Origin of the sequence: Brevibacillus fulvus (assembly GCF_016908525.1) — a bacterium.
Taxonomy (GTDB): Bacteria; Bacillota; Bacilli; order Brevibacillales; family Brevibacillaceae; genus Brevibacillus_G; species Brevibacillus_G fulvus.
The window spans coordinates 1-189,668 of the sequence record NZ_JAFBEB010000007.1 but is presented as its reverse complement, the minus strand read 5'-3'; the positions used below and the strand labels follow the sequence as shown (position 1 = coordinate 189,668).

The following is a 189,668-nucleotide window of genomic DNA, read 5'->3' as shown; positions in this document are numbered from 1 at the left end:
ATGTATTAGGCACGCCGCCAGCGTTCGTCCTGAGCCAGGATCAAACTCTCCAATAAAGTTAAGTGTTGATCTTTGGTTCAAAAAGAAATTGCTTGGCTTGTGATTTGATCACTTCAAACGTTTCGCTGTTCAGTTTTCAAAGAACATCTTGCGCTCTTGTTCGAGCGACTTTTCTATTGTAACACATCTCAGAACCAAATGCAAGAATTAATTTCGTAAATCAAGCACTCAATCGCTGACAAAGGTTAGTATAACAAAATACGGGCAAGTGCGTCAATAGTTAAATTGTGGTGAAAGAAATTCAATAAACTCTGCAGAAGCGTTTCTTCCTGTACGGATTATTTTACACTAGCCAGATAAAAAACATTCTCCGCATAATGAGGATGCCTTTGCCGCATATTACGCATATTAAACAAAAAAGCGGGTGATGGAGCAAATGAGCAAAAAGGCCAAGCCTACTTATCAAGAATACGATAATACACAGTACAGCGAGCTTTCGACTGTTGAATCACAGCGAAATGAAATTTTGCAGGAGGAATTTCCCGAAGGTCCGTATGGCGCAGCCACCAATGAGGTCAAGTTGGGGAAAGCTACCGGCTGGGAACCGCAGCAACATTCCACTTCACCGCGCTTCACTTATGAGACGCGAAAAATGCATCAAGATTTAAGCCGGCATGAACCCGCCTCTCATCCTCCCCACAGTGATCCAACGCAAGAAGAGGAATCTTTATAACTGTTCGCAAAGAACAAAAGCAGCCGCTTATCATTGATAAGCAGAGCTGCTCTTGTTTGCAGATAAATCTAATTGTTCCTTGCATAGCAAGAACCGGCGGCAGATATAACGGCCTTCTTCTGCGCCAGAAACTATTTGTCTTTCGTCGGAAGCGGTCGTTCCTTTGGGCGGTTTAGCTTTCCGAGACAACCCGATTGGTCAGCGTACCGATCCCTTCAATTGTAACTGAGATTTCATCGCCAGGCTGGACAGACCCTACTCCCGCCGGTGTCCCCGTAAGAATCACATCTCCCGGCAAAAGAGTCATGACTTCTGTTACCGCTTCAATGAGCCGCGGAATCCCGAACACCATTTGATTGGTATTGGAGTCTTGGCGGATTTCTCCGTTTACTCGAGTCACGATGCGCAAGTCTTGATAATCCAGTTTTGGCGCAATTGCCGGACCGAGCGGACAAAATGTGTCAAAGCTTTTCGCCCGTGTCCATTGTCCGTCCTGAAACTGCAAGTCGCGCGCGGTCACATCGAGAGCGCAGGTAAAACCGAGAATGTAATCCTCCGCTTCTTCCGCTTTCACGTTTTTCGCCACTTTTTTGATGACGACCGCCAATTCCCCTTCATAATGTAGGTTCTCTGTCAGCTTCGGGTACACAATCTCTTCTCCGCTTCCGATGACAGCGGTGGAAGGTTTTAAAAACATCAGCGGTTCCTTCGGCAATTCGAGGCCTACTTCCGCCGCATGATCTTTGTAATTCACACCGATGCAAACCACTTTGCTAGGCGTGCAAGGCGAAAGCATGCTGACTTCGCTCAGCGGCAGTTCCAAACCGGTCATGATCGGCTTTGCCGTCAACTGTTTATAAATATCCCCTTCAATTACGCGTACTTTCTGATCTTCTGCAACGGTCCATCCATGTTTGATTTTTCCGTTTCGTTCAAAGCGGATGATCATGCCGTTCCCCTCCCATAATCCCTCAGTTCTGTCTGGTCAAAACAAGTCGTCAAAATCTGTTTCCTGCCGCTTCGTCGTAATTTCTTCCACCTCAGTCCGTTCAACGGCATCCGCCACCAGCGCGTCAATGTCGAGAACCTCCTCATAGCGTGCGGCAATTTCCGGTTTGGGACGGGTTACCGGATTTTTCGGGGTAAAGATCGTACAACAATCCTCATAAGGCAGAATCGACAGTTCAAACGTATCGATCCGCCGTGAAATATCGGTAATTTCCGTCTTATCCATACTGACAAGCGGGCGCAACAACGGCATATTGATGACGGAATTGATTGTGTTCATGCTTTCCAACGTTTGCGAGGCCACTTGCCCCAGGCTTTCGCCGCTTGCCAACGCCAACGCCCCGGTCTTCTTCGCCACTTGCTCGGCAATTCGCATCATAAAACGCCGCATGATCGTAATCAAATAATCCGCCGGACACTTGTCCCGGATGGCCGTCTGAATTTCCGTAAACGGGACGACATGCAAGCGCACGGTTCCGCCCCAACGGGTCAGTTTTTGCGCCAGGTCGCGAACTTTTTGCAGAGAACGCTCGCTTGTAAACGGGTAGCTGTGGAAGTGAATGGCCTCCAAAGTAACGCCGCGTTTCATCATCATCCAGCCGGCAACCGGACTGTCGATCCCCCCCGACAGCAGAAGCAGCACTTTGCCGCTGACTCCTACGGGAAAACCGCCTGGGCCCGGTATCGTCAGACAGCTGATAAACGTCCCTTCCGTTCGGATTTCCACGCTGATCGTCACTTCCGGCTGGTGCAAATCTACCTTTAACCCCGGAATATTGCGCAGCAGATGCCCGCCGATCCTGCGACTCACTTCCATCGAAGGGATGGGAAACCGTTTGTCCGCACGTCGCGTTTCCACCCGAAACGTCGCAGGACGGGGAGACAGTGAAAGCATCAGCTCTGTGGCTGCCTGTTTAATCGCTTCTTCCGTCCCTTCTATTTTTAATGTTGGGCTAAACGAAGAAATCCCAAAAACACGCTGCAGTCTTTCCATGACGGCATCGGCATCTTCACCGTTCAATTCCACATACATTCGTCCGTAATTGCGGCGAACCTTCGCCTTGAAAAAGGGACGCAAAATATTTTTCGTATTTCGCAGCAAAGCTTCTTCAAAATCATCGCGGTTTCTCCCTTTAAGGGCGAGTTCACCGTAACGTATCAATATCACATCGTAGTTCATTTCAGCCATCCTTTACACATTCATATAAGCTCTGAGCCGATCGAGGCTATCCCGCAGCGCTGCAACAAATTGCTCGAGTTCTTGCTGCCGATTTTCCCGGCTGAGACTGACGCGGATCGACGATAAAGCCCGTTCGCGATCCATTCCGGTTGCCATTAAGACACGGCTCGGTTCGTTTGCTTTCGACGAACAGGCTGATTTGGTCGAGACAAGGAACCCCTTTTCTTCCAAAGTGTGCAGCAGCACTTCCGACTTGACGCCCGGGACGGAAAAATTCAGGATATGCGGCGCCCCGCCTTCAGCCGGTGAATTCAGCACACAGCCGGGAATTTGTTGAATCTCCCGCTTGAGCCATTCATGCATGGCAGTCAACGAACTGCGCTGTTGCTCGGCAGCTTCGTCCAGCAAGCGTATGGCTTTGGCCATTCCGGAGATTGCCGGCAAGTTTTCCGTTCCGGAACGAACGCCGCCTTCCTGCCCGCCACCCGCCAACAGCGGCTGTAGCGTAATGCCCTCTCGCTTCATTAAAATGCCGACACCGCGAGGACCGTGAAATTTATGGGCCGACACGCTGAGCAGATCGATCCCCCATTCTTTGGGCCGCAGTTCAAGCTTGCCGAAGCTCTGGACAGCATCCACATGAAAAACTATCTTCGGAAATGCTTTCAAATGTTCGCCAATTTCCCGAATCGGCTGGATCGTTCCCAGTTCGTTGTTGACATGCATAATGGAAACCAGAATCGTATCGGGGCGAATCGCCTTTTTGACATCTTCCAACGATACCCGCCCTTGATGGTCAACCGGCAAATAAGTAACGGTAAATCCCCATGCTTCCAGCTGCCGGCACACATCATAAACAGCGGGATGTTCCACTTCCGAGGTAACAATATGTTTCCCCCGGGACTGATATTGAAAGGCAACACCTTTAATTGCCGCATTATTGCTCTCGGTACCGCCAGATGTAAAAATGATCTCTCCCGGTTTACACCGCAACGCCTGGGCAGAAATCAGTCTGGCCTGATTTAACACCTTTTCCGCATCGACTCCCAGCTGGTGGAGCGAGGAGGGGTTGCCGTAATATCGTTCCATCGTCTTTTTGACAACCTCTACCACCTGCGGATCAGGACGTGTGGTTGCACTGTTATCAAGGTAAATCACGTAAGACACCTTCTTATATCAAGACTGTAGTCGTCTCAGACTACGTTCCATCATACCACGGAAGCTTTCGTACGGTATAGTTTTCCGCTGCTTTTATCTTTCCCTGTCCGCATTCAATCTTCTCTTGGAAAAATCAGCGTTGCCAAATTCAGCAATGACTTTTCGCTTATTTTTCCGTAATTGCTGATTCGCTCCAATTAACCGATGAGCAACAAAAACAGCAAAGGCGGGACAGCGAGCCCTTGCGACAAGCCGTTTCCCGCGGATTCCTGCCCGATTGGCAAAAACCGAGACTTAAGTCCCGACCATGATAAAACTGGAAACGCAGGAGAAAATTATCCAATGAATGCGAGATTATCCTCCGTCTACAATGAATCTATCCAGAACCACATCTTGAAAGACACCAAGGAGGATTTTATGAGGCTAACAACATGGAAACGCTCAATTATTGGCTCCCTTTTGACCGGAGCAGTATTGTTGCCCGCTACGTTTGTATTTGCCCAAACCGTAACGGTGACACCACAAGATTCATTGTGGAAGCTGGCCCAAAAATACGGTGTGACGATCGAGCAGTTGAAAATCGCCAACCATCTTGCCGACGATGAGATTGTAGACGGCAGCACTCTCTATATCCCGCCGACTTCCATCGTTTATGAAATTCAACCGCCCGATTCCTTGTGGAAACTGGCAAACCGCTTCAAAACGACCGTTAGCAAAATCAAGGAAATCAATCAATTGGACAGCGATATGCTGATTGATGGTGAAAAACTGTTGATCCCGGTTCCCGCCAGCGCGATTTATACCGTAAAAAAAGGGGATATTCTTTGGTCGATTGCCAACGCGAACAAGATCAGCGTTGACCTGCTGATGGCATTCAACCAGCTCAAGAATACCAACATCGATGTCGGGCAAAAGCTGATCATTCCTTGGGACGCGCAATCGCGCAGCACGGCTGGCACCACAAATAGCGGCACTGACGACAATTCGGCGAACACAACGGCCGAAAAATCAACCGCGGGCACATCGGACAAGCCTTGGGTTGACTATAAAAACTACACGGTGAAGAGCAGTGATACTTTGTGGAATATTAGCATTGCCCAAGGTATCCCGATGGAAGAGCTGCTGCAGGCAAACAACATGAGCGAATCGACCGTTCTCTACGGAGGCGAAGTGTTGAAAATCCCTGTGCATCACATTCCGCTCACCCAGACACCAGCCGCAAAATACGGCGAATATCTGGATTGGTTTGAAGCGGCCCAATACTTGTTCCCCATCGGCAAAGTTGCGGACGTCACCGATTTTGAAACCGGAGTCTCCTTCAAAGTGAAGCGGACGATCGGGGCTTCCCACTCCGATACCGAACCGTTGACTTCGGCTGATGCGGCAACCATCAAAAAAATATGGGGCGGTACATACTCCTGGGCGGTTCGCCCGGTCATCGTCGAAGTGGACGGACGCAAAATTGCCGCGTCGATGGCATCGATGCCGCACAGTATCGAATACATTACCGATAACGACTTTAACGGACATTTTGACATTCACTTCTTGAACAGCCGTCGACATGCCGACGACAAGCTTGATCCCGACCACCAGGCAGCAATCAAAATCGCCGCCGGTGTCAATTAAAGCGGACGCTTGCAGATAAAACCCCTTAAGGCTTGCCTAAGGGGTTTTTTGTTGCAAATAAGGAATCGTTCCCAAATATTCGCCGGAGAATACTTCTGTGGCTGGTCCCGTCATATACACATGGTTGTCACTTTCCCGCCATTCAATCTCCAAATCGCCGCCGAGCAGATGAACCGTTACGTTCCGATCCGTTTTCCCGCTTAACACGCCGGCAACCGCGGCAGCGCACGCCCCCGTCCCGCAGGCAAGGGTTACACCTGAACCGCGTTCCCAAACCCGAAACAGGATTTCCTTCCGATTTTGCACTTGAATGAACTCGACATTGGTTCGTTCCGGAAACAGTTCGTTGTTTTCAATCAATGGCCCGTAATAAACGACATCGTCATCTCGAAGCTCATCGAAAAACAGGATCGCGTGCGGATTTCCCATCGAAACCGCAGTAAAGGTAAATTCCCGGTCTTCGATTTTCAGCGGATGCCCGATCACCTGCTCATCAGGTTGACCGAGCATCGGAATAAACTTGCGAGCAAGTCTCGGCTCCCCCATATCGATCGTAATGAGAGCAGCTTTTCCGTCTGGTCCTGTCTGAATCCGGGGTTGGACAATCCCGCCCAACGTTTCTACCGTGAAACTGGTTTTGGCAGTCAACCCGTGATCATAGACATACTTGCTGACACAACGCAAACCGTTGCCGCAATTTTTCGCTTCACTGCCATCATTGTTGAACACCCGCATCCGAAAATCCGCTTTTTCCGATGGCAAAATCAAAATCAGGCCGTCTCCGCCGATGCCAAAATGACGATCGCTGACACGTCTGGACAATTCGGGCAAATCAACCTGGTCTAACGGTTCCGCAAAACCATTCACATAGACGTAGTCGTTCCCAAGACCATGCATTTTGGTAAATTTCATATAAGCTGCTCCTTTGGCTCTAAACTGAATTGATCATTATTTTATCATAAATCACCGCGGAGAAAACGGACGAGTACAGACATGATTTTTTGACTCATGTTATACTTTTGGGGAATCATGGCGGTAAACGCGCTTGATCAAACGATAACTTGACGAAGGTGAAGCAAATGGATTTTTCCGGTATTAAACTAGCTTTGGGTACAACAAATCGCGCCAAGCAGGAAGCGGTCATACGGGCGACCGGACAAACCCCACTTTGCGCAGCGGTCCCCTCCCAAGTCTCGGACCAGCCCCTGTCGGAAGCGGAAACGGTGCAAGGAGCAATCAATCGCGCCAAGGCCGTATTGGAAGCCGTGCCGGAAGCCCAGATCGGCCTCGGCATGGAAGGCGGTCTCACCTTTGACGACCAATTTACGAACCAATGGTACCTCATCTCCGTCTGTGCCGCCTGGAACGGCCGGCAATTATACCTTGGCAAAGGGCTGGCCTTCCCCATTCCGGCGCAAATCGGCGAACGGGTCAAGCGGGAAGGGATTGAGTTGCGGACGGTAATTGACGAATGGAGCGGTACGGAGGGAAATCATCAAAAAGGAGGCGCATATGGACTGCTGACAGCAGGGCGGATCAACCGGCCAGACGTGTTTTGCGAAGCGGTTCTGGCGGCACTTACTCCCTTTTGCTCTCCCCTGTATAAGTAGCCAGCGGCCCAAAGCCCTGCAACGGCGAGTACAACCGCAAAACGGCCTTTCGTCCAGACCACACAGGACAAAGGCCGTTTGTTGTTTTATGCCGTCCTCCATACATACGCGACGATAAGCAAGTTGTTCTTCCCGTTATGAAACCGCATGTTGTTGTCAGTTCATCGGAGTGTTGACAAAGCATATAATACATTCAGATTATTCAAAAAGAACACTATTCCGCATGATGGAACATACGTTGGGAGGTGGGAAATGAAGTATGAAGAAGAGCTCGCGTGAAGCGTCTTCGGTTCAATCAGTGGACCGCGCCCTTCACATATTGGAGTTGTTGAAAGAACAAAATGAAGGACTCGGCATCACCGAATTGGCCAATCGGATGGATATCGCCAAAAGCACCGTTCACCGGCTGCTGACCTCCTTGAAAAAACAAGGATACGTTCGGCAAGAGCCCTCCAATGAACGCTATCTGCTCGGATTAAAGTTGATTGAACTCGGCTCTTTTGTCACCCGATCCCTGGAAATCCGCAAAGTCGCCATCCCGTTCATGAACAGCCTGGTGCAGGAGACAGGGGAAACTTCCCATTTGGTCGTCCTGGAAGACGGTGAAGTGGTATATATCGAAAAGATTGAAAGCCCTTACACGATCCGGATGTACTCGCTGATTGGACGACGCGCTCCCGTCCACTGCACAGGCGTGGGCAAAGCGATCATCGCCTACCTTCCCGAAGAACAGGTAAGAAAGCTTGCCTCCTATCGCGGATTGCGCAAGTTTACGGACAATACCATAACCTCCCTGGAAGATCTGCTTGTTCATTTGCAGGAGATTCGCGAAATGGGATACGCCCTGGACAGGGAGGAGCACGAGGCCGGCGTTCACTGTGTCGCCGCCCCCATTTTCAATCACAATGGCGAAGCGGTCTCCGGCTTGAGCGTAGCCGGTCCGCTGATGCGGATGGATGAAGAAAAAGTCAGGTTTTGTGCAGATCGCGTCGTTCATTACGCTCGGGAAATTTCCAGACATCTTGGCTTCCAAGCGTAATACTTTTGTAATAAACAGGAATGATGTTCCGCGTTATGGAACGCCAACGCTTCAAGCTGTCAGAAAGCTGCCCACCATAAAAATTCTGACATTACCATACCTACCTTGGAGGATGAAAATATGAAATTGAAACGCATCTTCACCAGTTTGGCTGTCACTGCACTCATTGCTGCTCTCGCAGGCTGCGGCTCCAACAATGCCGCATCCCCTTCCGGCGCAAAAGCAGAAGGCGGCCAAGACGCTTATCCGAAAAAGCCAATCGAACTGATCGTGCCTTACGCAGCCGGGGGCGGAACTGACGCCGTGGCCCGTGCCTTCGCGGACTCGGCAAACAAAGTTTTGCCTCAGTCGATTGGGGTCGTGAACAAAACAGGCGGCGGTGGTGCCGTCGGAATGTCCGAAGGCTCAAAGGCAAAGGCAGACGGATACAAAGTAACCTTGATCACTGTGGAAATGACAACGCTTCCGCCATTAGGGCTGGCGACGTTCAAACCTGAAGATTTCAGACCGGTTGCCCGCTTGAATGCCGATCCATCGGCCATAACCGTAAAAGCAGACGCACCGTGGAACACGATTGAAGAATTTTTGGACTATGCCAAGCAAAATCCGGAAAAAGTGCGCATCGGCAACTCCGGAACGGGAGCCATCTGGCACTTGGCTGCCACAGCCTTGGAACAAAAAATCGGAACCAAGTTCAACCATATCCCGTTTGACGGCGCGAACCCTGCCGTTACAGCATTGCTGGGCGGGCATATCGAAGCCGTTTCCGTCAGCCCGGCTGAAGTTGCGGCGCAAGTGCAGGCGGGCCAGTTGAAAATGCTGGCGGTCATGGCTGACGAGCGGCTGGACAGCTTCAAAGATGTGCCCACCTTGAAAGAAAAGGGCATAGACCTGTCCATCGGCACATGGCGCGGAATCGGCGTCCCCAAAGATACGCCGGACAATGTAGTAACCGTTCTGAAAGACGTGGCCAAAAAGGTAACAGAAGACAAAAGCTTCACGGATGTGCTTCAAAAAATGAATCTTGGCGTTTCCTATGCGGATGATGCGGCATTCAAAGATGCGATTCAAAAGGACAGCGAGCTTTTCGCCAAACTTGTTACCGATCTCGGCTTGAAAAAGTAATGGGCGTTGGACACGGGCGTTTTACCGTGTCCTCTCATTCCCGAATGGCTGCGAGCGGACTTTCAGCGAATTTTGTAAGGGGGGCCTCTAGTGAAAAAGGTTGATGTCTTTGTCGGGTTGGCGCTCATCATTCTGTCCGTTGCCGCGTGGATCACAGCCAGCGATTTTCCAGCTGTCGGCGACACAGATGTTGGAGCCGGCTTTTTCCCCAAAATGATTGCATCTGTCCTTATTCTGCTTTCGTTGGTGATGATTTTTTCCTCGTTTCGCCGTCAGCCCGGCAATGAACCGGAAACAGGCGCCATCCCTTGGTCGAAAACAATACTCGGGTTCATTTTGACTTTTCTGTATCTGGCGCTTGTTTATTTTGGCGGCTTCTATATCTCCACCCCGCTCTTTATGATCTGCTTCATCTGGCTGTTCGGCTACCGCAAAACGATTCCGGCCGTGGCTGTCACCGTTGTTGTCACCTTGTTTGTCTATCTGGTGTTTGAAAAGGTACTGCAGGTTCCCCTGCCTGCGGGCGTTTTCTTCGAGTGATTGGGAGGGAAACACATGGAAATGTTATTGAGCGGACTGAGTAATATTGCAACAGATCCATTTGCACTCATTCTGTCTGTCGTCGGCGTGGCGGTCGGGATCATCGTCGGGGCGCTGCCGGGATTGACCGCTACCATGGGGGTGGCGCTCATTCTCCCGATGACCTTTGGCATGGAGCCAGTGGCCGGTCTGCTGCTGTTGTCCGGTGTTTACTTTGGGGGGGTGTATGGCGGATCAATTACAGCGATTCTCCTGAAAACCCCCGGTACTCCCGCAGCCGCCGCTACTGCAATCGACGGATATGCCCTGGCACAGAAAGGGCTGGCGGGCAAGGCACTCGGTGCAGCCACCCTCTCTTCCTTTACAGGCGGGACGATCAGTATTTTGATCCTGATGTTTCTGTCCCCGGTTTTGGCCAACATCGCCCTTGAGTTTAGCGCACCGGAAACGTTTGCCTTGGCCGTTTTCGGTCTGAGCATCATCGCCAGCATTTCCGGTAAATCGTTGGTCAAAGGCTTGATCGCCGGCATGGTCGGCCTGTTAATGGCCACCATCGGCCTTGATCCGATCCTCGGCTTTCCCCGCTTTACCGGCGGGATTGAGCAAATCTTGAACGGTGTGCCGTTTATTCCGATCATGATCGGCCTGTTTGCCGCATCGGAAGCATTCAAGTCCCTGTCCGAAATGAACGCAAAAGAAAAGGTCAAAGTGAAGATTGAGAAGATTTTGCCGAGCTGGCCGGAGTTTCGCAACCTGATCCCGACCATTCTCCGCTCCACCGGACTGGGCACGTTTATCGGAATCATTCCTGGCGCGGGGGCAGACATAGCCGCCTTTGTTTCTTATAACGAAGCCAAGCGGTTCAGCAAAGACAAGGAAAGGTTTGGCAAAGGCGAAATGAAAGGTGTCGCCGCCTGCGAAGCGGGTGCCAATGCCTGCACCGGAGGCGCGTTAGTCCCTTTGTTGACACTGGGGATTCCCGGCGACGCCGTCACGGCTGTCATGCTCGGCGCTTTAATGGTGCAAGGTTTGCAGCCAGGGCCCCAGCTTTTCTCAAACAACGGCGATCTCGTCTACACCCTGTTTATAGGAATGATTATCTGCTATATCATCATGTGCCTGATGGGGCTTTTGGCCTCCCGTTACTTTGCCAAAGTGGTGGAAATCCCCAAACAAATTTTGACGCCCATCATTCTGGTGCTCTGTATGGTCGGTTCGTATGCGATCAACAACAGCTTTTTTGATGTGGTTATCATGGCGGCGGCGGGTGTTGTCGGCTATTTCATGCAAAAATACGATTTCCCCGCCTCTCCAATCGTGCTGGCGCTGATTCTCGGGCCGATGGCAGAAGGCCAGTTCCGCCGCTCGCTGGCGCTCTCGAGCGGAAGCTACGACATCTTTTATACACGCCCGATTCCGCTGGTACTTTTGCTGCTGTCGGCGATCACTCTGCTCACTCCGATCGTAAAAGCCTTTTGGCAGCAGAGGAAAACCGCCCGGCGATAACACAGGTTTGGAGAAAAGCAAAATGGACTCACCGAGAAGGCGCGCGAATTCGTTGCGGCTGTCAAGCAGGACCCGGGGGTAAGTTCGTGCACCCGGTCAACGGTTGGCCAGGATGTAAGGTCACTTTACAGAACCGAAATTTGCTCCCATTTTGCATCAGGAAAAAGGGGAACCTGTTGCTGTTACGGGAGCTTTTTTCATGGACGGGACAATCCGGCAAACGAAACGGCCCCGGTCCTCTGGAATCCAGGACCAAGGCCGTTGCTTGACGGGTGCTGTCCGCTTTTGGACAGGCGGCTTTTGCTTTGCTTTATCGGGCGGTGTAGTACGGATATACCAAAAAGGCTCCGATGATCGCCAGCGCGCCAACAATCATCGCCCAGGTGCCGAGCGTGCGTGCATTACGCCGGAAAGCCAAGTATCCCAGCACGATCCCAACCGGGCCAGACAAATACGGCATAAAGAACAATGCCAGCAAAGATACGCCCAATGCTGTCCAGCCCAACCCGGATGCCGGAGATTTCGCCTGCTGATTCTCCGCTGCTTGGTTAATGTTCTCCGTTTGTCTCTCCGCTCGCGTTACGGTTGAACGATCAAACGTGGGCGGAGCAAACTCCGCTGCGGTTTCGTACAAAGTGTTATCCTGCTTGTTGACAGCCGTCTCCTGCTTTTGCGACTGCTGCACAGAAGCGGAAGCCGCAGAAGAATTGGCTGCGCCGGATGAATTGGTTGCCGTAAAGGATGGCGGGGCAAACTCGTTTGCCGTTTCGTACTTCGTGCTTTCGTTCACGTTTGCTGCCGTTGGTTGCGCCGAGGGGGTTGCCGCCTGCACAGCCTCCCGTTGGCTTGCCTGATCGTCATTGCCGTTTACCGGAAAAGGGGTATAGGCATTGGCGTTGGCCGTTGGTGTATCTTGTCCTTGTTGGCCAAAAGTTTGCATTTGCGCACTGTTGCTTTGTTGCGCATGGTTGTTTTGCTGCGAGCTGTTTTCTCCCTGATAGCTCTCCGTATACGTCTCAGGATTGTAGGTCATTTTCCCGTTCGGCTCATACTCCAGGTTTCCCTTGTCACCGGTTGCCTCCGTGTCAAACGCAGCGCGTGTCCAACTGTCGCCAGCGAACTCCGTGTCCATTTTGTTTTGACTGACACTCAGTTCGCACCTCTGTCCATCTTCCTTCTGCTCAGCATTGCAACGGTTTTGTTGATCGTTTGCCATGTTGTGCTCAACCCCTCTTCGTTAAGGATGTGATGAAGGAAGTAGCTTTATTGTCTGTTTTCGTTGTACAATTTAAACTGGAGGCGAGAGGATGAACGCTAAACAATCCCTAACAATTGGCATCGATATTGACGGTACCGTCACCGATCCCGGCAGTATGGTACCGATGATGAACGAAAGCTTTGGCAAAAATTTGCGTTACGAAGAATGTGTTGATTATAATTTGGCTACGATTTACAACATTTCGGAAGCGGAGTTTGTGCATTGGCTGGAACAAAACGGCGAACGCCTGTATCGGGAAGCCCCGCTCCACGGCACGGCTGACCAGGTGTTGCGCAATTGGTATAACCGGCATCGACTGATCTACATCAGCGCCCGGGAACAAAAACATTTGGCGGTAACGGAGGATTGGTTTCACCGGCACGCGGTACCTTATCATGAAATTGCGTTGTTGGGCTCTCACGACAAGTTGGCGGCGGCGAAGGAACGAAACGTCGATCTGTTTATCGAAGACCGCCTGGAAAACGCCCTGCAATTAGCAGAAAGCCTGCAGATTCCGATTTTCCTGTTCGACACTCCCTACAATCAATCGCCGCTCCCCCCGCTCATCCGGCGAGTAACCAGTTGGCAAGAAATCGCCGAGCTGATTGACCAGCTTTAAAGTCTGCGGAAACCGGCATAGGAAAAAGGCGCATTTTTCAGGAAATACGCCTTTTTTTTGTCAGGCTTGAGCGGCGCGTTTTGGCTTGAAAGTGTGGCAGCAAGTTTGCGCCGATGTCCGCGCGACATCTTGATGCGTGCTGGAATGTTCATACTCGACCGCAAACTCTTCCTTAAAATCAGCGTTGGCGTGCTTGTCAATCTCCACCATGATCATATCCGCGTTGCAATTGTTACCTTCTCCCCAATAACCGCAATTTGCGACGCTGCATTTCACGACTGGCATGACTTGTTCACCCCCTCACAGCTAGGCTTGACTTTTGCAAGAAGGCTTATACTGGCTGTTTTTGCTTGAAAAACCCGTCTGGAGGAGAGAAGCAACCATGAAAGATTGGCGAATTGTCATTATTACCGGAGGAACGGGCGGTCTTGGCTTCGCATTGGCTGCCGAATATTTACGCTGCGGCGATCTGGTCATCTTGACCGGCCGAAACCGCCAACGCCTGCAACAATGCAAGGAACAATTGGCCAATTCGCCCCGATTGCACGTTTATCCGCTCGATGTCACCGATTACGAGGCGGTAACGCAGTTTTGCCAATGGGTCAAAACCTCTTTTGGCCGATGCGACATCTTGATCAATAACGCCGGCACGGCCGTTTTTAAACATTTTGCGGACATGCAGCGCGCAGACATTGACAGGCTGACCGCAGCCAATCTGAATGGCTTGCTTTATATGACGCATGCTTTCCTGCCAATGATGCTGGCGGCCAATCGCGGCCAACTGGTCAACATCGGCTCGCTGGCGGGACGAGTGGCAACAGCAAAAGCGGCCGTTTACGCCGCAAGCAAAGCGGCGGTCATTCGTTTCAGCGAAGGCTTGCGCCAGGAGCTGGCCAACACCGGTATTTCCGTCACCTGCATCCTGCCCGGCCCCATCGACACTCCGTTTTTGGACAAAGCCGACAGTTCAGGGACGTATCGTCATCAGGTGCGCCACTACTTGTTAAAGGCTGATGCGACCGCGACAAAGATCAGACAAGCGGTAGACGCACGAAAAGCGGAAGTCGCGCTGCCCTTCCGCTTGCATTTCTTCTCGCTGATTTATCTTTTGTTGCCCCAATGGCTTAAACGCTGGACTGCACCGCTGTTCAACCGAAAATAGCGGTCACTTGGCGTCTCCGGCCTGGCTGTCTGGCTTTATGGCCAAGCTCCATAACCAAACGGCTCCGGCCCCAATCCCCCAAACGGCCAGCATGGTGGAAACGCCGGAACTCCCCCATTTTTCTGCACCAAAACCGATCAGCAGACAGCCAAACGAGTATGTCCCTTGCGTCAGCATCTCCCTGATTGAAAAGACACGCGACAAATAGGCGGGATCAGCCAGTTTTTGCACGCGGGTCACTGCCTGAATCTGATTGGAAAAAGAGGCAAACGAGTTGAACAGGGCGGCAGCCATCATACCGAACAGCGGGGCTGTGTGAAACAACAGCCAAACACTGATCCCCGAGGTAATGATCGACCAGCCCAACATCCGGTCAATTTTTCTGTCGGCCAGCCCGGACGTCCACTTGCTGGCAACGATGCCGGCGATCACCCCGCCCAACCCGAGCGGAATATCCAGCAGCCCAAAGACGAACAGATCCTCTCCCCTTTCCTGCAAAACGTAAAACATCAGCAGAACATAAGAAGCTCCAATTATCCGTTCAGCCATCTGGATATAAAACAACCGTTTCAACGAATGATGAACGGCCACGTAACGAAAGCCTTCCCGAAAGCGTTGCATAAACCCGGCCGCGCTTTGTCCTTCTTGCCCGACCAGCCGCGGCAGCCCCATCAAAATCAGCAAGGACAGCAAATAACAGCAAGCGTCAAACAAAAAGTTATACCGATAGGAAAAGTAATAAACCAAAAAAGAAGCGATTCCTTGACACACGATTATCAGGAATGAAGTGGTGCTTTGCAACAGCGAATTGGCCGCCAACCGTTGTTTTGCTGCGACAGCGGACACGACCGCCACCTGCATGGAAGGCGTGAAAAAGGCAGCGCAAATATTGGTCAATATCAGCAACAAGAAAGCGATCCAGAGCATCGAGGCATCGGTCACCCAGAAAAACAGGCTGACCAATACTGCCCGCAGCAAATTGACAATCATCATGACTTTTCGTTTGTCCCAATTTTCCAATAAAGGGCCGGCCAAGATGCTGGTCACTACATACGGAACCAGCCGGAATATCGTACCAGCGGCAAAAGACAAGCCCGATCCGCTTAAATCATTTAATAACCCGACGACGGCGATAAAAGTAAATTCATTTCCAACAATATGTATGACATGAGCCGCATAAAGACGGCGAAATACCTGCTGTTTCAGCAATTCCAACATAGGAAGGGAATCCTTTCCGCTTTTCTTCCATTGTAACACCTCGCCTGTTTCTGAAAAGAGCGGTTTAAAAAAAGATTACCAATTTGTCCATTTTTCGCAAGCTTCTTGCGCCGAATCTGTGGTTTAATAATATTTATGTTTTTTTATTTTAATTAAATTAAGGAGGGGTATTTGTGCGAACGTTTTCCCTTCGCTACAAATTGCTTCTGGGTTTCGCCGTCATCATTCTCATCTTAATTGCAATAAGCTCCATCACTTATTACAACGTCGATCAAACGACGGACACCTATAACGATTTGCTGGAACGCCGGATGAAAATTCAGGAAAACATGCTTGGTATTCAGTCATCGGTCAATGAACAAAGCAGCTTGTTTCTCGAATATTTGCTGATGGAACGCCAGGAATACCTGACCGATTTTCAAGCCGTCCAGCAAAAAGTGCTGCAACTGGTGGAAGATACAGGAAAACTGGTCAAGCGGGATGTTGACAAACAATCGCTAGCCAAAATTGTCGAATTGCATCAACAATACGCAGAAAAAAGCAAAAATGTCATCGAACTGCAAAAACAAAACCAGATGGCCGCTCTGGTGATACTGTCCACAGAAGTGGTACCGCTGAGCGATGAGATCAAAGACATCACCGCCAAAATGGTGGAAGGTCAACAAACACTGATTACGCAGGAACAAACCCTCGTCATGTCCCAGGTAATCACGATGAAGCTGACGATTGGACTGGTGACGACTCTTGGGGCGATGATCGCCATTGTCATTGCCTTGGCTCTCTCGAAAACAATCACCCGTCCATTGCGGATGGTGTCGAGAACGCTGGCCCAGGTTGCAGAAGGAAATTTACATGCGGAAATTCCCCAGATCCGTTCCAAGGATGAGCTGGGGCAATTGACTGACTCGCTGCGGACAATGGTCACGGATCTGCAAGCGATGATTCAGGAAGTGAAAGGAGCTTCCCTCCAGGTGGCAGCCTCTTCCGAACAATTGACGGCCAGCGCCGAACAAACTACCCTGGTTACGCAGCAAATTGCCGCCACTTCCCAGCAAATCGCCTTGGGCAGCGATGAACAGCTCAAAAGTTTCAATGAAGTGGCGGAGACGATTGAAACTTTGTCCAATGGCATAACGGTTATAGCCGGCCATACGCAAGATGCTTCCCAGCTTTCGGAACAGACGGCGGAGCAATCGAATCAAGGGAAGTTCATGGTTGATGCCGCCTCCCAACAAATGACGGAAATTCAAGACAGCGTTCAGCAATCAGCGCAAGTGGTCGAGCAATTGGGAGAATACTCCAAACAGATCGGCGGGATTGTCGAACTGATCTCGTCAATCGCCGGTCAAACCAACTTGCTTGCCTTAAATGCAGCCATTGAAGCCGCCCGCGCTGGCGAGCACGGCAAAGGCTTCGCTGTCGTTGCCGATGAGGTAAGAAAACTGGCGGAGCAGTCGTCGGAGTCGGCCAAACAAATTACAGACGTCATCTCCGTCATTCAGACGAATATTGATCTGGCCATCCAATCGATGAAACAAGATACCGTAAAAATTGCGCTTGGAGTCAAGCAAACGGCTGAAGCTGGTGAGATGTTTTCCACCATTCAAGCATCCATTAGTGCAGTCGCCGGCCGTTTCCGCGAATTGACCGACTCGATGTCCAGGTTGGATGAAGCTACCGAGAAAATTACGAAAAATATGCATCATGTGCAAAAGCTCGCAGTGGAAGGCGCCAGTTCCTCTCAGGAGACTTCCGCTTCAACCGAGGAACAGTTGGCAACTGTGGAGGAAATTGCAAGCTCTGCCCAAGCCCTGTCTACCTTGGCCGAAAATCTGCAAAATCTGTTGGGCAAGTTTCGCACATAGCAAAAATCATAGAAAAAGCACCTTTTTTCATTGCGGTGAAAAAGGTGCTTTTTTTGTTGCGGTCAAGCAGTTGCAGTTGCTTTCTTAAGATGTTTTCCATTTTTCCAGCTCGGACTGAAATTTGTCGTTCAACACTTTGATGTATGTTCCTTTCATTCCTAACGAGCGGGATTCCAATACTCCGGCGCTGGCCAGTTTGCGCAGCGCGTTGACGATTACCGAACGGGTCAGACCGGCTTGATCGGCCAATTGGCTCGCAACCAACAGCCCTTCTTTGGCGTCAAGCTGTTCCATAATTTTTTCAATCGCAATCTGTTCACTGTAAGACAGTGAGGAAAGAGCAATTTTGGCAAAGGTTTTGTCCCGGACTTCATTTTCGATTTGTTCCGTCCGATGACGCACAATTTTCATTCCGATTACCGTTGCTCCGATCTCGGCCAAAATCAAATCCTCGGTTTCGAACATGCCGTATGCACGCAGCAAAACGAGTGTCCCCAATCGACTTCCCCCGGCATTAATCGGAACGATCGTCGTCATCATTTGCGGAAAGAGAGAGGTCCATTCAGCCGGCACCATGCTGTACGGGCTGTCTACCCCTTCGTTGGCGAGCGACTGGTTTAGTTCAAGCAGTTTTTCGTTGTAGCCGGCTGGCAGCAAACTGTTGAATCGTCCATCCTCCTGCAATGAAAATTCATGGGTGAAACCGCTGCCAAGAATATTCCCATCCGCCGTAATAATATAGACATTGGCCATGATGACCTCAGACAAAAGTTTGGCCAAATCCTGGTAGCCTACTCCGCTTCCCCCCATTGTTTTTTGCAGCATGAAATTGATTTTTCTTGTTTTCTCCAACAAGTTCATCGTGGAACTTCCTCCTTGTTTGTTTCATGCTACCAGTATTGTCTGAAAAATATGGCTTCATACATCTGCAAAAAAAAATCACCTCCTGAACCGGAAGTGATTTTACGAGATCGCCTGTTCGATCAATGCTCCAATGCGCGCTGCAAGTTGTTCCGCTGTCAAGTGCTGATCATCCGCTCTCAGATGGAACCGCATATACCGTTCATCCAGATTAAATTTTTCTGCAAACAATCCGAGCATGCCTTTTGCCCGCTTGTCGAGCTCCAGTAAAACCTCCAACTTTTCCGGCTGCAGAAAAAAGATCAACTCCAATTCTTCGAGTCGCTGGCGATACCGTCCGGTGGGCCGGAATTCAAACTCCTGCACGAAAGGATATTTCCTTCCCAACTGCCGATTGTATTCGCAGTCTACCTTGTAAAGCTGGAAGCCAAGCAGTTTGACCGCTTCCAACGTCTTTGCCATTAGTGGATGCGGGCGCACTTCGATAAAATCGGAATCCCCGGGATCAACGGCATTTTTAATATCAAGTCCTGTTCGCAAATAAACAGGCTGACGCCCCATTGTCAACGGAGTCTCCCATGGCAGCTGAAAGGAAAACGGAATCGATCGGTTTTCGCCCGGCTCCAGCTTGATCGGCTGCGAGATCAAATATTTCAACAGGACGCAATTCTCTTTTGCCTTCTGATCCTTCGTTTCCCGCTCATAGTGTGTCATGACATAAATGTAAATTTCGTCAATTTCCTGGGCCAGTTCGCCGCCAGTCAAATGGACTTCTCCCGCCACGGTGTCTCCGGGAAGAAACGACTCGTGATAAAGTCGTGTATCGACCTGGGCTGAGCCAATCCCGACACTGGCTAACAGTTTCTTGAAAATGGACATAACTTACCTCCTGTTTGCAACCCTTTCATTACTGCGCTCTCAGTTGAATAAAAGAATTTTTCCCGATGTATTGGTTATACGAAAAAAAAAGCAGAAGGTTTCAGTATTTTCCCTCAACTTGTTCCGTCATGTTTTACCTCTGCGGTTACGGTGAGCGACAACACGCGTGAGACAATGACCACTGTCTTCAACCGGACCTCTACCATGTTGCCTTCAATGACGTACTCGCGGCGCCGCAACAACTCGTGCAGCAACGGCGGCAGTTCCACCAGCTGTTCCGCTTTCTTCCCTTTGAGCGGAGCCAAGTCTTTTTCCAGCCTGCGGATGACCTCTGTTTCGATGATCGCATGCGGTTTTGGTTCATCGATCTGGACCCGTATCAATTCAATCACGGCGTCTTGCCGTTTTTGCGCTGCTTTTTGCGTTTGCTTCAGACTCGCCAAATCTTTGTACAGCCGTTCATTTACCAGCTTCAGGCTGCGGTTTTCCAACATCAGTTCCTCCAGTTGATGGCCATACCAAAAGATCATGCCAGCCCCGCCCAGGCATACGCCAATCATCAGCAAGGAGAAGTAGCGCTTCCAGTAACGAATCTTGCCCCTCTGCTCGTTCATGAGCGAACCTGTACCAGCCATTGCACGGTGATCGTTCCTGCGTGGGCTCCGACGAATGCGGCCAAAATCATGATGACTTGCTTGGCGACGGGCGAGAAATTGCCGAGCAGCAGCTTTTCAATTTGCAGAAAGGAATCAAATGTTCCGCCTAACGCACCCACAAGTCCCCAAATTTTCAGTTGATCCGCCATTTCGTGCATGGTCAAAAACGGCGGTTTTTCCGTCAAAAAGGCGCCGATCCCCCCGGCAATGGCTCCGCCAAGAACGATACCGTAGGCAACGAACAATGTGAGGATCACCTGAACCATCGCTTTCACACCCCTTATCGTTCCTTTGCTTAACCCTACGCTGCTTGTCTGCCAAATATGCGGCAAATAAATTGCATCGGCGTTTGGCAAACTAACGGAGCGAATCCCATATGGAGGAGGGTAGTTATGACAGAAGCTCCGCAAAACCAACAGCTGCCGCTCGGTAGCAACGAGAATGTTGAATATGACCCGAATGTGGCGGATGCGGAAGATCGTGAAGCGCAAAATCGGGCCGAGGCTGCTGATCGACGTCAGACAGGCGAAATGAAAACTGGAGGGGAAAAGCAATGACGACCTTTAATTTGGGTGACTTGGAAAAGATTCATCTTGCGCTCGATATGGCCCAACGTTTTGTGCGCGGTGAGAAATATCACGGGGACAAACCTCAAGTGCTGCTGCAGGAATTTGACCAAATCAAGGAAAAGGTGCATGGCGACCGGTATCGTCAGACCTATGCCATGGAAGCGGGTTCATTGCTGCGCAGCGATGTGCAAGACGCCAATTATCAATCCCAGTGAGGAAACGGCGCAACAATAAAATGGCACCTCTTTTTCCGGAAGAGATGCCATTTTCCATGATGCTCTGCTACGGCCTGCGAGACCGCCTCAGTTTGCGGTCAATTTCCGGCGAATTGACCACCAGCAAATCGAGAAATAAATTGACCATGGCCGGATCGCGAACCAATTGCCGGAAAGTGTCCGGATTTTGCCGAAACCACGCTTCGTTTGCCTTGACCCATTGCTTGAATCCGGGGTTGTTTCGATAATGCCTGCGCAACTTTTTTAACGTTCGGTCCATGCTCAATCGATCCCTTCATCAAAAAAGATGGAGATAAGAAAAACAATGAGAATGACCCAGAGGACAATTTCAAACCCCTCATTGTTAAAAAAGCCTCTCATCAAACTCTCCCCCCCTGTTGTGGTCGATCCATAACAAGTCTCGCTCTAGTTATAGGTTTATGTCAGGTAGCGGGGATTGGCTTAGACGATTGTCTTGGCATATTTATTTTCCACGCTCGCCCACCATTTTCCATGCATAATCTTGCCAGTCGTTCTCCCATACTAACAAAGAACAACGGGAGGGGAGTTCTACAGATGAATCAAACAATCTCTTCCATCCTCCACAACCGCGTTTATGTGCTGTTGCTGGTCGTAGTTTTTGTCATGCACCTAGCCGGTTTTTTAATCACACCGATCTTTCCGATTTTGCTGAAAAAAGACCTGACATTTTCCCTGACGCAAATTGGTCTTGTCCTTGGCGTAGAAAACATTGTTTATCTGGCCGGAAGTCTGTTAGGAGGGATGCTGGCCGATACGTATGGACGCAGAAGTGTGATGGTAACCGGTGCGTTGACACAAGCTGCCGCGATGTTGGGGTTTGGAATCAGCCAAACGTTTTGGCTATTCGTCTTGTTTGCCGCACTGAATGGTTTTGGATTGGGGTTCATTGCTCCCGCCTTGAAAGCGATGATTACCGACTCGGTCACTGTTGAACAGCGAACGTCGGCGTTTTCCATTCGCGGAATCGCGGCGCACTCCGGGATTATTTTGGCGGGAATCACGCTCTCCTGGTTTGCCGCCGTCAACCAGCGCCTGTTTTTCTTTTCTTCCCTGCTTTTCGTGCTGCTCGCCTTGATCGTCCGGATTACTCTGCGGGAAGAACGCAAAGAAAACACGAAACAACCCATTCCGCTCACGCAGTACAAGATGCTCTTCTACCACCGCAGCTTCCTTTTGTTCTCCCTCATTACTTTATTAATCTGGGCTTTTTACGCCCAATTCGGTCTCGCCTTGCCGCTGCGTGTTGAGAATGTGCTGGGCAGCGCAAACAGCATCGGCTTTATCTGGACGATCAACTCATTATCAGTCCTGTTGCTGCAAGGAGGCATTTCGCGCTTTCTCCTGTTGCGGCTCAATCCTTATCTTTCTTTGCTTTTGGGCACGCTAATGCTGGGAGTTGGGATTGTCGGATTGGGCTGGTCGGACCGCTTCGCATTTCTGAGCGCTTCCGCCGTTGTGTTCATTATCGGCGAGATGATCCTGCTTCCGGTCTTGGACAGTCTGACCAGTTATTTTGCCAAAGACGACTTGCTGGGCATCTATTTCGGCTTTGCCAATTTTATCGCCGGAATTGGTTCGGCCGTTGGAACCAGCTTGGGCGGTTGGCTGATCGAGCGGTTGGGCGGCGTTGGCAACAGCGCACCCTGGGTCGCCTTCGGGTTAATGACCGTTTTGATTTTGGCGCTGTTGGGGATTTTTGCGATTTATGCTGTACCCAAGTATCAACGAACACCTCCAACCACCCCCATCACCATCGTAAGGAGAGAAAAAGCGGAATGAAAGAAATGATCTCCCAGGAACCTATGCCGGAACGCATCCATGCGGAAGAAGAAAAAGTCATGGCCGCTGAATTGATCAGCGAAACAGATGACCTGACCATACCTGCTTCCAAACGGAATCCGGGCGATGAGTACCGATTTCTTTACTGGTAAGAGGAGGAAATGAGCAATGGACTATGGAAAAGAACGTGTATCCAATAACCAAAACGTCAGGGATGAGGCCAAAAACCATCAACCCAAATCTGTGCAAAACGATGCACCCGGCGCCGGCAACAAAAAGCTGGAGGGGCCGAATCGTCCTTCAACCTGATCTTTCGCGTGAAAGCTCGTCTCAGCCCAGAGGCGAGCTTTCTTTGTCCTGCCAGGATACAGACGAGACGAGAAAAGGCAAAAAGACCGCCTTTGCTGATGCACCAAAAGGCGGTCTCTTACAAGATTCAGTTGCCAATCGGCCGCAGCTGATACGGCACTTGCTGTTCGTCCAGTTGCTCGAAAAAAGTCGGCTCATCGTCTGCCGGAATCGTCAACTTCAGATACTGATGGAAATAATATTCGATTCGCTCCTGCTCGCCGGCCAGCAGCCGGTAATGAGGCAATTCGGCGAGATCGACCAGCCGATAAAAATAGTCAAAGCGCTCGGGGGTCAATTCAGACTGGAACGTTCGGCTGACCACAATCTCTCCGCTGCGTTGTTCACGCAAATTGTCACTTGTCGCTCCGAGGAGGCGCAAAATTTCCGCCGCCCGCTTTCCTAACTGGTCGGCGATCATCTTGTCGTTGTACTCCACTTCGAGATGTGTGAGCTGCTTTTTCACCGTATTCAGCATGGCGATAAAAATCTTCCGTACAACCAGATTGCTGGGCGCAAAGTTATGGTCGTAAATATTGTATTCAAATACACGCTGTTCTGCTTCTTGATGCGTATAAAAGGTAATCGCGTTCACAAAAAACGCCTCCTCAGCTTTCGCGGATCGCTTCCAAGGTGGCCCAATCCAGTTTTTTGATCACGGCAAACAACAGACGCTTAGCCGCTTCATAATCATCCTGATGCATAATGCTGGCATGGCTGTGGATATATCGGCTCGGAATCCCGATCACCGCGGAAGGAACTCCCTTCCCTTGCAAATGCACGCCGCCTGCGTCCGTTCCGCCTTTGGCGATATACACCTGATAAGGAATCCCTTCCTGCTCGCACGTTTCGATCAGCAAATTGCGCAAGCCCGGCAGCATCAGCATCGTCGGATCGTAAATCCGCATCAGCACGCCTTCCCCCAGTTTTCCGTACCCGTCGCGGACACCGGGAATGTCCCCGGCCGGACTGGCATCCAGCGCCAGGAACAGATCGGGGTTGATCAGGTTGGCTGCTGTTCGCGCGCCGCGCAAGCCGACCTCTTCCTGAACGGTTGCCCCCGCATAGACGACATTCGGATGCTGTGGATTGCCATGCAGTTCTTTTAAAAGCTCAATGGCCAAACTGCAGCCGTAGCGATTGTCCCACGCTTTGGCCATGATTTTTTTCGGATTGGCCATCACGGTAAACGGCGTTACCGGAAGAATCGGCTGTCCCGGCCGGATGCCCAACTCGAGCGCTTCTTGTTTGGAATCGACCCCGATATCAATGAACATATTTTTGACATCCATCGGCCGGTTTCGCTGGTCATCGCTTAATACGTGGGGGGGAATCGATCCGATCACCCCTTCGATCGGTCCGGACTTGGTGATCACTTGAACACGCTGGGCCAACAAGACTTGCCCCCACCAGCCGCCAAGCGTTTGAAAAGAAAGGAAGCCTTTTTCGGAGATGTTCGTGACCATAAAGGCAACCTCATCCATGTGCCCGGCGACCATGATCCGCGGTCCGTTTTCGTCCCCGCGCCGCACGCCGAAGATGCTGCCCAAATTATCATAAACGATTTCGTTCGTATAGGAAGAAATATACTCATGCATGATTTTTTTGACAGGCCCCTCCGCTCCAGGCGCGCCGGGTGCTTCGGTCAGTCTTTGCCATAATTCCATTTGAAAGGTATCAGCCACATTCAGTCCTCCTCGCAGGTTCAATACTTTTATTATCGTTCACCCATTTGTTGAATGCAACTTGTTTCACAGGAAGGGACTGCCTGTTACAATACAAGAAGCGATGAATAACCAACAGATCGAGGTGAGCTTCCGATGGCGATATTGCTGAAAAAATTGACGAGCAAGCAGGAACTTGATGAAATGGAAGAATTGGAGCGCAAGATTTGGAGCGATGATTCGGTCATCCCCTTGCACATGACCTTGACGGTGGCCAAATTTGGCGGACTGTTTCTCGGCGCCTACGACGGCGAAAAAATGATCGGCTTCCTTTACAGCTTTCCGGGGTTTACCGACGGACAGCCGCATCTTTGTTCCCACATGCTCGGATTTTTGCCGGAATACCGCAAACAAGGACTGGGCGTCGCCATGAAATGGCTGCAGCGAGAGGAATCACGCAAATTGGGACATGCTAAGATTACCTGGACGTTTGATCCTCTGGAGACGGTCAATGGCTACTTGAACATCCATAAATTGGGCGGAATCGTCCGTTCCTATTTGCCCAATTGCTATGGCGAACTGAATGACGAGATGAACCGGGGCCTGCCCACCGATCGCTTTCTGGTCGAGTGGTTTATTGACAGCAATCGGGTTGAGCGTTATCAGCAAACCGGACAGGAACCGATTCCGTGGGAAACAATCCCGCAGATCTTGCCTTATCAAGTAAACGGTCAAGGTTTGCCAGTACCTGCTGACAGTGACCGCACTTTGGCGGACAATCGCTTGCTGCTTGCGGTTCCCGCCCACTTTCAAGCGATCAAGCGGACGGACTTCGCTCTGGCGGCTGCTTGGCGCCAGGCAACCGGGGCATTATTCCCATACTATTTTGATAAAGGATATTGCGTAACAGAAGTTGGCCGGCATCCCGTTGAACCGGTCGTGTTTTACTTGCTGGAACGGCAACCGCTTGATCAGCTTCTCGCCTGATAGCAACATCCTGCTGATTCTGAAATAAGGAAGAGGAAAAATGAAGCATTTGGAATACGATTGTATAGTCATTGGCGGAGGCCCGGCCGGCTTGATGGCGGCCCACTCAGCCTCCGTAAACGGAGCGCGTGTCTGTTTGCTGGAGAAAGGCGGCAAACTGGGACGCAAACTGATTATCTCCGGCGGCGGGCGCTGCAATGTGACCAACGCCAAGGAACTGGATGAATTAATCAAACAAATGCCCGGAAACGGCCGTTTTATGTACAGTGCCTTTGCTCAATTCAGCAACCAGTCGATTATCGATTTTTTTGAACGATTGGGCGTGGCACTGAAAGAAGAGGATCACGGCCGCATGTTCCCGGTTACGGATAAAGCGGTGACGGTGGCCAATACGTTGATTGAGCAAATCAAGAAGCAAGGGGTGGAGATTCGGCTCAACAGTCCGGTCGAGCGTGTCATGTATGACGGCGATCAGGTGCGCGGAGTGTTGTTAAAAAGTGGCGAAACATTAGCGGCACGCTCGGTTGTGATCGCTGTCGGCGGCAAGTCGGTTCCCCAGACAGGTTCGACCGGCGACGGCTACGGGTGGGCCAAAGAGGCGGGCCATACGATCACGGAACTGTATCCGACAGAAGTCCCGTTGTTGGCCAATGACCGCTTTATTCAGGAAAAAAGCTTGCAAGGACTATCGCTGCGGGATGTGGAGTTGAACCTGTTCGCTCCCAATGGCAAAAAGCTGAGTACCCAGCGCGGCGATATGATCTTTACGCATTTTGGGCTGTCCGGTCCCGCCGCTTTGCGCATGGGCCATTATGTTTCCGTGGCGAAGCGAAAATTCGGGGAGACACCGCTGACCTTGAAGATCAACCTGATGCCGGAGCAAAGTATCGATGAACTTTTTCAGGAAAGCTGGAATCTGCTTGAGAGTTCCCCTAAAAAAGCGGTAAAAAATGTACTGAAAGGGTTTCTCCCGGAACGATTGATTCCTGTCCTTCTGCAATTGTGCCACATCGCCGAAGAGACGACGCACAGCCATATGGCCAAGCAGCAATGGCGAGAGTTTGTTCAGATGATCACAGCTTTTCCCGTTACGATTACCGGAACCCTTTCGCTGGAAGAAGCATTTATCACCGGCGGCGGCGTAAGCGTCAAAGAGATTGATCCGCGAACGATGCAATCCAAGCTCAAACAAGGGTTGTTTTTTGCCGGCGAAGTGATGGACGTGCATGCCCATACAGGCGGATACAACATTACGATCGCTTTCTCCTCCGGCTATGTGGCCGGCAAGCATGCCGCCGAGCTCGCCTTGACATCAGCGGTGCAGTGAGATAACGCGCAAGATCTTCCGACAAAAAGGTAAACGGGAGCATCCATCCCGCTTACCTTTTTTGCTCTCTCACTGCCACCCCCATGAAAAAAGCCCCTGCGAACAGGGGCCAATCTCTAGTTGTATAATTTTGTTGAAAGTGGGCTAATCTAGTAACAGGTGCTCTTTTTCCCGAAAGAGTTTATTGGCCCCCCTATTCCCCCTAATAGGCAGGGGGCTGATTCTCACACCTCTACTCCCTATATCTTTTGGAGCGTCCCGCCCAGGTTCGCTCCCTTTTTCTTTTTCATGCCTTCGGCTTCATCCCGTTACCGCCCGATACAGATAAGCGAAGCCAGCCAGCAGAAAGCAAAATCCGAGTAAAAAGAACGTGTTCGCGCGCTGTTTTACGCGCTGTTCGTCACCGGCAAAATAGGCGCTGATCCGTTTCTTCCAGCGTTTCGTCCGCGGTTGCCACATCAGAACGATACCGGCGATCATCAGAAAAAGCGGCAATCCTAATGGGCCCATCAGTATTTTGTCCCTTTCTTTTTCTTTCGCAAGATCCAGCCTCTTTCCGGCTCTTCTGGCTCTCCTTCAATGACCAACCGCGCTTCTTCCGCCAACTGCAAGGCTTCTCTGAACAGCAACTGACGGAATGCTTGCTCCGCCTTGGTCAGCAGTTCATTTACTTGCCGATTTTGTCGACGGTACCGGTTGGTATATTGGATAGCTCCCTCGGCTCTTTGGCAATCCGCGATCGTTTGCTCACTTAACGTTTCAATTTCTGTCAACAATTCCCCCGCCTCATCCAGCAGCATGCCGACCTCTTCCAGATCAAAAGTGACTCGTTCCATGGACTTTTTGATCAAAGCCAATACTTGCACGATCTCTTCAAACAAAAATTTCAACTGATCCGGAACACCGGGAAGATAGCTGCGTTTGATTTGCTGCCGAATACGAATCAATGCGCTGGAGATGCGCTCCAATTCATCATACGCATCATCTTCCGTGGCAATTCGGAACGAAGCCGTTTCTGGCCGATCGGTTTCCCGGTCAGCACTTTCCGGTTTTTTGGGGATAACCAGCTCATATTCGTCTTCCCCTTCGTTCTCCTCTTGTCCGACAATCTCCGGCTGTAAGCGGGAAGGCTGATCATCCGCGGCGGCATCCGGGATTGATTGCTCCGGAATCGGTAACGTCTCCGCCGCTTCAGGGGCATAATCTGCAAAAAGTTGCTGCCACTTTTGCTCCGCCGCTTTTTGTTTTATTATGCCCAAATCCTCGGTCTCGCTTTGCTGAGCTGCCAGCGGCGGATTTTCCCAGTGTGCGTCCGCCTGCGGTTCTGCGTCTGCTGTCAGCACCGTTTGCTCGTCTTTTTCCGGTTCGTCATTTTGTCCAGACGCCAACTCCGCCGTTTCGTACGCACTGGTCGCCGCAACCTCACCTTGGACAAGCATCCGTTTCTCCATCATCCCGTACAGGGTTTCCAGCTGTACGTCAAACGCTTTTGCATGAGTCTTGACCAGTTCAATTCCGCCTTCTTCCAGCGCATTCTGGGCAGCCGTCACCAACTGTTTGGCTTGCAACAGCGCGCTGTCAATGCTGGTTTCATTCAGATCGTAGCCTTCGCTGGTCACTTCGGTTACTTCTTGTTCCAACTGTTTAAATTTTTCCGGCATCGTCTTATGGACAAGCGCAACCAATTCGGGAATTTGCTCCATTGCTTGTCCCAATTGGCCAAGTATGCTTTGCGCCTGCTCGGTCATTTCCAGAGCCGCGACCTCATCGCCGTCGGCCAATGCCCGCTTGATATCCTGGCGATATTTCTCCACGACATCCAGCTTCTGCTTCAGCTCGTGGAAGGGCAAGCCATACTCCAAGCGGATATTGCTCAGTTTTCGCTCAACCGTTTCAAACAATCTCCCCAGCTCGGGCACGACCACTTTGTTTTCGTTCTTGGCTTGCACCACATTGCCCGCCTCATCCTTCAGCTCGGCGAATTCCGCTTCCACTTCTGTCAGCAGATCGCGCGCTTCGTCCAAAATTTCCACGGCAAGTTGAAACCGAAAACGGTCGCACGCTTCCTCGGCATCCAGAATAGCCATTTCCACATCAGGTATTTTGACCCGCAGCAAATCTTCTTTGCGATTGGCCAGCTTGATATATTTTTCTTCCGTAGCCCCTCGCGCCCGGCGAAGCGACTTCTCGATCTGAAGCAGGTTGATTTTTTCAACCAGCTCATCTTTCCAGTCCTCTACCTCATCCACTTCCGCGAATATCTGGCGCCGGCGAACAAACGCATACATCACGGCCAACAGCAGCACGATGAAAGCGAGACCGATCAAATACAGCCACCACGGCAAAATCGACCAAAGCGAGTGACTGTTGCTGCTCGCTTCCGGCTGCTGTGGCTGCTGCTCGGGATTCGCCGCTGGCGTACTGGCGGCGGACGTCTGTTTGCCTAATTCATTGTTCAATTCCGTAATAAATAACTGGACTCCTTTTAAATATTCTTTTTGTGCGCGATATGGCTCATAAAATGACTCGATTTTCTCGTCGATCAATTGCGCGCTGGCTCCCTTTTCCTGCAGAGCCGGTCCCGCGTAAACCCCCAACTCCTGTGTGTTCATATCCAGAACGATCATTAAGGCTTCATCGCTCAAATTATAGTTGTCGTATAATTTTTGCGCATATTCGTCAGCGGTTTTCGCTTCCGGCTCCGTACTGTCAACGACAACAACCTTATATTCGCCTTGAATCTGTTTCAGCGTCTCCGTGAAATCTTTCACATCGGTTTCGTTCAACGATTTATTTTCATCCTGAACCACATCCGCCGTTTTAACGGGAAAGGGTGCGGCCCAGACGGTCTGGCTGAAACAGAGAAATCCGGCCAGACTGAGGAGTATTAGCGTTTTGTTCACGGTATGACAACCCCTTTAATCACTTCAACACCTGCATCGCAGGCCATCAGCTTGATATATTCATGCCCCTCATGGAAACGGGGCGCTGTACGCTCGTAAATGGGAACAAACAAATCAGCAAAAAGTTACCCTTTGGCAAGTAGCGGATAAACTTTTCGGCAAAAAAAGCCGTCCATCTGTTGATTTCGACAAACTCTTCCGGTATCCTGCCACATTTTCGGAGAAAAAACCGGTCTTTTCGCAAACAATGGGAAAAACCCGCCTTTGCCTGATCAGCGCAGCGGGTCGCACAAGTTTATAGCTTATCTGGTTGCACCGTTAGCCGGAGATGTTTGGAAATAACGGCCGTAATTTTGCAGGAACGTTTCCACCTGGGTATGCTCCTGAATGCGTTGATTGTGCAAATCGTAAGCGGAGCGGATGGTCATCACCGTGCTGGAGGGCAACATGGTGTCCCGATTGTAATAAATGGTGCATTCCGCTTCCAGCTCCATCCGGTCAATCAACTGGTCAATATCGCCATTCGTTTCTGCGGCTTGCACCCGGGCTCCCTGGGCGAAGCGTTTCCAATCGTCATCCGATAAGCTCAAGGCCCATTTGTGCCGGGGCGTATGAGCTGCAAGGGCATGGGTGGACAAAGCCTGGCTTCGCGCCTGCTGTTTCAATTGCTTCGCCAGCCATGTCTTCAACTTATCCGAATCCAGCAATACGCGAACCGCTTCCAGTTCGTCATCGGGACGCCGATCCTCGATCGGAACGATCTCTTTTTTCATTTGATCCACTTGCTTGAAAGTAAACACCGGATTCCAGTTGTTAAATTCCTGTTGCAAAGCAACATCCTGTTGGTTGACCGGGACCCAGTTTCCTTGATTCCCGTCCTGGGCAAACAATTGCTCCCTGCGGGCTAACAACGAAAGCGTCTCAATCCGTTTTCTTTCCGGTGCAGACAATTTTACATTCAGGTATATATCATCCCCTTGTTTCTGTCCCGAAAAATTGACGACATTGCCATTCGCTGTCTGTCCTGTCACCAACTTGGTTCGGCCATAAAAAGCAAACGCCTGCTGGCTGCTGAAATTTTTCCGGACCTGTTCGTAAGCGTTTTGCGCGTGTTGAGTTGGCTCTTCCCGGGTACAACCTGCCAGTGCCATGGCAAGTAAAACGACCCAGGCAATCGACCGAAACCGCTGTATCTGTTTCATTCGGGCTCCCTCCTCGTCCCACTTATGTTTTCCGAGGAATGTTGCGCTTATTCCCGCGTAAACAAATACAGCCAAGCGTCAGTGGCGCGAACTGCGGTTCCAACGCTTAGCATATCCGGTTTCTCCCTTTGTTTTTGGCCGCATACAACGCGGTGTCCGCTTGGTAAAACAGATCGTTGACTTCAAAAGCAGCGCCCGCTTCATGGCGATTCCAACCGGCTAACCCGCAAGAAATCGTCACTTGCGGATTGGTCATTGCCTCCACATCTTTGCGGATCGTTTCAGCGATTCGCTGCGCTTCCCCGAGACTGCCTTCGGGCAAATAAACCGCCAATTCTTCTCCGCCCCAACGTGCGGCAATATCACCCGGGCGAATGCTTCCTTTGACCAGATCGGCCACCTGCAGCAGCACCTCATCTCCCACTTGATGACCATACGTGTCATTGATGATTTTGAAATAATCGATATCGATCAGCAGCAGCGCACCGGATTGATCGCGGTTCAGCAGTTGCTGAACCTGCTCGTCCAGATAGCGGCGTGTGAATAACCCCGTCAAAGCGTCAGTGATGACCATCCGCTTCATTTCATTGTGCAGCAAGGCATTGGTGATCGCCAAACTGGCGTGTTGGCCCATCAAATCGAGCAACTGGTAATCATCAAAACTGAAAACATGAGTGCGCGAATCACAGACAAACAAGACACCCGACACTTCGGCATCCCTGAGTAAAGGGACTCCCATCATGGAAGCAAAAGAGATGAGCGGCAGACGGGTTTCCTCGCGGGGATATGCGTGCAAAACTGCCTGCCTCTTTTCCACAATTCCCGCCAAAGGTTCGCTTTCCCAGGTGAGTTTGCGTCCGACATGCTCCGCTTGGGTCGAGGACAGAACGATCATTTTTTTCTCGTCCGGATCGCGCAATAAGATGGCGCAATATTCGGCCGAAAAAGATTCCTCCAGCATTTGCTGAACAAATTGGAGAATCGCCGGTAAATTTAATGTGCGATTTAATTGCTGGGCCATCCGATTTATCATCCGCAACTCTCGCACCAATTTGCGAGACTGTTGATACAACTGGGCGTTTTCGAAAGCGATTCCCGCATTTTCCGCCAAAATGGCAATATATTCAGTCTCTTCCCGACTCAGGTTGACCGCTTGGCTGGCCGCGAGTTGCACGACGCCGTATATTCCTTGCTTGCCCAGCAGGGGCGCGGCCACTGTCAGGGAAAATAGTTGCGCCAGCTGCTGACGCTTCACTACCAACCTGCCTTCCAAATAGGCTTGGTTGCGAATCTGGAATTCGTCTTCATCAGTTTGAATGGACAGCGGTTTCACCGGCAATGTCGTCTCTGTCTCTACAGTTAAATAAAGTTCTACGGAAAAAGAAGGGTAGAGTTGGCGTAAGATGTTCATACTTTCTTCCAATACGGTATGGACGTCGATAGAGGAGTGAATTTTCCTGGTAAATTGGTAGAGTAAATCTTTTTTGCGGGTTTCCTTGCGCATTTCGTCCGCTTGAATCGCGTGATACAAAATATTTTCAAACCGTTGGGCCACTTCCTGAAGCAAACTTGCATCCCAGTCATCGTACTCGTTGCCGATCTCCGCTTGTTGTTGCGGAATATGGAAAACAAGCGCGTAAAAAGGGCTGTCCTGATACCACAACGGCACGAACAATGTGGTCTGCTGATTTACTGCCTTTGTATCCCGGACAACGTCGGCAAACCGGGTAAGCAGTTCAGCAAGCAGCCGTTGATCAGACTGTTCTCCGCTTGTGCATATAGTTTCTGGCATTGGCCTGCCGAGCTGATCCAGTTTGGCAGCGCCTCCCGTCCCTTTGTGAGACATGCGGACAACTTGTTTGAGCAAACTGCGGACGATGTTTTTCGAACCTTTTGCTTGGGAAGCGCGCGTGACGATTTCGCCGGCGATTCGCCGAATGTGCTGTTGTTTTGCCAGTTCCACCATCGGCATAACGTTGCGGAGATAAGAGAACAGATCAAAGCGGAGATGCCCGCGTTGCAGCATCACTCCCAGCGCCCCCACTGCCAACTGGTTTTCCACAATGGGAACCACACCATAGACAAGAGCGGCGTCTTCATGGAAATAAGGCTGCTTGGTATCGTTCAGCCGACTGACCGCATCAGATGGCAATCTCCCGACGATACCGGGCGACTCTGCAGACTCGGTTGGAAAAGGGTGCGTATGGAGCAGGCAGCCGTCTGTGTCAGCCAAAAACAGGATTCCCGGACAATTTTCCGGCCAAGTTCGCGCAAGAAAACAGGCCAGTTCCCCAAATATCGCTTCATATCTATCCAGCAACTGATTCCCCACAAAAATTTCTTCCTCTCTCCTTGCCTCTTGCCTCATCTTTGCAAGTGCTTCGTATCATTCACCTTGATAACTTCCCATTGCTTATCCTTATATCGAAACAGATTGACTCCCGTATTTTCCAGACGGGTAATCCCCGTTCCCTGCTTTCCGCCCGTAACATGGTGAAGAAACGAATTGATAAATCCTCCATGGGAAACCACTGCGATCGTGTCGCCCAAATGTTTTTCCGCCAATTCGGTCAAAACCTTAACGGCCCGCTGCAACGCTTCTTTGAACGGTTCAGCGCCGTAGCTCGCTTCATCGGCGACCGCCAATCGTTTCTTCACTTCTTCAAAAGTCAATCCTTCCAACTGACCATAGTACCGTTCACGCAGGGAAGCAAGAGCTGTCACCGGAACGCCTGTGATTGCAGACAAATGGTTGGCCGTTGCCAAAGCCCGTTGCAAATCACTGGAATAGATGGCTTTAAACGAATGAGGCGCCAAATACAGCGCCATCTTTTCCGCTTGTTTCTCGCCCGTTTCGTTCAGTGCAATATCACTGTGCCCTTGAATGCGGCGTAGTTGATTCCAAGCCGTTTCACCGTGACGGATGAGGTACAGGATTGTTTCCATCACATTTCCCTCCCCGACCATTTACATAGCACTTCCTATTATATAGGAAAGCAATAGGCGATTCCATCCTTTTCCTTCTGGCGGCCAGGGCTTTTTCCTTTGCCCGCCTTTTCATGAAACATCTCCCTTTATTCTCCGTCATAGCAATAGAAAGAAATGAAAAGGGGAGAATTCTCATGAGCAAATTATGGAAACGTTCAGGCGCGCTGCTGATGTCAAGCGCCTTGCTTTTTCCCGTATTACCGGCTTATGCAGCCAAAGCCGATCATGCTTCCGTCGCTTCGCCGGGGATTTTACCGCTTCCCACCAAGCCCGTTTCCGCCGTTCAGGCAAGCCAGGCAAACTTAAGCCAAAGCCAGGCCTTGCAACTGGCCCAAAAGCTGATCGCTTTGCCGAAAGGGGTGGAACTGCGCAACTCTTCCTTTGAGTCGGCCAACGCGTGGCGTTCTTTTCCGGAATGGAGTTTTTACTGGGTCAAAGAAGATGCGACCGACAGGGTACCACAAATCTCGATTAACGTTGGCATTAATGCCGACACCGGGGAATTAACTTCCTACTACTATCATGAAAATACGCCGGAACAGCCTGACTACTCATCGGTTATTTCCCGTGCGGAGGCGCAAACAATCGCCGAGCGTTTCCTCAAAGAGAAAAGCCCGACGAAGGTTGCGGAAACGCAGCTTTACACAAAAGGAACGGTTCCGTCCAAAACCCCGTTGAACAGCGAAGCTTCTTATTCTTTCCGCTTTGTCCGAATCGTAAACGGGCTTCCGTTTCCCGACAACGGCATCGACATTTATGTCAATGGGCAAGGGAAGATTTCCAGCTTTCAAATGAACTGGGATAACCGTATCCAGTTTGCCCCCGTTGAACAGGCGATCTCTGCACAACAAGCGCGAGACAAATTCGCCGAGCTGACGCGGGCGGAACTTTCTTATATCGTCCCTTGGGAAAATCAGCGGGGAAACCCAAGCCCGATACTCGTTTACCAAAATCCGTTCCATTTCTATCTGGACGCGGTGGATGGCAAACAATTGACGTTGGAATTAAAACCGCGCGATGTCGAAGAAGAATTGATACCGGTCAGTCAAACCGCGCTCTCTTCTCGCCACAGCGGCCAGCGGTTAACGCAAGAAAACGCGATCGCCATGGCAGAAAAGCTGTTTAATCTGTCTGGCTATCAGTTGGAAAATATCAATTTTCAAGAGAATGATTACCGGGGAAATCGTCCTGTTTGGAATCTGTACTATCGTTCGCGCGAAAACAACGCCCAGGAGAAGCATCTGTCGATCGCCATGGACGCGATCAATGGGGATATTTATTCTTTCTCCAAGTATGCGGAGATGATGCCGATGCAATCGGGCAGCGTTGAACTGCCCATCCCTGCCGATCTGCAGGAAGAAGCGATCAAGCAAATCCGTCGCTTGACGCCAGCTTTGGCCAGCCAGTTTTACTGGAACAAAACGACGAACCCGACAAGCCCCGATTCCGAGCAAGTCACTCTGTTGTTCCAGCGTTATGTGAACGGGATTCAGGCAGCGACCGGCACCGCTTATGTAACATTTGCTGCCAATGGAGAATTGACCAACTACAATGTCGATTTTGGCAAAGAATCCTATCCTGCGCGGGTGCCGACAGCAAAACCGGCGGAAAGCGCGCTGTCGGCATGGTTGCAAGAAGCGGAAGCCGAACTGGTCTACATGCAGACACCAGTGAAAATGGAGGCAAAAGCAAGCAGCACATCCGCTGCCCAGACACAACGGCAAGCTTTTCCCGTTTATCGTCTGGTCACGACGCCTTATGAGACGCCTTATGCCTATCAAGCAGAAACAGGCAACTGGATCAATATCGCCAACGGAAACCCGATCAGTTTGCATCGTCCCGATCCGACTGATCTGTCCGGCCATCCTGCAGAAAAAGAACTGCTGTTGATGTATGAATACGATGCCTTGTCGCTGAAAGACGGTAAAATTATGCCTGAACAGCGGATTACCCGCGGCGAGATGATCGACATGCTGATGATCGCTTTGAATCAGGGACGAATCTATCCCGACCCTGCCCGCAAAGCCAGCTTTAGCGATGTTGCCAGCAATTCCCGATACTTTGCCTCTGTGGAGGCAGCGGTCGATCGCGGTCTGCTTGATCCGTCGAGCAAAACGCTGAAACCGGATGAGCCGATTACCCGTGAAGAATTGGCCGACTTAATTGTAAGAGCGCTCGGTTACAAAAAACTGGCCGATTACTCCCGGCTGTTTGCCGCCGATTTCACCGATGTGCAAGACAGCAAGCTGCGCGGGCCAATCGCCATTGTGACGACGTTGGGCATCATGTCCGCCGAAAACAACCGCTTCCAGCCGGAGGCCCCGGTTTCGCGCGCCGATGCTGCGGTTGCCTTTTATCGCTTTTTGGAAAAACGAGGCGAATTGGCAGAACAAAACAGTCGTTTCTAAACGCCCAACTACTTGACTTACGTTTGCCTATTCCTATAAAATTGAATGTATGTGTGCAGGGTAGCATTGATTGTAGGTAAAAACGAGAGGTTAACCCTCTTAGTTTCATCCCTTACAGGCAGCGGCTGTCTTTCCTCGTAAGGAGCACGATGCGGAAACGCTACCGTCCGAAGTTCGTGTAGCTAAAGATGGAACTAGCCTTTCGGAAGTAAACACCTGCGAATCCCAAATTAAAGGAGAATGAATAAATGGCACGTTACACAGGACCTCGTCACAAATTGGCCCGTCGTTTGGGTATCTCCCTCGATGGTACAGGCAAAGACATTAAACGCAATTTCCCACCGGGACAACATGGACATAACCGCCGCAAATTGAGCGAGTACGGTATCCAGTTGCAAGAAAAACAAAAATTGCGCCACATGTTTGGTGTTAGCGAGAAACAATTCCGTCGTACGTTCGATCAAGCATCCAAAATGCAAGGCGTACTCGGTGAAAACTTCATGAAATTGCTGGAATCCCGTTTGGATAACGTTGTATACCGCATGGGCTTTGCGGCTTCCCGCCCACAAGCTCGTCAATTGGTAAACCACGGTCACTTCCTGGTAAACGGTAAAAAAGTAAACATTCCTTCTTACCGTGTACAAACGGGCGATGTGATTACCTTGCGTGAAAAATCCCGCAACCTGGCTGTCGTGAAAGAAGCGTTGGAAGCACGCACTTTCTTGCCAAACTACATCACCTTCAATGACAACACTTTGGAAGGTACGTTCAACCGCCTGCCAGACCGTGAAGAAATGCCTGCTGAAATCAACGAAGTTCTCATCGTTGAGTTCTACAGCCGTTAATCTGAAGGTAATAAAAGAGAGAATCAAATTGATTCTCTCTTTTTTATTTAAGTATATTTTGTCGCTTTGGTTCACTGCGATTCTTTCAAAAAAACGTGTGAACGGGCTAACTCGAATAGAGGGAATATGGCGGTATGTTCATAGCGTGTCGAGTTTGACAGTCCTACAAGCAAATAGGGTTTTGAAACGGAAGTAATTCGTTTCAAAACCCTATTCCTTTGCCCGTTGCCTGCTTACACCAATCGCACTTTGGCAAATTTCCGTTTCCCTACCTGGACGACCATCCCTTCGCTCAAGGCAATCTCCGCCTGGATGTCGGCCACTTTCTGCTCATCCACCTTAACGGCGCCTTGTTGTACCATCCGGCGCGCCTCGCCTTTCGATTCGGCCAGTTTCAAGTCAAAAATCAGGTTGACAATATTGACCTGTTCAGGATAATCCGCTTTGGCAAGCTGCACTTCAGGAAGATCGGTCGGCAAGGCTCGCTGTTGGAACACAGTCTTAAAGTAGTTTTCCGCTTCTTCCGCCGCCTGCTCGCCGTGGAACATGCGGACAAACGTTTTCGCCAAATTCATCTTCGCATCGCGCGGATGGATCGAACCGTCAGCCAGACCTTTGCGCAGTTCCTCCAACTGTTCTATGGACAGATCGGTCGCCAGTTCGTAGTAACGCAACATCAGTTCATCCGGTACCGACATGGCCTTGCCGTATATTTCGTTGGGAGCTTCATTGATGCCGATATAGTTGCCGAGACTTTTGGACATTTTTTGCACACCGTCCAGCCCTTCCAACAACGGCATCATCATCACCACTTGCTGTTCCAATCCGTATTCTTTTTGCAGGTTGCGGCCCATCAGCAAGTTGAATTTTTGGTCCGTTCCCCCTAATTCCACGTCGCATTGCAAGGCGACGGAATCATATCCTTGCATCAACGGATAGAAAAATTCGTGAATCGAGATCGGCTGGCCGTTGTTATACCGCTTTTCAAAATCATCCCGCTCCAGCATGCGAGCCACGGTCGTTTTGGCAGCCAATTCCACCACATCGGCAAACGTCATCGGCGACAGCCACTCGGAATTGTATACAAGCTCGACCTTGCTGGCATCCAGCACCTTGTCAAACTGCTCCACATAGCTTTGCGCATTTGCTTTGATCTGTTCTTCGCTCAACTGCTTGCGAGTCTCCGATTTGCCCGTCGGGTCGCCAATCCGGCCGGTAAAGTCACCGATCAACAACTGGATCGTATGGCCAAGCTCCTGAAATTGACGCAGTTTTTGCAAAACAACGGTATGGCCCACGTGAATATCCGGGGCGGACGGATCAAGTCCGAGCTTGATTTTCAGAGGACGGCCGGTTACGACAAACCGCTCGAGTTTTTTGCGCAATTCGTCTTCCGGGATAATCTCAACGGTTCCCCGGCGAAGAATCGCCATCTGACGCTCCACTTCTTTTTGCTGCTCTTCAGTTAACAAAAGGTTTTCCGTAGATTCTGCCATTCGTTCAGTCTCCTCACTTTTTTTCATAGAAAATAAAAAAACTCGCCCTGATAGGGACGAGTTGACTCGCGGTACCACCCTAGTTGAAAAGATGCCGCTCGCATCTTTTCCGCTCGACAGGGATAACGGCCTGACCCGTTCGGCATTGCCGACAAGCTCCAGACGTGTAATTCGCCAGGAAGACGACACTGGTTTGCACCACCCACCAGTTCTCTGTCAGCCGTAATTTCCCGCTACTATCGTCTTTCAACGCCTCGATTTCGATATTGTTTTTATTAATAGCACAACCAGAGATGTTCTGTCAATGTCGAAACCCCTCAAAAAAACATTCATTATGCCTGTAATCGGTGGATGTGGTATAATTAGGTCGATCTTTTAGGAGGTTATACATACTATGCAAAATACTCATTCGCCTGCGTCGAATTCGACCAAACGAAAACGAAGGCGGTACGGTAAAGGACGGATCGTGCTAGCCATCGTCAAGCTGGCAGTTTTATTGGGATTGATCGGTTTGTTCATAGCAGGTGGTGTAGTGGTAGGCTATGTCGCTTCACTCGTAAAGGACGAGCCTGTACGGACCTATGCGGAATATCATCAAAAAATCTTCAGCAACTATCTGACCGGTTTTGTCTATTACAGCGACGGAAGCCTGATTGGCCAACTCCGTGCCGAAGAAGACCGGCGGTTGGTCAAAATTCCAGATGTTTCTCCCTATTTAATCAATGCGATCATCGCTACGGAAGATCGTAATTTTTACACCCACCACGGCGTCTCTTTTCAATCAACATTGCGGGCCGCTTACCAGGAATTGACGCACCAAACGGTGGTAACGGGCGGCAGCACGCTGACCCAGCAATTGATTAAGCGGACCATTTTGGGGACAGAAGTAACCCACGCCCGCAAAGCAAAGGAAATTTTCAACGCGCTGCGGTTGGAGCGGATGTTCACCAAAGACCAGATTTTGGAAGCCTATATCAATGAAATTTACTTGGGCAAAAATGCCAACGGTTCAAACATATACGGCGTCCAGGCCGCAGCAAAAGGAATCTTCAACAAAGAGGTCAAAGATCTGGATCTGGCGGAAGCCTCCTATATCGCAGGTCTGCCGCAAAGCCCATCCGCGTATTCCCCCTTTACTACGGAAGGATTTAAGCGCGGAAAAGAACGTCAAAAAATTGTCCTGCAATCGATGCTGGAGGCGGGCAAGATTACCCAGCAGGAATATGAGCAAGCCTTGGCTGTTGACTTGGAGACGCGGTTGGCCAAGCCAACCAAGCTGGCTTACTCCGAACTCCCCTTCCTGATGATGGAAATTGAAGAAAGAGCATCGAAAGCGCTTGTCGACTCCGAGTTGGCCGAGCAGGGACGAGACAAAGAAACGGTAGGCAACAATGAGTACCAGCAGCTGGTCGAGGAAAAACGGCGAGAGATTTTGCGAAACGGATATAAAATCTATACGACGATCAATAAGGATGCCAACCGGATTATGCAGGACATCGCTGCTGATCCTAAAAACTTCGGCAAAAATCGGACCTATACGATCCGCCGTTCCAACGGAAAAACGGAAAAAATTGAAAATGCCCTGGAAGAGACGGGGGCTATGCTGATTCAGAACAAGACCGGGGCGATTCTCGGGATGATTGGCGGTCGCGATTTTAATGTGGAACAGACCAATCACGCTACTGTTCCCCGTCAGCCTGGTTCGGCGATGAAGCCGTTGGCTGCCTATGCGCCGGCTTTTGAACTCGGCTTGCTGCAACCGGGGTCACCGATCGATGATTCTCCGTTGGTGCTGAGCGATGGGCAAAACGGCACCCATACTCCGCTTAACTGGGACAACAAATACCACGGCATTATGAGTACGCGGGAAGCGCTTCGCCAATCGTGGAACGTTCCGGCGATCAAAACCTACCTAAAAGTGGGGATCACCACAGCGCTGGAGTATGTCAAAAAAATGGGCGTGACCACTTTGGTCGATAGCGACAATCATGCGGCCACCGGGGTAATCGGCGGTTTGGCTTATGGATTGACAGCTGAGGAAATTACCAACGCCTATGCAACATTTGCCAATCGCGGTACGTTCATCGACGCGTACATGATCGACCGGATTGAAGACAGCGAAGGAAAGGTCATTTACAAGCATCAAATTCAGCCTGTGCCCGTGTTCAGCGAACAAACTTCCTATCTGATTACGGACATGATGAGGACGGTCGTCAATTCCGGTACCGGTGCCCATGTGCGCAACTATGTTCCGCGAAGCGTCGATATCGCCGGAAAAACAGGAACGACCAACAGTTCCAACGACTTATGGTTTGTCGGCTATACGCCAGAGCTGTCCATGGGGGTTTGGGTCGGCTTTGATGAACCGTACCCGATGCCCGATGCCGATAAGTATTTTCCCATGATGATCTGGGGAAAAGTGATGAAAGAGATCGTCGACACGATTCCATCGCTCTCTCCTCCTGATGCCAAATTTGAAAAACCGGACGGAATCGTCAGCCTGACCGTTGACAGCAAATCGGGCCTGCTTCCGAGCGAATTGTCCAAACAGACCGGCCATTTGATCACCGACCTGTTTAATCGGCAATTTATCCCGACAAAGACGGATGACGGTCATCAAAAAGCGAAAATCGTCCAGTACAATGGACAACGGTATCTGGCCAAAGAAGGAACGCCTGACGATTTTGTCTCCGAGGGAATTTTTTATCGCGGTCCGGAGCCGATCGTCGATTCGCCGGAGGTTGTCAAGACAACGACCGCCCGTCCGCCTGATTGGGAACAGCGTCTGCCTTCCCAGGAAGATCCGCGCGTTGAAGTTTCGGGGACTCCGGCTGCACCAAGTGCGGTTAAGGCAACAACTTCCGGGAACAACGTTGTGCTTACCTGGAAGTCTGGCGGCGAAGCGGATTTGCTTGGCTATCGTTTATACCGCGCCGGCACCGATCAATCGTTTGTGAAAATCGCGACGATCAAAGACCCGGCTGCGCTCTCCTATACGGATACAGGCGCCGCTTCTGCCGGCTACGGATATTATCTGACGGCAGTTGATGTCACAGGACAGGAATCATCACCATCCGAGGTTGTTTCAGCCGGATCAACGATCGAATGGCAGTCTCCTGCCCAACCGGTGCTGGGAGAACAGCCGGCGCAATCGCCTGAACAACAAACGGAGCAAAGTCATTTTGAACAACAGGTGCCAAGTCCGCCGACGGGATTGTCCGTATCCAAGTCAGCGGGCGGCATGTCGCTCAACTGGAACAGCAACGCGGCTGCCGATGAAGTGATCACGTACAATGTTTATTACGCCCCTAATCCTTCCGAAGGATTCTTGCTGTTGGGAAGCGTAACCGATACCAGCTATTTCTTCGACGGGGTATCAAGCGGGCAATTTTACATCACCGCCGTTAACCAAATCGGGGAATCCTCCCCTTCCGCTTACGCTGCCTTATCGGCGGAATAGTTCACCGAATTGCCGGAGATGGTCAAAGCCATCTCCCTTTTCTTTGGCTATAATAAAAAAAACGACGAAAATCGAGGTGAATCACGATGATTCACGTCAAGCGTTATTCCTCCTGCGAGGTTGAGCTGAACGGAAGAAAACTGACCGTCGAAGGACCGGTTACGCCGGAAGCACTGGCAGCGCTGCGCTTTGATGAAGGATTAAAAGCGTTTCGGATTCCCGAATTGCAGCATCAGGCTCTCGTCGAGATTGCCGCCCTGCCGGAAGGGCGAATCATTATCGCCCGCGACGGAGAATTGGTATTGGCTTACGTCACCTTTTTATTCCCCGATCCGCTGGAGCGTTGGTCGCAAGCCAAGCTGGACAATTTGTTGGAACTGGGCGCGATTGAAGTAAGTCCGCAGGTCCGCGGCGGGGGGATCAGCAAAGCGATGCTGCGATTGGCCTTCTCCGATGACGCGATGGAAGATTATATCGTGTTGACGACCGAATATTACTGGCATTGGGATTTCGCCGGGACCGGACTGGACATCTGGGGATACCGCAAAGTAATGGAAAAGGTCATGGGCAGCGTCGGCATGGTATGGATGGCTACCGATGATCCGGAAATTTGTTCCCACCCCGCCAATTGCTTAATGGTCCGCGTTGGCAAACGTGTCCCGCCGGAAGATGTGGAAACTTTTGACCGTATCCGTTTTCAAAACCGATTTTTTTATTGAGTTTGCTCTATCTTTGCATTCCTTCTTTTCTTTTTCACCATGCAGGTGATACGATTATTGTGGATAACCCGTTAATAAAATGATCGCCTGGCTTTGCTGGATTTGGGGAGCCGGTCAGCACCAGCTATCCGCTATACAGACTTTCCAGGGAGGAATGATGAGTTGGATTCCCGCTCCCGTCTAATTTATTCGCCTGCTTTTACATCTTATTATTTTCATAAACATCATCCATTCAACCAGCAACGGCTTTTGCTGATGTACGACCTGATGCAAGCGTATCGGCTGCTGGATGAAGCGGAAATCGTCGCACCTCGTTATGCCACCGATGAGGAAATCGCATTGATTCACGACCAGAGGTACATGGAGACAGTGAGAGCACTCGGCCACTCAGCGGACCTGTCGGCCGTTGCGGACAGTTATGGATTGGGCTCGGAAGATTGCCCTGTGTTTCCCCGGATGCACGAGGCTGCTTCGCTAATCGTTGGCGGTACATTGCGAGCAGCGGAGTTGGTGATGACCGGCCAAGCTGACCATGCCTTCAACCCTGCCGGTGGATTGCATCACGCCCAGCGCGGCCGCGCCTCTGGCTTCTGCATCTATAACGATTGTTCGATCGTGATTGCCTATCTGCGCAAACATTGGAATGCCCGCGTGATGTATATCGATACGGATGCCCATCACGGAGATGGCGTGCAATGGGCTTTTTACGATGATCCCAATGTGCTGACCGTCTCAATCCACGAAACAGGCAAATATTTGTTTCCCGGGACTGGCAATGTGACGGAACGAGGAGATGGAAGCGGTTACGGCTATTCGCTCAACTTGCCGTTGGATGCCTTTACGGAGGACGATTCATTTATCGAGCTGTATCAGCAGCTGGTGAGCAAAGCTGCTTACCATTTCCAGCCCGATGTAATTGTCAGCCAAAACGGCTGTGACGCCCATGCCTACGATCCGCTGACCCATCTGTCCTGCTCGATGCGCATTTATCAAGCGATTCCGCGCCTGGCTCATCAATTGGCGCATGAACTGTGCGGCGGCAGATGGATTGCCGTCGGCGGCGGCGGATATGATATTTGGCGGGTCGTCCCCCGCGCCTGGACCATCTTATGGAGCGAAATGAGCGGCCGGCCGCTGCAAGACGGAACATTGCCGGAAGTCTGGCGGGCCAACTGGCAACCGCAAAGCGAACTTGCGCTGCCTACCCATCTGTTTGATGATGCCGCACCTTTCCCGCCGATTCCCCGGCGGAAAGAGATTGAGGAAACCAACAGGAGGATGCTGGAGCGGGCGATGTTTTTGCTCGCCTGAAACGCGAAAAAGCACGGGCAACGCTCCCGTGCTTTTGGCATGTCTTGTCCAGCCTCGATCGGCTTATCTCGATTCCAACAGCTTTTCCAGTTCATTTGGCTGAAAGCCTTTTACCGCCTTGTCGCCGCAAACGGTTACCGGGACGCCCATAAAGCCAAAGCGTTCCACCTCTTCCTGATACTGTTTGCTGGTCATCACATCCCTGACCTCAAAAGCGACTCCTTTTTCTTTCAACCATTTCTTGACGATTTCACAGTCGACACAATTCTGGGTCGAGTAGACGATCACGTTCGCTCCCAGCTGCTGCAGCATACTTTGGACGATTGCAAATGACCGTCTGGCCGCCAATTCCGTAAATTCGGCGAAATTGACGTGTGCCGAACCGTCTGCTTTATCGGACATGGAGCGAACAATCACAAACGGAACCTCATTCATTGCGCACACTTGCCCGACGGCTGCCCCTTCCATCTCTATGCAATGCGCCTGAAATTGTGTAAACAGCTGCTCGACTTTGTCATGGTTGGCGATGAACTGGTCGCCGGAGAGCACCCGTCCAGTCACGACCTGCACATCTTCCGCCAATGATTGTCCCGCCCGAACAGCCAGATCGATCAGCTGGCGATCCGCTTCCCAGACCGATTTTTCGGCAAACGGGATCTGTCCTGCCGGAAAGCCTAGAGCCGTCACATCCATATCATGCTGCAAGCAATCGGTGGACACGACGATATCCCCAATGTTCAGGTCAGGATGCGCTGCGCCGGCGACACCGGTGAAAATAATCTGTTCGACGTTAAACTGATCGATCAGCATTTGGGTCGTAACCGCCGCGTTCACTTTCCCAACACCCGATTTGCACAGGACGACCGTTTTCCCGTTCAAGACCCCCTCGTAAAAGCGAATCCCTGCTTTCACCGTCTCCTTGCGCTGTTCCATTTCTTGCAAATAAAGCGCTATTTCTTCATCCATAGCGCCGATCATCCCGATTCGCATGTTGACCTCCTTGATTACACGTTTTCGGTTCGCGTACTCTCTCTAAATTCGATCCGATGGGGCAGTTGCACGACATGATCGTCGACATGTTCGTTATTCATATATTTGGTGAGCAATCGCATCGCCACCGCACCAATATCATACATCGGCTGGACGACCGTGGTCAGCCGCGGCCGTACCATTTCCGCCAAACGAATATTGTCATAACCGATCACTTCAATATCATCCGGTACGCGCAAGCCGGCATCCTGGACGGCGTGAATCGCCCCGACCGCCATTTCATCGCTGGTGGCAAAAACCGCAGTCGGCGGCTCGGCAAGCTGCAAAAAGCTGTTCATCGCATTTAAGCCGGATTGATAGAAATAGTTTCCGCCAGTCACCAGTTCATCATGGAGCGGCAAGCCGGCATCATGCAAAGCTTGTTTATATCCTTCAAAGCGGAGCAAGCCGGCCAATGGATCACTGGGCGGACTGGCGATCATGGCAATGCGTTTATGCCCTCGTTCAATCAAAGTTTGCGTAGCATCGTAAGCCGCCTGGAAGTGATTGATCGTCACCGACGGCAACAGGCTGTCCGGATCTCTCGTCGCCGCCAAGACAATCGGCACAGAAGCGGTCGAAAAGGTGTCGAGATGATCTTCTTTGATGTCAGCGCCCATGAAAAGCAGACCATCGACCTGTTTTTCCAATAAAGTGTTAATCAGCTGCAACTCTTTTTCCAGGCGTTGGTCGGAATTGCACAAAATGATGTTGTATTTGTACATGGTCGCAATATCCTCAATCCCCCTGGCCAATTCGGAGTAAAACAGACTGGAGATATCGGGAATAATGACACCAACGGTTGTCGTTTTCTTGCTCGCCAAGCCGCGCGCCACCGCATTGGGACGATAGCCCAGACGCTCAATGGCCGCCATCACCTTCTTCCGTGTCGTTGGCTTTACATTCGGATTGCCATTGACTACCCGGGATACGGTTGCCATGGAGACGCCCGCTTCTCTCGCTACATCATAGATTGTTACAGGCATCGGTACCACTTCTCTTTCCCCATATTTTGGTTTTCATAGTAATTTTCAAAAAATTTTATAGCAAATATATTACGCTAACCAGGCAACCGTTTCAATCGGTTTTCTCCGCTTATTTTCGAACATATCATGTCATTATCGTACACAATCTGCAAATGAAGCATACATTCGGGTTGTCTTTCGCAAATTCCTTATGAAAAGCCCACCCGCCAAGCCGCAGCTTGAGTCGAGTGGGCGGAAAATAGACAAATGCAGATTCAAACCGAATTTATTTGCCGAGCAGCGCTTCCGTTTTATACAACCCCGATTTCAACAGCTCATCGACGATTTCATTAAATTGCGGAATCGTCACTTGCTGCTTCGCATCGGACAAAGCCACATCCGGATCGGGATGCACTTCGATCATCACACCGTCTGCTCCCACTGCAAACCCGGCTTTGGCCGTCGGCAGAAGCAGATCGCGGCGACCGGTGGAATGCGTCACGTCAACAAATACCGGCAAATGGGTTTCTTGTTTCAGCAGAGGGACAGCGGAAATATCCAGCGTATTGCGGGTCGCTTTCTCATAGGTGCGAATTCCGCGCTCACACAGCATAACTTGCGTATTTCCTTCCGACAAAATGTATTCAGCGGCGTAAATAAATTCTTCAATCGTCGCCGAGAGGCCGCGTTTCAGCAAAATTGGATGGTTGACGCGGCCGGCTGCTTTCAGCAACTCAAAGTTTTGCATGTTGCGCGCGCCGATTTGAATGACATCAATGTATTGGGTCGCCAATTCGATGTCGTTCGGACTCACGATCTCGCTGATCGTCACCAGATTGTATTCATCGCCAATCCGCTTCAAAATTTCCAGCCCCTCCACTCCAAGGCCCTGGAAGTCATACGGCGATGTCCGCGGTTTGTATGCACCGCCGCGCAATACGCGCAGTCCGCGCTTCACATGGTTCTCCGCTACTTCTTTCACCTGTTCGTAGCTTTCTACCGAACACGGACCGGCAATCAAAATTGGCGCTTTTCCGCCAAACTCGACGCCTTTGACCTGAATGACAGTATCTTCCGACTTTTTCTGGCGGCTGACCAGCAGTACCCGTTTTTTCTCGTCGTCTTGCAGCTCCAGCGAAACTTTAAAAATTTGTTTGAATAAATGCCGAATCGTATTGTCATTAAAAGGCCCTTCATTATGTTCAACGAGCAGATTCAGCATCTCCCGTTCACGTTCCGGATCAAATCGATTAATCCCCTGTTTTTCTTTTTCATTTCCGATTTCTTGCACCAAGGCAGCGCGACGGTTGATCAATTGCAAAAGCTGAAGGTTGATCTCGTCTACCTGCTTGCGAAGCGCATCAATCTTTTCCTGGCTCATCTGTGCTCTCCACCTTTCCTCTCATCCGTTAAGTGATCTTGTAAACTCTTTGTATTGCATTTTAATGCTAAAAAGCGCGAAAGTAAACTGAAAAATATTCGCTTTTTTTTGTTATTTTTATTCTGTTGCAAAATTCGACAGGATTCCTCCTGTTCCAAGTAGAATGATTACTTATAAATACCTTTGGCAGTTTTCCCTGAACGAAACTGGCCGCGACAAGGAGAGAGAAATGCTTGTCACACGATCTTCACACAAGTTCTGAAGGCACCATCTTTGCACTCGATATTGGTACACGAAGTGTAGTTGGTTTAATTGTCGAACCGCTTGGCGATAAGTTTCGCGTGATTGACTGTGCCATTCAGGAGCACAGCGAGCGCTCGATGCTCGACGGTCAGATTCACGATATTGTCGCAGTAGCTGAAGTGATTCAACAGGTTAAAGAGCGCCTGGCCGAAAAGCATGGCCCGCTGACCAAGGTAGCGGTCGCCGCTGCCGGACGTTCGCTGCGGACACGTCGCGCCACGGCGGAAATGGAAATCAGGCAACACGTCGCTTTTTCGCGGGATGATGTGCTGACTTTGGAATTTACTGCCGTACAGGAAGCACAGGCCCAGCTCGCTCAGGAGCTCAACGATCTCGATTCCACCCGTTACTATTGTGTCGGATACAGTGTCGTTCGCTATTTGCTGGACGATGAACCGATCGGCAGTCTGATCGATCAGCATGGCGATACAGCGAGCGTAGAAGTGATCGCTACTTTTCTGCCGCGGATTGTGGTTGACTCTTTGCTGGCAGCGCTAAAACGCTGTGATTTGGAAATGTCGGCACTGACTCTCGAGCCGATCGCAGCGATCAATGTGCTGATTCCGCCGACGATGCGCCGACTGAACATCGCCCTGATCGATATCGGTGCGGGAACATCAGACGTCGCCTTGACCGAAGAAGGAACGATCACCGCCTACGGGATGGTTCCGGTGGCGGGGGATGAAATTACCGATGCCTTGATGAACGCTTTTTTGCTCGACTTTCCGATGGCGGAGCAAGTCAAACGTTCGCTCAATGGCAATGAAACGGTTACTTTTCAAGACATCCTTGGAATCGATCATACCTTGCCCAGCGCTGAAATCGTAGCGGCAATTGACGGTGAGATTAATAAACTTGCGCAAAAAATCGCGGAAAAGATTTTGGAACTGAATGGACGGGCTCCGCAAGCGGTGATGTTGATCGGCGGGGGGAGCTTGACACCCAAATTGACGGAGAAGGTGGCGGGTATGCTGGAGCTGCCGGCCGCCCGCGTAGCGGTGCGCGGAGCTGACGCGATCCAGCAATTTGTCGAGTCCCATCCGTTAATTAACGGGCCTGAATTTGTGACGCCGGTGGGCATCGCCGTGGCCGCTCGCCGTCATCCTCTGAAGTATATTACGGTAACGGTCAATGAGCTGCAGTTGCGCATTTTCGATCTGCGGAAAATGAATGTGGGCGATGCATTGATCGCTGCCGGACTGGATATTCGCCGCTTGCACGGTCGCCCCGGCCTGGCGATGACGGTGACAATGAACGGACGAATGCGGATCATCCCCGGCGAGCACGGGACCGCAGCCAGCATTACGAAAAACGGCGAACCGGTCGGACTTGATGCCCCAATCGACAATGAGGACAAGATCGTCGTGATCCGCGGAACAGACGGCAAAGATGCCCAGGCGCTCGTCGCAGATGTGTGCGGCAATTCGCCGCTGATCGAGTTGTCGATCAATGGGCAAGCTGTTTGCCTCGAGCCGCTGGTGTTCATTAACGGAGTCGAACAGTCAACAGAAACGCCGCTGGCAGACCGCGACCAAGTGGAAATCCGCATGCCGCAAACGATCGCTGAAGCATTGCGTCAAACCGGTTTCCACCCGCTTGAAGCGGAAACGCTCAAATTCCGCCTGAATGGACAGGAATTTGAGTGGCCCCGGCATGAGATACACCTTTTGCAAAATGGACGGCCCGCTTCCTTGCAGCAGCCGATACAACCGGGGGACGAGATTGTTTATGAGCAACACCCGCTGCCCTTGCCCGCGATCAAGCAGGTGATTCCGCCGGAAGAATGGATTCAGGAAGAAGTGCACGTCATGTTTAACGAACAGCGGGTCGCGGTGAAAACCGGTCAACTTGACATCACCATGAACGGCAATCCTGTCACCGCTGATGCCACGCTCACCGATGGAGCGATCATTACGGTAAAAGCGCTGCCCGGCAAACCGCCTGTCTTTAGCGATGTGTTCCGCTTTGTCGAAGTTTCGCTTGTTCAACCGGAAGGCAGCGGCGTCATGCGGCTGATCACCCGGGTCAACGGTGAAGACGCGACGTTTCAGACAGAGATCAAAAGCGGCGACAAGCTGGAGCTGTATTGGGAAAAAAGCAAAACCTCCGGCCAATAGCTTTTTTTCCGGACAACAAAAAAACTGCCGGGATTCTTCCCCGACAGCGGGACTGTGGCTGCGCCACGGTCTTTTTTGTTTTTAAGCCTGAACAGCTTCCTCAATCGCTTGCTTGGTGATTTTCCAATGGGAAGTGTGCCATTTGACACCGCCTTCTTCCAACAGGAAGATTTGCGGCGATTCATGTTTAATGGCAAAGCGGTCAGCCACCTCGTTGGAAACCGGCCGATCTTCAATGACATGAATCACGGCTGCCGGAAGCTGCTGTCCCTCCAAAAAGGCCTGAAATTCACCATAGGCGTTGGCGCTGATCGGGCAAGTCGTACTGTGCTTGAACAACAGCCGTTTGCCAGGCTCCTGCAGAAACTGCTCCAACTCTTCCACTGAACGTAGCTGTTTAAATTGCGGCATAGAAACGTTCACTCCTTTTTCCTATCTTCGGCGCAAATTTGTCCACCGCTTTCAGTATAGGAAAAAGTCGCTAAAAGCGCCAGCTTGAAAGCACCCTTAACGGACTAGATCAGTTGGGTCAGTTTTTGCCGAAGTTCATTCATCCAGTTTTGATCGCCCAACGACTGGGCGAGCAGGAACATATCCAGCAATTCGTTAATTCGCAATTGCAACGCTTCCCGCATCGAGGTTTCCTCATCCTCTTCCTGGTTGGCGACCATTACCAACAAATTGGACAGTTCGGAAACCTGTTCAAAATCAATCGTTTGTCGGCTTGGATTTTGCCCCAGATCATTCATTAAATTTTTCAAGTCATCTTTGACAAAATCGACTACTTGGCAATGGGCACAATGCTCGTCTATACATACATGAACAGGTACATTATGTATCTTCACGCGGTTGCGATAGACTACGTTGCGCAGCATCATGCTCATTTCATTTCCACAGCGGCTGCATTTCTTCTGCATGAAAACACCTTCTCCCTATTTTTTAAACCCTAGGTAAAATTCGAGTTTACCGGCAGGAATCCTGCCTAACAGAGAGTGGTACTTGGTGGATGCAATGCCAATCAGCTTTGCTCCGGGAAAATGTCGCCAGCCATTGAAAAACCAGGAGGACCGCTCAAAAATAGATGGCGTTTACTTTTTCACAACTCGGGCATACAGCTACCTTTCCAGATCTGCCTTGCTCATCTTCGACTCGATAGCCGGTAATCCGGTCCGAAAAGCAAAACAGGCACTCTGTATTGAAATCCATATCGTATTGGGCTTTCCACACAATCGACTTGAATTCTTCCCCTACGTTAATGGTAATGGAAAGCTCTTCTTGTTGAGGAAGCGAAACCATTTTTCGCATACCTTGCCATCCTTTCACTTGCATAGTCTTTTGGTATCCTCCAGCTTTTCCTTCTTTTCAGAATAATAAACCTTGTAGCGGCAAAATTCCTGCAAAATGGGCATCTGCCGTTACGGCATTTCGCCTACCCCCATATGTTATGGATGTAAGCACAAGAGACTTAACGCGATGGAGGAGGATGGTAAGTATGAGCAGCATTTTCAAAGGTGATTTCGATTGTTTCACGTTGATCCTGGTTTTGTTTATTCTTCTGGTGATTGTGGGCGCATTCGATAATTAAGCGATCGCCCTTTATCAGCAGCGGCAATCAAGCCCTGCATATGCAACAGGCCATAAGCAACCAATACAAAATCCAAGGGAGGAATTTTATTTATGAGCAGCATCTTTAACGGAGATTTCGACGATTTCACCCTGATTCTTGTTCTGTTTATCCTGTTGGTCATCGTCGGTGCTTCCGACAATAACTAATCAAATAAAATCGGCAAAAAAATGGAACGTTTTGCGACACGCCAACGTATAACTACAATACCGAATCCTGTTGGCGTGTTTCGGCCAAACAGCTATCTCCCCGGATAGCTGTTTTTTTACTGCTTCCATTTTCGCGTTCCGTGGAAAAATTGTGTACAATAAGAGGGAATGTTGAAAGAAAAGAGGGAATGTACCATGAAAGATCCACGTCTGGACAAACTGGCTGATGTTTTGGTGAATTACTCGACAAATGTACAGCCCGGGGAAAATGTCTTGATTTATGCTATCGGCCAAGTGCCCGAACTGGTCAATGCGGTCATCCGCAAAGTCTATGCTGCCGGCGGTTACCCTTATGTGCAATTGATTGAACCGAAAATTCAGCGCGAATTGATGCTCGGTTTTCAGGAAGAACAACTGGCGGTGATGCGTGAGGCAGATGTCACCTTTATGAAAAAAATGGACTGCTACATTGGCATTCGCAGCGGCGACAATATCAGCGAATACGCCGATGTACCGGGCGACAAAATGAAACTCCACGCCACCTTGCTGCAGCGCCCTGTGCTTGATGTCCGAGTGCCGGAGACAAAATGGGTGATTTTGCGATATCCAAACTCGTCGATGGCTCAGTTGGCCGGCATGAGCACCGACGCCTTTGAGGACTTCTACTTCAAGGTATGCACCTTGGATTACAGCAAAATGTCTCAGGCAATGGACAATTTGGTAGCACTGATGGAACAAACAGACGAGGTGAGAATTACCGGTCCTGGTACAGACTTAACCTTCTCGATCAAAGGGATTCCAGCGATCAAATGCGCCGGCGATCGCAACATACCGGATGGCGAAGTGTTTACCGCGCCAGTGAAAAACTCGGTGAACGGCGTGATTACATATAACACTCCTTCTCCTTATCAAGGCTTTACATTTGACAACATTAAACTGACTTTCAAGGACGGCCGAATTGTCGAAGCGACAGCCAACGATACCGAGCGGATCAACGAAGTCTTTGATACTGACGAAGGCGCACGGTATATAGGTGAGTTCGCCATTGGCGTGAATCCATATATTCAGAATCCAATGAAAGATATTTTATTTGACGAAAAGATTGACGGCAGTTTCCATTTCACCCCGGGACAAAGCTATGACGAAGCGCCCAATGGAAATAAATCGTCCATTCACTGGGATCTCGTCTGCATCCAACGTCCCGACTGGGGAGGCGGCGAAATTTATTTTGACGGCAAGCTGATCCGCAAAGATGGCCGTTTTGTTGTGCCGGAACTGGAAGCACTCAATCCGGAAAACCTGAAGTAAGCTGGCCTTTCTTTGCAAGCAAAAACCGCGGCTCGGTCCCTGACTGCAGCCGCGGTTTTCGTCTTTCTTTCACGAATTTTGTAAAATTTCCTCCTGGTTGAGCAGCAAGGGAGCGCGCTGCCGCAGGAAGGCGAGGGACTGCTCCAATTGATGAAGCGTATATTCCCAACAAAACCGCTGGTACCGGTCAAAATCGGCGGAAAACTTGGCGAAAGACTCCTCGGTTTGCGTCAACAGCTTTTGCTGCAATTCGATGCATTCTTGCAGCAGCTGTGCTTGCTCTTGCCTCGTTCGGCTGGCGTTGAAATACAGCTTCACCAGCATGTCGGAGCGCAAAACCGGCGGCAGGACAGGGCCGCTGATTTCTTGCTGAAACAAGTCTTTGCCGGCTTTCGTAATCTTGTACAAGATCTTGTTCGGTTTGCCTGACTGAATCACTTCCTGCTTCGTTACATAGCCTTCCTCTTCCAGTTTGCGCAGTGCAGGATAAATCGCTCCGAAACTGGCGTCATAAAAAAAACCGATACTGTGAGAAAACGCTTGTTTTATGTCATATCCACTCATTTCACCGTATGTTAAAAAGCCCAGTATGATCGTTCTTACATCCATCGTGCCACACCCTCCAAGATCACTTTTAAACAGGATTATTTCTATTAAAAATATTTTCCAAATGATTCGGCCGCCCAAAAACGGCCCTGGTTCCGACATGACCAGGGATGGCGGCAAACAAGTAAGGAATCTATTTCTTAATTCTATTTCTATACTAATACTATTTTGCCTGCATCGGCAATCTCCCCCCAGGTTTACTTTTGGGCGTCCCTTCCCTTCTGCTTTGCCATAAACTGATACATACCTATCTGCTGTTGGGGGGATATGTTTGGTGAAACGCAGGAAAGTGGTCAACTATGTCAACGGAAAACACCCTGGAAGCAGCAGCCTGCATCCCTATAACTTTCTCGTGCCCATTGTGGACCGTGTAAAACATGGCGTTGTCTCGATTGTCACCGAAGATCAACCGCTGTCACGCAATATGGAGCGCATCATTCGCGATCTCATGCCCGATCAATTGCCGATTGATTCTCATTCCGAACGCAGTTATGGATCTGGTTTTATTTTCCATCCAAACGGTTATATACTCACCAGTGAACATGTTGTCGGAAAATCGAAAAAAATTAGCGTCAAGCTATACAATGGTCGCGTATATGAAGCAAAGCGGGTGTTTTCCGATCGCACCCGAGATTTTGCCGTTTTAAAGATAGAAGCAGATGGCAGGCTCCAGGCTTTGCCCATGGGCAGCTCGGCCGAGACGAGAGTTGGCGAATGGGTTATCAGTATCGGTTCCCCGTTGCTTCCGACAGGCAAAACCTTACTCTTTTTCTTCCTTCTCCTCACCGGCTGGCGGCACAAGTTCTTCCTCGCTTTGCTCGCAACGTCCTTCGCCCGCATCTGCGATTGGTTCAATCGCTACCGGCGTCTCTGCGACAACCGGAACGGCTTCCGTCGTCGGAATGGACAACTCCGCAAGCCTGTTTTGCTCCGCCAAATAGAGGGCGAACTGAAGCGGTTTTCGGATCGCTTCTTCGTAGATATTATCCTGTCCCAACTCTTTAAACAGTTCCCGGCCAGGCTTCGGATTGACTTCAATCAGCCAAATTTGCCCGTTTTTATCGACGCCGATATCCAATCCAAGCTCCATTAACGTGCCAAAATGTTTTTCCAGCGTTTGTGCTGTCAACATGGCCAGTTGCTGGATCTCTTTCCGAATCTTTCTCATTTTGCTCGTGCCAAACGTTTTTCCCATAAATTCAACGAAGTCCGCCGCTTTTCCGCCGCCATGCAAATTGGAAATTGCGCTGTTGCGTTCGCTGATTCGTACGCCCATGCCGGTAATTCCCCATTCCCCGTACCGATCTTTTTGGATCAACACTCTGACATCCACCGTGCGTTTGGGCAACAGTTCCAGGTCCAGTCCCTGTTGAATCATAAAATTCCCTTTGCGGATTCGCTGTTCTTTTACCCATGTATGCATCCAGCTGATCAATTCCGTCGAGCTCGCGATGCTCAGCATCTTCTTTGCTCTCGTTTTGCTGCGCCCCACCAGCCGAAATCCGTTGTCCTTTTTGCTGACCCTCATAATGCTGCGGCCACCGGTGCCGTTGCCCGGTTTAATGTAGACAAAAGGGTAGATTTGCAGCATCTCGCGCAGTTTTGCCGAGCTGTATTCAACGGTTTGGGGAATCCACCGGCGAATTGCTTCGTCGTTGGCCAGCAATTGCGTGACAATCCATTTGATCGCCAACGGTTTGTTGGCATAAAAAAACAGGCCGCCATGGCGAATATCGTTATACTCTTTCGTATATTTGCGATAACGGTCAATGACGATATCGGGCCAGGAAAACCATTTGCCTTCCCAGCCTCCCTTCCCCGATGGGATAAAACCGCGAATTTTTTCATTGACAGGAAAAATATCCTGGTGGGAAAATAAAAAAACTTCTGCTCCCAATTTCCGCCCGGTTTGCACGAGTTGGCGGAGATAACGGGGTTCTTCAAATTTTTTACCATCTCGCCAAGTAAGAATGCCAATCGCTTTTTTGGACATCATTGACACCTTCTTTACTGTACTCGTTTGATAGTTTATGAAACGAGACCTCGCGAAGGTGCCGATTTTCCGGAAAGCGGGTAAATACCCGTAGTTTTCTTCTCTGAAAAGATGGGCGATCACCCGTTTTCAGAGAAACGCCTGCCCGCTATTGATTCCCTATTTTTGGGGAATAGCTTACGGTTGCTATTTATGTGTGTTACAATGATATTACCTAACTAAAGTATAGAGGTGGCATAAATGGACCAATCAACTCGCAATGAACAAATGTGCCCCAAATTTGAAGGAGCAGTCAATATATTAGGCAAACGCTGGACAGGGTTGATTTTGCACGTGCTGCTCCGTGGCCCGGCCCGCTTTAAAGAAATTCGGGAAATCGTCCCGCAAATGAGCGACAAGATGTTATCCGAACGATTGAAAGAACTGGAAGAAGAACAAATTATCGAAAGACGCGTCTATCCGGAAACGCCGGTTCGCATTGAGTACGAGCTCACCGAAAAAGGAAACGATTTGCGGCATGTGATCGAATCGATCGAGGTGTGGAGTCATAAGTGGATGTAAGACGCTGTTCGTCCCCTTATGGAAATACATCCTTTCCGCAAGCAGGAATAACACTTCACCGACTGCTGTATGCTCTACTAGCAGCTATGTGTGAGGTGTTTTTTTATGGGAACACGAACAGCGATCTACATTCGCGTCAGTACCGAAGAACAGGCGAGAGAAGGCTTCTCGATTGCAGCGCAACAGGAAAGACTGACAGCTTTTATCCGTTCGCAATCGTGGGAGGTTGCCGATCTGTACATTGATGAAGGATACAGCGCCAAAAATCTTGAGCGGCCCGAGATGCAGCGACTGCTCCGGGATATCCGCAAGCAGTTGGTCGATATTGTGGTGGTGTACCGGCTTGATCGGCTCACCCGCTCCGTTTTGGATCTTTATCGGCTGTTGCAGGAGTTTGATCGTTACGGAGTCAACTTTCGCAGTTGTACAGAAGTGTACGATACAACGACCGCGATTGGCCGTCTGTTTATTACATTGGTGGCTGCCCTGGCTCAATGGGAGCGGGAAAATTTGGCGGAGCGCGTGAAAATGGGCATGGAGCAGATGGCACAAGAAAAAAAACGGCCGGGGGGGCCGTCGCCTTATGGATATGAGATTCAGAACGGTATGCTTGTGCCCCAGCCATTTGAAGCAGAGATCGTCAAATTGATTTTTGCCAAATTTCTGTCGGGCGCCTCCTTGCAACAGATCGCCCGACAGTTGAATCAGTTGGGCTTGCGCGGAAAGACGGGCGCTGCCTGGAGTCCGACAACGCTCTCTCATCTTCTGCAAAATCACGTCTACTACGGAGCCTTGCGCTGGAACTACAGCGAGTCCGGACAAAAACTGAACGCTCCGGAAAAATGGATTCTCCATGAAGACGCCTACCAGCCGCTAATCGATAAAGAAACATTTTTGTCCGCGCAAATGTTGCTGACCAACCGGAAACGCAAACACCCTCGGCAGCTGGCCTCCCCTTTTCTCTTTTCCAGCCTCCTGTATTGCGCGCTCTGCCAGGCTCCGATGATTGGCAAGACGGGAAATAGCAAAAAAAAATCAGGGAAATGCTACACGTATCGGTATTATCTTTGTCCAAACCGCCGAAAAGGCGTTTGCCAGGCCCCGATGATTCGCGAGGATTTGCTGGAAGCCGCGATATTCCGCCGCCTCTCCCCATACCTTACCCAGTGGCCAACCGATCAAGCCTGTACCCTCTCCAGCAATCATACCGCCAGTCCAACGCCGTTGCTGCACTTGCACCAGCAAAGACTGGAGCGCAAGCGGCTGCGGCTCTCGCAGGCGTTTGAAGAAATGCTGCTGACTGCGGAACAATATCGGCACAAGTTAACCGAGCTTCAAACAGCTGAGCAAGAACTATTCCAGCAGATTGCCGAACAAGAAGATCAGCTATCCGATGGGCAACTGATCCAAGCCCTCAAGGACGTATCCGCGATCTGGAATCAGGCTACCTCTGCGGAAAAAAAGCACTTGATTACCCTCTTGGTCGACAAGATCGAAGCGGCAGTAGAAAAGCCGCAGACGCAGGGCGGTAATAAGCAGGTCCGGATTGCCACCCTCGCTTTTCGCTAGAGGAACGCGGTCTGCGCTATGGGGAGAAACGGTTCCCCGTTAGGGCTGGAAAACTCGGTGACAGCCGGAATCATTAGTGCCAAAAACCGCCGTTTGACCGTCGCAAAACGGGTTTATGAGGAAATTTTTCAGACGGACGCGGCCATCAATCCCGGGAATAGCGGCGGGCCGCTTATTAACCTCCATGGGCAAGTCATTGGTCTAAACGCCTTTATTATTCAATCCAGCCAATGTCTTGGGTTTTCTATCGGAATCGACACACTCAAGCAGCAGTTAAGTACGCTCTATTTCTAAGGAGACAAAAGGCAGTTGCCATCTGCTCTCCCTCTTGACAAACCCCAAAATGCGTTAATATCCAGACCAAAACGAGCGACCGGGAGCCATCTTTCAGGGCTCCCGGCGTCGGCTCGGTCGGCGACAGCGCCTGGATATACGCTGAAACCGGTTATTGAAACAAACCGAGAGTATGAATGCGCTGAACCGCTTCCTTCAGGCGTTCCTCAGTCGAAAGCAATCCGATTCGCACGTATCCTTCTCCGGTTGGGCCGAAGCCAATCCCCGGCGCCACCATCACATGCGCTTTCTCCAGCAGGATATCTGCAAATTCTGCAGAGGTGTAACCAGCAGGAACGGGGAGCCAGGCAAAAAAGGAACCTTGCGAAGGCGCAGCCTTCCAACCGATTTGATCCAGGCTGGAAAAGAGGGCATTGCGTCTGCTCTCATAAATCCCGACCAAATCTCGCACACACGCTTGCGAATCGGTCAAAGCGCGAACCGCAGCCATTTGGACCGCTCCAAACAGACTGACGAAATAATGGTCCTGGATAAGATTGATCAGGCGGACCAATTCCCGGTTCCCTACCATCGCTCCTACGCGCCAGCCGGCCATGTTGTATGTTTTGGACAAGGTGTAAAACTCGACTCCGACTTCTTTCGCGCCCGGTACCTGCATGAAACTGACCGGTTTTTTGCCATCGTAGCTGATCGCTCCGTAGGCAAAATCGTGACAAACCACGATTTCATTTTTCCGCGCAAAACGAATCGTTTCTTCAAAAAACTCCACAGGCGCGTTAACCGCCGTCGGATTGTTGGGATAATTTAGAAACATCAGTTTCGCCTTGTCTACGTCTTCCGGGGACAATTCGCCGTAATCGGGCAAAAAGCGGTTGCCCGCGCGAAGCGGCATGAGCACCATTTTGGCATCGGCAACGGCGATTCCCGACCAGTAATCGGGATAACCGGGATCTGGAACCAATGCAACATCTCCGGGATTCAACAACACCTGGCAAATTTCCACCAGTCCGGTTTTGCTGCCGAACAAGATTGCCACTTCTTCATCCGGATCAAGGTCAACATCAAACTCCTGTTTATACCAATGAGCAATCGCTGCTTTTAGTTCACGGTGTCCCTGAAATGGCGGATATTTATGATGCAGCGGATTGGCCGCCTGTTTTTGCAGTTCTTCCACGATATGCGGGGGCGTAGGCAAATCAGGATTGCCTTGTCCCAAATTGATTACATCGTGACCGGCGGCAATGACTTTATTCACTTTTGCCACCATCGTTGAAAAAAATTGTGTAGGTAGCCTGTCTACCATTGAAGCGTGTTGAATTCGCATGCGTCATGTCTTCCCTTCCCATTCATTTAAAAAACCCCTTTTTTCCATACAGAAAAAAGGGGGTACAAGACTGTAGCGCGTCCTTATCTGTCAGGATTATCCTGCTGGAATTGGCACAGCATCTTGTCAGCCGTTCGCTTGCAAGATCCGCTGCCGGGCTTCATCGGGCCAGGTCCCTTCGCCGCTCATGATAAGTACAAAAGGCTGTTCAATTTTCATCACTAATATAGTACGAGCGGAAGCCGACAATGTCAATCCCCGGAAAAAGCGGCTGCCTTTTTCGTGCCCGCAATCAAAAACTCTCCGTCTTCGCCTGAATCGAGTTCCCGTTTTCTGACGTCCGCCGCCGCAGCCGATCATGGCTGTAAAAGCAAACTGCACCGAGGAGACATAACAAAGCCATTGCCAAAAACAGCACGGATGCCGAAAACGATTCAAACAAGACAGCGCCCAGGGCCGGACCGACCATCCGTCCGGCGGAAGATGCACCGGAGACCATTCCCTGGAACTGGCCTTCTTTTCCCGGGGGCGCCAGTCTGGCAGCGATCGTCGGAACTCCCGGCCAAACAAGCATTTCTCCCAGCGTCATAATGATCATGCCCGCCAAAAACCCCGTGTACGAAGTCGTTTGGGTCAATAGCAGCATGGAGCAGGCAAAAATAATCGAGCCCAGCACAATCTGCTGCTTCACATCGGAAGCAAAGCGGATCAGCCATTTGGTCAGCGGTTGTCCCACCAAAATCAGCAGTCCATTGATCGTCCATAGCATGCTGTAACTGGATAAGGATATGCCAAGCGAGCTCATATAGGTGGCAATCACGGTTTGCCATTGCACATAGGCAATCCAGCAGACAATAAGACCGAAGCAAAGCATCCCCAGCGTTACCCACGGCCGCTTGGCGGGAACAGGCACGGGTTCGATCGGTTCGATCGTGTAGATTTCTTCCTTTGCTCCAGTCGCCGGGGATTCCTGTCGATTTCGCAGCATGGCGATAAACATCACCAACACGATTCCATAGAGAATCGCATTTCCGTAAAACGTCCAGGTAAAGGACAGCTCGGCGACAATCCCGCACAGCGCTGAACCGACCGCCACGCCGACATTAATGGCGACATAGGTCATATTCAGCGCCGTCCGGCCGCCTTCCTTCCAAATAATGGTTGTCAACGCATAGATGGCCGGGTACATCACTCCCGAACAAAAGCCGTTGAGGGCCAGCATGGCGCCGTATACATAGAAATTTTGCCAACTGCCCATGATAATGGCAACAACAGCGCCTAACACCGTAGTCGCGACAATTGTTCGCAATTTTCCCCAACGGTCAAACAGCAGACCGCCCACGAGACTGCCCGTCAGAAAGCCGCCTTGATTAAAAACAAGCAACATCCCCGCGACGGACAAAGACTTGCCCAATACATCGTGGATATAAATCGTCACCATTGGCCAAATAAAGGCCATTCCTGTTGCATAAAGTATTCCTGTTGCGGCCAGCATCCAGATCTTTCGTGGATAGGCGCGTAAACTCCCCATCATTTTGCTTCCTCGCTTTTGCTGTTAATGGCGACGCCGGTTCACTGCAATTCCACAATATTGCCTAAGGCTGGGCGGCACGTTGAAAATCGCCGCTTTTTCCGCCTGTTTTGCTGACCAGATAAGTTGGGCCTAACACCATCTCTTTATCCATCGCTTTGCACATGTCGTAGATGGTCAGCACCGCTACGCTGGCAGCTGTCAACGCTTCCATCTCGACCCCCGTTTTCCCGGTCGTTTTAACCGTCGCCTCCACTGCCAGCGTATCTTCTCCTTCATACATAAACTGCAGGTCGATTCCGGTCAAGGGCAAAGGATGACACATCGGGATCAAATCCGCCGTTTTCTTGGCAGCCATAATCCCCGCCACTTGGGCGACCGCCAGCACGTCCCCTTTCTCGACCGCTCCCTGGCGTATTCGTTGGCATGTCTCCGGGCGCATCTTCACCTGACTGCGCGCAACGGCTACCCGTTTGCTGACATTCTTTTCGGAAATATCTACCATTTGTGCCCGCTGCTGTTCATTAAAGTGCGTTAATGGATCACTCATCACCGTTTTTGGCCTCCGTTCTGCAACACAATGTACTACTCTACCTTAAACTGCGCCAGACGGAAAATCAATTCCCCGGTTTCACCTGCACTTCAAAATCTGGCAGTGTCTGGCGGTTTATGTTATCGTCATCGGTAAGGACCCATGCTGAAGCAAATCATGCGGAAAAAGAACAACGGGAAATGAGGAGTCGATATGCAGGTCAAGGTGTTATTGTTTGCCAGTCTGGCTGAACGTGCCGGGAAACGGGAAATTATTGCGCAGATTCCGAACGGTTCGACGGTAAGCAAATTATTGGAACAGATCAGCGCGGATTATCCGGAACTGGCCAAGCTGCTTCCCTCCTGTTTTGTTTCATTAAATCAGGAATACGCTGGACCGGAGTCCGTGGTCAACGCTGCGGATGAAATTGCCATTTTGCCCCCGGTCAGCGGCGGCGAAGACAGCCGCTTTTTGATTACCGAGCAACCGCTGAGTGCAGATAAATTGCTGTCGCTCGTCTCCAATCCCCATGCCGGAGCGATTTTGACGTTTGTCGGAACCGTCCGCGAATTTACGCAAGGACAAAGGACCGTCTACCTCTCTTATGAAGCCTATGCTCCGATGGCCGTACAAAAGATGAAGCAAATTGCCGAGGAAATGGAAGCGCGTTGGCCGGGCGTGGAAGTCGCGATGCACCACCGGATCGGCGAACTGGCCATCGAAGAGATTGCCGTTATTATTGCAGTTGCAACTCCGCACCGCAATGAAGCGTTCGAAGCCGGAAGATACGCGATCGAACGATTAAAACAGATTGTGCCGATCTGGAAAAAAGAAATCTGGGAAGACGGCAGCGAGTGGAAAGGACATCAGCTCGGTCCATGGAATCCGCTAGCCCCAGCCGACTAGGGAAAGGAGACGGAGCGAAATGGATACCCGCTATTCTCGCCAAATTTTATTTGCCCCGATTGGTAAAACTGGTCAGGAGAGATTATTGCAGAGCCGTGTTGCCATCGTAGGCATGGGTGCGCTGGGCACCGTCCTGGCCAATCATATGGTACGAGCAGGCGTCGGATTTGTTCGTATGATCGATCGGGACTTTGTGGAACCGAGCAATTTGCAGCGGCAGATGCTCTATGATGAGGAAGATGCGCGTCAACACCTTCCCAAGGCTATCGCCGCCTATGAGAAATTACGCAAAATCAATTCGGAAGTTGAGCTGGAGCCTGTCGTAGCCGATGTTACACCTTATAACGCGGAGACATTGCTGACAGACGTCAATCTGGTATTGGACGCGACGGACAATTTTCAAATCAGGTATTTGATCAACGATGTCTGTGTCAAACACGGCATTCCCTGGATTTATGGCGGTGCCGTCAGTGCAAAAGGGATGTATGCCACCATCCGCCCGGGCGAGACGCCTTGCTTGCGCTGTCTGTTTCCGGAAGCGCCCAATCCGGGGGAAATGCCAACTTGTGACACCGCTGGCGTGATCGGGCCGATCATCCATGTGGTCGCTTCGTACCAAGCGACGGAAGCGCTCAAACTGCTGGTAGGCGCTACCGAAGCGCTTGCGCAGACGTTGACCCATTTTGATTTGTGGGGGAACCAGCAGCAGCAAATCGGCATTGGCAAAGCGCGGCGCAGCGATTGTCCGGCCTGCGGCAAACAGGAATTTTCCTATTTAAATTTGTCCAGTCAGGAGGATTTGGCTGTTTCCCTCTGCGGGCGCAACTCCGTACAAATCAGCCCGGTTGACGGCACCCGTTTTGAGCTCGACGTGCTGGAACAGCGTCTCCGCCCTCTGGGGCAAGTAGAGCGAAACAAATTTTTGCTGCGTTTTCACCAAGACCCCTATACCTTGGTCATTTTCCCTGATGGACGAGTGTTGGTACAAGGGACAGATGACATCAGTACAGCCCGCAGCTTGCACGCAAGGTATATCGGTGCGTAGCGCAGCGCTGTCTTAAGCTATGTGTCCGACATGGATCTCGTTACGTATGACGATTTTTGAACAATTTATGAAAATAGGGTAGAAGACTAACAATAAATCGAGTATAATATGGTTGAAGTTACGAAAACGAAACTGAGTTTCATCAGACGAAACAGCAGTAGATCTAAGGAGGTTATTGCAATGGCAAAGAAAGATGCTTTCTCGGTCAAGTCGCCGTTGCAAGTGGGTAACAAAACGTATCAATATTACCGCTTGCAAGGGTTGGAAGAGCAAGGTTTCAGCGAAGTTTCCAAGCTGCCTTTCTCCATTAAAGTTTTATTGGAAGCTGCTATCCGTCAGTTTGACGGCAGAGCGATTACAAAAGAGCACGTAAATCAATTGGCCAACTGGACCAAAGGACGCGACAGCAACCAGGAAGTTCCTCTTATGCCCGCTCGCATCGTTCTTCAAGACTTTACGGGTGTTCCTGCAGTTGTCGACCTGGCCGCTATGCGGATTGCGATGAAACGCGCCGGCGGCAATCCGGAACGGATTAACCCGCTCGTGCCTGTTGATCTTGTTATTGACCACTCTGTCATGGTTGACGAGTTTGGTAGCGATAAAGCCCTTGAGGCAAACATGAAACTGGAATTTGAACGGAACGGCGAACGCTATCGCTTCCTTCGCTGGGCGCAAACCGCTTTTGACAATTTCCGCGCCGTACCACCGGCTACCGGGATTGTCCACCAAGTAAACCTCGAGTATTTGGCAACGGTTGTTGCTACCCGTGAGTCCGATGGCGAAGTGGTTGCCTTCCCTGACTCGCTGGTTGGTACCGACTCCCATACGACGATGATTAACGGTCTGGGTGTACTCGGTTGGGGCGTTGGCGGTATCGAGGCAGAAGCCGGTATGTTAGGACAGCCGCTCTACTTTGTTACCCCGGAAGTTGTCGGTTTCAAACTGACCGGTACGCTGTCCGAAGGCGCGACCGCGACCGACCTCGCTCTCACCGTTACGCAAATCTTGCGCAAACGCGGCGTGGTAGGGAAATTCGTGGAATTCTACGGTCCTGGCTTGTCGAACATCTCGCTGGCTGACCGCGCTACCGTTGCCAACATGGCGCCGGAATACGGGGCAACGATGGGCTTCTTCCCTGTGGATGCGGAAACATTGAACTATCTGCGTCAAACCGGACGCGATGATGAGCAAATTGCCCTTGTCGAAGCTTACACCAAAGCGCAAGGCTTGTTCCGCACGGACGATACTCCCGATCCGGTCTTCTCGGAAACAATCGAATTGGATCTGTCTACAGTCGTACCGAGCTTGTCCGGTCCAAAACGTCCGCAAGACCGCGTAGAGCTGACTAACATGAAAGAGTCTTTCAATACCAGCTTGCGTGCACCAATTGAAAAAGGCGGCTTTGCCTTGAGCGAAGAAAAAATCGCCAGCCAAGCGGAAGTAACTTATCCAAACGGCGAAAAAGCGGTATTGAAAACAGGATCGATCGTGATCGCGGCGATTACTTCCTGCACCAATACGTCTAACCCAAGCGTTATGCTGGGCGCAGGGATCGTAGCGAAAAAAGCGGTGGAAAAAGGGCTGAAAAAACCGCCGTTTGTAAAAAGCTCGCTCGCTCCAGGCTCTCGCGTAGTTACCCAATACCTGATCGATACCGGGCTGATCGAACCGCTCAACCAGCTTGGCTTTAACGTAGTCGGCTACGGCTGCACTACCTGTATCGGTAACTCCGGTCCATTGCCTGAAGAAACCAGCAAAGCGATCGCTGACAATGATCTGACGGTAGCAGCCGTATTGTCCGGTAACCGTAACTTTGAAGGCCGTATTCACGCGCAAGTAAAAGCAAACTACTTGGCTTCCCCGCCATTGGTTATTGCCTACGCCCTGGCTGGAACCGTGGACATCGATTTGACCAAGGAACCGATCGGCATTGGCAAAGATGGCCAACCGGTTTACTTGAAAGATATCTGGCCGACTCAGGAAGAACTTGCGGAAGCAATGGATAAAGCGATGAATCCGGAAGTATTCCGCTCTCAATATGGTCAAGTGTACACAGCAAACAAAGCATGGAATGAAATCGACGCACCGCAAGGCGAACTGTACGAATGGGATGAAAAATCCACTTACATTCAAGAGCCTCCTTTCTTCCAAAACCTGACCGGAGCAGCAGGCCATATCGAAGAAATCAAAGGAGCGCGCACGCTTGCTCTGTTCGGCGATTCGGTAACAACCGACCATATCTCGCCTGCAGGTAACATTTCGCCGACCAGTCCGGCTGGCCGCTACTTGCAAGAAAATGGCGTGGAACGCAAAGACTTCAACTCTTACGGCGCACGCCGCGGCAGCCACGACGTGATGATGCGCGGTACGTTCGCCAACATTCGCATTCGCAACCAGGTTGCTCCTGGCACCGAAGGCGGCGTGACCAAATATATTCCTACCGGCGAAATTATGTCGATCTACGATGCGGCTATGAAATACAAAGAATCCAGCACGCCGCTCGTGGTTATGGCCGGAAAAGAATATGGTACCGGAAGCTCCCGCGACTGGGCTGCAAAAGGTACATTCCTGTTGGGTGTGAAAGCGGTCATTGCGGAAAGCTTTGAACGGATTCACCGCTCCAATCTGGTCGGCATGGGTGTGCTTCCGCTGCAATTTGTGGAAGGCACCAACTGGAAGTCGCTCAACATTGATGGAACAGAAACATTTGATATTCTTGGCTTGAACGATAACATCCAACCGGGTCAAAAAGTCACCGTACGAGGCACTCGCCAAGACGGCAGCACCTTCGATTTCGATGTGATCGTTCGTCTGGACAGCATGGTTGACGTCGACTACTATCGCAATGGCGGGATTCTGCAAACTGTGCTCCGTCAATTGCTGGATGACCAAGTGTCCGTCGGCTAATTGCCGCAAGACAAAAAGGCAGTGGGGAATGGCCCCGCTGCCTTTTTTCTGTTGACCATCACTTTTGTTACCATCGCTCTTGCATGATTTCCGCCCGTTTCCGCTCGTATTCTTCCCGATTGATCACTCCGTCGCGATACAGACTCTCCACTTTGCGCATACGGCTGTCAAAATCGCTGGCAACGCCAGGCGGCTGACCTGTTGCGCTATTCCCCTCCAAATCGATCTCATAGGAGGTCATCCCTTTGTTTGTAAACAGTTGATACACGCTCATGCCGGTAATCACACAGGCAATCAGTGTCCATAAAAAGCCGAACGCGCCAAACGTCGGGATAACCTGAGTGATCCCAATGAAAATAAACACAATCCCAATAATGACTCCAGCCAGTGACGCCGGTCGACTCGGCCGAACATTCACTCTCCCTCTTCTTGCCATGAAATCAATCCCCCTTTGGCTATGCCATGCTTTGCTTTCCGCCGTTATCCTCACCCTTTGCTTTCCGCTGGACTTTTGGACAGTTTCATTTTCTTAGGCTAAAGCCAATTTTACCGCTTCAGCCGCATGGATTCGGGTTGTATCAAAGAGGGGTACTTCTGAATCTTCTGCATTTATCAACAAGCCGATCTCCGTACATCCCAAAACGATTCCTTCCGCTCCGCTTTCCACAAGACGCTGGATGACTTGTTTGTATGCTACTCTCGAGGACGGCACGATTTTTCCCAAACATAATTCCTCATAAATGATCTTGTTTACCAGTTCACGGTCCGCCTGTTGCGGAACGATTACCTTCAGTCCGCTTGCTTCCAGGCGCGCTTTATAAAAGTCCTGCTCCATCGTATATTTGGTGCCTAACAACCCGATCGTACGAATGTTCTGTTTTTTAATTTGCGATGCCGTGGCATCGGCGATATGCAAGAGCGGGATGCCGACAGTTCCTTCAATAGAAGCGGCCACCTTATGCATCGTATTTGTGCAGATCAGGAGAAAGTCCGCCCCTCCTTGTTCCAAAGAAAGAGCCGCATCCGCTAAACATTTGCCGGCCAAATCCCATTGACCTTCCGCCTGATAACGCTCAATCTCTGCAAAGTCAACGCTATACAACAAACATTGCGCAGAATGCAATCCGCCGAGTCTGCGCTTCACTTCCTCGTTGATCAACCGATAATATTCGGCAGACGATTCCCAACTCATGCCACCGATCAATCCGATTCTTTTCATTTCAATCCACCCCTCTAAATAATGACGTTGTCAGGGCTTGATCCGTTACAGGCAAGACCCTCCTAATAAAAAAGCCGGATTAACTCCGGCATTGAACTTGCTATTATTGGACCATATTGCCCATGCGAGTGGCGGCTTCGATCATCGGGATGGCGTATTCCGTCATTTTCTCTGCGGTAAGCCGATTGGACGGTCCCGAGATGGCGAGAGCGGCAACCATTTTGCCATTATGGTTAAAGATCGGGGCTGACAGCGCGGCTGTGCCCAATTCCCGTTCTTCCACACTGGTCGCATACCCTTGTTTTCTGATCTGTTCCAGCTGTTGGCTAAAAGCCTGTCGATCGATGTTATCCGGCCAGTTTTGCTCGGACAGCACTTCCTGCTGAATCTCCGGATCGGCATAAGCAACCAGCACTTTGCTGGATGCGCCAACCGTTAAAGGCATACGGGCCCCGATTGGAGCAACCCGCCGTACTGGATGATTGCTTTGAACAGCCTGGATGCGCACCCGCTCCAGCCCATCGCGGACGTACAAGCTGATCGTCTCCCCGACCAGGTCACGCAAACGTTCCATTTCCGGCAACACCAGAATGGCGGGATCATCAGGATGGGTCAAATTGGCTGATAATTCCCAAACCCGATAGCCCAAGCGGTATTTTTCCGTCTGTGGATTACGGATAACGAAGCCTTTGGCTTCCAAAGTGGCCAACAGCCGGTGGACGGTGCTCTTATGCAAATCCAGACGACTGGCGATCTCGCTCAATCCCAGGTTGGTCGCCTCGGTAAAGCATAACAGTATATCCAGTGCACGCTCTACGGCCCGCACCGTCGATTTTTGTTCTTCCATTTTCTCACCTGCCCTTGAAGCAACCGGCCGCTTTTTCACACAAAAGTGCCGATCGCGTCACTGAATTGACATGGTACCGTTCCTTTTCTGTTTCACCAGATGAAATATCGTTCTATTTAGTATACTGGAATCCGCGCCAAAATAAAAGAGTTCCCTGTTGTCAACAGGGAACTCCCTTCCATCACAAATTACAGCAGGCTCGTGCCATCGCTCAAAGCTTGCGCATCTTCCCGCGTAATCAAGACCGCGCGAGGCTTTCCGCCGCTATGGCCGGCTACATACCCCTCTGTTTCCATCATCTCGATCAGCCGGGCTGCCCGGTTGTATCCGATGCGGAACCGACGCTGCAATGCCGATGCGGAAGCTTGGCCTTGTTCCGTCACGAACAGCAACGCCTCGAAAAACAGCGGATCTTCGCCCAAATCGTATGAATGAACGGACTGTTCCAATTCCTCCTTGCTAAAGAGGTATTCCGGTTTTCGCTGTTTTTTGATCGTCTGGACAACCCGCTCGATCTCGTCATCGGAGACATAGTTCCCCTGCAGCCGAATCGGCGCCGCTCCGCTTTCCAAAAAAAGCATGTCCCCGCGTCCCAGCAACCGTTCCGCGCCAGACTGATCCAGGATAGTCCGCGAATCGACTTGAGAGAAGACGGCAAATGCCAACCGGCTTGGCACGTTTGCTTTAATATTGCCCGTGATCACATCGACCGAAGGACGCTGGGTCGCCAGCAGCAGATGAATGCCGCAAGCTCTCGCCTTTTGGGCAATACGGATAATGCAGTCTTCCACTTCTTGCGGAGAAACCATCATCAAGTCAGCCAACTCGTCAATAACAATGACCACAAAAGGCAGCGGCTCGTCGGTCGTCAGGTTATACCGGTCAATATCCCGCACTCCCGCTTCCACAAACAAAGCATATCTCTTCTCCATCTCCTCGACCGCCCACTTCAACGCGGCGGTGGCCTGCTTGGCATCTGTGACTACCGGCGTTACCAGATGAGGCAGATGATTGTAAGGAGCGAGTTCGACCATTTTGGGATCGATCAGCAGCAAACGCACTTGTTCAGGAGTTGCCTTAAATAACAGACTGACGATGATCGAATTGATACAAACGCTTTTCCCTGAACCGGTGGCACCGGCGATCAATCCGTGCGGCATCTTCTTGATATCGGCGACAATCGGTTCGCCTCCGATATCCATCCCCAAGGCAATGGCCAACGGAGACGGATGCTGCAGAAATTTATCCGACTCCAGAATACGCCTGATGAATACCGGTTCGCTTTTGATATTCGGCACTTCGATTCCAACAGCGTTTCGGCCGGGAATCGGCGCTTCAATCCGGATATCCTTGGCCGCCATATTCAACTTGATATCATCGATCAAGGTCGTAATTTTATTCACTTTGACGCCGGGGGCCGGCTGCACCTCAAAACGGGTCACCGACGGCCCTTTAACGATTCCGACCACCTGAGCGCTGACGTTAAAATTGGTTAACGTTTCTTCCAACAGCTGGCGCTGCTCCAGCGTATATTCATAAAAATCCTGGGTCACAGGCGGTGACGGGTTGAGCAAGTGCAGACCGGGAAGTCGGTAGGCCGGTTGCTCAACCGGCTGTTCCAGCTTCGATTTTTGCTGTAACGGTTCTGCTTCCGGCTCGGCAACAGGCTCCTCCAGCACCGGGGTTGCTTCCGGCTCGGCAACAGGCTCCTCCAGCACCGGGGTTGCTTCCGGCTCGACGACAGACTCCTGCAGCACCGGGGTTGCTTCCGGCTCGGCAACAGGCTCCTCCAACGCTGCTGCCGCTTCTGTCGTCACACTCGTCATGAACGCCGCTGAATCAATCGATGGCGCAGATGGCGAAAACCGACTGTTCTCAGCCGATTCGCCCTCTGTCTGTTGGGGTGCTGCCTCCACCGCTTTGGATTCCTCAGTGGCAACGGCCGCCCATTCTTTCTCTGCTCTGCGCAGCTCCAGTGCTGCATGGACAGACTCCTCTTTTTCTTCCCTGTTCTCCTGCTGTTGAGATTGGCTCGAGTAAACTTGCTCACTGCCGCCATGCTCCACATTGCGAAGCGGCTTAATTGCTGGCGGCAAGGCCCGCTCTCCTTCATCCGCCTTTGGCCGCAAAGCTTCAAAAGGTAACTCGGTTTCGGATTGTCGTGTCGTCTGAACAAAACGGACTGCAAGAGCCGGTTCTCTCTGGGCAAATTGCGCTGGCGAGTCAGGCTGCGAGTCTGCATCTGTCCGGTCTGCTGACAATTCTCTATTCGTTTTCGGCTGTTCTGCCTTTAAACGGCCATGGATCGGAGAAATCAGCTCGCTGGGACGATAGCTTGTTTTTTCTTCGCGTGAAGTTTCCGCTTGTGCTTGCGATCGATAGGGCTTGCTTGCTTCCCGCGCTCGCGCCTCCTGTTTTGCCATATGTATGGAAATGGGCGAATCGTCCCGTTCCGGTCGCTTTTGCGGTTCATTGTCGGGGATGACCGGAAAACGGAATTTCCGTTCCTTTTGTTGGTATCTTTGAACTGGCTGGCGATCGTTTACACGTTCCCGCGGATAGATGTTTTTCGTGCGCACTTGTATGTGACGGGTGGTCGGTGCAGCGGGTGTTTGGCCTGCCTCGTCCCGCTCCGGTTCTCCAAATACATCCAATAGCTTTTTCAGCCACGACCACATTTTGCAACGTCCTTTCTAGTTAGCGATTACTTGTTTCTCTTACCATACCATCTTAACATGAAATTGAGGTTTGAATTGGCAATTTGCAATTTTTTTCGGTAATTGGTGAAACTTTTTCCTTTCCTTTTCGTCTTAACAATCGTGTACTTTGCTGTTACGCGCTGAATTAAATTACACAAAAGGAGGAAAACGCTATGTGGAAAAAACTAGGTTTTCTATTTTTAGCAGCTGCCTTTGTCCTGTCGGGTTGCGTCGGTGAAACCTCTTTAATTGGCCAATCCGTTGTCGCATCCCTCGACAATCCCAACTATCAATTTCAAGGAACACTCAAATTGACGAGCGATCCCCAGTCATTGCTGGCATTGGCTGACGATCCGGACAATGAAGAAGCACAAGCGCTGCTGGAGGCTTTGCACGCCGGCGTGACCATTAGCGGGTCCGAAAGCGATCTGGAGAACGCCAAATTTATCATAAAGGCAAACGATGACAAACTGCTTCGTGAAAACGGTCTGTGGACAGGAGATGAGCCAGCGTCGCTCGAACTGTTGGCGGCCGATAACGAAGTCTATCTGAAAACGCCGCTGGACAGCAAATATTTGAAACTGGATACATCGGAACAATTGGCTGCGGAAGATGCCGCACAATTGAAAAGTTTTCAAGAGCAAGCCAACAAGCTGATCATCGACTTTGCCAAAAAATATGTCAGCACATTTGGTTACCAGTTCTCTGATGCACAAAATCTGGGCACAGAAACAGTAAAGCTGCCCACTGGCGAAAGTGTTAAAGCAACCCATGTGGCGCTCACGCTCGATCTGAAAGAACTGGCCAACATGGCGCTGTTCGCCGCTCAAGATGCCACCACCAACGCAGATCTGAAACAATTTGCCGTTGAATTCCTCCTCCTGACCAACTCGCTTGCTCCGGAAGGCGACGCGCAAAACGTTTCAGCCGAGCAAAAACGCGCGGAAGCAGCAGCGATGGTCGATCTTGGATTGACCCAATTGAAAACCTGGTTGGCTACCGAAGGCAAAGAATATACGCCGGATAAAATCGTGGAAATGGCGAAACAAGAAGGTCTGGAAAATCTGACGTTGAAACTGGATTACTATGTTGACGACAACAAAATGCCTGTTCGTCAGATCGGAAACCTTTCCCTGACGCTCAAGAATACCGATCAACCGACAGCCAAGCCGGTCACCATTGCTTTCGAATCTGACACGTATTCCTGGAACTTCGGAAAAGTGCCGGCGATCGCCGCACCAACAGCGGAAAATACGGTAACAACCAAACAATTAACCGAAGATGAAGATGCCATGAAAGCCTTTGACGAAAACGGCTTCCTTTATCCCCTGATCCAATCGTTTCAGGAAGAAGCAAGCTATTAAATCCATACGCACATTGATGATTTCGATACGGCAGTAAAAACGTCCGGGCAACGCCAGCTTGCACAGCAAGTCAGTGTTGTCCGGACGTTTGTTTTTTAATGCCAATTCCCGGTGCAAATCGGTCTGGGCGCGTCTCCAACAGGAATTCCGTGAATCCTCCTCAAGAGATGCTAGTAGCTGAGCAATGCAGCCATCAGCACACCTGCGGTAATACTTAAACGAGAGGCAAAAATGCCAACGGCGACATTGCCCTTCGGAATCTCGGATACGACTTTAAACGGCGTTAATAGTTCAAACAGATAAAAAACGATCACTTGAAAGATCGTCCCGACAATTCCCCAGATTAACAGATCAAGCAAATCGACAGAATGGTAGATCGCTGACCCCAATACAATGGCCAAGCCAAGCAGTTTCCCGCCCAGATCGTGAGCGGCCGCTTTGGCGGCTGCTACTTTTTGCGGATCGGTCGTATCCGCCCCCTCTTTCAGCAACTGAAATTCCTTATAGGGTGTTGTAATCGTAAAAACCAACAGGCCAAAACCCATTAAAGGCAAGGTAACGCCCAAATAAGATAAAAAATTAAGAAAATAAAACGATTGCCCCTCCATCTTCTTTCCCCCAAATCATTCATTTATTGGAGCCCTACCGGTAAATAGTAGGATAAATTATTGGTAATACGGCCGCCTAAACGGGCGATGATCGCAGAAGGTTTGCCGTTGATCAAAAAGGAACCCCACAGCAGATGCCCGTGATACTTGCCTTTCAACGTGTCTGTCTCGACAATGGGAAGGTCGACAAATCGCTGGTAAATCATCGGCTGGTCCCAATAAAATTCTTCCTGATCTCTCTCCAGTGTTTCCCCTTGCCGGTCGTGCAGCACGACTCCGCCGCCCTCACGTCCGAAAATCGGCTTGCTGACAAACCGCTCGCGGCCAAGAAACCGGTTTTCAAAGTATGTCGGCAGCATATAGGTTTCGACCGTTTCATGCTCTTCCCTGGTAAAAAACGCATTCGATTCATGCAGATTCCAGATCAACGCCTGTAGGGCCTTGGTTTGCAGCAGAAAGGCCGACGGCGGATTGATTACCGCCAATTTTTTTTGCGCAATCAGCTCAAGCAGGTGTGGTCCGGTTGGATAACCATCGGTATCGTGCTCCTCCGCCAGTTTTTCCAAGGCATGCAGTCGATACAGGAGATCAATGGGCAAAAATTGATCGTCTTGCAAGGCGTACAAGCGATCTTCAAACAAGCGCAGCTGTTCCAACCCAATAAAACGGCCGGGAAGTCCCGAATGGTTTAATAAATACAGCGTGGTTCCTTTGTCTTCTTCGTGCCAATCAAGAGCGCTAAAATAGATGTGTTCCGTCCGGTAACCCATGCTCGCATATTTTTGCCGAATCGATTGAAACGCCTCTGTCAGTTGTTTCGCCATTCCCTGATTGGGATTTTTTGCTCCGTAGGCATCACAAATGTGCTGGTTTACATGAAAGGCTTCGACGATCCCAGTCGGCGTGTCACTGTTGAATTCGAGCATTTTCAAACCTTCAGCCGTTTGCGCAAAATCAAATCGGCCCACAAGTGTCGGCAATTCATGCACTTGCAGCCGGCAAGCAGCGAGCGCCGCTTCCGGAATCCCCAGCTCCCTTAACAAAGCGCTGTCGCTTTGCTGCAATACAGGCAAGACCTTTCCGTATATGCGTGCCAATCGCTCCGTTGCTTCGGCCAATTGCTCGCGCAGACGATCCGGAATCAGATGCAGGGAAGCGAGCGCGTACTCTTCATCATACATGCAGTCCCAAGTGAAGATTCCTTCTTCACGCAACGGTTGATACAACTCTTCTCGTCTCAATGCATAATTCATGTGATCATCCTAACTTGAACTGGAGTGGCTGGAGCTGCCAATTCCGCCTTTGGCACCCGTGGTAATGGCCGACGGATTTTTGGCATATTTGCTTGATCCGCTGCTGTAAGAACGGTAGGTCGATCCAGAAGACGACCCCGAGCTGCCGGAATCATCGTCGCAATAGCCGTCATTGTCGCCATCATAACAATCATTGCTGTTTGAATAGGTCGTACTGGAACATCCGGAGACCGCCAAGGAAGCTGTCAAAAACATGCTAACGATGACAGACGTTTTCTTCATCATGCCTCTCCCTCCTCAGACGATCGCACATAGAGAATATATACTTCCCGGTCCTCATCGATCTCTGCGGAAGTTTTTTCCCATTCCTGTCCATCCCAGTATAAATAATCGCTTAACAAATGGAGCAATGCCTCTTTTTCGTCGCGAAAATAATGCGTATGAAGCAGCGGATAATGGACGGTTCCTTCCCGAAAATGGCGAAGTTCGATTTGGGTCTGCCCCCAGCGATTTGCTGCCGTATTCCAGTAATCAACCGCCTGCTCTTCCGAACTGATTTTCACATAAATAACGCCGACATCTTGCTCCATTGCGCATGACATTTTTTCGTATACCCGATGATCTTTTACCAGATAATCGCAAGCAAACCGCATAGCCATCTCCATGTTGTCGATGGAGTTGTAATAATACAAAACCGGGTATTGCTTTTGCTCATCCAATAAACGATATTCTAATCTGGCCAAGTACGCCTCTCCTTCCTGAGAATTCTACCTTAAACTATTACGTTTCAGGGAATGAAAGGTTTCCCGCTTTTTCCAGTAAATTTTTACCAATAAAAAAAGCCAGCTTGCCTCAGCTGACTTCTTGCGGTCATTTTCCTCCCGTTTACTCCTCTATTAACATTTGGCGAATTTGCTCGTGCAAGGGCCCGCTGGAAGCGATCAGCGAAGGAAATTCGCGGGAATCAAACGGTTGATGCTGATAAGGCTGGCCTTGCCAATCCGTCACTTTTGCGCCTGCTTCCCGGGCAATCAAAATGCCGGCCGCTACATCCATAATACCGGAACGCTCCATGACGATATAATCGATCCAACCGTGCGCCAACAAACACCAGTCCAGCGCCGGAGCGATAGTTCGCAGCAACCGTTTCGTTTGCAACATATACGGTCTGGTGACGGCCAATTCATGTTCTTTCGTCATTGTATCTCGCCCGCGGATGTAAGAACCGACCGCTTTGACCAGCTCCGTCCGGCTGGAGACCGCCAATCTTTTACCATTTAAATAGGAACCTTTGCCTTTCTCGGCCCAGAACATTTGGTTCGCTATTGGATTGTAGACGACTCCGAGCACGATGTCGCCCTTATGCTGCAAAGCAATTGATACAGAGAAATATGGATACCCGATAAAGTAATTGTTCGTACCATCGAGCGGATCGACAATCCAGAGGTACTCGTCCTCGCGATTGACCAACCCTGCTTCTTCCGAATAAATCGTATGGCTGGGAAAGTGGCGATGAATGATTTCCATGATGCGCCTTTCGCTTTCCTTGTCTTCCGGTAGTTTTACGTCATTGTGCGATTCCAGATCCGGAATGAGCTGTTGGGTAAATCGTTCCTTCAAATATTCTCCTGCAAAAAGCGCAGCTTCCTTCGCAATTTCGATCATGTGCCGAACTCCTTTTCAGTCAACCTTTTCAACTCCACACAAACATCATCGTATCTTATCCCGACAGCCCGGGCAACCCCCCGCAACTCCGCCCATAAATTTCCCTTGCCTGATCTGCACAAAAATGACTAGAATAAATAGATCGATTCGTTTTTTTCTTTCAGCGTTTTATGGCATATTCAAGGAAGGGAGCTGACACATGAATAGCGACTTTATCCGTCTAAAAAATCTGGAAGGCGAATTAAAGCTCAGCCAGATCAATAAAAGCCTTGGCTGCTCGGTTACCAGCAAGGAACTGGTCTTTTTCAAGCCGCATGTGACCTATCACCTGTTTTTGCATGATATTGTCAGCATCGTACCTGTTCGCCTGGATTCGGCCCCGATTTCCTTTCGTCACAAGCATGAATTGATTCGCGCCGAATTCAGCTCTGATTATTATAAAGTATCCGTCAAATGGGCTCGGGTGGTCACCCGTTCAGGGGTGGCGGAACGTGAAAACCCTGAATTTATTGTGCCGCTCTCCGACAAAATGTTGCGTTATGTTGCCGATTACAGCGGATTGGTCGTTATCCCCTAGTCTGCAAGCAACGTTGAGAAACCTCTGGTCATCCGGAGGTTTTTTGTTGCTTCTGCACTCAGCGTTTTTGCAAGACCATAAAGGTAGCCGTTCCGTGCGCCAACAGGCGATCTTGTTCATCATAAATATTGCCCTGGGTGACAATCAAGGTCTTGCCGCGATGTAAAATTGACGCTTCCGACCGCAGTTTCTCGCCTTTCCCCGGCAGCAAATAGTTGATTTTCAGTTCAGTCGTCACGGCAAACTGATCAGCAGGCAGTTTTTTGTTAATCATCATGCCCATCGTCGTATCCAGCAATGTCGCCAAGATGCCGCCATGTACGATCCCCACAGGATTATGAATAAATGAAGTGACGGGCATTTCAATCTGATACGTTTGTTCGTCGCGAAAGCTTCCCTGTATGCCAAGGAAAGCGGATAAGTAAAACTGCTGATCTTTCCGTTTTTGTTTAATCGCTTGCACAGTGAGAGCCAGCAGCTGCTTTTCCTCTTCGCTGCCGTTTTCCCATATATCCTGCCATTCTTCTCGTTTCATCTTCACTCCTCCTCAGTACTATTGTAAAGAAAATGGCCAATGATTTCATTAGTGGTTCAACAGCGAGCGTCCGATGTTGCAGGCAGTTGTGCCTTCGCTTGCTCCGCCTTCTGGCCTGAACCCGCCTGAAAAACAAACACGGCAGTGCGGAAACGTTCCACACTGCCGTGTTGTATAGGGGTCAAGCTTTGCCGTTTATCGCAAAACGGAAGTGGCCATTCGAATGTAGGTATGCCGCTTTCCGCGAATAACGATGGAATATTGCATGATGTTCTCCGGAATCGCCATTCCGGCATAACCGGCATCGCCGATGTGATAAAGATCCGCTCCCGCCATTTTGCTGAAGAGCGCGATTTGCCGGATCGTTGCTTCGTCGGCGCCTTCCTGACTCGTACCGGTAGCAAGCAAAGCCAATGCTCCCTGTTTTTTCACAATCGAAACCATCTTTTGCGCAAGTTCCAGCGTAATTCCCGGTACGGTCCCCGGCGAGGGCAGCAAAATCACATCGGCGCCCGCTTCGATAAAGGAAACGATCTCCGCCTCGCCAACAATGTTCGTTCCCGCTTCACCGGCCACTCCCGCTCCATGCATCTTTCCGGCAATAATCAGCGTATCGTTTCCCATCACCTCTCGGGCCAGCACGATCGCCTGGAGAATTTCCGCATTGGTGACACCGGTTTTCGGATTGCCGGTCAGACAAATGAAGTCAAACCCCAGCTTCTTGGCTTCCGCAAACGTTTCCCGGGAAGCAAGCCGGCCTTTGGGCAGCTCCAGCAGCTGCTCCGCCTGTTTGGCCTGCGGATCGACCGGCTCCAAATTGAGTCCGATCGGTCTCCCGGTATACGCCTTTAATTGGTTCACTACCTGCGAAGGGTCGGTTACGGTTAATCCGGCAAATTCCGGCTGAAAGACATCAAACAGGTTGAGCAAAAGCAGATCAGCGCCAAACGCAGCGGCCATCTCCGCATTGGTGACATTGGGAAACAGGGGAGCAACAGCGCCAATCACTTCCGCCACCAGCACGCGCCCCTCGGAGGCTTTGATCGCTTGTTTCAGCTCCGCTCCGTTCATTTGACGAAAATCGGAAGCGGTACAATCCAATAATCGTTTCATGTCGACCATCCCCTACATCTTTTTAATCTCTTCCATAATCCGTTCCGACTGGGCGCCAAAGACGACCTGCACGCTGCCCTGCCCCAGTTTCATGACACCGGCAGCACCGAGCTCTTTCAAACCTTTGTCATCGACAACTTTGTCGTCGTGAAGCACCAAACGAAGCCGTGTTACACAAGCATCAATGTTTTTAATATTTTCCTTGCCGCCGATATAGGCCAACACCTGTTTCGATTTTTCCTGCAAATCGGCATTACCGCCGCTCGTCTTGACTGCCGGTGCTGTCTCGTCATCTTCCCGCCCTGGTGTCTTCAGGTCAAGCTTGACGATCAGGAAACGGAACAGGAAGTAATAGATCACTGCCGCAACCAGGCCAATCGGGATCAACCATAGCGGATGGGTAGCCAGACGGAAATTGACCAGATAGTCGATCAGACCCGCTGAGAATCCGAAGCCGTGTTTAATGCCGATCATCGTCACGATAAACGCGGTAACCCCGGATAAAACAGCATGGACAAAGAACAGGAACGGAGCGACAAACATAAAGGCAAATTCAATCGGTTCCGTAATCCCTGTTAAAAAGGAGGCAAATGCGGTGCCCAGGAATAAAGAAGCGATCGCTTTTCGTCTCTCCGGTTTGGCCGTATGAATGATCGCGAACGCCGCACCTGGCAAGGCAAACATCATGATTGGGAAAAAGCCGGTCATAAACATGCCCGCCGTCTTGTCACCGGCAAAGAAGCGGTGCAAGTCGCCATGAACGACATTGCCAGTGGCCGGATCGGTAAAGTCGCCGATCTGGAACCAGGCGATCGCATTGAGCACGTGGTGCAATCCAAACGGAATCAGCAAGCGGTTGAAGAAAGTAAACAGACCGGCTCCGATTGCGCCCAAGTCTACGATGAATCTGCCGAATGTATCCAACCAGTTTTGAATCGGTCCCCAAATAAGTCCCAAAATGAGTGCAATAATCACCATACTGATGGATGTTATGATCGGCACAAACCGTTTTCCGCTGAAGAATCCCAACCAATCAGGCAATTTGATGTCATGATAGCGGTTATAGAAAAACGCCGCGACACCTCCGGCCAGAATCCCGCCAATTACCCCCATGTTCAGTTTCAAGTCCTCGCCCAATCCAAAAGCGACCGGCACTTTTGACTGAACCGTCGTCAAGACCAGGTAAGCGATTACAGCGGCAAGGGCAGCGACCGCATCGCCAGCCAGACCAATGGCCACGCCGACAGCAAAAATCAGGGAGATGTTGTCAAAGATCGCCGAACCACCCGCTGCCAAAAATGGAGCAATGTACTGATTCAAAAATCCCCCTACCGTCTCACCCAGTTTAAATTGGCCGATATAATCGACCGATCCAAAGGCGAGCAGCAGCGATGCGGCCGGAAGCGTAGCAACCGGAAGCATCAAAGCTTTCCCAATCTTCTGCAGAAAAGCCAGCATAAAAAAACCTCCTTTTAATGAATAAAATGTATCAGAAAGTCCGTTTCCGGGGAAAAAACGGACTTCACTGCCGAAAATAGCGATCGCCCTGGCACAGGAGCGAGGTTCATCCAGGAGGCGGTAACCCTAAACCGTCGGCTATCGTCCGGAAGGCACCTGGTCAACAATCAGCGATGCCGCTTCCTCATCCAGGATCAACATGACATGCGGATGCAACTGCAAAACGCTGGCGGGAATATGTGGATCAACGCGGCCGCTGAAAATCTGCTTGACCGCTTCCGCTTTACTCCGTCCGCTCGCCAAAAGCAAAATCGAACGCGCTTTCATGATGCTGCCGATGCCCATAGTAATGGCGCGGTGCGGCACCTCTGCTTCGCTGGAGAAAAAGCGGGCGTTGGCTTTTCGCGTTTTTTCCGCCAATTCGGTGATATGGGTAGATACCGTGAACGTATCGCGCGGCTCATTGAAACCGATGTGCCCATTTTGGCCGATCCCCAATATTTGCAAATCGATGCCGCCGGCTTGCTCAATTTGCGCTTCATATTGACGGCATACGGCTTCTGCATCATCAAATATTCCCGGCGGTACGTGAATATTTTCCGGGAGAATATTAATCTGCGAAAACAGCCGCTCCCACATGAAATGATAGTAGCTCTGCGGGTGATCGGTAGAAAGACCGACATATTCGTCCAGATTAAAGCTGGTCACTTGCTGAAAATCAAGGCCCTCCTGCTGATGCATCCGAATCAATTCCGCATACATGCCGACCGGAGTTCCGCCTGTTGCAAAACCAATTACGGAGTTCGCTCTTCGTTTGATTTGTTGGGCTACGCAATCCGCTGCTTTGCGGCTTAAATCCTGGTAATCTTTCATCACATTGATTTGCATCACAGTCTGTCCCTCCAAACGTTTGCCAGCCGTGTTGAGTCGTCTTTTCAAGCTATTTCAATGTCAAATGGATCACTTCGTCTTTTCCGGCGGTTACCGCTCCTGCGGCCGTAACATTCTTTTGTTCGATGACCGTTTCGTCCGTCAACAGGATGGGCGTAATCGTCGGACAGCCGGCTTCCTGCAACACATTCAGATCAAACGCGATCAACTTGTCACCCGCTTTTACCTGATCTCCGGTCTGCACATATGGCGTGAATCCTTTGCCATCCAGCTTGACAGTATCAATCCCGATATGAATCAGCAACTCGACACCCGCTTCGCTAATCAAGCTGATCGCGTGGCTGGTGTGAAACAGATGAGCCACTTTTCCGTTAAACGGAGCAAGCAGCAGGCCTTCGCTCGGCTGAATGGCAATCCCGTCACCAGCCATTTTTTGCGAAAATACCGGATCGGGCACTTGTTCCAATGGTACGACGGTTCCCGTCACCGGTGCGAGCATGCTGACTTCTTCTTTGCGCTTTTTCTTGAACAAATTAAACATGTTGTCAATCTCCTTCTCAAAGCGTAAGTTATGGCATGTTGCAGCAGAAAAGGCATGAGATAAGAAAGGCAATATGGTAGAACCATGATTTCCATTCTTAGCTCATGCCTAGTCGAACTAGTAACACGCTATTCATTTTCTTTTTCCCGATAAGGCAATTGTACCAGACGAAACAGATGCATGGCCAAATATCCCACTTCATCATCCGGCAAGGTCGTTTCCAGCCGTTCGGCAATATGGCTGGCCAACTGTACCGCCAGTTCGTATTGTTCCGGCAATGTCAGTTTGATTCGCTCCAGCAGCGGATTGACGATTGGCTTTCCCTCCCTGATTCTGTCCAGAGCGAAGCGCAAATGGGTAATCAGCCGTACATAATCGACAGAGTTGCGTTGAATCGGCTGCTGGCTTTTCGCTTCGATCATTTGCACCAGTTCACCGATCAGATTGGTAAATTGCACCGTTTTGGTGATGGGTACATAACTGACCGCGGAATGGATATGTAAGGCAAGAAAGCCGATCTCACTTTCGGGCACGTCGATATCAAAAGATTGTTTGATCATTTCCGCCGCTCTTTTGGCCAAGGCAAATTCCTGGGCATGCAACGTCTGGATTTCAAACAGAAACGGATTGACGATCTCCAAGCCATTGCGCAGACGATAAATGGCAAACTGGATATGATCAGGCAGGGCAACGTGAATATGCTCGTTGATCTGCGGCGTAATTTCCCTGGTAATGAGTGCGATAATCTCCTCGGCGATGCCGATAACGGAATGATCAAGCCGGTCAATTACCGTTTGATACTGCCGCTTGTTGGTTTCGTTCTCAAGCCGGAACCGCTTTTCCAGCCGTGGATCGTCGGTGACGATTTTCTCCCCGGGTTTCCGGCCAAAACCGATCCCCTTGCCGAGCAAAACCACTTCACTTTTGGTCACCGGTTCCTCCACTAGTACTACATTATGGTTAAAAACCCGAATGATGCTATAGTCGTGCCCGTTTATGACCCAACACCACCACGCGATTAATGCAAAACGCCTACTGGTCAGCCTTGTCTGTTTAACAAAATAAGAGCTGAAAATAACCCCTATGAAAAGGCTTTTCCCAGCTCGTCTCCGCTTAACCAGCACCAATAAGATCGTTATCGGTTCGTTTCTCATCATTATAATAATGCGATAGTCTCTTGTCAATTGACGATGCACATATCCCGCCGGCCCATGCGATCATCGGTTTTAAGACAGAAAACTGTCTTGACATTTCGAACTGAGCGAATGTTCAGAGATTTACAGTTGTCTCTCCCCGTTTATAGTGATACGATAATTCAAAAAATAACGAATCATATAGTCCTGATAATTGAAGGGAGATTATAAAATGGTCAAGCGTAGAAGCGACATGATTAAAAAAGGATTTGACCGCGCTCCGCATCGCAGCTTGCTGAGAGCCGCGGGTGTAAGTGAGGAAGATTTCGATAAACCGTTTATTGCCGTCTGCAACTCATATATCGACATCATTCCCGGGCATGTCCATTTGCAAGAATTCGGAAAATTGGTAAAAGAGGCAATCCGGGAAGCCGGCGGGGTTCCTTTTGAATTTAATACCATCGGCGTCGACGATGGGATCGCGATGGGGCACATTGGCATGCGCTATTCCCTGCCCAGCCGGGAGATTATCGCCGACAGTTTGGAAACCGTCGTTTCCGCACACTGGTTTGACGGAATGATCTGTATCCCCAACTGCGACAAGATCACCCCGGGGATGATGATGGGCGCACTGCGGGTAAACATCCCGACGCTGTTTGTCACCGGCGGGCCGATGAAAGCAGGGAAAACGAAGGATGGCCGCTCTATTTCCCTCTCTTCCGTTTTTGAAGGCGTCGGCGCTTACCAAGCGGGAATCATCGATGACAGTCAGCTGCAAGAATTGGAACAGTTCGGCTGCCCAAGCTGCGGCTCCTGCTCAGGCATGTTCACCGCCAACTCCATGAACTGTCTGGCAGAGGTGTTAGGCTTGGCCTTGCCAGGAAACGGCACGATTTTGGCAACTTCACCGGAACGGCGCGAATTGGTGAAAGCAACTGCCGCCAAGCTGATGCATCTGATCGAACAAGATATTAAACCCCGCGACATCGTTACGCTGGAAGCGCTGGATGACGCTTTTGCGCTCGATATGGCAATGGGCGGGTCGACCAACACCGTCCTGCACACATTGGCTTTGGCGCATGAAGCTGGCGTGGAGTATTCCCTGGAGAGAATCAATCAGGTTGCGGAACGTGTTCCGTATCTTTGCAAACTGGCTCCCGCTTCCGAGTATCATATTGAAGATTGCCACAATGCCGGCGGTGTCTCGGCTATTTTGAAGGAATTGTCCAAAAAACCGGGAACCTTGCATCTCGATCGGATTACCGTCACCGGAAAAACATTGGGCGAAAACATCGCCGATGCGGAGATCACCAATGAACAAGTAATTCGTCGCCTCGATAATCCTTACAGCGAAAAGGGCGGGCTTGCCGTATTGTTCGGCAATCTGGCTCCGGAAGGCTCGATTATCAAAACCGGCGGGGTCGATCCATCGATCAAACGGCATGAAGGGCCAGCCATCTGCTTTGACTCGCAGGAAGAGGCGCTTGAAGGCATCGCAACCGGCAAAGTAAAAGAAGGTCATGTTGTGGTTATCCGTTACGAAGGACCAAAAGGCGGACCGGGAATGCCGGAGATGCTCGCTCCTACCTCGCAAATCGTCGGGATGGGCCTAGGCAAAAAAGTCGCTCTTGTGACCGATGGCCGGTTCTCCGGAGCATCGCGCGGAATCAGCATCGGGCACGTTTCCCCCGAGGCAGCAGAAGGCGGCCCGCTCGCTTTCGTCCAGGACGGCGATATCATCAGCATCGATTTGGAGGACCGCTCGATGCAACTGCAAGTGTCGCCTGAGGAAATGGCCAAACGGAAAGCGGCCTGGAAAGGCTTTGAACCAAAAGTCAAAACCGGCTATCTCGCCCGCTACTCCAAATTGGTGACCAACGCCAGCTCCGGCGGAGTCATGAAAATTTAACCAGATCATCCCAAACCTGTCCTGACTGATCAGGACAGGTTTTTTTTGCTTACCGTATACGCAATTTTTGCTATTGAAACGATTCCGATTGCATTATAAAGTAGAAAAAGCGTGTATTAGATTGAATTTGCTTGGAGGTAACTATGCGATTGCGCAATATCCCCGGTGCGGAACAGGCACTGCTTGAATATCCAACCTTTGTTGAACAGCCCACTGATTATAAAACTCGCTGGCATGAGCGCTTCCAAAACGATCACCCGATCCACGTGGAAATCGGCTGCGGAAAAGGCCGGTTTATTACGACATTGGCAGCCAAATATCCCGAGATCAATTTTATTGCCATCGAATTGAAGGCGGAGGTCGTGCTTCGCGCAGCCCAACGGACCGAGCATCGCCCGATTCCCAATTTGGCCTTTGTGCAATATAATGCCGCCCAGTTGACCGATCTGTTCGGACCTGGTGAAATCTCACGGATATACTTGAACTTTAGCGATCCATGGCCGAAAAAACGTCACCACAAGCGGAGATTGACCTATTCTTCCTTTCTGCAGTTGTACAAGCAAGTGCTGAAACCGGATGGCGAACTGCATGTCAAGACAGACAATGAACACTTGTTTGAATTTACGTTAAACCAATTGTCTGAAGCGTTGTTCCAAATGCGCCATATTACGTTCGATCTGCACCATTCCCCGTTTGCGGAAGAAAACGTCTTGACCGAATATGAAGAGCGGTTTTCTGCTCGCGGCCAGCGCATTTATCGCGTCGAAGCGATCTGCCGCCCGAACTGACAAGTGAAACGCAAAACGCTTCCGTTCTTTTCAAACGGAAGCGTTTTTTGCTGGGCGAAGTTTTGCAGCGGCTTCATGCTTTGGCATTGGCATTGGCTTGCAGCGGCTTCACACTGGCAACGGCAGGTTCGATCATATACATCTGCTGCCATTTGCGGCCACGCCATCTCCAAAGCATTAGGATTCCCCGCAGCCACTCATCAAGCGTGAAGGCGATCCAGATGCCGATCAGCCCAAGCCCCGCCCAGATGCCTAACAGATAGGACAGCAAGCAGGAGACTCCCCACATTGACAAAATGCCCATATAAACGGGGAATCTGGCATCTCCTGCTGCCCGCAATGCCGAGATAACCACCAGATTGAACGTCCTCCCCGGTTCCAAAATCCACTGTATGAGAATCAAGCTGCTGCCCAAGGCAATAATCGCCGGGTTATCCGTAAAAATTCCCATTAGCGAAGTGCGGAAAAGAGCAATGATCCCGGCGACGACAAACGAACTGATAAAGGCGATTTTCAAACTCCGCAGACAGGTTCGGTAAGCGAGTTCCTTTTCATTAGCACCGACGAGATGACCAATCTGAATCTGCGTCGCTTGCCCGACCGAGAGTGCCAGCAAATAGGAATAATTCATAATGTTTTGCGTGTAAATTTTCGTGGTCAACGCTTCCGTTCCAAGGGTGGCAATAAAAGCGGTCACCACCAGTTGCGAAGCATTGTACATAATATTTTCTCCCGCTCCCGGCACACCGATATTCAAAATATTTTTCAAAATCGAACGGGGAAATTTGCGAAGAATGTGCACCGGCAAATAACAATCCAGCCGCCGATACAAAATGACGACCAGCACAACCATCGCCACCAAGCGGGCAAAGACAGTCGACATCGCGACTCCTTCCACACCGAGCACAGGCAGGCCCCAAGGAGCAAACAGAACGAGATAGTTGCCCAGGCCGTTGAGAATATTCATGCCAAAAGTGACAAACATGGCATCTCGCGTATAGCCGTACGCTCTGAGCATTGCTCCGGCTGTCATGGAGATCGCTTCAAACACGGACAAGCCCCCAACCAGATACAGGAAAGGCAGCGCATACGGGAGCAACTCGGCCGGCAAGCCCAGCAACAGCAGGATCTGCTTGCCAAACAAAAGCACCGCACCGCTCAACACCAGGCCAGAGACAATATTGACTGCAAGCGCGACCACCACCGCTTCCGCTGCCTTATCGCTTCGTTTGGCGCCCAAATATTGCGCAACAACGATGGCAGCTCCCATCTCGATCAAACTAAACACCAGCAGAATGACCGTCAAAAGCTGATTGGCCACGCCGACGGCAGCGACCGAATCATCGGAATAATGGGAAAGCATCATCGTATCAATATTTCCCATCAGCATCCGCAGCGACAACTCCACAAAAATCGGGATTGTCAACGTCAACAGGCGGAATCTTTTGTCTAACTGGAAATGTTCCATTTTCTCTTTTTTCCTCTTTCTCTCCCCACTTGATTGGGTCTTGTTTTCTTTTACTGCCCGAATTGGAATACTCCTATCCTGACGTTGCTATTCTAACACGTTTTCCAACCTTTTCCGATAAAAATAAAAAGGGGGATGACAAGGTGAAAAAAGCCGAATTTCTCCAATTGAAAATTACGTTTCTTTTGACCTATCCCGAGCAGAATGATCTGGCTTTTTACCGATCGTTTGTCAGGCAATACCCCAATGATCCGATCGGTTGGCTCTATTTGGGAAAGGAATGGGAGAAGGATGGCAAAGACGACCTCGCATTGAAGGCGTACCGCCAGGCGCTGCATGGCGAGGAATCCGAGTACTCCCTGGAAGCGCGGGAAGCGTATCAGCGGATGCTGCGGCAACGAAAACCGGCCAAACGGACGTCGACCGCTCAGCGCAGCAGCGCATTGCTTCTGCTGCTTTGCGCGCTGTCGCTCCTTTTTCCCCGTCCATTGGGGGAACCGGCCAAGCCGGCCGCCGACAGCGTTTCTTCCCTTGCCGCAACAGCAGCCAAGAGCGCTGTTCCTGTTCAGGCGCCGCAGCATGTGGAGGTCATCTCTGTACCGGGTCGGGCGTCAGCGGATACGCTCCGCAAACAGCTTCAACACTATTTGCAAACCAGACGTCCCGCGCTTTCCCAGCCGTTTACGATCCTGCTGGTCCCGGAAATAACGGGAGTGGAACCTTTTACGCCATTGCTATTTTATGCTCCCACACAAGTGAAGGCTGTTCTCCGATTTGACCCGCGAACCAACGCGTTTATCGCCCAGAAGTGGTTTCCGCAAAATTGCAATTGTGAACAGGACACTCAGGTTAAGCAGGCCAAACAAGCCTTGTCGCTGGAGCAGCAAACGTTGCAAAATGTCCTGATCCTGCGAAGCGCGCTGTACCACCACTATCAGCGCAATGGCAATCTGCCGCAACAGTTGCACAATTTGGCGCAAGCCTATCCAGCCAATGCCCTGCCAACGATTCCGGCCGCAGTCCAACCAACAGCCGGTCCGAAAGCTGACAGCTGGACTTACCAGCCCGACACCTTCGAGGCGGCACATGCTTGGCCAAGCCTGCAGCAAGTGCTTCCACTGCCGGGAGGGTATCCCGAGCCGGCTGTGCCGCTGCAACCGTTGCAAATCGTCGTTCATCAGGCAAATTTCTCGCTCAGCCTTGTCAGCGGCCAGCAGGTCGTGCGCCGGTATCCGATCGCCTTGGGCAAAGACCGGCTAACGCCCGATGGGTATTTTACCATTTTGCAAAAGGTAAGCCAGCCACGCGGCCCCAACAATGTTTATGGTACGCGCGGCCTCGTGTTTTCCAGCGCCGGTCACGCCATCCATGGGACCAACAATCCGCCGGCAATCGGAAAGGCGGTATCTTTGGGCTGTATTCGCTTGCGCAATGCCGATGTTGAAGAGCTGTACTCGTTCGTTTCACCAGGTACCGAAGTCATTATTACTTCTCAGAAATCACCTGTTTCCAACTGGACCAATGCCTCTCGTCAGGTGCTGCCCGCCGGAAAGGACGAAGAAACCCCCACTATCACTTACAAATGGCTGAATTAGTGACAGACCGGCGATCCGGTTCCAATAGCCAGGAGGCCTTTATTTATTCATCACAAGGAGAATGCCCATGATCCGCACACTTTCGCTCGAACAGGAACAGATAGCTCGCAAGGTTCTCGAAATCCAAAAGTTGGCTTACCGTGTGGAAGCAGAGCTGATCGGTTACGACGATTTGCCTCCTCTGCGCGATAATTTGCAATCCCTGCAGCAATGCGGCGAAACTTTTTACGGCTACTTTGTGGACGAACAATTGGCCGGAGTGATCTCTTGCAAACGGACGGAGCAACTGTTGGATATTCAGCGGTTGGTTGTCCATCCAGCGCATTTTCGCAAAGGCATTGCCCGGTCTTTGCTGGAACATCTGCTCCTGACCAATCGCTCGGCCGCGAAAGCGATCGTCTCCACAGGCGCGCGCAATCATCCCGCCCGCTCCTTGTACGAACAACACGGATTTTCGCTCACGGCCGAACGGGTAGTTGCTCCTGGCCTTTCGCTCGTTTTCTACGAAAAGCAGCTGGCGCAAAATTGATCAATCGGATTCGGCGATCGCCTTGGCCAGACGTGTTATGCCAAGGCGGATTTGCTCCAGATCGACATAGCTGAAAGACAGCCGCAACAACGATTTGCCGTCCGCAGGCTCCACAAAAAAGTATTTGCCGGGTACATAGGAAACCCCCAGCTGCAATGCCTTCGTCAACAACTCGCCGGTATCCGTTCCGGGAACGTCGATCCAGACAAAATAACCGCCTTCCGGTACCAGCCATCGGACCTGTTTGGGCATTGCTTGTTCCAAACACTCCAGCATCAGATCCCGTCTGGCCCGATACGCGTTTCGCAGCGTCTCCAAATGCAGGGGAAAATCAAGTTTTTCCAAATAGGCTGCCACTGTCGCCTGAACGAACGAGGCATTCAAGTCTTTTTTAAACCAGTCGAAGGCTTCGATCAATCTTTGCGGGGCGGCGATCCAACCGATCCGCACCCCCGGGGCGATCACCTTTGAATAAGAGCCGATATGGATTACCCGTCCGGCTGTATCGTGCGCTTTTAATGGCACCGGCGGCTCGGCAAAGGCAAGCTCTCCGTATGCATCATCTTCCACAATCAGAAAATCATACTCTGCGGCCAGTTGCAGCAATTGTTGGCGGCGTTCGGCCGACATGGTCGTCCCGGTTGGATTTTGGAATGAAGGGATCGTATAGACAAATTTGGGCATCGCCCGTCCCGCCTCCCGGTTTTTGTCCAATAGCTGCCGCAGCAGGTCGGTTTGTATGCCCTGCTCATCCACGGGAATGCCCGTAATCCGATCGGTGTAGTTTCGAAAGATCTCCAAAGCCTCCATATAGGTCGGACTTTCCACCAGTATCCAGTCTTCCTGGCCAAGCAGCGCGCGTCCAACCAGATCGATCGCTTGCGCTGCGCCAGACGTAATCATCAACTCCGCACCAGACAGCGAGATCCCCCTGAATCGCAGCCTGTCTTGTACCGACTGCCTTAGCCCCTCCATTCGTGGGCTGCCTAAATATTGCAGCGGCAAATCCTGTTCTTCGTCAATCAGCCGAACGACGGCTTCCTGCAGGCCCGCAAGCGGAACCAAATCAGGTGCCGGATAGCCGGCATTGAACCGAATGCAGTTTTCCGGAACGTCCGGTATCCAGGAACCAGGCGGCTCGTTTGTCAGCGCTTTGTTTACAGCCTGTGGAAAAAATCGATCATAGTGTAACGTCATCCGTCAACATCCTTTACCAATATGTTTCAAGTCAAAACTCCCTTGATGAAGGGAAGGCCCCTCCCAAAGTCAGCAGCGATACAAGAAAGGCGTACATCTTTTTACAAAGACGCACGCCCCAACTGGTTATTCTTCCATTTGACTCAATGTTTCCGACTGCCGGTTATCTTCTTCTGAATACCAGTGGTCCAATACTTTGCCTTGCAGCACTTTTTCGTTGATGAATCCAACCTGCCGGTCGCTAAAAGGAATGGTCCAGTCTATATGCAGGTCCGAAGCCAATCTGACCACCGTCAGCAACTCCGCCCAAGCAACATAGCGTTTGTACCAGAAAAATTGCGGTTGTTCATTCATATATGGGTACAAATCGTCAAACTCCGTATGCTTGCAATCGAGGGCACGTTCAAAAGAAACTTTGGCATGCAGTATTTTTTCCTGAAAAAAATCGTGAAGCTCGTTTGGCCCAAAGTCAGACATGGGTACCCCTCCTTACTGTTGTCAGAAAATACAGGAAGATTGTTAATATCGACTATTTTATCACGCAAGGCGTGTGATGAGAATAGTTAAAGCAAAGTGAAACAATGGAAAATGTTATGAATCGCGATTTCGTTTTCGCTCTTTTCCTGTAGATTCCTCAGTCGGAGGCGGCGGAAGCTCGATCTCTTGCTGTTCTTGCCCATCCTGCTGATCGTCGGACTGCATCTCCTCTTCCTCTGCATCATCGGAAGCGTCTCCCTGATCGCCGCTGTTATCCGGCATCTCTTCTTCTGTCTGTCCGTCTGTTCCTTGCTGTGACGGTTCATCGGTCCATGAGCCGTTCTGATCGGTAGTGTCGTCACCGCCATTCAGCTGGTCTTCCGGAAGTTGCCCGTCCTCTATGTTCTCATCATTGTGCTCTTTGGCGTCTTGCAGCAGTTTTTCCAATGTCGCCGTATTGATCGTCGCCACGTTTGAAGCTTCACCTTCCTGCCCGTCGGCGCCAATCTCGATCAAAATATATCTGTAGGGCAGTGCTCCTTCGACATGGTCCTGGTAAGAGACTCCCTGAATCCCGGCCGCAACCAGCTCTCGTTGCGCAGGATCGTCAACGTATCGATAGAGATTGTAGCTTTGTCCTTCCTGGCCGCCAATCCAGGACAGGACAACGGCCAGTTCTCCGTTATCGAGAATGGTCATATCTGCCGCCAACTGGAGTGCTTCTTCCTTCGGCTCCTCCGTTTTCTCCGGCTGACTGTCCTCTTCCTCAGGGGCGGCAAAGCCTGTTGATTTGACCCCTTTCAAGCCATCCCGCATGACAATCCCGAACACTTTGGCAGGGAAACTGCTTCCACCCTTCATGACATTTTCGCTGTCTTCTTTATCAAAGCCCATCCAGACAGCCCCAACATACTCCGGCGTATATCCAACAAACCAGACGTCTTTGTTGGCACTGCTGCTGTCGCTCACTTCCGATGTGGTCGATCCGGTTTTTCCGGCCAATGGGCGTCCGGCAATTTTCGCCGATTTCCCTGTACCGTCAGCAATTACATTGCGCAGCATCGAATGCATCTTCCAGGCCGTGCTCTCGGAGATTACCCGGGTCTGCTGGACATCCGCTGTCACGTTGTAGCCGATTTCCGGGTCCTCCAGACGGACGATCGCGTGCGCTTTGGACATAATCCCTTCATTGGCGAAAGCGGTATAGGCTTGCGCCATTTGCAGAGGGGATGTGCCGCTGTGCAATCCGCCCAGGGCAATCGCCAGGTTGCGGTCTTCCGGATCAAGCTTGATCCCGAACTTCTCTGCGTACAACAATCCCTTTTCAATACCGATTTGCTGCAGCAGCCAAACGGCCGGAATGTTTAACGATTGGGTGACCGCATCTTTCATCGAAACCGACTCGCTGTACTTTCCATTATAATTTCGCGGCTGGTATCCATTAAAACTTTGCCGTTTGTTGCTCAATCTCGAGGAAGCGGACCATTCGCCAGTCTCCAGAGCCGGTGCATACACCACCAGCGGTTTGAATGTGGAACCTGGCTGGCGACGCATATCTGTCGCCAGGTTATACCCTTTCGGCTGATAGTTGCGTCCGCCCATCATCGCGGCCAGTCCGCCTGTTTTCGGATCAACCACGACCATGCTCGCTTCGACTTTTTTCGTTTTGCCGTCAGCCGGGAAGTTTGCAGGATCGTTAAAAGCGTTTACCATCGCATCCTGAACCTTTTTATCAAATGCGGTGTAGATATGCCAACCGCCCCTGTATAATGTTTCTTCATCAATCTGGTACTGACTTTTCGCTTCGTCGATGACATAGTCAATGTACGCCTGGTAGTTCTGATCGATACCCGGGTCATCGGCAGTCTTCGTCCGAACCGGCAACGGCTCATTTTGCGCCGCTTCCTTCTGTTGCTTGGTGATGTAATTCTGTTCATTCATCAGTCTGAGAATCGTATCCCGCCGTTCCTTCGCCCTGTCCGGATCGTTAAACGGAGAATAATAAGAAGGCGCCTTTGGAATCGCCGCCAGCATGGCTGCTTCCGCATAATCCAAATCTTTTACATCTTTGTGAAAGTAAAATTGAGCTGCAGCACCAACCCCGGCAATCCCGTGGCCGAGATAAACCTGGTTGAGATACATCTCCATAATCTGTTCTTTGGTGAAATTGTTTTCCAGACTAATGGCGATGCTTACCTCTTTTGTTTTGCGCCAGAACGTTTTTTCCTGGGAAAGGAACACGTTTTTCGCCAATTGCTGCGTAATCGTACTGCCGCCCTCCACAGCTGCACCCGCCTGAATATCTTTCAAAATCGCTCCCGCAATCCGAACAATGTCGACACCGTTATGTTCAAAAAATCGCTTGTCTTCTACGGACACGAATGCATTTATGACATGTTTGGGAATTTCCGTATACGATACATATTTCCGTTCTTCTTTTATATATAGGTTTCCGATTGGATTGCCATCTTTGTCATACACGATCGACGGTTCTGTCTTGATTTGTTCCAGTTTGCTCAGATCGATCATTTGTCCGCCGGCATATAGCAATGCATAATAACCACCAACGACACTTACCAATAAAAATACACAAAATGGGATGATAAGCATCAGCCACGGCATTTTTTTCTTGACTGATTTCTTTTTGGCCTTTGCCATGATTTAACCTCCTGGTTTCTATCCTCTTCCCCCATAATTATTAGACGACAGATCCCTTTAAAAAGTTGCTCGCCATCGCTGAGTTCCCTCTTTGTCCGCGTTTACATGCCCGAATTGTCCACAAGCGGCGCAGCACAGGAAAAAGCCTACTCCTGTCAGGAATAGGCTTTTTCAGCAATTAACGCATGATTACTGGATCAGCTTCTCCGCTTCTGTTACGACACGGTCAACGGTAAAGCCGTATTCGGCCATGATTTTTTCCCCTGGCGCCGAAGCCCCAAACTGGTTAATCGCCAACACTTTTCCGTTGTCACCCGCATACCGTTCCCAGCCGAGCGGAGACGCCATTTCTACCGCCAGCCGCGCTTTGACCGTCGACGGAATGACCGACTCGCGATATTCCTTGCTTTGCCGCTCAAACAGCTCCCAGCTCGGCATGCTGACGACGCGTGCGGTAATGCCGCGGGATTTCAGCACTTCGCGAGCCTGCATGCAGAGAGACACTTCTGAACCGCTCGCCAACAAAATCAGCTGCGGCTGTCCATTTTCGGCATCAGCCAGCACGTAGGCCCCTTTTTCCAGTCCTTCCGCTGCTTTTGCCTGAGTCTCGGCCATTACCGGCAAGTTTTGGCGGGTCAGGACCAACACAACCGGTTCATCTTTCCGCGAAATGGCATAGCGCCATGCATAGTTGGTTTCGATTGCGTCTGCCGGGCGCAACACCGTCAAATGCGGCACTGCCCGCAAGGAAGCCAATTGTTCGACCGGTTCGTGGGTCGGACCATCTTCCCCAACCGCAATCGAATCATGGGTAAAGACATAAATCACTGGCTGCTTCATCAATGCCGACAGGCGGATCGCCGGACGCAAGTAGTCGGAGAAAACAAAGAAGGTTCCACCGAATACTTTCAACCCGCCATGCAGCGCCATACCGTTCAGCGCTGCTCCCATCGCAAACTCTCTGACGCCAAACCAGATATTGCGGCCTTCATAGCTGCCCGGCAGCAAATCGCCAGCGCCTTTGATCAGCGTATTGTTGGAGTGGGCCAGGTCAGCTGAACCGCCGATCAGGTAAGGGACTTTCTTGGCCAAACCGTTGATCGCATTGCCGGAAGCCGCCCTTGTTGCCAGTTTGCTGCCTACCTCGTAAACAGGCAGTTCCTGATCCCAATCCGCAGGCAATTCCCCTTTGATACTGCTTTGGAATTGCGCGGCCAGTTCTGGGTAGGCTTTGGCGTACTGTTCAAACATCTGTTGCCATTCTGCCTCCCGCTTCGCCCCGGCTTCCGCCAGCTGATCGTAAAACGCGGTCACTTCTTGCGGAACGTGGAATTCCGCTTCCGGATTCCATCCGTAATTTTCTTTGACCAGCTTCACTTCATCTTTACCCAGCGGCGCTCCGTGGGCAGCATTGCTTCCCCCTTTGTTTGGGGAACCATAACCGATCGTTGTTTTAACTTCGATCAGGGTAGGATGTTCCAGATCGGCACGCGCTTGTTTCAATGCAGCATCGATCGCTTCCAGATCGTTTCCGTCCTCTACTCGCAAATATTGCCAACCGTATGCTTGATAGCGCTGGGCCACATTTTCCGAGAAGGAGCGATTTAATTCACCGTCAAGCGAGATGTCGTTTGAATCATAAAGAACGATCATTTTCCCCAACTTCAGATGTGCCGCGAGAGAGGAAGCTTCACCGGAAACACCTTCCATCAGGTCGCCATCGCCACAAATCACATAGGTATAATGATCAATGATCGGGAATTGTTCCCGATTGTATGTAGCCGCCAGATGCCGTTCCGCCATCGCCATACCTACCGCCATCGCAATCCCTTGTCCGAGCGGTCCGGTTGTCGCATCGACACCTGGAGTATGCCCAAACTCTGGATGGCCAGGAGTGCGGCTGCCCCATTGTCGGAAATTGTATAAATCTTCTAGTGAAACATCATATTTCATAAGGTGCAACATGGCGTATAATAGCATTGAGCCATGTCCAGCCGAGAGGACAAACCGGTCGCGGTCAATCCACTGCGGATTTTGCGGATTCACTTTCATAAAGCGGCTCCATAATACATGGGCCATCGGCGCCGCTCCCATCGGCATCCCCGGATGTCCGGAATTGGCTTTTTCAATTGCGTCAATGGCAAGCGTACGAATGGTATTAATCGCGAGTTGATCTGGTGTTGTATGAGCTGTCGTCATTCAAACATTTCCTCCCTGCGAATTATTGGCAGTGTGATTATACCATAGTTTTGCAAAGATCGGCAGTAAACGATTCAGCGAAACAGTTTTCGCTTCATTTTTTCACTATCTTGCTTCGGGAACAGGAGGTTATCGTGAACTATTTTTATTTAACCATCGGGATTCTTTGCGCCGTAGCTGGCTTGGGAATCTTAGTCTATTTGATGATCCCACCCGCTAGTTTGCGCGCAAAACAACTGTATAATCGGCAAAATCCGTTTAACGACCAGGGCGAAACCTATGAACAGGAAACAAAGTAGGAACGGGATGTTGCGAGCAGACGGCTGTCCAGCATAGCCGTCTTTATGTGCGGTACCGTTTCCGAACAGCGACGATCGCCTGCAAAAATTCTTCCTCGTCGATTAACCCCGCTTGCCGCAATTCCTTGATCTCATCCTCGATCAGCAATGCATCTCCTTCAGGATCACCGGTATAGATAAAAATACCGAATCGGGCCAAAAACTGCTGCAAATTAAATTCGGCATCAGGACGTTTCAAGCGTCTCCCCCCAAATCCGCTTCCATCTGATCCAAAACCTGCTCGTAGTTAAACTCTACGGCAAACCCGGTGATCACGATGATCTTCGCCTGGGGAAAGGCTTGTTGCCATTCTTGTTCCTCTGTTTCCCGCAATCCGACGATATATAGCGGATACGTGGACAAAACCGGGTCCGCTTGCAGCCGTTGCAAAAACTCTCGGCATTTTTCCTGTTGGTGGGCGGCATTCAGCACGATTACCGCCCGTTTCACCTCATCGGAACGTTGCTGTTCTTGCAGCAACTGAAATGTTTTGCTCGTTGGCACCAGCGCATTTATTTCCGGAAAGCGGTCGAGAATTTCGTCCAGCCAGTCATCTTCTTCCCAGGCAAGGTAATAAAGAAAATTTTTCGCCAAAACAAACACCTCTTCTTGGGCAAATCGTTCACCAGCTTGCCCATATTTTACCTCAAGATTCCCCATTATAGCATGAATCTGCCCTCCTCATGCAAAAAAGCCACAGGCGGACACCCGTGGCAAATCATTGGCTAGGAAAAGAGCGGTTTCCCCGTGTCGGCATCAAGAAACGTCACCGTCTTATAGCGGGACAGTTCAATGTTTGCCGCCAAATACGGATAAACGATCATCTGCGGGTACATTTTGCCCGGTTCCGGTTTCGTCAGCTGTACATAAACCAACAACTGCTCCCCTTTTTCCTCCGCTTTGGCAAACCGCAGGCCATATCCCGGATTGGGCGATTGTCCGCGGGCAATCACATAGAAATTTCCTTGGTGATAAATCCCTTGCTCTTTTTTCACGCCTTCCGCAAACGTTCGCTCCTCGTCTGTCAACTGCTCGGGCTGCTTTAGCATGAACGAATCGACACCTTTCTTTTCGGCGATTTCAATCAGTTGCGATTGCGGATTCCAGCTGACCGTATGCTCCGTTTCTTCCATCACAACCCGCAATGGCAGGTAGACCGTTGCCTCCCGACGAACCGCTCCCTGATCGACCGAAGTCCATTTTTCCCCTGTTGAAAATTGATTGAGTCCCGGTTTGAACGTAATCGTTTGGTTGGCCACCACCAAGGAGACCTGTCCGTTCGGCCCGTTCTTGATCCGCCCTTGCATGAGAGCAGCCACATCCTCCGCCGCCAACAAGGTGCGGCCGTTCAGCAGCAGCTGCTCCTCCTGCAATTCCTTGATTTGTCCATTCATTTTAATGGCGGTTCCTGCGGCATCCCCATGGGCAGGATACACGGCCAGAAGCTGCAGTCCGGCTACGATGCTTAACCACTTTGCAAGTTTCATGTTGACAAAGCTCCCTTCCGCTTGTGTTTCCATCCTTACCATGTTGGACTGGGATGCCATCGTTTTTGTTTCATCAAAACTGCAGACCGGCGTTACAGTTTAAATTTCCGGAACAGCTCGCTCAGTTCTTGCGCCATCTGACTAAGCGAATCGGCCGTTGCGGCAATATCTTTAATCGTTTCAAGCTGTTCGTCTGTCGCCGCAGCCACCTGGTTGGCTTTCACGGAAGCTTGCGAAGCGATCTCCGTCATGGAGTCGACAGAAACCGCCACCTGTTCCGAACCGGAAGACATTTGCTGAGCGGCGGCCGCCAATTGCTGGATTTGCGCGGATACTTGCCGGGCTGCCTGCAAGATGCCGGAAAAAGCAACCCCTGCTTCCCGCATCACATCGATTCCTTCCCCTACCTGATGTGTGCCCACTTCCATCGTTTGCGATACCTTGGCAGTTTCCTCCTGAATCGATTCGATCAAGGCCGCGATCTGGCCAGCCGATTCCTGCGACTGTTCCGCAAGTTTGCGTACTTCGTCGGCGACCACCGAAAAACCGCGGCCGTGTTCACCGGCACGCGCCGCTTCAATCGCTGCATTCAGCGCCAATAAGTTGGTCTGAGCGGCAATCGAGTTGATTACTTCGACGATGTTGCCAATTTGCGCCGATCGTTCTCCCAGGCCTTTCACCAGTTTTTCCATGTCTTGCACCGTATCGTGAATCGACTCGATTTGCTTCACGGCCCGTTGAATCGATTCGCTTCCGCGTTCCGCTTCTTTTTCCGTCTGTTCGGAAGCCTGCGAGACAATCGTGGAACTTTCCGTCACATGCTGGATGCCGCCACTTAAGTCGCGAATCGAGATTGCCCCGGCTTTGGCTCCTTCCGCTTGCATTTCCGCGCCGCTGGCCAATTCATGGGCCGTTTCGGCGATTTGATTGGTCGTTTGCACCGTTTGCTCAATGCTGGCGGACAGCTGGTGCGAAGAAGCTGCTACTTGCTGTGTCGACAAATCGACGTTTCGAATCAGTTCCCGCAAATTGTCCACCATTCGGTTGATCGACATGGCCAAAATGCCAAACTCGTTTTTGGAGGTAACCGGCAGCTTGTCCACACGCAGATCTCCCTCGGCAACCCGGTTCGCTACCTGTGTCACCTGATCCAGCGGTTTGACTACTTTGCGGTAAATGAAATAGAACGTGATCAATGTCGCGATAATCAGCAAAATATTGATCACTTGGCCAATGGTTTCGACCAACTCGAATCTTTGCACGGCTGCATCGACTTCCCGCTGCACGCGTTGATTCAGTGTGTCCTGAAACTGTTCGGCGGGTTGCATGACCGTTTCCAGTTTTCCTTCATAACTGCTGCCAAACAGCAACAGCTGTGCCTTGTCAAAGTTGCTCTCCTTTACCGCCGCGAACGCTTCCTCGCTATCCTGCACCAAACCGTCGGACAGTTCGATCGTCTCTTTGATCAAAGCCAGTTCGGCCTCCGGGGCATGCATCTGCGTAAACTGCTCGAGAACTTTTTCGCGTGTCTTCGTTTCGTTCAGCTCGCGGACGAAGTTGTCATAATGTTCCGTTTCCCCGAATATACTGTATTTTCGCGCTTCGTCAACCATGTATTGAATGGATTGAGTCAGTTGAAGGGCCAGGTTCTTCATTTCTGTCTGATTGCTGATCGTATTGCGCTGCTGTTCAAAACTAAAGCGAAGCATAAATAAAGAAGTAATACTGATGATGGATAGAATGATGACGATACCGCTCATGATGCGAATCAGGTTGGTTAGTTTCATTTCGGTCACTGCCTTTCAACGTTAACAGATTAGCAAAAACGGTAGAATTTTACATATATATTACTTTTTACGACCATTTGTTTCAATTATAAAGTGGAAATAAAAAAATATACAGAAAAATCTTGGAACTTTTACAATTTGCTATCCGCAAGACCAAAAAAGCGAGCATCGACAGACAAGCCTGATCGATTCCCGCTCCGCAATCCCTACCTTTTTTATTCCGTGATTTCAATCCATTGCAATCCTTCGTATGACTTCATTTCCAATGAACGCAGCAAATCGCCGCAAACCGGAATGACCGCATCCAAAGCAAGGCACCATTCCGCCGGAAACGGCGTTTCGTTTCCTTCGATCGTTAACGTATTCATCAATCCGTTGGCTTCCCCTCTGGCCAAAATGAAATGCTGCAGCATCGGTTCATACTCTTTCCATTGCAGCAGTACCTTGCCATTGTTTCCGCCCGCCACCACCAGATCAACATGGTCGCCAAAAGCGGCGTGAACCAATGTATGCGTCGTGCCATTGAGCTGGGCGATCTCTTTGAGAACCTCATGCCATGCCGTATGATTTGTCTCCGTCCCCGTGGCATCGGTATACATTCGCCAATCGTTCATCTTGTTTAACCCCTTTCCCGCCTGTTGGGAAGTTTTTATTACGATAAGGAAGAAAACCCGCCTGGTTGGTAGCTTTCGCTGCACCCAGCGGGTTCTCGGCGGTATTGCCAAACTTATGCTTTATTTTACGCTTGTTCGCGGGTATACTCAACTACCACTTCTGTACCCAGGCCACCCCGCGCGTTCCAAGTCGCTTCGATTCGCATATATAACGGATCGCAGCAGGCGACCAGATCATTGAGAATGCGGTTGGTCGCATGTTCCTGATAAATGCCGACATTGCGATAGGAGGTCAGATAGTACTTGAGCGATTTCATTTCGATCAGCTTTTCGTTCGGAATCAAATAAATTTTTAAATCAGCGAAATCCGGCAAACCGGACCACGGACAAACAGAGGTAAATTCATTTGTCGGCATCATGATCTCCGTCCGTTTTCCTGCATACTCGTAAGGGATCGTTTCCAAAATATCGACCATAATGGCCGATTCGTCCTGAATATCAAAGCGAATGCCGTGATATTTGTCGTGATTGTGTTCAACTTTTGCCATTGTTCTCATCCTTTCATCGATTGGGTCAGGCTTGCGGCGTGGCCGCTGTTTGTTTCATCCGCTTCACCAACATGTAAGAAAGCGGTGTATCAATCATGGCGATCGCGGTTTTCACCAAGTATTGGAACAAAATCATCTGCAACAGCGCCGAAGTCGGCATGGTTGCCGCAAATGCAACAACAATAAAGATGGCGGTATCGAGAAGCTGACTGATCAAAGTCGACACGTTTTTTCTCAGCCAAAACTTGCCTTCACCCGTTCGCTTCTTGATGGCGTGAAACAATTTGACATCGACCATTTGGGCAACAAAATAAGAAAGCAAACTGGCAATAACTGTTCGCAACGAAGACGACATAATCGTTTCGTAAGCTTCCTGATTGGGCCAAACGGCGGCAGCCGGCAGGTGAATGGTCGCCTGAACAAACAAAAGCATCAGGAGATTGGCACAAAATCCGGCGTAAACGACCTGTTTTGCCCGTTTTTCTCCATACAATTCACTGATGGCATCTGTCAATAAATAAGTAAACGGATAACCGATCACCGCCGCGGGCAGAAGCATCCCCCACAGGTCGATCACCTTGGCCGAGACGATATTGGCGACGACCAGCAACGTCACAAATAAAGTCGTTAAATAGAGGAAGCGATTCTCTTGCCACTTGTTTTGTTCACTCACGCTTTTTCCTCGCTTTCTGCATGGCTTGATACGCAATAAAAAAACCACTCTTCAACAAGCGGAGAGTGGCATACGCAATCAAACAATGATCGTTCCTCTCCCCTAGTTTTGTTTATCGAGAGGCGGGGTTCTCGAACTCTCGTATCAAATTGACCAGATAATAATACCAGACCCCTGCAGTTTTGAGAAGGGGAAGTTTTTTATCCTGTTGACAAATAATAAAAGGGAGGATACATTGGAGTTCGTCAAATCATATCGGTTTTGGAGGAATTAAGATGAAAAAACTCGTCTCACTCGCTTTTCTGTCCTTGTTACTGCTTGCTTTGGCTGGTTGCGGAACCGCCAACAATTCTGGCCAGTCCGCCGCCCCTTCAGATAATAACAACAACGCAGCGGCACCGGCCGACAACCAAGCGTCTGGTTCGCAAAATTTGCTGGAGCAAATCAAAGCAGCCGGGAAAATCAACATCGGTACGGAAGGCACTTACGCTCCGTTTACCTTCCATGATCAATCCGGCAAACTGACCGGTTACGATGTTGATGTTGTGACCGAGGCCGCGAAACGGATTGGCGTGGAACCTGTCTTTATGGAAACCCAATGGGACGCGATGTTCGCAGGTCTCGATTCCAAACGGTTTGACGTGATTGCCAACCAGGTGGGAATTCGTCCGGATCGTCAGGAGAAATACGATTTTTCTAACCCGTACACTGTGTCCTCTGCCGTTTTGGCCGTTCACAAAGACAATAACACGGTAAAAGATTTTGCCGATATTAAAGGATTAAAAGCAGGTCAAACCTTGACCAGCAACTTGACCGATATTGCCAGAAAATACGGTGCCGAAATTGTCGGTGTGGAAGGCTTCAACCAGGCCGTTGATTTGCTTGCTTCCAAACGGGTGGATGTTACCATTAACGACGGCTTGTCCGTACTCGACCTGCTGCATCAAAAACCGGACACCCCGATTAAAATTGTAGCGAAAGCCCCGGATGCCGCCCAAAACGCGTTTGTATTCCGCAAAGGAAACCAAGAGCTCGTTGATGCGTTCAACAAAGCGTTGGACGAGATGAGAGCCGACGGAACGCTGTTAAAAATTTCTCAGAAATGGTTTGGTGCTGATGTTACTCAATAATTTGTTTGATGACCCTGCCCGCGCCGACAGGCTGATCAGCATAGCGCAAAGCTCCTTTCTCCCTTTGGTGAAAGGAGCCTTGACATATACATTGAGTCTTACGCTGATTTCCTTTTTCTTTGGCTTGATCCTGGCGATTTTGATCGCTTTGGCACGAATTTCCCGCGTTCAACCGCTGGACTGGATCGCCCGCTTATATGTGTCGGTGATCCGCGGCACCCCGTTGCTCGTGCAATTATTTGTGATCTTCTATGGTTTGCCCAGCATCGGCGTTACGATCGATCCCTTTCCCTCGGCCGTCATTGGCTTCTCGCTCAACGTGGGGGGCTATGCTTCCGAGATCGTCCGCGCAGCCATCTTGTCGATCCCGAAAGGTCAATGGGAAGCGGCTTCCTCAATTGGAATGTCCTATCGCCAGGCTTTGCAGCGGATCATTTTGCCGCAGGCCGCCCGAGTCTCCATTCCGCCGCTGTCCAATTCCTTTATCAGTTTGATCAAAGATACTTCTTTGGCTGCTGCCATTCTGGTTTCCGAAATGTTTCGGAAAGCCCAGGAAATTGCCGCTGCTACTTATGAACCGTTGCTCGTTTACATCGAGGCGGCGTTGATTTATTGGGTCATCTGTTTGGTTCTCTCGTTCATACAAGATCGTCTGGAAAGCAGACTCGATCGCTATGTCGCAAAGTAGGAGCAATGACATGATCACGATCAATGATTTGCATAAAAGCTTTAACCAATTGCATGTGCTTAAAGGAATTTCGCTTACGGTAGAGAAAGGAAAAGTCGTTGTCATCATCGGTCCCTCCGGCTCGGGAAAAACGACGCTGCTCCGCTGCCTGAATGTATTGGAAACACCCAATCAAGGCAAAATCCAGATCGGTAATGTAGTGCTCGATTTTTCCCAAAATCCTGCTAAGGCGGATATTGCCCGCCTGCGTCGGCAAACCGGGATGGTGTTTCAAAACTATAATCTCTTTCCGCACATGACCGCGCTGGAGAATGTGATGGAAGGTCCGATTACCGTGAAAAAAATGGACAAAGCGGCTGCCCGCGACAAGGCGGTACACTTGCTGACAAAAGTAGGTTTGGCGGACAAGATCAACGAATACCCGTTTCAGTTGTCGGGCGGGCAGCAACAACGCGTAGGAATTGCCCGCGCTCTGGCAATGGACCCGCAAGTGATGCTGTTTGATGAACCGACCTCTGCACTCGACCCCGAGTGGGTGGGAGAAGTCTTGAAAGTCATGAAACAAGTCGCACAGGAAGGGATGACGATGGTGATCGTCACTCATGAGATGGCCTTCGCGCGCGAAGTAGCCGATAAAGTCATCTTTATGGATCAAGGCGTCATCCTTGAGCAAGGCAAGCCTGAAGAGCTGTTCACACATCCGCGCGAAGAGCGTACACGGCAATTCCTGAAATTGCTTCGATAACGCGCCAGGCAAAAAACGAACCCTGCAGCTGAGTGCAGGGTTCGTTTTTACATAGAATCAATCATCAAACAGGAACAAGAAAAGGAACAGAATCAACAAAATAAAGAAAAAACCGCCTCCGCCAAAACCGATGCCTTTGCTCATAATATCACCCTCCCTTACGGCAAACACGTAGGAAGTAGGACGTCCTACTTGGATTATCCTATGTTAAGGAGAAGCAGATGCTTGTTTTCCAGTCTAGCGTTCTTTGAAAAGAGGCGATTGCAAGAAAATTCATTTTACACAAACTTTACCGAATCTCTATCAAGAGTCTATCGTTTTTTAACATTTTCCCGTTAAGATCATGATTGTCAGACCCTGCGATGGACATATCGTCCTCCTTAACCACTTGTTAGACCCCTTCTAACAAGTGGTCTTTTTTTTCGCTAAGGAATCCAAATAAAAAAAAGCATGTGCAGTTCACTGCATCATGCCCATTCGTTAATTAAAATTCAGTCCTTCCGACTTGCGGAGATAATGCTTCAGCTCTTCATAAAAGGCCTGATTGCAAGCCATTATGCTGCTCTTCTCGTCATAAGGCAGCGGTTGACCGTTAATCTTCGTTACGATCCCCCCTGCTTCCTCGACAATCAGTCTGCCGGCAGCAAAATCCCACGCATTCAACGACATGCTCACATACCCGTCCAAACGTCCTGCGGCAACGTAAGAAAGCTCCAGCGCCGCGCTTCCTAGCAAGCGCATGCCTCGTACCTTGCCTGCCAGCTGCTTGACGATGCGATCGATGCCGATTTGCTCCGCCCGCTTATTCCAGAAGACGCTCGTACATAACAGCGCCTCTTCCAACTTGACTTGCCGGTCCAATTTCAGTTTGCGTCCATTCAAATAGGCGCCTTCGCCTTTTACGGCATAAAACAGTTCGTCCCGGGACGGATCGTAAACGACCCCGATCACTCCCTGCCCCTTTTGATAAACCGCGATGGAAACGGAGAAATTGATCTGTTGATGGACAAAATTGGTGGTTCCGTCAATCGGATCAATAATCCATAGCGTCTCAAACTGATGCGGGTCTCCTTGAAAAGTGCTTTCCTCTCCAAGAACGCCGTGCTCAGGATATTTGGCCAAGATCATTTCAATTACCCGCTTCTCCACTTCTTTGTCCACCGCAGTGACCAAATCCGAAGCAGAGGTTTTATACTCAACGGTATATGGCTGACTCATCCGCAACAGGCTCAATTTGCCTGCTTCTCTCGCACATTGGATCGCCAGTTCCCTAAGGTTTTCTATCGATGCAGGCTGCACATGTATCGCCACCCAATCAACTCTTTTTCTATATTTTATCATATTATTTAGGTTGGATACACATTTTACCACAAGCGCAAACGATGAAGCATCGTAATGGCCCTTGCCTGCGCAGTTGCTCTTCCCCTCAACGATGCGAGCTGAGAAGCGGCTGCTTCCTGCAGACTAACAACAGCGCGACATACCGCCTTTTTCATACCGGTCATGCAAAGCCATCATATAAAATTCCTTTTCGGAGACAGGCTGTTTGCCCGGTTCTGCATGATGCGCGTACCAATGCGCCAAATACCGTTCATAATTCGGCATACCGAAAATCGTTTTAATCGTTGAACTCATTTTGCGAAGCAGACTGCCCCACTTATCTCCTGCCTGCTTAAGCCGAATGAATGTTGGAGTCATAGAACGCATCTCCTTTCGAAGCGACGTAGGGAGCTTCTTGCAGCGGAATCCGTTTTCCATTGAGAATGTTGAACCATATCCGCAAGCTGTCAATAATGACGGCAACGGTGATAATCAACAGAATTGCACAGACAGCAGCATCGACCTGATCGTTAAAGATCATTTTCTGCGCCGCCTCCACCGTTTTGACGCCTTGTGGCAAAGTTTGCGCTGCCAAGGCCGCTTTCAGCTTGGCGGCATGCGAGAGAAAACCGATAGCCGGATCAGCATGGAACAGTTTTTGCCAAGCTGCCGTCAAAGTCGCCGCGGAAAGCCAGGCCATCGGCACGATCGTCACCCAGGCGAAACGCGCTTTGCCCATTTTGAAAATGATCGTGGTTCCGACGGCAAATGCAATCGCAGCCAGCATTTGGTTCGAGATGCCAAACATCGGCCACAGCGTATAGATTCCGCCAAGCGGATCGACAACCCCCTGATAGAGAAAATATCCCCAGCCAGCGGCGATTACGGCCGATCCGATGATGTTTCCGGGAAGCCAGTCGACCCGCTTCATCTTCGGGAAAATATTGCCCAGCAAATCCTGGACCATAAACCGCCCGACGCGTGTGCCGGCATCCACAGTAGTGAGAATAAACACTGCCTCAAACAGGATGGCAAAGTGATACCAGAAGGCCATGAACGCTTTTCCGCCCAAAATGCCGGTGAAAATCATCGCCATGCCGATTGCCAGCGAGGGCGCTCCCCCTGTACGGGACAAAACCGAATTTTCGCCGATATCGTTGGCCAAGCCGGAAAGTTGATCCGGGCTGACGCTGAATCCCCAGCTGCTGATCGTCTGCGCAGCGGCGGCCACATCCACACCGATTGCCGCCGCCGGAGAGTTGACGGCAAAGTAGACGCCGGGGGTCAATACGCAAGCGGCAATCATGGCCATGATCGCCACCGCCGATTCAATCAGCATGCTGCCATAACCAATCAAAGGCGCATGCGATTCCTTTGCGATCATTTTGGGCGTCGTTCCGGAAGAAATCAAGGCATGGAAACCGGAAATGGAACCGCACGCAATCGTAATGAACAGGAATGGGAACAGATCACCGGAGAAAACCGGTCCGGTGCCATCGATAAATTTGGTCAATGCCGGCATGTGCAGCGGCGGCAGTGTCAGCACAATGCCGACAGCCAACACCCCGATTGTGCCGATTTTCAGGAAAGAGCTGAGATAGTCCCGTGGAGCCAAAAGCAGCCAAACCGGTAAAATGGAAGCGATAAAACCGTAAATGATGATCATCAAGGCCAATTCCTGTTTGGAGAAGGTGAACACCGGCGCCCAAGTGGCCGACGATGCCACCGCTTGCCCACCATACAGGGAGAGAAACAACAGAACCAGGCCGATCAGCGAGCCTTCCATGACCCGTCCCGGACGGATAAAGCGCATGTAAAGCCCCATAAAAATGGCAATCGGCATCGTCATAAAGATGGAGAAAGTGGCCCACGGCGAATCAGCGAGCGCATTTACTACCACCATCGCCAAAACGGCAATCAAAATGACCATAATCGCCAGAATGCCGATTAACGCCAACGCTCCGCCAACCGGTCCAATTTCCTCTTTGGCGATTTGACCGAGCGATTTGCCGTTTCGCCGCATCGATCCGAACAAGATGATAAAGTCTTGAACAGCCCCGCCCAGCACACACCCGACAATAATCCAGATTGTTCCGGGAAGGTACCCCATCTGTGCCGCCAACGTAGGACCTACCAATGGTCCGGCCCCCGCAATCGCCGCAAAATGGTGCCCAAACAAGACCCATTTGTTGGTTGGCACAAAATCTTTTCCATCATTGTGAACTTCAGCAGGCGTCGCCCGCTTGTCGGTTAATCCCATAATTTTGCGTGAAATAAATCTGCTGTAAAAACGGTAGCCGACTGCATAACTGCAAAAGGCGGCTGTCAACAGCCAGAACGAATTGACTGTTTCTCCTCTGGACAAAGCGATCACAGCGAAGCCAATCGCCCCCAGCACTGAAACCGCCGCCCAGATCAAAATCGAGAGAAGCCACTTACGCATGCAAAGATTCCTCCTCTTCTGGCAAATCAATAAGATAATCTCACCTATCCGTAGCATAACGAAGGGAGAATCATCGAAACAGAGAAGTTGTCTGAACAGTCAAAAACCAATCCTAAACAGCAAAATGCGAGCGGGAAAGGAAAGCGCTTGCACACTCAAAAACCGAGCCGCTTCTTTACCTCTTTCACCGAACTTCTGCTCACCGGTATTTGTGATTTTCGGCAGTCCTGCATCACCAAATGGACGGTTCCGTTAAACCAGGGCACCAATTCCACTGCTTTGGAGAGGTTGGCCAAATAGGCCCGGTGCGTTCGGCAAAACGAGCCGCTAAGCAAACGCTGCTCCAGTTCCTGCAAAGTAAAGGAAGTCAGGTAGTGCTCCTGCTGCGTGTAGATGACGGCATGTCTGCCTTCCAGTGTGGCAAAGACGATTTCATTCGGATCAATCAGCAAAATGCGTCCATTCTTTTCAGCCGGTATGCGCTGGGGCTGCCGCTCGACCGCAAGATGCTGCAGCAAATGCGACAGATTCCGGTCAAACACAACCGGCTGATCTTTTTCCTGCAAGGAAAGCCACTTGCTCACCCGCTTCATCGTTTTACGCAAGCGCACTTCATTAAAAGGCTTGACGATATAATCGATGGCATCCGTTTCAAACGCCCGCACCGCATGAATTTCGTAGGCGGAAGCAAATACGATCATCGGCGGTTTTTCCAAAAATTCGTACAACTCTCTGCCTACATCGACGCCATCGCGATCGTGCAGCTGAATATCGAGAAAAACGGCATCCGCCCCCGAAGGCGGAATTTTTTCCAGCGCCTCACTGCCGCTATCGGCTTCGCCCACAACCTCCACCTCGGGAAATTGCTCCAACAGATACCGAAGTTCGCTGCGGGCAGGCGCTTCATCGTCAACGATAAACACTTTCAGCATAACGTTTCACTCCAATAGGTATTGTGATCGTACACGTCGTTCCCGCTCCTGCTTGGCTGTCGATCGTGATGCCATAAGGCTGGCCATAAATGGACTGAATTCGTCCGCGCACGTTGGACAAACCGATTCCCGACAATCTGCGTCTGCCTTCCATTCGACGGGGTACAGCCAGAAACGGGTCGTCCTTCAATCCGACGCCGTTGTCCGCCACGGTCAATTCAAGAACTGACCCCTGGCGAAGCGCGGCCTTGATTTTGACAACTCCTCCTTCTTTCTTGGGCAGCAACCCGTGTTTGATCGCATTTTCCACGATCGGCTGCAAAATCAAGCCGGGCACCAAATATTTTTCCGCCCCTGGTTCAATTTCGTACTGAACACGTAGTTTATCTCCAAACCGGGCGCGTTCGATCGCCAAATAAGCTTCGATATGTTCCAGCTCTTCGGCCAGCGTGACGAACCCTCCGCTGTCATGGAGATTGCGGCGAAAGTATTCTCCCAAATGGATCAATAATTCCCGAGCCTTTTCCGGCTGAAAACGGATGAACGAAACGATCGTGTTGAGCGCATTGAACAAAAAATGGGGATTGATCTGGGCGTGCAGCGCTTTGATTTCGGCATCGGCCAACAAACGGGACTGTTTTTCCAATTCTGCCAACTCCAGCTGGGTTGAGATCAGCATGCCGAGTCCTCTGACCAATTCCAGATCGATGGCCGACATTCGGCGCGACCGGTCCTGATAAAGTTTCAGCACCCCCGCAGCCTCCCGCCGTTTCAACAATGGCACGATAATCGCCGAACGCAGGGAACAATCCGTTTCGGTACAACCGATCTCTTCCTTGCTGAAGGCAATTTTCACTTCTCTCTTTTCCAATACTTCTTTCGTTGCGCGGGTGCTGATTGGCTGGCCGGAAATATGGTGGGAACTGCCGCTGCCAACATGGGCCAATACCCGCTCCGTATCAGTAATGGCGACCGCCGCCACTCTCGTCGACTTTAAAATCTCTTTGGCCACTTTCTCCGCGGATTCTTTGGTTAGACCTTTCCTTAACAAAGACAGCGTCTTGTCGGCAACCCGCAATGTTTGCTGGGCGTGCAGAGCGCCGATCCGCTCCTCTTCATGGCGAATCATTTCGATAATAATCATAAAAATGCCAATGCCGAGCGAATTGACGACCGACATCGGGATACTGATCATCTTTACTAACGCCCATGCTTGTTCGTAAGGTTTGGCTACCAACAAAATAATCCCCATCTGCAACCATTCGGCGATGAAACCGACCAGCAGTGCCGTAATCCAGTTCACCTCACGTCCGCGATGATAATAGCTGACCAGGCCGGCAATCGCTCCTTCCAAGATGGTCGAGAACGTACAGGCCAAATCAGTAAATCCTCCTAATGTATAACGATGCAAGCCAGACAATATTCCCGTCAGCAAGCCAACCCCCGGGCCGGCCAGCAACCCTGCTACCACCGGGCCGATTACCCGGGAATTGGCCAAGGCATCCTGGTACCAGATTCCATTGTAAGTGGCAAAGATCGACAATGCGGACAAGAGCAGCACCATCACCGCCTTTTCCTGCCAAGTGGCGCGTTGGTGCAAGATACTGCGAAAAGCCCTGATGCGGGTCAACAAAAATGCCGCGACTACCAAGACCGCTGTCCGTTCCGCCAACGCGAGCAATAAGTGCCAATGACTCATCGATACACGCTCCCCGCCAATTTGCCAATATTGGCAATGTTCCATTATTATCCATTATCACCAGATTGAGTGGTACTGGCAATACTTTGTATAATCATTCCAAAATCGCAAACACTATCTTGTACTTATGAGAGGAAGGAGACTGTCGTGATGTACTACCAATCGAATCAACTCATCGCGGAAGTTCAGCGCATCCTGGCCCAGTTGCAGCAGAACGAACGAAACAATGCCAACATGCTCCGCTCGATTGCCAATCAGTTGCAAAGCCTTGCTGCAACGGAAACCCAGGTAACAGCTACCCTGCAACAACTGAATTCGCTGACCAGCCAAATCGCCATGGAAGCCCAGCGCTCGGTCGGCATGAGCCCAGCCCCTGCCTATGAATATGGTCGTTCCAGTGTAGGAGATGCCACCGGATACTCATCCGCCGCGAATTCAGCAAACCAGCAAAATTCGCAAACATCCAACCCCGCTCTCGCCAATACGTTCAATCATTCCTAAAAGTTGCTGCTCCACACCTCTTTTCACCATCAGCAAACAAGGCCGCCTGAGAAGTAGGAATCCCTACTTTACAGACAGCCTTGTTTTTTTTGTTTACCCGCCAGCATGTTGACTCGTCATCCGTATGGATTTTCTTCACGATGGGAAAATACGCGCGATTCCAGCACCCCGGGATGTTGTTTGGCCAAGGACAGCAAATTCTCGAGAAAATAAAAATGGCCTTCCAGCAATTCGACATCTTTTGCCGTAATTTTCTCGGCCTGAAGATATTGCTGCATCTCCAGGATGTACCGCTCCAATTTGGGATAAAATTCATTCATTTTCAACATTTGCTCCACTTCCGGATATGCCGTGCGCAAACGGGTAATTTCCTCGTACGTTTTGGAGCCTTCCAAAATCAATTGATAAGCGGACCGTTCCAATGAAGCTGCGGTCGCCTGCGATTGTTCGCGCCGTGACTCGCGCAAAGCGGACAAGTACGTGATAAAATGGTAAACGGTGAGAAACAGCGGACCCAGAAACATGATAATGCCCGCCTTGTATACATGCTGATTGGCCGTGTTGCTGATCAGCAAGAACAGATGAAAGAGAATGGCGCCCAGCCATACATAAATAATCACTTGGTGGCTCACCTTGCCTGCTTCTTCCTGACGGGAGAAAACAAAGGTAAGACCTAATAAATAAAACGCAAGCAGCGTAAAGCTTGCACTGAACAAAGCCATCTCCATGTCCTGGAGCCAGGCAGCATCCGCGGGAATCTCAATCAAAAACTCAAAAGCGAGAACAAGCAGTGAAAACATCAGTCCCATCATCCAAAAGCGGCCGACCTCGCCATCGACCCTTCGCCGAGTGCGATACTTTTCCGCACGAGATACTTTCAACGTACGTCACCTCACTGTCTTGTTACATTCGTCACGGTTCGTCTTTTCTCCTTTCTTCGCCGATAAAAACCGACAAAAATTGGAGGCTGTAATGAACATTCAACTGCCACAACCATTTATCAACCGTATGCAGGCTCTCCTGCCCGACACCTTTGCCGAATTTCTGGACAGCTATCAACAGCCCGCTGCGCATGGGCTGCGAGTCAACCCGCTCAAACTGGAGGCTGCGACCTTGCAAAGAATCGCTCCATTTCCGCTCGAACCGATTCCCTGGTGCCCAACCGGCTTTGCCTATCCGGATGGGGTGCGGCCGGGAAAACACCCCTATCATGCGGCCGGCCTTTATTACTTGCAAGAGCCGAGCGCGATGGCGGTAGCGGAAACGCTCGCGGTGCAGGCTGATGAACGCGTCCTCGACCTTTGTGCCGCCCCCGGGGGGAAAACAACACAACTGGCCGGAGCGATGAAAGGACAAGGGCTGCTGATCGCCAATGAAATCCATCCCGCCCGGGCGAAAGCGCTCTCGGAAAATATTGAACGAATGGGGATCACCAATGCCATCGTATTCAATGAAACGCCGGAACATCTGGCCTCATTGTTCCCCCAATTTTTTGATAAGATTCTCGTCGACGCCCCTTGTTCAGGCGAAGGGATGTTTCGCAAGCTTCCGGAGGCGATCGCCGATTGGTCCGAGGGAAAAGTTGCGGAATGCCATCGGATGCAAACCGACATTCTCGCTGCAGCCGCAATGATGCTCAAACCAGGAGGAACGCTGGTCTACTCTACCTGTACATTTGCCCCTCTGGAAAATGAGCAGACAATTGCTGATTTTCTGGCCGACCATCCGGAGTTTGAACTGGTGCCGATCGAGCAAGCGCGGTGGTTTTCTTCGGGGCGTCCGGAATGGGCCACGCCCGAACGCGGCGAACTGCGCTTGACCGCGCGGCTTTGGCCCCATCAATTAACCGGCGAAGGACACTTTATCGCCAAATTGCGAAAAGCGGAGCAGGCCGCAGCCGCAGCCGGCAGAGAAACACCCGGGCGACAAAAGCAAAAGAAAGCGGCCAAGCAGCAAAGCGGTCTGAAAGAAGCGGTTTCGCTCTGGCGCAAATTTGCCGAAGAACTGATTCCTTCCCTTGGTGCGCATTTGCACGATGACCACGCCTTTCTGCTGTTTGGCGAACAATTGTACTATTCGCCGGCACCGTGGCTGGATTTGAGCGGGATGAAGGTCACTCGCCCCGGCTACCATCTCGGCACCTGGAAGAAAAATCGCTTTGAACCGGCCCATGCTCTGGCGCTGGCTGTGCCTGTCCAAGCGGTAAACCGGACTGCCCCGTTTGCCGCCGACGATCCCGCGCTTTTGTCCTATTTAAAAGGAGAGACGATCACGCGGGCAGGAGAAGATGGCTGGACACTGGTGACGGTTGACGGTTACGCCATCGGCTGGGGGAAACAAGCGGGCGGACAGCTGAAAAATCATTATCCGAAAGGGTTGCGCTGGCTGTAAGGATAAGAGCAAGCAAAAAAAAGCCCGCCAAATGCGTACAGCAAAATGGCGGGCTGATCAGCAGCGATCAACGATCCCGGTTTACGATCGTAAACGAACCGCTGCGAACGTAACGGAGTATTTTGGAAATCGAAACGCCGGTTGCATTGGCGATCTCCATTGGCGTGCGATTCGGGTTTTCGCGCAAATATTCGCGCACCCGTTGATAATCAGACGTATGGTTGGTTTGACAAAATGAACAAAAATCTGAGTTGGCTTGTGCCAGTCCTCCGCATTCGATACATGTATGACTCACATTAGCCCTCCCGTTTCTCTTCATATCGGTTACTCACCCCCCGCTTGGCATGAATACCAAACATTCGTTCCTGTCTTTATGGAAAAATCCGCTCACGATGGCGAGCGGATTTATTTCTGTGGAACGATGGTAGCTGTACCGCCACATTGGAACCCGTTATTATTCTACAGGAATCAGCATTTCAAAAACTTCCCCGTGCTGCAGGATGGTTATTCCTTTTTCCTTGATTTTCATCACAGCAACTTCCGGTTTGGATTTCATCTGTTCAATGTACCCTTCCGGCACCGCTCCCGCATCGCTGATCGTAATCCCTTCGATTTCCTTTTCCTCAAACTCGGATAATGGTTGGTTGAGCACTTCCTCGTAAATATCAGAAAAGGTTTCATATTTTTTGGTGTAAATCGTGATGCATCTAAAAGACATAAGTAATCCAGTCCCTTCCAGTCGTTTTGTTTTCGAGCCAAACCATTATTACCGATTTCCTTGCCGACTTGCATTTCCCGGCCTTGTCCCTTTTTTGCCGGGAGGACGATGGCCAGCTTTGCGGGCAGCCTTGGCTTCTTCGCGTTTTTTCTTTTGCTCATATTGATTCTGCCACTGCTCAACCTCTTTTGCCAGCTTTTTCTTATAACCCGGCTTCACTTTTGCATTTTTCTTTAGAGCTTGCTGCAAAGGAGCTTCTTTTTCCTTTTGCTGCTTGGCCAATTCCTTCATTTTTTCCTGACGGAGTTCGGCAAAATAATTTTCCCTCTCCTTTGCCCGCTGTTGACGCCCTTCGTCCATATGCCGACCGACCACCAATAGCTGTTCTTCAATGTCGGCGCGCGTCGCTTTGGCAAAGCGGGCAATCAAGCTTTTTTGCCGCGGCGAGACGAGCGAGATGGCTTTGCCCGATTGTCCGGCCCGACCTGTCCGCCCTACGCGGTGAATATAGCTTTCCACATCGTTGGGCACGTCATAGTTAAAAACATGGGTGACTCCTTCGACATCCAGTCCGCGAGCGGCAATGTCGGTGGCGACGAGATATTGAAACTTGATGTCGCGAAACGCTTTCATCAGCTGTTCCCGTTTCTTTTGCGACAGATCCCCGTAAAGCGCTTGTGCGGCGTATCCTTGTTCCTGCAATTTGGCCGTCAGCACCTGAACGCGCTGCTGGGTGTTGGCAAAAATGATCGCCAGGTAAGGTTTCTGCTGTTCCAGCAAATCAAGCAGAGCGTCCATCTTTTCGGTCTGATTTACGGTGATGTAAATTTGCTTGATGTTTTCCACCGTTTTTTGCTTTTGTTCAATCTTGAGATGGGGAGGCTGATTCATAAAACGCTGCGCCAGTTTTTTCACCTGATCGGGCATGGTGGCGGAAAAGAGCAAAACCTGGCGTGTCTGGGGAGTGGATTCGATAATTTGTTCCACGTCCTCCAGAAAGCCCATTTCCAGCATCTTGTCCGCTTCATCCAACACCAGCATGGAAATACGTCCAAAGTGAAGAGAAGCCCGCTGCATGTGATCCAGCACCCGGCCCGGTGTCCCCACGACGATGTGTACCGTCTGTTTCAGCTTCGACAACTGACGCTCAATATCCGTTCCTCCGTGCAGGGAGAGCACATTGACGTTGAGATGCTTCCCCAATTTCTCGATTTCCTTGGCAATCTGGATGGAGAGTTCCCGGGTTGGCGTCAAAATCAAAGCCTGGATATCTCGTTTCCCCATATCCAGTTTTTGCAAAATCGGCAAAACAAATGCCGCCGTTTTTCCTGTACCTGTTTGCGCCTGCCCGATGACATCCTTCCCTTGCAAGATCAAGGGAATCGCTTCCGCTTGAATCGGAGTAGGCTCTTTATAGTAAAGGTCTTTAATCCCCTGAAGCACTTCCGGTTTAAAACCAAATGAAGCGAACGATTGGTCCATGCATATCCACTTCCTTCCTCAACTAAAACGCTTCTTTATAGTATGATAGTATCCCCTAAAAAACAAGGAGCGGCACAATCAACTTGCGCTGAATTGTCCCGCATGACCAACTCTTACCTATTCTCCGTTCCGCCTGTTCTCATCCCGTCTCGAACTTGTTGTCTCCGATCGTTCCTCCGGATTCAAGGCATATTCGCTTAAATCCATCAGGGAAATAAGCGACTCCATCGGCACTTCTTCTTTCTGCGTAAACTTTACCTGGGCTTCTTTGATTTCATCACGGATGTTGTTCATTTCACTGTCTAGCGTATAGGAAGCTTTGGCGGCTTCGATCAGGCGCTGGCGAATATTGCTGGGGATAATTCCCTCATATTTGTAGTTCAGGGAGTGCTCAATCGTCGCCCAAAAATTCATGCCAAGCGTGCGGATCTGGATTTCCACCGGTATCGTTACCTGACCTCTCGCCGTGATCAACGGATATTCAACGGTCAAATGGTACCCGCGATAGCCGCTTTCTTTCGGTTTGCTGACATAATCCTTCTCTTGATAAATGCGCATGTCGTTGCGTTCCCGAATCATTTGCACAACCGCGTTGATATCGTCAAGGAACTGGCAGATGACGCGGACGCCGGCAATATCCCGAATCTCCCACGCGATGTTTTCATCGATGGGAAATTGCAGTCGATTTGCTTTCGCGTAAATGCTGCTGATCGATTTGACCCGTACGGTTACAAATTCGATTGGGGCGTGTTCTTTCCGTTTCCGCAGCTCATTGCGAATATTTTTCAGCTTCACTTTTATCTCTTGTACGGCTTGTTCATACGGCAGCAAGTACAATTCCCAATCTATTGCCACTTTGCGTTCCCTCCGAACGAATTGGTGCCTTCGTCCTTTAGATTCAACACGATTATACAATATCCTTCCAAAAAACGTTAATTGCCATCCCCAAATTCATCGCTTCGCTCGCTCTCGAGCTGAAACATCACCAGCATCCGATCGAGCTGCTCCGCCAAAACAGCCAATTCGCCTACGGAGTGGACAATTAACTCCATCGCTGCGCTTTGCTCCTCAACTGCGGCGGAGATGCCTTGCATCCCGTCGGAAGTTTCTCCGGAAGCGGCTGAAACTTCACGGGTAACCGCGACCAGCTTTTCCGCGTTGGGAACCATTCGCTCAAACGCTCGTCCCACTCCTTCGACTTCAGCGGAAACAAGTTGCAAGTTTTGGCCAATACTGACAAAAAGCTCGTCCGATTGTTGGGCCGTCTCCATACCGAGCAGCACTTTGCGGCTGCCCTCCCTCATTTGCTCAACAGCTTGCCGGGTATCATGCTGGATTTCTGCGATCATCCCAATAATTTTCTGGGCTGCCTGGTTGGTGGCATCGGCAAGCTTTCGAACCTCGCTGGCCACCACCACAAATCCTTTGCCGTGTTCGCCGGCACGCGCCGCCTCGATCGCGGCGTTCAGCGCCAGCAGATTGGTTTGCTCGGCGATGCCTGTAATCACCTGGATGATTGTGGAGATCTCCCGCGAGCGTTCCTCCAGTCCGTTGATTACCCGCATTGACTCTCCGACCGCTTCGGTAATCTCCCGCATTCTGTCTACAATCGCCCGGATGGCGCTTTGCCCCGCTTCCGCATACTGGCCCATCGACAAAGAAGACTCCGTTGCCTTTGCCACATGGGTCGTCACCAGCTCAACTTCCTGATGGAGATCGCTGACAAAATCCAGCGTTTGGCTGGACATGTTCGCCTGTTGCCCGGCCATGGCAACCACATGCTCAACCACCCCGAGAATTTGCTGATTGCTTACGGAAATGGCACTGGTATTCCCTTTAATCCCATCGGTTGATTGCGCCAACGAGACCGCTGCCTGCTTCACCTGAATTAACGTTTCATTCAATTGGCTTTGCATTTGTTGCAACGAACGGGCAATCTCCCCGGCCTCATCTTTTCGCTTCAACAATTTTTCCCGAAGCTGCACACGAAAGTCGCCCCGACCGATTTGTTCCGTTAACTGCAACATCAGCGAGATGGAGCGGCGAAATCCGCGAGTCGTGCCATAGGCCACGAAAGCGACAACGACGATAACCGCCAAAATCGAAAGCAGGATCATGTCGCGAATTTGCTCAGGGCCTTCCATAATTTCCGTCATATCCATCTCGGCCAGAATCGCCCAGCTCAAATCGCCGACCTTCACTTTGTCGAACGAGACCAGTACGCTCTGACCGCGAAAATCGCTCGCTGCAATCGACCCGCCGCCCTCTTGCGCAAACGCCTGGTCGACGATCGGCGTCTCCACCTTGCTGGTCAAAATCGTCGGTTGGTTGTCTTTCAAATCCAGCTCACTGCGCATCAGATAGTCGGCGCCTACAAGATAAACCTTGCCAGTGCGCCCCAAGCCTTCCCGCCGATCCAGCAGGCGGGAGACGTATGTAACCGGAATCTCTCCGACGAGTTGTCCGATCATCGCGCCATTGTCAAAGATGGGAACACCCATGAAAACAGCAGGTTCACCGCCTGACGGCTCATACTGGCCGACATCGGAAATGGCTGAACTCTGTTTCTGCTTAACCTGCCCGACGATTTGTCCGAGCACGGTACCCTGATACTGTCCGCTCAGCAGGTTGGCGCCTAAATCTGTCTGCCGCTTGGTTTCATAGACCAGTTCGCCTTGATCGTTAACCAGATACAGATTCGCCAAACCATAACGGGTCAAAAAAATTTTATAATCAGTTCCTCTCTCCAGTTCAACCTGTTGGTAATCGGCCGAGTCCTTTCCGCTTTGCCAAGCGTGATTCAACTCAAGCAGACCTTCAATGGTCGAATAAGAACTGCCCAGCGTCTCCATATTTTTGGACCGTTCCGTGAAGTAGGTTTCAATTAATTCTTTGTTATTGTTTCGCAACACTTCCAGCTTCTCGCTGCTTTCCTGCAGCAGCTGTTGCTTCGTTTGCTGATAGAAAAAAAGACCGGTGACCGTTAGCGGTATCGTTCCGATCAACAAAAGCGTTACAAGCATGCGTGTCCCCATCTTCATTGAACAACCCTCCTATACCATTTGTAATATTTTTTATAATCTGAATAGTCTTATAGTAACGTTTTTTACAGTTATTTGAAAAGATGAACTTTTCGTTTGCAATAAAAAAACCCGTTCCTCCTTGGAACGAGCTGATTTGCACCGCCGTTATTTTGTTTTAGCCGGATCGGTCTCGAAAACCATGGCGATTTCATCACAGACCGGCAGCTTGGAACAGTTGATGCAATCTTTCCACACTTTTTGCGGCAAGGTTTCCTTGGCAACGATCGAGAATCCGCATTTGTGGAAAAATTCTTTTTGATAAGTAAGCGCCAGTACGCGATTGATCCCCAACCGCCGACACTCTTCAACCAAAAAACCGACCAGTTGTTTGCCGACGCCCATTCCTTTGGCCGACTCCGCGATCGCAAGCGAGCGAATTTCCGCCAGGTCCTCCCATAAAATGTGCAGTCCGGCCACCCCGATTACCCCTTGTTCGTTATGAGCGACAATAAATGATTGCAAATGTTCACACACGGACAGTTTTGTCCGTGGCAGCATCAGGCCAATTTGGGCATATTGATTGATGATTTCCAGCATCTGGTCAACATCTTTCATCGTAGCCTGACGGATTGTTATCGTACTTGTGAGACTCATGTAAGCATTCCTCCACATGCATACTGGCAACCGAAATTTGAAACGATCAGAGAATAAATATACATTTTATTATATAAATATACAACGGTTGTATTTTTACGTCCAGTCTTTTTTGCGTTTTTTTCCAGAATGATTTGTGTATGATATACTTTAATCGGGAGGTGTTCCTTTTGATGACAAGAAGGGAAAGAAAAAAGCGAGAAACCAGACAGAAAATCTTTAATGCAGCGATCAAGCTGTTCAACGAATATGGCTTTGAGTCAACGACCATCGATATGATTTCAGAAGAGGCTGATGTTGCTCGCGGAACGATTTTTCTGCACTTTTCCTCAAAGGAATCGATTCTGGCCAACTGGAGTTACGAACGCCTGCAAGAGATCGAGGAACGCCGAGAAGAATGGGATTTTGGAGACAGTTGCAAACAGAAGGTACTAAGAATCTACAAGATTATGAACGAAGTAAACATACAAAATTATGACTTTATCAAAGTCGTGGTTGAATCCTCGATGAAATACCGCAAAGTGCATGAATCGGAGAAAGAGGTTCATTTTGAACTGCGCGAGCTATTTTCGGATTTGATTGAAGAAGCCCAGGAACGCGGGCGGCTGAAAGCAAAATTCAATCCGCTTGTAGCCGCCAACATGTTGGAAAACATCTACTACAATGCCCTGTATGATTGGGTCCGCAGCGAAGGAGCCTGGCCGCTGGAAGAAATCATGGAGGAAAAAGTGTCAATTGTATTTGAAGGTCTGGATGCCTAAACGAATCCGGTCCTTTTTCATTTTCACCGCCGTATACCGGAACCTCCCGAGCTGCCCTTTTGCACTGCTTCTTCCCCCCTTCTTTTTTACTTGCCGGAAGGGCTTGATTCTCCTATGATGGAGTTTGAATGGAGGGAAAAAACGATCGTGCAAAACAAGGTAAACCGCGAAGATATCGAACTGCTGGCACCTGCCGGCAACTGGGACAGTTTGAAAGCAGCTGTTGCCAATGGCGCAGATGCTGTCTATTTTGGTGTTGAAAAATTTAACGCACGGGCCAGAGCTGCCAATTTCACGATGGCAGAGCTGCCGGAAATCATGGCTTATTTACATATGTACGGAGTCAAAGGGTTCCTCACCTTTAACATTCTTATTTTTGAACAGGAACTGGAAGATGCCCGCACATTGATTGAAGCTTGCATCGATGCCGGGGTCGATGCCGTGATCGTGCAAGATCTCGGATTGGTGAAGCTGATCCGGGAAATCTCCCCCGACTTCCCCATCCATGGTTCCACGCAAATGACGATTACCTCACCGGAAGCTGTCGAGTTTACCAAACCGTTTCAACTGGAGCGCGTTGTGCTGGGACGTGAAAATTCGCTGAAAGAGATCAAGGCAATCGGCCAAAAGGCAAAATTGCCGATGGAAGTGTTTGTACACGGAGCACTCTGTGTCTCTTATTCCGGACAATGTCTCACTTCGGAAATGTGGGGCGGACGTTCCGCCAATCGCGGGGAATGCGCCCAAGCTTGCCGCCTCCCATACGACTTGATCGTCGACGGCCAAAAACAAGAGATGGGCAACATCGCCTATTTGTTATCGCCGAAAGACTTGGCGGCAATTGACTTGATTCCCGAGCTGATCGAAGCCGGCGTCACCTCCTTTAAAATCGAAGGACGGCTGAAATCACCCGAATATGTCGCCAATGTCGTCAGCAAATACCGGGCGGCGATTGACCGTTACTTTGCCGATCAGGACGCCGCCCCCAGCGCCGAAGAGCTGCGTGAATTGCAGCAAAGCTTTTCGCGCGGTTTCACCCACGGATTTTTGAAAGGAACCAACAATAAAACGTTGCTGGACGGGACGTTTCCGAAAAGTCGCGGCGTCTTGTTAGGCAGTGTCAAAAAAGTGCTCAGCCGTTCGGTTCTGGTCGAGATCGACTCGCCATTAAAGCGGGGGGACGGTATCGTGTTTGATGCCGGAGATCCTACTGTCGATGAAGAAGGCGGCCGCGTATACGATTTGCTGGTCAATGGGAAAAAGGCGGAAGGTGAAGTCAGCCAAGGGCTCGTTGAGATCGTTATGGGGCGCCGCGACGTCCGTTTGCAGCGAATCCATGCAGGCGACCGGGTTTGGAAAACAAATGACCCCGAATTGAACAAACGATTGCGGCAAAGCTTCGAAACCGACAAACCGTATCGGACATTCCCGCTTGCCGTCTATGTAACGGGAAAATGCGGGGACAAGCTGCAGACGACCTGGATTGACCTGAAGACCAACCACGCGGTGACGATTCAATCCGTTGAAAAGCTGCAAGCCGCGCTGAAACGTCCGCTGACAGCCGCACTACTCCATGAACAGTTTGGCCGCTTGGGCGGCACTCTTTTTCATCTGGATGCGGACCAGCTGATCGTCGAGCTTGGCGAAGAAGTCATTTTGCCGGTAAGCGAATTAAACCGCATCCGTCGCTCAGCGATTGAGGAACTGACTTTGCTTCGCCGCAAACCGCCTGTCTATCAAAAACACGCGGCAACGCCAATGACCGTACGGCCGGTGGTCAAACCAGCCGCTCAGCAAGCGCAGTTGACTGTACTTTGCCGCTCACTGGAGCAATTGGAGGCGGCCGCGCAAACCGATGTCGATTTGCTTTATGCCGACTTTGAATTTGTCAAACAGTATCCGGAAGCCGTCAAACTGGCCCACCGTTATGGAAAAAAAATCGCTCTGGCCACCATGCGCATCCATATGCCTGACGAAAATGGCGTACTCGCCCTGATTGCCAAAAGCAAACCGGATGCGATTCTTGTCCGCAATACCGGGGCACTCTATTATTATCTGTCCCGGCGCGATGAGATCAACATCCCGTTGATTGGCGACTTTTCCCTCAATGTCTCCAATCACAAAACGGTGGAACTGTTTTTGCAAAGCGGATTGGAACGAGTAACGGCATCCTACGACCTGAATATCCAGCAAATGATCGACCTGCTGGAACAAACCGACAGCTCCAGGCTGGAATTGGTCATCCATCAGCATCTTCCCATGTTCCACACCGAACATTGCGTGTATTGTACGTTCCTTAGTGAAGGAACGGATCATACAAACTGCGGCACACCGTGCGAAAAGTCGCGCATCTCGCTGAAAGATCGGGTCGGCTTTTCCCATCCCGTACGCGTGGATACCGGCTGCCGCAATACCGTTTACAACGCCATCGATCAATCGGGCGCGGAATATTTGGGAGAATTCCAGCGGCTGGGAGTAGGCAGCTATCGGATCGAATTTCTCGAAGAAGCGCAAGATCGGGTCAAACAAGTGATAGAATTATACCGGAGGGCATTGCGCGGGGAAATCAACGGCAGCCATGTGTGGCGAACTTTGAAAGCGACCAATCAATTGGGCGTAACTCGCGGGCATCTGACCAAATAAACCGGGATTGAACAGAAAGGGGAAAAAGATGGCGGATTTGACGCAACCGACAAAAGAAAATCTGGCGACACTTGTGGAGGGAATCAAGGCCAAACTCAATATGGCCAATACGGCCGTTATGCGACCGGATGATTTCGATTTGTCCAGTTATGAGGATTTGCTGTACTTATACAACATGGTCCAGAAAAAAACGACGTTCAGCATCAACGAAATGACCGCGATTGTGGAAGAACTGGGGAGCATGCGCAAACAATCGTAACCCCCCTGCCTCCTTGACACAGGTTCGGCATTCGGCTGACAGGCTCCCCTTGAAGCTGGTTTCATCAATCAACCGCTGTTCAAGGGGAGTTTGTCACGCCCGATTTTGCTAAGATCCGGTTAGTCGCTTTCATGACGGGTTGGAACCTCAACCCGCTATTAGAAAAAGCCCCACCCTTTTGCCGAACTCTGCCATAGAGCCAGCTCGCTTCGCAATTATCTCCAGCCCTTCAATACTTCACTACGGTCTGTGGCGGGCTGAGGCGTTACCGAAAGCGATGAAATTTCATTGCGCCATTCCGGAGTCATCTCCACTTCAACAGCAGCCAGCGAATCTTCCAGCTGTTGCAAATCCCTTGCCCCGATAATTGGCGCCGTGATGAGAGGATTGGACATCACCCAGGCAACGGCAAGTGTAGAAGGTTTTATGCCTCGCTCCGCAGCATGTTTAGTAAAGCGGTCTGCCACAACAAAATTCCTTTCATCGAGATAGCGGTCTGCATATCTTTTCTCGTCCACCAATCGGCCTTGCTCTGGCCGTTTATTCACACCGTATTTCCCTGTCAGGAGTCCAGCACCAAGCGGACTGTACGAGATGACACCCAGTTGCTGACGGGCGGCCAACGGCAAAATTTCAACTTCGGCTTGGCGTTTTACCAAGTTATACATCGGTTGGATCAATTCAAATCGAGCCAATCGTTCTTTTGCGGAAATACCCAGTGCCGTGGCGATTTGCCATGCCGCCCAGTTGCTGACCGCAGGGTAAAGAATCTTCCCTTGTCTTTGCAAATCATCCAACGTCCGTAGAGTTTCCTCGATTGGAGTATTTTCATCAAAATCGTGAACAAAATAAAAATCGATATAATCCGTCCTCAAACGTCGCAGACTGTGTTCGATCCCTTGCATCATATGTTTCCGCGACAGTCCTTTGGCATTCATAAATCCAGCAATCAGAGATACAATGGTTAAATTCACGTTATCCGTTGAATATTGAACAAACCGATTAAAAATGTTTGCTATTTTTACAAAGTCATTGATAAAATCCTGTCTGACATGTAACTGCTGGCCAATGTCAGCAAAATGAAACGGCCTTTGCCCTGCAGATATCAGGGCGAAGACCGTTCTTTGTTTCATTGTTTTATCATCTTCATTTATGTGCTGGCTGTTTAACCGGGAACCTTCTGGTTTGAATGGGCAGCAAGCTTAGTGGTTCACGATCCCGACGCGCTGTTCCGTTTGTTCTTCCAGCTCCTGCGGGGTACAGCCTTCTTTCCACAACAAATAGCGGATACTGTCGACCAGTGCTTCCCAGCTTGCCTCGATCACATTGGTGGAGACACCAACGGTACTCCACTTTTCACCGTTGCGCATCGACTCGATTAAAACTCGCACTTTTGCCGCCGTTGCCTCACTTTCATCCAGCACACGCACCTTATAGTCGGTCAGATGCATTTGCGACAAGACAGGGAATACGCCCTCAAGCGCTTTCCGCAAGGCATTGTCCAAAGCATTGACCGGTCCGTTTCCTTCTGCAGCCGTATGCATGATTTGGCCGTTGACTCGCACTTTGACCGTCGCCTCCGAAAGTATGGCATGTTCGGCCGTCTTTTCCATCAGAATCTTGAAGGAATCCAGCGAAAACAACGGGTTCAGCTTGCCCGAAGATTCCAGCAGAAGCAAGGAGAGCGACGCTTCCGCCCCCTCGTATTGGTAGCCTTGGAATTCCCGCTCCTTGATCTGTTGAATCATTTCGCGGGCTTCTTGCTTGTTTCCGTCAAAAGAGATTTGCAGTTCTTCCGACTTGGCCAAAAGATTGCTTTGCCCCGCCAATTCAGAAACAAGCACCCGGCGACGATTGCCTACCTGTTCAGGAGCGATGTGTTCGTACGTCTGTGGGTCTTTCAGCACCGCGCTGACATGGATGCCGCCTTTATGGGCAAAAGCGCTGTTGCCGACAAACGGCTGATTGTTCGGAGTGGCCATGTTGGCGATTTCCGCCACGTAACGAGATAATTTGGTCAATTGCTGCAACTGCTCTTCCGCCACACAGGAATATCCCATTTTCAGCTGCAAATTGGCCACCACAGAAATCAGGTTGGCGTTTCCGCACCGTTCACCGATGCCATTGATCGTCCCTTGGACCTGCTCCGCACCGGCCTGAACAGCAGCCAACGCATTGGCTACGCCCAGTTCCCCGTCATTATGGCTATGGATACCAAGCGGAGTCGCGATCTGTTGCCGCACGGTCTGCACAATTTGGTAAACCTCATGCGGCAGGCTTCCCCCGTTGGTATCACAGAGAACGATCCAGTCTGCACCGGCCTCCTCCGCCGCCTTCAAAACGCTGACGGCATAATCGGCGTTCTGTTTGAAGCCGTCAAAAAAGTGCTCGGCATCGAAGATAACGGTGCGTTGGTGCTGCTTTAAGTAGCTGATCGAATCGCGGACCATGCGCAAATTTTCTTCCAACGACGTCTTGAGCGCTTCAAGCACATGCAAATCCCACGATTTCCCGAAGATCGTGGCCACCGCGGCGCCGCTGTCCAGGATTGCTTGCAGGTTGCTGTCGACCTCTGCCGCAACCCCTGGTCTGCACGTGCTGCCGAAAGCGGCAATTTTCGCCTGTTTCAGCGGAAACTCCTTCATTTTTTCAAAAAAGGCCATATCTTTTGGGTTGCTGCCGGGCCAGCCTCCTTCGATCCAATCAATGCCAAATTGATCGAGTCTTGCCGCAATCTTGACTTTATCCTCGACCGACAAACTGATCCCCTCAGCTTGGGTACCATCGCGCAAGGTGGTATCATACAAGCAAATCTTTTTACTCAATATAATCCACTCCATCTTTATTTCGCAAAATATTTTGAAATCTCTTTTGCTGGTTTATCCAACGTTGCCTAGAAGTATACCATAGCAGCTCTCTTAAGAAAAAGGGCAAAATTGTGTTTTTTCTGAAATTTATCGAGTCTTCTACCGTGCTGAAAAAGAGTCTATTGATGAGTATTCATCCCCTTGCTTCATTATTCCGGTTGCGCAAAAAAGCACAACCTCCTGGGCAGTTAACCCAGGAGGTCTTTCTCGGCTTTATTCAACTGCAACAAGTATAGCGCATATAATAAGGGGCGACGGATGGCCAGCTGATACCGTTTCATTTGTCCCAATTGCCGGAAGATTTCCCGCCCCGGCTTGGGATTCATTTCGATAAGCCAGACGTTTCCTTCAATATCGACGCCGACATCTATGCCAAACTCCATCATTTGTCCGTAATGCTGCTCCACCTTATAGACCGCGCGATAAGCCAATCTGCGGCAATCGGCCAAAATCCGGTCAGCCTTCACCGGCCCAAAGTATTTGGCCAATACCGCCACGGCTTCCATTGCCTTTCCTCCGCCGTGCAAATTGGAAGTGGAACTGTCGGTCCGGCCAACCCTGGCCGCCATGCCGGTAATATCCCAATCTCCCTTGTGATCTTTTTGAATCAGCACGCGAAGATCGACTCTTTGCTCCGGCAGCAATTCCAGATACAATCCCTGTTGAATAAAAAAACCTTCGCTTCCTCTTCGCTGTTCGTTTACCCAGCCATCTACCCATGCATACAGTTCCTCGAGCGTGTCGAGAAAGGCCAGGGCGATGTTGCGGTCACGATCTCGGCCTTTCAGCAGAAAACCGTCTTCTTTTTGTTCCACCTGCAAAATACTGCGGCCGCCTGTGCCATTGGTTGGTTTGATATAAAGCATGGGATAACTGGCGAGCATCTGCTCCATCTGATCATGGGTGTAGGCTACCGATTCGGGCAAATAAGCCTGCATCTGTTCATCCTGCGACAAAACTTGATAAACGTTCCACTTGTTGGAGAATCGGCTGCTGGTGTAAGGAAACAGCGGTTTTTTACGAAAAGAGAGATACGCATTATGCTCCGGCAGCGGGTAATAGCGATAGCGATCAATGACCAGATCCGGCCAAGGGAAAATTTGCCTCTTCCAGCCCCTTGTCGCCAGGGGCACATATCCGTTCACTATCCTGCGCTTCAGGGAAACGTCCCGGGGAGCGAATAGGAAGATATTCATGCCCAACTCCTGTCCTTCCCTGACCAGCCGCCGGAGGTAAAGCTGTTCGGAAAAACGCTTTCCCGTTCGTGATGTTACGATTCCGATCGTCGGTTTCGCCATAGACTCCCTCTCTTTCTTATTTCCACAAACAGCTTATGCACCGTATAAAAAAGCGCCTTAGGCCGGATACCCAGTCCAAAGCGCGATAGCACGATAATTTTTTGCGGTTGTCCGGGACAAGTTACCCCTGGCACAGATCGCTCCTGAAATGTTCTTGGGTCGAGGCCGCCTCTATTTTCATGCAGCGGCGTTTGCGGCGATCAAAGCTGACAAGTTCGCGGTAGCCGACTTTTTTCAGCATTTGTCTTGCAGTCAGCAAATCCTGTCCGATCTCATCGGAATAGTGCGCATCGGAGGAAGTGGTGATCGGAACCTGGTGTTGGGCCAGTATTCCCAGGAAGCATTCACTCGGGGACATTTCGGAAAGAGCAGAGCGATAAAACAAGCGCGTATTGATCTCCGTGGCTACATCAAATTGCCGCAGCAATCGGGCAATTCGTTGGTAATAAGGGAGCAAGGCCGTTTCTGTCGGGCGGTTTCCCAACACTTTCAAATGATCCGGGTGGGCAATCAGATCAAACAATCCGGACGAGATCGCCTGCTCCAACAAATGAAACATTTCCGCGTACAGCGGGGTAATATCGATCTCGCGAAACGGGCTTTTGTTGACCGGTTCGGCAAAACGCCATCCGCGTAAAAAGTGAACGGCACCCATGGTGAAATCCCAAGGATAGTCCATGACAATCGGGCTTAACACCGTTTCGCATCCCGGCCAATAATCCAACTCAATGCCCACTTTCAGGCAGATGCCCTCCGCTGCCCAGCGCTGTTTTTGCTCCAAGATGAAAGACACATAATCATCGAGAGACGGCACGATGCATGTATGGTCCAACCACTGGCGCTGTAAGCTTCCCAATGGATCTTCCGCAAGGTGCAAATGTTGTGTGTAGTAGCTTTTGTAAGACCGAAAGCGATAGAGATGTTCCACGATGCCTACCTCTTGCAGCCCCAACTGTTTTGCCCGCTGCAAATACAATCCGAGCCAGTCTGCTGAATACGTCTCGCTTTCCGTTCGCTGTTGCAGCATTTTGCAAACTTCACCAAGCCAGGCTCGGGATAAACCGGGACTTTCCGGCGAGGCAAAGGATAACATCGCCTCTGCCGTCCGTTTCAACCAATCCAGCGAATATGGCCCCTCTTCCAGATGAACATGCATATCAATCATCCTTGACTGCCCCCATTTCAACACATAGCAATCGTTTTCTCCCTGGCTGCACAAGTCTGAGCGAAGTGTTGTATACAGAATATTAACTGATTCTTCCAATTATTAATATTTCTAGTAAATCCATATTTTGAACAGTCACAATAAAAAAGCTCAATCGGTGCGCTGTTTCCACACCCGATTGAGCTTTTCCTGTTCGAACAACCCGTTTATGTTTAAGCCTGCCGGACGACATTTGCCGCCTGCAAGCCTTTTTGACCATTAACGACTTCGAATACGACAGTTTCGCCTTCTTCCAAATTCCGATACCCGGTACCGGAAATTGCCGTATAATGAACAAAGATATCGGGGCCATCCTCACGTTCGATAAAACCGTAACCTTTTTCCTTGTTAAACCACTTTACTTTACCTTGCATGCTTTTGTACCTCCTTAAACAATGAACAGCGTTTCTGTATCATATGCGGATGCACGTTTAATGGAGATACGTTACAATAAAATAATTCCGCTGTTTCCATTCGCTGAAATCAGCCTATTGATCCAGAAAGGGGAAAGATAAATGAAGCGTTCGATCATGTTCATTGCATTGCCCATTCTGCTGCTAACCGGTTGCAATGACGTACAGCAAGGAGTGGAGCAGGCGCAACAAGTCATTCAAACCGGCCAGCAAGTGTTGGAAACAGGAAAACAGGTGGTCGAAACCGGCAAAGAGATTGCCAATTCGGAGATTGCCCAACAACTGCAAAGTTACTTGCAACAAAAATATGAAGCATCGGAAAGTTTGCGTCAGGCGATGTTCTCCGGTGACGGCCATCTGTTGACCGAAGAACTGAAAAATACGGAGCTGGCAAACTTCAGCTTTTACCGATCCGATTTGCTTGGCCTGGAGTTTACCGGCAAATTGACCGCTGACGGTACTTTTCAGGTGCTCAAGCATGACTTGTCCAATCCGGATGTCCAACCGACCATCGTGAAGGAATTTAACGTGTTCCTCAATCAATCCGGCCAGATCGAAGTCAATTAACCAATCGTTATCAATCCAAACTGAGCGCAGGCTGTTTGACAGCCTGTGTTTTTATTTTCCCACTGCTTTCTATAAGGCAAATTTTGAAAAAAATCTGTCCAATCGGTATTTTCGAATTCGTTCCGGGGAATGCTGAACTATAGAACAAGCTTGCTGCAAATAGACACAATCGCTTGCAGGCGGACGAAGGTCAGGAAAGGCAGGGGGAGGCTGGTTGATGAATAACCTCTTGGAGGGGCTGCTGGTATGCATGCAATCCCTGATGAAGTGGGGAATCGTTGGCTTATTTTCCGTAACGATGCACGAAATGGGGCATGCCTTAGCGATCATATTCTGCAAGGGGCGCATCCACCGGATCAATATCGGTTCGGGCTGGGAAATGCTGCGGATCAACAAACTGTCCTTGCGATCCTTTTGGCTCGGCGGCATGGTCGAATGGGATGCAAATGATCCAAAGATCACAAGCAGAAAGCTGATTTTTATCGCCTTGAGCGGCGTCGGTTTCAATTATTCAGTGGGCTTGTGTTTCGGTTGGCTGATATTTGGTCTGCCCCCCCTCCCCAACCAGCTTTTCAACCTTTCCTTCGGCGAGATTTATCGCATCATCCTGGTGCTGGATTTATTAAATTTGGCACCTGTCGGTCATCTTGATGGGGAAGTCGTCAAGCTGGGGATTCAAGAGCTGATTTCCCAAAGACGCTCGAAGCAAATTCAAGTGACAGACAGCGATTAGAACGAGTGCAGACAAACGTGTGAAGCGGCAAAAACGGCCGTTTCTCCCAAGCCGGGCGACTGGCAAAGTCGCGGCGAGGAGAACGGCCGTTTTTTTACAAAATATATCTTCTGTCCCTGAAAAGCGGGGTTTTCCGATCATGCCGCTTTGAGTGGATCGGTCTTTTTGGTTAGGCCAGCAGTCGGCTGATCGTTTGCTGTTTTTCCCGGATCAACCCAAGGTCGAGCTGCATGTCCAAGGCAGCGAATACGCCGGTGAAATATTCCTCTACTTGCTGGGCAACATGCTCCCGCTCTGTTTCAACCAACTCGGCAAACACGCGGGCAGTCTGTTCCGCCAGCTTTTCCCCTTGGTTGGCCAAATAGCTGCTGACTGGCTCTTGCAGACGTTTTTCCAGTTCATCGCGCATCGCCGTCTTTCCGTTTTGTTCAAAGAAATCCCGCGGGTTTTTGAACAGATGTAGCACAGCCTGCAGGTCGTCGGGGCCGACTGGCAGCTCCTCCGCAAAGGCCGGCGTTTCAATCTGCCGCGGCTGATAGGCAGCCAGGCTCAAACCAGCTGCATGCTCGGCAATCGCTTGCGAACAGCGTTGGATGATCCCCTGTCCAAACCGGTTCAGCACTTTTTCCAGACGCAATGTGGTTGCCCGCAGTTCCTGGGCCAAATCGAAACTGATCGAGCGAAGCAGTTCTTCCAGACAAGTTTTCAGCGTCTGGCGCAAATTGCGACCGTCGTCCTTCAGCACGGCCGGGTTGAAAGCAAGTGTGAACAGCTCGTTAAAACGGAAGAACAACCGCTGTCTTACATAATACAGCAATTCTTCCCGCTCCTTGTCCAGATCAAGCTGTTCCGAAGCAACGCTGAGCTTTTGGATCGCCTGAAGAGCGGCCTGTTTCTGGGCGATGGCGCGGTCCTTCCGTTCCTGCCGCTCCGTTTCGCCCGCTTCCGCCAGGACGATCATCTCTTGCAGCATGCGATCGGTCCGCTTGATCTCCGTGTAAGCCGCATCTATCGCGATTTGCGTCAGTTCTTCCAAAGTAAAACGGAAAAAATCGTGTTCGAAGCGGCTCATCCCCGATTGTTGCAGCGCCTGTTCAGAAGCAGCCAATGGTTGTCCGTCCGGTGTGCCCATGCGCTGCCGATATAGCTTTTCCGCGGAACCGGCTAATTTTCCCGCTTCGTGCATCCGTCCCAGGAGAGCCGTCTGGCTGGAAATGGGGTACATACGGGGATTGCGAATTCCACAGTTGAGTAAATTTTTCTCCACATGCGCCAATACGCCGTCCAACTCTTCCTGGGAAGCGGCCAAATCGGCGGCATTGACCACGAAAAACATTTTGTCCAGTTCAAACGTATCCTTGACCCGCCCCATCTGCAGCAGGAACTCACGATCTGCCTGGGAAAAGGCATGGTTGTAGTAAGTCACAAACAGGACAGCATCGGCATTTTTCATATATTCAAATGCCACACCGGTATGGCGGGCATTGATCGAATCCGCTCCTGGCGTATCAACCAATACGATTCCCTGGTCGGTGAGCGGGCACTGGTAGTACAATTCGATAAACTCGGCAAAGCACGCTTTTTCCTCTTTGGCCACAAAGCCTTTAAATGCTTGCATATCAACGATCAGCTCACCGCCAAGATGAGCGGACATCTCCGGCAGCCCTTTGGCGACCGCTTTCAGGAAAGTGTAATGCGGCTTGGCGTTCGGCGCAATTTCCGCTACCTCGATGGAGGCAAGCTTGGCCAATCCGCTTTGCAAATCGCTTGCGTGGATCTGGAATACCTCCAACGAACGCAAGACATCGCTTTCAATCGCCGCCTGGCTTTTTACGACGACGCGCACGGTGCCATGCGGATAAGCATCGGTCGGCGGCATGATTTTATTGATCGCGGCCGTTGTCGGATTGGGTGAAACCGGCAAAATCAAATCTCCCATCAAGGCGTTGGCAAACGAAGATTTTCCGGCACTGAACGCCCCAAACAAAGCCACCGTAAACAAATTCGATTCCAGACGCTGCGCCCTCTCCACCATCGCCTTGCTTTGCGATTGCAAGCCGGGAACTGCCTCGATCTCCTGACTCGCCTGACGCAGTCGTTGTGCTGTTTCCATTAATTTCTCTTTCAGCTGGTTCATTCCTTACGCTCCCTCTCGCAATATCGCCAGCAGCCTGCTGCCTGCCTGTTGCTCGGTCTGTTCAAGCAGCGCCAACTGCCGGTGGGTTTCGGCCAACTTGTCAAGCGCTTGCAAGCGTTCTTCCCGTTTCCCGTGTTCGGCCGCAAACTGCGCTTCCAATCGAGCCAACAGCTTGTCAATCAAAGCCAATCCCAACCGCCGATATTCCTGCTTGACAGCCTTGGCGATATCAGCGCAATAGTTCATGACATATTCTCGCGTGCCCGCCCCCTCTTTCACCTGGGCTGCCAAAAACTCGCCGGTGATCTCCACTTTCGCCTCATGCACCTCGGCATGGTAAGCTTCGTCGCGAATTCCGTACTGCTGGGGAAACTTGCCGAGCAAATCTTTGAAATGGAAATCGAGGTTGGCTGACACCTTCTCCCGAAAATCGCGCAGCAATGCTTCCAGGCGTCGAGCCCGTTCCTCTTCGGTTTTCTTCGCTGCAAACAGCAGTCCGACTTTGAAGCCCGGCTTGCGGCTTTCCAAATACTGTTCCGCCGCTTCATTCGTGCTGTAATAGGTCAGCCTTGCATTTTCCAGCAAAGAGCTTAGCTGTTGTTCCATTGAATCTTTTGCTGTTTTGAATCGTTCCGTTTCTGCCGCCAGCGCTGTCTCCATCTCTTGTTTGGCCAAAGCGACCTGTGCGGCATCTGTCGGTTCCAGACCGGAAATTTCCTGCTCCAGATTGCTTTCCAATTGCTGGCGTTTTTCTGCGTTTTGCTTTTGCAAAAATCGAACATGCTGTTCAATCAAGTATTCCGCCGAATGAGTCAAGCTGTCGGCTAACAAAACCTCGCGCTGTTCCAGCAAAGACTGCAGTTTCCGGCGAAAATCCTCATACTGGTTTTCCGGATGATCCGGTTCTGCCAGCGATGTGTAAAAGATGCCGTCCGGCTGAATATTCCATGTGGCAAAAGCATCTTGCACACTTTCTTTGTAACTGTCAAAATCAAGCTCAAAATCAAGGTGCTTGTCGATCATATTAATGACCAGATAGACAGGCTTGCCCCGGTCTTTTAACGTTTTTGTAAAATTAAAGTTTTCCTCCGCCTGAACATGGTTGTAATCCATCATATAAATAACGGCATCAGCCAGATGAAGCGCCGATTCCGTAGCAATTTTGTGAGCAGCGTCGGTCGAATCGATTCCCGGTGTATCCAACAGGCTTGACCGTTCGTCGAGGAACGTTCCCGGATAAGCGATTTCCACCCACTCCACCGTATCTCCATCAATCGCATACTGCTTTACTTGCTCCATGTCCGTGTCAGGGTCAAATGTCAGTACACCGTGATGTCGAGTATGGACCTGGACCGCTTTCTCTCCGCCCCGTATTTTCACCACGTTCGCGCTGGTCGGAATCGGATTGGACGGCAATAAATCCTTGCCTAACAAGGTATTGATCATGGTCGATTTTCCCGCAGAAAAATGTCCGCAAAAAGCAATGCTGATCTCGGCCTTTTTCGCTTTTTCGGCCAACTGCTTCGTTTTCTGCGTATTGTCCTGATCACCTGCTGCCTGCATGGCCGCGGCGATCTGCTCCAGCTTGGCGTCCAGCCCCGCACTGCTAGCTGGATGGGCCAGTTGATCTGTTTGCACCTTCATCCCTCCACATTGCTTCTCTACCATGCCGAATGTAACATACCTCTCAGCTTTGTTCAATCTATTCCAAAAAATTCAGGACCAGATCGGCAATGCATAAAAAAACCACCCGGCCAGTTGACCGAATGGTTTGTTTGTCATCAATATGGTGCCGGTAGAGGGACTTGAACCCCCACGGTTTCCCTCACGATTTTGAGTCGCGCGCGTCTGCCAATTCCGCCATACCGGCAAATCATTAAGATGGTCGGGAAGACAGGATTTGAACCTGCGACCTCTTGGTCCCGAACCAAGCGCTCTACCAAGCTGAGCCACTTCCCGTCGCAACAAATCAAAAAGAAAATTTTCGCCGTAATCACTACGGCGAAAATTAATATACCATAATGATTGGAAATATGTCAAGAGGAGAATCCTAAGTTAATTTGAAGTAAGTTGTTGTCGTTTGTTAACGACACAATTAATGATATACCAATTATCTCATTTTGACAACAGGCAATTTCACCCACTCGCCACATTATCGTTCAACTATAGCCAATCGTTTAACGATTCATACGGAAAAGCCGCACGATAATGTCCGTTGTGGCCATGCATCCCATCCGCCTTGCAAAGTGAATTGAGAATCGATTCATGGACCGCTTCCGCCGCCATCGCAAACAGATGGTTCAGCAATTCGCTTCCTTCCTGCAAGCGGACAGATGAGACAAACGCCTCCGCTGAAAGATGCGGAAACCGTTGCGCGGTCGAAAAGGCGATGGCAATATCACCGCTGCCATGTGCGGCATAACTGCCCGCTCTGGCCAAGCCAAATGCCGCCCGTTTGGCCAGTCTTTTCAACTGTCGTTCATTAAGAGGCGCATCGGTAGCCAAAACGATCATAATCGAGCCATCCGGCAGCTGCGCCGGATCGTCTGAATATACGGCCGCACAATCGTTGCGCTGTATCCATCCGCCGGGCTGCCAGTCTGCTGCTCTGCCAAAATTGCTGACAACCAAAGCGCCTACCGTAAACAGACGTTGCTCAAACATAACAATGCGCGAGCTGCTGCCGATCCCTCCCTTGTACCCGAGACACGACATGCCGGTACCTGCTCCAACCGCCCCCTCCTCCACTTGTTCTGCGTTCGCCCGCTCGATGGCCTCGATCGCATGTTCGGGGGTGACATGCATGCCGCGTATATCATTGAGATAACCGTCGTTGCATTCTCCGACAATCACGTTCACTGTGCCGTGTGCGCCGCCGAGTTCGGGATTGTTCTTTAGCATGTAAGCGATCGCTCCCTGCTGTGCGGCCGGAACGGACAAGGTGTTTGTCAATAAAATCGGGCTCTCAATCAAGCCCAGCTCCTCCAGTTGTACCAGCCCGGTTGTTTTGCCAAACCCGTTGATGACATGGGCTGCCCCCAGCACCTTTTCCTGAAACAAGTTTCCGCCATGCGGCAATACAGCGGTCACTCCCGTTCTGACGGCAGCGGAAGATTGCAGGTCTTTTTGCAAGGTGACATGCCCTACTTTCACTCCATTTACATCAGTAATACTATTTTGCGAGCCGGTCGAATATTTGCCCGCAGTATAACCCAGCTCACGCAAACGAACCCGCTTCATTCTATCGTCCTCCTCGAGAATGTATTTCTACTGTTTCGGCAAATGTGTCGTTTTTTCGATATATTTGCCTCCTGATTCGGCATGTCGCCGGAAATTAGTTTATAATTATATTTAGAGAAAACTACGTGGGGAGGAATATCATTGACAGAACTTGAAAAAATGGTGCACCGCAAACTGCCGGCCGCCCAACTGCTGAAGCGCTCGATCTTTATTTTTATCGGTGCGGCTTTGGTTGCGGTGGCGCTGGAAATCTTCCTTGTTCCCAATCATATCATCGACGGTGGAATTACCGGTATTTCCATCATCCTATCACATGTGACCAACTGGCCGTTAGGTTTATTTCTTCTGTTTCTCAATCTGCCGTTTTTGATCATGGGCTACAAGCAAATCGGGAAAACGTTTGCCATCTCCACTTTATTCGGCGTATTGATCATGTCCATCGGCACCAGTTTGCTGACACCTGTGCCCGGTCTGACCGATGACCCGCTGCTCGCCGCTGTTTTTGGCGGAATTATTTTGGGAATCGGCGTCGGGATGGTCATCCGTTTTGGGGGATCGTTGGATGGCACAGAGATTTTGGCGATTTTGTTCAATAAAAAATTGCCTTTTTCCGTCGGCGAAACCGTCATGTTCGTCAATGTGTTTATCCTGAGCAGCGCCGGGTTTGTGTTTGGCTGGGATCATGCGATGTATTCGTTAATCGCCTATTATATCGCTTTTAAAATGATCGATCTGACGATTGAAGGGATCGAACAATCGAAAGCGGTCTGGATTATCAGCGACAAGCACCAAGTGGTTGGCGACGCGATTGTTGCCCGTCTTGGCCGGGGCATTACCTTGTTGAATGGCGAAGGCGGCTATACAGGCGATGAGAAGAAAGTCATCTTTTGCGTAATTACCCGTCTGGAAGAAGCGAAGTTGAAATCCATTGTGGAAGAAACTGATCCTGCGGCATTCCTCGCCATTGGCAATATCCACGATGTTCGCGGCGGTCAGTTCAAGAAGAAGAATATCCACTAACCAGCAAGCTTCCCCCCTCTCTCGGTAAGAAGTGGCCAATAATTCATAACCTTATGTTGATTTGGCCACCTTATTCTTACCCTTTCCACCCACAAAAAAACAGCCTCTCGTTGTGTGAGAGACTGTAAGCAACTCGCGACAATCTTTACATTTCCGCTATCGGCTCCATTTTGGCCTGCTTGGCCTGTTTGCGATGAGTCAGGAACAGGTTGAGGACAACCGCAGTGACGGAACCCGTAACGATCCCGCTTTGCATCAGCATTTTTGCCACACTCGGCATTTGGTCAAACATCTGCGGAACCGCCGCCGAACCCAAGCCGACAGCTATGCTGCATGCGGCGATCAGCAAATTTTCCTGTTGATGCAAGTCAACGTTTGACAGTATGTTGATCCCGGAAGCGACTACCATTCCAAACATGGCAATCATGGCTCCGCCCAATACAGGAGTAGGAATGACCGTCGTCAATGCCGCCAGTTTCGGCAGCAGACCAAGCACAACCAAAATTCCGCCTGCTGCGATCATCACATCGCGCGTTTTCACGCGGGTGAGTGAAACCAGCCCGACATTTTGCGAAAAAGCTGTATATGGAAAAGCATTGAACAAACCGCCTAGCATGATCGCGACCCCTTCGGCCCGCAATCCTTTGACAATATCGGCCGATTCCAGCTTTTGCTCCGTCACTTTGCTGATGGCAAAGTAAACACCGCTTGATTCGACCATACTGATGATGTTGACAATAATCATCGTGATGATCGCAACCAAATTAAATTGCGGCATCCCGAAATAAAACGGATGGACAATGCTGACCCATGATGACTCCGCTACCGTATCAAATCGAACGAGGCCGAACAGAGAGGCAACCGCCGTCCCGATGATCAACCCCAGCAACACCGAGATCGCGCGGAGAAAGCCAGTGGACAAACGATTGATCAGCAGGATCGCCACCAGAGTAATCAGCGCCAACAACAAATTGCGCGGTTGACCAAAATCAGGACTGCCGGTACCGCCCGCCGCATTGTTCATGGCAACCGGGATCAACGACAAGCCAATGATCGTCACGACCGATCCGGTGACGACTGTCGGGAAAAACCGCAGCAGCTTTCCGAATAGCGGAGCCGCCAGCAAAACGAATAATCCGGAAAGAATAATGGCCCCATAAGCAGTCATAATATTCGAGCCAAGCGAGATGGCAATGATCGGCCCGACGGCAGTATAGGTGCAACCGAGCACGACCGGCATGCGTATCCCCAAAAAGCGCGTGCCAATTACCTGCAAGAGGGTGGCAATGCCGCAAGTGAACAAGTCGGCGGAGATCAAATAGGCCATTTGTGCAGGAGTCAGATGAAGCGCTCCGCCAATAATCAATGGCACCGCCACCGCACCCGCGTACATGGCCAAGACATGTTGAAAGCCAAGGACAACAACCTTTTTCTTACTTAACATAACTGGTTACCTTCTCCTTCACGGTTTCTTCTGCTTCTTCGATAAATGTGATCTGTCCCGGTGACATTTCGGCAATTCTTGCCAACGATTCGACCCTGACCCCGGCTTGTTCGAGCAATGAACGTCCCGGCTGGAAGCTTTTTTCAATCACAGCTCCAACACCTACGAGACGGGCCCCGGCTTGCTGAATCAATTCGACAAGTCCGAGCAGCGCGGCGCCTGTTGCCAAAAAATCATCGACAATCAAGATCTGGTCATCAGGCGACAAATATTTTTGAGAAACGCTGATCTGATACGTCTCCTGACGGGTAAAGGAGTGCACAGGCACCGAATAGACGGCTTCTTGTGTAACAGCTTTTTTCTTCTTCGCATAAACGAACGGTACCCGCAACGCCAGCGCCGTTGCCATCGCAAAGTGAATCCCGCTGGCTTCGATCGTCAGCACTTTTGTAATTGTTTCGCCTTGAAAGCGCTGAGCAAACGCTTGTCCAATGTCCATGGTCAATACAGGATCGACCTGATGATTGAGAAAAGCGTCTACTTTCAAGACCTGGCTCGATAACACTTCCCCATCCTGTTGAATCCGTTCCTGCAATGTTTTCATGTTCTCCCCCTCTTTTCCCGACAAACACGGCCGGTTGAAACAAAGCGACCTCATGTCGCCGATGAATAACAAAAAGAAGCCCAGCGGACAAGTTCACTGATCGACGTGGTTCATCCACGCTGCTCCAAGTGAAACCTGTCCTGCTGGGCTTTTTTCCCTCAGGTGTAACACAGCCAAAGGCCATTGTGCCCACATCGCTCGGTCCTGTCTTCTCACTGGTAAACAGGAGAACGGAACCCTAGATGTGCTTCCACTCGTAGTCGAACGATTTACGGTCATCCGGTAGAGACTTATGGGCCATATTCCCATGATTATACGAGTATTTATTCAACTAATATTGATAGTAAATCTATCACATTGTTGCTGTTTCGACAAGTTAAAAATAGAGGGTATATTTGTCTATCGCTTTGTTCGTTTTCGCATAGACTGGTTCAGTCTCTTCCATTTTTGCTTTTCCGCCAACTGCAACCTCACATCTTCTTTACGCGCCAAAAAAGCGAATTCCCGTTGCAGCTTCTGATAACTTTGGAATCGCTCCGGCGCCAACTTGCCTGCTTGCGCTTCCCGAACCGCGCAGCGGGGTTCTTGCTCATCCTTTCAAACAACCAGGCAAAAAGATGGAATAATCTTACCACAATGCCTGTTATATGAAAACGGGCAGAAAAAACATGTTTCAGCAGTCTACGGACAGGGTATATATTCAACGAATGAAGGAGAGAGGGGAATCCGCGATGACAAAAATCAGCGCTGCTTCTTTGCAGGAAAAAAAACGGGAAATCAAGCAGGTAATCAATGAGATGGAGAAACTGCCAAATGAAGACAATATCAATGTCATTCGAAAACTGTTAGGCTATCTTAACCAACTGCTTCGGATGAAAACGGTCACTCCGCCAACTTCGGAAATCATGATCCTCCTGGCGAACCAAAAGCCGGTCCTGTACCACGCGGCTCGTTTGGCGATCCATCCGACCAGCCATCTGTTTTTGCTTTTTCAGATTAAAGGCGATTATCAACTGGCGGAAGAACGCCTTGAGGTCTTTTTCCATCCGCAAGCCGACTAGGCATGTCTGCTGACCGGAGCAATCGCCAAAATCCGGTCCAACGCGAACAGGCGATAAGCGCGGCGGCTGTAACAGTAAGCCTTCACATATCCTTTGTCGACCGAATGCAACCGCAATCGCCGCTTGCTTGTTTGTCCTTGCCGATCCAAATAAATCACTTCCACCGGCCGATTTTCCATCAGATAACGTTGCAATTGCCGCAGCATGCTTTCACCACCCATATGAGAACGTTTGTTCTATTGTATAAAAAGATTATGGAAAGATGCAAGCAAAAGACGCTGGCAATGGTATAATGGCGGAAATACAGAACACCAAAGGAGAAACTTCTATGAAAAAAACAGGTCTTGCAGCAAGCTACATGCTCCAATTTGAGTGTCTTGGCTCTGCTTGCGAAGAAACCTGCTGTTCCGGTTGGTCAGTGAGTATCGATAAAAAAACGTTTGCCAAATATAAGCAGCTCCCCGACAAAAAACAACGAAGACTACTTACCCAGCATATTCATCGCAACAAGTACGAAACGACATTTTCCGATTACGCGACCATCCGCATGAATGAGGATGGCTTTTGCCCTTTTTTGAGCAAGGAAAAATTGTGCTCGATCCAATTGCAGATGGGGCCAGGCTATTTGTCGCGAACATGCGCCAGCTATCCCCGAACACAAGGCCTGCTCTACGATCAATACCAACTGGCCGGTTCTCCCTCTTGCCCGGAAGTCGCGCGCCTGGCCTTGTTAAATCCGGAGGGGATCTCGTTTACCGAACTGGAAACCGTTCCAGCCGATCCAGCGCTTGACAAGTTGTTTGAAGACGACCATTACCGGCTATCCGCCGATTCGATACGCGAGTTTATTATCAGCCTGCTGCAGTATCGCGCCTGCGATTTGGACAGTCGGCTAGTCCTGTTGGGCATGTTCCTCTCCGACCTGGATGAATTGGCCGAACAGGAGGACTACTCCGCCATACCGCAACTCATCGCGAGTCACCAGCAGCGGCTCCTGAGCGGCGAAATGCCTGTCTTGCAAGCCAATCCAGGCAACGAATGGGCTTTTACCCTGCTCCACTCGCTGATTGACCAATATGTTGCCGCTCATGTAAAAAACAAACGCTATTTGGAGAAATTTGCGCAAATCAAAAGCGCCATCGGCAATCAGCCGGAACGCTACCTGCAAGCCTATCACGCCAACTTCGTTCCTTTTTGCAACGACCATGGATACATTTTGGAAAATTACTTGGTGAATTACGTTTTTGCTGAACTGTTCCCGTTCTTTCATAACCGCAGCTTCCTTGATGAATTTTGCGTACTTGTATTGCATTACAGCCTGGTCAAGTTTCATCTCGTCGGCTTGGCAGGCCACCAGCAAACCTTAACGCCGGATGAAGCGGCGGCCATGATACAATCGTTTGCGCGCACCTTTGAACATGATATTACCTATTTCAGCCAAGCTTTGAATTTCTTGCAAAATCAGCAAGCCAATACATTGGCGCATATGGCGATGTTGTTGGGCAAAGAAGCGGCGGATGAAGCGTAACGGTTGCCGCAAAACAAAAATAAAACCATCCACCAAATGATCGGTGGATGGTTTTCGTTTGTAGCCAAGGGTGCTTCTGCAAGCCGTGGCCTTGCTCTTTTGTACGCAACGAAGCTACGAAGCGGCAAGGCACTAAAACCGACCGCTTCCCTTCCCTTGCATTAATTGGCCTTCGCTTGCAGGGCAACGGCAATCTTCGCCGCGACCTCAGCGTTATGCTTGACCAAAGCGATGTTGGTTTGCAAACTTTTGCCCCCTGTCAATTGTTTAACCTTGTCCAAGATGAATGGGGTTACTTGTTTGCCGGTAATCCGGTTTTGTTTCGCTTCCTCCAGCGCTTGCAAGATAACCTGCTCGATCTCAGCAAAGTTCATCGCATCCGCTTCCGGAACCGGATTCGCAATGATTGCGCCGCCATTCAGGCCAAGCTTCCATTTGGTGTCGAGCACGGCTGCTGTTTCTTCCGGCGTATCGAGGCGAAAATCGACCGAATAGCCGCTTTCCCGCGAATAGAACGAAGGAAACTCGCTGCATTTGTAACCGATAACCGGTACTCCCTGCGTCTCCAAATATTCCAGCGTCCGGCCAATATCGAGAATCGATTTTGCTCCAGCGCAAACGACCGCTACATTGGTTTGAGCCAATTCCGTAAGGTCTGCCGATACATCCCAGGTAATTTCCCCTTCGCGATGCACGCCGCCGATCCCGCCGGTGGCAAATATTTTGATGCCGGCCAATTGGGCAGCGATCATTGTACCCGCTACCGTAGTGGCTCCGATTTTGCCGCTGGCCAGGATGTACGGAAAATCGCGACGGCTTACTTTTTCAACCGCTTTATTGGTCGCAAACTCCTCCAGTTCGCTCTCGCTCAAACCAATCTTGATTCTGCCTCCCATCAGGCCAATCGTCGCCGGAACAGCGCCGTTGTCGCGAATAATTTGTTCCACTTCTTTCGCCATTTGCACATTTTGCGGGTACGGCATTCCATGCGAAATGATCGTTGTCTCCAGAGCTACAATCGGTTGATTTTTTTTGATCGCTTGTTCCACTTCTTCGCTAAAACTCAAATATTGTTTCATTGTCTTCTCTCCTTTTCATTCATGGCCGACCATCGCATATAGCTGTTCCGGCTGTAATTTGGCTGATACCGAACTTTCCGTTTGCAAAGTGAGGGCTGATGCCGCCAATCCCAACTGGCAAGCTTTGACAAAGGCTTCGCCGGAACAAATCCCGAACAGGAAGCCTGCGGCAAAAGCATCGCCGGCACCGGTCACATCAACGATCTCGGTGCGAAATGGCTGCAATTGGCCTGTTCCGGCTTCGCCGTCATAAAAAATGCCCTCCTCGCCCAGAGTGACAATGACATTTTTCACCCCTCGCGCGCGGATGCTGCGACAGGCCTCCGCACATTCGCGCATCGAGCCGATCGGCATGTCGGCCAATAACTCGGCCTCTTCCCGATTGGGTAAAATCGCTTCCACTCCATCGAGGCGTGCCGGCAGCTTTTTCGCTTTTGCCGATGAAACGGGATCAATGTATAATGCAAGGCTTTCCTCCCGACAGCGGTTGACGATATAGGCGATTGTTTCCGCCGGCAGGTTGGTATCAAGCAGCACCGCACGTGAAGCCTTGATATGTGACCATTTTTCCGCCACAAATTCTGGCGACAGCTTGTCGTAAATATCCATGTTGGCCAGCGAGATGACCATCTCGCCATCAACATCAAGCAACGCTGTATAACTGCCGGTTCGCTCCGCGGGAAAAATCCAGGACTGGCTCACATCGACGCCATGGTTGCGGGTTTCCTGAAGTACCCAATTCCCTTCGCGATCGTCCCCTACACAAGTAAACAGAGCAGTTTGACAGCCTAACCGGCCCAAATTTTCGGCGATGTTTCGCGCGACCCCGCCGCATGACTCACTGATTGTCACCGGATTGGAGGAATGCAGTTGAACTTTCTCCTTGCTTCGCGCTTTTCGGTCCAGGTTGGCACCGCCAATACAGCTAATCGTCGATTCATCCCGCAGGATATAGGCGCGACCCTTGATTTCTCCGCGCTTGGTCAGATTGGCGATATAACCGGCTACGGCCGAACGGGAAATCCCGACTTTATCCGCCAACTCTTGCTGGGAGACAAAGGGATTCATCCGAATGTATTGTAGAATCTGGCTTTCTTTGTCCATCCGCTCGCCTCCTCAACAAAAGTTTATTACTTTAACAAGTGTTTGTAAAGTGGCAGTTCATTTCTTTTGTCATCTTCCGCCTTCTCCACGAGTATGCGCTTCAGAGAGGATATTTTATCCAACATTTGCTATAATGAAAGCGTGTTATTCATACTTGAAAGGTGGGTTTTTAATGAAGATTACCTTTTTGGGTCACGCGACAACGTTGGTTGAAGCTGGCGGAAAAACTGTTGTGATTGACCCGTTTCTCACCCATAATCCATCTGCGTCACTGAAAGCCGAAGAGGTGAAAGCCGACGCTGTCTTGCTGACACATGGTCACGGTGACCACATCAGCGATGCTTTGCAAATTGCCAAACAAAACGATTGCCCGATCATCGCGATGGTGGAACTGGCCAATCACTTCCAAAGCCTGGGCGCCAAAACGCACGGCTTGAACTTGGGCGGTTCGTATCAATTTGAATTTGGACGGGTTAAATTGACGCTGGCCTTCCACAGCTCCGGTATCGATCTCGAAGATGGCAGCGTCAAATACGCTGGCGAACCGTCCGGCATCTTGCTGACGATGGGCGGAAAAACATTCTACCATGCCGGCGATACCGCGCTTTTTGGCGATATGAAACTGATTGGGGAAATGCACGAGATCGATGTCGCCGCCTTGCCAATCGGTGACAACTTCACAATGGGCCCCGAAGATGCCGCCGTTGCAGCGAGCTGGATCAAAGCAGGCGTGACGTTCCCCATTCACTACAATACGTTCCCCGTCATCCAGCAAGATCCCGAACGCTTCGTCAAATTGCTGGAAGAAAAACAGCTCCGCGGTCAAGTGCTGCAGCCGGGGCAAAGTCTGGAAGTGTAATGCCTCCTACATATACACAAAAAAAAGGACAGGATCGCAAACGATTTCCTGTCCTTTTTGCTTTACTTCGCCAGCAAGGTTGTCCATTGAGCATGAACAAGATTGGTAAATGTCTGAATCGTCGCTTCCTGCGCTCGTTCCTTGATGCAAATCAAGGTAGTATCAGCTGTATTGGCGAATTGATGCAGCACCGTCAGTTTACTGGCAGCAATCTCGTCCGCAATCAGCGCTTTGCTAAGCATGGCCACACCTGTATGATTCAGTACCGCCCGTTTGATCGTTTCTTCACTACTGCATTCAATCACATTTCTCGGTTCGTAGCCAATTTCCGCCAAGCAATGGCCAATAAAGTGGTCCAGATTGCAACCTTGTTGAAAAGAAATAAACGGGTATTCCGCCATCACTTGCTCCTTGGAACTTCCCTGCATCAGCTCCGGTGTGGCCACCAAGACAAACTGTTCTTGGTCGATCACGTCGGAAACCAGCCTGGGCGCATCACATTGCCCGGAGATGATGCCGATATCTGCCTTGTTGGTGGCAATCAGTCTGATTGCCTCCTGGCTGTTGCATGAGATCAGCTGGAGCTTGACTTGCGGATGCTCCTGAACGTATAGCCGTAAAATCAATGACAAATAGGTTGTGCAAAAAAACTCCGGCGCTGCAACCACCAGGGACCCGAACGGATTATCCAGCTTTTTCAAGTCTTCTTCCATTTCATCGAGTACAGCAAATAGCTTGTCTGTATGTTGTTTGAGCAACTTTCCCGTCGGTGTCAAAAACGTGCGCTTCCCTACCCGATTAAACAACGTTTTGCCCAGTTCCTTTTCCAATGCTTTGATCTGCAGGGTGATGGTCGGCTGACTGTAACCTAGCTGTTCTGCCGCCTTGGTCAAATTCAAGTGGTTGGCAACAGTTTGAAATGTTCGCAAATTTCGCAATTCCATCTTCTCACCTCTTTTTCCCAATTAAAAGGGAACCGGGACAATAAACATCCATCATACTCTAAGACAAGTGTACCGCATCAAAATGCGAAGGACAACCATCGCTGTACATGCAAAAGGACAACCGCCAGTTGCGGTTGTCCGAAAAAAGCCATTTGTTTAGGCGTGCTCTTTGATCAATTTGGCCAATTTGCCGGCATCGACATTGCTGCCGCTGACAATCGTCAGTACTTTACGCCCGGCCAGCCGGCCCAGGCTGTGCTGAAGCAAGGCAGCAATCCCGACCGCACCGGAGCCTTCCACCATATAATGATGTTCCTTGGCCATCCAGGCCATTGCCTCGGCGACGTGCGCCTCTTCGACAAGAATGAAATCATCGACCAGCCCGATCGCCAAATCGAGATTCCCTTGGGTGATCCCGCCATGCAATCCGTCGGCCAGCGAATCGCTGTATTCTACATCTACCAGTTTCCCGGCCCGAAAAGAGTAGTACCAAGGCGGCGAAGCATGGGTTTGAATTCCGATTACCTTGATGTCCGGATTGATCGCTTTGGCGGCAATCGCGATCCCGCAAATTAATCCCCCGCCGCCTGCGGGTACGAGAATCGTATCGAAATCCGGCTTTTCCAGCAAAGCTTCCAGCCCAACCGTTCCCTGACCGGCAATGATCTCGTTATCTTCAAAGGCGTGGACAAACGTTCTGCCGGTTTCTTCGGCCAGTCGGTACGCATGCGCTTCCGCTTCGTCGTAATTGGCTCCGTACACAACCAATTCAGCGCCATATTTTTTGATCCCCGCCTTTTTCGTTTCCGGGGCGGTTTCCGGAACGACGATCAAGGCAGAAACGCCAATCAGCGAGGAGGCATACGCCACGCCTTGCGCGTGATTGCCGGCAGAAGCGGTAATCACGCCTTTGCTTAACTCTTCCGTGGTCAGGGAAGAAATTTTATTGAAGGCCCCCCGAATTTTGAACGAACCCGTCTTTTGCAAACTTTCCAGCTTCAACCAGACATCCGCTTCCGTCAGTCTGGACAGCGCCTCGGAACGGATCAACGGCGTTTTCACCACTTCGGAAGCAATCCGGTTCTGCGCTTTGATAATATCGAGAAAGGATACTTGCAGCATCCAAAAGCCCCCCCTAAGCAAACTGTTTGACAAGCTGAATAAACAGCGCAATCCCATCCGGAATGGTCTCTTCATCAATATCGAATCGTTGATGATGATGCGGATACGCGCTCTTTTCGCCACCCATGCCAACGAAAATAAAGGCACCTCGTTGCCGCTGGAGATAATGTGAAAAATCTTCGCCCCCCATCACCGGTTCAACAAACGCTACGGTATCAGCACCAAACGTATCGGCAATCACTTGCTCGGCAAACTGGCTCATTTCCTTGTCATTGACGACAGCAGGCGTGCCGTAATCGAATTCAAAGCGCCCGACCGCCCCAAAGCTTGCACTGATCCCTTCCACCAGCTTTTTCATTTCCTGATTGAGGAAATCTCTCATTTCATTGGAAAACGCCCGCACCGTTCCGCACATAAACGCCTGGCTGGGGATGATGTTATAGGTTGTCCCCGTTTCCACTTTTCCGACAGAAATGACCGCCGGTTGCAGCGGATTGATTCTGCGGCCGATGATCGATTGCAGCGCCGTGATAATATGACCGGCAATATAAATCGGGTCGACGGTATCGTGCGGCATGGAACCGTGGCCGCCTTTACCTTCGATCGTGATCCGGAAATCGTCGGCGGAAGCCATCATCGGTCCGTGTGCAACACCAATTTTCCCTTTTTCCATCGCCTGCCAGAGATGAAGGCCAAATACGGCGTCGACATGATCAACAACCCCTTCTTTGACCAGTTTCTCAGCGCCGCTGGGCAGCATCTCTTCCGACGATTGGAAAATGAATTGGACATTGTGTTTGATCTCGGAGCGATGCTCGGACATCCATTTCGCCACCGCCAGCAAAATCGCCGTGTGACCGTCATGGCCGCAAGCGTGCATCACGCCGGGACGTTTGGATACATAGCTTTTGTCGCTCTCTTCCGTAATCGGCAGCGCGTCGATGTCGGCACGCAGCGCAATCGTCTTGGCTCCTTCCGTCCCTTTCAGCAAGGCCACGACGCTTGGCGCCGGGTAGTCCAATATTTCCAAATCCAATTGTTGCAAAATGTTGCGGATATATTGGCAAGTTTCATATTCTTGGCCGGACAATTCCGGATTTTCGTGCAAATATCTGCGATGGGCAATCGCCCACTCGGCCAACTCTTGATCAATCAAAGCGTTCATCAAAGCTCCTCCTCAAACCAGCCGCTATGAAACATGCGGAATCTTGTGATGTTATTTTTCAACAAAAGTATAAATATTAATTTTTGTCGATTTTTATAAATCATAACATACCCGATCCGTCGTTGACTATCATTTCTCCGTTTCCTTCAAGGTCCGCAAAAACTCGGATACTTTTTCCAAGCCATCTTGCAGCACCTTTGTTCCGCAAGCGTAGCCGATCCGCACATACCCTTCCAGATCAAAACAGCTGCCCGGAGTCAGGAATGCGCCGTTTGCCTTGAACAGATCGATGCAAAATTGTTCAGAAGGAATGTCAAAATCATATTTCAGCATCGCCGTGGTGCCGGCCCGCGGTTTGACATAGCTGATCGCCGGCTCCCGCTGCACCCATTCATCCAAAATCTTTGCGTTGGTGCGGACGATGGACAAGCTGCGCGCCATCACCTTGTCATAGTTTCTCAAAGCGTGAGAAGCAAGGATGTCATCGAGCATGCCGCAGCTGATCGTTGTGTAATCGCGATGCTGAAAACATTGTTTGATCACATCTTCCGGAGCGGCGATCCATCCAAGACGCAGTCCGGCGAGCGAAAATACTTTTGACATGCTGCTTGTGCTGATCCCTTTTTCATACAGATCGGCAATCGAAGGAACATCCACATCTTCCTCCTGATGAAGTCCGCGATAGACTTCGTCACAGAACAGGTACGCTCCGCAAGAACGGGCGATATCGACGATCTGCTGGAGCATTTCCCGCTCCATCAACGAGCCGGATGGATTGTTCGGATTGTTGATGCAGATCAGCTTCGTTTTCTCGGTGACGAGTGAACGCAACTCGTCCAGATCCGGCAAGAAGTTGTTCTCCGGACGAAGCTCCAGCAATTTGACGGTCGCTCCAAACGACCTCGGAACCTCGTAAATCTGCTGATAAGTCGGATGAACGGAGATGACCTCATCACCCGGTTTCACCAACGTATACAACAGCAAAAAGTTGGCGCCGATCGCACCATTGGTTACCAATACATTGTCCGGTTTCATCGTTTGATAAAGACCGGCGATCAGTTCGCGAAATTCCGGCGATCCTTCAATGTGGCCGTACGTAAGTTTGCGATCTACCAGAGATTGCAAAAAACGTTCCGGTTCATCGGAAAACGAGATCAATTCGCGAAGCGTCAGCGAATCCACACAAGTCTCAGCGATGTTGTACACCGCTTCCATTTCATATGCATTCATCCATTCTTCCACTTTAAAAGGTTTTATCTGCATCTGTCACCCTCCTGCTTCTGTCTTTTCCGCTATATTTGAGCCAATCGGCTTACAAGTCTACCACGCTGCCTAACCCTTTTTGTTCCGCTTCCCGTAAAATGTGGGTAGCAGTCAGCAAATCTTGCAGGGCAATCCCTGTGCTGTCAAAAATCGTAATGTCGCTGTCACTGGTCCGTCCTGGCACTTTGCCCAGCAACACATCGCCGATCTCTGCAACGATCGCCTGCGGCGTAATGACGCCTTTCTTGATCGGCAGTTCCGTTTCGCCGACATTTACCGCCTGCTGCACATCGTCAACGAACAGACGTGCACCGGCAAACAAGTTTTCATCAATTTCCTGCTTGCCTTCCATATCGGCACCGATACAGCTGAAGTGCGTTCCCGGCTTGATCCATTCCTGTTTGACCAACGGCTTGCGAGATGGCGTAGCGGTAATGATAACATCGGCCTCCCGCGCAGCCGCTTCGATGTTGTCGGTAGCCGCAAACGTGATCTCGCAACGTTTGGCCCACTTTGCGTAAAGAGCCGGATCTCCCTTGTATTTGCTTACAAATTTATCGATCAGCGTGTTTTGAATGCTTTGGGCAAACGCCACCGCCCGCTCATGCGACTGCGGATTGTAAATCGTCACCTTTTCAATTTGTTCCATCACCATCAAAGTAGCCATGATTTGGAACGGCGCCTGATGACCCGAGCCAATCATCAACAGATGTTTGGAATCTTTGCGGGCCAAATATTTGGCGCCGATCGCCCCGGCCGCTCCCGTCCGCATGCAGGTGATATGCTCCCCGCTGAGAATGCCCAGCGGTACGCCTGTCCGGCTGTCGAGCACCATCACCATGCCGATTAATTGCGGCAAGTTCTTGGCGCTGTTTTCGCCGAACCAGGAAACCAGCTTCAAGCCGAATACGTTGGCTCCTGTCAGGTGGCCCGACTTAATATCCATATCTGCTTTCCCCTGTTCAAATTCATGGAAAATGAGGGGAAACAAGGTCGCTTGGTCTGTTGCTTTTAATTTGTATGCTTGTTCAACAACTTCGATTACGTTGGACATGTCCAAAATTTGTTCTACAGCGGCCTGATTCACGACGCGGAATGGAAACATGTTGTATACTCCTCTCAGGGTTCATTACTCTTCCTAACCTTAACATAGTTTCAAAAAGCGAAAAAATTAAAAAAGCCTATGGTTATGATGATGAAAGTCTATGCATAAAAATTCAATCAACACGCTCGCCTGCTCTTGGGAAACGCCCATTTTGCCACACATACCCGATAGAAAACTCAAGCCGACCTCTATGCGAGAGTCGGCTTGTTTGTGGTTGTTGTTGATTAATAAGGATCGGCTGAATGTCCGAGTTGCTCCGCTTTTCGCACGGCTTCGCTCGATACGGAAGCTCCCAGCGGACCGCCGATTCCATCTCCTTCGCCGCTTTGTTGCCGGAGTCCTTCGGCAACGCGCCGGCCGTAATCCGGATCGCATTTGGTAAACAGTTCAATCATTCTCTCCTGAATGTCTTTTCGACACGGCCGCAAACCGTTGACAAGATTTTGGATCAGATCATCCCGCTCCCAATCTTCAAACATTCGGTAACGCTCGCCGGCCTGTTTAAAATCGTTGGTCCGATCGATCGAGGCATGGACCAGATTTCCTTCGACGAACGGCGTATATTCTTTTCCCGATTGCGGCGCTTCCCGCAACCCGCCCAAAGAGGAAGGTTCATAGTTGACGTGCGGATTTTGCCGTGGGGCCCGGTCGACGTAATATTCCATCTGGCCGCCGCGCAGGTTGGTCGCCACCCGCTTTTTCGGCGCATTGATCGGCAATTGCAAATAGTTGGTGCCCACCCGGTAGCGCTGAGTATCGGAATAGGAAAATGTTCGGCCGACGAGCATCTTGTCATCGGAAAAGTCAAGCCCGTCTACAAGCACTCCCGTACCGAACGCGGCCTGCTCCACTTCGGCAAAATAATCTTCAGGATTTTTGTTCAGGACCATTTTTCCTACCGGCAGAAACGGGAACTGGTCAACCGGCCAGATTTTGGTATCGTCCAGCGGGTCAAAATCAAGCTCGGGATGGGGACCATCGCTCATGATTTGCACACAAAGCTCCCATTCGGGGTAATCGCCCCGTTCAATCGCTTCATACAGATCCTGGGTAGCATGATTGAAGTTGACAGCCTGAATCTGTTCCGCTTCTTTTTGGGTCAGATTTTTGATTCCTTGCTTCGGCTCCCAATGGTACTTCACCAGGACCGCTTGCCCTTCCGCATTAACCCATTTGTAGGTGTTAACGCCGGAACCTTGCATCTGCCGATAGTTGGCCGGAATTCCCCAAGGGGAAAACAGATAGGTGATCATATTCATCGCTTCCGGCGTGTTGCTGATAAAATCAAAGATGCGGGCCGTATCCTGAATGTTGGTGACCGGATCGGGTTTGAAGGCGTGAATCAAATCGGGAAATTTGATCGCATCCCGGATAAAGAAAACTTTCAGATTGTTGCCTACCAGATCCCAGTTGCCATCTTCCGTATAAAACTTAACGGCAAAACCTCGCGGATCACGCAGCGTCTCAGGAGAAGAAATTCCATGCGTGACCGTTGAAAACCGGACAAACACCGGTGTTCGTTTGCCCTTTTCCTGAAACAATTTGGCTCGCGTATATTTGGCGATCGGTTCATCGCCTACCTTGCCGTATGCTTCAAAGTAGCCGTGTGCCCCAGCGCCGCGCGCGTGCACGACCCGTTCGGGAATCCGTTCGCGATCAAAATGCGTTATTTTCTCCAGAAAATGATAGTTTTCCAGAGTGGCCGGGCCGCGATTGCCCACTGTCCGCATGTTTTGGTTGAACGATTCCGGATGCCCCTGTCTGGTCGTCAAAGTTACATCGTTTTCGTCACCGCCCATTCTGGAATCACCGGGGCCGCCTGCGCCGGTAACCGCCGTCCCGTTGGTGCCGGTATGTTTGTCTGGCTGATCCACAAAGATAACCTCCTTCTTCCATTTGAGAAGCGCTCTCCCGTCCGTATATTGGTGTAAAGGACTTCGGAAATGCTTTACCCAGTTGGTAGCTTTTCCCTCATTTCGGGAAATATGCAAATAAAGGAAGAAGCTCTGTGAGCATAACCAGCTCTTGGCCAAACGACAAGCGAACCGCTAACGACACTGCGAAGCACTGATCTTTGCCCAGATTTGTTACTTGACGACCGCCTCGGCTTCAATTTCAACAAGCAGTCGCGGGTCAATCAACGCCTTTACCTCAACCATCGTGGCAACTGGCTGAATTTTCTTGAAAAACTCGCCATGCGCCTTGCCGATTTCTTCCCATTTGGATATATCCGTTACGAACATTCTGGTTCGAATGACTTGCGTTAAATCCGCTCCCAGTTCATTGAGAGCTTTCTCGATCGTTTGCAAGACAAATTTGGTTTGCTCGTACGGGTTGCCAACGCCGATCACTTCCCCGTCTTTCATAGCCGTCGTTCCGGCCACTTCAATTCTGTCCCCAATACGAATGGCACGACAATAACCGACGCTCTCTTCCCAAGGCGAACCTGTGAATACTTGTTTTCTGTCCATATAAATCCTCCCCCGGCTTTGCTTAAAGGCAATTCGATTATACCAAAGCAGATTGGCTAAAATAGGTTTTTATTCGCAGCCAACCATAAAAAAACTGCCGAGGACTCCCCCGGCAGTGCTTCTCCAAGCATTATACGCTCAGAATGTTCTTTAATTTATCTTCGGTAAGAATGTTGCCGAACAGGAAGGTTCCAAACTCGCCATAGCGGGCGCTTACTTCATCAAATCTCATTTCATAAACAATATATTTAAACTGCAACGGGTCGTTGGCAAAGAGCGTGACTCCCCATTCCCAGTCATCAAAGCCGAGCGAACCGGTAATGACCTGCTTGACTTTTCCGGCATACTTGCGGCCAATCATTCCGTGGGAATACATCAACTCGCGGCGTTGCTCCGTTGAAAGCATATACCAGTTGTCGTTGCCGTCGCGTTTTTTGTTCATCGGATAGAAGCAAATATGCTCCCATTTCGGCAAGATCGGATACAGCCGTTCACGAATGTGCGGATTTTGCTTCGGATCTTCCCCCGGGCTGTTCACATAGTTGCTAAGCTCAACTACGGAAACATACGAGTAATCCGTCGTGGTGAAATCGGCAAAACGCGTCTTGTTAAAGGCGGTCTTCAACTCTTCCAGTTCCTGCGTGGTAGGCCGCAGGTACATGAAAAGAACATCCGCTTTATGGCCCAAAATGGTATAGATGGCGGTACTGCCTTCCTTTGCTTCCTCGTTTGCGCCGCATTGTTGCAGAAAACGCAATAGCTCATCAGTTGCAGCCTGGCGCTCGTCAGCCGACGCCGCTTTCCATTTTTTCCAGTCTATTTTACGAAAGTCGTGATAAGCGTACCAGCCTTCCAAAGTATGCAAAGCTTCACTCATTCCAAACAACTCCTTCATCTGTGTCGATGTTCTGTTTCAGTATAGCACATTTTGGAACAAGCAATGATGGCATGACTGTAAACAAAAAAGGAACCGTCGTGCGATTCCTTTTACAATGTTTCAATTTCGACGGAAACAACATATTGAATTCCGCTGATCAGATAGTAAATTTCCGTGGTGCGCCGTTTCTCCGGGGCGATGGCAATAAATTGAATCTGTTGAATGCCGTCCGGCAAATCTTTGATTTTCACATGTTTGAAACGGATTCCGGCCTGACGCAATTCCTCCAGGATCGCCGTCATCTCGTCATTTTTGTTCAGCCATATTTTCACATGGAAATCCCGCTCGCTCAAGCGTTGGGGTCCCAACAATTTAATGAACAGTGGAAACAGGTTGATCGCGGCAATAATAAGAATATCGGCAATAAATGCTTCGAGATAATAACCTGCTCCGGCAGCGATGCCCAGACCTGATGCAGCCCAGACCATGGCCGCGGTCGTTAAGCCCGAAATCACGTCGTTGCCGCGCTTGAGGATTACCCCCGCGCCAATAAAACCGACACCGCTGACGATTTGCGCCGCCAAACGCATTGGATCCATGTTGGTTGAGCCAGGTACGGAAAATCTCGATACTGCTTGAATGGACACGATGGTAATCAGGCAGCTGGCCACAGAGATCACCATGCTGGTCTTTAATCCCAACGGCTTATGCTTCAATTCACGGTCCAGTCCAATCATCAAGCCTAACAGCAAAGCAAAGCACAGTTTTCCGATTTCACTTGTCAATCCCGTTATATCGATGGCCATCTCCCCCTTTACGAAACTGTCCGCTTCTCATCCATCACGCCTGCTTATTTGCAACTACGGTATTTGCATTATACCGAAAATAAGCAGTTTGCCAAACAGCGTTTTTTTGTTTTCCAATATTTACTGATTTACCCTCAAGCAAATTCTGTGATAACATGACCGAAGCCAAAACTTCCCTTGTTCGGGAAGTGCGGGGGACTTTTTTTGCTCGCAGATCGACATCTGCGATTGGGGTGAATCGCCAGCGTGCGAAGGGTTGACTCCTCAACCCGAATCCGACAACTAACCTCGTAGGCAGTAAAGGGGGAACATGAATTGAAGAAAAACAAGTGGCTCGCTAAGGGATTTGCAGCCATCCTTGCAGGAGGATATTTGGCGATCTCTGCCGTTCAGCCTGCGGCAGCGGCAAGTTATGAAGTGAAGCATAATGACACACTATTTAAAATTGCGCAAACTCGGTTTTTGGGCTTAAGCGCACTCCTGTCCGCCAATAAGGGAATTGATCCGCTTAACTTGCAGGTAGGACAAGTCATTCATTTGCCGACCACGCCGGAAGCGAAAACGGAAGAACCAAAACCGGCCGTACCAACCAAGAAAGCGGCTGTCCCGACGGCAAGCAAAAAACCGGCGCAGCAACCCTTGGTTGCAACAAGCACCGGTCAGAAACTCGCTTACAAGCAAAAGCTCAATGCAGTTGCCACGGCGTATACTGCCCATCCGGCTGAAAATGGCGGCTGGGGCGGCGTCGATTATTTTGGCAATCCGTTAAAAGTCGGGACCATTGCGGTTGATCCTGACGTGATTCCATTGGGAACGAAGGTCTATATTACCGGCTACAACGCTCCTGCGTTGCCCGGCCAAGGACTGATTGCCAAAGCAACCGATGTAGGTGGAAGCATCAAAGGAAACAAAGTTGATATTTTTCTGCCTTCCAGTGCCGAAAAATTCGGGATGCAAAATGTGCAAATTTATATCTTGAAGTAATATTTTCCAGGCTGCGAATCCAGATTCGCAGCCCTTTTTTGTCTGCATGCGGCAAACTCGGTTCGTTTCAGCAGCCAGCCTGGGCTTGTTTTTCCTGCTTTGCTTTCCCCATGCTGTGTTTGATAAACAAATATTGCTGCATTTCGTACAACAAATAAAACAAAGCCGCCCGGATCTCAAACTCTTCTCTTGTTTTGGGCAATTCATCCCGTTTCAATTGTTCTTGCATCTCTTGCAGTTGCTGCAAGAACACAAAGGCCGTGTTTCCCGGATGAACGTGGTCACTCAGCTTTTCCAGAAATTCGGCAATCTGCTGACCTTGGGGAAGCTGTTGATTCAATGAGGACACGATCGGCAGCATCCGTTGCAAAATCTCAAATTGTTTGGAGCGCATAAAGAAGTATTGATAGTAGCCCGGGCTGGGCTTCAACAGCTTGTTCTCCTCATCGCGGGAAGCCTGCAGCATGGCCTTTTCCAGCAACTGATCCGTGTCGATCATTTCCTGACCGGCCCAATCGCTGCTGCCATGGCGCAAATAAAAGGCAAATTCGCGCAAGATTTTGGCGAAATTTTGCTCCAGTTCTTTCTGCAATTCCTGAAGTTCCTTTTCAATGTTGGGCATATACAAGTTCATCAGCAAAGCGACGCCCACACCGATCAGCATCAAGCACACTTCATTGAGCACGATCCCTGGCGTGAACTGCCGCATCGAATAAATATGCAGCAGCACAACCACGCTGGAAACAAAGCCATCGGTAATTTTGAACTTGACCAACACGGGCAAAAAAACCAGCAACAGCAGCATCAATGTCAAGGGATGGTAGCCGAGCAAACTAAAGAAGACAAAACTGAGCAGCAATCCGACCCATGACGCAAGCAAGCGGTTGACCGCAGCCGAAACGGAACGCTTTCGCGTAACCTGGATGCATAAAATGGCGATTACCCCTGCCGCAGAAGGGAAGCGCAATCCGAGCTGTTCGGCGATCAAGATGGCGATGGCCGCCCCGATCGCTGTTTTTAACGTTCGATATCCGATTTTCATTTGATCCATCATCCTTTGCCAACGATCCCTTGTTTTCCCTGTTCGTTCATCTGTTAGCGGACCGTAAAAGCCTCCAGACCCATTACCTTCTTGTAAGCCATTTCGGTCGATTCGTCAAGAGTCGGCCCGTTGGTCCGCAGACGGTTCGATCAAGGGAAAAGAAATCGAAAAGGTCGTTCCCACGTTCAGCTTGCTCTTGACCTTGACTTTTCCTTGATGGTTGCGAATGATGTTGAAGCTGACCAAAAGCCCCAAACCGGTTCCCTTTTCCTTGGTCGTGTAGAAAGGCTGACCCAACCTGACCAATTTCTCCTCCGGTATCCCCTGTCCCTGGTCGCTGATTTCCAGGCGGACTTCGTTGTCCGTTTTGACTTTAATGGAAATATCGCCGCCCTTTGGCATCGCTTCGATCGCATTTTTGATCATGTTGACCAACACTTGCTTGATCTGGTTCTGGTCGCATCGTATCCAGGCTTGCTCCGCTTCAAAAACCGGCGTGATCGTCACGTTTTGCATATTGGCCTGCGAGCTCAACAGCGCAATCACATGGTTGACGATGACGATGAGATCATTGGGCAGATAGGCGGTTTTTTGCGGTTTGCTGACCATCAACAGCTCGCCGATAATCAATTCAATCCGGCTCAGCTCAGAAAACATGATCTCATAGTAATTTTCATTGAGATCCGCTTTCATTAACTGCAAAAATCCTTTGATCGCCGTTAGCGGGTTGCGAATTTCGTGGGCGATGCCAGCGGCCAATTGGCCAACGGCGGTCAGCTTTTCTGACTGTTCCAATATCTCCCGCGCTTTGCGCAGTTCCGCTACATCCCGGATGAATGCGGAAAACAGAGTTTGCTCATCCGCTCGCCACATGGAAAGCGAGATTTCCAACGGCAGTTGCGTACCGTCCTTGCGCCTTCCTTCCAATTCGATCATTTCTCCCCGCAAGCTGGCATTTCCGCTCAACAAGTATCGGTTCACCACCGCTTCACACTTTTGCCAATATTTTTTCGCGATGATTACCTCCATGCTTTTGCCGATCGCTTCCTCCTGGCAATAACCAAAGATGTGTTCCGCACCTTTGTTCCAGACAAGGATTTTCATCTGGCTGTCCATCACGACAATCCCGTCCAATGCGGTATCAATCACAGACTGAAATTTTAACTCCTGATTTCGCTGCTCCTGTTCCACCCGCAGCTTTTCTTCTTCATGCTCTCTGGACAGCTGAACCAAGGCGTTTCTGACTTGCTTGGACTCGGTCATATCCTTGCCGACGACGTAAATCCCTCTCAACTCATGATCGATCATCATCGGAATTGTCTTCAGCAATACATCGACGCGATGTCCCAAGCGGTGGCGAAAGGTCAATTCTGTCTCCAGCGGGTTTCCAATCATCATCTGCGCGGCGAGCTGCTCCACCCGTTCGGGGGGTTCATCGAGAAAAATACCGAGCTTTTCCTGGACAAGCTCTTCATCACGATAACCCAACAAGTTGCGAAACTCCCGATTCACATGCAAAATTCGGCCCTCCAAATCAATCAGACCGATCATATCCAGATTTTCCTCAAACAGCGACTGGTACCTTTTTTCACTGGCGACCATTCGCCGGTTAATATAGATCGAGGTCACGGCCAGACTGAAAATAAACAAAGTTACGAAAGCAATGCCGACACCCAGCCATTGCTCGCTGACGTCATATTGGGACGACATGCTGGGCAAAATCGGCACGATTGTCGTTCCCGCCATTCCGGTATAGTGGAGTGTAATCATGCCGCCGCCCATCAGCAAAGCGGAACAAGCCCGAACAATCAGCTTATGGCTGATTTTTCGCCAGTAGTAAGTGAGCGCAAAAACGAGCAAGGCATCGGCAAGTCCGATGATCTCTGTCAAGATGATGCTAAGAGGATCAAAGTGAATGTAAAAGTGAGGATGCAAGGCCAACACGCCGACAAAATGCATGGCGCAGGCGCCAGTGCCCAAAATCAGACTGCCGAAGAACACTTTTTTTCCGGTAAGCTTTTCACTGCCGATTAATCCGAGGGCAAGGACCGTGGAGAATACCGAGATTGCCAAGGAACTGAGAGATATGTAAATACTGTAGCTTTCGTAACTGGGCAGCCGGTATGCCAACATCGCGATAAAATGCATGGACCACAAGCCGATTCCCAATGAACTCCCGGCCATAATCAACCAGAACTTTTGTCTCGTCAGCTGCAGACGTTCCGTCAAGCTCATAGACGTATAAGCAGAGGCGGTGGACACCACATAAGCGAGCAAAACCAGATGCAAATGAGATTGATGCAATAAGTTCATACAGCCAAACTCCTATGCGCGTTTTGTATACATTCATTGTAAAGTGTTGAGGAAAGTTTGACCAGTTAAATCAATTATCGATAAATATGGGAACTTTTTGGTATAACATCAGACAATATATGGAAGTCTATCCCTGAAGTTATTGTCGGAGGAGGAAGAAAACGTTGGACGATATCTTGATCGCCAGATCGACGTTTGGGTTAACGATGGGCTTTCACATTATTTTTGCCAGTCTGGGCGTAGGGCTGCCTTTGATGATTCTGGCTGCTGAAATCCTGTATCAGCGAACCAAGGACAAAGATTATGAGCTAATGGCCAAACGATGGACGAAAGGACAAGCCATCTTGCTGGGAGTCGCCATTCCTTCCGGCACGATCGCTGGCGTTCAGCTTTCGTTGTTATGGCCGGGATTTATGGAGATCGTCGGCAAAGTCATCTCCCTCCCGTTTCAGATTGAAATTTTTGCGTTTTTCCTGGAAGCGCTGTTTATGTCCATTTACGTCTATGCCGCCGACCGCCTCTCTCCTTTCATGCGGATTATCAGTGTTTTTCTCGTCCTGCTGGGGGCGACGGCTTCCGCTGTGTTGATTACCAATGTCCATGCCTTTGAAGGAACCCCGACCGGCTTTCGGATAACCAATGGCGAAGTGACGGATGTAGATCCTTGGGCCGCTTTCTTTAACCCCAGCTTTCTCGTCACGGCCGGCCATGTAACCGTCTCCGCCTATATGACCGGAGCGTTTATGATTGCGACCATCGCTGCGTTTAAAATGCTGCGCGCCAAGCATTTAGGGCGGGAATATCTTTTCCACCAGAAAGCTTTGCTGCTCGGCTTGATTCTCGGTGGCACCTTTTCCCTGCTGACTGCCTTGAACGGGCATGAGTCCGCCCAGTATTTGCACCGCTACCAGCCGGAAAAATTGGCGGCGGCGGAAGGCTTGTTTGAAACACAACCATACGCTCCGCTGGCGATCGGCGGTATCACCGATCCGGAAACGAAAGAAGTCAAGTATGCGATTGAAATTCCTTGGTTGCTCAGTTTTCTGGCGGCAAACCGCTTTGACGAGGTGGTTGTCGGCTTAAACGATTTTCCGGAAGAGGAGTGGCCGCCGCTGTTTATTCATACGCTGTTTAACGGGATGGTCGGCATTGGCAGCCTGCTGGTGCTTGTCGGCTTCGTCGGTTTTGCCTGGAAAAAGCTGCTCAAAAAAGAGACCTTTCCGCGCTGGGCGATGTGGATCTTTGTTTGCGGGGGGCCATTAGCATTGCTCGGCATCGAATTTGGCTGGGTTTTTGCTTGTACGGGCCGGCAACCGTGGGTCATTTATCACGTGATGAAAACGGCGGAAGCAGCCACCCATTCAGAGGGATTGGGTCTGTTTTTCATTCTGTTTTTGCTCGTCTATCTGGCATTGGCGGTGATTACCTTGCTGGTATTTTACAGCTATTTCAAGCGCCACCCCCTGCGCCCGTTGGACGGCAAAGAAGAAACGGTGAAATAAATCCGAAAAGAAGGAGCCGATTCTGTTGACGGACACGCTGATTGCCAGTATTTTGTTGTGGGCGTTTGTAATCATTTATTCAGTGGCGGCTTCCATTGATTTTGGCGCCGGATTTTGGTCGATGGTCTACTTGAATCACGAGAAAACGAAAGCCACCAACATCGCCAACCGCTATTTGTCGCCATCCTGGGAAGTAACGAATGTGTTTGTCGTGCTCATCGTCGTGGCGCTTGTTACGTTTTTCCCCGGCGCTACCTATACGTTGGGAACGGTCTTGTTGATCCCCGGCAGCATTGTTTTGCTGTTGCTGTTAATTCGCAGCGCGTTTATGGTGTTTTCGCATCTGGTACAAAAATATAACAAACTGTTAAGTGTCGTTTCCGGCATCACCGGCATCCTGATCCCCGCGCTGCTGATCTGCGTGCTGCCGATTACGGAAGGCGGCTTCATCGCCCGCTTCCAAGGTGTCGAACAGCTGTTGCTTACAAAATTGCTGACCAGCCCTCACGTCCTGTCCTACATTGGCTTGGCGATCACCAGCACGCTCTTTCTCTCTTCCCTGCTGTTGACCGATTACAGCTTTGTTTCAAAGGAGAGGGAAGCCTTTGCGATCTATCGCAAGGACGCCCTGATCGTCGGGCCGGTCACATTATTGATGGCCGTGCTTACCTTGCAAACGATGCACCTGGAAGCAGACTGGCTGTACCGAAGACTCTTTGCGCACGCTCCCCTATTGCTTGCTTCCGGCGTCTGTTTCTTTGTCAGTTACATCGTGCTGCTCTTGCCGCAGCAGCGCGGACGAGTAATTCACCTGCCCCGGATTTCGGTATTCTTCGCGATCTTGCAATATTTGCTGGCTAGTTACGCTTACGGCGCCGCCCATCTTCCCTATATTGTCTATCCGGAGGTTACGATTGAGTCCGGCTTCACCCACCCCAGTACGTTTCGCGCCTTGTTTGTCAGCTATATCGTCGGTTTTGCCATCTTGATCCCCGGCTTTATTTATTTTTGGCGCATGTTTATGAAAGACGAAAGCTATTTGCGGCAAAAACCATGACCGTCTGTCCAAACGACAACAGGCTGCCGAGTGACGACAGCCTGTTCTCCTTTTCAACGATCGGACCGCCCGTTTGTTTTTTCCAGGCGACTCAAACCGGCGTTAATGATCGCGGCTATGGGCTCCTTTTCGGTCAAGCCTTCCCTTGCGTTCGGGGAGTAGCCGGTTATTCGCTGCATGACAATATCACGTACCAGTTGTTCATTTTGCAACACGCCGCCTTGCAGGAAATAAACATAGTCCTCCTGCCGCAAGCCCAACCGGTCGATCACCGCCCGCAAGCAGAAAAACAATTGTTCGCCTGCCCGGCACAGCAATTGCTTGGCGACGGCATCGCCCGAAAGAGCCGCCTGGCTGACGAGACGGGCAAGCTCCGCGACTTGTTCGATGGAATAGCGGGAACTGTATACCCAGTCAAACAATTCCTCCACATCGTTCAATCCCAGATGCGGCAAGATATATTGATCCAGTCCCGTTGGCTGCGCGCGTCCGTCCGCTGCTTGCAATATCGCGGTAATTGCCTGTTTGCCGATCCAATAACCGCTTCCTTCATCGCCGACGCGATGCCCCCAGCCGCCTGCCCGCGCGGAAACTCCCTGCGAATTAATGCCAAACGTGATCGAGCCCGTACCGGCGATGGCGAGGATTCCGGCCTTTCCTTGCGTCGCTCCCAGCAAAGCGGCCAGCCCGTCGTTCTCCACCACAAGCTGATCAATCTGTACGGGAAGCTTGGCGACGACCTCCTTGACCATTGCTTCAATAATTTGACGGTCATGCTTCGTATCGAGACCGGCAAGTCCCATAAAGGCACACTCAATCCGCAAGCAGACCGCCTCATTTACAGCATAGCCCTGCCGCCTTTTCCAGTCCTCAATCGTCGCCAGTATGCTTTTGTACAATTCCGCCGCGGCCGCTTCTCTGCCGCTCCCATGATAGTTGCAGGAACCGCCCAAACCGCTTGCCACAATCCGCTTCCCCTGATCGACAAACACAGCCTGACATTTCGTCCCCCCGCCGTCGACAGCCAACAGAGGAATAGACAAGCAGCTCATTCTCTTTCACTCCATCCGGATATTACCTGATCGAGGTGTTGTTTCGCCTGCTCCCATTTATTGCGGGCTGCCTGCAACCAGTTCCGCTGTGCCTGCTGCAGTCCCTTGCGATCTTCAATCACCCGCTTCATCTCAACCGGGCTCGGTCCGCCGGGCAACGTCCGAATGTCAATAAAATGCGTGGGATCAAGCGCTTGCGCCAATTGCTCGGCCGTGATCGACAATGGGTGGCCGATAATCGCCTGCGCCGTCTGATTGACCAGCTCCAGACTGATTTGATTGGCGGCCAATCCTTGCCGTGTCGCCTGCTTGACGACCTCGCTGACGATATGGTGCGAAGTGCGAAAAGAGAGATGATCGGTTCGCACCAGCGTATCGGCCAATTCCGTTACGGTTGCGTAACTTGCCTTGGCCCGCTGCAACAGCACCTCTTTGTTCACTTCGACCGTTCCGATCACGGCGGCGAGCAGGCGATACATCTGATCCATAATTTCCAGGCTTCGCCAGGCATACGGTTGCATGTCATCCTCGGTATCGACAATATCGCCGAATGGCGTATTGTGAACCATCGTCAACACGGTTTGCGTATTGCCGACACAGCTGGACAGCAAGGCACGCATATGCTCCAGGGAAACGGGATTGCGCTTTTGCGGCATGATCGAGCTGATCTGCACATATGGATTGGCTACCTTCAGTACGGCAAATTCCTGAGTGCACCATAAAAGCAAATCTTGCACCACTCGCCCGAGATTGATCGCTGCCAACTGAACGGCTGTAGCCACCTCCCCGATATAATCGGCTCCGCCAATCGCATCATAAGAATTTTCGATCAGTTCATCAAATCCGAGCAGCTGCTGCATCTGTTCCCTGCTGATGGAAAAACCCGATGTGGTCAACGCCGCGGCTCCCATGCTGCTTCGGTTGCAGTTATGATAAGCTTCCCGCAGCCGGCGGATGTCACGAGTCAGCGTATCGACAACCGCCATCGTGTAATGGGCCATCGTGGTAGGCTGAGCCTGCTGCGTATGCGTGTACCCGATCATCACCGTCTCCAGATGATCTTCGGCAAAGATCAGCAGCTGCTCCATCAAGCGCAGCGCGGAGTCGAGGACGACCAGCAATTTTTGCCGCAGAACCATGCGATAGATGGCAATTCCCATATCGTTGCGGCTTCTGGCGAGATGGAGATTTCCGGCAACATCGCCCGCTCTTCCCAGCAGTTGACTTTCTACCTGAAAAAACAAATCCTCATATTCACCGGTGTAAGCAGCGCTCTGCAAGGCCCGCAAGTCCAATTCGGACAGCGCCTTGGCAATCTGCTTGGCTTCTTCCTTGCTAATCAGTTTTTGCTCCGCCAGCATGATCAGGTGGGCTTTATTGATGGCCATCATCGGACCCAACAAATGTTGCTTCGCTTCGTTAAACGCGGGTTCCAATACCGCTTCTGCATAAGTTTTCCCGGGAAAGACCGAGCCCTCCCGCTCAAATATTTTTTCTTGTACGCCCATGTAGGTTCAACCTTCTCTCCACATATTCGATTCGGCTATTGTTTCAAACTGATCATATTGACAAACAGACGGATCGCTCCCGGAACCAGCTGAGGAATTTCCCGAAACCAGGCCAGCGAACTGTATGTGTAGACCCCTTTTCCGTAAGGGGCAGTCAAAAAGATTCCGCGAAACTCCGGCTCCCCGTCGTCACCGGTACTGATCAATTCCGTATACCGTTCGCTCCACTGCGCCGGATTATAGATCGAGCGCTCCTGAACCCAGTTGGCCCAATCTTCCTCGCCGATCCGGTTTGGCCAGTTAAAAATCGGATGCTCCGGCGCCAATACCGTCACCCGTGAATTTTCATTGGTCACGCGCCAGTCGATCAGCGAGTCCCCCAATGTGATCGGATAAGGGGCAAGCTCCGGTTTCCAGCCGTCGCCCGGCTTGTGGTATTGCACGACCAGATTGCCGCCATTTTCCACGAACCGCAACAATCGGGGATTGCTGCGAATCAGTTCCGGGCGAAAGGCGTAGGCGCGAATCCCCAGCACGATTGTATCGTACCTGCTTAAATCTCCGCACTCAATCTCTCTCGCATCGAGGTTGACGATGTTCACGCCCAGTTCCCGCAAACAGCTGTCGATATTGTCAAACCCGCTGGAGACGTAGCCGACCCGCAGCCGCTCCGGCAGTTGCAGATCAAACGCTTGCACCCCGAGCTCAGCCTTGCGAATATAGTACGTTCGGCCAATATGCTCGTATTCGATCACTTGCACGTCCCGTTTGCTCGCAAATCCTTCGCTCTCTACCTTGGCCTTTAAGCGATAATGTCCGCTCTCCGCATGCTCGTCTGGCGATACTAAAAACGATACCGTTTGCGTCTCACCGCGAAAGGAAAAGGCGAACGAGGCTGTTTCCGGCCGCGCCTGCCATCCCGGCGGCAAGTCCAATGAAACGACCGCTTGGGAAGGCTGACTGCGATAGTTTCTCACCGTTGTTTTCACCGGGATCACCGTTTGTTGCTGACTGGTGTTCCATACGGTTGCCTGAGGACTCAAAGCAATTGAATACGGTGGCAAAACGGCCAAATAGCGCTCCGGAAACAAGCGCAGGGCTGAAACGGTCTCGCCTAGCTGATAGCGGACGACCGCTTGCAGGACATCGGGCTTTAGCGGATGAAACGGCTCGGCATCCGCAGGGACGAACAGTTCATAGCGAACCGTTGCTTTGCTGTGACAGTCCAGTTCAGCCAAGCAAGTAGAATCAGCCGGTTTGCTTTGCCAACCGTCAGGTACGAGCAGCTTTACCTCGATATTTTTCAACACGGCCTGCCCTCCGTTATAGAGCGAAAGCGTCACTTCCGTTTTTTGCCCGGGAATGACGACGTCTGTGTTTGCTTTTAGGCGTGGCACCAGGCAGACTGCTTGGCAGCTGGCTCGTTGCAATTGCACTTTTTTCACTCGCAGGCGATGCAACAAATCGGTTTTCACGGCGGCGGGCACGTTCGCCAAAGCAGTGGCAGCGATCGTTTCCTCGACCAATCCTAACATTTGATGAACGCGGATCGCTACCTGTTGAAAATCCGGAAAAGCGGCGATCACCTCGGCGCTTTTTGCCTGCAAACTTCGCAATTTTTGTTTCAGCGCCGCTTGCTGCGCGCTCAACTCATCCGCCAAATCGGCAAACGTATAGGCAAGCCCGGCGAAAAAATCGGGTTCCCGCTGTTGCGCTGGCACCTGGGCCGCTTCTCGTTTGTAATAATAAAAGGCCGCACCTTCCTCATAGTGAACTCCCATCCCCTGGCTCCGATGCAAAAAACGCGACTGCTCGCCAAGCTGCCGATAAGTGGCGCCATAAATGGAACTGTATTCGCCGATCGGTACGGCAACCTGATAGTCTTCTTTTGTCCCCGGCACATACAATTTTTTGATTTGCCAAGGCTGCAGTCCGCTCGCCGCATGTTCCGGAAAGACGGCAGGATCGGCCGCCTCCTGATACGCGCGAAGCGTCAAAATGGTGATCGCGCGGTGATGGCCGTGTGTGGTTCGCTCATTGCGAAAGCACGGGATGACCACGTCAGGCCGCAACAGGCGGATTTGCCGAATCAGCCGTTCATAACATACCGATTCGCCCCATTTGTTCAGCGTTTCCCGTTCGCATTTGGAAAAGCCAAAGTCGGTGATCGGATCGTCCAGCTCTTCGCTCAATATGCGCAACGTAATATGATTCAAGCGGGAGGCTTCCTCCAATTCCCGCGTGCGGATGATGCCGAGCGCATGGCCCAATTCGCTGCCGATCTCGTTTTGGCCTCCTTCGCCGCGCGTTGCGATCACGCTGGATGTATGCACGCCTTTGCCCAAAGAAAGATAGGCCAGCATCGCGCTGTGCTCGTCATCCGGATGCGCTCCGGTATTCATCGCGCTGGCGATCGTCGTCAACGGAATAATCGCTTTCCATAATTCAACCAGCCCCCGCCTTTCATTGCGGATCTCAGGAAATTCACTCTCCGCTACCCTCAGCGGATCACTTGTCGGAGCATCTGTCATATTTATTGTCACCCCATCGCTTGACATCTCGTTTGTCTGCTGATAATCGTTTTACTTCATCATTACGCCGGTCGTTTCTTCTGCGTGTGTCAAATTACCGGACCATTCTTGTCGCCGATAAACCGCTTCGTCACAAACAGCACGAGGATAATCAGCAAGATTTGCAGTACGCCATAAGCACAAGCAGTGCCAAATTCAAACGAGTACATCCGTTGATAAACGGCGACCGACAGCGGTATCGTTTTCGTCGTAAAAATCAGAATCGAGGCGACAAATTCACCGATACATTGCACCAATGCCAGCAGTGTGCCCGCCAAAACCCCGCTCAGGGCCATCGGCAAAACGACCCTGCGGAAAGAGTACCACCAGGACGCTCCCAGATTGCGGGCCGCTTCCTCGACAGAACGGTCCATTTGCAGCAACGTAGCCGAGGTTGAGCGAAAGACCAACGGCAAATGGCGGACAAAATACGCCAACGGTATCATCCAGAACGTCCCAATCAGCACCTGTTGAAAACTGAAGATGGTCGGCTCGCTGAATGCGGTGATCAAATTGATCGCCACTACCGTTCCCGGCAATGCCCAGGGAACCATGATCAGTACATCGAGCAGCGTTTTTCCGCGGAAAGGCAGCCGAACCATCGCATAGGCGGCCGCCACGCCGAATACGACAATGCCGGCGGTAGCAATGGCGCTTAGCTTGAAGCTGTTGACTACCGGACGCCAGGTCTGACTATCGGTAAACAATTCCAGATAATGGCTGACCGTATATTCCGGCGGCAAGATTTGCACCGTCCAGGTGCCATCGACTGAAAAAGAGATCAGCACCAGCACCAGTATGGGCAGCAGCAAAATCACCATGGCGATAAAGGAAAGAACCATCGCGACATATTTGCCCGTTTTGCTCTTAACCTCTGTCCGGTGAACGCTGATCCCCTTGCTCATGTTTTGATAGTTGCGGGCACCTTGGTACCAGCGCATCAGCAGCAGGAAGAGGATGGAGACAACAGACAAAATTGTCGATTGGGTCGCAGCCATGTCCAGTGATCCATTGGTTCGCGACAGGTACACCTGCATCGTCATCGTCCGGTCGATGCCAAAGACGAGCGGAGCGGTGTAAGAAGCCATCGCGATCATAAAGACAAGCAAGGAAGAGGCGACGATCGATGGCGTAAGCATCGGCAAAATCACCCGCCGCCAGATTGTCAGCCGATTGGCCCCGAGATTGGCGGCTGCTTCTTCCAGCGAAGGATCCAGTCCCTTGATCGCCGCCGAAGCGGTCATAAAAAAGTAGGTATACATCGTAAACGTATGGACAACCAATACTCCCCAGACACCTTTTAACGAAAAGGGAACCTGTTCAAGCTGGAACAGTTCTTTCAAGGCACGGGGAATGATCCCGCTTTCGCCGTATAAAAACGTAAACGATAAAACCCCGATTAACGGCGGTAAAGCCATTGGCACCAATGCCAGAACGGACAATATTTTGCGGCCGGGAAATTCATAGCGCTCCAGCAAAAATGCCAGCGACACGCCGACAATTCCGCAAGTGATCACACTTAATACGGAAATATAAATACTGGTCCAAAGCGCCTCCAGGTTGGAACTGTGTTCCAGACTGAAAAACTCGCGGTAATTTTCAAAAGACAATCGGCCATCAACTTGAACGCTGGCGACAAAAGTCTGAAACAGCGGATAGACGACGTAGGCCAGCAAGACCAGAAACAACGGGGCGACCAGCACATACACAAAATAAGGCGAGGAAGCAAAGGAAACGCGGCGTTTTGGCAGCGTCGGCAACGGTGTTTGTTGCAATTCCGGTTTCATCGATTCCCCCCCTTATCCGATGAAATAAATGCTTTCGGTTGGAATGCGCAGACGGATGGGCTCCCCCGCCTGTTTCACTCTGCTTCCCCGATTGACAAACATGCTGCGAAGCTGCAGAGACTCGATCTTGGTCACGTAATTAACGCTTGCTCCGGTAAACTCGGCAACCTCTACAACGCCCGCCAGTTGATTGCAAGCAGGCGCATCCGCTTCCCCTGCCTCCTCCACCGCTTCCGGGCGGATTGACAAGGTCACTGTCTCACCTGGCTGCAATTTGGCGATGGCGGAAGCATTGGCGCGATCGCCAACCAGCTCGATCTCCGGCGCCACCTGAACCCGAATCAGATTCCCGTCAGTCGCGACAATTTTGCCTTCCCAAAGATTCGTCTCCCCAATAAACGAAGCGACAAAACGGTTAACAGGACGATGATACACTTCATAGGGCGTCCCGATCTGCTGCACTTCTCCCCCCTGCATGACCATGATCCGGTCGGACATCGACATCGCCTCCGCCTGATCATGGGTAACATAAATCGTGGTGATGCCCAGTTCGGACTGCAAGCGTTTGATCTCGTACCGCGTCTCTTCCCGCAATTTGGCATCCAGATTGGACAGCGGTTCATCGAGCAGCAAGATTTGCGGCTCGATCACCAACGCGCGAGCCAGCGCGACCCGCTGCTGCTGTCCGCCGGATAGCTGATCGATTCTGCGCTCGCCGTATCCTTCCAGATGAACCAATCGCTGCGCCCGTTCCACTTTTTCCTTGATGTCCTGTTTGGGCAATTTTCGAACTTGCAAACCAAAGGCAATATTCTCAAAAACAGTCATGTGCGGAAACAGCGCATAGTTTTGAAAAACCATTCCAGTATTTCGCTTGTGCGGCGGCAAATGGGTTACATCCTGCTGGCCGAATTGAATCCGCCCCGCACTCGGAAAATAAAATCCGGCAATCATGCGGAGCGTAGTCGTTTTCCCGCAGCCGCTGGGGCCTAAAAAAGTGAAGAATTCCCCTGACTGAATGGTAATGTGTACATCTTCGACGCCTTTCACATTGCCAAAGCGTTTGCTTACATGGTCTAGTGTTACGCTGCTCATCAGGTATTCCTCCCCTAACCATCCGTAATTCCACAGGCAGATTTCAGGGACGTCCCAGCCCAGCCCCTTGCCTGCTGAGCGGGCGTCCCTGCCTTAAAAAACAAGAGCGCTTGCGGTTATTGAGCCCCTTTGCCCTTGATGTTTTGATCCCAGTATTCCATCCATTCCTTGTCCTTCTCGGCCATCACATCCCAATCGAGTTCCAGCGGCTTCAATTCGAGATTTTTCATAAAGTCTGGCAAGTCATCCTTGGAAATATCTGTGCGCGACGGGAACTGGAAGCGTTCCTTGGCCAGCTGGGCGGCGATTTCCGGACTGAACAAAAATTCATAAAACTTCTGGGCGGCATCCATGTTTTTCGCCCCTTTGACGATACCCACGCCGTCTACCAGAATCGGAGCGCCGCTTGCCGGATAGACGAAGTCAAACGGATGGTTGTTTTTCTTGCTTTGCAGCAGGATATCTTGCAGGTTCCACAAAGAGATGGCCCCTTCCTGGCGATCCAGTTTCAAGTACAAGTTAGTCGGGTCCTGGGTGTACTCTTTCGTGTTCGCATCCAGTTTTTTCAGCCATTCATAACCTTTTTGCGGATCATTCGGGTCCTGGCGGTAAATCATCGCGCCATAGATCGTCCGCATCGTTCCCGATGGCAAAACGCCGCGAATGACAATTTTGTCTTTATATTTGGGATCAATCAGATCGTCCCAGTCTTTCGGCACTTCCTCCGGTTTTAAAGCCTGCGGATTATACATGATCACTTCCGGCAGCAGCATTTCTCCGTACCAGCGGTCTTGCGGGTCTTTGTATTCAGCCGGAATCTTGTCGGCAAAGGTCGGTTTGTACGACTCCAGCAAGCCTTCTTTCGCCGCCGTGCTTAAAGCGGATTGGGTTCCGCCCCACCAGAAGTCGGCCTGCGGGTTGGCTTTTTCCGCGCGCACCCGCTCAAGAATTTGCTGGGCGCCCATCTCCAACGTTTCCACTTCGATATCCGGATATTTTTCCTTAAATTTGGGCAGTACGATTTCAAAGATATTTTTATCCCGCGCCGTGTAGATCACCAAGCTTTTGCTGCCCTCTGCCGGCTGGGCCGGTTCGGCGGAGGTCTGCTCGCCCTGAGGACTTGCCTGGTTTGCCGTCGGCTGCGCTTCTCCTCCTCCTCCGCAAGCCGCCAGCAGCAGCGACAACGATCCGGCAAACAATCCGTGAATCCATTTTGCCTTTTTCATCAATGAATCCCCCTTTTCCCTTACTCTTTCATCAGTTTTGCGGAAAAAAACGCTTCCAAAACACTGTGAACTGCCCCCACCATCCCGGCGCGATTGCCAAGCGCAGCTTTTTTCACGCGGGGCATCACCGGAATCGACTGTTCCAGCAATTCGCTGATCTGTTTCACCCCTTTGTCATCGATATGGATCATCTCTCCGCTTAATACCAGCAAGTCCGGATTAAGCACGCTGACGATGTTCGCCAACCCGTATGCCCAATGCCGATAAGTATCATCCAGCAATTGTTTTGCCGCCGTGTTTCCCTGATTGGCATAGGCGATCAGCTGTTGTATAATACTCGAGCCTTCATCAAGACCAGAGAGTAACCCCTTTGCTCTAGCAAGAATGGCAGCAGTGGAATAGTTTTGTTCGAATACACCCGCTCCCGTCAGCTTGTTGCCGGAGTTCGGGCCAATCATCATAAAGCCCACTTCGCCTGCCGCTTCACTTCCCCCGCGATATAATTGCCCGTCGATCATGATGCCGGAGCCGATCCCTGTCCCTACATAAAGATAAACCATCGTCGCCGAACCGGTGCCGACCCCTTCCACATACTCTCCCAAAGCCATCAGATTGACGTCATTATCAATTAAGGCGGGGATGCCCAATTTGCGTTCAATCTCTTGTTTGACAGGCAGCCCCGTCCAGCCGGTGCTGGGCGAAAAGCTGATTGTTCCTTCCCGGCGCTGGGTAATCCCCGGCAGCCCGACGCCAATGCCGAGCAGCCGTTGGCGGGGATAACCGCTCTTTTCGATCAGTATCTGCAAACCTGCCGCCAATTTCTGTAAAGCTTCATCTCCATTGAAAGGAGAGAGCAGCCGCGTCTCGCAATCAGCCAGCACTTCGCCTCGCAAATCGGTTAAGGCCATCTGCAGCAAGCTTCCGTCAAAAATGGCCCCGACGATCGCGTAAGCCTGATAATTGCATTCCAGCAAGATCGGTCTTCGCCCGCCCGTGGAATGCCCGATTCCCACTTCGCAGATTAAGCCCGCTTCGATCATTTCTTCGACCAGGGAAGAAACGCAAGGCCGACTTAATTTGGTCCGTTTGGACAGCTCTGCCCGGGAGATTTGCCCGTGTTCCTTTAATTGGGATAAAATTTCCGCCTTGTTGATCCACTTGAGCAATTTGCTGCTGCCTGTTCGCGTCTTTTCGAGCAGTCCGACCACCTCTTTAATTAGTAAACTTCCCTAACAAAGTATTTAATGGAAATTATAGTATAACATCGCGTAATAATCAAACTATTTCATTAATTCAGATAAAATAAAGTTGTACTTAACATAGATCCAAAAATATGAAACAGCTTGTTGTTAACAATTTACAAACCGCCGGTTGGTATTTATAATGGATGACAGACGCGTTGCAACATGGGAGGTATCGTTTTGAAGCAAGAAGAACGCCGGAAGCAAACCATTCAGCTGCTGCTCGATACAACAAAAGCGCTGATCAAGGAAAAAGGGTGTCACTCGCTGACTATGAAGGACATTATGGAGAAGTCCGGATTGTCTAAAGGGGCGATCTTTCACTATGTAAGAAGCAAAGACGAAATCTTTGCGTGGGTGCTGCAGGAACGATTGGAAGAGACGCATGCGCGGTTTCTGAACGAGGTCCAACACGGCCCGCAAACATTTGAAGGACCTATGCAACAGATTGTCCATCGGCTACCTTTGCTGGAAGATCCCGAGGAAATGATCAATCAGGTGCTGCTTTACCTGATCGGCAAAAAAGATGAGCCCGCTGTCGCGAACGTGCTGAAGCAATTTTACGAACTGGCTGTGCAGCGGTCAAAGCAGTGGATCGAAACCGGCCAACAGCATCAGGTGATTCCCCCCTCGGTCGATCCGGGCAAAACAGCCGAACTGTTTGTGCTGCTGTCGCTCGGGCTGCGAGTTCGCTCCGCTTTTCCGTTATTGACTCCCACCTATACATCGCAAGATTTCTCGTCCTTTATGATTCACGTTTTGCAGTCCGGCTGCGGGCTGAACAAATAAGACGTCCCCTCTTGACCGTTTGGAAGGAGGAATAAAGATGGCTCCATTGGTTGCGCTTGTCGCTTCTTTTGTATTGTTCCGGCTTTTTGGCCAAGTCGGGTTTATTGCCTTCGCCGAATGGTCGACCTGTCTGCAGGCCGCCGTCGCCATTATGCTGCTGCTAACCGCGTCCGCTCATTGGGGGAAAAGACGGGCTGACCTCATTCGGATGGTTCCCCCCCTGTTTCCCAAGGCGGAATGGATCGTCACGGTGACAGGCTGGCTGGAAATTGCGGGAGCGGTCGGCATCCTGCTCCCTGCCACTTCCCCAGCCGCTTCCATCTGTCTCGCCCTGCTCTTAATCGCCATGTTTCCTGCCAATGTTCGAGCCGCTCGCCTAAAACTGACGATCGGCGGTCGGCCTACTCCCCGTCTGGCTGTCCGAACGGTACTGCAGCTTGTTTTCGTTGCAGCGATCCTCTTGGCCGGTTTTCCTCCAGCTTGAAGCAACCAATCATCCTCCGGACTTTTCGGACGGGCTGAACCGGCAATCAGGAGGCGACGATTGTACCGCCATTGACGTGCAGAACCTGGCCGGTAACATAGCTGGAATCGTCGGAAGCCAGATAAATGTATGTGGGCGCCAACTCGAACGGCTGTCCGGCCCTTCTCATCGGTACATCGGCTCCGAAGTTTTTGACGCGCTCCGCGGAAAAACTGGCCGGAATCAACGGTGTCCAAATCGGCCCCGGCGCAACCGCGTTCACACGGATACCCTGATCTACCAGCGATAACGAAAGCGAACGGGTAAACGAGACGATGGCTCCTTTCGTCGCCGAGTAATCAATCAGTGTCTTTTCGCCATGATAAGCTGTGACCGAAGCGGTACTGATAATCGAACTGCCCGGCCGAAGATGGGGCAGCGCCGCCTTGGTCAGATAGAAATGCGGATAGATGTTGGTGCGAAACGTGTTCTCGAGCTGCTCCGCCGTAATGTTGAGGATACTTTCCTGCGGAAACTGGACGGCCTGGTTGAGCACGAGGATATCGAGTTTGCCGAACGTATCAATCGTTTGGCGAACTGCCTGGGCACAAAACGCTTCTTGTCGCAAATCCCCAGCGATCGCCAGACAGCGCCGCCCCTGCTGTTCCACCATTTGTCTCGTCGTCTCGGCATCCTGCTGTTCATTAAGGTAGACGATGGCCACGTCCGCCCCCTCTTTGGCAAAACCGAGCGCGACCGCCCGGCCAATCCCGCTGTCTCCGCCGGTGATGATCGCTACTTTGTTTGCCAGTTTGCCGGAGCCGCGGTAATACGGGTTATCTGAAATCGGGGCTGGTACCATCAAATATTCCAAACCCGGTTGAACCTCCTGATGCTGGGGGGGAAAAGTGATCGGCACTTCTTGACATTTGACTTCCTTGCTGTAATAGGGGTAAATCGGATACATGCACTGCCTCCTGTGTCGTATTTTTTGCTCTGTTCATCATATGAGGACTCCCACCATTGGTTCCGCCAACACCTATTGACACTTGCTTCCATTCAATAAAAAAACTGGCGATGAGCACAATGATGCTCACGCCAGTATATAGTCAGCCCGGCTGATTCGATTCGGACCCCTTACGCTTGTTTGTCTGCCGCTTGCGGGATCGCTTTGTTGCGGGCAGGCAGCCATTTGCGGAATGTTTTTTTCATGCTGATGGACATATCATCCAAAATGGAGTAAACAACCGGTATGACAACCAATGTCAGCAAGGTTGAGAGCAGCAGCCCGCCGATCACAACCGTCGCCATTGGCGATTGGCTTTCACTGCCTTCACCCAATCCCATCGCCAGCGGCAGCAACCCCAAAGACGTGGTCAGCGTGGTCATGACGATTGGACGAAGGCGTGTCGGACCCGCAATCAGCAGCGCTTCCGTGCGATCCGTTCCCCGCCCCCGCAAAATATTGGTAAAGTCGATCAAAACGATCGCATTGCGCACTACGATCCCGACCAACAGGATCAACCCGATAAATGCGGGGATACTCAGCGGCCTGTTCGTAATCCACAAGCTGAAGCTTGCCCCGAAAATCGACAGCGGCACCGACAGCATGATCGATAATGGATAAACCATCGATTCAAATTGGGCAGCCAAAATAATGTAGACCAACACGATCGCCAGTCCAAAGGCATAAAGCATGCTTTTCGTCGACTCGTCCATCTGTTGGGTTGTCCCTTGCTTCTCGATCGCATAACCGGCAGGCAGCGGGTAGCTGCGGACCACTTCATCGACCGCTGCTGAAACAGTGCCCAAATCTACATTGGGAGCGGTCTGCGCCATAATTGTCACGGTCCGCGCCTGATTGTAACGGGAAATCGATCGCGGCCCTTCTCCCATGACCACTTCGGCCACATCTTTCAGCTGCACTTTTTCTCCATTGGAAGTGGTAATCAACAAATTGCCGATATCCTCAATATGTGTATTGTCGCCATCTTCCGGTACGATGCTCACATCGATTTCTGTGCCGTCTGTCTCGTAAGTAGTGGCAACCTGATCATTCAAGGCGGTAGACACGGTGCTGGAAATCATCGATTGGGTCACTCCCAGCTCTGCCGCTCTTACCTTATCCATCCTGACTTGCACTTGCGGCGTCGACTGCTCCAGGGAATTGTCCGCCTCGCGAACGCCCTCGACCGTGCTGATCTGATCGGTCAGCAGTTCCGCCAACTCTTTCAATTTTTCCGAATCACCGCCGCGAATGGCGTAGGCAATCGGTCCGGAACCGCCCGCACCGCCGCCACCACCGCCCATAAACGGCAACGAACCTCCGGAAACCTCGCTGATTCTCACACGCGCTCCCGGGAAGCGATTTAACTTTTTGCGCAAATCGTCAACGATTTCCGCCGTGCTGCGCGAGCGTTCCGACAAGTCGGAAAGCTGCAGGAAGAACGAAGCGTTTTCTTCCGAAGCATTATTGCTGCCGCGTGTCGCGTTGGAGGTCCCCAAGGCGGAGAGAATCGATTTTACTTCCGGAACCTTTTCAATCGTGGCCAAAGCCTGGTTCATGACCTCTCTCGTTTTTTCCAGTTCGGTACCGGTCGGGAGTTGGATCGAAACGTTCACCTGTCCCTGATCGGAAGAAGGCATGAACTCCGAACCGAGAAACGGAATGAGCGCCACTCCGGCTGCCAATGAAGCCAAGCCAATGGCGACAACCGTTTTGCGATGTCCGAGCGCCCAACGCAACAGCTTGCGATAGGCGGAAACCAGCTTGCCGTCTGATTTCTCAAAATGCGTATTTGCTTTGGCGGCTGCCGTCCATTTCGTCGCCAGCATCGGCGTGACGGTCAGCGACACGACCAAGGATACGATCAGGGAGAAAGACACGGTGACGCCCAAATCTTTAAACAACTGGGCAGTTACCCCTTCGACAAAGACGATTGGCAAGAAAACCGCGATCGTCGTCAACGTCGCCGCAATAACCGGCATCGAAACTTCTTTCGTCCCTTCGACCGCCGCCTGGACAATGCTTGCTCCTCGTTCCCGATGGCGATGAATATTTTCCAGAACAACGATCGCGTCATCGACGATCATCCCGATCCCCAGCGTCAATCCGCCCAAGCTCATCGTGTTGATCGACATTCCCGAGAAAAACATCAGCGCGAACGTGGAGATGACGGCAATCGGAATCGCAGTGGCGATGATCAGCGTATTGCTCAGACTGCGCAGGAACACGAGGATGATGATAATCGCCAGCAAGCCGCCAATCAACGTGTCATGCTCCAGCGTGTTAATGGAGGCGCGAATAAATTTCGATTGGTCTGAAATGCTGACAAAGGAAAAGTTGCCGCTCATCGTTTCCTGAATGTTTTGCAACTGTTCGTTGATATTGTCAACAACGGCGACAGTGTTACTGCCGGATTGTTTCATAATCGTTACGGTAACGGTGTTTTTTCCGTCCAGTTTTGTTTCCACCGAAATATCTTTATAACCATCCTGAACAACGGCTATATCCTCCAGGAAGATATGGCCGCCGCCCTGCAACGGGATGGACACTTTGCGAATATCATCGATGGAAGCAAATTTCCCGATCGAGCGAACCTGATACGAGATACCGCCCTCGGTTACTTTCCCTCCTGAGCCATCAAGATTTTGATTGCGCAATTGGGTATTGAGATCCGATACGGTCAAGCCGTACTGCTCCAGCTTCTTGTCATTGACGATTATTTTGATTTCTCGATCTACCCCGCCGGAGACGTCAACGGAAGCGACACCGTCGACCCGCTCCAGATAAGGAACGATCTGGTCGTCGACGAATCGTTTCAGCTGATCGGCCTTCATATCGGACGAGATCGCCAGCGTCAAAACAGGCGTGCTGTTCGGGTCGAATCGTACGACCGACGGAGCGTCCGCATCATCGGGGAGAGACCGTCTGGCCCGCTCGACTTTTTGCTGAATATCCGAAATCGCTTCGTCCAAATCAGCGCCGTAATCAAACTCGACAATCACCTGCGAAGAACCTTCGCGGGAGTTGGATGTGATCGACTTGACGCCGGACACCGTAGCGACCGCATCTTCAACCGGCTTGGTCACCAGGTTTTCGATCTCTTCCGGCCCAACGCCGCTATAACTGGTAATCACCGCAACGGTCGGGATTTCGATATCAGGGTAAAGATCGATTGGGATTCTTGTTAAAGAAATGATCCCGAGAAGGACAACGATCAGGACACCCATCATCACCGTGACCGGACGACGAATGGAATGTTGGGAAATATGCATGGGTATCACCTAACCTTTTTGATTTGCACTGCCTTCCGGACGATCGGAACGCTGTTGTTGATTCGTTTGACCATTTCCATCTGCGTTCCCTTTTCCATTTCCTTCGGATTGCTGCGATTTTGCTTTCGGATCGACGACCGTAACCGGCGCGTTCGGCATCACCGTATTTTGTCCAGCGACCACAACATCTTCCCCGCCCTTCAATCCGGACAAAATTTCCATCCGTTCTCCGTCAGATTCTCCGGCTTCCACCGTTACCTGTTTCGCTTTGCCGTCCTCAACCACATATACATAATATTGTTGGCCTTCCGACATCACCGCTTCGCGCGGTACAACCAGTGCTTGCCGTTTGTTGGCTGCCACATTGATCGTCGCGATCATGCCAGCCTTTGCCTTCAAATCGGGATTGGGAATTTCAATTTCAATCGGATATGATTTCGTATCATCTGCCAACGGGCTGACAGAGGCAATCGTCCCCTTGGTCTTCAAGTCGACTGAAGAAACCGCCACATCGACGCTTTGTCCGACGTGGAACAGTGACACCTGGCCCTCTGTCGCGCTCGTCTTCACTTTCATCATGGCCAAATTAATGATTTGAGCAACAACCGTGCTCGTGCCAACCTGATCGCCAACCGACACCGGAAGCGCTCCGATCACCCCATCGATGGGCGAAGTAACGGTCAAGTTTTGGTAATTCAGTTTCGCCAGAGCATAATCTGCCTCAGATTGCTTCAATTCCGCTTCCGCCTGTTGCAAAGCGTTTTCCGTAGGCCCCTCTTTGTCCATCTTCAACTGCTGCTGTTGGTTTTCCAGGCTGGTTTGCGCACTGACCAGCGCCAGGCGGGCCTGTTCCAGTTCAGCTGAGGTGATCGCCCCTTCCTTAAAAAGACTTTCGTTCCGTTCATAATCTCTTTTCGCAGATTCATATTTGCTTTGCAATTCTTTCAACGTATTCTCCGACTTGGCAATATCTTCGGCGCGAGTTCCCTCTTTTGTCTCTTGATATCTCGCTTTCGCCAACGTGTAGGAAGCCTCCGCACGCTGAAGGTCAACCAAGCCTTCCTCGTCGTCCAACTTGGCAATCGGCTGCCCCGCCTTGACAGAGTCGCCCACCTTCACGAAAATCTGCTTGATTCTGCCGGAAGCTTTGGACGTCAAATCGACCTGCTGTTTCGCTTCCAATCGTCCGCTGAGGGAAACGTTGAGGCTAAAATCCTCCGTTGCCGCTTTCTTTACCTCAACCGGCACGGCATTTTGCCCTTGCCCCATTCTTCCCGCTTGCCCTTGTTGATTGGAAGAACAACCGGCAGCGATAATACTTGCGATGATAAAAGCTGTGAATGCCAATCTCTTCAGCTTCAAACTCAGTACCTCCCCTATCCTTGACCGACTCGGCGCATGTTGGGAATCTCCCTCTCTTCGCCCATGATTAACCTTCTCTTATTTAAGCACGGAATCTTTAAAAAACAATTAGAATTTTATCAGTTTGCAGTCAAATCTGGTTGAGTTGCAAAAAGGCTCTGTCTTCCAGCCGAGAGACTGGCAACGCCTCTCGTTTCATAAAAAACAGGCACTCCGTCTACTAACGGAATACCCGTTGAAAATTAGGGAACTTGCAAGTATTTTTCCTCGATTTGCTCCGCCGAAATGGGCGGGCTGACCAAATAGCCCTGTATCTTGTCACACTGATTTTCCTTCAGCAGCGCAAGTTGTTGGAAATTTTCCACTCCTTCGGCAATGACCTCTAAGCCCAAATTGTGCGAAAGTTTGATAATCGTTTTGACGATGGCCACATCCTTTTCATCTTTCAACACATCTTTGATAAACGACTTGTCAATTTTCAGCTGATCCAATGGGAAGTTTTTCAAATAGCTCAGGGAACTGTACCCTGTTCCAAAATCGTCCATGCTGATGCGAACGCCGAGTTGTTTCAGCTGGTGCAACGTTTCGATTGTGTAGGTCACATCCGCGGTCATGCTCTCGGTAATTTCCAGTTGAAGATGTTCCGGCGCAATCCCGGTTTCCTGCAAGATTTGCCGGATCATTTCCACCAGATGACCGTCCAAAAATTGACCGAGCGACAAATTCACCGATACATGCAACGGCGGATAGCCGCGTTGATTCCAGTCCTTGATCTGCTCACACGCCCTGCGCAACACCCAATTGCCGATTTGCACAATCAGGCCCGTCTCCTCGGCCAGCGGAATAAAATCATTAGGCGGAATGATCCCGTTTTGCGGATGTTTCCAGCGGATCAACGCCTCTATGCCAATGATTTTCCCCGATTTCATCGAAAACTGAGGCTGGTACGCAAGATAAAATTCATTGCGCTCAATCGCCTGACGCAGATCATTCTCCAGCTGCACTTCCTGAAAGGGCTTGTCCGTCTCAGTCGGCAAATAATACTGATGTCGCTTCCCTTTTGTTTTTGCGTGATACATCGCGATGTCGGCATTTTTGAGCAACGTCTCTGTGTCTTCCCCATGGTGGGGATAGCGCGCGATCCCAATGCTCGGAGACAAATACAACACAAAATCGCGCACCAGCAATGGACTGTTAAAAGAGCGAACGATCCTATCCACAATATTATTGACTTCCGTAAATTCCCCGATGTCCGGCAATAACACGACAAATTCGTCGCCGCCAAATCTGGCAACATAATTGACGCCGCCGATTGATTCTTGCAGCCGTTCGGCGAACCGCTTCAGCACAAGATCGCCAAATACATGACCCAGGGAATCGTTAATTTTTTTAAACCGATCCATATCCAAAAATAGCAAATAGAATGAGCGCTGCTCCGTTTTGGCGGCGGCCAGCTCCTTTTCCAAACGCATCAGCAATGACCGCCGATTGGGCAAACCGGTCAAGGAGTCATGGTAGGCCATGTAGGTGATCATTTCCTCCGCCTTTTTCCGCTCGGTAATCGCTTTGGCAATCCCGTACAGCCCGCTGATTTTGCCGTTGACGACGATCGGCACGGTACGGACTTCCAAATCGATTGGTTCCCCATTTTTTTGAATAATCACTGTTTCAAAATTTTGAATTTCGCCCTGAATCGCCTTGGCAAAATGATAGAGCAATTTGGACCTGTCTTCGTCTCGCGCGACCTGAAGAAACGTCATCCCCAGCACTTCTTCCCGCTCAAATCCTGACAGTCTCATAACCTCACTGTTCATGGTGATAAACCGCCCATTAAGATCGACGGTAAAGACGGCATCCGGATTGTGATCAAACAAGGATCGTAGCCGTTGATTGGTTTCCAATAAAACTTGCTCCATTTTTTTTCGCTCGGTAATATCCCGGGAAATTGACAAAGCGACCCGTTTTCCATTTAGTGTGAACGCCTGCGTATTCACTTCACAAATGAGCCGATTTTTTTTCTTTGTCTCGTAGACGACCTCATATGTCGCATAATCCGTGTTCATTAACTGTTGGCTGTTTTGCAGAAATGCTATTTTGCTGTCTTCCGGAATAAGCTGGATGGGGGATAACTTCAAAAACTCTGCTCGACTGTAGCCAAAGCGTTTGCAAATATAGTTGTTTACTTCCGTAAATCGCAACGGCTGACCGTTTTCGTTTAGCTCATACAAATAAATCATGTCATTGGCACGCTGAAACAACACCTTTAACTGATCGTCCTTCTCCCGCAGTTGTCTGCGTCTGACAATTAATACAATGAGCAGGACGACCACTGTGGTAAACAAATAGAAATGACCAACGAGATGCAAGTGTAAGAGAGCTTGTTGAGAAATCATTTGATGGGCAACGGCCATGTCAGCCAGTTTCGTCAGTTCTATAAACAACCAGAAAATCCCCGGCAACAATAAGCTCCATTGAATCCACTTATGCTTGGATAATTCTTGCACACCGTTTCACCCTTTACCCGTTCCAACTTATTATTCTTATTCCACTAGTTTCCACTTTTGAAACCAATTTTTGAGCATTTTTACATATGGAAAAAATTTAGCAGTACAGCAACGTCCGGTTTCGCCCCGCCTCTTTGGCCTGATACAAGCTTTTGTCCGCCAGATGAATCAAGGCTTCGGGAGTATCCCCGTGTGCCGGAAACAGGGTGATTCCGCCCGAGATGGTCAGCGGCTGACCAATCGGGCTGCTTGTCCTGCTGAGTTTGCTCCGGATGTCGTCGACGATCTCCCAGGCATCCTTTCCTTCCAGTCCGGCCAATAACAGCAAAAACTCTTCTCCGCCGTAACGGCAGCAAAGATCGCCTTCCCGAACATTTTCTTTCAGGAAGTTCGCCAAAAAGCGCAACGCTTCATCGCCAGCCTGATGGCCCAGTTGATCATTGATCCGCTTGAAGCGGTCCGCGTCGATCAAGGCGAGTGCAAACGGCTTGCCTTGCTCCGTCCATTCCCGAATCAGTTTGTCCGCCGCCCGCCGGTTGTATAATCCGGTCAGCGGATCCGTCAACGACTCGTTTTTGCGTTCGAGCAGATGTTCCACCGTTAGCCGGGACGTTTTGGCAAGTTGTTTGGCTTCGTAATACCAAGGCCGAAACTCCGGAAACGGACATTCATCCTCCTCATCCAGCGATTTTTCCGTATATTCGGCCAATCGTTGCAGCGGAACAGCGATTTGATGTGCCCAAAAAACGGAGAGCAGCAAAATGAGCAGAAAAAATGGACAAGCATACTTGATCATCATCCGAACCATTTCCTGGTTCGGTTGGAGCGCAATCTGCAACGGCGTCTGCGAGATAATTCCCCATCGGCTCAGCGGAATATAGGAGAAGGAAGCCAGCATCTCTTCGCCTAGCGTATTGGTCAGTTGCAAAGAGCCTTCACTGCCCTGCATCAAAAATTGCACGACCTGATTGGCATTCACCTTCTCGCCGATTCGGTTCCTGTCTGGATGATAAAGAATGCTTCCTTGGCTATCGACCACATAAACATAAGAACCATCTTTATAAAAATGCGTTCCCAGGTTGCGCTCCAAAACGTTGTCTTGTTCAAGATAAATCGTTCCTGCCAAAAATCCGGCATACTTGCCTTGCTTGTCCCACAACGGTTCGGATACAAGCAAAATCAGCCGCCCAGTGATTCCTTGATATGGATTGGAGATGAGAAATCTTTTTTCCCTCAGGGCATCATTGACGCCTGAAGAGTTGAGTTGTATATCGGCAATTCCCTGATCGGGTGCGGAGGCCAGCAATTTGCCTTCCGCAGAAACCGCCAAAATGGAATTGAAGTTTTGATTCGCTTTCAGGATGATCTCGAGTTTTTCCGCTAACGGTTTGGGATCGGCTAACACCAGGCTGATTTCCGGTGCCATCAGACCCAAAGTTTGTTGCATTCCCTGGAACAATTGACTCGTAGTATCTGCCAACTTTTCAGCATAGACTCGATTGATGTTCAAATTTTCTTCGACCAACCGTTTCTTGTTTGCATGATAAACGACGATAACACTGATGCCAAACAGCATAATGACACAGAGCAGCACAAGTCCGACAATGGCCGTGCGCAACGTTACTCCTTTTTTCGCGAACATCGTATTTTCCCACTTTTTTCTAGTATTGGATTCGTACCGTCTCTCTGTTATTTACCCGTACAAGCACAAAACAAAACCACCCTGCCGGACGCCAATGTTCCGGCAAGGTGGTGAACATTTTCATTGATGCAAACTGATCATATTGACAAACAGGCGAATGGCTCCCGGTACCAAACTGGGAATCTCCCTGTACCAGACGAGAGAGCTGTACGTATAGGTGCCCTTTCCGTAGTTGGCGGTCAGGAAGGTGCCGGTAAACTCTTTTTCACCCGGGTCCCCGTTCGAAATCAGCTCGGTATACTCGTTCCCCCATTCAGATGGATTGTAAGCGGAACGGTCTTGAACCCAGTGATTCCAATCCTCTTCCGTAATCGGATTGGGAGTGGTAAAAAGCGGATGATCCGGCGCCAGCATGGTTACTTTTGAACTCTCGTCGGTCACCCGCCATTGGATCAACGGCGTGCCGATTGTAATCGGATATGGAGCCAGACTGGGCTGCCAGTTGTCTTCCGGTTTGTGATACTGGACCACCAGGTTTCCGCCATCTTCCACATACTTGAGCAGCCGTTGGTTGCTGGCAATCAGTTCCGGGCGGAAGCCATAAGCGCGTATCCCTAAAACGATCGTATCGTATTGGTTGAGATTTCCGGATTCGATCGCTTTCTGATCGAGCTCGTCAACTTGAATGCCCAACTGCCGCAAGTACTGGTCGATATTGTCAAACCCGCTGGAAACATAGCCGACTTTCAGCTTGTCGGGGATGTGCAGGTCAAATGCCTGAATCTTTAATGTCGCCGGTTGAACATAATACGTTTTCCCGATGTGCGGATACTCGATGACTTGCACCTTCCTGCTGCCGGACGACGAACCGTCCCTGGCCACTGCGGAAATCGTATAGCTTCCATTGCTCACCGTTGCGGAAGGATGGACGGTAAAGGCAAGCGACTTGACTTCGCCTTTTGCGCCAAACGTCAGCTCTTGCTGCGCCGGTTCCACCGTCCAACCTTCGGGAACTTGCAAGGACACATTCGCCTTGGCTTTGCCAGGACGGTAGTTTTTAACGGTCACATTTACGGGAATCGGTTGGTCTGCTTTCAATGTATTCAACACGGTTTCGCTTGGATCAAGGCTGAGCGAATACGCTGGCAGCACCGCAACCGTTTCCTCGGGTGCGATCGTAACGGCGGTCATGGAGCGATACGCTTCATATCGCATTTCCGCCACGACGATCGGTTTGGCATATGGATCAAAAGTCGCGGCATTGTTCGGAACGCTCACCTGATAGGTCACCGTTGCCGTCGCATTCGGATTCAGCTTGGCGAAGCGGGGATTTGTCAGCGCTTTCAGCTGCCATCCTGCCGGAACACGCAAAGATAGCTGCACATTTTCAACCGGAAGCGTACCTCCGTTATACGCCGTCACGGTCATTTTTGCCGTCTGTCCGGCAACCAGCTCGCCAGACTCCGGTCTCAGCTTGGCCACGATTGAAGTCGCTTCCAGACTTGCCTTGTTTAACTGATCGGCTTTCACCTCCAGCCGATGCAGCAGATCAACTTTTGTCGGATGGTCCAGCGAGGATGCGTTTACCCGGCTGATCGCGGCATTCACATCGCTCTTCATTTCGTGGACTTCGCGGGCGACTGCGGCAAAGTCGGGATAGGCGGCAATCACTTCATCGGCATCCTTTTGCAACAACTTCAACTGCTGCGCAACGGCCTGCCCGCCTTGTTTGCTCTCCGCTTCCTTCGCCAGATCGGCAAAGGTAAAAGCGATTCCTTCGAAGAAACTGCTCTCCTGTTTGTTGCCGGCGGGTGCGGTCGATGATTCCAGACGGTAATAATCATAGCTGGGACCTTCATCATAATTGCGGCCCATCCCCTGGCTCTTATGCATAAACCTTGATTCTTCCCCCAACTGGACGTAAGAAGCGCCATAGATTTGATCATAATCGCCAACCGGGATGCGGACATCATAGTCCTTTTCCGTTGCCGGCACATACAGTTTCTTGATTTGCCAAGGTTCCAGTCCTTCTTTGAGCTGTTCCGGATAAACAGACGGATCAGCCGCATCCTTAAAAGCACGCACGGTAATGACATTGATCGCCCGGTGATGCCCATGGGTGGACGGCTCATTCAGAAAGGACGGGATGACCACATCAGGCCGAATTTCCCTGATTTTGCGAATCAGCCGCTCGTAGGCGACCGACTCCCCCCACTTGGCCAACGTTTCATCCGGACTTTTGGAAAAACCGAAGTCATAAATGGGATCATCCAGCTTTTCGCTCAAATGCTCCAAATGAACATTGGTAATCTTCGAAGCTTCCTGCAGTTCACGCGTGCGAATAATCCCCAGCGCATTGCCCAGCTCACTGCCAATTTCATTTTGTCCGCCTTCTCCCCGGTTGGCGATGACACTTGACGTAAAAACCCCCTGTCCCAGCGAAAGATAAGCGAGCATTGCACTGTGTTCATCATCGGGGTGAGCGCCTGTATTCATCGCGCTGGCAATCGTCGTCAACGGTTTAATCGATTTCCACAGATCGATCGCTCCCCGATCAGCATAGGCGGTTGATGGAGCAATTTGACCGGCCAAACTGAATAAGAGCGCAGTGCAGACAAAGACCGTCCATAGCTTAGCCGCGAGTCGTCCTCTTTTCAATCCGATCCCTCCTTATTCCTATTTTTTGTTGTAAGAAGCAGAGTTAGTTAATCTTACTAACAAAAGCGCAAAAAAAGTATCGCAGGCCGCCAAAAAAATTTATAATTCTGTCAATTGACAATACCTCTCTTCCGGTTAAGCTGCCTGCCTTGTCAACAAATCAGGCTTCTCCGATAATGAGTAAGGAAAGGTTGATGATACATGGCTGAAATCGATCAGGAACTGTTTGAACTTCTCGATGGCAATGATTTGGGGAAAAAGCAGCATGAAGCGATGATGCTGGTGACAATGACGGAAGAAGGCTGGCCTCATCCCGCCATGCTCAGTGTCGGGGAAATACTGGCGGTCAATCGGACAAACCTGCGCCTATCTTTGTGGCCAGCGACCACATCCGTGCAAAATATCCGGCGGACAGGACAAGCGACATTGGTTGCCGTGTATAAAGGAAAAGCGCACTATGTTCGGCTTTCCCTGCAAGAGCTTCCTCCTTTGTCCTTCAGCAAACATCCGCGGGAGCGATTTGCCGCCACGGTAAACTGGGTGAAGACCGATATCGCCAAATATGCGAGCTTGACTTCCGGCATCCAAATTGCTTTACACGACCCCGACTCCGTTATTCACCGTTGGCAGGAAACGCTCAGCGAACTGCGCGAATAGCCGGAACGCTGACAAGCCTGACGAAAAAACCGCACAAAAAAAAGGCAGACAGCGAACAGCTCGCAATCTGCCTTTTTTCGTATGATTGTTGCTTATTGTTTGTCAGCCTTTTTTTCGTCCTCGCCTTTGACTTCACTGGTGATATCATCTACTACGCCTTTCGTAGAAGAACGGAACTCGCGCAAGGTATCACCTAAAGCTCGTCCCAGCTGCGGCAATTTAGTTGGACCAAACACAACTAAAGCAATAACCAAAATAATAATTAATCCAGGGATTCCGATGTTACTAAACATGGACTTTTTCCTCCTCGCTGATGGCCTCAGATACTGGTGAGTTGTTCGCTCTACGTACATACCAGGCTGAGATAAGTATACTGATTTCAAACAATAGAATCAAAGGGACGGTAACGGATAAATGTGACACAAAATCGGGCGGCGAAATCATTGCGCCAATAATTGCCAAACCAAGATAAACAAACTTGCGAACTTTTCTAAGCTGCAGCGGATTGATCAATCCGAGGCGAGTCAAGAAAAGAACCACTGCCGGCATCTCAAACGCGATTGCCAATGGGAAAACAACATTGAACATGAATGAGAAAAATCGGTCGATCCCGTAAGTTTCCACAGCCCCGATGCTTTTGTTCAACGTGGACAAGAAGGAAACCATCATCGGGAAAGCGACAAAATAACTGAAGGCAATCCCCATGATAAACAGGATAAAGGAAAACGGAACAAACCAAATCGTTTTTCTTGCTTCCTCATCCGTCAACCCAGGTCTGACGAATGCCCAAACCTGATACAAAGCGAGCGGCAATGTAATCAAGATCGCGACCAAAAAAGCGCACTTCATGTAAATGAACATACCGTCAGTAAACGAAAATACGTTCCAAACGATATGAATGGCAACCGGTTGCGTCTTGATAAACCTCAAAATGTCGGGGGAAATGTAGAGCCCAATACATAGCGACAAAATGAACCCGACAATGATGATAATCAAACGCTTGCGCAACTCCGTCAGATGGGCAACCACTTCTTCGCTGTTTTGCATAAACACCCCCCCAGTTTTAAGGTTTATTTTACATTATACCAAAGAGCCTCCGCCTTGTTTGATGTATTTCAGGATACCTTCAGCGGTCCGGTATGCCAATGCACCAACTGTAGCGGTTGGGTTGTACCCACTGTTGTGAGCGAATGCAGAAGCGCCTACAACGAATACGTTTTCAGCATCCCACATTTGCAGGTAGTTGTTCACCGCAGAGGTGGACGGATCACTTCCCATTATAACACCACCAGTGTTATGTGTGGACTGGTAAACTGTGACATCGTACGGTTTCAGTTCCGTAGTCGTTTGCATCGTTGTTGGACCCATTTCTTTCATGATCTCGGCCGTTTTTTGCGCGATGAATTTCACTTGTTCGCGGTCTTGCTCTTCAAAGTCAAAAGTCATACGCAACAGCGGCAGGCCGAATTGGTCTTTGTAAGTTGGATCCAGATCCAAGAAGTGATGACGGAATGGCATGCTGGAACCTTGCATCGATACTTTCAGCACGCGGTTAGCATACTTGATCGATTGTTGTTTGAATTCTTTCCCCCAGGATGGAGTTCCTTTTGGCACAGTGTTGTTGGCAATTGGACGTTCACCAGCTTGTGCAATCCGGATACCGGCACCGTGGATAAAGTTCAAATTGCTGTGGTCAAAGTTGTCGCCGTTGAAATCGTCAACTTCGGCACCAAGTGCGCCTGCACCCATGAAGTTGCTGAATTCCTTGTCATCGAAGAAACCAACGGTACCGCCAGCGCCACCGCTCAATTGGTACGCATAGTTTTTACCGATTACACCAGTACCGGTGTTTGGATCGTATGGTTTACCCAGTTTGGAGTTGAGCAACAGACGAACGTTGGTAAATACGAATCCACCCAACATCACGATATCAGCAGGTTGTTCAAATTCTTCACCGGTAATGTTATTGACATAAAGTACGCCAGTAGCTTTTTTGCCATCGTGGAGCACGCGAGTAACCGTAGATTGCGTACGGATTTCCAAATTGCCTGTTTTCAACGCAACCGGAATAACCGTTACAACCGGGTCTGCTTTTGCACCGTATTCGCAACCGAAGCGTTCGCAGAATGCGCAATATTGGCAAGCTGCACGTTGGATACCGTCTGGGTTGGTATACATTTCAGACAAGTTGGCAGAAGGATAAATATATGGATGATAGCCTAATTTTTTGGACGCTTCCATAAACATTTTCATCGAAGGCGTCGTTTTCATTGGGCCGGTTGGGAATGGATTGGAACGTTTCCCTACCATTGGGTTTTGTTCTTGCTCACCCGAAATCCCCGCCATTTTTTCGTATTTGTCAAAATAAGGCTCCAACTCATCGTAGGTAATGCCCCAGTCTTGAATGGTCATGCCTTCCGGAATCTTTTTCTCGCCATAACGTTCGATCGTTTTGGAACGAATTTCGAAGTCATAAGGAAGGAAACGGAAAGATTGGCCGTTCCAGTGGGAACCAGCGCCGCCCAGTCCATCACCGAGCAAGAAAGAACCGTGGGTACGATAAGGCAGTGCGCGTTCTTTCAAGTTGTGACGAATGGTCACGGTATCTTTGGACAAATCTTGCATCATTTCATAACGTTGCGCATAACGCAATTCGTCATGTCCCATATAATAGTCAGCGGTGCTTCTTTCTTTCCCGCGTTCCAAACCAACAACTTTAATGCCCGCTTTGGTCAGTTCGGCAGCAACGATACCGCCTGTCCAACCCATACCTACGATAACGACAGGCACATGTGGTAATTTAGTAGCCATTTATTGTCAATCCCTTCTGTGATTATTTGCCCATGCTCATATGATCGTGCAAGCTTTTCGGTTCGTATTTAACGAGTCCTTCTTTTTCAATGTCTTTTGCGTAACCCATTTGGTTACCAGGATAGTTGCGCATTTTCCAACCTTGCATGTCTTTGTTTCCGCCATACATCGGGTCAGAATATACCCCTTCAATGGTCGCGCTGCGCAACAATTTGAAAAAGGCGGAAGTTGTTGTTCCGACCAATTTGAATTCTTTGCCTTCTTCGAAAACTTTCAGCACGGCATCTTGTTCTTCTTCCGAAAGCTCTTGGAACTTCTTGCTGTATTTTTGTTGGCAGTAGTCTGCCAGACCTTTCAAGCCAATGCTGAAAATTTCGTGACGGCGCAAAGGACTTTGCATTCCCAAATTTGCCGGAGCGTCAGGGAAGAAAGGTCCTTGCATATATTCTTTTGCATTCATTCCCCACGGACTAGCCAATTGGTGGTCAATGTAGTAAGCAACGCCCAAATCTTTCGCCCCTGGTCCCAAATCATCCTTCGGGTAGATGCGCTCAGCTGCAGCTTCTGTAATTTGGAACTGTTCTTGGTTGAAATACATCAATGCTTGGTTGTAATCAACGGTTTTCTCAACGACTTTCTCCACTTCTTCTTTTTGTGTGGTTTTTTGTCCGCCGCCCAAAGCTCCGCCGACTACCCCACCAACGATTAACCCACCGATTGCAATACCCGAGTTTTTCAGGAAGCTACGGCGCGAGGTGTCTTGCGGTTGTTTTCCGTCTGCCATAATGGAAATCCCCTCCAACTTTTTGTCATTTTCGTGTCGATTTTTGTAAGATTGTGTGTCCTGCTGTGACGATTGAATTATATACCTCTGATATTTTTTGTAAAGGGCTGATTTTATAATTATTATAATAATTTTTGCTAATAATTAACTTCTATAACATTAAAAACTATTGATCTTATGCGAAATTTTTCACAATCGCACTTTTGTTTCGTCACAAAATTTTTTTTTTTACGAAGAGCCATCCTGTTCCGCATATTTGGTTTAATGCCATTTTCTTCCTGTTAAAGCAAATAAAAAACCTGTTTGGTCAAAAACACCAAACAGGTTCAGATTTTCAGTTGAACTTGATTTTTTCGCAATGAAGCCTGTTCCACAAACAACCGAAACAATTGCTGGTAAACTTCCCCCTGATCGATAATCATTTCCGGATGCCATTGCACGCCAACCACAAAACGCTCACCAGATTGTTCGATTCCTTCAATCACTCCATCCGGGGCTTGCATCGTAATTTGAAAGCCGTCACCCGCCTGTTTGATCGCCTGATGATGGAAACTGTTCACCATCACTTCTCCATCGGCAAACAAATGGTGCAGCTTCGATTGTGCACTGACGGTCACGCTATGGGAGAGATGATCCTTTTGTCCGTTTGGCAGAGAGTGATTAAAGCTGTTCGGTCGTTCCGTCCGCAAATCTTGGTAAAGGGAGCCTCCGCTCACAACGGCGAGCAGCTGACACCCGCGGCAAATGGCTAGGATCGGCAGTTCCGTTCCATATAATACTTTTTTAGCCAAAACGATTTCATGGGCATCTCTGCGTGCATCAACCATACCCAAGCCAAAATGGGGAGCTTCTCCGTAAAAGCGGGGATCAAGATCCGTTCCTCCTGAGAGAATGACCCCGTCAAGCAGATCCAGGATACGCTCCAATGTCTCCGGCCGTTCCGTTATCGGCAAAATAACAGGCGTGCCACCCGCTCGTTCAACCGCTTTGATATAATCATCAGCCAATACCTGCCATTCCTGTCCGCGCGCTCCCATCGCGCCCTCTGTGCCGATCCGTTCATCATAGGAATAATTGGCGCAAATTCCAATCAAAGGCCTCATAACAGTCTCCTTTTCAACGCTGGCGAATACATACCCTTACAAGTAAGGAATCCTCCCGTCAACATGACCCATTCATGCTGTCACATTATTTGGATGATTTCCTGAATTAACTCCCGCAACACCGCATTTTCCCTGTTTCCGCACCTGATGCCGTCGCTTGAATTAGTATAGCACATTTGTTATATAACGCTACGCTTATCTGTTTGTGTTCTTTATCATACTCACTTTAGAAGTCTGGTGATTTAGGTCAGTTGCAACCATCTCTTCAGCATGAAAAATGAGGAAAACACCCTACCCAACGCCGAAATGAGCAGGTCGGA

171 protein-coding genes, 2 tRNA genes, 1 pseudogene, 3 riboswitches and 1 other annotated feature are annotated in these 189,668 nt (G+C 50.5%); of the genes and pseudogenes, 60 read left to right on the top strand and 114 right to left on the bottom strand.

Translation table 11 applies throughout. The annotated features are described in order from the left end of the window. Positions 1-436 precede the first annotated feature (436 nt). Complete coding sequence (locus JOD01_RS12050; protein WP_204518577.1) at positions 437-733, top strand: hypothetical protein; 297 nt, start codon at positions 437-439, stop codon at positions 731-733. A 172-nt stretch (positions 734-905) separates the two neighbouring features. Here JOD01_RS12050 and JOD01_RS12045 read toward each other — a convergent pair whose 3' ends face one another. From JOD01_RS12045 to JOD01_RS12035, 3 genes are read right to left on the bottom strand one after another with little or no spacing between them, the layout of a single operon-like run. Next, a complete protein-coding gene (locus JOD01_RS12045; RefSeq protein WP_204518576.1) occupies positions 906-1,682 on the bottom strand; it encodes a fumarylacetoacetate hydrolase family protein in 777 nt (258 codons plus the stop codon). A gap of 36 nt (positions 1,683-1,718) precedes the next feature. After that, on the bottom strand, positions 1,719-2,921 hold the full coding sequence (thiI, locus tag JOD01_RS12040) for a tRNA uracil 4-sulfurtransferase ThiI (protein WP_204518575.1): 1,203 nt from the start codon (positions 2,919-2,921) through the stop codon (positions 1,719-1,721). A 12-nt stretch (positions 2,922-2,933) separates the two neighbouring features. Further along, complete coding sequence (locus tag JOD01_RS12035) at positions 2,934-4,079, bottom strand: aminotransferase class V-fold PLP-dependent enzyme (protein ID WP_204518574.1); 1,146 nt, start codon at positions 4,077-4,079, stop codon at positions 2,934-2,936. 417 nt (positions 4,080-4,496) lie between these two features. On the opposite strand from JOD01_RS12035, the gene JOD01_RS12030 reads away from it, so the two are divergent. Continuing rightward, positions 4,497-5,705 carry a LysM peptidoglycan-binding domain-containing protein gene (locus JOD01_RS12030; RefSeq protein ID WP_239565409.1) on the top strand — a complete coding sequence of 403 codons (1,209 nt, stop codon included), beginning with the start codon at positions 4,497-4,499 and terminating at the stop codon, positions 5,703-5,705. A 36-nt stretch (positions 5,706-5,741) separates the two neighbouring features. Here JOD01_RS12030 and dapF read toward each other — a convergent pair whose 3' ends face one another. Then, positions 5,742-6,617, bottom strand: coding sequence for a diaminopimelate epimerase (dapF, locus tag JOD01_RS12025; protein ID WP_204518573.1), 876 nt, complete (start codon positions 6,615-6,617; stop codon positions 5,742-5,744). 167 nt (positions 6,618-6,784) lie between these two features. On the opposite strand from dapF, the gene JOD01_RS12020 reads away from it, so the two are divergent. The 5 genes from JOD01_RS12020 (at position 6,785) to JOD01_RS12000 (ending at position 11,525) form a co-directional block, all read left to right on the top strand. Then, on the top strand, positions 6,785-7,315 hold the full coding sequence (locus JOD01_RS12020; RefSeq protein ID WP_204518572.1) for a DUF84 family protein: 531 nt from the start codon (positions 6,785-6,787) through the stop codon (positions 7,313-7,315). Between the two features lie 259 nt (positions 7,316-7,574). Beyond that, entirely contained in the window at positions 7,575-8,354 is a 780-nt protein-coding gene (locus JOD01_RS12015) for an IclR family transcriptional regulator (RefSeq protein WP_204518571.1), read from the top strand. A 120-nt stretch (positions 8,355-8,474) separates the two neighbouring features. Beyond that, positions 8,475-9,479, top strand: coding sequence for a tripartite tricarboxylate transporter substrate binding protein (locus JOD01_RS12010; protein ID WP_204518570.1), 1,005 nt, complete (start codon positions 8,475-8,477; stop codon positions 9,477-9,479). 90 nt (positions 9,480-9,569) lie between these two features. Next, positions 9,570-10,019, top strand: coding sequence for a tripartite tricarboxylate transporter TctB family protein (locus JOD01_RS12005; RefSeq protein ID WP_204518569.1), 450 nt, complete (start codon positions 9,570-9,572; stop codon positions 10,017-10,019). Positions 10,020-10,034: 15 nt separating this feature from the next. Further along, a complete protein-coding gene (locus tag JOD01_RS12000; RefSeq protein ID WP_204518568.1) occupies positions 10,035-11,525 on the top strand; it encodes a tripartite tricarboxylate transporter permease in 1,491 nt (496 codons plus the stop codon). 310 nt (positions 11,526-11,835) lie between these two features. Here the strand turns inward: JOD01_RS12000 and JOD01_RS11995 are convergent, their stop codons facing one another. Then, complete coding sequence (locus tag JOD01_RS11995; protein WP_204518567.1) at positions 11,836-12,741, bottom strand: hypothetical protein; 906 nt, start codon at positions 12,739-12,741, stop codon at positions 11,836-11,838. A gap of 91 nt (positions 12,742-12,832) precedes the next feature. Between JOD01_RS11995 and JOD01_RS11990 the strand changes: the two genes are divergently transcribed. Next, on the top strand, positions 12,833-13,402 hold the full coding sequence (locus JOD01_RS11990; protein ID WP_204518566.1) for a 5' nucleotidase, NT5C type: 570 nt from the start codon (positions 12,833-12,835) through the stop codon (positions 13,400-13,402). 60 nt (positions 13,403-13,462) lie between these two features. On the opposite strand, the gene JOD01_RS11985 is transcribed toward JOD01_RS11990, so the two are convergent. Continuing rightward, positions 13,463-13,687, bottom strand: coding sequence for a DUF1540 domain-containing protein (locus JOD01_RS11985; protein ID WP_204518565.1), 225 nt, complete (start codon positions 13,685-13,687; stop codon positions 13,463-13,465). A 97-nt stretch (positions 13,688-13,784) separates the two neighbouring features. Between JOD01_RS11985 and JOD01_RS11980 the strand changes: the two genes are divergently transcribed. Then, positions 13,785-14,564: an SDR family NAD(P)-dependent oxidoreductase gene (locus JOD01_RS11980; protein WP_204518564.1), complete on the top strand. Its 780-nt coding sequence runs from the start codon at positions 13,785-13,787 to the stop codon at positions 14,562-14,564. A gap of 3 nt (positions 14,565-14,567) precedes the next feature. Here the strand turns inward: JOD01_RS11980 and JOD01_RS11975 are convergent, their stop codons facing one another. Then, positions 14,568-15,782, bottom strand: coding sequence for an MFS transporter (locus JOD01_RS11975; protein ID WP_204518563.1), 1,215 nt, complete (start codon positions 15,780-15,782; stop codon positions 14,568-14,570). A gap of 173 nt (positions 15,783-15,955) precedes the next feature. Between JOD01_RS11975 and JOD01_RS11970 the strand changes: the two genes are divergently transcribed. After that, positions 15,956-17,647 (top strand): methyl-accepting chemotaxis protein, encoded by a 1,692-nt coding sequence (locus tag JOD01_RS11970; protein WP_204518562.1) that lies wholly within the window; start codon positions 15,956-15,958, stop codon positions 17,645-17,647. Positions 17,648-17,731: 84 nt separating this feature from the next. Here the strand turns inward: JOD01_RS11970 and codY are convergent, their stop codons facing one another. The 4 genes from codY to JOD01_RS11950 all read right to left on the bottom strand — a co-directional run bounded on the left by codY (position 17,732) and on the right by JOD01_RS11950 (position 20,309). Then, complete coding sequence (gene codY / locus JOD01_RS11965; RefSeq protein WP_204518561.1) at positions 17,732-18,508, bottom strand: GTP-sensing pleiotropic transcriptional regulator CodY; 777 nt, start codon at positions 18,506-18,508, stop codon at positions 17,732-17,734. A gap of 102 nt (positions 18,509-18,610) precedes the next feature. Then, entirely contained in the window at positions 18,611-19,387 is a 777-nt protein-coding gene (locus tag JOD01_RS11960; RefSeq protein ID WP_204518560.1) for a sporulation protein, read from the bottom strand. A 113-nt stretch (positions 19,388-19,500) separates the two neighbouring features. Continuing rightward, positions 19,501-20,022, bottom strand: a complete 522-nt coding sequence (locus JOD01_RS11955; RefSeq protein ID WP_239565408.1) for a sporulation membrane protein YtrI — start codon at positions 20,020-20,022, stop codon at positions 19,501-19,503. Next, positions 19,998-20,309: a YtrH family sporulation protein gene (locus tag JOD01_RS11950; RefSeq protein ID WP_204518559.1), complete on the bottom strand. Its 312-nt coding sequence runs from the start codon at positions 20,307-20,309 to the stop codon at positions 19,998-20,000. The genes JOD01_RS11955 and JOD01_RS11950 overlap by 25 nt, the downstream gene beginning before the upstream one ends. Before the next feature lie 126 nt (positions 20,310-20,435). On the opposite strand from JOD01_RS11950, the gene JOD01_RS11945 reads away from it, so the two are divergent. Together JOD01_RS11945 and JOD01_RS11940 are read left to right on the top strand one after the other, a co-directional pair. Then, positions 20,436-20,600, top strand: coding sequence for a YfhD family protein (locus JOD01_RS11945; RefSeq protein WP_204518558.1), 165 nt, complete (start codon positions 20,436-20,438; stop codon positions 20,598-20,600). Beyond that, positions 20,597-20,827 (top strand): hypothetical protein, encoded by a 231-nt coding sequence (locus JOD01_RS11940; protein ID WP_204518557.1) that lies wholly within the window; start codon positions 20,597-20,599, stop codon positions 20,825-20,827. The genes JOD01_RS11945 and JOD01_RS11940 overlap by 4 nt, the downstream gene beginning before the upstream one ends. Positions 20,828-20,894: 67 nt before the next feature. On the opposite strand, the gene JOD01_RS11935 is transcribed toward JOD01_RS11940, so the two are convergent. Beyond that, positions 20,895-21,107, bottom strand: a complete 213-nt coding sequence (locus JOD01_RS11935) for a hypothetical protein (RefSeq protein WP_239565407.1) — start codon at positions 21,105-21,107, stop codon at positions 20,895-20,897. A gap of 296 nt (positions 21,108-21,403) precedes the next feature. Here JOD01_RS11935 and JOD01_RS11930 point away from each other — a divergent pair, with 296 nt between their 5' ends. Genes JOD01_RS11930 through JOD01_RS11920 form a run of 3 tightly spaced genes read left to right on the top strand, consistent with a single transcriptional unit; the run spans position 21,404 to position 22,957 of the window. Next, complete coding sequence (locus JOD01_RS11930; RefSeq protein ID WP_204518555.1) at positions 21,404-22,648, top strand: MFS transporter; 1,245 nt, start codon at positions 21,404-21,406, stop codon at positions 22,646-22,648. Then, the gene (locus JOD01_RS11925; RefSeq protein WP_204518554.1) at positions 22,645-22,800 is read left to right on the top strand and encodes a hypothetical protein; all 156 of its coding nucleotides are present in this window, start codon (positions 22,645-22,647) and stop codon (positions 22,798-22,800) included. The genes JOD01_RS11930 and JOD01_RS11925 overlap by 4 nt, the downstream gene beginning before the upstream one ends. A gap of 16 nt (positions 22,801-22,816) precedes the next feature. Then, complete coding sequence (locus tag JOD01_RS11920; RefSeq protein ID WP_204518553.1) at positions 22,817-22,957, top strand: hypothetical protein; 141 nt, start codon at positions 22,817-22,819, stop codon at positions 22,955-22,957. Between the two features lie 127 nt (positions 22,958-23,084). Here JOD01_RS11920 and JOD01_RS11915 read toward each other — a convergent pair whose 3' ends face one another. Beyond that, positions 23,085-23,591: a hypothetical protein gene (locus JOD01_RS11915; RefSeq protein WP_204518552.1), complete on the bottom strand. Its 507-nt coding sequence runs from the start codon at positions 23,589-23,591 to the stop codon at positions 23,085-23,087. A 13-nt stretch (positions 23,592-23,604) separates the two neighbouring features. Next, complete coding sequence (locus JOD01_RS11910) at positions 23,605-24,663, bottom strand: M42 family metallopeptidase (RefSeq protein WP_239565419.1); 1,059 nt, start codon at positions 24,661-24,663, stop codon at positions 23,605-23,607. 153 nt (positions 24,664-24,816) lie between these two features. On the opposite strand from JOD01_RS11910, the gene JOD01_RS11905 reads away from it, so the two are divergent. Both JOD01_RS11905 and JOD01_RS11900 read left to right on the top strand, forming a co-directional pair. After that, on the top strand, positions 24,817-25,647 hold the full coding sequence (locus JOD01_RS11905) for a GNAT family N-acetyltransferase (RefSeq protein ID WP_204518550.1): 831 nt from the start codon (positions 24,817-24,819) through the stop codon (positions 25,645-25,647). Positions 25,648-25,687: 40 nt separating this feature from the next. After that, complete coding sequence (locus JOD01_RS11900) at positions 25,688-26,974, top strand: BaiN/RdsA family NAD(P)/FAD-dependent oxidoreductase (protein ID WP_204518549.1); 1,287 nt, start codon at positions 25,688-25,690, stop codon at positions 26,972-26,974. A 300-nt stretch (positions 26,975-27,274) separates the two neighbouring features. Here the strand turns inward: JOD01_RS11900 and JOD01_RS11895 are convergent, their stop codons facing one another. The 5 genes from JOD01_RS11895 to JOD01_RS11875 all read right to left on the bottom strand — a co-directional run bounded on the left by JOD01_RS11895 (position 27,275) and on the right by JOD01_RS11875 (position 34,025). Then, positions 27,275-27,484: a hypothetical protein gene (locus JOD01_RS11895; RefSeq protein ID WP_204518548.1), complete on the bottom strand. Its 210-nt coding sequence runs from the start codon at positions 27,482-27,484 to the stop codon at positions 27,275-27,277. Beyond that, on the bottom strand, positions 27,484-29,877 hold the full coding sequence (locus tag JOD01_RS11890) for a septation ring formation regulator EzrA (protein WP_204518547.1): 2,394 nt from the start codon (positions 29,875-29,877) through the stop codon (positions 27,484-27,486). Before JOD01_RS11890 ends, JOD01_RS11895 begins: the two co-directional genes overlap by 1 nt. 302 nt (positions 29,878-30,179) lie before the next feature. Then, complete coding sequence (locus JOD01_RS11885) at positions 30,180-31,079, bottom strand: hypothetical protein (protein ID WP_204518546.1); 900 nt, start codon at positions 31,077-31,079, stop codon at positions 30,180-30,182. A gap of 106 nt (positions 31,080-31,185) precedes the next feature. Then, positions 31,186-33,411, bottom strand: coding sequence for a diguanylate cyclase domain-containing protein (locus tag JOD01_RS19995; protein ID WP_204518545.1), 2,226 nt, complete (start codon positions 33,409-33,411; stop codon positions 31,186-31,188). Positions 33,412-33,443: 32 nt separating this feature from the next. Continuing rightward, positions 33,444-34,025, bottom strand: a complete 582-nt coding sequence (locus JOD01_RS11875; protein ID WP_204518544.1) for a histidine phosphatase family protein — start codon at positions 34,023-34,025, stop codon at positions 33,444-33,446. A gap of 176 nt (positions 34,026-34,201) precedes the next feature. Here JOD01_RS11875 and JOD01_RS11870 point away from each other — a divergent pair, with 176 nt between their 5' ends. Together JOD01_RS11870 and rpsD are read left to right on the top strand one after the other, a co-directional pair. Beyond that, positions 34,202-36,475, top strand: coding sequence for a YcdB/YcdC domain-containing protein (locus JOD01_RS11870; RefSeq protein ID WP_204518543.1), 2,274 nt, complete (start codon positions 34,202-34,204; stop codon positions 36,473-36,475). Between the two features lie 248 nt (positions 36,476-36,723). Continuing rightward, positions 36,724-37,320, top strand: coding sequence for a 30S ribosomal protein S4 (rpsD, locus tag JOD01_RS11865; protein WP_204518542.1), 597 nt, complete (start codon positions 36,724-36,726; stop codon positions 37,318-37,320). 233 nt (positions 37,321-37,553) lie between these two features. Here the strand turns inward: rpsD and tyrS are convergent, their stop codons facing one another. Next, the gene (gene tyrS / locus JOD01_RS11860) at positions 37,554-38,816 is read right to left on the bottom strand and encodes a tyrosine--tRNA ligase (RefSeq protein ID WP_204518541.1); all 1,263 of its coding nucleotides are present in this window, start codon (positions 38,814-38,816) and stop codon (positions 37,554-37,556) included. A gap of 49 nt (positions 38,817-38,865) precedes the next feature. Next, positions 38,866-39,075: a binding site (T-box leader), on the bottom strand. Positions 39,076-39,210: 135 nt separating this feature from the next. Between tyrS and JOD01_RS11855 the strand changes: the two genes are divergently transcribed. From JOD01_RS11855 to JOD01_RS11845, 3 genes are all read left to right on the top strand, one after another. Further along, positions 39,211-42,276 (top strand): transglycosylase domain-containing protein, encoded by a 3,066-nt coding sequence (locus tag JOD01_RS11855; RefSeq protein ID WP_204518540.1) that lies wholly within the window; start codon positions 39,211-39,213, stop codon positions 42,274-42,276. A gap of 86 nt (positions 42,277-42,362) precedes the next feature. Further along, positions 42,363-42,995: an N-acetyltransferase gene (locus JOD01_RS11850; protein WP_204518539.1), complete on the top strand. Its 633-nt coding sequence runs from the start codon at positions 42,363-42,365 to the stop codon at positions 42,993-42,995. 162 nt (positions 42,996-43,157) lie between these two features. Next, positions 43,158-44,306 (top strand): acetoin utilization protein AcuC, encoded by a 1,149-nt coding sequence (locus JOD01_RS11845; protein ID WP_204518538.1) that lies wholly within the window; start codon positions 43,158-43,160, stop codon positions 44,304-44,306. 63 nt (positions 44,307-44,369) lie between these two features. On the opposite strand, the gene JOD01_RS11840 is transcribed toward JOD01_RS11845, so the two are convergent. The 3 genes from JOD01_RS11840 to JOD01_RS11830 all read right to left on the bottom strand — a co-directional run bounded on the left by JOD01_RS11840 (position 44,370) and on the right by JOD01_RS11830 (position 47,681). Continuing rightward, the gene (locus tag JOD01_RS11840; RefSeq protein ID WP_204518537.1) at positions 44,370-45,296 is read right to left on the bottom strand and encodes a 5'-methylthioadenosine/adenosylhomocysteine nucleosidase; all 927 of its coding nucleotides are present in this window, start codon (positions 45,294-45,296) and stop codon (positions 44,370-44,372) included. 14 nt (positions 45,297-45,310) lie between these two features. Further along, the gene (gene ccpA / locus JOD01_RS11835) at positions 45,311-46,321 is read right to left on the bottom strand and encodes a catabolite control protein A (protein WP_204518536.1); all 1,011 of its coding nucleotides are present in this window, start codon (positions 46,319-46,321) and stop codon (positions 45,311-45,313) included. A 265-nt stretch (positions 46,322-46,586) separates the two neighbouring features. Beyond that, positions 46,587-47,681 carry a bifunctional 3-deoxy-7-phosphoheptulonate synthase/chorismate mutase gene (locus JOD01_RS11830; protein ID WP_204518535.1) on the bottom strand — a complete coding sequence of 365 codons (1,095 nt, stop codon included), beginning with the start codon at positions 47,679-47,681 and terminating at the stop codon, positions 46,587-46,589. 233 nt (positions 47,682-47,914) lie between these two features. Between JOD01_RS11830 and JOD01_RS11825 the strand changes: the two genes are divergently transcribed. Continuing rightward, positions 47,915-50,101 (top strand): cell division protein FtsA, encoded by a 2,187-nt coding sequence (locus JOD01_RS11825; protein ID WP_204518534.1) that lies wholly within the window; start codon positions 47,915-47,917, stop codon positions 50,099-50,101. 81 nt (positions 50,102-50,182) lie between these two features. On the opposite strand, the gene ytxJ is transcribed toward JOD01_RS11825, so the two are convergent. From ytxJ to JOD01_RS11810, 3 genes are all read right to left on the bottom strand, one after another. After that, on the bottom strand, positions 50,183-50,512 hold the full coding sequence (ytxJ, locus tag JOD01_RS11820) for a bacillithiol system redox-active protein YtxJ (RefSeq protein ID WP_204518533.1): 330 nt from the start codon (positions 50,510-50,512) through the stop codon (positions 50,183-50,185). Between the two features lie 104 nt (positions 50,513-50,616). Next, complete coding sequence (locus tag JOD01_RS11815) at positions 50,617-51,018, bottom strand: hypothetical protein (protein ID WP_204518532.1); 402 nt, start codon at positions 51,016-51,018, stop codon at positions 50,617-50,619. Between the two features lie 154 nt (positions 51,019-51,172). Next, positions 51,173-51,406, bottom strand: coding sequence for a hypothetical protein (locus JOD01_RS11810; protein ID WP_204518531.1), 234 nt, complete (start codon positions 51,404-51,406; stop codon positions 51,173-51,175). 187 nt (positions 51,407-51,593) lie between these two features. On the opposite strand from JOD01_RS11810, the gene JOD01_RS11805 reads away from it, so the two are divergent. The 3 genes from JOD01_RS11805 to JOD01_RS11795 all read left to right on the top strand — a co-directional run bounded on the left by JOD01_RS11805 (position 51,594) and on the right by JOD01_RS11795 (position 53,182). Next, positions 51,594-51,686, top strand: coding sequence for a YjcZ family sporulation protein (locus JOD01_RS11805; RefSeq protein ID WP_204518530.1), 93 nt, complete (start codon positions 51,594-51,596; stop codon positions 51,684-51,686). A 92-nt stretch (positions 51,687-51,778) separates the two neighbouring features. Next, entirely contained in the window at positions 51,779-51,874 is a 96-nt protein-coding gene (locus tag JOD01_RS11800; RefSeq protein WP_204518529.1) for a YjcZ family sporulation protein, read from the top strand. Between the two features lie 195 nt (positions 51,875-52,069). After that, positions 52,070-53,182, top strand: a complete 1,113-nt coding sequence (locus JOD01_RS11795; protein WP_204518528.1) for an aminopeptidase — start codon at positions 52,070-52,072, stop codon at positions 53,180-53,182. 69 nt (positions 53,183-53,251) lie between these two features. Here JOD01_RS11795 and JOD01_RS11790 read toward each other — a convergent pair whose 3' ends face one another. Continuing rightward, the gene (locus JOD01_RS11790; protein WP_204518527.1) at positions 53,252-53,791 is read right to left on the bottom strand and encodes a PadR family transcriptional regulator; all 540 of its coding nucleotides are present in this window, start codon (positions 53,789-53,791) and stop codon (positions 53,252-53,254) included. A 421-nt stretch (positions 53,792-54,212) separates the two neighbouring features. Here JOD01_RS11790 and JOD01_RS19700 point away from each other — a divergent pair. Continuing rightward, a pseudogene (locus JOD01_RS19700) lies at positions 54,213-54,521 on the top strand (S1C family serine protease); the annotation flags it as partial. 27 nt (positions 54,522-54,548) lie between these two features. Here the strand turns inward: JOD01_RS19700 and JOD01_RS11780 are convergent. Next, positions 54,549-55,784 (bottom strand): YheC/YheD family endospore coat-associated protein, encoded by a 1,236-nt coding sequence (locus JOD01_RS11780; RefSeq protein WP_204518526.1) that lies wholly within the window; start codon positions 55,782-55,784, stop codon positions 54,549-54,551. 237 nt (positions 55,785-56,021) lie between these two features. Between JOD01_RS11780 and JOD01_RS11775 the strand changes: the two genes are divergently transcribed. The 3 genes from JOD01_RS11775 to JOD01_RS11765 all read left to right on the top strand — a co-directional run bounded on the left by JOD01_RS11775 (position 56,022) and on the right by JOD01_RS11765 (position 58,205). Then, complete coding sequence (locus JOD01_RS11775) at positions 56,022-56,342, top strand: winged helix-turn-helix transcriptional regulator (RefSeq protein WP_204518525.1); 321 nt, start codon at positions 56,022-56,024, stop codon at positions 56,340-56,342. A 105-nt stretch (positions 56,343-56,447) separates the two neighbouring features. Then, the gene (locus JOD01_RS11770) at positions 56,448-57,911 is read left to right on the top strand and encodes a recombinase family protein (protein WP_204518524.1); all 1,464 of its coding nucleotides are present in this window, start codon (positions 56,448-56,450) and stop codon (positions 57,909-57,911) included. Positions 57,912-57,929: 18 nt separating this feature from the next. After that, a complete protein-coding gene (locus tag JOD01_RS11765; RefSeq protein ID WP_204518523.1) occupies positions 57,930-58,205 on the top strand; it encodes a S1C family serine protease in 276 nt (91 codons plus the stop codon). 151 nt (positions 58,206-58,356) lie between these two features. On the opposite strand, the gene JOD01_RS11760 is transcribed toward JOD01_RS11765, so the two are convergent. The 3 genes from JOD01_RS11760 to moaC form a co-directional block, all read right to left on the bottom strand. Next, entirely contained in the window at positions 58,357-59,529 is a 1,173-nt protein-coding gene (locus JOD01_RS11760; RefSeq protein ID WP_204518522.1) for a pyridoxal phosphate-dependent aminotransferase, read from the bottom strand. Between the two features lie 80 nt (positions 59,530-59,609). Next, positions 59,610-59,726: riboswitch (SAM riboswitch) on the bottom strand. 95 nt (positions 59,727-59,821) lie between these two features. Beyond that, positions 59,822-61,060: an MDR family MFS transporter gene (locus tag JOD01_RS11755; protein ID WP_204518521.1), complete on the bottom strand. Its 1,239-nt coding sequence runs from the start codon at positions 61,058-61,060 to the stop codon at positions 59,822-59,824. A 64-nt stretch (positions 61,061-61,124) separates the two neighbouring features. Further along, a complete protein-coding gene (moaC, locus tag JOD01_RS11750) occupies positions 61,125-61,610 on the bottom strand; it encodes a cyclic pyranopterin monophosphate synthase MoaC (protein WP_204518520.1) in 486 nt (161 codons plus the stop codon). A 195-nt stretch (positions 61,611-61,805) separates the two neighbouring features. Between moaC and moaD the strand changes: the two genes are divergently transcribed. From moaD to acnA, 3 genes are all read left to right on the top strand, one after another. Next, the gene (gene moaD / locus JOD01_RS11745; protein ID WP_204518519.1) at positions 61,806-62,498 is read left to right on the top strand and encodes a molybdopterin converting factor subunit 1; all 693 of its coding nucleotides are present in this window, start codon (positions 61,806-61,808) and stop codon (positions 62,496-62,498) included. A gap of 19 nt (positions 62,499-62,517) precedes the next feature. Further along, positions 62,518-63,543: a ThiF family adenylyltransferase gene (locus tag JOD01_RS11740; RefSeq protein WP_204518518.1), complete on the top strand. Its 1,026-nt coding sequence runs from the start codon at positions 62,518-62,520 to the stop codon at positions 63,541-63,543. A gap of 180 nt (positions 63,544-63,723) precedes the next feature. Next, positions 63,724-66,450 carry an aconitate hydratase AcnA gene (gene acnA / locus JOD01_RS11735; RefSeq protein WP_204518517.1) on the top strand — a complete coding sequence of 909 codons (2,727 nt, stop codon included), beginning with the start codon at positions 63,724-63,726 and terminating at the stop codon, positions 66,448-66,450. A 67-nt stretch (positions 66,451-66,517) separates the two neighbouring features. Here the strand turns inward: acnA and JOD01_RS11730 are convergent, their stop codons facing one another. The 4 genes from JOD01_RS11730 to JOD01_RS11715 all read right to left on the bottom strand — a co-directional run bounded on the left by JOD01_RS11730 (position 66,518) and on the right by JOD01_RS11715 (position 71,194). After that, positions 66,518-66,886, bottom strand: a complete 369-nt coding sequence (locus tag JOD01_RS11730) for an SHOCT domain-containing protein (protein WP_204518516.1) — start codon at positions 66,884-66,886, stop codon at positions 66,518-66,520. A gap of 93 nt (positions 66,887-66,979) precedes the next feature. Then, a complete protein-coding gene (locus JOD01_RS11725) occupies positions 66,980-67,669 on the bottom strand; it encodes an aspartate/glutamate racemase family protein (protein WP_204518515.1) in 690 nt (229 codons plus the stop codon). A gap of 103 nt (positions 67,670-67,772) precedes the next feature. Then, positions 67,773-68,516 carry an IclR family transcriptional regulator gene (locus tag JOD01_RS11720; RefSeq protein ID WP_204518514.1) on the bottom strand — a complete coding sequence of 248 codons (744 nt, stop codon included), beginning with the start codon at positions 68,514-68,516 and terminating at the stop codon, positions 67,773-67,775. Positions 68,517-68,704: 188 nt separating this feature from the next. Then, the gene (locus tag JOD01_RS11715) at positions 68,705-71,194 is read right to left on the bottom strand and encodes a DNA translocase FtsK (protein ID WP_204518513.1); all 2,490 of its coding nucleotides are present in this window, start codon (positions 71,192-71,194) and stop codon (positions 68,705-68,707) included. Positions 71,195-71,388: 194 nt separating this feature from the next. Here JOD01_RS11715 and JOD01_RS11710 point away from each other — a divergent pair, with 194 nt between their 5' ends. After that, positions 71,389-72,579 carry a hypothetical protein gene (locus JOD01_RS11710; RefSeq protein WP_204518512.1) on the top strand — a complete coding sequence of 397 codons (1,191 nt, stop codon included), beginning with the start codon at positions 71,389-71,391 and terminating at the stop codon, positions 72,577-72,579. 170 nt (positions 72,580-72,749) lie between these two features. Here JOD01_RS11710 and JOD01_RS11705 read toward each other — a convergent pair whose 3' ends face one another. From JOD01_RS11705 to JOD01_RS11685, 5 genes are all read right to left on the bottom strand, one after another. Beyond that, the gene (locus tag JOD01_RS11705) at positions 72,750-73,187 is read right to left on the bottom strand and encodes a DUF350 domain-containing protein (protein ID WP_204518511.1); all 438 of its coding nucleotides are present in this window, start codon (positions 73,185-73,187) and stop codon (positions 72,750-72,752) included. Between the two features lie 23 nt (positions 73,188-73,210). Continuing rightward, entirely contained in the window at positions 73,211-74,440 is a 1,230-nt protein-coding gene (locus JOD01_RS11700; protein WP_204518510.1) for a glutathionylspermidine synthase family protein, read from the bottom strand. A 9-nt stretch (positions 74,441-74,449) separates the two neighbouring features. Then, positions 74,450-74,725: a hypothetical protein gene (locus tag JOD01_RS11695; RefSeq protein WP_204518509.1), complete on the bottom strand. Its 276-nt coding sequence runs from the start codon at positions 74,723-74,725 to the stop codon at positions 74,450-74,452. After that, the gene (locus JOD01_RS11690) at positions 74,722-75,183 is read right to left on the bottom strand and encodes a hypothetical protein (RefSeq protein WP_204518508.1); all 462 of its coding nucleotides are present in this window, start codon (positions 75,181-75,183) and stop codon (positions 74,722-74,724) included. The genes JOD01_RS11695 and JOD01_RS11690 overlap by 4 nt, the downstream gene beginning before the upstream one ends. 142 nt (positions 75,184-75,325) lie before the next feature. Further along, positions 75,326-76,105, bottom strand: coding sequence for an inositol monophosphatase family protein (locus JOD01_RS11685; protein WP_204518507.1), 780 nt, complete (start codon positions 76,103-76,105; stop codon positions 75,326-75,328). A 199-nt stretch (positions 76,106-76,304) separates the two neighbouring features. On the opposite strand from JOD01_RS11685, the gene JOD01_RS11680 reads away from it, so the two are divergent. Next, positions 76,305-76,682 (top strand): hypothetical protein, encoded by a 378-nt coding sequence (locus tag JOD01_RS11680; RefSeq protein WP_204518506.1) that lies wholly within the window; start codon positions 76,305-76,307, stop codon positions 76,680-76,682. A gap of 58 nt (positions 76,683-76,740) precedes the next feature. Here JOD01_RS11680 and JOD01_RS11675 read toward each other — a convergent pair whose 3' ends face one another. The 6 genes from JOD01_RS11675 to glcT all read right to left on the bottom strand — a co-directional run bounded on the left by JOD01_RS11675 (position 76,741) and on the right by glcT (position 82,194). Next, a complete protein-coding gene (locus JOD01_RS11675; protein ID WP_204518505.1) occupies positions 76,741-77,217 on the bottom strand; it encodes a PaaI family thioesterase in 477 nt (158 codons plus the stop codon). Positions 77,218-77,412: 195 nt separating this feature from the next. Beyond that, positions 77,413-78,330, bottom strand: a complete 918-nt coding sequence (locus JOD01_RS11670; protein ID WP_204518504.1) for a DUF7916 family protein — start codon at positions 78,328-78,330, stop codon at positions 77,413-77,415. A gap of 12 nt (positions 78,331-78,342) precedes the next feature. Further along, on the bottom strand, positions 78,343-79,788 hold the full coding sequence (nagE, locus tag JOD01_RS11665) for an N-acetylglucosamine-specific PTS transporter subunit IIBC (RefSeq protein ID WP_204518503.1): 1,446 nt from the start codon (positions 79,786-79,788) through the stop codon (positions 78,343-78,345). A 138-nt stretch (positions 79,789-79,926) separates the two neighbouring features. Next, a complete protein-coding gene (gene nagB, locus JOD01_RS11660; protein ID WP_204518588.1) occupies positions 79,927-80,676 on the bottom strand; it encodes a glucosamine-6-phosphate deaminase in 750 nt (249 codons plus the stop codon). A 52-nt stretch (positions 80,677-80,728) separates the two neighbouring features. Beyond that, a complete protein-coding gene (locus JOD01_RS11655) occupies positions 80,729-81,220 on the bottom strand; it encodes a PTS sugar transporter subunit IIA (protein ID WP_204518502.1) in 492 nt (163 codons plus the stop codon). Between the two features lie 128 nt (positions 81,221-81,348). Then, positions 81,349-82,194, bottom strand: a complete 846-nt coding sequence (gene glcT, locus JOD01_RS11650) for a glucose PTS transporter transcription antiterminator GlcT (protein WP_338028553.1) — start codon at positions 82,192-82,194, stop codon at positions 81,349-81,351. Between the two features lie 391 nt (positions 82,195-82,585). On the opposite strand from glcT, the gene ilvD reads away from it, so the two are divergent. Both ilvD and trmB read left to right on the top strand, forming a co-directional pair. Then, positions 82,586-84,262, top strand: coding sequence for a dihydroxy-acid dehydratase (gene ilvD, locus JOD01_RS11645; RefSeq protein ID WP_204518501.1), 1,677 nt, complete (start codon positions 82,586-82,588; stop codon positions 84,260-84,262). 143 nt (positions 84,263-84,405) lie between these two features. After that, positions 84,406-85,050, top strand: a complete 645-nt coding sequence (gene trmB, locus JOD01_RS11640) for a tRNA (guanosine(46)-N7)-methyltransferase TrmB (RefSeq protein WP_204518500.1) — start codon at positions 84,406-84,408, stop codon at positions 85,048-85,050. A 73-nt stretch (positions 85,051-85,123) separates the two neighbouring features. Here the strand turns inward: trmB and JOD01_RS11635 are convergent, their stop codons facing one another. Beyond that, positions 85,124-86,518, bottom strand: a complete 1,395-nt coding sequence (locus tag JOD01_RS11635) for an MATE family efflux transporter (RefSeq protein WP_204518499.1) — start codon at positions 86,516-86,518, stop codon at positions 85,124-85,126. A 143-nt stretch (positions 86,519-86,661) separates the two neighbouring features. On the opposite strand from JOD01_RS11635, the gene JOD01_RS11630 reads away from it, so the two are divergent. Further along, positions 86,662-88,113 (top strand): L,D-transpeptidase family protein, encoded by a 1,452-nt coding sequence (locus tag JOD01_RS11630; protein ID WP_204518498.1) that lies wholly within the window; start codon positions 86,662-86,664, stop codon positions 88,111-88,113. A gap of 67 nt (positions 88,114-88,180) precedes the next feature. Next, on the top strand, positions 88,181-88,642 hold the full coding sequence (locus JOD01_RS11625) for a GNAT family N-acetyltransferase (protein ID WP_204518497.1): 462 nt from the start codon (positions 88,181-88,183) through the stop codon (positions 88,640-88,642). Here JOD01_RS11625 and JOD01_RS11620 read toward each other — a convergent pair whose 3' ends face one another. The 4 genes from JOD01_RS11620 to tkt form a co-directional block, all read right to left on the bottom strand. Further along, a complete protein-coding gene (locus JOD01_RS11620) occupies positions 88,643-89,839 on the bottom strand; it encodes an aminotransferase-like domain-containing protein (RefSeq protein ID WP_204518496.1) in 1,197 nt (398 codons plus the stop codon). A gap of 126 nt (positions 89,840-89,965) precedes the next feature. Next, positions 89,966-90,316: a hypothetical protein gene (locus JOD01_RS11615; RefSeq protein ID WP_204518495.1), complete on the bottom strand. Its 351-nt coding sequence runs from the start codon at positions 90,314-90,316 to the stop codon at positions 89,966-89,968. Positions 90,317-90,430: 114 nt separating this feature from the next. Next, positions 90,431-92,974 (bottom strand): transglycosylase domain-containing protein, encoded by a 2,544-nt coding sequence (locus JOD01_RS11610; protein WP_204518494.1) that lies wholly within the window; start codon positions 92,972-92,974, stop codon positions 90,431-90,433. A gap of 189 nt (positions 92,975-93,163) precedes the next feature. Beyond that, positions 93,164-95,173, bottom strand: coding sequence for a transketolase (tkt, locus tag JOD01_RS11605; protein WP_204518493.1), 2,010 nt, complete (start codon positions 95,171-95,173; stop codon positions 93,164-93,166). Between the two features lie 134 nt (positions 95,174-95,307). Between tkt and JOD01_RS11600 the strand changes: the two genes are divergently transcribed. Further along, positions 95,308-95,472 (top strand): hypothetical protein, encoded by a 165-nt coding sequence (locus JOD01_RS11600; protein WP_204518492.1) that lies wholly within the window; start codon positions 95,308-95,310, stop codon positions 95,470-95,472. Between the two features lie 43 nt (positions 95,473-95,515). On the opposite strand, the gene JOD01_RS11595 is transcribed toward JOD01_RS11600, so the two are convergent. The 7 genes from JOD01_RS11595 to JOD01_RS11565 form a co-directional block, all read right to left on the bottom strand. After that, positions 95,516-95,710, bottom strand: a complete 195-nt coding sequence (locus tag JOD01_RS11595) for a YqgQ family protein (RefSeq protein WP_204518491.1) — start codon at positions 95,708-95,710, stop codon at positions 95,516-95,518. After that, positions 95,707-96,171, bottom strand: a complete 465-nt coding sequence (locus JOD01_RS11590; protein WP_239565406.1) for a hypothetical protein — start codon at positions 96,169-96,171, stop codon at positions 95,707-95,709. Before JOD01_RS11590 ends, JOD01_RS11595 begins: the two co-directional genes overlap by 4 nt. Positions 96,172-96,236: 65 nt before the next feature. Next, the gene (locus JOD01_RS11585; RefSeq protein WP_204518490.1) at positions 96,237-96,998 is read right to left on the bottom strand and encodes a protease complex subunit PrcB family protein; all 762 of its coding nucleotides are present in this window, start codon (positions 96,996-96,998) and stop codon (positions 96,237-96,239) included. A 92-nt stretch (positions 96,999-97,090) separates the two neighbouring features. Then, positions 97,091-98,785 (bottom strand): methyl-accepting chemotaxis protein, encoded by a 1,695-nt coding sequence (locus JOD01_RS11580; RefSeq protein WP_204518489.1) that lies wholly within the window; start codon positions 98,783-98,785, stop codon positions 97,091-97,093. 215 nt (positions 98,786-99,000) lie between these two features. Then, a complete protein-coding gene (locus tag JOD01_RS11575; protein WP_204518488.1) occupies positions 99,001-99,399 on the bottom strand; it encodes a hypothetical protein in 399 nt (132 codons plus the stop codon). Between the two features lie 125 nt (positions 99,400-99,524). Beyond that, a complete protein-coding gene (gene queF / locus JOD01_RS11570; protein WP_204518487.1) occupies positions 99,525-99,947 on the bottom strand; it encodes a preQ(1) synthase in 423 nt (140 codons plus the stop codon). 25 nt (positions 99,948-99,972) lie between these two features. Next, entirely contained in the window at positions 99,973-100,620 is a 648-nt protein-coding gene (locus tag JOD01_RS11565; RefSeq protein ID WP_204518486.1) for a queuosine precursor transporter, read from the bottom strand. 275 nt (positions 100,621-100,895) lie between these two features. Here JOD01_RS11565 and JOD01_RS11560 point away from each other — a divergent pair, with 275 nt between their 5' ends. The 3 genes from JOD01_RS11560 to JOD01_RS11550 are packed head-to-tail and all read left to right on the top strand — an operon-like array spanning position 100,896 to position 103,183. Further along, entirely contained in the window at positions 100,896-101,750 is an 855-nt protein-coding gene (locus JOD01_RS11560) for an amino acid ABC transporter substrate-binding protein (protein WP_204518485.1), read from the top strand. Next, a complete protein-coding gene (locus tag JOD01_RS11555) occupies positions 101,737-102,438 on the top strand; it encodes an ABC transporter permease subunit (protein WP_204518484.1) in 702 nt (233 codons plus the stop codon). The genes JOD01_RS11560 and JOD01_RS11555 overlap by 14 nt, the downstream gene beginning before the upstream one ends. Before the next feature lie 10 nt (positions 102,439-102,448). After that, a complete protein-coding gene (locus JOD01_RS11550; RefSeq protein WP_204518483.1) occupies positions 102,449-103,183 on the top strand; it encodes an amino acid ABC transporter ATP-binding protein in 735 nt (244 codons plus the stop codon). A 480-nt stretch (positions 103,184-103,663) separates the two neighbouring features. On the opposite strand, the gene JOD01_RS11545 is transcribed toward JOD01_RS11550, so the two are convergent. The 5 genes from JOD01_RS11545 to JOD01_RS11525 form a co-directional block, all read right to left on the bottom strand. Further along, the gene (locus JOD01_RS11545) at positions 103,664-104,494 is read right to left on the bottom strand and encodes an inositol monophosphatase family protein (RefSeq protein WP_420829085.1); all 831 of its coding nucleotides are present in this window, start codon (positions 104,492-104,494) and stop codon (positions 103,664-103,666) included. A gap of 153 nt (positions 104,495-104,647) precedes the next feature. Continuing rightward, complete coding sequence (locus tag JOD01_RS11540) at positions 104,648-104,881, bottom strand: YbdD/YjiX family protein (RefSeq protein WP_204518482.1); 234 nt, start codon at positions 104,879-104,881, stop codon at positions 104,648-104,650. Next, a complete protein-coding gene (locus JOD01_RS11535) occupies positions 104,856-106,946 on the bottom strand; it encodes a carbon starvation CstA family protein (RefSeq protein ID WP_204518481.1) in 2,091 nt (696 codons plus the stop codon). The genes JOD01_RS11540 and JOD01_RS11535 overlap by 26 nt, the downstream gene beginning before the upstream one ends. A gap of 155 nt (positions 106,947-107,101) precedes the next feature. Then, on the bottom strand, positions 107,102-107,878 hold the full coding sequence (locus JOD01_RS11530; RefSeq protein WP_204518480.1) for a LytR/AlgR family response regulator transcription factor: 777 nt from the start codon (positions 107,876-107,878) through the stop codon (positions 107,102-107,104). Continuing rightward, the gene (locus JOD01_RS11525) at positions 107,856-109,577 is read right to left on the bottom strand and encodes a sensor histidine kinase (RefSeq protein ID WP_204518479.1); all 1,722 of its coding nucleotides are present in this window, start codon (positions 109,575-109,577) and stop codon (positions 107,856-107,858) included. The genes JOD01_RS11530 and JOD01_RS11525 overlap by 23 nt, the downstream gene beginning before the upstream one ends. 150 nt (positions 109,578-109,727) lie before the next feature. On the opposite strand from JOD01_RS11525, the gene JOD01_RS11520 reads away from it, so the two are divergent. After that, complete coding sequence (locus JOD01_RS11520; protein ID WP_204518478.1) at positions 109,728-110,078, top strand: hypothetical protein; 351 nt, start codon at positions 109,728-109,730, stop codon at positions 110,076-110,078. A 116-nt stretch (positions 110,079-110,194) separates the two neighbouring features. Here the strand turns inward: JOD01_RS11520 and JOD01_RS11515 are convergent, their stop codons facing one another. Continuing rightward, the gene (locus JOD01_RS11515; RefSeq protein ID WP_204518477.1) at positions 110,195-110,959 is read right to left on the bottom strand and encodes a hypothetical protein; all 765 of its coding nucleotides are present in this window, start codon (positions 110,957-110,959) and stop codon (positions 110,195-110,197) included. A gap of 91 nt (positions 110,960-111,050) precedes the next feature. Here JOD01_RS11515 and JOD01_RS11510 point away from each other — a divergent pair, with 91 nt between their 5' ends. Beyond that, entirely contained in the window at positions 111,051-112,469 is a 1,419-nt protein-coding gene (locus JOD01_RS11510) for an RsmB/NOP family class I SAM-dependent RNA methyltransferase (protein WP_204518476.1), read from the top strand. 67 nt (positions 112,470-112,536) lie between these two features. Here JOD01_RS11510 and JOD01_RS11505 read toward each other — a convergent pair whose 3' ends face one another. The 6 genes from JOD01_RS11505 to JOD01_RS11480 all read right to left on the bottom strand — a co-directional run bounded on the left by JOD01_RS11505 (position 112,537) and on the right by JOD01_RS11480 (position 118,346). Next, positions 112,537-112,764: a hypothetical protein gene (locus JOD01_RS11505; protein ID WP_204518475.1), complete on the bottom strand. Its 228-nt coding sequence runs from the start codon at positions 112,762-112,764 to the stop codon at positions 112,537-112,539. Between the two features lie 159 nt (positions 112,765-112,923). After that, the gene (locus JOD01_RS11500) at positions 112,924-113,187 is read right to left on the bottom strand and encodes an NAD/NADP transhydrogenase alpha subunit (RefSeq protein WP_204518474.1); all 264 of its coding nucleotides are present in this window, start codon (positions 113,185-113,187) and stop codon (positions 112,924-112,926) included. A gap of 48 nt (positions 113,188-113,235) precedes the next feature. After that, on the bottom strand, positions 113,236-114,669 hold the full coding sequence (locus JOD01_RS11495) for a DEAD/DEAH box helicase (RefSeq protein ID WP_204518473.1): 1,434 nt from the start codon (positions 114,667-114,669) through the stop codon (positions 113,236-113,238). 117 nt (positions 114,670-114,786) lie between these two features. Beyond that, positions 114,787-115,518 carry a GTP pyrophosphokinase family protein gene (locus JOD01_RS11490; RefSeq protein ID WP_204518584.1) on the bottom strand — a complete coding sequence of 244 codons (732 nt, stop codon included), beginning with the start codon at positions 115,516-115,518 and terminating at the stop codon, positions 114,787-114,789. A gap of 83 nt (positions 115,519-115,601) precedes the next feature. Continuing rightward, a complete protein-coding gene (locus JOD01_RS11485; RefSeq protein ID WP_204518472.1) occupies positions 115,602-117,710 on the bottom strand; it encodes a methyl-accepting chemotaxis protein in 2,109 nt (702 codons plus the stop codon). 147 nt (positions 117,711-117,857) lie between these two features. Continuing rightward, positions 117,858-118,346: an N-acetyltransferase gene (locus JOD01_RS11480; protein ID WP_204518471.1), complete on the bottom strand. Its 489-nt coding sequence runs from the start codon at positions 118,344-118,346 to the stop codon at positions 117,858-117,860. 170 nt (positions 118,347-118,516) lie between these two features. Between JOD01_RS11480 and JOD01_RS11475 the strand changes: the two genes are divergently transcribed. The 3 genes from JOD01_RS11475 (at position 118,517) to JOD01_RS11465 (ending at position 122,009) form a co-directional block, all read left to right on the top strand. Further along, positions 118,517-119,107, top strand: coding sequence for a TetR family transcriptional regulator (locus tag JOD01_RS11475; protein ID WP_204518470.1), 591 nt, complete (start codon positions 118,517-118,519; stop codon positions 119,105-119,107). Positions 119,108-119,224: 117 nt separating this feature from the next. Next, positions 119,225-121,750: a U32 family peptidase gene (locus tag JOD01_RS11470; RefSeq protein WP_239565411.1), complete on the top strand. Its 2,526-nt coding sequence runs from the start codon at positions 119,225-119,227 to the stop codon at positions 121,748-121,750. A 28-nt stretch (positions 121,751-121,778) separates the two neighbouring features. Next, complete coding sequence (locus JOD01_RS11465; protein ID WP_204518469.1) at positions 121,779-122,009, top strand: DUF1128 domain-containing protein; 231 nt, start codon at positions 121,779-121,781, stop codon at positions 122,007-122,009. Positions 122,010-122,224: 215 nt separating this feature from the next. On the opposite strand, the gene JOD01_RS11460 is transcribed toward JOD01_RS11465, so the two are convergent. The 5 genes from JOD01_RS11460 to JOD01_RS11440 all read right to left on the bottom strand — a co-directional run bounded on the left by JOD01_RS11460 (position 122,225) and on the right by JOD01_RS11440 (position 127,752). Next, entirely contained in the window at positions 122,225-123,142 is a 918-nt protein-coding gene (locus JOD01_RS11460) for an aldo/keto reductase (RefSeq protein ID WP_204518468.1), read from the bottom strand. Positions 123,143-123,211: 69 nt separating this feature from the next. After that, entirely contained in the window at positions 123,212-124,849 is a 1,638-nt protein-coding gene (cimA, locus tag JOD01_RS11455; protein ID WP_420829084.1) for a citramalate synthase, read from the bottom strand. A gap of 215 nt (positions 124,850-125,064) precedes the next feature. Further along, a complete protein-coding gene (locus JOD01_RS11450; protein WP_204518466.1) occupies positions 125,065-126,174 on the bottom strand; it encodes a YheC/YheD family endospore coat-associated protein in 1,110 nt (369 codons plus the stop codon). Positions 126,175-126,295: 121 nt separating this feature from the next. After that, the gene (locus tag JOD01_RS11445; protein ID WP_204518465.1) at positions 126,296-127,339 is read right to left on the bottom strand and encodes a PHP domain-containing protein; all 1,044 of its coding nucleotides are present in this window, start codon (positions 127,337-127,339) and stop codon (positions 126,296-126,298) included. A 212-nt stretch (positions 127,340-127,551) separates the two neighbouring features. Further along, entirely contained in the window at positions 127,552-127,752 is a 201-nt protein-coding gene (locus tag JOD01_RS11440; protein ID WP_204518464.1) for a cold-shock protein, read from the bottom strand. 141 nt (positions 127,753-127,893) lie between these two features. Between JOD01_RS11440 and JOD01_RS11435 the strand changes: the two genes are divergently transcribed. Continuing rightward, complete coding sequence (locus tag JOD01_RS11435; RefSeq protein ID WP_204518463.1) at positions 127,894-128,358, top strand: hypothetical protein; 465 nt, start codon at positions 127,894-127,896, stop codon at positions 128,356-128,358. A gap of 217 nt (positions 128,359-128,575) precedes the next feature. Further along, positions 128,576-129,091 (top strand): M50 family metallopeptidase, encoded by a 516-nt coding sequence (locus JOD01_RS11430; protein ID WP_204518462.1) that lies wholly within the window; start codon positions 128,576-128,578, stop codon positions 129,089-129,091. A 169-nt stretch (positions 129,092-129,260) separates the two neighbouring features. On the opposite strand, the gene JOD01_RS11425 is transcribed toward JOD01_RS11430, so the two are convergent. The 5 genes from JOD01_RS11425 to JOD01_RS11405 all read right to left on the bottom strand — a co-directional run bounded on the left by JOD01_RS11425 (position 129,261) and on the right by JOD01_RS11405 (position 134,468). Then, positions 129,261-131,228 carry a dynamin family protein gene (locus tag JOD01_RS11425; protein WP_204518461.1) on the bottom strand — a complete coding sequence of 656 codons (1,968 nt, stop codon included), beginning with the start codon at positions 131,226-131,228 and terminating at the stop codon, positions 129,261-129,263. Between the two features lie 3 nt (positions 131,229-131,231). Beyond that, positions 131,232-132,872, bottom strand: coding sequence for a dynamin family protein (locus JOD01_RS11420; RefSeq protein ID WP_239565403.1), 1,641 nt, complete (start codon positions 132,870-132,872; stop codon positions 131,232-131,234). Positions 132,873-133,015: 143 nt separating this feature from the next. After that, positions 133,016-133,098 (bottom strand) — tRNA-Leu (locus tag JOD01_RS11415). Positions 133,099-133,110: 12 nt separating this feature from the next. Further along, positions 133,111-133,187, bottom strand: a tRNA-Pro gene (locus JOD01_RS11410). Positions 133,188-133,391: 204 nt separating this feature from the next. Continuing rightward, entirely contained in the window at positions 133,392-134,468 is a 1,077-nt protein-coding gene (locus tag JOD01_RS11405) for a P1 family peptidase (protein ID WP_204518459.1), read from the bottom strand. A gap of 159 nt (positions 134,469-134,627) precedes the next feature. On the opposite strand from JOD01_RS11405, the gene JOD01_RS11400 reads away from it, so the two are divergent. Continuing rightward, a complete protein-coding gene (locus JOD01_RS11400) occupies positions 134,628-135,488 on the top strand; it encodes a YitT family protein (protein ID WP_204518582.1) in 861 nt (286 codons plus the stop codon). A 145-nt stretch (positions 135,489-135,633) separates the two neighbouring features. Here the strand turns inward: JOD01_RS11400 and JOD01_RS11395 are convergent, their stop codons facing one another. After that, positions 135,634-136,932 (bottom strand): nucleobase:cation symporter-2 family protein, encoded by a 1,299-nt coding sequence (locus JOD01_RS11395; RefSeq protein ID WP_204518458.1) that lies wholly within the window; start codon positions 136,930-136,932, stop codon positions 135,634-135,636. Next, positions 136,922-137,536: a xanthine phosphoribosyltransferase gene (locus tag JOD01_RS11390; RefSeq protein ID WP_204518457.1), complete on the bottom strand. Its 615-nt coding sequence runs from the start codon at positions 137,534-137,536 to the stop codon at positions 136,922-136,924. The genes JOD01_RS11395 and JOD01_RS11390 overlap by 11 nt, the downstream gene beginning before the upstream one ends. Before the next feature lie 237 nt (positions 137,537-137,773). Further along, positions 137,774-137,875, bottom strand: a riboswitch (purine riboswitch). 392 nt (positions 137,876-138,267) lie between these two features. On the opposite strand from JOD01_RS11390, the gene JOD01_RS11385 reads away from it, so the two are divergent. Continuing rightward, on the top strand, positions 138,268-138,597 hold the full coding sequence (locus JOD01_RS11385) for a hypothetical protein (RefSeq protein ID WP_204518456.1): 330 nt from the start codon (positions 138,268-138,270) through the stop codon (positions 138,595-138,597). Here the strand turns inward: JOD01_RS11385 and JOD01_RS11380 are convergent. Next, positions 138,594-138,803: a WYL domain-containing protein gene (locus JOD01_RS11380; RefSeq protein ID WP_204518455.1), complete on the bottom strand. Its 210-nt coding sequence runs from the start codon at positions 138,801-138,803 to the stop codon at positions 138,594-138,596. The two genes, JOD01_RS11385 and JOD01_RS11380, sit on opposite strands and share 4 nt — an antisense overlap. A 122-nt stretch (positions 138,804-138,925) precedes the next feature. Here JOD01_RS11380 and fliB point away from each other — a divergent pair, with 122 nt between their 5' ends. Continuing rightward, a complete protein-coding gene (gene fliB / locus JOD01_RS11375; protein ID WP_204518454.1) occupies positions 138,926-140,125 on the top strand; it encodes a flagellin lysine-N-methylase in 1,200 nt (399 codons plus the stop codon). 161 nt (positions 140,126-140,286) lie between these two features. Here the strand turns inward: fliB and JOD01_RS11370 are convergent, their stop codons facing one another. Together JOD01_RS11370 and JOD01_RS11365 are read right to left on the bottom strand one after the other, a co-directional pair. Next, positions 140,287-141,204, bottom strand: coding sequence for a pseudouridine-5'-phosphate glycosidase (locus JOD01_RS11370; protein WP_204518453.1), 918 nt, complete (start codon positions 141,202-141,204; stop codon positions 140,287-140,289). Positions 141,205-141,219: 15 nt separating this feature from the next. Beyond that, on the bottom strand, positions 141,220-142,308 hold the full coding sequence (locus tag JOD01_RS11365) for a carbohydrate kinase (protein ID WP_204518452.1): 1,089 nt from the start codon (positions 142,306-142,308) through the stop codon (positions 141,220-141,222). A 172-nt stretch (positions 142,309-142,480) separates the two neighbouring features. On the opposite strand from JOD01_RS11365, the gene JOD01_RS11360 reads away from it, so the two are divergent. Beyond that, the gene (locus JOD01_RS11360; RefSeq protein ID WP_204518451.1) at positions 142,481-143,167 is read left to right on the top strand and encodes a metal-dependent hydrolase; all 687 of its coding nucleotides are present in this window, start codon (positions 142,481-142,483) and stop codon (positions 143,165-143,167) included. Between the two features lie 62 nt (positions 143,168-143,229). On the opposite strand, the gene JOD01_RS11355 is transcribed toward JOD01_RS11360, so the two are convergent. The 9 genes from JOD01_RS11355 to JOD01_RS11315 form a co-directional block, all read right to left on the bottom strand. Further along, positions 143,230-144,111, bottom strand: coding sequence for a LysR family transcriptional regulator (locus tag JOD01_RS11355; RefSeq protein WP_204518450.1), 882 nt, complete (start codon positions 144,109-144,111; stop codon positions 143,230-143,232). A 156-nt stretch (positions 144,112-144,267) separates the two neighbouring features. Beyond that, a complete protein-coding gene (locus tag JOD01_RS11350) occupies positions 144,268-145,233 on the bottom strand; it encodes a threonine ammonia-lyase (RefSeq protein ID WP_204518449.1) in 966 nt (321 codons plus the stop codon). A 13-nt stretch (positions 145,234-145,246) separates the two neighbouring features. Beyond that, on the bottom strand, positions 145,247-146,398 hold the full coding sequence (locus tag JOD01_RS11345; RefSeq protein ID WP_204518448.1) for a M20 metallopeptidase family protein: 1,152 nt from the start codon (positions 146,396-146,398) through the stop codon (positions 145,247-145,249). Positions 146,399-146,527: 129 nt separating this feature from the next. After that, positions 146,528-147,661, bottom strand: a complete 1,134-nt coding sequence (locus JOD01_RS11340; protein WP_204518447.1) for an aminotransferase — start codon at positions 147,659-147,661, stop codon at positions 146,528-146,530. A gap of 49 nt (positions 147,662-147,710) precedes the next feature. Further along, positions 147,711-148,766, bottom strand: coding sequence for an ornithine cyclodeaminase family protein (locus JOD01_RS11335; protein ID WP_204518446.1), 1,056 nt, complete (start codon positions 148,764-148,766; stop codon positions 147,711-147,713). Between the two features lie 224 nt (positions 148,767-148,990). Further along, entirely contained in the window at positions 148,991-150,565 is a 1,575-nt protein-coding gene (locus JOD01_RS11330; protein ID WP_204518581.1) for a catalase, read from the bottom strand. Positions 150,566-150,853: 288 nt separating this feature from the next. Beyond that, positions 150,854-151,237 carry a RidA family protein gene (locus tag JOD01_RS11325; protein ID WP_204518445.1) on the bottom strand — a complete coding sequence of 128 codons (384 nt, stop codon included), beginning with the start codon at positions 151,235-151,237 and terminating at the stop codon, positions 150,854-150,856. Between the two features lie 130 nt (positions 151,238-151,367). Next, positions 151,368-152,114 (bottom strand): hydrogen peroxide-dependent heme synthase, encoded by a 747-nt coding sequence (gene hemQ / locus JOD01_RS11320; protein WP_204518444.1) that lies wholly within the window; start codon positions 152,112-152,114, stop codon positions 151,368-151,370. 110 nt (positions 152,115-152,224) lie between these two features. Next, the gene (locus tag JOD01_RS11315; protein WP_420829083.1) at positions 152,225-152,920 is read right to left on the bottom strand and encodes an MgtC/SapB family protein; all 696 of its coding nucleotides are present in this window, start codon (positions 152,918-152,920) and stop codon (positions 152,225-152,227) included. Between the two features lie 153 nt (positions 152,921-153,073). Beyond that, positions 153,074-153,232: riboswitch (cyclic di-AMP (ydaO/yuaA leader) on the top strand. A 3-nt stretch (positions 153,233-153,235) separates the two neighbouring features. On the opposite strand from JOD01_RS11315, the gene JOD01_RS11310 reads away from it, so the two are divergent. After that, complete coding sequence (locus tag JOD01_RS11310; protein WP_239565402.1) at positions 153,236-153,904, top strand: 3D domain-containing protein; 669 nt, start codon at positions 153,236-153,238, stop codon at positions 153,902-153,904. A gap of 67 nt (positions 153,905-153,971) precedes the next feature. Here the strand turns inward: JOD01_RS11310 and JOD01_RS11305 are convergent, their stop codons facing one another. Together JOD01_RS11305 and JOD01_RS11300 are read right to left on the bottom strand one after the other, a co-directional pair. Beyond that, positions 153,972-154,946, bottom strand: coding sequence for an aromatic acid exporter family protein (locus JOD01_RS11305; RefSeq protein WP_204518443.1), 975 nt, complete (start codon positions 154,944-154,946; stop codon positions 153,972-153,974). Between the two features lie 114 nt (positions 154,947-155,060). Next, entirely contained in the window at positions 155,061-157,259 is a 2,199-nt protein-coding gene (locus JOD01_RS11300) for a PAS domain S-box protein (protein WP_204518442.1), read from the bottom strand. Positions 157,260-157,423: 164 nt separating this feature from the next. On the opposite strand from JOD01_RS11300, the gene JOD01_RS11295 reads away from it, so the two are divergent. Both JOD01_RS11295 and JOD01_RS11290 read left to right on the top strand, forming a co-directional pair. After that, complete coding sequence (locus tag JOD01_RS11295) at positions 157,424-158,761, top strand: cytochrome ubiquinol oxidase subunit I (RefSeq protein ID WP_204518441.1); 1,338 nt, start codon at positions 157,424-157,426, stop codon at positions 158,759-158,761. Between the two features lie 25 nt (positions 158,762-158,786). Continuing rightward, on the top strand, positions 158,787-159,818 hold the full coding sequence (locus JOD01_RS11290; protein WP_204518440.1) for a cytochrome d ubiquinol oxidase subunit II: 1,032 nt from the start codon (positions 158,787-158,789) through the stop codon (positions 159,816-159,818). A gap of 53 nt (positions 159,819-159,871) precedes the next feature. On the opposite strand, the gene JOD01_RS11285 is transcribed toward JOD01_RS11290, so the two are convergent. From JOD01_RS11285 to JOD01_RS11255, 7 genes are all read right to left on the bottom strand, one after another. Further along, positions 159,872-160,870, bottom strand: a complete 999-nt coding sequence (locus JOD01_RS11285; RefSeq protein ID WP_204518439.1) for an N-acetylglucosamine kinase — start codon at positions 160,868-160,870, stop codon at positions 159,872-159,874. Beyond that, on the bottom strand, positions 160,867-162,378 hold the full coding sequence (gene argH, locus JOD01_RS11280) for an argininosuccinate lyase (protein WP_204518438.1): 1,512 nt from the start codon (positions 162,376-162,378) through the stop codon (positions 160,867-160,869). The genes JOD01_RS11285 and argH overlap by 4 nt, the downstream gene beginning before the upstream one ends. A 35-nt stretch (positions 162,379-162,413) precedes the next feature. Beyond that, positions 162,414-164,909 (bottom strand): PIG-L family deacetylase, encoded by a 2,496-nt coding sequence (locus JOD01_RS11275; RefSeq protein ID WP_204518437.1) that lies wholly within the window; start codon positions 164,907-164,909, stop codon positions 162,414-162,416. A gap of 89 nt (positions 164,910-164,998) precedes the next feature. Next, positions 164,999-166,735 (bottom strand): ABC transporter permease, encoded by a 1,737-nt coding sequence (locus JOD01_RS11270; protein WP_204518436.1) that lies wholly within the window; start codon positions 166,733-166,735, stop codon positions 164,999-165,001. A 12-nt stretch (positions 166,736-166,747) separates the two neighbouring features. Further along, positions 166,748-167,830, bottom strand: coding sequence for an ABC transporter ATP-binding protein (locus JOD01_RS11265; RefSeq protein WP_204518435.1), 1,083 nt, complete (start codon positions 167,828-167,830; stop codon positions 166,748-166,750). A 116-nt stretch (positions 167,831-167,946) separates the two neighbouring features. Next, positions 167,947-169,056, bottom strand: a complete 1,110-nt coding sequence (locus JOD01_RS11260) for an extracellular solute-binding protein (protein ID WP_204518434.1) — start codon at positions 169,054-169,056, stop codon at positions 167,947-167,949. A 20-nt stretch (positions 169,057-169,076) separates the two neighbouring features. After that, positions 169,077-170,255 carry an ROK family transcriptional regulator gene (locus JOD01_RS11255; protein ID WP_204518578.1) on the bottom strand — a complete coding sequence of 393 codons (1,179 nt, stop codon included), beginning with the start codon at positions 170,253-170,255 and terminating at the stop codon, positions 169,077-169,079. 222 nt (positions 170,256-170,477) lie between these two features. On the opposite strand from JOD01_RS11255, the gene JOD01_RS11250 reads away from it, so the two are divergent. Continuing rightward, positions 170,478-171,086, top strand: a complete 609-nt coding sequence (locus JOD01_RS11250; protein ID WP_204518433.1) for a TetR/AcrR family transcriptional regulator — start codon at positions 170,478-170,480, stop codon at positions 171,084-171,086. Positions 171,087-171,123: 37 nt separating this feature from the next. Then, positions 171,124-171,570 (top strand): DoxX family protein, encoded by a 447-nt coding sequence (locus tag JOD01_RS11245; protein ID WP_204518432.1) that lies wholly within the window; start codon positions 171,124-171,126, stop codon positions 171,568-171,570. Positions 171,571-171,616: 46 nt separating this feature from the next. Here JOD01_RS11245 and JOD01_RS11240 read toward each other — a convergent pair whose 3' ends face one another. The 6 genes from JOD01_RS11240 to JOD01_RS11215 form a co-directional block, all read right to left on the bottom strand. Next, on the bottom strand, positions 171,617-172,516 hold the full coding sequence (locus JOD01_RS11240; protein ID WP_204518431.1) for an SDR family oxidoreductase: 900 nt from the start codon (positions 172,514-172,516) through the stop codon (positions 171,617-171,619). 170 nt (positions 172,517-172,686) lie between these two features. Continuing rightward, entirely contained in the window at positions 172,687-175,827 is a 3,141-nt protein-coding gene (locus JOD01_RS11235; RefSeq protein WP_204518430.1) for an efflux RND transporter permease subunit, read from the bottom strand. 9 nt (positions 175,828-175,836) lie between these two features. After that, complete coding sequence (locus tag JOD01_RS11230; RefSeq protein ID WP_204518429.1) at positions 175,837-177,189, bottom strand: efflux RND transporter periplasmic adaptor subunit; 1,353 nt, start codon at positions 177,187-177,189, stop codon at positions 175,837-175,839. A 242-nt stretch (positions 177,190-177,431) separates the two neighbouring features. After that, positions 177,432-179,693, bottom strand: coding sequence for an EAL domain-containing protein (locus JOD01_RS11225; RefSeq protein WP_204518428.1), 2,262 nt, complete (start codon positions 179,691-179,693; stop codon positions 177,432-177,434). 97 nt (positions 179,694-179,790) lie between these two features. Then, positions 179,791-181,335 carry a sensor domain-containing diguanylate cyclase gene (locus JOD01_RS11220; protein WP_204518427.1) on the bottom strand — a complete coding sequence of 515 codons (1,545 nt, stop codon included), beginning with the start codon at positions 181,333-181,335 and terminating at the stop codon, positions 179,791-179,793. Between the two features lie 120 nt (positions 181,336-181,455). Beyond that, the gene (locus JOD01_RS11215; protein ID WP_204518426.1) at positions 181,456-183,993 is read right to left on the bottom strand and encodes an NEW3 domain-containing protein; all 2,538 of its coding nucleotides are present in this window, start codon (positions 183,991-183,993) and stop codon (positions 181,456-181,458) included. 201 nt (positions 183,994-184,194) lie between these two features. Here JOD01_RS11215 and JOD01_RS11210 point away from each other — a divergent pair, with 201 nt between their 5' ends. Further along, positions 184,195-184,650 carry a pyridoxamine 5'-phosphate oxidase family protein gene (locus tag JOD01_RS11210; protein ID WP_204518425.1) on the top strand — a complete coding sequence of 152 codons (456 nt, stop codon included), beginning with the start codon at positions 184,195-184,197 and terminating at the stop codon, positions 184,648-184,650. 92 nt (positions 184,651-184,742) lie between these two features. Here JOD01_RS11210 and JOD01_RS11205 read toward each other — a convergent pair whose 3' ends face one another. The 5 genes from JOD01_RS11205 to JOD01_RS11185 form a co-directional block, all read right to left on the bottom strand. Beyond that, positions 184,743-184,943 carry a twin-arginine translocase TatA/TatE family subunit gene (locus tag JOD01_RS11205; RefSeq protein WP_204518424.1) on the bottom strand — a complete coding sequence of 67 codons (201 nt, stop codon included), beginning with the start codon at positions 184,941-184,943 and terminating at the stop codon, positions 184,743-184,745. Next, positions 184,936-185,697: a twin-arginine translocase subunit TatC gene (gene tatC, locus JOD01_RS11200; RefSeq protein WP_204518423.1), complete on the bottom strand. Its 762-nt coding sequence runs from the start codon at positions 185,695-185,697 to the stop codon at positions 184,936-184,938. The genes JOD01_RS11205 and tatC overlap by 8 nt, the downstream gene beginning before the upstream one ends. Positions 185,698-185,730: 33 nt before the next feature. Next, the gene (locus tag JOD01_RS11195) at positions 185,731-187,461 is read right to left on the bottom strand and encodes a GMC family oxidoreductase (RefSeq protein ID WP_204518422.1); all 1,731 of its coding nucleotides are present in this window, start codon (positions 187,459-187,461) and stop codon (positions 185,731-185,733) included. 22 nt (positions 187,462-187,483) lie between these two features. Next, positions 187,484-188,245 carry a gluconate 2-dehydrogenase subunit 3 family protein gene (locus tag JOD01_RS11190; RefSeq protein ID WP_204518421.1) on the bottom strand — a complete coding sequence of 254 codons (762 nt, stop codon included), beginning with the start codon at positions 188,243-188,245 and terminating at the stop codon, positions 187,484-187,486. Between the two features lie 326 nt (positions 188,246-188,571). Continuing rightward, the gene (locus JOD01_RS11185; RefSeq protein ID WP_204518420.1) at positions 188,572-189,348 is read right to left on the bottom strand and encodes a gamma-glutamyl-gamma-aminobutyrate hydrolase family protein; all 777 of its coding nucleotides are present in this window, start codon (positions 189,346-189,348) and stop codon (positions 188,572-188,574) included. Positions 189,349-189,668 lie beyond the last annotated feature (320 nt).

Excerpts from the sequence above, each read along its gene's own strand:
- JOD01_RS11670 (WP_204518504.1), bottom strand. The coding sequence starts at position 78,330 with ATGAAACGATTATTGGATTGTACCGCTTCCGATTTTCGTCAAATGAAC.
- JOD01_RS11535 (WP_204518481.1), bottom strand. The coding sequence starts at position 106,946 with ATGCGTAAGTGGCTTCTCTCGATTTTGATCTGGGCGGCGGTTTCAGTG.
- JOD01_RS11950 (WP_204518559.1), bottom strand. The coding sequence starts at position 20,309 with ATGGTTCAGGTGATCCTCACATTGTTCGTTGCCTACGGTATCGTTCTT.
- JOD01_RS11760 (WP_204518522.1), bottom strand. The coding sequence starts at position 59,529 with ATGCGAATTCAACACGCTTCAATGGTAGACAGGCTACCTACACAATTT.
- JOD01_RS11740 (WP_204518518.1), top strand. The coding sequence starts at position 62,518 with ATGGATACCCGCTATTCTCGCCAAATTTTATTTGCCCCGATTGGTAAA.
- JOD01_RS11935 (WP_239565407.1), bottom strand. The coding sequence starts at position 21,107 with ATGGACCGAACGTTAAAAAAGTTGCGCAGGCATTATCGAAACAACCCC.
- JOD01_RS11625 (WP_204518497.1), top strand. The coding sequence starts at position 88,181 with ATGATCCGCACACTTTCGCTCGAACAGGAACAGATAGCTCGCAAGGTT.
- JOD01_RS11405 (WP_204518459.1), bottom strand. The coding sequence starts at position 134,468 with ATGAAGCGGGTTCGTTTGCGTGAGCTGGGTTATACTGCGGGCAAATAT.
- JOD01_RS11575 (WP_204518488.1), bottom strand. The coding sequence starts at position 99,399 with ATGAACGATTGGCGAATGTATACCGATGCCACGGGGACGGAGACAAAT.
- JOD01_RS11205 (WP_204518424.1), bottom strand. The coding sequence starts at position 184,943 with ATGTTTAGTAACATCGGAATCCCTGGATTAATTATTATTTTGGTTATT.
- JOD01_RS12000 (WP_204518568.1), top strand. The coding sequence starts at position 10,035 with ATGGAAATGTTATTGAGCGGACTGAGTAATATTGCAACAGATCCATTT.
- JOD01_RS11925 (WP_204518554.1), top strand. The coding sequence starts at position 22,645 with ATGAAAGAAATGATCTCCCAGGAACCTATGCCGGAACGCATCCATGCG.
- moaD (WP_204518519.1), top strand. The coding sequence starts at position 61,806 with ATGCAGGTCAAGGTGTTATTGTTTGCCAGTCTGGCTGAACGTGCCGGG.
- JOD01_RS11700 (WP_204518510.1), bottom strand. The coding sequence starts at position 74,440 with ATGAATTATGCATTGAGACGAGAAGAGTTGTATCAACCGTTGCGTGAA.
- JOD01_RS11235 (WP_204518430.1), bottom strand. The coding sequence starts at position 175,827 with ATGCATATTTCCCAACATTCCATTCGTCGTCCGGTCACGGTGATGATG.
- JOD01_RS11960 (WP_204518560.1), bottom strand. The coding sequence starts at position 19,387 with ATGTCCATTTTCAAGAAACTGTTAGCCAGTGTCGGGATTGGCTCAGCC.
- JOD01_RS11990 (WP_204518566.1), top strand. The coding sequence starts at position 12,833 with ATGAACGCTAAACAATCCCTAACAATTGGCATCGATATTGACGGTACC.
- JOD01_RS11525 (WP_204518479.1), bottom strand. The coding sequence starts at position 109,577 with ATGAGTCATTGGCACTTATTGCTCGCGTTGGCGGAACGGACAGCGGTC.
- JOD01_RS11985 (WP_204518565.1), bottom strand. The coding sequence starts at position 13,687 with ATGCCAGTCGTGAAATGCAGCGTCGCAAATTGCGGTTATTGGGGAGAA.
- JOD01_RS11435 (WP_204518463.1), top strand. The coding sequence starts at position 127,894 with ATGAAGCGTTCGATCATGTTCATTGCATTGCCCATTCTGCTGCTAACC.
- JOD01_RS11780 (WP_204518526.1), bottom strand. The coding sequence starts at position 55,784 with ATGATGTCCAAAAAAGCGATTGGCATTCTTACTTGGCGAGATGGTAAA.
- JOD01_RS11840 (WP_204518537.1), bottom strand. The coding sequence starts at position 45,296 with ATGCGAATCGGGATGATCGGCGCTATGGATGAAGAAATAGCGCTTTAT.
- cimA (WP_420829084.1), bottom strand. The coding sequence starts at position 124,849 with ATGGAGTGGATTATATTGAGTAAAAAGATTTGCTTGTATGATACCACC.
- JOD01_RS11480 (WP_204518471.1), bottom strand. The coding sequence starts at position 118,346 with ATGAGTCTCACAAGTACGATAACAATCCGTCAGGCTACGATGAAAGAT.
- tyrS (WP_204518541.1), bottom strand. The coding sequence starts at position 38,816 with ATGGCAGAATCTACGGAAAACCTTTTGTTAACTGAAGAGCAGCAAAAA.
- JOD01_RS11460 (WP_204518468.1), bottom strand. The coding sequence starts at position 123,142 with ATGAAACAAAGAACGGTCTTCGCCCTGATATCTGCAGGGCAAAGGCCG.
- JOD01_RS11195 (WP_204518422.1), bottom strand. The coding sequence starts at position 187,461 with ATGGCTACTAAATTACCACATGTGCCTGTCGTTATCGTAGGTATGGGT.
- queF (WP_204518487.1), bottom strand. The coding sequence starts at position 99,947 with ATGGCAAAAGTTGAACACAATCACGACAAATATCACGGCATTCGCTTT.
- JOD01_RS11470 (WP_239565411.1), top strand. The coding sequence starts at position 119,225 with ATGGAGTTTGAATGGAGGGAAAAAACGATCGTGCAAAACAAGGTAAAC.
- JOD01_RS11340 (WP_204518447.1), bottom strand. The coding sequence starts at position 147,661 with ATGCAGATAAAACCTTTTAAAGTGGAAGAATGGATGAATGCATATGAA.
- JOD01_RS11895 (WP_204518548.1), bottom strand. The coding sequence starts at position 27,484 with ATGGGCCCATTAGGATTGCCGCTTTTTCTGATGATCGCCGGTATCGTT.
- JOD01_RS11270 (WP_204518436.1), bottom strand. The coding sequence starts at position 166,735 with ATGAAACCGGAATTGCAACAAACACCGTTGCCGACGCTGCCAAAACGC.
- JOD01_RS11810 (WP_204518531.1), bottom strand. The coding sequence starts at position 51,406 with ATGCGAAAAATGGTTTCGCTTCCTCAACAAGAAGAGCTTTCCATTACC.
- JOD01_RS11520 (WP_204518478.1), top strand. The coding sequence starts at position 109,728 with ATGTACTACCAATCGAATCAACTCATCGCGGAAGTTCAGCGCATCCTG.
- JOD01_RS11345 (WP_204518448.1), bottom strand. The coding sequence starts at position 146,398 with ATGAACGCTTTGATTGATCAAGAGTTGGCCGAGTGGGCGATTGCCCAT.
- JOD01_RS11900 (WP_204518549.1), top strand. The coding sequence starts at position 25,688 with ATGAAGCATTTGGAATACGATTGTATAGTCATTGGCGGAGGCCCGGCC.
- JOD01_RS11800 (WP_204518529.1), top strand. The coding sequence starts at position 51,779 with ATGAGCAGCATCTTTAACGGAGATTTCGACGATTTCACCCTGATTCTT.
- JOD01_RS11485 (WP_204518472.1), bottom strand. The coding sequence starts at position 117,710 with ATGAAGATGGGGACACGCATGCTTGTAACGCTTTTGTTGATCGGAACG.
- hemQ (WP_204518444.1), bottom strand. The coding sequence starts at position 152,114 with ATGAGTGAAGCTTTGCATACTTTGGAAGGCTGGTACGCTTATCACGAC.
- JOD01_RS11220 (WP_204518427.1), bottom strand. The coding sequence starts at position 181,335 with ATGTTCGCGAAAAAAGGAGTAACGTTGCGCACGGCCATTGTCGGACTT.
- JOD01_RS11370 (WP_204518453.1), bottom strand. The coding sequence starts at position 141,204 with ATGAAACAATATTTGAGTTTTAGCGAAGAAGTGGAACAAGCGATCAAA.
- JOD01_RS11655 (WP_204518502.1), bottom strand. The coding sequence starts at position 81,220 with ATGTTTAATTTGTTCAAGAAAAAGCGCAAAGAAGAAGTCAGCATGCTC.
- JOD01_RS11335 (WP_204518446.1), bottom strand. The coding sequence starts at position 148,766 with ATGTTTCCATTCCGCGTCGTGAATCAGGCCGCTGTAGAACAAATTTTG.
- nagB (WP_204518588.1), bottom strand. The coding sequence starts at position 80,676 with ATGCAAATCAATGTGATGAAAGATTACCAGGATTTAAGCCGCAAAGCA.
- tatC (WP_204518423.1), bottom strand. The coding sequence starts at position 185,697 with ATGCAAAACAGCGAAGAAGTGGTTGCCCATCTGACGGAGTTGCGCAAG.
- argH (WP_204518438.1), bottom strand. The coding sequence starts at position 162,378 with ATGGGCGTACAAGAAAAAATATTTGAGCGGGAGGGCTCGGTCTTTCCC.
- JOD01_RS11885 (WP_204518546.1), bottom strand. The coding sequence starts at position 31,079 with ATGAAACAGATACAGCGGTTTCGGTCGATTGCCTGGGTCGTTTTACTT.
- JOD01_RS11775 (WP_204518525.1), top strand. The coding sequence starts at position 56,022 with ATGGACCAATCAACTCGCAATGAACAAATGTGCCCCAAATTTGAAGGA.
- JOD01_RS11685 (WP_204518507.1), bottom strand. The coding sequence starts at position 76,105 with ATGATCGAAATTGCGAAGGAAGCTGCGCTTTTTGCAGGAGAATATTTG.
- JOD01_RS11765 (WP_204518523.1), top strand. The coding sequence starts at position 57,930 with ATGGGGAGAAACGGTTCCCCGTTAGGGCTGGAAAACTCGGTGACAGCC.
- JOD01_RS11720 (WP_204518514.1), bottom strand. The coding sequence starts at position 68,516 with ATGGAAGAACAAAAATCGACGGTGCGGGCCGTAGAGCGTGCACTGGAT.
- JOD01_RS11540 (WP_204518482.1), bottom strand. The coding sequence starts at position 104,881 with ATGACTCCAACATTCATTCGGCTTAAGCAGGCAGGAGATAAGTGGGGC.
- JOD01_RS11615 (WP_204518495.1), bottom strand. The coding sequence starts at position 90,316 with ATGTCTGACTTTGGGCCAAACGAGCTTCACGATTTTTTTCAGGAAAAA.
- JOD01_RS11445 (WP_204518465.1), bottom strand. The coding sequence starts at position 127,339 with ATGATTGATATGCATGTTCATCTGGAAGAGGGGCCATATTCGCTGGAT.
- JOD01_RS12020 (WP_204518572.1), top strand. The coding sequence starts at position 6,785 with ATGGATTTTTCCGGTATTAAACTAGCTTTGGGTACAACAAATCGCGCC.
- JOD01_RS11450 (WP_204518466.1), bottom strand. The coding sequence starts at position 126,174 with ATGGCGAAACCGACGATCGGAATCGTAACATCACGAACGGGAAAGCGT.
- ccpA (WP_204518536.1), bottom strand. The coding sequence starts at position 46,321 with ATGCCTGTAACAATCTATGATGTAGCGAGAGAAGCGGGCGTCTCCATG.
- JOD01_RS11910 (WP_239565419.1), bottom strand. The coding sequence starts at position 24,663 with ATGGAATTATGGCAAAGACTGACCGAAGCACCCGGCGCGCCTGGAGCG.
- moaC (WP_204518520.1), bottom strand. The coding sequence starts at position 61,610 with ATGAGTGATCCATTAACGCACTTTAATGAACAGCAGCGGGCACAAATG.
- JOD01_RS11855 (WP_204518540.1), top strand. The coding sequence starts at position 39,211 with ATGCAAAATACTCATTCGCCTGCGTCGAATTCGACCAAACGAAAACGA.
- JOD01_RS11400 (WP_204518582.1), top strand. The coding sequence starts at position 134,628 with ATGGTGCACCGCAAACTGCCGGCCGCCCAACTGCTGAAGCGCTCGATC.
- JOD01_RS11695 (WP_204518509.1), bottom strand. The coding sequence starts at position 74,725 with ATGATGAAGAAAACGTCTGTCATCGTTAGCATGTTTTTGACAGCTTCC.
- JOD01_RS11395 (WP_204518458.1), bottom strand. The coding sequence starts at position 136,932 with ATGTTAAGTAAGAAAAAGGTTGTTGTCCTTGGCTTTCAACATGTCTTG.
- JOD01_RS12050 (WP_204518577.1), top strand. The coding sequence starts at position 437 with ATGAGCAAAAAGGCCAAGCCTACTTATCAAGAATACGATAATACACAG.
- JOD01_RS11795 (WP_204518528.1), top strand. The coding sequence starts at position 52,070 with ATGAAAGATCCACGTCTGGACAAACTGGCTGATGTTTTGGTGAATTAC.
- JOD01_RS11590 (WP_239565406.1), bottom strand. The coding sequence starts at position 96,171 with ATGGGGAATCTTGAGGTAAAATATGGGCAAGCTGGTGAACGATTTGCC.
- JOD01_RS11755 (WP_204518521.1), bottom strand. The coding sequence starts at position 61,060 with ATGGGGAGTTTACGCGCCTATCCACGAAAGATCTGGATGCTGGCCGCA.
- JOD01_RS11975 (WP_204518563.1), bottom strand. The coding sequence starts at position 15,782 with ATGTTGGAATTGCTGAAACAGCAGGTATTTCGCCGTCTTTATGCGGCT.
- fliB (WP_204518454.1), top strand. The coding sequence starts at position 138,926 with ATGAAAAAAACAGGTCTTGCAGCAAGCTACATGCTCCAATTTGAGTGT.
- JOD01_RS11870 (WP_204518543.1), top strand. The coding sequence starts at position 34,202 with ATGAGCAAATTATGGAAACGTTCAGGCGCGCTGCTGATGTCAAGCGCC.
- JOD01_RS11555 (WP_204518484.1), top strand. The coding sequence starts at position 101,737 with ATGTTACTCAATAATTTGTTTGATGACCCTGCCCGCGCCGACAGGCTG.
- JOD01_RS11920 (WP_204518553.1), top strand. The coding sequence starts at position 22,817 with ATGGACTATGGAAAAGAACGTGTATCCAATAACCAAAACGTCAGGGAT.
- JOD01_RS11705 (WP_204518511.1), bottom strand. The coding sequence starts at position 73,187 with ATGGAGGGGCAATCGTTTTATTTTCTTAATTTTTTATCTTATTTGGGC.
- JOD01_RS12015 (WP_204518571.1), top strand. The coding sequence starts at position 7,575 with ATGAAGAAGAGCTCGCGTGAAGCGTCTTCGGTTCAATCAGTGGACCGC.
- nagE (WP_204518503.1), bottom strand. The coding sequence starts at position 79,788 with ATGCTGGCTTTTCTGCAGAAGATTGGGAAAGCTTTGATGCTTCCGGTT.
- ytxJ (WP_204518533.1), bottom strand. The coding sequence starts at position 50,512 with ATGCCGCAATTTAAACAGCTACGTTCAGTGGAAGAGTTGGAGCAGTTT.
- JOD01_RS11940 (WP_204518557.1), top strand. The coding sequence starts at position 20,597 with ATGACGACCTTTAATTTGGGTGACTTGGAAAAGATTCATCTTGCGCTC.
- JOD01_RS11190 (WP_204518421.1), bottom strand. The coding sequence starts at position 188,245 with ATGGCAGACGGAAAACAACCGCAAGACACCTCGCGCCGTAGCTTCCTG.
- JOD01_RS11620 (WP_204518496.1), bottom strand. The coding sequence starts at position 89,839 with ATGACGTTACACTATGATCGATTTTTTCCACAGGCTGTAAACAAAGCG.
- JOD01_RS11440 (WP_204518464.1), bottom strand. The coding sequence starts at position 127,752 with ATGCAAGGTAAAGTAAAGTGGTTTAACAAGGAAAAAGGTTACGGTTTT.
- JOD01_RS11805 (WP_204518530.1), top strand. The coding sequence starts at position 51,594 with ATGAGCAGCATTTTCAAAGGTGATTTCGATTGTTTCACGTTGATCCTG.
- JOD01_RS11510 (WP_204518476.1), top strand. The coding sequence starts at position 111,051 with ATGAACATTCAACTGCCACAACCATTTATCAACCGTATGCAGGCTCTC.
- JOD01_RS11390 (WP_204518457.1), bottom strand. The coding sequence starts at position 137,536 with ATGAAAACATTGCAGGAACGGATTCAACAGGATGGGGAAGTGTTATCG.
- JOD01_RS11905 (WP_204518550.1), top strand. The coding sequence starts at position 24,817 with ATGGCGATATTGCTGAAAAAATTGACGAGCAAGCAGGAACTTGATGAA.
- JOD01_RS11425 (WP_204518461.1), bottom strand. The coding sequence starts at position 131,228 with ATGAACCAGCTGAAAGAGAAATTAATGGAAACAGCACAACGACTGCGT.
- trmB (WP_204518500.1), top strand. The coding sequence starts at position 84,406 with ATGCGATTGCGCAATATCCCCGGTGCGGAACAGGCACTGCTTGAATAT.
- JOD01_RS11715 (WP_204518513.1), bottom strand. The coding sequence starts at position 71,194 with ATGTGGTCGTGGCTGAAAAAGCTATTGGATGTATTTGGAGAACCGGAG.
- JOD01_RS12045 (WP_204518576.1), bottom strand. The coding sequence starts at position 1,682 with ATGATCATCCGCTTTGAACGAAACGGAAAAATCAAACATGGATGGACC.
- JOD01_RS11420 (WP_239565403.1), bottom strand. The coding sequence starts at position 132,872 with ATGAAGGTGCAAACAGATCAACTGGCCCATCCAGCTAGCAGTGCGGGG.
- JOD01_RS11360 (WP_204518451.1), top strand. The coding sequence starts at position 142,481 with ATGAAGATTACCTTTTTGGGTCACGCGACAACGTTGGTTGAAGCTGGC.
- JOD01_RS11550 (WP_204518483.1), top strand. The coding sequence starts at position 102,449 with ATGATCACGATCAATGATTTGCATAAAAGCTTTAACCAATTGCATGTG.
- JOD01_RS11725 (WP_204518515.1), bottom strand. The coding sequence starts at position 67,669 with ATGAAAAGAATCGGATTGATCGGTGGCATGAGTTGGGAATCGTCTGCC.
- JOD01_RS11365 (WP_204518452.1), bottom strand. The coding sequence starts at position 142,308 with ATGGACAAAGAAAGCCAGATTCTACAATACATTCGGATGAATCCCTTT.
- JOD01_RS11675 (WP_204518505.1), bottom strand. The coding sequence starts at position 77,217 with ATGAAACGAGAAGAATGGCAGGATATATGGGAAAACGGCAGCGAAGAG.
- thiI (WP_204518575.1), bottom strand. The coding sequence starts at position 2,921 with ATGAACTACGATGTGATATTGATACGTTACGGTGAACTCGCCCTTAAA.
- rpsD (WP_204518542.1), top strand. The coding sequence starts at position 36,724 with ATGGCACGTTACACAGGACCTCGTCACAAATTGGCCCGTCGTTTGGGT.
- JOD01_RS11530 (WP_204518480.1), bottom strand. The coding sequence starts at position 107,878 with ATGCTGAAAGTGTTTATCGTTGACGATGAAGCGCCTGCCCGCAGCGAA.
- JOD01_RS11945 (WP_204518558.1), top strand. The coding sequence starts at position 20,436 with ATGACAGAAGCTCCGCAAAACCAACAGCTGCCGCTCGGTAGCAACGAG.
- JOD01_RS11770 (WP_204518524.1), top strand. The coding sequence starts at position 56,448 with ATGGGAACACGAACAGCGATCTACATTCGCGTCAGTACCGAAGAACAG.
- tkt (WP_204518493.1), bottom strand. The coding sequence starts at position 95,173 with ATGACGACAGCTCATACAACACCAGATCAACTCGCGATTAATACCATT.
- JOD01_RS11305 (WP_204518443.1), bottom strand. The coding sequence starts at position 154,946 with ATGAAAATCGGATATCGAACGTTAAAAACAGCGATCGGGGCGGCCATC.
- JOD01_RS11350 (WP_204518449.1), bottom strand. The coding sequence starts at position 145,233 with ATGCTGCAAGTATCCTTTCTCGATATTATCAAAGCGCAGAACCGGATT.
- JOD01_RS11500 (WP_204518474.1), bottom strand. The coding sequence starts at position 113,187 with ATGTCTTTTAGATGCATCACGATTTACACCAAAAAATATGAAACCTTT.
- dapF (WP_204518573.1), bottom strand. The coding sequence starts at position 6,617 with ATGAAATTTACCAAAATGCATGGTCTTGGGAACGACTACGTCTATGTG.
- JOD01_RS11980 (WP_204518564.1), top strand. The coding sequence starts at position 13,785 with ATGAAAGATTGGCGAATTGTCATTATTACCGGAGGAACGGGCGGTCTT.
- JOD01_RS11355 (WP_204518450.1), bottom strand. The coding sequence starts at position 144,111 with ATGGAATTGCGAAATTTGCGAACATTTCAAACTGTTGCCAACCACTTG.
- JOD01_RS11790 (WP_204518527.1), bottom strand. The coding sequence starts at position 53,791 with ATGGATGTAAGAACGATCATACTGGGCTTTTTAACATACGGTGAAATG.
- JOD01_RS11610 (WP_204518494.1), bottom strand. The coding sequence starts at position 92,974 with ATGGCAAAGGCCAAAAAGAAATCAGTCAAGAAAAAAATGCCGTGGCTG.
- JOD01_RS11930 (WP_204518555.1), top strand. The coding sequence starts at position 21,404 with ATGAATCAAACAATCTCTTCCATCCTCCACAACCGCGTTTATGTGCTG.
- JOD01_RS12030 (WP_239565409.1), top strand. The coding sequence starts at position 4,497 with ATGAGGCTAACAACATGGAAACGCTCAATTATTGGCTCCCTTTTGACC.
- JOD01_RS11465 (WP_204518469.1), top strand. The coding sequence starts at position 121,779 with ATGGCGGATTTGACGCAACCGACAAAAGAAAATCTGGCGACACTTGTG.
- JOD01_RS11995 (WP_204518567.1), bottom strand. The coding sequence starts at position 12,741 with ATGGCAAACGATCAACAAAACCGTTGCAATGCTGAGCAGAAGGAAGAT.
- JOD01_RS11955 (WP_239565408.1), bottom strand. The coding sequence starts at position 20,022 with ATGGCTGGTACAGGTTCGCTCATGAACGAGCAGAGGGGCAAGATTCGT.
- JOD01_RS11285 (WP_204518439.1), bottom strand. The coding sequence starts at position 160,870 with ATGAGCTGCTTGTCTATTCCTCTGTTGGCTGTCGACGGCGGGGGGACG.
- JOD01_RS11730 (WP_204518516.1), bottom strand. The coding sequence starts at position 66,886 with ATGGCAAGAAGAGGGAGAGTGAATGTTCGGCCGAGTCGACCGGCGTCA.
- JOD01_RS11585 (WP_204518490.1), bottom strand. The coding sequence starts at position 96,998 with ATGAAACTTGCAAAGTGGTTAAGCATCGTAGCCGGACTGCAGCTTCTG.
- JOD01_RS11260 (WP_204518434.1), bottom strand. The coding sequence starts at position 169,056 with ATGAAAAAGGCAAAATGGATTCACGGATTGTTTGCCGGATCGTTGTCG.
- JOD01_RS11300 (WP_204518442.1), bottom strand. The coding sequence starts at position 157,259 with ATGAACTTATTGCATCAATCTCATTTGCATCTGGTTTTGCTCGCTTAT.
- JOD01_RS12010 (WP_204518570.1), top strand. The coding sequence starts at position 8,475 with ATGAAATTGAAACGCATCTTCACCAGTTTGGCTGTCACTGCACTCATT.
- codY (WP_204518561.1), bottom strand. The coding sequence starts at position 18,508 with ATGAACTTGTTGGAGAAAACAAGAAAAATCAATTTCATGCTGCAAAAA.
- JOD01_RS11185 (WP_204518420.1), bottom strand. The coding sequence starts at position 189,348 with ATGAGGCCTTTGATTGGAATTTGCGCCAATTATTCCTATGATGAACGG.
- acnA (WP_204518517.1), top strand. The coding sequence starts at position 63,724 with ATGGCAAAGAAAGATGCTTTCTCGGTCAAGTCGCCGTTGCAAGTGGGT.
- JOD01_RS11850 (WP_204518539.1), top strand. The coding sequence starts at position 42,363 with ATGATTCACGTCAAGCGTTATTCCTCCTGCGAGGTTGAGCTGAACGGA.
- JOD01_RS11875 (WP_204518544.1), bottom strand. The coding sequence starts at position 34,025 with ATGGAAACAATCCTGTACCTCATCCGTCACGGTGAAACGGCTTGGAAT.
- JOD01_RS11815 (WP_204518532.1), bottom strand. The coding sequence starts at position 51,018 with ATGCAGAAGAAATGCAGCCGCTGTGGAAATGAAATGAGCATGATGCTG.
- JOD01_RS11210 (WP_204518425.1), top strand. The coding sequence starts at position 184,195 with ATGGCTGAAATCGATCAGGAACTGTTTGAACTTCTCGATGGCAATGAT.
- JOD01_RS11325 (WP_204518445.1), bottom strand. The coding sequence starts at position 151,237 with ATGGACAGAAAACAAGTATTCACAGGTTCGCCTTGGGAAGAGAGCGTC.
- JOD01_RS11240 (WP_204518431.1), bottom strand. The coding sequence starts at position 172,516 with ATGTATCCGATTTACCCCTATTACAGCAAGGAAGTCAAATGTCAAGAA.
- JOD01_RS11380 (WP_204518455.1), bottom strand. The coding sequence starts at position 138,803 with ATGCTGCGGCAATTGCAACGTTATCTGATGGAAAATCGGCCGGTGGAA.
- ilvD (WP_204518501.1), top strand. The coding sequence starts at position 82,586 with ATGGTCAAGCGTAGAAGCGACATGATTAAAAAAGGATTTGACCGCGCT.
- JOD01_RS11680 (WP_204518506.1), top strand. The coding sequence starts at position 76,305 with ATGAATAGCGACTTTATCCGTCTAAAAAATCTGGAAGGCGAATTAAAG.
- JOD01_RS11830 (WP_204518535.1), bottom strand. The coding sequence starts at position 47,681 with ATGAGCCAGGAAAAGATTGATGCGCTTCGCAAGCAGGTAGACGAGATC.
- JOD01_RS11265 (WP_204518435.1), bottom strand. The coding sequence starts at position 167,830 with ATGAGCAGCGTAACACTAGACCATGTAAGCAAACGCTTTGGCAATGTG.
- JOD01_RS11635 (WP_204518499.1), bottom strand. The coding sequence starts at position 86,518 with ATGGAACATTTCCAGTTAGACAAAAGATTCCGCCTGTTGACGTTGACA.
- JOD01_RS11245 (WP_204518432.1), top strand. The coding sequence starts at position 171,124 with ATGGCTCCATTGGTTGCGCTTGTCGCTTCTTTTGTATTGTTCCGGCTT.
- JOD01_RS11315 (WP_420829083.1), bottom strand. The coding sequence starts at position 152,920 with ATGGCCATCGATATAACGGGATTGACAAGTGAAATCGGAAAACTGTGC.
- JOD01_RS11430 (WP_204518462.1), top strand. The coding sequence starts at position 128,576 with ATGAATAACCTCTTGGAGGGGCTGCTGGTATGCATGCAATCCCTGATG.
- JOD01_RS11275 (WP_204518437.1), bottom strand. The coding sequence starts at position 164,909 with ATGACAGATGCTCCGACAAGTGATCCGCTGAGGGTAGCGGAGAGTGAA.
- JOD01_RS11495 (WP_204518473.1), bottom strand. The coding sequence starts at position 114,669 with ATGGACCAATCGTTCGCTTCATTTGGTTTTAAACCGGAAGTGCTTCAG.
- JOD01_RS11330 (WP_204518581.1), bottom strand. The coding sequence starts at position 150,565 with ATGGGCGGTGACGAAAACGATGTAACTTTGACGACCAGACAGGGGCAT.
- JOD01_RS11710 (WP_204518512.1), top strand. The coding sequence starts at position 71,389 with ATGTGGAAAAAACTAGGTTTTCTATTTTTAGCAGCTGCCTTTGTCCTG.
- JOD01_RS11580 (WP_204518489.1), bottom strand. The coding sequence starts at position 98,785 with ATGAAACTAACCAACCTGATTCGCATCATGAGCGGTATCGTCATCATT.
- JOD01_RS11560 (WP_204518485.1), top strand. The coding sequence starts at position 100,896 with ATGAAAAAACTCGTCTCACTCGCTTTTCTGTCCTTGTTACTGCTTGCT.
- JOD01_RS11385 (WP_204518456.1), top strand. The coding sequence starts at position 138,268 with ATGACAAAAATCAGCGCTGCTTCTTTGCAGGAAAAAAAACGGGAAATC.